Below are 230,686 nucleotides of genomic sequence, written 5' to 3'. Positions count from 1 at the left end.
AAAAGGCCTGTCCGCCTCCGTGGGCATACCGAATCCAGCGCATGCGCCCCTTTTCAACGGAGATGGGAAAACAAAACTCCTCGCCAATGTCTAATACACTTGTTCTTATGATAATGTGTGCGTATCGTGGATTTGGATTTGACCGGGCGTTATCTTTTTGGACCGGTTTGAAGGTTCAAGCCGGCGGTCGCTTTCGATGTGATTCGATCATGATCGCGAACGACAAGTTCGACGACAGGACGATAAATTAATGGGGAGAGGACTTTTGAAAGGAAAGATCGGAATCGTCAGCTTGGAAATATTGGCGCTTTCACTGCTCGCGGCGCCTGCCTTTGCAGAGACGGCGGTATCAGATTCTGCCGTGGCAGATTCGCAAGGTTCGAAGCAAAACGAGGTTCAGCAGAACTCACCGGGTGCTCGTGATATTGCAGATGCTCACGACATTATTGTCACCGCGCGACGTCGCAGCGAGACATCGCTGCAGACACCAGTCGTGCTCAGCGCTTATTCGGGCGAGCAACTGGCGCGCTTCAACGTGACAAACCTTGTTGATGTCGCCAAGCTTACTCCTCAGCTTTCCATAGGTGCTGCCAATGGGTCCTATGGCGGCATTCTGGCACTTCGTGGTGTTTCCAGTCCGACATCCAATCCTGGTGCTGAGGGTGCCGTTACAATCAATATCGATGGCGTGCCGGTCAGTTACGGGTCGGTGTTGCGCATTTCGGCATTTGACATTGGTCAGGTGGAGATCCTCAAAGGTCCGCAAGCCTTGTTTTTCGGCAAAAATTCCAGTGGCGGCATCATATCCATCCGCAGCGCTGAGCCTACCGATGTATTCAAGGCGCAAATCAGCGGAGCTTATGAATTCAACGCCAGACAGGTGGATCTCGAAGGATATGTCTCCGGCCCCGTCACCGATACTCTCAACATGCGCCTTGCCGGGCGCTTCTCGCGGCAGCGGGGCTATTTCCGCAACACCGATCCTGACCCTTCGTCCAGATATGCACCTGGGACCGACGAGGAAGCGACCCGTCTAAGCCTGAACTGGCAGCCGGACGATCAATTGACGGTCAAGCTTCGCGGCACCTATCATCATGTGCACGAAAATGGTGGCTATGGAACAAACCAGAAGGTTGGGTGTCCCGCCGGGGTTCCTGCCGGCACAGCTTCACTGCCGGGCATCGGCGATTGCGAGGCCGACAACAGGATTTCATTAGCTCGCATTCCTTCTGCCCTTGCGCGAGCCGCAACCGGCAATCCCCGCTGGGATTCGGATAGTGCCTATTACAAGGCGACTCAATTTCTGCTTTCGGGCGACATCGAATATAAAATTAATGATTCCGTCACAATGAATTCGGTAACCGGATTCTACAGTATCCGGCAAAGCGCATTGGATTCAACATCGTCGGGCAGGCCGTTTTTCCTGGGTGATCAGGGACGATTTAAAAAGCATACATTCAGCGAGGAGCTTCGGCTTACCTACAATAGCCCCGATTCGCCGATCAATTTGATGCTCGGTGGGTTCTATCAGGATGACAGCCTCAATTTCGAGCAGCAGGTTGTAAGGAATGCCGGCACCCGCGCCGCTCCCGTCATCGTTCCACTTACGCCGGTCTGGTATTTCCCGATTGAGGGCAAAACATATTCCGTCTTCGGTCAGATGGGCTGGGATATCATCGATGCGATCAGCTTGTCGGCGGGCGTGAGATATTCTCAGGACAAGAAGAGTCAGGACATCACGCCTCCCAATGGCTTGCCGAACAAGTTCTCAAGGCCTTCCCGCACGTTCAGCAACTGGTCGCCAGAGCTGACGCTGGCCTACAAGCCGAGTCCGTTTTTCAACCTCTTTGGATCGTACAAGGAAGGGTTCAAGGCTGGATCCTACAACATCAGCGCGACAGCGTTCAATGCGCCGCTTGCCAATCCCGCAGTGACCTCGATCGACAACAGTTACGCGCCCGAAAAAGCGAAGGGTTTCGAGGTTGGGTTGAAAACCTTGCTGCTCGATCGGCAGCTTCGCGTGAATCTGGCGGCATATTCCTACCTTTATAAGGATCTTCAGCTTAGCCGTCTTGATCCGATCGCCGTGACAATCTCCATACTTAATGCGTCATCTGCGCGTATTAAGGGTCTGGAGGGCGACTTCACCTTTTCGCCCAATGCTCTACCCGGGCTTTCATTGACGGGGTCCGCCGCCTATAATTCGGCCCGTTACGCATCTAGCTTTTTCGGGCCATGCTATACCGGGCAGACCATCGCAGCGGGTTGCGTGGGCGCAGGCAACACGCAGCAGTTCCTGGGACGACCTCTGCCGCGTGCGCCGAAGTTCAGCGGCAGCGTGGGAATGAGCTACGAAACGCCGATCGCGGATGATTGGAATGCAACGTTCAACGCCAACGGCGTCTATACATCCAGTCAATATGTTTCCCAGGAACTGAGCCCGATTGGCATAACGCCGAAGCGTTTTCTCCTGGACTCGAGCCTGACCTTTGCTTCGAAATCGAAGAGCATGGAATTTGCGATCATTGGCCGCAATTTGACCAACAAGCAGTTCCTCAACGTCGGATTCCAGTCCCCGGGTACTGGCGGCGGCACCGGTACCACAGTGGGCACTTTGGCGGATTACGAAGGGTCGGTTTCCCGGGGGCGGGAAATCTGGCTTCGGATAACGCTGAGACCCTCAGAGTTTTGATGGCCATCTCATAAGGCTGTTTGACCCCGCATCGGCGATGCGGGGTCTTTTCATTGCGACTGGAAAGCGTTCGCGAACTGACGTTACGGGATTGGCAGTCGCACATGCCTGCTGCGGTTTTTCGCGTTGGACAAGGCGAAAACAATTGTTTGAAGCATCGAACCTGCGTTTGACTTAATGGCGCGCGCTCAAGGTCGCGTCAGGGCATATGGAAAGCCGGATGGATTCTGCGATCCGGTGCTGACCTGTCTGGGGAGATTTCCCAGACAGGTTTCTAACGCGCCATGTCCATCATGACGGGGCGGAGTTGACCTGATGATGGCCAGGGATATTCCTCACCACCAGCAAGCCGTCAGCGGAAAATTTCAATCTATCGCGCTTCGGTCAATATCGACCAATGACGACATGCGAAGGCAATGCGAAGGTTCAGGGATTGCTAGGATCCCACGCCCAATAGCGGGCAACGGCGCCGCCATCGACGCGCAGGTCGATGCCCGTGATCATCGAAGCGTCGTCTGATGCCAGAAAGACGGCTGCGGCACCGTAATCACTCGCGTTCGGCAATCGCTGCAGGGGGATGCGCTTAGCGTATTTCTGGCTCATGGGGCCGACGTGATCCATCGAACCGACATCGACGTTCCAACGCTTGGCTCGGGCAGGCTTTTCTTCAAAACTTGTTGCAGTCGGCGTCAGGCTGACGACCCGGATATTCTGGGCAGCGAATTCCATCGCTGCACTTTGCGTGAAATTCAGCATTCCGGCCTTGGCGGTGGCGTAGGCAATGTTGCCGGGAGCACCTTGGTGACCGGTGGTCGAGATCACGTTGATGACAACGCCGCCTCGGTCGCCCTCCAGCATCTTGGCTGCGGCATATTTCGTGAAGAGAAATGATCCGTCCAAAATGACAGAGATCACCCTGCGCCAGCCGGGCAATTCCATCTCAGCGACGGTTCGTTCGTGGAAATAGGCCGCATTGTTGACGAGGATATCGACGCGACCGTAGGTTTCCATTGCCTTGTCAACGGCTGCCTTGACGGCTGCATCGTCCGTGACGTCGCAAACGATCCCGATGGCCGATCCACCGGCTGCCCTGATCGCGTTGGCGCAACCGTCGGCATTCTGCTGCTGGGCGTCGACCGCGACGATAGACGCGCCGGCCGCCGCCAGCGCTTCTGCGATACCTCCGCCGATATTCGGGCTGGTTCCGGTAATGATGGCCACTCTTCCATCGAGCTTCATAAATCTCTCCTCGTCAAAAATTGAGAAAGCAAGTTAGAACGCTTGTGCTAGATTATAAATGCCTTATTGTCGATCTACGAAGATGGGAGGTGGCAATCGGCGAGACGTAGTCGCGCGGTGCTGCCCGACCATGAATTTGAGAGGATAAGGATGCGCAGATGGATCTGAGGCTGGCGGGCAAGAGGGCGCTGATTACCGGAGCCTCGAAGGGAATTGGCCTTGCTGCTGCCTTCTCCCTCGGTAGGGAAGGGTGCGAAGTTGTGATCGCGGCACGGGATGGTGACGTGCTTGATCGGGCCGTTCAGGAACTGAGGTTTGCTGGTATCACTGCCGACGGCATTGCTTGCGATCTCAGTCGTGAGGGCGATCAGGATGCATTGGTTGCACAGTGCGGTGCAGTGGACATCCTGGTTAACAATGCCGGCGCGATTCCTCCGGGATCCTTGCAAGAGATCGATATGCAGCGTTGGAGATCGGCCTGGGATCTGAAGGTCTTTGGCTACTTCGCGCTGACCCAGAAGTTTTACAAGCAACTTGCCGAGCGTCAGGGCGTCATCATCAACGTCATCGGTGCAGGAGGTGAACGTTTTCCTCCTGAATATATTGCCGGATCGGCAGGAAATGCGGCGCTCATGGGGTTTGTCAAAGCCATGGGTCGCGCATCTTTCCACGACGGTGTTCGGGTCGTTGGCATCAATCCCGGATTTGTTCAGACCGATCGCGTCAAGATGATGATGCAGGCAAGAGCGGAGCGAGAACTCGGCAGCGCCAATCGATGGGAGGAACTCTTTTCCCACCTGCCGTTCGGTCGGGCTGCGAAGGCGGAGGAAATCGGTGACGCTGTGGCCTTTTTGGCTTCACCTCTATCCGGTTACACTTCCGGAACGATACTGACGATTGACGGGGGCTATGTCTGATCAAGACTGCGCCCATGGAGGGCAGCGCTGAATAGATGACGGACCCCGTCATCAAGCCGCCATGGGATATATGCAGGTTGTGAATTAAATCTAGGATTTGGAGAGTGACTTGGCACGGACTGTATTTACCGCCGAGCACGAAATGTTTCGGGATGCAGTTCGCGCGTTTCTCGAACAACATGTTGTGCCGCATCATCTTGAATGGGAGAAGCAAGGCCTGGTACCGCGCGACGTGTGGCGCGAAGCCGGCAGATGGGGATTGCTATGCCCCATGGCTCCCGAAGAATATGGCGGTGCTGGAGGTGACTTCGGGTTTGCCGCCGTGATAATAGAGGAACTTGCCCGGGAGAACGCGACTGGGCTCGGCTTCTCGATGCACAGCGATGTGGTTACTCCCTATATTACGAAGTTCGGCACAGAAGAACTGAAGCAGGAGTGGATGCCGCGGCTGATCGCGGGAGAGGCTATTGGAGCCCTGGGCATGACGGAGCCCGGAACCGGGAGCGACGTAAAGGCCATAAGGACGACGGCCAGTCGCGAGGGCGACGAATATGTCATCAACGGCTCAAAGACCTTCATTACCAATGGTATAAATTGTGGTCTGATCATTCTTGCTTGCAAGACTGATCCCTCCGCGGGTCGCAAGGGCGTATCGCTGATCGTGGTTCCGGAAGGTACGCCGGGCTTCACGAAGGGCAGGAAACTCGACAAGATCGGTCTCCTTGCGCAGGATACTGCCGAACTGTTCTTTGAAGATGTTCGCGTCCCGGCACATTATCTGCTCGGCCAGGAAAATCTGGGCTTCTCCTACATGATGTCCGAATTGCCGCAGGAAAGGATGATCGTGCCGATCCGCGCGGCTGCCTCGATCGAGGCCATGTTGGAGCGGACGGTCGAATATACGAAGGACCGAAGCGCATTTGGAGCTCCACTGTTTTCGTTTCAGAATACCAAATTCAAGCTGGCCGATGCGCGTGCCCAGCTGGAGATGCTGCGGGCTTTCGTGGATGACTGCCTTGCGGAGTTTTTGCGTGGCGAACTCAGCGCGGATCGCGCAGCCATGGCCAAGTTGATGGGCGCCGAGATGCAAAACCGGATCCTCGATGACCTGGTCCAGCTGCATGGCGGCTATGGCTTTATGAACGAGTTCGTCGTCAGTCGCGCCTGGCGTGACGCCCGTGTCATGCGCATTTACGCCGGAACGTCAGAAATCATGCGCGAGATCATAGCACGCACGCTTTGACATGCCGGCCTGTTCAAGGTGAAGCTATATGACGGGAATAGTGATAGTTGATGCCATTCGGACTCCGATCGGCCGTTTTCGGGGATCGTTCTCCGGCGTGCGCGCCGATCATCTGGGGGCAAATGTCCTGCGTGCGATCGTTGATCGAAATGGCCTTTCGACGGACCATGTCGACGATGTTGTGTTCGGCTGCGTTACCCAGATTGGGGAACAATGCGGGAATATTGCGCGGACGGCGCTGCTCAGCGCCGGATGGCCAGAGCATATCCCAGGCATGACAGTCGATCGCAAATGTGGAGCTTCCGAGGCCGCGATTCACACTGCAGTAGGCGAAATCACCAGCGGCCTGGCTGACATCGTCGTTGCCGGCGGCGCGGAGAATATGACGCGGGTTCCCATGGGCAGCAACCGTGCCCTGCATGGAGACGTGTTTGGCTGGAGATTGACAGATCGTTTTAATCTGACTTCGCAGGGTGAGGCCGCCGAGAAGATTGCCGACCGTTACGGATTCACGCGCGATCAGATCGATGATTTCGCCATTGAAAGCCACCGGCGTGCGGCCGCCGCAGCTGATCGTGGGGACTTCGATGGCGAAATCAATCCGGTTAATCTTGCCGAATATGTCGAACGGGACTTGGAAGCCACTGACACAGTCTTGGTCGACGAAACCATTCGCCGGGACACGAGTCGGGAAAAGCTGGCAACATTGAAAACCAGCTTCCGTGACGATGGACGGGTGACGGCTGGAAATTCTTCCCAGATTTGCGATGGCGCAGCGGCCGTCCTGCTGGCCTCGCAAGCTGCTGCCGATCGATGGGGATTGAAGGTCCGTGCCCGGATTCGGGCCATCACGGTGGTCGGTTCGGACCCCGAACTCATGTTGACCGGACCTGTCGCCGCGACGAGCAGGATTTTGGAGCGCAGCGGGTTGAGCCTTTCAGATATCGATCTTTTCGAAGTCAATGAGGCGTTTGCGACCGTGCCGATGGCCTGGATGAAGGAACATGGCGTCGGTCACGATCGCCTGAACGTGAACGGAGGCGCAATCGCTCTTGGCCATCCTTTGGGAGCTTCGGGGGCACGGATTATGACAAGCTTGCTCAACGCGCTTGAACGTCGCGGCGGCAGGTTTGGCCTTCAGAGCATCTGTTGCGCCGGCGGGTTGGCGACGGCGACGATTATCGAGCGCTGTGAGGCTTAGCCAGGCCGGCAGTGCGACAAAACCGGAAGAGGGCCGGCCGGTTCCGGGCGCATCTGGCGTCGGATTGCTGGTCCGTTCGAGCGAGTAGGACAGCGCAATGAACGATCATAAAGCAGATGAAGCCGGCAGCTATAGCGATATTCTTTACAATGTTGCGGACAGTGTTGCCACGATCGTCATAAATCGACCGAAAAAGCTGAACGCATTCAACGGGCATACAATCGACGAGCTGCGCGATGCGGTCGCACGGGCCGGCGACGATCGCGCGGTCGGGGTCATCGTGTTGACGGGGGCAGGGGACAAGGCGTTCAGCGCTGGTGGGGACATCGAGTGGGAAGTTGAAGGTGGTTTGAAGGGACATGACTGGAGGCTGGGCGAAGATATCATTTCCTGCCTGAAGCCGGTCATCGCGCGGGTGAAGGGATATGCAGTCGGGGGTGGCCATCATCTCCACTATTTCTGCGATTTCACGATCGCTTCGGAAGACTCCATATTCGGGCAGAACGGCCCCCGCGTGGCGTCGCCCGCGGGAGGATATGTCGTCTCGCATCTCGCCAGCATCATAGGCCATAAGCGTGCAAGAGAGATGTGGATGCTGTGCCGGCGCTATACGGCCGCGCAAATGCTCGAATGGGGACTGGTCAACGCGGTTGTTCCAGCGGCACAACTCGACGCCGAAGTCAGGAAGTGGTGCGATGAATTGCTCGCTCTCAGCCCTACGGCGCTCAAGACGGTCAAGTCATCCTTCAAGGATCACATGCTGCCATATATGGGCAAAAATGTTTCTGACGTGGTGACAGAGGTGGCGCCCAACTTTTTTGAAACCGGAGAACAGGAAGAGGGGGGACGTGCCTTCATTGAAAAGCGCAGGCCAGACTTCTCTCCTTATCGCTAGGAGCCAGACAGATGACTATGGAACTTCCTCTCACGTCCCCGGAAAAGGCCAGGCAATATCGTGCCGCAGGGTTGTGGCAGGACGTCACTCTAAGCGAGCGGTTTCTTGCGCAGGCTGATCGGTTTGCGGACAAGCTGGCGATTATCGTAGATGGCCGGCGTGCGACTTACCGACAGCTTCAGCGAGACGTACTGAGCGTGGCCAATGGCTTGCTGGCCGAGGGCCTCGAACCCGGCGATGTAATCGCCGGTCAACTGCCCAATAGTTACGAGATTCCCGTTCTGCATCTCGCGTGCAATATGGTGGGTATGTTGTACATGCCGCTGCATGACAGCTGGCGTGCACTGGAAGTCGGGCACTTGCTGGCGCAGGCCAAGGTGAAGGTGGTTATCTCGCGGCATCTATATCGCGACTTCGATTATGTCCGGATGATCAGGGACCTGAGGCCCGATCTTCCTGACCTGAAGACGCATTTTGTTATCGGCGAAAGCGCGGGAGATGGGATCAAACCCTTCGAAATGCTTGTTGCGGCTGAACCGTTAGGCACAAAGCAGATTGCATCGCTCCGGCCTGATCCCGATTATCCCGCGGCGCTGATGCTGTCAGGGGGGACAACGGCAATCTCGAAGATCAGCCGCTATTCGAGCAACGATCTTCAGGCCATGCTGAATGCCGCCAGAGATGGCGCTCGTTTTGTGGAAACCGACGTGGCGGCCGCCCTTGCGCCCGCCGGAACCGGAGCGACCGGATATGTCTATCCTGTGCTCATGCCCCTGCTGAACGGCGGCACGTCAGTAATGCTGCCACATTGGAGCAATCCTGAAGATGCGGCGGATCTGATGGTCAAGGAAAACTGCACCTACGCGACCGCGATTCCAGCTCAGCTCATCAAGCTATTGCCCACATTCCGGTCCAGGCCAAGGGACGATTTTCATAGTCTGCGAGTGATCACAAACGCGGGTGCTCCGCTTCCCTATGACGCGGCGCGAGAGGTCGAGGAACTGACAGGCGCTGTGATCCAGAGCATTTATGGTGCGACAGATGCCGGGACGCCCACGCTGACGACTGCCGATGATCCGCGGGAAAAAAGGCTCGGCACTGTCGGCCGCATCGTCCCGGGTTGCGAATGCGAAATTCGCGATTCGGACGGTAACGCACTGCCAGCGGGCACCGTCGGTGAAGTGACCTGGCGTGGTGCTGACAAGTCATGGGGATATTTAGGGGCCGATGACCAGACCAGATCTGTATTTACGCAGGACCATTTCTACAAAAGCGGCGATCTTGGTCAATTTGACGAAGACGGTTACCTGAAGATTGTCGGGCGGATCAAGGACATGATCCTCCGGGGCGGTCGTAATGTTTCGCCCCTTGTGATCGAAGAGGCGTTGATCAAGCATGTTGACGTCCAGGACGTAGCGGTCGCGGCAATGCCGGATCCTGTGCTGGGCGAGCGGGCCTGTGCATTTGTCATAGCAAGGCCGGGAGCGGGACTGGAACTGGCGGGATTGCTGGAATTCCTGCGTGGCGAGGGCCTCGCGACATGGCAATTGCCTGAGCGGCTCGAAATCATGCAGGAGTTTCCGAGATCGGCGGGGGGCAAGACGCTGAAGCGAGAATTGACGGCGCTTGTGACTGAAAAGCTGAAAGCTGAACTGGAGCAGGGGGTATGAGGCAGTCTGCGTCGCCACAAAGGCGACACACTTGGTTCGCGGACGAAAAGGAGCCAGAGCAACGCTGAGGGGAGGCGGCGAGCGGAAGGAGACTTCACGGTCATGGACGGTGCGATGAACGAAAGGGAACAAGGCGATTTTGAAGCACTCGAACGGATTGCGCGGGGCCGCCGGTCGGTGCGCGGCTTCCTATCCGACCCGGTGCCGATGTCGATCCAACGGCGCGCTCTAGAGCTTGCACTTTCAGCGCCGTCAAACTGCAACGTGCAACCATGGTTGGTGCATGTCGTGAGCGGCAAGCCTCTGGCGCGTATCCGCCACGCGTTTGTGGAAGCGGTGTCGGCTGGAATCGCCGCTGAGCCGGATTTTCCGGGGCTGTTGACCTACCCCGGTATTTATCGTGACAGGCAGGTGGATAGCGCCCGCCAACTTTACGCTGCGATGGATATTGCCCGCGACGACCGGCCAGGACGCAATCATGCCGCGTTGCGTAATTTCGAATTTTTCGATGCGCCACACGCTGCCTTTCTCTTCGTGCCCGACTGGGCGCTGTCGCGTGAGATCGCTGACTGTGGGCTCTACGCCCAGACGCTGATGCTGGGGCTGACGGCGCTCGGCATTGCGTCCTGTCCTCAGGGAGCCTTGGGCTATTATCCTGATATCGTGCGATCGGAACTGGGAATTGGACCGGACCAGCGACTGCTCTATGGCATATCCTTCGGATTTGAAGACATGTCCGTCGCCGCCAACGCCGCACGGACAGGGCGCAGTCCCCTCGAGGAAACTACCAGCTTTCATGGCTGATCCAGTGGGATCATGACGATCCAGCTTTCGTAGCGGAGTGACGCCAAGCGGTCGCATTTCGATGGCCATGCCGAAGTCTGTAGAGCCTCGAAAATATTTATTGCAACTACATTTCCAAGGCTATGCTGGCGCGGCCAGCGCTGGATCACCCAATTCTGCACGGCTGATGCCCAGTGCTCTCATTTCGCGCTCCGCCACGAACAGGCGCCCCGTATATTCTTCCGGGTCAGCGCATGCGATGAAATAGATGATCATCCGTGACGGGATGACCGTATCGATTGGACGCGGCTCGCCTTCTTTCGGAGCAAACCCCCTGGACGCCAATCGTGCCGAAACCACTTCGGATGCTACCCAGCCGGGATGCAGACCGATGACAAACACATTTTGTGCCCGCAATTCGGGCGCAATGACATTGGAAAGTCGATCCAGCGCGCGTTTGCTGGCAAAGTAGCTGGGCGTGGTCCCACTGAATCCGAATGACCCGGCCGCCGGTACTTCTTCTTCTACCCGACGATGCGCTTCGGCGGAACCGGTGGTGATGTTGATGATTCGCCCGCCACCGCGAGCGGCCATGATCGGGGTTGCAAGTTGCATCAGGATGAACGGTGCGTGGAGATTGATGTCGAAATCCCGCGACCATTCTTCGAAGCTGATATCGAGAAATGGCTTCGACCAAACCGAGCCCACCGTGGATGCAGCGTTATTGACCAGGATATCAACCCCGCCAAATCGGGCTACAGTTTCATCGACGATTTGCTTCAGATCAGCCCGCTGAGCAAGATCGGCCTGCACAATCAGCGCGTCCCCGCCGGCTTTCTCGATCAATCGCGCCGTCGCGCCAAGGCTGCCCGGCAGGTCAGGATCGCGATCAACCGTGCGCGCAACCAGCGCCACCTTGACGCCGCGCCGTGCCAGATCAAGCGAGACCTGCCGGCCGACGCCCCGGCTCGCACCGGTCACGATTGCGATTTTTCCGGTCAGATCAAGTTCTTGCTGACGTTCCATGTTCCATCCTCTTGTCCTGGCGTTTAATCAGGGCCTGTCGACATGGCGTGACCGGCGCGATGATATTTTCCATTTGATTTGAACCGCCTCCTGGTCGAGCAACCGCCGTTCGGCAGGGACCGGAGCGGGAATACCGGCGAGCCCGAGGTCGAAGCCGCGGATCAGAGTGTTCGCGCGGAAGGGCAGTGAGAAGCCATTGGCTTTATCGTCATTGCCCATCGCCTTTTCTGTAGCATTTTATAGTGCAAATGTTCTAAATTTGACTGGATTATGAGTCCAAAAATATTTGGCGAGTCTCGAATGGCCTGAAAAATGGGGCAACAGCGATGCTACGCGCGCGGGTCAATGACCATTGCACGAGCGGGACGGAGGGCCGGTGGGCTGTCAACGCCGCGGCGGAGAAAAAACTGCCTGCCTGTTACATTCGCTGTCGGGGGCTGGTTCGCCGGCAAATGCCGTATACCAGTCTGCCGTTGCACGATCGTGCTGCAGGGAGGCTCCGAAAAGTTGCGCATGAATCTGCCCTTCCAGCAAATGCCGGAGAGGCACTTCCATGCGCTTGCCGTTCGACGTATAGGGGATGGCAGGCGCATCAAAAATATCATCGGGCACGTGCCGCGGGCTCAACCTAGCACTGATCCGTGCCGCGATAGTGGCGAGCAAGTCTTCGTCCAGCGCCCGTCCATCCGTCAGGGTCACGAACAGCATCAGTCGGTCGCGATATCGTCCCGCCTGCGGGAAAACGGTAATCGCATCCGTGATGGCCGGATCATCTTCCAAAGCGCGGTAGAACTCGCTGGTCCCCATACGAACCCCATGCCGGTTTATCGTGGCATCGGATCGACCAAGGATTCTGCATCCTCCGTCGGAGTGGATGATTATCATGTCGCCCTGCTGCCAGCGGCCACCAAAATGCGACAGGTAACTGGCGGCCAGCCGGGTGCCGTCCGGATCTTTCCAGAGGCATCGAGGAGCGTTGGGGAAGGGGGTGCTGATCACAAGCTCGCCAGCCCTGCCGCGAAGCGATCTGCCCTCCGGATCCACGGAGTCCACGTCCATGCCCAGCATCCTTGCCGTTGATTCACCGGCATGGATTGGCAGCAGGCGTACGCCGCCGGCGTAGCCGCCGCAAACTTCGGTAGAGCCGGCCTGCGAGAGGATCCGGCAGTGCGGGGGCAAGACATCCGCAAGCCATTCGTAGAGCGGGGCTTCGGCTACTGCACCCGAGAGAATGAGCGCTTCGAGCCTTTGAAGGTCATGCTGCGCGGCAGGGTTATATCCCCGATCCTTCATTCGTCCGGCAAAGCCTGGGCTCACGCCCATTATGGTCGCGCCGGCGCGTTCGGCGATGGACCAGAGGCTGCCCAGGTCCGGATGGAACGGACTCCCGTCGTAAAGCACCACGTGCGTCCCAAGGGCAAGGCTGGTGAGCACCGTATTCCAGACGATCCAACTCGGCGTGGCATAAAATAGCAGGACGGAGCCTTCCCTTGCCTCGAGATGGAAGGTCAAGTCCTTCATCGCGCCAAGAAGTGCACCGACATGCGTGTGAACGATCGCCTTTGGCGCACCGGACGTGCCGGATGTATAGACAACCCACAAGGGGTGGTCGCTGGGTACCGGCTCAAAGGTGAAGTCGTCATATGTCGGTTCCGGCGTCGCGGCAAGAGATAACCAACTCCGCAGCAGGGGGCCGTGATCGATCAGATTCTGGGCATCATCCTGCAAAAGGACCAGATGCTCCAGCGTTGGCAGACCCTTGACGAGTTCACGCACGCTTTCGCTGCGATCGTGCAGCCTACCGGCATAATCATAGCGGGAGGTCGCGATGAGCAGCTTGGGCTCGATCTGCGCGAAGCGGTCCGTTGCGGCGCCGGCGCCGAATTCGGGGCTGCACGACGACCAGACCGCACCGACCGCCGCTGCGGCGATAAAACCGATCGCGGCTTCCACGACGTTGGGCAGATAGGCGGCAACGCGGTCACCGGGCCCGATCCCCATCGCGCGGAAGCCCGTCGCGACCCGTCGAACCGCTGTGCCCAGCTCTGACCATGTCCAGCGCGCGTGACTGCCATCTTCATGAAAGGCTGAGATCGCCACATGGTCAGCGAGACGCTTTTCGTGCCGCATCACCATGCGCGCGAAATTAAGCCTTGCCCCAGTAAACCATTGCGTATTCTGAAAGCCCGCGCCTTCCATCACGCTGTTGTAGGGGGCATCAGCTTCAACAGCGAAATAGTGCCAGATTGCCTCCCAGAATTCGGCCTGGTCTGTAGTCGACCAGCGCCAGAGCTCGTCATATCCCTCGAACGAGAGGTTGCGGCTTTGCTTGAGCCAGGTCATGAACATGGTGAGCGTCGACTGCTGGCGATCGGCCGCCGTCGGCGTCCAAATGACCCGCCCGCGACCAGCGCCGGCCAACGCAGCCTCTGCGGCGACCGACCCGAGTTCGCTATCAGTATCTGTCGTGACCACGCATACTCTCCCATGCGAGGGGGCTCATTCATCCCCTTCGATCGATCACTCGCCAACTTGGTCCGCCGCCACATCAGGCTGGCTTGTGCAGCCTGCCGCCTCTTCGGTCGGCTTCAACGTCGCGCGCGGGTGGTCAATTGGACGCCAGCGTATGAAACGCCTTCTTCATATCCGCGGCGCGCGTGTCAATTCGATCCTCAAGATCCCGATTGGGAAACAGCCAGAAGCGTTCCGTTCCGATGGCATCGGCCACCAGGGTTGCGACCTCAGCGGGATCGATGCCGTTGCGCAGGACTTCCTCCATAGTCTCCATCCGGTCGCCTGTTGAAAGCTGAGCAGGCGCCCGAGCGGCGTTCGCCTCCAGCAGGGATGTCCTGACCGGCCCGGGCATCAGAACCGAAACTCCTATGCCGCTGCCGCTCAGTTCGTCGCGAAGGGCCTCGCACAATGCGACCACGCCGGCCTTCATCGCGGTATAAACGCCCGTCCGTGCCTTGACATTGAGCGTCGCCAGCGACGCGGTCGCCACCACATGGCCATTACGGCCCGACGCGACGATTCTGTGCAGGCCTTGCGTCAGGCCATGGAAGTTGCCGTCAAGATTAACTGAGCGCGACCATTCCCAGGCGGCCTGCGACGTTTGGCTTACGGGATCGGTGCTGCCCGCAACACCGGCATTGCTGAACAGAACGGCCAGGGGTCCGTGACGATCTTCCGCCTCATCCAGCGCGGTATTCCAGCTTTCCGCATCGCGGACGTCGAGCAGCACCGCAGATGCGCCTTCGATCTGGGCAGCCACCCTTTCTGCTCCGACAAGATCGATATCGGCGACGGCGACCTTCAGCCCCCGTCGCCCGAATTCCATGGCGGTGGCCCGGCCGATGCCACTTGCTGCCCCGGATATGAAGGCCATTCGGCCGCGGAAGTCCATATCACTCATGGCGGTCCCCTCCATATCCTTCCTTGCGCCGCCGGGCGTGCTTCATGCGCATGTTCGGCGTGGGCAGGGAAAATATGGTCGACTTGCTAAAACGTCTGTCGAATCCATAAGCCCCAGTGGTATGAACTGAGGGAACTTCCGACCCTGAACAGGTCGTGCCTTGCCAAACACTCTCCACTCACCGTTCTCCATAAATGAAAACTAGTGCCCTGCCGGATTCAAGCCCCCAGCCACATTCGGCCGGGAATTGCCCTTGAAAAGGTTCAAACGACTGGAGCTGTCACAGGATATCAGCTTCCTTTGAATAGCTCGACATATTCGGCAGTCAACCAGAGACTTGGTAGAAAACTGTGTGTCCAAGCCCTTAAATGTGCGGCACGAAGACTTTCAATGTTGAAGCAGCATGCTCTTGCATAAATTGCGGGACCATCACCGCCAAAGCTGCGTCACCAGCTGACTACTCTCGATCACTGCGAACTGTCAACATGACGGTGTCGGCCCGATTCTTGCTGTGACACTCTTGTCGTCACGCTGCATGAATTTTTATGATGAGTTCATCAGAAGGATGAATGAGACAGACTTTGGCTTTTCGTCTAGCCAGTGCGGACAATCGGTTTGATGGAAGGGAGCGCTGCCAAAGCCGCGGCGCTTGCACGCGCACCGGCTTAGGTGGGGCCAGGAACAATAATGGCAGATATTGCGAGAATTCAGCGAGTCCAGCGTTCCGAACTGGCGGTTCCGGCGACATCACCCCATTTTTTTCAAAAGGCAGCACAGGGACCCGCTGACTCCATCTTCCTTGATCTGGAGGACGCCGTCGCGCCGAACCGGCGGGAGGAAGGGCGCGCTAACGCGGTCGAGGCGCTGAACGCGGTCGATTGGGGCGCCAAGATGGTTTCCGTGCGGGTCAATGGCCTGGATACGCCCTGGGCGATCGCGGACATTATGGCGGTTGCGCGCTGCCCGCGGCTGGACATGATCCTGCTGCCCAAGGTGCAGACGAGCGAAGATGTCCGCTTCGTCGACCGGCTGCTCGGCTGCATGGAACTCGAAACGCCGCGGGAAAGGGGGGTAGGGATCGAAATTCTCATAGAAACGACGCGCGGGCTGGCAGAGGTGGAAGCGATCGCCGCATCGTCGCCGCGGCTGGAAGGCATCATCTTCGGCGTGGGAGATTATTCGATCGAACTTGAGAATTTCGACACGGTGTTCGGAGCGCCCAACCCGGAATATGCGGTCGGTGGCGCGGAAAACGACCAGTGGCACTTCGCGCTGGCGCGGATCGCCAATGCCTGTCGCGCCCATGGCCTGCGTCCGATCGATGGGCCCTTCGCAAATTATGGCGATCCCGATGCCTATCGCGCCAGCGCGATCCGAGCGCGGGCACTGGGGTTCGAGGGTAAATGGGCGATCCACCCCTCGCAGGTGGCGATAGCGAACGAGATTTTCTCTCCGACGCCCGCCCAGATCGCCTGGGCGCGTCGCATCGCCGATCGCATGGCGGCGGCGGCGTCGGATGGCCAGGGAGCGATTGGCATCGAAGGCGTTCTTATCGATCGCGCGCATGTCAAGCTGGCCGAAAAAATCCTTGCCCGGGCGACCCTGTTCCAGGGGGCCGTCGCTTGAGCGCCGGAGCGCTCAGTGACATTCGCGTGCTGGACGTTGCGACGTTCATCGCGGCGCCATTCTGCGGCACGCTGATGGCAGACTTCGGTGCAGAGGTGATCAAGATCGAGCAGCCAGGGGAAGGCGATTCCCTTCGTCGCTTCGGGACAGCCACCTCCTGCGGTGACACGCTCGTCTGGCTGAGCGAGGCGCGAAACCGCCAGTCCGTGACGCTTGACCTGCGGAAGAAGGAAGGGGCGGACATCTTCCGCCAACTCGTCGAGAAATCCGATGTGGTGCTGGAGAATTTCCGGCCGGGAACGATGGAGAAATGGGGGCTGGGCTACGAAGATCTGGCGGCCATCAATCCGAAGCTGGTGATGCTGCGCGTGAGCGCCTATGGCCAGACCGGGCCGATGCGTGACAAGCCCGGCTTCGCGCGTATCGCACACGCATTCAGCGGCCTGGCTTATCTTTCAGGAGAGCCTGGCCGCCCGCCCGTGGTTCCCGGCTCCACCTCGCTGGCGGATTACATGACCGGGCTGTTCGGGGCCTTCGGCGTGATGGTTGCCCTGCGCGTGGCGGAGCAGACCGGACGCGGCCAGGTCGTCGACATCGGCCTCTATGAGAGCATATTCCGCGTCTTGGATGAATTGGCGCCCGCGTTCGCATCGTCCGGCTACAAGCGCGAAAGGATGGGCCCCGATACGGTCAATATCGTGCCCCACAGCCACTATGAAACGGCGGATGGCGCGTGGGTTGCGCTGGCCTGCTCGAACGATCGGATGTGGGAGCGGCTGACCAGGGCAATGGACCGGCCCGAGCTGGCACAGGATCCGCGCTATGCCACGCTCGTCCAACGGAATCGCCATCGCGCAGAGGTCAACGCGATCGTGGCCGACTGGGTGAAGCGCCTGCCGACCACCGAAATCCTGGCGCGCTGCGAGGCGGCACAGGCGCCGGCGAGCAAGCTGCTCGACATCGCCGACATATTCGCCGATCCGCAATATGCCGCTCGCGAGAATCTGCTCAGGATTCAGGATCCGAGGGTCGGCGAGCTCGTTATCCCTGCGCCATTGCCCCGGTTGTCCGTGACGCCGCCCCGTTTCAGCCATGCCGGTCCTGCACTTGGCCAATCGACGGAGGCTGTGCTGGGTGAGCTGCTGGGTTTGAATCGGGACCGTATCGATCAACTGATGCAAGAACGCGTGGTGTGACGAGGGCGTGGGCGAGGACGACACTTCGCGATCGCGAAGTCTGACGATAGCGTACAGCCGGCATGGCGTCGGCTTTGGTATATGGCAATGATAAGGAGGATGCATCGTGGACAATGAGGCATCAAACGCGACTTCAAACCTCGTGGTGTCGAAGCTTGTGGTTGCGAAGCTGCATGGCGAGGAGGATTTCAAGTCTGACGGGTTGCGACCTTTTGCGAAATATCGCGATCTGGGATTTGCCGAGGTGACCGACGGCATGTTGCATGCTCATGTGATCAAACTCGTTCCTCCATGCACGGACGAGGTACGCAAACGTCACCGGCACATCACCCAAGTGCAGATGTTCTACATGCTCGAAGGCTGGATGAAACTGGAGTTCGAGGGCCATGGCGAGGTTTTGATGGAGCCGGGCGACTGTTGCCTGATGCCGTCGGGCATAGCGCATACCGTGCTTGATTACTCGCCCGACGCCCGCAACCTTGAGATCACCATTCCCAAGGAATACGACACGATCGATGCATGAGGCGATGACGGCGATGTCCAGGAAGGACCGCTGCCCAGGGCCGGTGTTGTATCAGACTTTTTCAGGAGGAGATTAGGCGTTGAGGATCTGCCGTTTTGACGACAACCGGCTCGGCCTTGTGCAGGGCGACAGCGTTTTGGATGTGACCGAGGCGCTGCAAATCCTTCCGGAATGCCGTTACCCGCTGCCGATGGCCGATCTGCTCTACAGCAATCTTGATGCTGTTCTTGCCCGCGTGACCGAACTTGCGCCCTCCGCGCAGCGCCGCGGGCTTAAGGAGATCAAGCTGCTGAGCCCTGTCGCTAATCCGTCCAAGATCATCGGTGCGCCGGTCAACTATAATGATCATCTCGCCGAGTCGCGCGCCGATCCCAACCTGTCGCAGGGCAACGTCATCAAGCCCATCGGTGATTGGGGTCTGTTCTTCAAAGCGAACAGCTCGCTGGTCGGTGCCGGAGACGGCGTGAAGTTACGCTTCCCGGATCGCCGCACCGACCATGAGGCGGAGCTGGTCGTCATCATCGGTAAGACCGGAACCAACATTCCAGCTGAAGAAGCGATGTCTTATGTCGCGGGATATTGCGTGGGCCTCGACATGACAGTGCGGGGCGTCCAGCAGAAGACATTCCGTGCCTCTGTCGACAGCTATGCGGTTCTGGGGCCGTGGTTTGTCACCGCCGATGAGATCGCTGAGCCGGGCAAGCTGGACTTCTGGCTCAAGATCAATGGCGAGACCCGGCAGGCTTCGAATACCAGCTATCTTATCTACGACGTCCCCAAGCTCATCGAGTTTGCCTCCAGCTATTACACGCTGTTGCCGGGGGACGTGATCTTCACAGGTACGCCGGCCGGCGTGGGGCCGGTGGCACCTGGAGATATCATCGACGTGCATATCGACCAGATAGGAGCTATGCGGGTCGCAGTTTCGGCTGCCTGATTGTGAGGCGGACTGGATCAGACGAAGCAACAAATGGGGAAGTGCGAGGTCCTTCCGAAGCTTGAGGCATTCGGCAGGCGCGCGCTCAGGCTGGTGGGACTGGGCGGGCCGACTGTGCGCTCAACATGCTTTTCGTGAAGTCCGCGAAAGCGCGCGCCGCTTCGCGCAAAACAGTGCCGCGGGCAGTAATGATGCAGATCGTGCGGCTCAGCCGCGGGTCCACGATGGGGAGGATCTGGAGATTTTCTCGGTTCCCGCGTGGAATGGCGCAGGCTGGCATGATGGCTACCCCAATACCTTCGACGGCCATCGCATATTGCGTCTGCACCTGGCTGACCTCGTAGCGTGTCCGCAGCTTGAGACCGCGCGCTGCCAATTCCGCATCCAATACTCCGCGCAGCGCCGTGGCACTGTCGAGCACGATGGCCGGAAGTTCTGCAAGTTCGGCCAGCGTGATGCTGGTCGCCGAACGGTTCTGGAAGGGCGGGGGGATGAACGCCATGATCTCTTCCTGCAGGAATGGCTCGAAGACGAAGTCGACTGCGCCTTCGACATTCAGGCCGATCCCCATTTCGATCTCCTTGCTGCGCAGTTTTTCGAGCAGGTCCTGCATCGAGCTTTCGCGGACGCTCATGGTGATGCCAGGGAACTCCTGCTCGAAGCTGTAGATAAGGTGCGGGAGCAATGAGGAGGATAGCGTCGGGATGCAGCCAAAAGAGACGAATCCCTTCCGCATCTTGAGTTCTTCTTTCAACGAGCGGAGCCCGAAGTTGAGGTCGGCGAGCGAACGACGCGCAAAGCGCAACAAACGCTCGCCCTCCATTGTCAACTCGACGCGCCGCGTGCTTCGATTGAACAGTCGAGCACCGATCTGCTCCTCCAGTTGACGGATCTGCATGCTGATCGCGGATTGTGTCCGCCCCATCTCTTCTGCCGCACGCCGAAAGCTCTCATGTTCGGCCACGCTGATGAAGGTCTGAAGAAAGTTGAGATTGATATGCATATGGGGTCTCGCGGCTGGCGGCCGAGCGGTTTCATCGTCCGCACTTATGCATTGATCTGATAGATAAGCGCTTTCAAGGTGTGTCTTCAAGGATTTCTTGAGAAAGTCGCAATGGTGGCGGAGCGCCGCGTGCGCGTCGCTCCAGCGAGACAAATTGCATCGGATCAGGATGATGCGTGCCGTTTCTGCCAATCCGACGAGAATTCAGCACAGCAGGCGATTGCCTCCCTGCCCAGTTAAGTACTTTGGGGCACTGTCATGTCCCGCGGACGGGACCATCCGCCGTCGCTCCCAAATACTTTCGCTCAGTCGGGTCGCGAGTCGAGGAAGGCCCGCGCCTTTGCCACGAAACCATCCGGGGAGGAGAGGGGAGGGAAATGGCCGGCTGCTTCGACGACGTCGAACGATGCGTTCGGAAGCGCGTGTGTCGCGGCCTCGACCACGGCGGGATCCCACATGAAATCCTGATCCCCCGCCAGACACAGGCAGGGGCATGCGATGCTGGCGAGGCGCGGACCGCCCTGCCAATCGAGCAGCGCTTCGGTCAGCGCTGCATAGGCATCGGGGTCATTTGCCAGGAAGTCGCCTTCATATTCCGATCGGGCAACCGCGAACGGCAGCGCTATTCCTTCGGGAAATGACAGTTCGGCGCTCGTGCGGGAGGCAACACGCATGCCACCCGCGCGAATGTCGCTTGCGCGCTGTCCGGCATAGAGGCGGGTCTTTTCAGGGATGTCGGGCGATACCGAGCAGAGCAACAGCGAGCGCACCAGCGCCGGCGCCTGAAGGGCGACCTCAAGCGCGACGATCGATCCCATCGCGCATCCCATGATATCGATGCTGTCGATCTCCTGCCGAGTGAGGAAGCGCTGCACGTCATCGGCTATGTTGGCCATGCTGTAGGGTTGGCACGGCTTTTCCGAACGTCCGGTTCCGCGGATGTCGAGGAGGAGGAGACGATGGTCCTGGGCCAGGGCGCCGACAACGTGCCGCCAGGTTCGTGTGCTGCCGCCCAGTTCCGCCAGGCACAATATGGGGCGGCCGACGCCATGCTCTTCATAATGCAGGCAGATATCGCCGAGATCTAAGTGAGGCATCCAGTCTCCATCAAGTCGTTCGATGGCCAAGGGCCGCCGAGAATGAACCGGCTGTACAGTTCGCGCGGCGTGCGGACGGTAAATGCCAACAGCCGTGACATGTCAGTTGCCGGACTTCAACATGTCCAGCGCGACGTCGACGATCATGTCCTCCTGCCCGCCGACCATCTTGCAGCGGCCGACCTCGGCCAGGATGGAACGGGTATCGAGGCCATAGTCGAGCGCGGCCTTTTCCGCATGACGAAGGAAGCTGGAATAGACGCCGGCATAGCCAAGGGTCAGCGTTTCGCGATCGACCCGCACAGGGCGGTCCTGCAGCGGCCTGACAAGATCTTCCGCTGCGTCCATCAGCGCATAAAGGTCGCACCCATGATTCCATCCGTAGCGATCGGCAGCGGCGATGAAAACCTCCAGCGGCGCGTTGCCGGCCCCAGCGCCCATGCCGGCGAGGCTCGCATCGACACGTATTGCGCCATTCTGCACGGCGACGATCGAGTTGGCGACGCCCAGCGAGAGATTGTGGTGCGCGTGGACGCCGCGCTGGGTCTCCGGCTTCAGGACATGATCATAGGCCTGCAGGCGAGCGGCATATTCGTCCATGTTCATCGCGCCGCCACTGTCGGTGACGTAGACGCAATGCGCGCCATAGGTTTCCATGAGCTTGGCCTGCGTCGCCAGCGCATCCGGCGTGGTCATGTGGCTCATCATCAGGAAGCCGGAGACGTCCATACCCAAAGCGCGGGCCGCCTCGATATGCTGCTTGGAAACGTCGGCTTCGGTGCAGTGCGTGGCGATGCGGACCGAGCGCACGCCCATCTCATAGGCATGTTTGAGGTCATGCACCGTTCCGATACCCGGCAGCAGCAGCGTGGTGAGCACTGAATGTTCCAGAACCTCGGCTACCGCGCCGATCCAGTCCCAATCGGTGAAGGCGCCGAAGCCATAGTTGAAGGAAGAGCCTTGCAGCCCATCGCCATGCGCCACCTCAATGGCGTCGACTTTTGCTGCATCCAGTGCCTTGGCGATGGCGCGAACATGATCAAGACCATATTGATGGCGGATCGCATGCATCCCGTCACGCAGCGTCACATCCTGGATGTACAATTTGGTCTGATGGGGATCAAAGGTCATAGCGCCATCCTTTTGGCCATCTTCTCGGCGGTCTTCAGAGCTGCGGACGTCATGATGTCGAGATTGCCGGCATAGGCGGGCAGGTAGTGCGCCGCGCCTTCGACCTCCAGGAAGACCGAGACCTTGAGCCCGGTGAAGTCCGAGGTTCCCGTAGAGGCCATTTCGGGAATGTGCAGCGGACGATTGGAACCGATATGCTCGAACTGTACCGACTGCTTCAACCGATAACCTGGAACATAGCTTTGCACTTCGGCTACCATGTCGTCGATGGAGCGACGGATCGCATCCTGGTCCGCCTCATCGCACAGGCAATAGACGGTATCACGCATGATGAGTGGCGGTTCGGCCGGGTTCAGAATGATGATCGCCTTGCCGCGGGTAGCTCCGCCTACGGCGACGATGGCCTGGCTGGTCGTTTCGGTGAATTCATCGATATTGGCACGGGTTCCGGGGCCCGCGCTTTTTGAACTGATGGAAGCGACGATCTCGCCATAATGCACCTTGGCCACTCGATTGACCGCGGCCACGATGGGAATTGTTGCCTGGCCACCACAAGTGACCATATTGACGTTCGCCGCGTCCAGGTTGGCATCGCCGTTTACCGGCGGGATCGTGTAGGGACCGATAGCGGCCGGTGTCAGATCGATCATCCGCTTGCCCGCAGCCAGTACCGCCTGGCTGTGGCGCTGGTGCGCACCGGCGCTGGTGGCGTCGAACACGATCTGGATGTCCTTGAACTGGGGCATGGCGAGCAGCCCGTCGAGGCCCTCATATGTGGTCGGAACACCCAGCCGGTGCGCCCGCGCGAGCCCGTCCGACGCCGGATCGATGCCGACCATCGCCCCCATCTCCAGCGTATCCGACAGGCGCATTACCTTGATCATCAGATCGGTACCGATATTGCCCGATCCGATGATGGCAACCTTCACCCTGGCCATGAATCAAGCCTCTCCATATCTAAAACTGCATGTCCCGATGCCGCCCACCACGGCACGCACCTGATCGCCCGGATGGATGGCTACCATGGGTCCGAGTGCGCCCGCCAACAGCACGTCGCCAGCCTTCAGCGGCTCACCGCGCTCTGCCAGCGTCCGCGCAAGCCATGCCGCTGCATTCAAAGGATGTCCAAGCGCCGCCGCGCCCGCGCCCAGGGATGCGATCGTCCCATTAATCTCCATCACCATCCCGGCAGACCACAGATCAAGGCCGGGCAAGGAGTGCCCTTCTTCCGCCAGAACGAAAAAGGCGGAGGAGCCGTTGTCCGCCACGGTATCGGCGAAGGTGATTTTCCAGTCGGCGATCCGGCTGTCCACGATCTCGATGGCGGCATGTACCGTCGCCACTGCCGCCGCCGTCTCTTCAGCCGTCGTCTGTGTGGAAGGCAGATCCGTGCCCAGCACGAACGCGATCTCCGCTTCCGCCTTCGGCTGAAGGCAGGCACCGGGGTCGAGCCTGCCGCCGTCGGCGATCCGCATATCATCGAACAGCACGCCAAAGTCGGGTTGATCGACGCCTAGCTGTGTCTGAACGGCCTTGGCCGTCAACCCAGCCTTGCGCCCCACGATCCGGCGTCCCTGCGATTCCCAGTAGCGCGTGTTGATCGTCTGTACGGCATAGGCACCCGCCATATCGAGCGGGTCCAGGCCGTCGCGCAGCGGTGGCACAGCACCGGAACGATAAGCCTCGCGCAGGCGGCTGGCGAGTTCGTCGTGAGTAGTCGCAGTCATAGCATCTCCCGCAACTGATCGATGGTTTCGGCCCGAAACGCCACTTCCGTATGGATCGCACCAGACGCGACAGCGCCTGCCATCGGGGTCGGTCCTTCAGCCACCCTGATGAACGGGAATCCCGATTTCCAGACCATCCAGCTCAGGCTGAACGATGATCTGGCAACTCAGGCGCGAATTGGGCTGACGTTCTGCCGCGAAATCGAGCAGTGCGTCCTCCTCCTCGGATGGGGCTGGCACGAGCCCGACCCAAGCTTCGCCCAGATATACGTGGCAGGTGGCGCAGGAGAGCTGACCGCCGCAATCGGCGTCAATCCCTGCAATTCCTGCCGTTACCGCCCCTTCCATGACAGAGATGCCATCGTCGATCGCGACGTCCGTTTCCTGCCCCGCCGGATCGACAAATCGTACCAGAACCATTTTATCTTCCTTTGCGCCCGCTTCCTCTCAGGCCGCGTGCTTATGCTCGCTTTCCAATATCCGCATGATCTGCTCACGCTGTTCGCGAGGCGTGCCAAGCAACTCGGCGTTGGCGCGCGCCCGCTTGTAGTAGAGGTGGTTCCGCATTTCCCAGGTGAAGCCGATGGCCCCGAACACTTGAATATTGCAGGCGGTGGCAGCGCGATACTGCTCGCTGGCATAGCTTTGTGCAATGGCTGCGGCCTTGCTGGCGTCGGCGGTACCCTCGCTTAACGCCCATGCGGCATATTGCACCCCGGCAGTGGCGCATTCGTTACCGCCGGCGACTTCGGCCAGGTCATGCTTGATCGACTGGTAAGAGCCGATGGGGCGGCCGAAGGCGATACGCTCCTTCGCGTAGGCCACGGCGTCGTCAAGCACCTGTTCGGCACCTGCGGCGCTTTCCGCAGCGAGAATGAGGTAGAGCCGGTCGCGGATCCACGACCAGCTGTCGCCATCGGCCTGAGGCAGCCGCTCGGCCGGCACGTCCTTGAATGAAATGCGGCTCACATGGCGGGTGATATCGCGCCAGTCGAGGCGCTCCATCGCCAGGCCCTGGGCCTTGGCATCCACGATGAAGAAGCCGGGCGTGCCTTCGACGTCCGCCATGACCACGATCTTGTCTGCATCGGCTGCCTCGACGACGAACGACTTTTCCCCGCTGATCGTCCAGCCGTCCCCCGCCTTCGAAGCGTTGGCGCCATGTGACAGACCGTTTACGTCGCCATTCGGGTCCGCGACTGCCAGCGCGAGTGAAAGCTCGCCTGCGGCCACCTGCGGCAGCAGTGCCTGCTTCTGTTCTTCGCTGCCGCAGCGTTCGACGGCCCAGGCGCCCGCCAGCGTCCCGAAAAGAGCCGACGGCGCGAGGGTGCGGCCCGTTTCACCGACAATCATGACAAGGTCGATATAGGTCAGGCCCAATCCGCCATAAGCTTCCGGGATGACGATGCCGGTCCAGCCAAGCTTCCGGATTTCATCCCAGAGGCCATCGCGCGCGACAGGCTGCTCATTTGCCTCCGGTTTGAGATAAGGGTCGAGCCTGACTTCCTTCGAGAGGAAGGCGCGCGCATTATCCCTGAGAGCGATATGCTCTTCGCTGAGGGTGAAATTCATTGGATAAGTTCCCCGGTCGAGGGCCGATGTCCTGGCGTTTGCAGGGGCGTGGACATCGGCGCGATGGATGTTTCAGGCCGCCAGTTGCGGGCGCCCGATTTCACTGAACGGCAACTTTGCCGACGGATCGATGTCGCGCGGTAGGCCAAGGATACGCTCCGCGACCGTGTTCTTGAGGATTTCCGTCGTGCCGATACCGATCGTGCCAGCCGGTCCGAACCAGTAGCAATAGTCCCAGCTGTTGAACAAGCCATAGTCCTGCTTGGGCAGGGGCAGTTCATCCTCGTCGCGCAGCATCCCGGCTATACCCTCTGTCCGTTTGGCCAGATCCGAGAGGCGCTGGCCGTGAGGCGAGGCAATCATCTTGCCAAGGTTGGCCTCAAGGCCGGGCGGATTGCCGTTGATCCGGTTACTGAGGTTGCGATCGGCCAGCAGACGGAGCAGTTCGCCCTCGACATAGAGTTTCGCGGCTTCGTCACGAACGAGCGGATCATTGATCTTGCGCGTCTCGATCAGGCCGGAAACAAGCTCCCGCGCGGTTGGGCCAAAACCCCATACCGCGCCCGGTTTCACCATGCCCATCCGCTCGGTCTGCAACTGTTCGAGAACAATCCGCCAACCCTGGCCTTCCTCGCCGAGCCGGTTGCTGACGGGCACGCGGACATCGGTTAGAAACACCTCGTTGAATTCAGGTGCATGACCGGACATGTCGAGTATCGGGCGTACCTCAACGCCCGGGTCCTTCATGTCGATGAGGAAGACAGTCAGGCCGCGATGCTTCGGTACCGTGGGGTCGGTCCTTGCGATAACAACGCCTACCTGCGAAATATGAGCGTTCGAATTCCAGATTTTCTGGCCGTTGATGATGTAATGATCACCCTCCAGCCGCGCTGAAGTGCGCAGGCCGCCCAGGTCCGACCCACTGGACGGTTCTGAAAACAGCATGCACCAGGTGTCGCGACAGGCAAGCGCTGGCGGTAGGAACTTCTGCTGCATCTCTTCAGTGCCGTACACCAACAGCGACTGGCCACATTGGTTCACGCCGATCGGATTGAGGGTATGAGGATGCGTGATTCCGGCGCGCTTGATCTCCTGTTCGATGATCAGCTGCGTTTCAGGATCCGCCGAGAGGCCCCATGGCGCCGGCCAGTGCGGAACGGTGTAGCCCTTCTGCGCCAGTTCCTCATAGGTTACGTTAGGGTGCGCTTCGAGCCACTTGCGCACCTCCAAGCGGCGGGGATCATCGTCGGCGGGAAGATTGAAGTCCATACTCACTCTCCATAGCAATGGCCGGCGCGATGCCCGGTGCCTTGTAATTCCATAATCATGGCAGTTTGCCATTCGTTCGCCCTGAACCCGCTGGTTCGAGACTGAATGACAGAATATAAAGCATACGTTCTATCTGTTCGAAGCTCGCCCTGGCTGTCAAGCTGAAACTTCGCCGGCTTTGGGTCTCGTGGGTGTGGACCATGGCCGGGTGGCAAGGTGAGATCGGTTGATCGGATCGGTCGTTCGGGCGGTTTGGGAATGCGCTACACTCTGCTATATTCCCATGTCGAGCGTGATGCGAAGCGGGCTGACGCTTCTCTCCGGACGGCTCCAGGAATTCGGCTCCGTTCGTTCCCATGGCTGAGCTTGGAGAAAAGCAAGATCGTCTACAACATCAACATAGGTCATATGCTTTAACAAAGCCACTGCAACGAGGATGGTGAACGGTTCAGTCCAGCAGGCTGCCAAGGGATCGATTGCCTGGGAAATCTTGATGCGGGGGTGTTTGCCAGCGAACGGAAATCCGATCGCCATTCTTGAGGCCGCGGAGAGGCTGGAACCCCTAGGTATCCTAGGGCTGTGCTCGGCGTCATCGGAAAAACGCGGCACGATTTTCGCCGGCATCGCACAGGCGCGTGACCTTATGTGCAGGATTAAGATCCCGGCCCCGCTCGGCGACCACTGACGGCAGGCCTCAAGCCTAAAGCGGAGCCGTGCACTCGCCGTGGCTCCGGCGGGCGCACGGCCTGCAATCTGTACGGTTTAGGGCCTCGATACGAGGAAGGCCTTGGTCGAGTTGAAAATCCACGTTTCAACGAAGCCGATCTCGTCGGGTCGGCCGCGACCCAGTTCGTTCAAGGCGCCGACGAGGCAGAACCAGTTGAGGACTTCCTGCTGCCCGCTATCTTCGATTGCGGAGGCTGGATAGTCGCGCCAGGAGGCATAGTCACCGCTCGCCATCGGCTCGAAAAGGGAACGATCAGCTTCGATGTCCGGCCACAGATAGTGATTCTTCTTGGTCAGAAAGGCGTGCGACCAGCTCGACGATGCGATGATGGCAACCCGATATTTGGATTGCGACAGAATGCGCGCCGTCGCGGCTCCCATGTCGAACAGCCTGGCCGGGATGGGGGCCGGCGGATCGAGATCCGCTTCTGTAAGTTCCTTCGTGAAAGAGGGCAGGCCGCCCTTCTGGCAGATGACGTGTCGGCCATAGCAGTTGATGGAGACCGGCAGGATCGGGTAATTGAAGCCCTTGCGGTCATAGTCCAGATAGAAGATCGCATTCGTGAATGCGTGGCCGAGCGGATGATGCAGCGGCTTGTATGAATAGGCACTGTCGAACCCGGCTGAAATCAGTTCGCTGACCAGATGCTTGCCTGCCTCCGTCACGCCGGGCAACACGAATTCCTTGTCGACGGGCTCTCCCCAGATATTGTTCGGAAAGTTGTGAAAACGGAATTCGGGGTGCGCATTCACGCAATAGGGCGGGACGACATCTTCGCGGAAATTCTCATATTGATCGTCGCCCCACAAAAGGACGAAGTCGGGATGGAAGTCATCCAGAGCCTGTCGCGCTTTGCGGGTCCAGTCGACCATTTTCTCGCGATGGAGGGCTGCTGCCGCCTCGCCTTCGTCGTCGCCCCATTCCTCTTGCATGGCCGCTGGCCATCCGGCCGCGCTCTTGAGCGGCTCAGGCAGCTTTGGATTGGTCATCATTTGCTTGAGCAGTCCTGACATGTTCTTGTCGGGCCACAGCAGCATCGGATAGTGGCTGATGCCCAGCGCTAGAATTTCGGCCATGCGTCTTGTTCCTTCCATAGGTCTGTTCGGTTCAACTGGATAAGCGGATCACGCCTGAATCATGGGGTGCAGCCTTCCCGTCCTGGCCAAGGCCGATCTCTGCCGGCAAAGCTTCATCGCGCAGGATGATATGTTACATTTAGTCAAACGTTTTACATTATCTAATGAAGAGCGATTTGCTTGCCAACACGATTCTGTATCGGGCTTGTGGCGGTGCCCATCGAAGGAGCGGGCATAGGGATCCGTCCTCCGGTTCGCGGCCTTAAGTGCAGCGGCAACCGCTGCAATGCAGGTGTGGAGATGCTGTCTCAGGCCGCCGGCAGGGCCGCCATTGCGAGGGTACGCCGGGCGCCTTCCAGGTGCAACCGTTCGACCATTTGGCCGTCAACCTGTATCGCGCCCTTGGCCAGGTTTTCAGGGGCGTCGAATGCGGCGATAATATGTTGCGCCCGCGCAATCGCGGCATCATCGGGCGTGAACGCCCGGTGACAGACGGCGATCTGGCGAGGGTGCACCAGGGTCTTGCCGTCGAACCCGAACAGAACCGCCTGTCGCGCTTGAGCTTCAAGACCCGCTTCATCGTCGAGATGATTATATACGCCATCGAGGATCGACAGGCCATGCGCGCGTGCCGCCGCGACGGCGAGGCCAAGCGCGCCTGTGAATGCTGTGCGCATAGTGTCGAGCGTGGCGCCGGTTTCTCTCGCGAGGTCGTTGGTGCCCATGACGAAGGCGCGCAGGCGCGTGGATTCGGCGGTCGCCGCTATGCTTTCGAGTCTGAACAGCGCTAGTGGTGTCTCGATCATCGCCCATAGGTCGACATCGTGACCCTCGAGCAGTGTTGCATATCGAACAATGTCCTCGGCCGTGCTGACCTTGGGTATCAGGATAGCGTCAGCGCCGGCTGGTCCGATCGCGCGCAGATCCGCTGCGCCCCATTCGGTCTGAAGGCCGTTCACGCGCACGATGAGCTCACGCGGCCCGAAGCCGCCTTCTGCAAGTGCGGCGACAGCCTGTTCGCGGGCAAGATGTTTGACATCTGCGGCGACGGCATCCTCAAGATCCAGGATGACCACGTCGCAATCGAGCGTGCGCGCCTTTGCGATGGCCTTGGCATTGGACGCGGGCAGATAGAGGGCGCTTCGACGAGCCATTATGGTCATGCAGACCTCCGTTACTGGGCTGTTTGATTGCGTCGCGCTATTGCAGCGGGTCGGATTCCTACGGCGCGATTGCGGCCAGGCTCTTGATCAGGGCGGCGCGGGTATGCCGTGAGAAGCGCAGCGCTGAAGAGGGCAGCGCATGACCCTTTCGCGTAAGAATGCCCAGCGCACGGGTGAGTGGCGGAGAGCCGATCGGCAGGGCTTCAATGTCCCTGTCCAATCGATCCGGCAGTGCGAGCCGGGGGATTACCGCCGCCCCGACCTCGGCCCGCACCATGGCGACGGCCGTATGGATGTGGCGCACCTCCGTCCGCGATTGAAGCTGGAGTTGGTGCGACTGCATGGCCTGTTCCAGCTCCGATTGCAGCAGCACCGATCCTGACAATGTTATGAGCGGCAGTGTCGCCAGATGCATGAGGCTCATAGCCTCGCCAGTGGGCGCGCTCAGCTTGCGCGAGATGACAATGCACAGGGGCTCGGCGACGGCTGGGGCGAAGCTGATTCCTGAAGGCGTGGGCGATGGGCACGGCGCAATGCCGATATCCACGCGCTGCTCGGATAGGGCTGTAACGACCTCCGGCGAGGTAAGCTCCTCGACATCGATCCGTAGGGTGGGATCATATTGCCGGAACGAGGCGATGATCGCCGGCAGGCGGCTGCCGGATATCGAAGGCACGCAGCCGATCACCAAGCGTCCCTGCCGCATCGTGGAGATGCTGCGGACCGTCGACAAGCCGTCGGCAATCTCCGCGAAGCCGCTCTCCACGCGTTTCAACAAGGCTGCCCCAGCCTCCGTCAGGGCGACCTTTCGCGTTGTCCGTTCCAGAAGGCTGACCCCGAGCTGCCGTTCGAGTTCGCGCACCTGCATGCTGAGCGTCGCCTGGGATCGGCCGACTTCCGCCGTTGCGCGAACGAACGAACAATGCCGCCCCACGGCAAAAAAGGCACGCAAGAGATTAAGGTTCAAACGGGTCAGTTCCTGATCCATGCTTTGATCTTAGAGCCTCAACGGTTCGCTGGGAAGGCGATCAGCCGCCGGATATCGATGGCTTCCTGATTCCCAGATTGTCGCGAAGCGTGATGCCTTGATGATCCTTGCGGAACAGGCCACGGCGTTGCAACTCGGGTACGACGAGGCGGACGAAATCCTCATAGTTGCCGGGAGCATAGCCCGCCGCAAGCACGAAGCCATCACAGGCGGAACCGAACCACTCTTCCATCTGGTCGGCAACCTGCTTTGGCGATCCAACGAAGGTGGGAAACTCTGCGAGCGTGCCGCGCTGCGTAAAGCGCACGAAGTCGGCCGGCGTGGGATTGGTGCGCCCGCTCAAACGGACGACACGGTCGCGGAACGCCTGTATGCCGGATATTGCGTCCATCTCCTCGCTCGTGAACGGTTCATCATAGCCCTTCGTCGAGAAATCGAAATTGAGCACCTCGGACAACAGCACCAATCCGTCGATCGGCTTGGTGAGGCCGTCGATCAGCGCCTTCTTATCCTCCGCCTGCGCCTGCGTCTCGCCGACGATGGCGTAGACGGCGGGCGTGATCCTGACCGAATCCCTGCCGCGCCCGATCTGGTCCAGCAGGTCCTTGAATTCGCCATAGGACCGGCGTCCCACCTCCAGGTTCGGATAGATGACGAAAACGAGCTCGCCCCACTTCGCCGCGAAGGCGCGGCCGCGCCCACTCTGTCCCGCCTGGATCAGGACCGGCTCGCCCTGCGGCGAACGGGGGACCGTGAAGGGCCCGCGAGACTTGAACCATTCCCCGGCATGTTCCAGGCGGCGGACCTTGCCCGGATCAGCGAACAGGCCGCGCTCCTTGTCGATTACCAACGCATCGTCATCCCAACTGCGCCAGTGTCCCTGCACTACTTCCAGAAATTCCTCGGCGCGATCGTAGCGCAGATCGTGAGAGAGCGCTGCATCACGGCCGAAATTGGCTGCTTCTGAATCATTGAGGGACGTCACGACGTTCCAGGCCGCCCTTCCGCCCGTCAGCTGATCGAGCGTGGCAAAGGTCCGCGCCACATGGATGGGCTCGTAATATGTCGTGGAATAGGTAACTCCGATCCCAAGATGGCGCGTTACATGACCCAGCGCGCTGGCGCACAGCATCGGATCGAGCTTCACCGCACGGATACCCTGCTCCACGGTCATGCGATAGTCGTCGCCGAAGACGTCCGGGATCGCGAGCCGATCATCAAAGAAGGCGAGGTGGAATTTCCCTTCCTCCAAGGTGCGGCCGATGCGCTGATAATATTCCGGCTGCAGGAAGTCGGCGGCCGCCGCCGGATGCCTCCACGACGCGGGAAGATTCGAGCAGTTTTGCGCTTGAAGGAATGCGACAAGCGCCATCTGACGATCTTGGGTCATGAACACCTCTTCCCCTTGAAAATCTGCCGCATGCCCCAAGGCCTGTGCCTTCGCCCATGCTCATTGCCATGCACCGCTTGTCTCTGAACCGAGGGCGCCGCGACGCTTCTCAGATCGATCGCCGTCTGACGGCGGCCATCTGACTTTCTGCCGAAAGGCATGGCTACGAAACTACGAAAGACGGTTTGATTATTAGAGATATTCGATAAATCTACATCGGTGCGCGTTGTCACGAGAAGTAGGCTGCGGCGGCGCCATGGCGATCAGATAAAACAATTGATTATCAAGAAAATTGAATATTAGTTTTCCCGTGACCGATGATGGAACATCGTCTTATATGCAATATATGAGGTCGACGCGAGATCATGACATCTAAGATTAGATCGATCGTTCTAGGAGAATAGCTTCGTGTCATGGACTGAAGCCAGCCTGAAGCTGGAGAGCGATATGCCGGCCGCAGGCAGTGAGGAAACCCCCATGAAAGGAGCAGGGATCACTGTCGCCCTGCTGACGCTGCTTTATGCGGTTTCTTACGTCGATCGCAGCATCCTGGCGCTTTTGGCCTTGCCTGTATCCCAGTCGCTCGCCCTGGATGATCGGCAGTTGGCGCTCCTGCTGGGCGTTGGCTTTGCACTGTTCTACGCCGTGGGTGGCCTTGTTCTCGCGCATTTCGTTGATACGCGCAACCGACGCATCGTGGTGACCGCCGGAGTGGTCGTCTGGAGCCTCTCGACGATCCTGTCGGGCTTTGCGAACGGCTTTTGGATGATGTTGATCCTGCGCAGCGGCGTTGCCCTTGGCGAAGCGGTGCTGACACCCGCGGCGATCTCCCTCATCGCAGATCTCTATCCCCGGCACAGAAGGGGCATGCCCGTGGCGATCTTTGCCTCCGTCGCCGGTGTCATGGCGATCGGTTCATATGCCGTGGGCGCGGCGGCGATGGACCTGGCGGCCCGGGTGAGCGGCCATACCGGTCTTGACGCCTGGCGGATGACCTTCATCTTCGTGGGCCTGCCTGGGTTGCTGCTTGCGGCGATATTCGTACTGAGCGCCACAGTGCCGGCGCGGCGTGAGGCTCGGAACCCGTCGGTCGCCGATGCCGACATACGCGTTGTGTTCACCTATCTGCGCACGCGTTTCGGCTTCTTCGGACCGCTGCTGTCGCTCACTGGCCTGAACAGCCTGTACAGTCTCGCGATCATCGCCTGGCTTCCCGCACTGCTGGCGCGTGAGCAGGGGTTAAGCCCATCCAGCGCCGGCTATCTGATCGGCCTTGTCGGCGTGCCAGCCGGCCTCGTCGGCAATTTCTTCTGGCAATGGATTGCCACCCGAAAGCAGTTGGCGGACCCGACGGGCGGCATCGTACGTACCTTCAGGCTTCCTGCCTTGGTCGCGGCGCCCGCCTTTGCCGCGGGGCTGATGATGGATTCGCTTGTACCGCTGCTTTGTGGCTTCGGGGTCGGGATGTTCTTCAGTACCGCTTTCTCGGTGGTTTCGCCGCTGAGCATCCAGCTTTTCGGTCCCCCGCAGATGCGTGGCCGTGTGAGCAGCATATACCTGCTGATCGTGGCTGTGCTCGGCTATGGGCTGGCGCCGCTCGCTGCGGTGGAACTCGGCGCGGCCGTGGCAGGGGAGGGGCATGGGCTGCGGGAGGGATTGGTGATCCTGTCGCTCCTGGTCTGGCCAGTCCTGATCTGGATGTCCTTCCGCGTCGCCGGCAAGACCCACCTCGTCCAGATCCAATGATCCGCGGCGCCAGCCGTTGCGCCGCACCGACTCTCGAAATCGGGTTCAATATGGCTAGTTCAAGGGAGACAGGAATGGCCAAGGTCGTTCGTATCCATGAGTTCGGCGATCCCGCCGTGCTGCATATCGAAGACATGGAGGTCGCGGCGCCGGGAGAGGGCGAGGTGCGAATCGCGGTGGAGGCGATCGGCATCAATCGCCTGGAAGCGACGATCAGGAGCGGGCAATCACCAATGAAGCCGCCGCTCCCCGCGATCCTTGGCACCGAAGCCGTCGGCCGCATCGCCGCTGCCGGCAAGGGTGTGACGGGCTGGCCAGTGGGAACGCGAGTAGCGACGCTTTCGGCCGCTTCAGGAACCTATGGTACCTATGCGAGCGAAATTCTCTACTCAGCCGCCGGTCTTGTCAGGCTGCCCGATGTGCTGGATTCCGTCGACTGGGCGGCGAGCTGGGTTGCCTTCCTCACTGCGTGGGGCGGCCTTCGAGACAGCGGCGGGCTGAAGGCGGGGCAGACCGTCATAATCACTGCGGCATCGTCGGCGATCGGAGTTGCGGCAATGCAGATCGCGCGCAACCTGGGTGCCAATGTGATCGCAACGACGCGTACGCCGGCGAAGATCGACCAGCTAGCCAATTTTGGACCGCATCATATATTGATCACTGAGGACAACGACGTCGTCGGCGAGATCCGTCGGATCACGGGTGGTCGTGGCGCCGACCTGATCTTCGATCCGATCGCAGGCGCTTTCGCCGAACTGTTGATGGACAGCCTGGCGGAGGAGGGGACGCTGATATTGTACGGCGGCTTGTCGCGGGAGCCCACCACCTTTCCCCGGCCCCTCGCAATGCGTCGCTGCCTGACGATGCGCGGCTTCAACATGTTTTCACTGCTGAGCGATGAGGACCGCGGGCCTGCGGCGATCGAAGCCCTGCGGGCCGGGATCGTCAGCGGCGCCTATCGCATGCCGGTCGCTCATCGCTTCCCACTGGAGAACATTGCTGACGCGCACCGCGCAGTGGAAAGGGACGCGCATGTCGGCAAGGTGGTTGTTACGGTGCAAGACCCGGACGAATGGCCGAGTGGATAAGCGCAAGCACGATGCTGCGCCGCTCAGCTTCGCGTTCTTCATATGTGAATGCCGGGCAGCGCATGAGCAGCGGTCCACCGCCGCCACCGACCGAGGGAAAGATCATTAAGGTGAATGGGAATATTTCGTGCAACGAGGCAGTCGCAAAGGTCGCTGATCCTGAACGCGGACTACGGCCTGGCTCGGTGCGCCGCACCAGCTCACTGCAAAGTCTGTGGAGTCTGGGTAACGAGCAGATCGTGACAATTGTCGGCCGTGCGCGTGATGTCAAACAGTCGCCGGGTCAGCAAGCCGCCATTGTTGCCGAAGATCACCTTGAGGCAAAGCTCGGCCTTGACGGCCGACTGGTTTCGCTCGACGGCAGTCGCTGCCAGCTTCAATTGGGTGGCTTCGCCGGCCTGAAGCCCGGCGGAGAGATGCGAAAGGCGATGTCCAACGTCCTGTCTGACGAGGCAATGAACGCGACCTGCCTCCACCGGCTCCTTGACGATCTTGCCGGGGCCGCGTTCATGGCTTTCGCCGCCTGGCATGGGTGGGAAGGTGGCCTGAATTCCTATGTCGAACGAACCGGCATGCCCTCTCCGGCCGACCGCGATGTAACGGACGTCTGCATCAGCTACGTTCCTGGATCACCTTCGATCAGGGCCGATGGTCGCGGCAGAGAGGAAATCGCCAGGCAGCCGGAAGGACCGCTGTCGGCTGCGTTCACCAACACGCAGGCCTTTCACGCGGTGGCGAAGCACGATGGTCCGGACGAATGGAGGCTACGGCGCACCGATGTCTGGCAGGACGGCAATGCGCTCTTCGTCGATGCCTGGTTCCAGGACAGCTGCGCCATCTTCGGGAATCCAGACAAGCGACGAATATTCCATGAATATGGTTTATTGGCCAAGGTTGATGCCGAAGCGCTCACGCTGGAGTCGGTTGATGTCACGCCGCACGTCTTGCCCTATCTGACATGTGAGGCGGCTCCTGCCACGGCTGCAATGCTGCTCGGCCACCATGTTGCGGAATTGCGCAAACAGGTGCCGGCGCAGCTGCGTGGCCCATCGGGCTGCACACATCTCAATGACATGCTGAGGTCGCTGCTCGATGTCGTGTCGCTGGCGAGGCAGGTCCGAGGGAGGATTTCATGAAAATGGACTATCAGGATCAGCTTGTCGTCGTCACGGGAGGCGCTTCCGGTATCGGATTTGCGACAGTTCAGGAGTTTTCATCGCGCGGTGCAAGATGCGCGCTGATCGATCGGAACGGTGAGGCCGCAAGAGAAGCAGCCGAACGAATCTCAGCGCAAGGTGGATGTGCCAAGGCTTATATGCTGGATGTGGCCGATCGCGACGCATCGCGTGATGTCGCCGCAGCCGTCCGCCGGGAAATGGGTGACGCATCGGCGCTTGTAAACAACGCTGGTGTGGCTGGTCTCGCGAGTTTTGGCAGTCCAGAGTCAGCGATCGAATGGGATCGATCAATTTCGGTCAACTTGACGGGATCTTACAACATGACCGTTGCATTCCTGGAAGCCCTGAAAAATACGAAGGGGGCGATCGTCAATATATCTTCGATCGCTGGCCTCGGCAGCGGTTTCAGCAATGCCGGCTACGGCAGTTCAAAAGGGGGCGTGAAAGCGTTCACCCAGGCCTTGTGCCGTGAGCTGTCATCCTTTGGGATACGCACAAATGCCGTCGCGCCTGGTTACACCGAGACACCTCTGGTCAAATCCGCGTCTGAGACACTTCAATCCTGGCTGGATACTCATTGCCCCATGAAGCGGCTGGGGCGACCGGAGGAAGTCGCAAAGGTTATTGCGTTTCTCTGCTCGAGCGATGCCAGCTTCGTCAATGGCGTCACTATTCCGGTCGATGGTGGCTACATGGTCGTGTAGGGTTTTTGTCGGTCAACCCGGTGCTTCGTGCGCATTGAAGTGGTTGGACCCGCCACGGGGCGCAACGGGAGATCGCGTCGCCGTCCTATTCGTCAAAGATTAGCTCAAGCATGTTGGTGACGAGCGCGGGTTTTTCTGCCCCCTCCAGTTCCACCACGCATTCCAGTGTAACGAAGAGACCAGCTTCCCGCCGTTCCGCCCCGCATATCCGGCCGCGCAGCCGGATCCTGCCACCTTCCGGCACGGGAACGAGAAACCGAAGGCGGTCATAGCCATAGGACAATGCCCGGCACACATGCTCGAACTTGATGAGTTCATAGAGCAGGCCGGGAATGAGTGAGAGGGTGAGAAGACCGTGCACGATGGTGCGTCCGCCCGGCAATTCACGCTGAGCGCGTTCGACGTCCACATGGAACCAGGCGTCATCGCCGGTCGTCTCCGCGAAGCGATCGATCAGCGGCTGGTCAAGAAGCATCCATCGACCGGGCCCGAACTCGGTTCCGACCAGATCGGCGTAATCATGTGGCGAACGGAGGATCAGCACGGGACAGTCCATCATGTTGTTTCCTTCACCTTGCTTCCTTGACAGCAATCCTGACCGGCAGAGGTCCGCCGCACCGTGGTCGCAGGGGAGGGGCGGTATAGGGCCTGTTCGACGCGTTCATGGATGTCCCGGGGGGGCTCCGGGCGACGGATCATGGCGGCAAACTCGGCGGGCTCTGCCCGGCCACTGGCTTACGTTGTCAGGATCGTCCAAACGGGTTGTGGATCAAGCGGCCTTTCCGGCGAGGAAGCCGCCGTCGACAGCAACGATCGATCCGGTGGTGAAGCTTGATCGAGGGGATGCCAGGAAGACAACTGTATTGGCAATTTCATGTGGCTCGGCCACGCGATTCAGCGGGTGTGCCGCGTTGGTGCGTGCGACAAGCTCTGGAACGCTCAGCAGATGAGCGGTCAGGTTAGTCGCCACCGTGCCTGGCGCGACGGCGTTTACCCGGATATTATGCGGCGCAAGTTCCAGTGCGAGCGTCTTGGTCAGCCCGACGACACCATGCTTGGAGGCGACGTATGAACTGCGGTTGACGACCCCCGTTTCCCCCGCAACTGACGCGATGTTGACGATGGAGCCGCTGACCCCTTGATCGATCATCCGACGCGCGGCTATCTGGCTGAAGAGGAACACTGATGTCAGATTCACGTCGATGACGTTCCGCCAATCGTCGACCGGGATATCGACAAGCGCGCGCCGCTCGCCGATGCCTACATTGTTCCCGAGCACGCGGATCACGCCGAATGCAGCTTCCGCTTCTGCCATCGCGCGGCTTACGTCTGTCTCCTGGCTGGCATCGGCAATGATCGTGATTGCGCGTCCTCCGGCTGCATTGATCTGATCGGCAACGGCCCTGGCGGCGTCGGCATTCTTGTCTATGATTGCCACAAAGGCGCCGTTCTCGGCGAGCAGCAGCGCGGTTGCCCGGCCGATTCCGGATGCCGCGCCGGTCACCAGCGCGGGAACCCCAGCAAGCCCAAGATCGAAGCCCGCGGTCATGCGAGCGAAGCTTTCGCACAGATCGACGTCAAGAAGCTACATATTGTAAAGTGGGCGCCGGTCATAGGTCACTCATCCTCTCAATCCTATTATCTAGTTCATATGTTCTAAGTTCGCCTATATTATGAGTCCACAGATTTTTGGAGCGTGTTCGTAGAACAGAGCGGCGGCCGGCCTCGGCGGCTCTTTCGGAATGATCGGGCGGCCCGGCGCTGGCATGGCACTAAGCAGGCAATTTAGGCCGCTTCTACATGCTATAATTTAACATAAGATATATTATCGTACTTTAATAGTGTAAGTGCGGGATAGAAGTGACACTCTCGGGCGTCCTTAACAGAGCTTGGTAGCATGATCCTCCTGGCAGTTCCGGAGGACGCGCTTATGACGGTAGCGGCGATGAGCCATGGCGAGTTTTCGCGCTTTGATACGTTGTGGCGCGTGGATCGCGGCGAACTTCGGGTCGAGGATGCGGCGCTGTTCCAAAAGGAACAGGGCTGCTGTCTTGTCCTGAAATCCAATCCGTTCTCAAGCCGCGAAGTTGCTTGGCCGTTTCGTGTAATTCCGAACGGTCCTTATTTCTCACCATTGTCCTTCACGCCCACGGTGGGGACGTCAATGGTTTCCTTCTTGGTACCTACAACCACCACTTTGGAATCGACGTCAACCTTGGGAAGTTCCCCACCCTTCACGCTGACCTCGGGCACATCGCCGCCCGACACATCTGCCTTCCAGAAGCCGGTTGCGAACAATATTCCCACCACGACCAGAACCAGGATCAAGGCGATTGCGACGGTCCGTCCGCCCCGATGTTTATGAATGACAACCCGCTCGCCGGTGTAACGATCAGTATGAACATCAACCATCGCCATCCTCCACCTATGAGAACGGAGAAACAATCAGCTGTTAACTCTAGTTCCGCTCTGTTGACGCCGCGTCGAAGACGGACTTCCACGAAGCAGCCATAGTGGAGCGCCAGGCATTGCCAGGCTTGATGCCCCACCACCCGATTGTCGCGATGGGCTCCCCGGCCCCCTTACAGCGCTATGGAGTCCCTCCATCTATCGCAAATCGATTGCCTTCCGCTTTGCGCCGGGCATAGAAAGCCGACGAGAAAATGGGGGCGCATTGATGAAGATCGGATCCTGTGCATTGGTGCTTGCGATTGGAGCAGTTCTACTGCCGATGACAGCGCACGCAGATGATCCCAATGATCCGACCATGCGCAGCACTGCGGCCCGCGCGCGCGATCGGGCAATCATCAAACGGATGAACCAGCAGCAGTTGGCCTATGTCCGGGAGCGCGACGCGAAGATCATGCAGAATTATCGCCGAGCCCAAGGGCAAGGTGATGGCTATGCGGATGCTCGCGGTGAATATGCGCGCAAGATGACGGAGTGGCGGCGCGCCGTTGCCGCTTGCAATGCCGGGCGTTGGGAATATTGCGACTAGAGGGACGCATAAGGGACGCATAAGGAATGTCAGGTCGCGTTACCTGACGGTAACTGCCACATATCCAGCTATCACCTTCAACAGGCGACATCTGGGGAATTGCTCCTTACATCCCCTCGATGACCATCGCTATCCCCTGACCGCCACCGATGCACATCGTGATCAAGGCGTAGCGTGTCTTCGTGCGGCCAAGTTCGTAGATGGCCTTCACCGTCAAGATGGTCCCTGTCGCGCCGACCGGATGACCCAGCGAAATTCCCGACCCATTGGGGTTCACCTTCACCGGATCGAATCCAAGCATCGTCGAAACGGCACAAGCCTGGGCCGCAAATGCTTCATTGGATTCGATGACGTCGATCTCATCAAGCGTCAATCCCGCCCGCGCGAGCGCGATGGGCACCGCCTCCACCGGACCTAGTCCCATGTGGGAGGGTGCAACCCCGGCATGCCCCCAACCGAGAATTCGTGCCATCGGCCGTAGGTCGTGCTGCGCGACCGCATCGGCCGAAGCCAGGATGACGGCTGCTGCGCCGTCATTGATGCCTGAGGCGTTTCCTGCAGTGACCGTGCCATCCTTTTGAAATACCGGCCGCAATGCCGCCAACGCGGCGAGGTCGTTTTCGGCCCGGACATGCTCGTCAACCGCAAATTCACGAGTTGCGCGCCCGACCTTGACCATCACCGGCAGGATCTGGTCGTTGAAACGTCCTTCGGCTTGAGCGAGCGCAGCGCGGCGATGACTTTCCGCCGCCAGCACATCCTGCTGTTCACGTGTTATGTGATGATCACGCGCAACATTCTCCGCCGTGACGCCCATGTGATAGCCGTCTATGGGATCGCTCAGCACAGCGACCAGCGCATCAATCATCGCGACATCGCCCATCTTTCGACCGAAACGCACATCCGTCACATGATGCGGAGCGCGGCTCATCACTTCGGCGCCTCCGGCGGCTGCTATATTAATCTCCCCCTGGGCGATTGCCCGCGCCGCGGCGATGATCGCTTCCACGCCCGATCCGCACAAGCGGTTCAATGTCAGCGCTGGCGTACGTTCCGGAATGCCGGCACGCAATGCAGCAACACGCGCGAGATAAGCGTCCTGGGGCCGAGTCTGGATAACCTGCCCCATGATGACATGTTCTACATCACCCGGCTGGATAGCCGCTCGTCGCACAGCTTCGGCGATCGTCAGCGCGCCCAGTTGCGCAGGTTCGAAATCCTTGAGGCTGCCGCCAAAATCCCCAATGGCGGTCCGGACGGCCGATACGATATAGGCTTCCTTCATTATCAAGTCCTTGTTTTTACAGCCACCAAGCGGACCGAAGCCGATAGTCATACGGCTTCTGGAACAGATGATCTAACTTATCCATACGCATCAGGAGCGACCATGAGCCGCGCGGGCGGTTGGCGATCGCCTCCTAAATGCATTGTTCTGTCTTGCCTGCGCCACTTTGAAGGGCAACGGCCCCTGCACCTTCCAGGATGCAGGAGCCGTCTCCCCCATTTAACAGCCTATGATGTTTCAGAGTTCGCCTGGTCGAAGCGTTATCTTCAGCCAGATTTCGCGACCGCGCGAGATTGGGCCTTCAAAGTCCGGCAACACTCCGACGGTGGTGCCTGTACCTCTCCCGGTGCCCGGCGACTGAAAGCCGGAATAGGCGTAATAACGATTGGTCAGGTTGCGGCCTATGAGCGCGACTTCTACGCCGCCGGACTGCGAACCGACCGATATCGACCCGTCGAGCAGAAAGCGTTGCGGATTGAAGCCGATCGGGTTGAGTTCCTGAGACAGAAAATATCGCGACGTGTAGACGCCGTTCAGGTTGAACTTGGCCTTCAGATTGTCGCCGACCGCTGTTTCATAGGAGGCGCCGACGCTCCCGCTGAACTTGGGTGCACGGGGCAGCGGACGTCCCAGCATCTGCTGTTGATCCGGCACGGTGCCCGCGTCTGGACCGTCCGTGGTGCAACCGCCCGCGATCGTCTGCCCGACATAGCAGGCCGACAGGAAGGGTGAATCATATTTCGCCGAGTTCAAGGCCGCCGAAGTCGTAAGCGTCAGACCCGGTATGGCGTGGGGCGAAAATGTAAGATCCCCTTCCAGACCTTTGACGCGTGCCGAAGAGGCATTGAGGATCAACAGCACGATCGTGGCGGGGTCAAGTCGGCTGAGTTGCAGATCCTTGTAACGATAGGTGTAGGCGGCAAGGTTCAGGCGTAGCTGGCGGTCGAACATCAATGCCTTGAAGCCTGCCTCGAAACCTTTCACTGTTTCAGGACGATAGAAGGCTGGGATGTCAGTAATCGCCGGGTTCGCCAGGGCGGCGCTGTAGGTATTGAAGCCGATCTGATAGGCGCCGGACTTGTATCCCTGCTTGTAGGAAACAAACAGGTTGGTATTTTCCGACGGCTTATAGGACAGGGTCGTTTCAGGTGACCAGTTTGAAAATTGGACCTCGGGCGTGGTGAACTTGTTGGGCAGTCCAGCCGGCGGAACGATGTCCTGATACTTGCGATCGCGGGAATAGCGAACGCCCGCGGAAAGGCTCCATTGATCGGTCATGTTCCAGTCCATCTGACCAAAAGCGGAGATGGACTGCGAGCGGAGAGGGAAATTCCAGTAAGGAGAAAGCGGCGCTATGGCGGTCGTGTTGATCACCCCCTGCTCCAGAACGCGCAAATTGTCCTTCTGGTAGAAAGCGCCCATCATCAGGTCGATCGGCGAATCTGGGCTCGCGTATGAGAGCCTGACCTCCTGGCTGAAGGCATTCTTCCTGACCGACGACAGCCCCCCGATAAAGAAGCGGGCGCCTGATGTCTGCGCGTCGATGACCCTCTGGCGGATGCCATACCACCCTGTGACCGAGTTCAGCGTGATATCATCCGTCAATTTGTAGGAGATATCGGAACTTATCAGATACTGGCGGACCTTCAGAAAATTACTGTCTGAATTCCATGCCGGATTGCCCGTGACCGCTTGAATGGCTGCGGATGGAATGGCGGCGAAGACGACCGTGTCGTTGGGTTTGCAATCATCGGTGCCAGCAATGGCGCCGGGCCCCTGCGCCGCACCTAGCGGGCAAGCGATCTTCTGACTGGTCGTGTAACTGCCATTTTCGCGGACGTGATCATAGGTTGCGCGCAGCTTTACGGTAAGCCGATCTGTCGGCATCCAGTTGGCACTGAGGCGAACGCCCTCCTCGTCCGTGCCAGGAGCATAATCGATCGACCGTGCGGGGGCGACGTTGCGGAAGAAGCCCCGCTGGCGGGAGAAGCGCCCAGCCAGGCGCATGTCCAACGTGTCCGTTACCGGACCCGACACATAGCCGTCCAGATCGACCTGGTGAGCGTTGAATTCATAACCGGCGCTGAGCTGCGAGTGGAAAGTGCTCGTCGGTTCGGCCGATCTCATGGAGACGATGCCGCCGGTCGAATTCTTGCCGAAGAAGAGCGCCTGCGGCCCTTTCAGCACTTCGACCTGACCGATGTCGATGTTCCCCATGCGCACGACGCCGCCATAGCTGAGGGGAACGCCATCGATATTGATGGTCACCGCGGGCTCGGACGATGCATTGGAGGTCGGGCTGGCGACGCCGCGCAGCGTCAGGTTGCCGCCATAGGGGCCTGTCGCTGGCGAAATGATGAGCATCGGCGTCAGCTTGGCGACGTCGGTGATGTTCGTAACGTTGAGGTCCGCCAGCTTTTCCGCGGAAAATGCCGTGAGCACGACCGGTGTCTGCAGCGTCGTCTCGTTACGCCGACGGGCGGTAACGATGATATCCATGTTCTGACGCGCCTCTGCGGAGACGGCCGCGTCATTCTGCGCCGGCACCTCCTGCGCGGACACGACGGGAACCGCCATGCTGGCCATCGCCAGCACGGCAAGGCTCGCCATGCGATAACTGCTTTTCATGATGCTCCCTCCCTTGTTTTATACCCCGAACGGGGCACAGCCGCATTTCGTCCGCGCGTCTTTCGGCGTGGTGCGATTTGAAATGCGTCGGACAGACCGTTGAACAGCTGCATCTTCTATGTCATGCAGATAGCGGATTTGAGCAAGTGTTCTAACCCCTGCACCATCCGAACGAATGTATTAACGCATGCTCGTTAATGGCCGTTATCCTTGGTTTACAGTGCCATCAACGTCTCTTCTGCCTGGACTGTCTTGTTATTGTTCCAGAACCCGTTGGTGACGAGGGGCATCCACTTCCTGGCGTCATGTGAGCAGGACAGGATGACGTGGCGATGCGGTGCAACTTGGCGTTCGTCGCGTACCTTCATCCTCAATAGCTTGCTTTCACGTCCGGGACATCAGTTCCGCGCTGAAACGATCCTCGTGGTAGATCGCGTCGCCCCATGTCTTTTCGATTTCCAGCATCCGGCGCAGGTAACGGCTGAGCTCATATTCGTCGGTGATGCCGATGGCGCCATGCAGTTGGATAGCGGCCTCCAGCACCGCGCGGCCATGGCGGCACACGAGCGATTTCGCCGCCGAGACATCCTGCTTGCGCGTCGGCGCGTCCTCTTCAGCCAGTGCCGCCGCCGCCATGTACGTTGCCGAGCGCGACTGTTCGGCCGCCACGACCATGTCGGCAAAACGATGCTGAAGGGCCTGGAAGCTGCCTATTGGCTTGCCAAACTGGTGGCGGGTCTTGAGGTAGCCGGCTGTAAGCGCCAGCATGCGGTTCATGAGGCCCAGCGCCTCGGCGCAGAACGCGACTATGCCATGATCGATCGCCCGGTCGACCTTGACCGGGGCATCGTTGCCCTCGAACAGGGCCATTGCTTCAACGGCATCGAACGATAGGCGCGCAATCAAGCCTCCATCCAATCCGCGCAGCGGCGTGATGGAAAGGCCAGGCTGACCTGCGGCGACGAGAAACGCATTTGGCCCCGTCTCTGCCAATTGCGCCGTCACGATGAAATGCGTCGCGGTGACGCCATCGATCACGAGTTCCTTGGTGCCCGACAATCGCAAGGTTCCGCCATCGTCTTCAACCCGCGAATTCAATTGTGACTGGTCGAAATCCAGGATGGACTCATCGCTTGCCATTGCGATGCGGATGCTGCCCCCGGCAATCCCCTGCAAACAGGCGGTGCGAACATCTGTTGAACTGGACGTTTCGATCAGCTTGGGCGCGATCACCGCATAGGATATGAAAGGTGGCTGCACGAGCGACTGTCCCAATGCCTCACAGATGAGGAGCGTTTCGGCCATTGTTAGGCCGAGGCCGCCGTCGTCCTCTGCGATCATGAGACCCGCAAGACCCAGTTCCGCCATTTCCTGCCATCGATGGATCGTGGCGGTGGCCATTGCTTCGAGGGAGTTGGGGGCGGGTTGCCTGGCGATGACGCTGGCGGCAAATTTCTCGACAGTATCGACCAGCGCACGCTGATCTTCGGTAAGGTCGAAGTTCATCCTACCCCCCACAGGTGCACGGTTTCCCGATAGATCAGATTTTTCTGAATTTCGGTGGTCCCGCCGACCAGGCCGGATTTGCGGAACTCCAGATATGTCGCCGCCGCGCCGTTCAGGACATGGCCATAGGGCGGAATTGCGTCGGTCTCCCCTCCCCTGGCCAGCGGATCGTAGGCAAGACCCGCTGGTCCGCCCATGTCCATCAGCAGCGCCGAAAGCCGTTCCAGAAGATCGGTGCCGCACAGTTTGAGAATGGAGGCGGACGGCGCGCGCGGATCGCCAGGCTGGGCCGCAATCACGCGCATCAAGGTCCATTCATGCGCCTTGAGATCGATACGGATGCGGTCCAGCCGCACGCGCAAAGCGCGAAGCCGGTCAGGCGAAACACCTTGTTCAGTCATGCGGTCGAGCATTCGGACGGCAAATTGCAACAACCGTTTTGACTGGCCCAATCCAGCGATTTCCGTCCGTTCCGCGTTCAGCAGAAACTTGGCGACCGTCCAGCCCTGATTTTCCCCTAACACGATATTTTCGCAGGGTACTTCGACATCCTCAAGGAAGACCTCGTTCACGTCATGCGCTCCGTCCAGCGACCTTATGGGTCTGACGGTGATCCCCGGCAAGTCCATTTCCATGAGAAGGAAAGTGATCCCTTCCTGTGGCCGGCCGTGATCCGACGTCCGCACAAGACAGAACATGTAATTCGCCCAATGCGCCCATGTCGTCCAGATTTTTTGCCCATTGACGATATAGCGATCGCCCTTGCGCACGGCCTTGGTCCGGAGTGAGGCCAGGTCCGAACCTGAAGAAGGCTCGGAATATCCCTGACACCACCAGTCACGCAGCGTCGGGATGCCGGGAAGATAGCGCTGCTTCTGCTCGGCCGTGCCAAAATGCTGGAGGACTGGGCCGATCATGTTGATGTGGGGAATTTGCCGGGGCGCGCCGGCCAGAAAACATGCTTCCTCAAAATGAACGCGCTGCATTGGCGACCAGCCGGGGCCACCATATTCGGCGGGCCATGCAGGCGTTGCCCATCCACGTTGGTCGAGAATGGCCTGCCAGCGCAGATAGTCGTCCTTCGTGAGATGCTGAAGATTGTTGACGCGCGTCCTGATATCTTCGGGCACCAGGGCGGCGATCTCGTCGCGTATCATGTCGCGAAAGTCGCGGTCGGCGGCGTCGAATGTCAGATCCATTGTCAACGACTCCTGTCGATCGAAACACGGCCTTGGGTGAAGACGACCTTGTCGCGGGCGGACACCCGTGCCTCCAGCCGCGCGCCGGCTTCATCCCGCCAAAGCGCGAGCGCCAGCGTCTCGCCAGGAAAGACTGGCGCGCTGAACCTGCCCGAGAACGAGCCAAGGCGTCCGCTGGCCACGGCGCCATCTTCATTGCACAGCGCCTTCTCGACAAAAGCGGCGCACAGTCCATAAGTCGCCACGCCCTGCAGAATGGGACGCGGGAAGCCGGCCTTGGCGGCCACGTCGGGGATCAGGTGAAGCGGATTCTGGTCTCCCGTGAGCGCGAAGAGCTGCGCCGCCTGCGTGGATGTGGGTACTTCCCAGACCCGGTCCGGGGCGCGGTCGTTCATCACATCCGAAGGGGCGACTTCGAAGGGAGGCGCTCCGGCTACCTGGTCGGAGCGACACAGGAAAGACATGAACAAAGAGGTATAATGTATACCGGACTGGCTATCCCGAAGATCTCGCACCATATTGATCACGCAGCCACGCCCCTCACCGCGATCGAAGACTCCATCCATGCGGGTTTCGCTGGTCACCTGTCCTTCAACGGGCAATTCCGCGTGTGAAATCATAGCTTGGCTACCATGCAGGACTGCCGACATTGTGAGCCCCAGCCCCATCGTATGAAGGCGTGGTGCAGCAAGTACGGTAGCCATTGCCGGCAATGCGCGAGACGGAGGCACCGGCCCCAGATGTTGACGCGCCCAATCGTCGCTGGGATCGACTCCGCAACCGACGCTCAGCGCGTAAATACAGCTATCCTTGCCGGAATAGCTTTGCTCCATGACCACGGGCGTCATATCCATCAAAGCGTCATAGGCCTGGATCATGCTTCTACGAGCTCCTCAAGGAAGGCGCGCGCTTTTTGGAACATGGCCGCCGATGCGAGAGGCTGGTTGTCGCGCTCATATCACCCCCTTGGCCGACAACTCGGCCATCGCTCGTTCATCGAGGCCCAGCATTTCTCGCAGCACCTCTGCAGTGTGTTCGCCGATGACGGGCGGTCCCAGGCGGTATTCGGGTGCCGATACCGAACATCGGATCGGGCTCGCGGCGACCGTGATTTCACCTGACAGAGCGTGAGGAAGTTTGACTTTCATGTCGCGCGCACAAAAATGAGGATCGGATTCGAGGTCGGACATGCGGTTGATCGGACCGCATGACACGCCCGCGGCATTGAGAAGCTTGATCCAATGTTCGCGAGGATGCTGAACAAGGATCTTGGTCAGGGCGGCGGCGACATCGTGACGGTTCACGACCCGCGCACCCATCGAATTGAACGCAGGGTCATCGACCCATTCCGGACAGCCGACCGCCACCGCCAACCTGGCGAACTCCCGATTATTGAACGTCGCAACGAGCAGATAGCCGTCGGAGGTTCGATAGACGCCATAGGGGGACGCGCTCGGATGATCATTGCCCGTGCGTGGCATCTCAAATCCACCATTGAACCATGCTGTGAAGGTATTCGCCATAGCGGACACCTGAGAATCGAATAGTGAAATGTCGATCGACTGCCCCTGCCCTGTCTTGTCGCGCTCCCGCAGCGCCAACAATATGCCAATGACGGCGTCCTTCCCGGCAAGGATATCTGCAATCGGCACTCCCACCCGCATTGGAGGACCGTCAGGATCGCCGGTTACACTCATCAAACCGGACATGGCCTGCATCAGGAAATCATAACCGCTGCGATACGCATATGGTCCAGTCTGTCCGAAACCGCTGACCGAGCAATAGATCAGGCCAGGATTATGTCGCCTGAGAGATTCATAGTCGAGACCATATTTCTCAAGCGTCCTCGGCCTGAAGTTCTCGATGAAAATATCAACCCTGGAAGCTAGGGTACGGAGCAGTTGTGCGCCTTCATCACTCTGGAAGTTGACCGAAATAGAGCGCTTGTTGCGATTGGCGGCCTGAAAATACGTGGATTCTCTGGTTTCATTTCCATCAGTATCGATCAGCCATGGGGGACCGACATGACGCACATCGTCGCCTTCACCAGGCCGCTCGACCTTGATGATGTCGGCGCCAAAATCTCCCAGGCACTGCGTTGCTGTTGGTCCTGCAACAACCCTTGTCATGTCGAGAACTTTGACACCGGACATTACAGACATCGGAAAACTCCCCGGCCCTTTCCTCGCGAAAGAAACCCCATTTCCTTGGTTTAGGAGCGGCGGGCGGCGCATGAAACGTCAATTGCATGTCGGCAACCAGTTACTGGAAATCCGTTAATGCCCCCGCGATCACAGCGTGGCCGCGCTGCCGAGCACGGCAGTCACTTGACTGGACAGAAAACCTCCATTTGCATGTGCAACAGCCAAATCCGCGGCAACCTGCCTGTCTCCGGCAGTGCCGGTCAGCTGCCGATAGGCTTCGACGATGGTGAAGAGACCGTACATGCCGGGGTGAACGCAGGCCAGGCCGCCGCCATTCGTATTGACCGGCAATTGGCCGCCCGGTCCGATAGCGCCCGAAGCGACGAAATCGCCGCCTTCCCCTTTCTTGCAGAAGCCGAGATCTTCGAGGAACAAGATCGTGTTGATCGTGAAGGCATCATATAACTGCACGACATCGATGTCAGAGACCGTAATGCGGGCCTGCGCATAGGCGCGCGCGCTGCTTGCCTTTGCCGCTGAAGTGGTGAGGTCAGGCATCTGCGCGATCTGATAATGATCGGTCGCCTCGCCCACTCCAAGCAGATAGGCTGCCGTGCGTCCGTCCGCCCAATCCTTGCGCACCATGACCGCCGCCGCCGCACCATCCGTCACCAGGCAGCAATCCAGTACCGAAAGCGGATCGGAAACCATCCGCGCATTATCATACTCCTCGCGGCTCAAAGGCTTTCGCAAAAAGGCTTCGGGATTGAGCATGGCCCATTCACGCGCTGTCTTGGCGACCGCATAGAAATGATCGCGGGTGGTGCCGAACTCATGCATGTGACGGCTCGCCGCCAAGGCATAGCCGCTGACCGGTAGCCGGGGACTATATGGCTTTTCATAGAGATTTGGCCCCGCAGCACTGACCAGGCCACCGACGCCGGTACGCTGGTTGCTGCCATAGGCCACAAGAGCAACATCGATTTCCCCGGCGGCCAGCGCATGGGCCGCCACGTTCATCTGGGTGAGAAACGCAGATCCGCCGGTGCGATTGTTGTTGGTGAGCTTTGGCTGAATGCCAAGATATTCGGCAAAAGACAGTCCGCTTAGAAAATCGTTCGGAAGCGCGATGAACAGGCCGTCGACCTGCGAGAGCGAGAGACCGGACTCTTCCAGCGCCGCAAGGGCGGCACGACTGGCCAGATCCATCGATGTGAACCCTGGCGCCTCGCCAATCCCGAATGTAGCCGCACCGATGAGCGCAGTCGGCGTGCGACGATCCCCGATCATGGCTGCAACTCCTCTGTAGGCGTTTCGCCATCAAGAGGCACGAATATGACTGCGTGGTGGTCTTCGAACGGCACGATCCGCGTGTGTACCCGCATACCGATGCGGACATCCGCGGCGGCCACCCCTTCAATTCGGCTCATCATGCGTGGGCCCTCGTCGAGTTCCACGATCGCCACATTATAGTCTGCCTGCGGCGGCCGCACCCGGACGACCGTCGTCGCATGGACGGTGCCAAATCCTGATGCCTCGATCCATTCCAGATCGGTGCTGCCGGTGCCCGGTTCGGCCACCCGCGGATAGAAAAAGGGCATCGCATCAGGTCGTCGGCGTTGCAGCATGAACCTGCCCTGCGCCAGAAACTCGAGATACTCCTTGTCCGGCCGCGTTGCCTGCATCGTCGTCACCTGCACGAATTCACCTGTCTTCACGAACTGATGTGGTAGCCGCCATTCACCGAAATGACCTGGCCCGTGATGTAGGAGGCCGCCTGCGACAGCAGGAAGCAGACGGGCGTTGCGACTTCCTCGGGAGTACCCCAGCGACCCATGGGTATCTGGGCCAGATAGGTGTCCCGAAACTTTTCGCCACGCACGGTTTCCGTCATCGGCGTTTCCACGACCCCGAATGCGACGGCATTGACGCGGATGCCCTTGGCCGCCCATTCACGTGCCGCCGACATGGTGAGGCCATTGATCCCGGCCTTGGCCGCGCCATAGTTGATCTGGCCGACCGTGCCACGACGGCCGGCATCGGACGAGATGTTGACGATCGCCCCGGGGGCCTTATCACCGGCCGCCGCCCGCTCCAGCATCTTTCGGCCAACGGCCTGCATCAGGCGGAAGGGCGCCGTCAAATTGACGTCAATAACCGCGTCCCAGGTTTCGATATCCATCCTGTGGATCATGGCTGCGCGAGAGATTCCGGCATTGTTCACCAACCCGTCAATTCCTCCGGCCCATTTATCGGCCTCCTCCACGGTCGCCATCACAAAGGCGCCGTCGGTGACATCGCCGTCGACGATCATCAGTCGATCGGTGCCCACCTCATTTTGAAACTCCCGCAATGCGTTGGCATTTCGATCCATCGCCACCACCCTGCCCCCGAGTGCCAGGATTCCATTCGCGATCGCGCGACCTATTCCCTGGCCCGCGCCGGTCACGATCACGGACCTGTTCTCCAGCGACATGGGATTGATCATTTATTGGCTCCATGATTGAAAGCGGTGGGCACATCTATCGTCTGATCGCGGCAATCCACACCGCCGGCGATCATCACTAGAAATTTCATTCGGCGCCTGGCCCTGACAGAGGGAGCTGGTGTATAGCATCGTCCCCCCTGCATCTGGTGCGTAGATCAGACTAGCGGGTGTGAAGCCGGCAGACAGCCCCCAAGCCGAACGACCTTCCGATTACCACATATGTGTCAGAGCGCCGCGCTGCCTGGCTTTCAGGCTGCCTGCGATCCGCTGTCCCGACACAGAAGATGCGTTTCGACGAGTTCGCGCAGGCGCTGCACGAGCAGTTCCTTCTGGGGTGCGATCACTTCGGCGGCTCCCCCAATGCCTATCACTGTCGGGACCGGGAATACATTTTCGGGCAAACTCATCGCAATTACGGCGGCTCCAGGGCTGATCTCGCTTCTTTCGATATACAGATAGCCGTTTTCGCGAATGAAATTGACGTCCGCCAGCAGTGCGTCGAGGCAGATGATGCTCTCTTCCGGAAGTCTTTCCGCGTTGATACGGCGGACAAGCTTGCTGATCTCGGCATCCGACAGGTTTTTCAGAAGAGCTCGTCCGCTTGCCGAGCGGAGCAATGGCCGCTTCTGTCCAGGCGTCAGGTGAAGGCGTAAGGACGTCGTGGATTGCGCAACCTGTATATATTGTGACGCCAGCTTGTTGCGGATGGCCAGATAGGCAGTCTGGCCCGATATCTGGTTCGCCTTGCGCAACAAGGATGAAAGGCGGTCTTCCCCATGCAATTGATCGAGTGCCCAAGACCCCAGCAGACGCACTCGGCTGGTAGGCATGAAGGTGCGATCGCCATTATTATAGGCAAGATATCCAAGGACATTCAGACTGCGCATTATCTCCGAGGTGCTGGACTGGGGATAGTCCAGCGCGCGCGCCACTTGTGCGATATTGGCCGGTCCTTGATGATGATCGAAATACTCCAGGATCTGCATGGTTCTCCCGGTGGATTTCACGACATTGAGGGGCAGCGCTTCCCATTTGGCCGGTCTGCCAGGGCTTTCCTGCATGTTGTCCTGAGGCTGATTAAGCCCGTCATCCGAAGAAGTCGCTCCTTCCCTATCACGCTCGATTTCGGCCATGAGTTCCATGTCAACTCCTCTCCTCGCTACCGCGCCTGTACCATCCGTTCCTCGCCGCTTTGGTGCGTCATTAGGACGTATGTTCTAAATCGGTAACATATATGTGATGGCCGGTCAAAATGGATTTGCATCGGGCTTCATTGACCGTTCCCGAGAAGTAGCCTTGTGAATGGGCGCGCCTAGAGTAATGGCCAGCCAGAGGGTATCGCCTGACGGCTGAGAAATCGGGACAAACAAAGGTATAAAGCGGTCGATCTGATAAGATCAACCGCTTCACGCGCTGCCTGCATTCACCCTGTCCTGATCCCGGGGCACGGCGATGCTCGACTCCGGCTTCAACCCGGATCGAGCATCCTTGAGGTCGATCTACAGAACGATCAATTCACCATCGACATGCCGCCGCTGACGCTGAGCGTCTGGCCAGTGATATAGTCGGATTCCGCGCTGGCGAAAAACAGAACGGCGTGAGCGATTTCCTCCGGCTCCGCGACGCGGCGAAACGGAATGACGCTTTTCAGCCCTTCCTTGAGCTTGTCGGACTGGACATGATAAAGAGGTGTGTTGGTGGGCCCGGGCGCGACGCAATTGACGTTCACCTTGCCGCGCGCGGCCTCTCGGGCAAGCGTTTTGGTGAAGGAGATAATGCCTCCCTTCGCGCCCGAATAGACCGCTTCGCCGGGGCTGCCGATCCGGCCTGCGTCGCTGGAAATGTTGACGACCTTGCCGCCACCCTGCTCCATCATGCCGGGGACGAAATGATGGCAAAGATGGACTGGCCCCAGATAGTTGATGGCTACGATCAAGTCCCAGGTTTCCGGCTTGCTTTTGAGGAACGGTTCAACAAGGTCCCAACCCGCCGCATTGACGAGGATATCGAGCGTTCCGACTTTGCCGAGCACCGCCGCTGCAAAGGCATCAATGCTTGGCCGGTTGGTCAGGTCTAGCTTCTCGAACTCGGCCTGGCCGCCAGCGGCGCGGATTTCCTCGGCGGCTGCCTTCCCCCCTTCCTCATTGACATCGGCGACAAAGACCCGCGCGCCTTGCTCCGCCGCCATGCGGGCAATCGTCTTGCCTATGCCAGAGGCGGCGCCGGTCACCACCATGGATTTGCCTTTGAATCTGTCCGTCATGTTGGACACCCTCTCGTGAAAATGATTGCTGCCGATCAGATCTTGCAGGTCGGATCGAATTTCGGTGCCCGCTTCTCGCGATGCGAAGCGACGCCCTCGCGCACTTCCGGCCCGGTCAGGCCCAGCATCTCATATGCGACGGATGCATCGAACGACGGACCTGCCATGCGGAACCAGTTGTTGAGCGAGGTCTTGGTCCAGCGGATCGCGCTTTGCGCGCCGTTCGACAGCCGCACAGCGATTTCGAGAGCCTTGTCGTCAAGTTCCTCATCCTCGCAGGTGAGCGAAATGAGCCCCATGCGCTCCGCCTCTTCGCCGGAAACCGAGTCACATGTCAGCAGATAATATTTGGCCTTCGCCATGCCGCACAGCAGTGGCCAGATGATGACCGAATGGTCGCCCGCGGCGACGCCGAGGCGGGTATGGCCGTCGATCAGGCGCGCATTCTTGGACGCTATCGATATATCCGCCAGCAACCCGCAGACCAGACCAGCACCGACCGCCGGACCCCGCATGGCGCTGATGATGGGCTTGTTGCAGTTGATGATGTTGTAGACGAGATTCCGCGTCTCCTTCCAGATCTGGTTCCGGAAATGATAGTCGGTCATCGAGCGCTCCACGATTGCGAAATCACCGCCAGCGGAGAACGCCTTTTTGCCGCCCGTCAGAATGACCGAGGAAATGCTTTCGTCGTCGTCTATGTCCCGCCAAATCGTAACGAGCTCCGCGTGCATCTGACCACAAACGGGAGTCAGCTTCTCGGGATCGCCCATGGTGATGCGCAGTACGCGATCGGCAGGAAAATCGAACAGCAACTTCTCATAATTCTTCAAATAGGCAGACATGAGACCTCCAGAGAAGATAAATATGGTTGTTTTAAATCGAACGGATGCGGATCGTTGCCGCATCATCATCCACCGTCCGGACCAGATAGCAACCAAGCGCTGGCCATCTCCATGCAGAATCTTTGTTCGCAACCATATACCGTGTACGTGGAAGATGACGTCCTCTCGTAAAGCGGCATTGAAGTGCCCATGCGATCCCCGCAAAAGGTTCCGGATGCTAGTTCCCCTTCTGAGGGCGGCAGGCGCCGTCAGCACCGGGGATCCGGCTCCAATCCGCCTGCCGGGATCGGCTGTCACCCACCCAAAGGCCATCAATCTGAAAGGAAATAGTCGAAATGTCAGACGGCACCGTCAAGAGCATGCGCGCGAGCGCGCGCCCTATGGCAGCCAATGACAGCGCCTCTTTGTGGGACTTTGGTGGAGGCATCGCCTGTTTCGAAGTCCATAGGAAGATGAATACGCTCGATGTTCAGGCCCTTGAAGTGCTGGAGTTCGCGATATCGACAGCGGGCAACGCGTTTGGCGGGCTGGTCATCGGCAACGACGATCCGCGCGCCTTTTCGGCGGGGGCGGACCTTGCATATAACCACGGCATGGTATCGGCAGGGGATTGGCCAGCCCTGGCCACCTACTTCAAGAAAGGCCAAGGTCTGTGTCAGACGCTGTCTGCCATATCCGTGCCGGTCGTGGCAGCAGTCCACGGCTTCGCGCTTGGAGGTGGATGCGAGATCATGCTCCATTCCCACGCAGTGGTCGCGCATGCGGGCTTGCGGGCAGGCCTTCCCGAGATCAAGGTGGGCCTCATCCCGGCTTGGGGAGGCTGCACCCAGCTGCTTTTGCGATGCGTCGAGCGACATGGGCCGGAAAAGGGCCTTGCGCATGCCCTGGCCGCGCTGCAGGCAGGGGTGATCGCGACGTCAGCCCAGGAGTCCGAAGAGATGGGGTTGTTGCGGCCCGGCACGCAGATAGTCGCTGAGCGGGCAGATCTCCTGCCTGCCGCCGTCGCGAAGGTGGCAGCGATGATGGCGGAAGGCTTTACGCCGCCGGCCCAGCCACAACTGACCTATTGCGGCGAGGCAGCCTATTCGGAGCATATTCAACGAGTGGACGCCGCGGAAGCCGAAGGTGCACTCGATACCGGCAGCGCCGTCGTCATGCGGGAGATTGTGAGCGTGCTGACCGGCTATCCCGCCGTGGTTGAAAAGGCGGCGCTGCCTATCACGGTTTCGCTGGAGGGTGAATTGGCAAGCGCCAACCGACTGATCAGGACAGAGGCCGCGCTGACCGCGATCGCCAGGTTGATTGGCGGATGAAATCGCATGGCCAACGCTGAACCCAGGAAAATCCTATGCGCGACAAGGTTCGAGGGTAGATTTGCTCATTATCGGGAGTTTGTCCGATGAAAGTCGAACCAGATCTGGGAGCGATCGCCGCCAGACCGGATGCCGCCATCATGGCCACACGCCAGATCGCGCTGAACGAAATCCTGTTTCGTGACAAGGTGGTGCTGGTGTCGGGCGGTGCGACCGGCATCGGACGGGCACTGGTGTGGATGTTGGCGCGCATGGGCGCGAAAGTGGTGACGTGCGGACGTTCGGTGGAAAAGCTGGATATTCTGCGCGATGAACTGGCCAGCCAAGGTTATGAAATTTTGGCCGTCCCGACCGATATCCGTAAGTCTGAGGACGTCGCTTCGCTCTTTGCCCAGATACGGGAACACCACGGCCGGCTCGACCTGCTCATCAACAATGCTGGTGGCCAATTTCCGCAATCCGCAATCGACATGAGTGCCAACGGCTTTCGCGCAGTCATCGACAATAATCTTCTGGGCACCTGGTCGATGATGCAATCTGCTGCGCGCTATTGGCGCGACACGAATATGCCCGGTTCGATCGTCAACGTGGTCGCGGTGGTAGATCGCGGTATATTGGGCGCGGCGCATACGGCGGCGGCTCGCGCCGGGGTGATCTATCTTTCCAAAACCGTCGCGGTGGAGTGGATTCCGTTGAAGATCCGCGTCAACTGCGTAGCCCCCGGCACCATCTTCACCGAAGGCATGGCCGGGTACCCTGAAGAGGCCAAGAAGACGTTCGCGCGCAGCAATCCGATGCTGAGGCTTGGCGATCCATGGGAAGTTGCGGAAGCTTGCCTCTTCATTGGTTCCGACGCGAGTTCCTTCACCACGGGTGAACTCCTTCGTGTCGATGGCGGCGGCCAGCTTTGGGGTGAGCAATGGACGCAGGGCAAGCCCGAATATTTCCGCGATTAACGAATTGCCTCGCAATCACCGGTTCTCGCCAACTCGCTGGAACCATGAGATTATGTATAACCAATGCTAAAGCAAGTCGATAAAATGAGGAGAGAGGTCGATGACGAACCGCAGGCTTGAGGGGAAGGTCGCTATCGTCACAGGTGCCGCGGGAGGCATGGGGCGCGGCTACGCACTTCATCTCGCAAAGCTTGGGGCCGATGTCGCCATATTCGACAAGGATCTCGATGCTGGCAAGCATGCCGGGGAGTATGAAGCCGAGAGTGTCGCGCAGGAAATTCGTGACCTCGGCCAACGCGTCGTAGCGGTGCAGGCCGACCTTTCGCGGCGAGAGGAAGCCCAGGCCGCCGTCGAACAGGCCGCGCGTGAGCTTGGATCGATCGACATCCTCGTGAACAACGCCGGTGGGGCCATCACTCCTGCCGAGCGGAGCTATGCGACCACCTCGCCCGACGACGACATGGCTTTGCTGATCAACGTCAATTTCCTGAGCGCGGTCTATTGCTGCCAGGCCGTCGTCCCGTTGATGAACAGGCCCGGCGGTGCCATCATAAACATCGTCACCTTCGGCGCGTTCGCGGGCGACAGCAAGGGAAAATATGCCGTATATTCCGGCGCAAAAGCCGCCCTGCTGACCTATACAAGGCATCTCGCGGTCGAGTTGGGGCCGATCGGCATTCGGGCCAACTGTGTTGCTCCGGGACTCATTCACACCCCGCGGGTCGCGGCCGCAGCCGCAGCGCGCGGCATGGGCACGAGCGATCAGGCGGGGGCGATCCCGCTGCGCCGCTTCGGCAAGGTCGAGGATATGGTCGGTGCCATCGAGTTTCTCGGCAGCGACATGTCGAATTACATCACCGGCGAATGCATCAGGGTCACTGGAGGGCTTGGTCTCATCTCCCTCTGATTGTCGCAGATGTGGCGTGCAAAAAGCGCTGCGCTGCGACGAAAATCTCTCCACACGCCATTCATTGGAAAGAATTATGGAAGAAAATGACAGGCTGATCGAGGTTGAACGGGACAATGGCTTTGCCACGATCTGGTTGAACCGACCGGACCGCTTGAACGCGCTTGTTCCCGAAATGCTCGCCGCCTTTGACCGCATCATGCAGGATCTCAACGATGATCCTGACATCTCGGCCGTCATCCTGACGGGCAAGGGCAAGGCCTTTTGTGTTGGTCTTGACGTCGCGGTTTTGCAGGAATCCGGTCCGGAGCCTTTCCTGCCCTTCAATCCGGCGCGGACGATCAGCCAATGGAAAGGTCCGGTGATCGCGGCGATCAACGGACTCTCGGTCACGGGCGGGCTGGAGATTACGGTAGCCTGCGATATCATACTCGCTTCGGAGGATGCTGTTTTCGTTGACACCCATTCACGGGTCGGGCTGTTGCCCGGCTGGGGGCTGTCAGTTCGTCTGCACAGGGCCGTCGGCATCTATCGCGCAAAGGAACTGGAACTGACCGGCAGGCGGCTTCCTGCCCGCGAAGCCGCTGACTGGGGTTTGGTCAATCGCGTGGTGCCTGCGTCGGATCTACTGGATACAGCCCGCGAAATGGCGCGTGCCATTGTCGGCGGTGCGCCCGGCATACCAGCGGAAACCAAGGCCCTCATCGACAAGGTGAGCCTGGTATCGATGGAACAGGGTATAGAGCTGGAAGCGCAAATCGGCTTCGAACGCCAAGCAAGGAGCGGTAGATCGCTGTCCTTCGCCCATGTCGGACAATCGAAATGACAAGGGCGGCGCCGACAAGGATTCATGTAGCCGCACCGCGATCAGTATAGTTGCCGCAGCATGTCCTTGCTGAACGGCTTCAGGGCTTGCAGATCGCCGTCACGTACACGCTCCGCCCAGTCCGGGTTTGCGATGATGGCGCGCCCCACCGCCACGAGATCGAATTCGTGCGCTGTCAACCGCTCCAGCAGATTGTCGAGTGAACCGGTCTGTGCGTTCTGGAACGTGACGCGGCTGTCCTTCCCCGACACGAAATCGCTGTCCAGGCCGACATTCCCCGCGGTTATGGTCGGCTTGCCGGAAATTTTCTTCACCCATCCAGCGAGATTGAGGTCACTGCCGGGAAATTCCGGCTCGTAATAGCGTCTTGTGCTGCAATCGAACATGTCCACGCCAGCATCCACCAGCGGGTCCAGAAATGCTTCGAGCGATGCCGGATCTGTGACCAGGCGCGCGTCATAGTCCTGCTGCTTCCATTGGGACCATCGAAGGATGATCGGAAAGTGTGGTCCCACCCGCCCTCTTATGGCGGCTGTGATCTCCGCAGCGAACCGGACACGATTGGCTATATTGCCGCCATATCGATCCGTACGCCGATTGCTTTTCTCCCAGAAGAATTCGTCGATCAGATATCCGTGCGCGCCGTGGATTTCCACGCCGTCAAACCCCAGTAGCTTCGCGTCGGAGGCAGCCGCTGCGAAAGCCTCGATTACCGCCTCTATGTCCTCCTGGCTCATTTCATGACACAAGGGCTCGAGTGATTGGGTCAGCCCCGAGGGAGTAAAGGCGGGTATTGACGGGTCGGGAGAAGCTCCTGGATGTCGTGCCGAGCCTGTGTGCCAGAGCTGCGGGACGATGCTTCCGCCCTGGTCATGCACTGCATCGACCACGCGCTTCCATCCCGCCAGCGCATCAGTGCCGTGGAAAAATGGTATCTTTTCATAGGCGTTGGCGGCAGGATGATTGATGCAGGTTCCTTCGGTGACGATCAGGCCGACGGACTTTGCGCGGCGGGCATAATAGTCGCGCACATCGTCACCGGGAACATTGCCTGGTGAACGATGCCTTGTCATCGCCGGCATGACGATCCGGTTGCGCAGTTTGAGATCACCCAACTGAAAGGGCTGAAACAGTGCGTCGACCCCGTTCACCTGATGGCTCCGGATCTTTCGGCAGGAGTGCCGCGGGCGTCGGGCAATCCCATGGCCGATGGAGCAGCCGAAGGCATCAAGCGGCCGAACTTTGCTCTAGCACATGGCGGGCAACCACCAGTTGCTGGATCTCGGCAGTGCCTTCCTCGAACCAGAATCCCCGCGCATCACGATAAATGCGTTCGATCGCGGCAGCCTTTGTATAGCCCCAACCGCCGTGCACGCGCAGCGACAGGTCGGTCACCCGGCCCACCATGTTGAGGTTGAAGAGCTTCGCCGTCGCAGCTTGCGCCGTGAAATCCTTGCCATCTTCACACAGCCTGGCGGCGTACCGAACAAGATGTCGGGCTGCTTCGATGTCCGCATGCATCATCGCGATGTGGGTCTGGATCTGCGCTCGTGTGGCGATCGGTTTGCCGAAGGTCACGCGTCGTTTCGCGAAGGCCAGGGCCTCATCCAACGCCCTCTGCGCCAGGCCGACCATCGTCGTCGAAAGCGACACACGGCTGTAATCGAGGAAAAACAGGGCGACCTCCAGCCCTTGGCCCACCGCGCCCAGGCGATATTTGTCGGCAACCGCCATATCCTTGTAGCGCAGGAAGGCATGCCCCGTGCCATGCAGCCCCATTGTATGCTGCGTAGCGTCAATCTCGAAACCATCGGTGTCCCGCGGGATAAGAAACGCAGTCAACGAGTCCTTCTGACCGCCTTCATCCGTCGCTGCCACGAGGAGGAACCAGTCGGCGCGATCCGCCCAGGTGATGAGATGCTTTTCGCCGCTGACATACCAGAAGTCGCCGTCGCGCCGTGCGACCGATTTCAGATCCCGTCCGGTCCCGCCCGTCATTTCCGTGAGGGCGAAAGCCACGACAGCATCGCCCGCAGCCATCTTGGGAAGGATGGCGCGCTGCTCCTCGCTCCCGAAATTATGGATCGGGCGCCATATCCCGTTCGTTGTGTGCACCAGCATGCGCCCCACCCCCGGTCCTTCAGCCGCTGCTTCGAGATAAGGCAGATATTCGGTCACGCTCATGCCATAGCCGCCATATTCGACGGGAAGCGTCAGTCGATAGCAGCCGATTTCGGCGGCACGTCGATGGACATGATCAGGCAGCGAATCGGTGCGTTCCACTTCTGCATATGCCTCCTCGACCTCCGTCAGGAAAAATTCCCGGAATTTGCCGAGGGCGATTATCTGGCTCATTCTCATCCTGCTCCGTGATCGCATGTCTTGATTTTTCAGTGGCTTTGTCCAGAGCGGAGCTCTGAAGGCCGGACAACATGCGTGGCTATGTCGAGAAAACGCTAGTTTTAGTTCCTGCGTGGAGTCAACGCGGCCATCGCCAAACCGAGCCTTTGTAGCATTATTACCGCCACCTCGTTATCTTCCTGGATGACGGAGAGGTGTGATGGCCAATCGTTCGCTTTGGGATAGGTTGTCGTGATGGACGCAGTTCCCGCCAATCTTCGCCTCGCTGTTTCACCAGGTCAGTTGTTGCTGGAAAATGCACCGAAGGAGGCGCGCCCGGCCGGCTGGGCGCGCCTGAAGGTGCTGGCATGCGGCATCTGCGGCACCGACCTGCATTTGTTGCATGGCATGAAGCTGCCGATCGGCGCCGCCTATCCGATATTTCCAGGGCATGAAGTTGCGGCCGAAGTGATTGAGGCTGATCCTGGATGTGGCCCGCAGCCCGGCTCCAGGGTCGTTCTTCATCCGCTGCTGACGTGCGGGCGATGCCAGGAATGCATCTCTGGTCGGGAAAATCACTGCGCATCCGGCGAAATGCTGGGGGTTCATCGTGCGGGTGGCCTTGCTCAGGAGATGATCTGGCGATCAGACCGGCTTGTGCCTGCGGACGACCTAGACCCCCAGCAGGCGGCTCTGTTGCCCGATGCGGTCGCCACCGCCTTCCATGCACTGCGCCGGTCGAACCTTCCGCAAGGCGGCAAGCTCGCGGTGATCGGGTCCGGAGGCGTGGGCACCAACATATTGCAGATAAGCCGCGCTCTTGATCCGGCCGTCACTCTGGTCGCGGTCGTAAACAGCGAGGGAACAGCCAGGCGGATCAGCGAGTTGGGCATTCCCGTGATCCACGGTCTGGAGGGCGCAGGCCGGGCGTGCAAGGCGGATTTTGGCGAAATGGACGCGGTCATTGATTTCAGCGGTGCGGAAGCAGCGCCGAACGAGGCGATCCGCATGCTGCGCAAGGGCGGCCGGCTGGTGCTTGGTTCGGTGCGTGACGAAAGGGTTTCGCTGGCCACTAGCTACACTGGCCTCATGACCAGGGAAATCGAGATCGTTGGCAGCTATTCGTCGACGTTGAGCGATTTACGGGCCGTCACGGAACTGGTGCGGAGCGGCCAATTGTCTCTGGCCGGCCTTGTCACCCACATCTTCGCTTTGGAAGAGGCGGAACAGGCGTTCGCTGTTTTGGAACAGCGTCCGGCCGGAATGGTGCGGGTCGTCGTCACGGCCTGAACAGCCCCTGCCGTGGCGTCAGGAATCCTGACTCTCAAACGGCGAGAAAGCGTGCTTTGCGATCAGAAGTTGCTGAATCTGTTTGGTCCCCTCCCAGATCTGAGTGACCTTGGCGTCGCGCATCATTCGTTCCACCGGATAATCCACGATATACCCGTAACCGCCGTGAAGCTGCACGGCATTGGTCGTGATGGACATCGCCGCGTTGGTGCATAGCAGCTTCGCCATGCTGGCGAACGCGCGGGCACGCTCGTCATTCTTTCCGGCAATGGCGACGCAGCGATAGAGCAGGCTGCGCGCCGCCTCCACCTCCGCCATCATGTCCGCAACCATGCCGCGGATCATCTGGAAACGGGACAAGGGCTGCCCAAACTGCGTCCTCTGGCTGGTATAGGCAATCGTCTCGTCCAGCGCTCCCTGAGCGATGCCCAGCCCATGCGCCGCAATCAGCGGCCGGCTATATGTCAATATGTCCATCATGGTTGCATATCCTGCGGTCGGATCACCCACCACGCGGCCCTCCGGCACGAAGCAATCATCAAAGAGCACATCGGCAAGCGGCGATCCCCGCATACCCATTTTTCGTTCCGCTCGGCCAAAGGAGACGCCGGGATCGTCGCGATGGACCATGAAGATGCCGAAGCCACTGGTCGCATTCCGTGCGAGCACCGCGTACCAGTCGGCAACTCCGGCGTTGGAGATGAACCTTTTCGCGCCATTCAGCCGCCAGCCTCCGGCGGTTGGCTCGCCCACCGTCCGGATCCCCGCCACGTCGGAACCGCCGCCGGGTTCCGTCAGGCAGAAGCTGGCTTGCGCGCGCCCCGCCGCCATTTGCGGTACAATATGCTCCTTCAACTCAGCGCTGCCTGCGACGACCAACGGCATGATCGCCACCCAACTGGTGAGCATCAGATGAGCGGTGCAGGCGCAAACCCGTGCGATTTCCTCGACCGCGAGCACCTGCGCCATCAGGTCACCGTCGCCGCCGCCAAACGCGGCGGAGAAGGCCAGCCCAGGCAGATCAAGCTTCCGGATTGCTGCGATAGACTCTGTTGGAAATCGTGCCTCTTCATCGACGATGGCGGAAAATGGCTTGATTTCAGCCTCGGCAAAGCGCCGCAGATAAGCGCGGTGCGCTTCGTAGATGTCCTGGGCCTCCATCCTGCCTCTCCATCAAAGCTGTGAAATCTGGGTATCCGCGCTGATCCCGAACGGCATCGGGATGATAGTCCATCGTCGCTGATGTAAAAGACGGGCAGCGCGCTCAGCCCTGCTTTGCGGCTGCTTTTCGCATCCTCGTTAATTGGAGCGTGCGACTGGTCTTGCCTGGCATGTCCGCGTACCAGCCGAATCTGGAGCGTAACCCGATGACGCAAATGCAGACAGAAGATCCAGCCTATCCCCGGTTGTTCGCCGCATGGCGGCGCAGCGGCGTTTCACTGTCCAATCGTCTTGTCATGGGTGCGATGCATACCGGGCTTGAGCGGCTGGATCGCGCTGATGAGCGAATTGGCGCATTTTATCGCGAGCGCGCCGAAGGCGGTGTTGGATTGATCATTACTGGCGGCGTGTCCCCCAATGCCGTTGGCCGACTGGATGAGGAAGCGCCCTGGCTGGAATGCGGGCGCGATGAAGCATGGCATAGCGCCATCGTCGGATCTGTGCGCGGCACGGAGACGAAGATATGCATGCAACTGCTTCATGCAGGGCGCTACGCAAAACTTCCTGAATGCGTTGGTGCATCCGCTCTAAAAGCCCGGATCAGCAGATACGCGCCGACGGCCTTGCCAACCGACGCAGTCTGGCAGACGATCGACGATTTCGCCCAGGCGGCGCGTTTGGCCCATGAACTGGGCTATCACGGTGTCGAGATCATGGGATCGGAAGGCTATCTGATCAATCAGTTCACGGCCAAAGCGACCAACGACCGAATCGACGCATTTGGCGGTTCCTTCGAAAACCGGGTGCGGCTGCCGCAGGAAATCGTCCGGGCCGTGCGGCGGCAGGTGCCTGATGATTTCCTTGTCATCTACCGCATTTCCGCGGTCGATCTCGTTCCGGATGGGATGACGCTGGAAGAGACGCAGGCTCTGGCCATGCTTGTCGAGAAGGCTGGGGCATCGATGTTGAATAGCGGCATCGGCTGGCATGAATCCTTCATACCCACGATTGCGGCAATGGTCCCCCGTGCGGCCTGGTCCTATGCCGTAAGGCAGGTGAAGGAGGTCGTATCCATCCCCGTCATAGCGTCCAACCGCATCAACGATCCACAAGTGGCGGAAGACCTGCTGTCTACAGGTGTCGCAGATTTCGTTTCATTGGCGCGCCCCCTCCTCGCGGACCCTTTGTTCGCGGCCAAGGCCAAGGCCAATCGGCCGGAAAGCATCGCAACCTGTATTGCGTGCAATCAGGCCTGCCTCGACCGCGCGCTGCGGAGCCTGCGTGTTTCGTGCATGGTCAATCCCAGGGCAGGGCATGAGATTGATCTGGTCGTCACGCCTGCTCCCCTGTCCAAAAGGATCGCGGTCGCAGGCGGCGGCGCGGCAGGCATGAATTTCGCATTCAACGCAGCCGCGCGAGGGCATGATGTGACCTTGTTCGAAGCGGGCGCGCGGCTGGGCGGCCAACTTCTCATGGCGCGCGAAGTGCCTGAGAAATTCGAGTTCAACGAGGCGCTGCGCTATTTCGAACAGCGTCTGGCCGAAGAGAATGTCTCCATCCGCCTGAATCATCCATGTTCCGCGGACGAACTGGTGCAGGGCGGCTATGATGAGGTGGTCATCGCGACCGGCGTCGTCCCGCGCAAACTCGACATTCCCGGTGTCGACGACCTGCGCGTTCTAAGCTACGTCGATATACTCCGCAACCACAAGCCAGTCGGCACGAACGTCGCCATCATAGGCGCTGGCGGCATCGGCTTTGATGTTGCAGAATTCCTGCTCGGCGATCCGGATGATGTTCCAACGCTGAGCGAATTCGCCGAGGAATATGGACTGGACATGAGCCTGCGGGCCCCTGGCGGGATCGTACAGCGCGGGGAGTCCCGTCCTCGCCGGCATATCACGCTGATGCAGCGCAAGAATGCGCGGCCCGCCGGCATTGCGCAATCGGTGTCCACCAGTTGGATTCACAGGGACAAGCTTCAAAGAGCCGGGGTCGAGATGCTCGGCGGGGTGGAATATCGCCGTGTCGAGCCGGCCGGATTGGTGGTTGCGGTCGATGGAGAAGAGCGCCGGATCGCGGCGGACACCATCATCGTCTGTGCCGGCCAGGTATCGCAACGTTCCCTTTATGAGGAACTGCTTGCACGGATGCCGGTCGAAAGGGTGCATATCATCGGCGGCGCCGATGTCGCAGGCGAACTCGATGCCGTACGCGCGATCGACCAGGCCACCAGACTGGCCTTGAGCATCTGAGGCATCGTTCTGGCGCCGGACATAGTCGTTGCGCCGCTGAACGCATCAACCGGGCCGCTGTCCTCTCGTAATCCTGGGTGACAATACTTCGCGCACCTTCATCCTCTCTCTGATGAAAGAGTACGGTCAGCTATCCGTATAGCTTGGGTCTCGCTTTTCCTTGAAGGCGGCGATCGCCTCACGATGATCTGCTGTTTCCATCAGCATGATCTGCTGCCTGTCTTCAAGCGCGAGAGCGGCTTCAATGCTGCCGAGTTGCGCTTGCGCATTGATCGACTCCTTGGTCATGCGCAGCCCCATCGGGGACGCCTTCAGCATGTCCCGCGCAAGCTCCAGCCCGCAGTCAAGCAATTCTTCCGCTTCGACAACCGCGCTCACCAGACCGGTCGCCAGCGCCCTGTCCGGAAAGATGAAACGCCCGGACAGCAGGAATTCGGACGCGACAGAGAGGCCGACGAGCTTCGGAAGGAAATATCCCGATCCCATGTCCGTGCCGCCGACGCCTATCCTGACATAGGCTGCGTGAAACTTCGCCTGGGGGGTGCAATATCGCACGTCGCAGGCCAGGGTGAGGGAAAATCCGGCACCTGCCGCCGGACCCTGGACCAGGCAGATAATGGGTTGCGGACAGGACCGCATGGCACGAATTACGTTCGAATAGCGGATCTGGATGTCGTACTGGCGCTGCACCCGTCCTGGACCGGGCGCGGCAAAGGCCGGGGAATTCAGGTCTCCACCCGCGCAAAAGACGCGTCCTTCCGCGCGCAACAGCACCACGCGCACGTCGCGGCGCGCATGCAGATCCTGAAAATAGGCGGCTAGTTCGTCCGCCAGTTCAGGGCTCATTGCATTCAGGGCTTCCGGGCGGTTGAGCGTGAGGATCTCGATCGGCCCGCGCCTTTCGACGATGGTAAGCGACGTTTTGGCGCTGGTCATATTCGTCTCTCCATTCTTCCTGTGCTCTGCCGGTCAGACAAGCCCTGCGCGCCGCCGGATTCTCGTGCCCGCGATTGGACAGCCCTGACATTCCGCACTTCAATTTCAGGTAGTTGGATAGCAGCACTTCCAGCGACGAACGAGGTGAAGCGGAAACTGCCATATATCTGGTAGTTACAGGATACGAATTGACAGCGGGCATGCAGTCATCAGAACATCGATCATCAGGGTTTCTTTGAAAAGCCTGGCTGGCAAGGCTATTCAGCCAGCCGGACACTGTGGATCGACAAGGCCGATAGACGTCAGGATAAATAGTCGCGACGGGTCATTCGGATCAAGCCGCCAGGGAGAGTGATGGTGTCGAACGAGGTTGCCGATCAGCCCAACGGATCAGGCTTGCAACACTCAAATGCCGTTGGAGACTCCTCCTTCGATGCCAAGTCTTCCGACATGACATTGGGAGGCCTGATCCGGCGAGCTGCTGAGGAAGCAGGAGACCGTATTGCAATGGTCGATGGCGTTGCCGACGCCGCGCGGAGGCGGCGCTGGACCTACGCCCAGTTGTTGCAGCAAGCCGAGCAGACCGCGCGCGCGCTTCTTGCCCGTTTCCAGCCAGGCGACCGCATCGCCGTGTGCTCGCCCAATTGCCCGGAGTGGGTGATCCTCGAATTCGGCACCGCGCTGGCGGGCATGGTGCTGGTCCCCGCCAATCCGATGTATCGCGAAGCGGAATTGGCGGGCATTCTGCAGGATTGCGAGGCGACTGCGCTGTTCCATGCAGATTCCTGGCGGGCGAACGATATTGCCGATGTCGCGGCGGGAGTCCGCGACAATACGCTCCCTGAACTTGCCCTCATTTCCTTTTCCGATTGGGATGCATTCCTGACGAACGGAGACGCTGCGCGCGAACTGCCGCACGTAAATCCGCGTGATCCGGTGATCATTCAGTTTACATCGGGGACGACCGGACGGCCAAAGGGCGCGATCCTGCATCATGGCCTGATCAACCCGCCCCGCAATGTCGCCAATTGTTGCGGCTTGCCCGAATATGGTGTCTGGCTCAACGCCATGCCCATGTACCATATCGGGGGAGCGGTCGTTTCATTGCTGGCGACGATCTCCAAACATGGCACCTTCGTACAGATGCGTGAATGGGACCCTGATCTGGCCCTTGAACTGATCGAAACCGAGCGTTGCAACGGGATGCTGTTAGTCCCCACCATGGTGGTCACGATGCTGGATCGGCCGGATTTCGCGAAATATGATCTTTCCAGCATCGATTTTATCGTGGCTGGCGCGGCGCCCGTGCCGCCCGCCTTGCTGGAACGGGTGACCGATCGCATCGGTTGCCGCATGATGATCTGTTTCGGCCAGACCGAGGCTGGCGGGCCGGTCACCAACACCGCAATCGGCGACGGCGCGCACGAATTGTCAAATACCCTGGGCCGCGCCTTGCCCGGCATGCAGATCGAAATTCGTGATCCGCAGACGGGTGCCACTCTTCCACCCGGAGAGAAGGGGGAAATGTGCTTCAAGAGCGCACAGGTCATGCTGGGCTATTATGGGCGGGAGGAAGAAACCCGCGCGGCGTTCACGCCCGACGGGTGGTTGCGGTCGGGAGACCTCGGCATGCTCGACGAGCGCGGCTACATGTCGATCACCGGCCGGTTGAAGGACATGATTATCCGCGGCGGCATCAATATCTATCCCCGCGAAGTGGAAGATGTCCTGTTCGAACATTCGAACGTCGCGCAAGCCGCAGTGATCGGCGTTCCTGACGATAAATGGGGTGAGATCGTCGTCGCCATCGTGCAGGCTGCCGATGGGCACCAGCTCGATTTCGAGGAACTGCATCAGCACTGCCGCGATCGGCTGGCGTCGTTCAAAGTTCCTGCCCTGTGGGTCCCGACAGACAGCTTTCCGCTCAATCCAACTGGCAAGGTCCAGAAGTTCGTCCTGATCGACCAGGTGAGAAATGGTGAGCTAACGACAATTTCGGTTCGGTGACGAGCCTGCAAGCGATATCAGGAACGTCCCATCCAGCAATGTTATCGCAACCTTTCAGCCGATGGAAGGCCGGTGTCCTAATCCAGGCCGGCGCGGCACGCTGGCGGCGTGCCGGAACCCATCGTCTTCGGATCAATCGGCAGGTCGCGGCGCACATATCCCTGAACCAGCGCATCAAGCTGCCCCTCGGCATCGCGCGTGACTTGCAACAGCCATGTCCGGAACGCCGTCAGCGCAGGCCCATCGGGCCGGCCCCGTCGGGTTACGATATAGTGCGGCAGATGGGCGTCAAAAATCTGATTGACGGGCATCATCAGGCGACGGGCGCGCAAGTCATCTGCAATCAGAAAGAGATTGCCAAGCGCGATGCCCGCGCCCTGCCGGGCAGCCTGGTACGTCATGCTGAGGGAATCGAATCCGATACGATGCTGCATAGGGAACTGGCGCACATCCAATGCCGACAAAAGCGGCAACCACAGCTCCGACTCCCGGGGTGAGGTGAGAAAGGTTTCCCGCTCCAAATCCAGAGGCTCGATCCATTGCCGTCCCTTCAGCAAGGCAGGAGAGCATATGAGTGCGAGGTACGTGTCAAACAGCCTATCGCAGCGGAAATCATCGCCCTGCGGCGGCCTGCCGGTCAATGCCATATCGAAATCGTCGTCCCGCCACTCGGCGTCCTTGATCGAAAGGCTGAGATCGAGGTGAATATCGGGGTGCAGCGCCCTGAAATCCGAAAGCCGGCCTGCCAACCATTCGGTCGTGAAGGTCGAGTAGAAGCGGAGCCTCAATCTATTGTCGCGCTGCCGATCGGTCGCGAGGCGGTGGCTCGCACTGTCGATCTCGCCGAACGCGCGCGCAAGTGACGCAAGATAGGCGACACAGTCGGGTGTCGGCTCCACGCCGGAGGTCTGACGGCGCAGGAGGGTGCGGCCGAAAAAGCCCTCGAGCAAGCTTATGTGCCGGCTGACAGCACCCACAGAGACGCCAAGTTCCTTGGCCGCTGCGGAGAGGCTGCCACGCCTTCCGGCTGCCTCCAGCGCACGTAGAGCGTTAAGGGACGGGAGACGATAGCGCACATTGGCTCCCCATGGCATCACTCCTTATCATATCGTTTTAAATCGATGGAGAAAGCCTACGCCTTGACGTGCTTGGCGGTCAAGGAAGCGGTCTTCAGATCGCATACCCGGTTTGATAAAATTGTCACTGCCGCCCCCGACATGCAAACGGCATCAATCCGGCAAGAACAATCCGTCGGAGAGGAGACATCGCGGTGAGCGAAGAGGCATTCGATTTCGATGTAATCATCGCCGGCGCCGGGCCGGTCGGTTTGACGATGACCATCGACCTGGGCCGCCGGGGCATCCGTACCATGATCATGGAACGCGATCCAAGCACCGCTCCCTGGCCTAAAATGGACCGGTCGAACGCCCGTACCATGGAAATCTACCGCCGGATGGGCATAGTCGATCGGATTCGCGCGCTGGGCTATCCGGGCGATAATCCGATGGATGTGTTGCTGGTCCGGACGATGAACGAGCCGCCCCTGGCTCAGATCGCCTTCCCTTGCGTCGATGAAAAGCGCGCTCTGGTGGCCGCCACGAACGACGGCACGATCCCGCTCGAGCCCTATCAACTTGTCTCCCAGAATGCGATCGAACCGCTGTTGCGGGAAGTCGCAGAAAGCGAGACGCCAAACACGACCGTTCGCTACGGTCTGGAATTGTCGAGCATCGAGCAGGACGAAACGGGCGTCACGGTTAAGGCGCAACGCACCGACGGCAGCGGAGAGGTGGAGACATTCCGCGCCCGTTACCTGGTGGGCTGCGACGGCGGACGCAGCACGGTGCGCAAGCAGTTGGGCATCAGGCTTACGGGTGTTTCCGCGCCCGTCGATATGCGCCAGGTCATCTTCAAATCGAAGGATCTTTACGATCGGATGGCTGTGCCGAAGGGCCGCCACTACAGCTTCCTCTCCGGCGGATCGCTGGTGGCCCAAGGGTCTCGCCAGGAATTCACCTTTCACACGCCGCTGCCCGAAGACACGGACTTCAGGAAGGTCCTGCGCGAGCATATCGGTTTCGACTGCGAAATCGACATCGAACATGTGCTGACCTGGCGGCCGCATCTCCGCCTCGCGGAGCGCTACCGCGAAGGCCGTGTGCTGCTGGCCGGCGATTCTGTCCATCTTGTGATCCCTACGGGCGGCCTTGGCATGAATACCGGCATCGGCGATGCGATCGATCTTTCGTGGAAACTCGCCGGAACGATCCATGGATGGGGCGGATCGGAACTGCTCAACTCCTACGAGTTAGAAAGACGCCCGGTCGCGCAGCGAAACATCGAGGCGTCGGGCTGGGCCGCCGACGGTGCGGCCTACTGGCCCGCCACCATCACGCGGGAGGTATATGAATTCGGTCCCGTGGGCGAAGCCGCGCGCGAGCGGCTGGGCGCCACCTTCGTGCGCCAGCACGGGCGCATGCACGGCATGGTCGGTGCCGAAACCTGCTATTCCTACGCAGGCTCCACGCTCGTGGCGCATGAACCCGGCAATATGCCCCATTGGGAATTCAGCCGCATCGTTCCCCACGGTCGGCCCGGCATTCGTATTCCGCATATGTGGTTGAAGGACGGACGCGCTTTGCAGGATGTGCTTGGCGACGATTACACTCTGCTCGATCTGACCGGCACATATGACAGCGCCGAGATGGAGTCCGCCTTTGCCGAAATCGGCGCGCCACTTGATGTCGTAAGGCTGGACGAGCCCCATGTTCGTGATACGTTGAAGGGCTCGGTTTTCCTGTTGCGCCCCGATCTTCACATCGCCTGGCGCGGCAGGGGCTATCCCGAAAAGGCATGGGACATCGTCCGCCTCGCGACGGGACACGGCGCCGGCTATGATGCCTGATCGGGAGAAGAACCCATGATACGCGAAACGGGTCAAATTCCTCATTCTGCCGATGTGGTCGTGCTTGGCGGCGGCATTGCCGGACATTGCGCCGCGCTGGAGGCTGCCGAACTCGGCGCTCAGGTCCTTTTCCTCGAAAAAGCGTCTCAGGCGGGCGGCAGTTCAGCCATGGCCGGGGGGGGCTTCATCTTTGCGGGCACTGACCTGATGCAGGAAGCAGGCTTCGATGACGGTCCAGAAGTGCTGCGCCAGCGTCTTTTTTCGTCCGGAAAGAACCGGAACAGCCCGGTGCTGGTCGACGCATTCGTCAAGCATCAATTGGAAGCCTATCGCTTCCTCAAGGATCATGGCGCAAAGTTCAAACTCAATTCGATGGACCGATGCCTCCACGAAACCGGTACGGGTCGGGTGGTCACCAACATGCACATGGCGGCCCTTGCCCATCCCAACATCGTCTACGCATCGAAATGCGCGGGTATGAAGCTGATGCGCGACGGGGAAACCGGTCGCGTACGCGAAATCATGGTCGCTTATGGCGACGAAGTCATGTCGATCGAGGCGAAACGCGGCATCGTCCTTGCCACCGGCGGATTTTCGCGTTCGCGCGAACTGATCGGTGTGTTCGCGCCGGAACTGCTGAGTGCCGTCAAGCATGGAGGAGTCGCGAACACCGGCGATGGTCTCATGCTGGCATGCGATCTCGGGGCGGGGCTTGCGGATCTGGGCTACGTCTCCGGCTCCTTTGGTGGCGCCATTCGCAACTATCCCCATGGCGTGCAGGGTGCGGATGAGGTTCCACCATTGCTCTTCAGCTTCCTGTCGGGTGGCATCATGGTCAATGCCGAGGGTCAGCGCTTTGTCAACGAAGGGCAGCCTTACAAGGCGCTGGGCGGCGCGGGCATGGCGCAAACGGGGGGCATCGCCTTCCAGGTGTTCGACAGCAAGCTGCTTGAAACTGCGTTCGACGACAGCTCGGTCAACAATTATCCCGAAGGCATCGCTGCCGGCTATATCCGGACGGCCGATACGATCGCCGATCTGGCGCGGGCGATGGCGATCGATCCGGATGCTCTGGAAGCGACGGTAAAACGCTACAACGCCAATGTCCGCGATGGTAGCGATCCGGATTTCGGACGGACCAGCAACCTCATGACGGTCGATGCGCCGCCCTATTGCATTGCCGCCACCGCCAATGCGCTGACCTCCACTTATGGTGGGATCACCACAAATGGGGACATGGCGGTCACCGATTGGATGGGCGAGCCGATCCAGGGATTGTACGCGGCGGGCGAAGTCGTTGGTGGCTTCCATGGAGCCGGCTATCTCAGTGGCACGTCGCTTTCCTCATCGTCGACGTTCGGAATGCTGGCGGGACGCGCCGCGGCGGGTCAGCCGGGCGCCTGAATCAATTTCCGGAGGCATGATGAGTGGCATGCGGGACCGATCGACACATCTCGACGCCTTGATTGAAGGCTATGACAGTCCGCCGGACGACGCTGAAGAACGGGTGCGCTCCTTGTCGGTGTTGCGGGCCTGGCAGCTCGCGCTTGAAACCAAGGATCTTGCAGGCCTTGAGGCGCTGATGCACGAGGATATCGTCATCGACCTGCCGTTCAGCGAAAGCGGACGAACTGAATCCGGCTTTTTTCGCGTCTATCAGGGAATTCCGGAATGCCTCGACTTCTGGCGTGTCGCTTTCCAGTTCGAAAAGCAGTTGCACCCCTTCACGGAGATGGAGCTTTTCGTCAGTCCGGATGGATCCCGCATCTTCTTCGAAGGACAAGGGCATGTCACGATGACGACGGGCGCCGAATATCGCAATCGCTATGTCCTGCGCATCGATCTGGATGATGGCAGGGTCCGGCATTATCGCGAATATTATAATCCGATCATCTCCGCCTTCGCCTTCGGACGACCGATCGCCGGACAATTGAAGCTCGACAGATTATAGCGCTTGGCTCTGGCGTGTTGGCCCTGCCCTCACATTCTTCGGGTATTTCGATATATTCCCCGACGGTCAGCAGATGACGCCGGATGCCCGCATTGCATTGATCTGCTCTTCGTGGATCCCGATTTCGCGCAAGATTTGATCGCTATGCTGCCCGATCCTGGGCGCTACACCGCCCACCGTAGCCGGCGAATGGGAATAGTCGACAGGGTGAGCGGCTACACGCACAGGCCCATAGTCTTCTGTGTCATACTCCCTGACACATTTCAGGTGACGCGCCTGCGGATCGGCAAGAAACTCCTCGACCGTATTGACCTTGCCTACCGGAAGGCCTTCGCGCACAGCGATCTCCTCCAGTTCCATCGATGTGAATTTCAGCGCACCCTTTTCCAGTTCGTGCCACAAGGCTTCGTAATTCTGGACACGTCTGATCGGGTTGGAAAATCGATCATCCTCCAGAAGATGTTCTGCATCCAGAACCCTGCTGATCGCCGCGAATTGTTCGTCCGTCTGAATATGTCCCATGAACATTCCGTCGGCTGTTCGAAACGGGCGGGTGATATTGATAACCGGCGTGCGTTCGTCCCCTTCGATAAAACAAAGGTTGTGCAGATTGTCGACCAGCGAGAAGAAGGCGAAGGATTTCATCAGCGGAACAGAGATCAACTGCCCCTCGCCGCCGTTACGCTCCCTATGGAAGAGCGCCGCGTTGACCGCGCTGACTGCGGTGCTGGCTGCGTATTTGTCCACGAACATGGACCGCAGCGGCATCGGCGGGCCCTCAGGTCCCTGCAGCGCCATGGCTCCGGTGAGGGGCTGAATCACCTGGTCGAAAGCCGGCCTGTCGGCATAAGGCCCATCGGGTCCGAAGCCGGTTATCATCACATAGATGAGGCCAGGATTCCTGAGCTTGAGTTGTTCATAATTGAGCGCCAACCGCTGCAGTGCCGCCGGCCGCGCGTTCACCAGCATGACGTCGCATTCCGCCGCGAGAGATTGCGCGACGGCGCGCCCTTCTTCGCTCTTCAGGTCCAGCGCTATGCTGCGCTTATGCCGATTGACCGCAAAGAAATGTGAGCACATGCCCTTATGCTGCGGCTTGACGTTCCGGAAGGGATCTCCCTTCAGCCCCTCAACCTTGACCACCGATGCCCCAAGGTCCGCCAGCATCGTCCCGGCCAGCGGGCCAGCCACCATTTGGGTGATCTCCAGCACCTTGATGCCGGCCAGCGGACCTCTGCTCGCTTCATTCGCCATGAATTCCATCTCCGTCCAGCATGTGCATGGCACTGCTGCATCAGTTTATACAGATGTTTTATCTATGCTGAATTGCATCTGCAACCAAGACCCACCATCAAGATCGAGACGTCCCCATAATATCATGGGCCGTTCGGACCGGGGCGTCAGCGCGCAGTTGTCATCGCCATCAAAGGGGTTTCGGCGAGGAATCGGGCGGCTGCCCCCGAACAGATGCTGTGCTCTACGTCGGCGGGTAAGCCGATTGAGCGTATCCAGCGAGCGGGGTCTGTCTGCATGATCATATAGGGATAATCCGTCCCGGCGAACACCTGCCCAGGTGCCATTTGCGTTGCCAGATAGGTGAGATAGTCCGGATCATAGACATTTGTATCGTAAAAGAATTGGCGCGCCTGATCGATTGGACCAATAGTGCATTTCCCTTCAAATCCATTGGTGCCTAGCCAGCCGAGCTGCAACCGCCCCAACATCGCGCCGAGCGTGCCTCCTCCATGGCTGAAGGCTACACGCAGGCGAGGAAAACGGCTCAACACGCCCGCCATGATGATTGCGGCCGCTGTCATGCCGGTGTCCACTGGGAAAAGGGCAAATCCTGTGAAGCCAACATCAGCCGGGAGCGTCTTTGCCGCAATCGGATGAAGCGCATGAATGAAAACCGCCATGCCTTCCGCTTCGGCGGCTTCCCAGAAGGGATCAAATTCGGAGCCGCCGAGCAGCTTTCCGTTGATATTGCTGCCGATTTCAATTCCCACCAGGCCGAATTCCGCCTTCAGTCGTGAAACCATGCGAGCCGCGACATGCGGGTCCTGCAAGGGAACCGACCCCAGCCCTCTAAAACGCGATGGAGCAGCAGAGACCATGCTGGCGATCAGGTGATTGGTTGCGTCGCACACTATATGCGCGTCATCGACGTCGAGCCAATAGGACAGCAGCTCCGGCATGGGCGAAAGGACCTGCACGTCCACGCCATCGCGGTCCATGTCCTCGATCCGGCGTGCCACGTCCCAGGAACGCGCATCCAGCTTCCTGAAAGGCGTCTCGCCAATCATCAACGTGCCTTCAATCGAAGACTGGCACTGCATGCACGGCCAACGCGATGCGACCTTGTCATTTGGGGCCGCCGGGAAAGAGAGCGGCGAGACATGCGAATGGACATCAATGAAGCTGGACAACCCATTATTCCTTTCGATTTCCCCGGTTGGTCGTAGCCCAGATTACAACGCCTAACGAATTTTCCGGCTGATCACTTCCTTCATGATTTCCGAAGTTCCGCCATGGATGCGGTGAATGCGCGCGTCACGCCAAAGCCGGGCTATCGGATATTCGTTCATGTACCCGGCGCCGCCATGAAGTTGCAACGCCGCGTCAACGATGTGCCAAAGATTCTCCGAATGCCACAATTTGGCCGCGGCTGCCTCTTCCGAGCGAAGCAGACCCTGCAAATGCCGCATTCGCGCCCAGTCGAGATGCGCCCATCCCACCTGCAACTGCGTCGCCATGTCGGCCAGGGTAAACCGCGTGTTCTGGAATTCGAATATCGGCTGACCGAACGCCGTTCGTTCCTTGACGAAGCGGACGGCTTCGTCGAAGGCCCGCTGCGCCTGGGCTTGCGCGCTGGTCGAGATGGCGAGTCTTTCCTGCCCCAACTCCGACATCATGTAGCGGAAGCCCTGCCCTTCCTCGCCCAGAAGGTTGGAAACAGGTACCCGCATGTCGTTGAAGAACAATTCCGACGTATCGGCGCCATGCAGGCCGATCTTGTCCAGATTGCGTCCCCGCTCAAAGCCGGGTGTATTGGCCTCCACCAGGATCAGCGAAACGCCCTTGGCGCCCTCTTCTCCCGTCCGCACCGCCAGAAATACGAGATCAGACAGAAGGCCGTTGGAAATGTACAGCTTGCTGCCGTTGATGACATAATGATCACCATCACGACGTGCGGTAGTGCGCAAATTCTTGACGTCTGAGCCACCGCCTGGCTCCGTCATTCCCAAAGCCGTGACGATTTCGCCGCTGATCATGCCCGGCAAATAACGGGCTTTGAGTTCTTCCGAACCATAGTTCAAAAGATAGGGTGCGGTAATCAGGGATTGGAGACTGACACCCACAGGCGCGTTGATATAAAAAAGCTCTTCGAGAAATACGAGATCATAGGAGATATCGAGGCCAACGCCGCCATAGGCCTCCGGCATGCTCGAACAGAGCAATCCCGCCTCGCCTGCTGCCCTCCAAAAGGCTCTGCTGGTGATGCCCTCAGCCTCCCACTGATCGAGGTAGGGCTCGGCTTCCCTGGCGAGAAATCTACGCACGGAATCTCGGAATTGCGCGTGACTATCCTCAAATCCCACGCGCCCGCTGACGTCGAGCATCTCAGTCTCTCCTATGCAACCGGGCGGATACTGAAGCCCGCACCGGGCGCCGCATCATCCTCATTGGTTCAATGAAGATAAAGCATCGTTTTATATTCTATGCAACCAACGGAAATGCAGAATTGTCATATTTTGTTGGGGATAGGGCAATTTTATCGCCATATATAGGTCAATTGCACTATTTATGATACGAAATGGTCGAACAGCGCGGGGAGCACAGGATGAGCGAGAGCGAAAAAGCCGTAGAGGCGAATTGCGGTACCGCCGCGGCAACATTGATCTTGTTCTCCGACCGCCCGGACCGACCTGCGGAACATCTCATGATCCAGCGCAGCGCTAAACTTCGGTTCGCACCCAACGCGCTGGTATTTCCGGGCGGGCAGGTGGACGAGGACGATGGCTTGATCGCGGCCGATGTCAGGTTCGTCGATGTTCAGGTTGAGGACCGGGTCGAACGCTCTCATCGCGTGGCCGCCATTCGCGAGACGCTGGAAGAAACCGGCCTGGCCGTGGGGTTCGCGCAGCGAGGCGCGGTCGATGTGCCGGCCATGCAACGCGCGCTGAAAGAGGGGGCATTGTTCAGCAACCTGCTCGCGACAGCCGGGATCAGCCTCGATATGTTGGCGCTGCGCCCTTGGGCGCAGTGGCATCCTCGCCTGTCGCATCGTCGTTTCGACACGCGCTTCTATATCGCGCGCCACGACGGTGATCGCACTGTTCGGGTCGACCCGGACGAGGTGGGCCGGGCGCTCTGGATCACCGCAACTGATGCGATCGCCGAAGCGGAAGCAGGCCTTGCAAAAGTCATTTTCCCGACTTTGTGCAATCTGGAACGCCTGGCGGAGCATCCCAACTTCACGGCGGCCGATGCACATCTGGCGACAATCGAATGTCGGCCGATTTCGCCGCAATTGCATGATGATGACAGCGGGAAGAGTTGGATCTCCATACCGGATGACAGCGGCTATCCCCTCACTCGTCGCCTGCTGTCCACACTGCAAGTGCCTTGACCGAAACCGGCCCCGATCTCGCGCTTTATTACGCGCCTACGCCGAACGGATGGAAGATCACCATCTGCCTGGAGGAAATGAGACTGCCTTATCGAATCTGCCCCGTGACATCGGCCGGGACATTGCCGGAGGGATTCCTTGCCGCCAGCCCGAATGGCAAGATCCCTGCGCTGGTCGACCGCCATGGGATGAATGGGCAGCCACAGGCCATCTTCGAGAGTGCAGCGATCCTGCTCTATCTGGCGGAAAAGACGGGAAGGTTTCTCGATCCCGCGCCGTATGATCGCTACGCCGTGATCCAATGGCTTGTCTGGCAGGCCGCCGGCCTGGGTCCGGCAGCGGGACAGAACGGGCATTTCCTATTCTATGCACCGGAAAAGCTGCCCTACGCCATCACCCGATTTGGCAGCGAAGTCCGGCGGCTATATGCCGTGCTGGATGCCCAACTCGCGCGAACCGGGGCCTTTGTGGCTGGCGACAACTACTCCATTGCGGACATGGCATGCTTTCCCTGGATCATGACGCACAAGGCGCAGGGCTTGAGCCTGAACGACTATCCAGCGCTCCAGGCCTGGTTCGCGCTCTTGCGCGCGCGGCCGGCCGTACAGCGCGGCATTGCCGCGGGCGGCGGCATCGATGTCATGCGCTCCCGCGCCTTCCAGCGACCCCAAGGTCTTGAGGAGCAGAAAAATGAAGCTTGAAATGTTTTTTGATTGTTCCAGCCCGTGGAGCTATCTCGCCTTCGAGCGTGTCATTCCGTTGGCAGAAAGCTTTGGCGTCAGCGTGGATTGGCGCCCTGTGCTGGCTGGCGGCATCTTCAATGCGGTGAACCCTGGCATCGAATATTTCAAGTCAAAGGACAAAATGCCGAGGCGCAAGGTCGATTATCACCTGAAAGTCATGCAGGATTGGGCGGACGTGACCGACGTGAAGATCGCCTTTCCGCCGGCCGGGCACCCTGTGAACAGCGTCCGGGCGATGCGCGCATGCCTCGTCCTTCGGCCGGTGGGCAAGCTTGTTCCTTTCGCGCGCGCCTGCTTCCAGGCGATCTTTCGCGACGAGCAGCCGCTTGGCGAAGATGCGGTCTTGCTCCATATATGCGATCAGGTCGGGGTAGATGGACCATGGCTGCTGGACCGCATAGCCATGCAGGAGGTCAAGGACGCCCTGCGCGCTGAAGTCGACGAGGCCATTGCGCGCGGCGCTTTTGGCGTGCCTACATTCTTCCTCGATGACACCGACATGTATTTCGGCGTGGATTCGCTACCGCTTGTGAATGCCCGGCTGAGCCGGGCGCGCGTCGTTGGCTGAGGGGCGTACGCCGCCGTCGTCCTGCATTTTGCGACCCTCTGTCGACCTTCTGGACGGCTGATACATCCTCGATCTCGATCGGATCGAGTCCTTCGCGCAGTGGTTCGACCGTATAGCAGGTCACGCGAAAGACCGTCCGATCTGCGGCCAGCGGTTTACCTGGTCCCATGCCGTTGCTAGACCGCCCGGATGATTGATTTGTCGCTGAGGCACTATCGCAATTCGGATGGGCTGACACTTGTTGGCGATGTTGGTGGGTCGCTCGAAGCGCCCGCCGTGGTTCTGCTGCATGGTGGCGGGCAAACCCGCCATTCCTGGTCCGGCGCAATGACGAAGCTGATCGAGCAAGGGTATCTGGTGATCAATTATGACGCCCGCGGCCATGGCGATAGCGACTGGTCGCCGACTGGCGATTATTCCCTTCCCGCCTTGGCGTCGGATTTGCGCGTGATCCTTTCAACCCTCAGTGGACCCGTCGCGCTTGTCGGTGCTTCCATGGGCGGTATAACGAGCTTTTTCGCAATCGGCAGTGGCGCCGCCCCATCGGTCAGCGCACTGGTGATGGTGGACATCGCTCTGCGCCCGGCGGCGGCGGGCGTTGATAAAATACATCGTTTCATGACAAGCCATCCAAATGGCTTTGCCACGCTGGAGGAGGCTGCGGCCGCAATTGCCGCCTATAATCCCGATCGCCCCCGGCCCCGCAATCTGTCAGGTTTGATGAAGAATTTGCGTCTGCGAGACGATGGACGTCTTCACTGGCATTGGGATCCGCGTCTCATGGCGCAGCGGCCGACATCGGAGCCGCCCTCAAGATTGCGCCAGCTGGAAGAGGTGAGCAGCGCGGTGACGGTGCCCACTCTTTTGGTGAGGGGCGGGAACAGCGATATCGTCGATGACGAAAGCGTCTCCGACATGTTGCAGCGGGTTCCGCAGACGGAGGTTTTCAATGTGCCCGGAGCCGGACACATGGTCGCGGGCGATCGCAACGACGCGTTCAACGAGGGCGTTTTTGCCTTCCTGGCTAAACATCACCCGCTCGCTGCGAAGGGTCATTGATCCTGAATAGTGCGCTGGTCGACGGCCCTCGCACGGATAGTGCCGAACTTGTGTCGGCAGTTCCAGCATCTGTTCAGCCCAGTGCCGAACAGATGCTGGAAAAGCATGGTGGGGTAGACTGCCGTCCACCCCACGCATCTTAAAGGCCGTCGAGCCCCTTGCTGACCAGAATGTTCACCGCCACACGGCGATTCTGCGCCTTGCCTTCCAGGGTGTCATTGCTCGCCAGAGGATCAGCCTCGGCCATGCCGGTGGGCGTCAACATGCGATAAGGTTTCCAGCCGCAGGCCTGCTGCAGATAATTCACCACACGGCCGGCGCGCTTCTCGCTCAGCACCTGGTTGAATTCATCGCCTCCGGTCGAATCGGTATAGCCGACTACCAGCAGGAGAGCATTGCTCATCCCCTCGGCCGTTGCCGCAGTCGCGCAAAGGTCGTTCTTGGCCTGTGCCGACAGCACGGCCTTGCCCGTGTCGAAATTGACGTTCGTCGTGCTTTTCACATTATACTGGTCGATCTCGCCCATCCGGCCGCGCAGTGCCGCAGTGGCAGCCGTCTGTTCCTCAAAACCCTGGGCGGTGCCGTTCTGGATCATCGACGCTGTCTTCAGATCCTTGTTCTGCAGATTGATCTGGCTCGCCACCAGGCCGCCGCCTGATTGCAATGTCTTGACCGTGACCGGCAGGCCGTTCAGCAGGGAGGTTGCGGCCAGCCTACTGCGGTTGAGGCCAAAAAAGCCCTTGCTGGCGCTGATCTTCGTGGCGTCGTCGATGACGATGACCGACTTGGTGCCGTCGGCCGCGGTCACCTGCATCTTGTCGCCGCTACGCGCAGAAATAATGCCCTTGATTTCCGGCCCTTCGGTCTTCTCGGCCGGGAGATAAGCGGTCGCCGACACATCGGCTGACGGCGGATCCTGCGTCTGTGCTGCCAGGCTGCCCGACGAAGCGCCGGCCAGCAGGGCAAGAACGAACAGATATTTCGGGCTGTTGGATATGACACTCATCACGCTGCTCCTCCAAATTCGATCAGTCGGGCCTGCGTTACCGCAGCTTTTCGTCCGACTGCCGTTCGCATGATGGCGTATTCGGCTGTCAGAAACCCCTCCATTGTCTTCCCACAAATCCTTCATGACGCCACGAGCGAGCGCCATGGGTGCTCTGCCTGTTAACCTTGACCTTTCTGCTGCATGAACAGTCTGGCGCAGTCCAGTAGTTGTTTAGGCAGTTGGAGCGCATCTTGCGACGAACCGAAGGAAGCGCCTTGGGCGATCTGCCCGTCATATTCGTCCCTACGGGCCAATAGATGCCCGCTATATTCAACCGATATGGCGATTTTTGCCTGGGCGGGAGAAGTGCTGAAATAACAACGGAATTTGAACAGTCTGCTATTTGTCCTTTTGAAACATCCTCTTGGCATTGACCGAACGACTATTCCCGTTCACCTGACCGCCGCGGGATCGGTATATCTGTAATGCATATCCGACACGACTCAGCCGCCCCTGTTCCAAAGATGCGCCCTATTTGATTGATCTGCGTAAAGAAGGACAATTTTGAGGAACATTGGGCAGGGCTGGGAGTATTGGTCCTGAGTGGGACCCCTACGACGCCCGTTTCAAGAAAAGCAGGCCGGATAATGGACAGCGATTTTCTTCCCTGGGTGGCGGCCAACAGCGAAAATATCCAGTTGCGTTTCAATGCGCATCTTGAAAGCCACACAACGGTTGCTCGTCATCTTCTCCACAGGGAACGGATCGGGGAAACGTTGCACTTCTCCGGTCAGAATGCCCGCTCCGCCTGTATCGACGGCGAAACTCTTTGGGAATTGAGCATTCGGCATTGGGATGGACATGACACGCATCTGGCGGGGCCGTCACTGGACGAATGCCTCGCTCTGGCAGAAAAGCTCTTGTTCCCTTCGACGCAGGGGGCCCTTGCAGCCTGACTGGCGCCTGATTAGTTCAGGCGGTTCGTGCCGCTCATCGTCTTTCGCCAGAGGTCAGGGCCGCTCATCCATCAACGTGCGAACCAGCGACTGCATGCCCGCGTCGAATTTCGCCAGCATCACATGATCGTCCGCCGTCTCGAAATGCGTGATCAATCCGTTTCCGGTCCACCGATGAATCGCGAAGGCCGGCGGGTCCGCAACGATCATCGGACGGTTGTCGGGAGCCTCCGGGTCCATCGGCCGCATGTCGAGGGCAAGCTGCGGCGCGGTTGATGAGCAGATCGCGATCGTCGTGCCCTTCCAGGGCGCGACGACGGAACGATGGATGTGACCGCAGAGGATCGCCTGCAGATTGGCGCGGCCAGCGATCGTCGCGGCAAAGCGCAGCACCCACGCTTCGTCGGGATGGGTGTTCATCCAGTCAATGCCCACTTCGACGGGGGGATGGTGCATGACGATCAATGTCGGGGTGGCGTCATCTTCGTCCAGTCGGGCGGCAAGCCATTGCGCGCGCCGTTCGCAGAAAGCGCCGCCATGACGCCCCGGTTCCAGGGTGTCGAGCATGATGATCCGCCGTCCGTCCTGATGGATCACATATTGGACAAAGCCGTCCTCGACGGGAATGTGCGGGAAATGCATGGCGAAATGCGCCCGGTCGTCATGATTTCCCATGCAGGGCCAGACCGGAAAATCGCACTGGCTGAAAGCGTTCGCCAGACGGCGGTAGCTGTCCGCATCGCCCCGGTCGGTAAGGTCACCGGTCGCCAACAGCAGATCGGGGCGGTTGGGGCCGTCATTCAACGCCCTCAATACCTGATCCAGCCGCTTGCGGTTGAATTCGGCGGGGTTGTCCGGGTCGAAGCCCAGATGGATGTCCGTGACCTGCGCGATCAGCATTGGTCTGCTCCCCCTCTTATTGCCCTTGTCTGACCTTATGTGCGTTGGTTGCTGCAGAGGCAGTTGTTCGATCCTGCGGTTCAGCCCGGTTCCGGCATGCGCGGAAGCGCGGGGTTGGCCGAGTTGGTCAATTTTTCCCGATCGTGCATATCCTTGTCCAGCGACGGGGTGGCGGGCGCCCATGGGGCACCGTCGCCGATATGATAGCTGTGGCACATGGCGCAGCCCGAAGGCACGTCCGCCTTCGACTTTTCCCCTCCATGACAGTTACGGCAACTGTCGATTTTCGGAAGCAGCAATTGCCTGGCGTCATGCGATCTTGGCGCTGCATGGCAGCTTTCGCATTTTTCGGTCCTGTGGGCGGCATGATCGAACCAGCCGTTCATCATGTAGCGCATCGGCTGGTGCACCGGCAGCACCTGCCAATTCGCATTGCCATTGGTGCCAGGTGGCGTGACGGTGTGGCAATCATAGCAGGCACCGCCCTTTGAGAATACCGCACGTATCGCGTCGTCGGCGCGGGAGGGGCGAGTGGCCGCCGCACCGAAATAGGCGTGGTAGATCCGTCCCTGCGCGTAATCGCCGGGCCGACGGCGCGCCACGCCGCCCAAGGCCGGAGGCTCGACCGGCCCGGTCGACCGGAAATAAGCGCGCAGGTCTGCGATCACCTGATCGGGCTGGCCGTGGCGGAGCGTGCGGACTGTGCCGCCGATCGTCTCAAAGGCAAGGCTGTGGCACATCTGGCAGTCGCGCTCCATGTCCACCGGCAGGAAGCGCACGCCATCGGCGGTTGGCTTGTGGCAATCCTTGCAGGCAAGTGCATCGCCAAATCCATATTGCGCTTTCATCGTCCGCGCCATTTTCGCGACACCGCCGGTCGCGGACAAATGAATGTCATGTGGGAATTTGAGACCGCTGTCGTCTGTCGGCCGGCTATCGAGGGATCTGCGCGAGAAGCTGGGGTGTTTGCCCGGCCGCGTTTGAACCAGCGCGGAGAATTGCGGATGGCTGGTACCGAAATCGGCGGCATTGCCGATCTTGCTGTCCTTGAGCCGGTCCTTCAAGGTGCCGTGGCAATCGACACAGAAGGCTTGCGGCGCAGGCTGCATCGGACTTGCACCTTCATGTTCGCGGTGGCAATCGACGCAGGCACCCTCAGGCGGCTTGCCAAAGGCGGCAGCTACTCCTGCCAGCAACTTGCCCCCCAGCCCCGCTTCTGCCCGCGCCATGGCGATGCGGGCGGCGGGTGCATGGTCGTGCACGTCCTTGTGACAGGTCTGGCAGGTGCTGTCGCGGACGGAAACGAACGCCTTTTGATGGCAGGTTTCGCAGCGCCCTTCGAGCGCGTGGTGCGCCTGGCTGAGCGGGCCCGAGGACCAGCTCCTGTCCCCTGCGACCGTGTAGATATTCCGCGTGTCGTTTGCCGGCCGGCTGGCATAGCTCCAGATGGGGACAGCCAGGAAGCCGATCAGGATCGCCAGCGCCAGTCCCCACGCCGTCAGCCGCTTGCCCGGCAACAGGCCGCGCAGCGAGAAGACCCTCGCTTCCTCCTTTTCCTCCGAAGCTTCGGACACGGCGTCGATGCGGCGGATGGAAAGGATGGTTGCTCCATCCTCACCCCGCGACAGGGTGATGCGGTGCCCCCCGAAGCGCAGTTCCGCACCCTGGGCGGGATCGATCTCGGCACGCAGGACCGTGCGGCCCTCCAGCTCGAAACCCAGCGTGCCGGTGGCGCGCAGGCGGACGGTGCGCTCGTCGACCTGCTCGATCCGGGCATGGTCAGGCTCCAGCGCCAGGTCAGGCAAGTGGATGTCGTTTTCCGCCGCTCGACCCAGCGAAAGTTGCGATTTGGCGATTGACGTGGCGCGAACGATCTCGCGGCCATCGGCGGTGAGGCTGATCTGACGGACTAGGAAGCTCATCTCACGCTCACCAGTAGAAGAAGACGCTGACGATATGCGCGGTCAGCGCGGCCAGCAGGGCAAAGGTGGCGGGCACATGGATGTAAAGCCAGATTTCCAGCAGCGCCTTCAACTTCAGGTGTCGGCGCAGGCGGGCCAGCATAGCCTGCTTGCGTTCCAGCAGCGCATCGACCCTTTCCAGCGGATCATTGCCGGTATCCGGCGTGTCGCCCGTCCAGCGGCGCAACGCCGCCTGCGCCCGGGCCGTGGCGCAACGGGGATAGCGGCCGGACAGGCGCGCCACCAGGCCGCCGCCAAAGGGATCATCTTCCAGCGACTGGCGCACCAGCGCGGCCTGCTCATGAGTCAGGGGCTGCGCGGCATCATGCAGTTGCCGGTCGATGGCGCGCACCGCGTCGAGCATCTGCACCTGCGTCATTTCGGCGCGGTTGTTGCTGAGGGCTGTAGGCAAGGACGCATAGACGGTGATGCCGAACAGGCCCGAAAGGATCACCAGCATCATCAGCGCATAGGCGAGCGTATGGACGTTCCAGCCAAGCTGGAAGCCGGTGTGCAGCGTGGCGATGACGATCAGGCTGAGGCCAAGATAGACATGGGCGGATGTCCATGCCTTGAGCGACCAGCGTCCCCGCGTCATCGCCCGCTTGCGCAGGCCAAGCAAGGTCAACCACAGGATCAGCAGCGCGCCGATCGTGCCCATGGTATAGCCGTACCAGCTACCGCCATTATGGTGCGGCGTGACGTCGACCAGCATATAGCTGGCAATCGACAGGACGCAGGTTATCGTCGCGATCTTCAGCCAGCGAAAACCGGCGTGGCGAAGGAAGCCGTCATGCAGCACCTCACCCCTGGCGCGGCGAATGGGGCTGGCAGCAGGCGTCGCCATCAGCGCGCCTCCCCGCCAAGCCGAGCTACCGTCAGGAAATCCTCCGGTGCTACGCGTATGGCCGCTCCAGTGGGACAGGCGCGCACGCAGGCCGGGCCACCCTCAATGCCCGAGCACATGTCGCATTTGATGGCTTTTTTCGGCTTTTCAACGCCGGATTCCGCATTCTTGTAGCGCCATTTCTTCGACGGTTCGCCCGGGCCGGGACCAGCACCGAAGAACATCCAGCTGAGCAGGCCCGGCTTTTTGGGGGGCACGCTGTCCATGCGGATCACCCCATAGGGGCAGTTGCGCTGGCAATTGCCGCAACCAATGCAACTGTCGTCGATGAAGACCTCTCCATCCGGCCCGCGATGGATGGCGTTGGGCGGGCAGTCGGCCATGCAGTGCGGATGCTCGCAATGGCGGCAACTCGTCGGCACATGCAGGTGGGCGTAGGTGCGGCCCGCTTCCCGGTCGAGGCGGGAGAGACCATCATGGCTGTCGGCGCAGGCCTTTTCGCAATTATCGCAGCCGACGCAGAGATGTTCGTCGATGAGGAGAACGTCGGTCGCTTCGCCTATGCCGTTGTCGACCAGGAATTTCGCCGTTTCCGAATACATGTCGACGACGGTCGAAAAGCTGTCCTTGCGGCTTTCGACAAAGGCGTTGACGTCCTGCCGAGCCGCCATGTCGCGCCGGGCGCGTTCCAGCAGGGCAGGCTTGGCGGCCATCAACCGGGCGAAGGCATCGCCGTTCAGCCTGATGACCTCGGACTTGACCGTCGCCTTGACCGTGGCGGTGCGCGGGCCGCCTGCGATCAACGCCATTTCGCCCACATAGCTGCCGGCGGGAAGATAGGACAGGAAGACGTTTTTCCCGCCGATCTTCTTTTCCACGATCATCGACCCGACCCGGATCACATAGATGTCATTGCCGATATCGCCTTCGGTGAGGATCGCCTCCCCCGCCTTCACCGTTCGGATTTCCGCCGTGTCGAGAATGTCGGCAAGATCCGCCGGGGTCAGGCCGGCGCCGAACATCTGGAGCAATTGCCGCTCGGTCGAGATGCGGGTGATGGCGCGCTTGGCGGGCGGGTTGGAGGACATGAGCTTGAGCGCCGCTGTGCGCGACACCTCCACCATGATCGAGTCAGCGCCCGCCCGTACGGTCGCACCGCGGCGGCGGCCGGAAATGAGGCCCACCTCCCCGAAGATGGAGCCCTGGTCGATGGGTATCTCGACGCCGGAGGCGACCTCCACCAGCGCCCGCCCCCGCGCTATGCCGAAAAGCGAGGAGCCCGGGTCGAATTTCTCGAAGATCAGGTCGCCGCTGCGATAGGCGCGCACTTCGCTGTCCAGCATGAATTCCCGCATCTGGAGCGGAGACAGTCCCTCCAGGATCGAAACGTTGGCGCGCAGATACTCCAGCCATTCCGCGACGCTCTTCTTCTCCGGCAATCCCGCGAACTTGGCGGCCAGGATCGGTTCGTCCGCAGGCTTCAGGTCGCGATTGCCGTTGATATATTCGACGACGTCATAGCCCTGGTTCATGCAATGCTTGATCAGCGGATAACCCGCCAGCGCGCCGATCACGAAAATGCCGGGCGCGGTGCTTTCGAACACCGGCGACAATTTCGGGAAGGCCAGCCGGTCCCCACTGGTGAATTCGATGCCGCAGCTCTCCACAAAGGCGCGCGGCGGAGCGGAACCCATGCGCGCGATGATGCGATCGCATTTCAGCTTCACCTCGCCGTCGCGGCTGTCGAGCGTGATGAAACCGGGCTCCACCTTTGCCGTGGTGCTTTCGGTCATGATGGCAAGGCGCCCCGCTTCAGCGGCGGCCATCAGCGCCTTGACGTTCGCAGCCTTGGCGCTGGCGAACTCGGTCGACCGGTTGAGGATGGTGACGACATTGCCCTGCGCCTCATCGGCAGCGAGGCCGAGGGCATTTTCTATGCCTGCATCGCCCGTCCCGACGACAAAGATGTGCTCGTCATTATATTCCGCTGGATCGTCCAGCTGATATTGCACATGGGGCAGGTCGGCGCCCGGCACGCGCATCAGATTGGGATTGCCCTGCGTGCCGATGGCCATGACGACGGCATCGGCAATCACCTCCCTCCCGTCGTTCAGCGTCAGCCGATAAGGTGGCGCGAAGCGCTGGATTTCCTTCGTTTCGCTCGTGCCGTCACGCTTGCGCTCAACGATCTTCTGGATGCTGCCCGCGATCGGATCGCCGGTGCCGACGATCGCCTTCACTTCCGCATTATAGGCTATATTGATGGCCTGCGCGTCTGCCTGTCCGTTCCAGCGGTCGAGAATCGATTCGCGCTTGCCCGCCTCGAAATCGCAGTCCGACCGCAGCACGAGCTGGCTGGGCGTCGCCATCACATGCTTGCCCTTCTGATATTTGAAGATGGTGTCGGACAGATGGTCCGTCTTTTCTATCAGCAGGTGCGAAAGCCCCAGCGCAGCGGCGCGCGCGGCCGCACTCAGCCCCGCCGGCCCCGATCCGACGATCGCGATACGCACGCGGTCATTCAATGATTGTCCCCCGATATGCCCCTGTGTTCCGGCTGTTACCGGACGCTGTCCCGGGCGGCACTCTATCATTTCCGCAGCGTCACGCTAGAGAAGATCGCGGGGAACAACCGGGGAGTGCAAGAATAATGGGTTGGAACTGGAGGCGCGTGTTGCTGATGGGCGCGGTTGGCATCGCCGCTCTATCCATCGGCTATAATCTGACGCACGCGCCCGAGGAAACGAAGGTGCCAGCGCTATCCTCCCCATTGGCGGCCGGCCAGGAGCCTGCCGATCCGGAGGCGGCGATACGCGCGCTTCAGGACCGGGTCGGGGCCAATCCCAACGATGCGGAGGGCTGGCAAAGGCTGGGCTGGGCTTATTTCGAAAGCGGCCGCCATGCCGATGCGGTGCGCGCCTATCGTCACGCGACAAAGCTGGCGCCCGGCAATGCGACCTTCTGGTCGTCGCTGGGCGAGGCCGCGGTGATGGAGAGCGAGCGTGATCCCATGCCGAAGGAAGCCGCGGACGCCTTTGACCGGGCCATCGCACTCGATCCGAAGGATCCCAGGGCGCGCTACTTCCTGGCGGTGCGCAAGGATCTTGCGAAGGATCATGAGGGCGCGATCCGCGACTGGCTCGCCCTGCTGGGCGACACGCCATCGGGCGCGCCATGGGAAGCCGATCTGCGCCGGACGATAGAGCAGGTGGGAAAGATCAACGGTATTGATGTCGCGGAACGACTGGCGGCAGTGACGCCGACCGCACCGCACCCGCCATTGGGTGCCGGCATGTCCGTGGCGACAGCGGCGATCCCTGGCCCCAGCCGCGAGCAGATGCAGGCCGCTGCACAGCTTCCCCAGGGACAGCAGGACGCGATGGTCGGGGGAATGGTGGCCAGTCTGGAGTCCCGACTGAAGGCCAATCCGGGCAATGTCGACGGCTGGATCATGCTGATGCGCAGCCGCATGACGCTGGGCGAGACGGGCAAGGCGGCGGCGGCCTATGCGCAGGCGCGGTCGGCCAATCCGGCGCAGGCAGGGCGGATCAGGGATGAGGCGCGGATATTGGGCGTGCCGGGCGCCTGAGCCACGCCCCAGCGCTCTTGCCGGGCCAGTCCAACCCGGCGTCTTACCGAAGCAGAGGCGGTCGCCAGCCCTTCATATCCACTTCGTCGCTGACCTTATAGGGTATTCCCCGGGAGGTCAGGAACAGCCGCTCCATTTCCGGGCGGGTAAAGGGGCGCGAGCCGAGGCGACCGAACACCGCGATCTGCCCGCCCGTTTCATCCACCGCGCGGTCGCGGTCCAGCCCTTTGGACAGCGCCAAGGCCGGCGAAGGCGTCCGTGCCCAGGCGATCAGCTCCGGCTTGGGCGCGGGCGAAAAGCCGTAGAAATTGGGCTGGCTGGCCGGACTGGTCAGCTGCACCACCTTCAGGCCATTCCGGCCATCCGCGACATAGGCGAACAGCGACGCGTTGGTCGTGCCGACGATCACATCCTCCACATCGGTCATCTGGCCACCAAACGTCTCCTTGGCGTAGACGACGGGACGCAGCGGGTTGGTGATGTTGACGATTGCAAGCCCTTCGGACTTGGCCGCCACATAGGCATAGGTCCGGGCAAGATAGATCCGGCGCGCATCGGCCAGCGGCACGGTGGCGGACGCCACCGCCACCGGATCCGTGAGCTTCGTCACGTCGAACAGCTTCAGCCCTTCTGAATCAGTGACCCACAGATAGCGGAACTGGATCGCGCTGGCCCGCGCGTCCTTCATCGGGCGGACGGCGGCAAGACGGGGGTGAAGCGGGTCGCTGAGGTCCACCACGACCAGTCCGACATCGGCAGTGATATAAGCGATCTGCCCCGCAAGCTGAATATGCCGCGCCCCGTCGAGCACGCCGTCGGGATTCCACGTGACTGCCCGCTTCAGGAAATTGTTGCGGAAATCGCCATCGGCCATGGTCTCGATATTGACCATGATCAGCCCTTCGACACTGTCCGTCACCGCCGCATAGCTGTAAATCGGCAGGAAAGGCTGCTCCTGGTTGATCCGGCGCAGTTCCGGCGTGTTGCGCAGCGGGTTGACCGGCTGGTTGGTGGCAAGCGCCATGCAGGTCGCGTTCCTGGATGGAACGCCGCTGTTGTGGCCCAGCTTCGAGAAGGGCGCGCTCAGGATCGGTTCGGAAATACCCTTGTTCGCGATGGATGCCACGTCATAGACGCGGAAACCGCCCTTCCCTTCGGCCACATACATATATTCGCCGCGCAATTGCAGGCATCCGACGCGATCGGCCGTCCCCTTCACTACATTGCGGAACTCTTCCACGGCATGGGTCTCGCCGGAAGCCCTGCCGTCGAAATATTTGCCGCGCACCCAGTTCTTCAGTTCGCGCCTGTTCTGCTCGACGTGCAGCTTCCAGTAATCGGGATAGGCATATTTCTGCAGATAGCTGCCGATCACGGCCTGCGGCTCGTCCCATTCGGTGACGCGGATCGCCTCGAATCCGCTCTCCAGCCCGGTCCAGGCGTTCAGGCCGACAAAATTCACGAAATTGGTGCCGAGCAGCAGCAACTGCGACATGATGGCATTATTGTCGTCCTTGGCCGACAAATGACAATCCGTGCAGGTTTTTGTCTCCGTCCGGCGCACGGTATGCGGGAAATGGGGCGCAAAGGCCTGCGACGAAAAGCCGATGCCCGATATCGGCGGTTGCTGGATGTAGATGCGTTCGCGGTTGATGTTGGTGGACGACAGGACCAGTGCCGAAGTCGAGCGAACCGGGGCCGTTTCATTGCCCTTGGTCGTCATGTGCTTGCCGAGCTGGAACATCTCGTCGCGCGCCACCTGCGGGTTATAGGTCGCGAAGTTGCGCGTTTCCTCTCCATCAAAATGGTGAAGCGAGGTCTTCCAGTTCGCTTCGATTGGCAGGTGGCAGCCACCGCAACTGGTCGTCCAGCTCAGATGGCAGGTAAAGCACGCCATGCTGTCGTCACCATGCGCCCGATCTTCCTTGGCGATGCCCGGCCCGAAGGCAAAACTGCCGTCCTCCGCGCCCGAACGGCTCATCAGCTTGGCGCGGGCAGCCTTGGCGTTGAAATGCGGATTGGCCGGATCGACCGAATCCTTAACCAGACTCACTTCCCATTCCAGCTTCGGGTCGACGATCGATCGCTGGATCAGTCTCTGCCTTCCGCTGGCGTCGAAATACCATTCGAACCGCCTTTTGCCGTCAGGATTGCGCAGCAGGGCGAGGTTCGTCCCCTTGGGCGGGGCGGCCGGCCCGGATGTCAACAATGTGGGATAGGCGTCGGCCGTGCCATGACAATCCTTGCACCCGATTTCGATGGCATTGGCCACCTCGCCATAGATGAAGCCGTTTCCATGGCTGTCCTGCGCGAAATGGCAGTCGGCGCATTGCAGACCCTTTTCGGCGTGGATGTCCATCAAATGCACGGACTTGCCCGGATTGGTGCCGACAGGGACGAACTTGCCCTCCCCTTTCTTGCGCCATTTTTCCGGATCGTCGGGCGACACGGTCTTGCCATCCGCGTCGAGCAGATTGCCTTCGCGGTCGCGCTTGAACACGCCGCGGAAGTTCCAGCCATGGCCATGGTAGTCAGCGAACTGCGTGTCCTTCGCCTTGTCGTTCAGGTCATAGACGTTGCGCAGAAATTCCAGGTCCGACCATTTGCCGCGGGGACTGGCTCCCTCGGGATTGCGTTCCAGCGTCTGGTGCACCTCGGCCGCGGTCGGATATTTCTGCTTTTCCGGCCACATCAGGGGCGCATCGGACTCATAGTCCCACATGGTGTAGCCCAGATAGCTGTTCAGGAAGATATTGGGCTGGTGCATGTGACAGTTCATGCACTGCGCGGTCGGGATCGCGCGGGTGAAGGCGTGGCGGATCGGATGACCGCTTTCCTTGACCGCGCCAACAGGATGATCGGGAGTGATCGTCTCGCCATGCGGCCCCTTCAGCCCACCATGGCTGATCTTGGCCGCAATGGTCGGATCGATGGTGGCGGTCTGCCCGTCGCGGCCATATTGCGCATAGATCAGGCTGTGGCGCGGCTCGCGGTCATTGGCATAGACGACATGGCACCCCGAACAACCCGAATGGCGATAATCGCCGGGCTGGTCGTTCGTGCCCATGAACCACATATAGGGATCGTTGAGGCGGGTCTTGTGAATGTTGAGTGCCGGGATCGCCACGCGCAGCCCCGTGCCGGGCCCGCGATTGGACTGCTTGAGGTCGGGCCGCCCGGGCTCTTCCAGCCGCTGGATCGAGCCAGTGGGATTGGGTAGGCCTATTTCCGCGAATTGCGTGTTGATGTTGCGCCCGCCGCGCTCGAACACGCGGAAGACGTCGCCCGGCGGAATCACCTGCCACGTCGGCAGCGGATAGAGTTCGGCCAGCGCGCCGCGCGCCTTCTCCCCGGCGGTCAGGGTGCCGGGGGGGCTGCCGGGCGAGACGATCTTCGCCGGCTTGCCGTCCTTGGTGTAGGCTTCCCCGAAGATATAGTTCTTGAAGGGCACGATGCCGTTATTATACGCCGCCCCGCCCCACAGCATCGCGCCCGATGCCATCAGGGATCGCTCCGCCGCCTCGATGACCTGCATGTGGCACGAGCCGCACGCTTCCCGCGTCACGCGATAGTCGCTGGGGTTGACGAAGCGGACGAATTCCGGCGCCTCCCGGTTCAGCAGCGTGTAGGTGCGCTGCGGATTGGCGGAGGAGGGATAATGCCAGCTCTTGGGATAGCGCGGCAGGACATGCGCCTTCTCCCGCGCGGCGACATAGGCAGGATCCTCAAAGCCCAGAGCCGGATCGCCACGCACTGCCGCATTGCCGCCATGACAGTCGGTGCAACCCAGCATGACCGCCGGGGTGGCATGCATCGATGGCTCGTCCGTCTTGCTATGGCAGCTATAGCAACCATCGGATTTCGCGGCGACCTGCCCGGCGGTCTGGCTCATCGGTGCGGGCGGCGCGAGGGCGTAATGGCGCTCCACCGGCTTTTCGGCGTCGGAGGCGTGGAGGATGGCGACGGGGATGAGGAGGGCCGCGAGCAGCAGGAGGAGCAGCGCCATTCCCGCAAGGGCAGAAATCCTGTTCCGGGGTCCGACCGCGGCGCGTGCCTTCGCGGGAGCACGATAATTCGATAGGGAGGCAGCAAGCCGGTGCATCAGTAACTCAGGATCAGATTTGCGAGCACCGAATAATAGTTTCGGTTGCGCTCGCTGTTGGTGAAAAGGTCGCGAAATCCCGCGCCGGGCAACAGGGTTGCACCCGACAGGCGGAAGACGACGTTCTGCGTCGCCTTGGGTCGCCAGATCGCGGCGGTCGACAGATCCCAGCCGATGGACCTGGGAATGCTGCCCTCATTGCGCAGCGCCTGGAGCGTTGCCGTATTCTGGAACCATAGATGGTTGGCGTTGGCCGACAGGCGAAGTTCCGGCATCAGGTCGAAGTCGCCGCCGGCGCCGAGCAGGATGGTGCCGGGATTGTTGAAGTTCGACTGGCCCTGTTCCTTCGAGGAGCGCAGGGAGTTCAAGATTCCGTTCCGTCCGTTGATTCCAATGACGCGCCCGCCGCCGGCGAAGGGAATGGACTGCCTGATCCAGTAGCTGGTGTCGGCTCCCGCAAAGACTGGGTTTTCGAAAATCGCATCGAACCCGTTTTCGCGATTGTCATGAGGGTCACCATCGCCGCTGGCGTACAGGCCCGAGATGCGGAACCGCATCCAGTCCTTGTCGATGCTCGCTTCGGCCGCCGCGAAGAACGCCCTGATCTGCGCGGGACGCGAGGTGAAGAAGCTGTTGCGATCCTCTCCCAGTGCGCCATAGAGCGACCCCGTCAGGTTCACCCGCCCGATCCGTCCGTCCGCATTATACCCCAGATAGACGACATCATATTCCCGCCCGCGCAGGTCGCCGAGCAGCGCCGGACGGACCGGAAAGCCGTTATCGTCGATCTCGATGTCCCGCTTCTCGCGGTTCATGTTGTAGACGGCGGTGATCTGGCTGGTCAGGCCAGGGATCAGGAAGTCCTGGCGATAGAGATTGGCCAGGAATATCCAGTCCCGGCGCGGTGACTGCACAACCGAATTGAGGCCGCTGTTGGTGTCCTTCTCCAATCGCCAAAAGGCGGCCAGATTGAACTGGAAGCGGTTATTGTCGCGATTGCCGAACAGACGGATTCCCAGTTGCTGGTCATTGAACAGGAAACCGCGAAAATCCGACTGAAAGGGCTGGATGCCGACGCGCAACGACCGAAAGTCGTAGCGATCGGACGTGTTGGCAAGGTGATAGTCGACAAAAGCTTCCTGCACGCCCAGAAAATGATCGGTCCGATGGGACGGCCTGGATGGCTGCACGAACAGCACGCGACGCTCAGGCACGTTGGCATGATTGACGTTGAGCGCCAGTGTCAGGCGATATTCGATCTCCGGCGGCTTGAAGGCGGTCGCCCCCTTGATGAGGGCCACGCCGCCGATGAAGGTCTGGCTGAAAATGTAGCTCGCATCCTTGCCGAAGACATTGATGCTGCCCGGCCGCTCCGTCGTCTGCACCCCGACCGGGATTGGAAAGGACCGCGGCTCCAGCACCGTATCGCTCACCGCATTGGCGACGAAGAACCAGTCGTCGCCCTTGATCGGCAACCACTTCACCTTTTCGCGGTCGATGGGACGATCGCCCTTGAGTGTGTTCTGGTTATAGGGGTCGAACCAGCGTTCCTTCACCAAGCCCAGGCTCTCTATCAGGCGCCAGCGGTCCGGGATTGGAATCTGATCGGTCGGAAAGGCCTCTGGCGGAGGCGCGCGGACCGCGCCTTTGTTGTCCTGCGTCACCGCGTCGGGCAACGGCGGCTCATATCCGGGGCGACGGCGACCCTCTATGGACTGGCCGTCGGCGTCCAGTATCTCCTGCCAATTATCCGGCGGAGGCGGTGGCACCGGCTCGCCCGGCTGCGCCAGCGCGAACAGGGGCAGGAGGGAGACGAGACCCATGCCCTACAGCCCCGCGCAGACATTTTGCGATGCGCTGCCAAGGAACGGCGCAAAGGGACAGCTTACATAGCGCAGCCGCACCGTCGCATTGCCCAGATCGACGACGATCTGATCAGCGCGGATCGCGGCGGGCGCGTTGCCGATCCCGCCGACGCGCGCACCGCCATTGTGCAGGCCAAGAAAGCTGATCATGTCGTCCTGATCGATGCCGTCGCCCGATACGCCGATGCCGCCGACCAGAACATTGCCGCGATAAATGGGTACGGAACCAGGAAAGATCTGAATGCCGTTCTGCACCCGGTTCCGGTTGGACACGGTCGGGACAGCCGAGCAGCGCTGGGGCGTGTCGGTTGCGCTCGCGCCCGTCATATAAGCGAGATGTGCGGCAAGGTCGCCCACCACCAGCGCAGATTGCAGGCCGGTGGAGAAGGGATTGAACTGCGCGATGGGACGCGAGAAGGGTCCGTTCGGCCGCCCGACCTCCCCATCGGGGAAATAGGGTCGGGAAAGATTGCCATTGGCGCGATCGGTAAAGGCATGCTGCCCGGTCAGCGCGGAGGGATCGTTGAGGAACGTCCGCGCCTTGCCGACGAAGGCGGCGACATCGGCGCTGCTGCTCGCCGACAGGTCTGCCGCCGCATGGGCACCGGAGAAGAAAGCCGCCGTGCGCGCCTTTTGCAGGCTGACGTCGGTGCCGAAGATTGGCGCATCGGGCGATCGGACGATCCCCAGCGCCTGCCCGCGCGTATCGACCAGGCTGATCGTCACCTGCGCCCGACTGTCCAGCGGTTGGCGGATCTGCGCCCTGGCCCGGCTCATGACGGCGAAGGCTTCTTCAAGGATCGCCGTCACTTCCGCCGTAGTGAGCGGCTGCGCCACATCGCCACCGTCGGTCCCGGCGCGTATCGGGAAGCGGTCATTGCCCGATCCGTCCGTCAGCACGAAGGCGTCCATATTGGAAAATTCGGCTGATCGCGCCGGCCGGATGCCAGACGCCTCCGTGCCATAGGCGACGCCGGGCAGGATCGCAGGCGCCGGATCGCCATAATAGCCGCGCACCGTGACCAGCGAACCCTCACTTCCGTTGATCGCGGCAAAACTCACGGCACCCGTCGCGATCAGGCCGGAATAGGCTGCATCGGAATAGCGCAGCGAAGTGCCGTCCACCGTGATGCGATCGGCGCGGATAGCCTCAGGCGCCTCAAACCCCAGGGTTCCCGCCAGCGCGACATATTCCTCAGGATCATTATCATCATCAAGGACATTGCTGTCGGAGCCATAGACCCCGTCCGCCATGACGCCGATGCCGCCAACCACCGCGCCATTCTTGTAGAGCGGAAAGCCCCCTGGATCGGCTGCCAGCCCCAATGGAGAGCGCTTCGGCCCGATCATCGCCTGTGAGCCGGACGAGACAAAGCGCGCCGACAGGTCGGAACAGGGCAACTGGCTGAACTGCACCCCGAACAGCGGCCCGCTTTCCAGCCCGGCGGTGGTCGGTGCCGGCGGGAAATGCTGCTGGACGATCATGCTCGCCGTGCGGGTGGAAAAGGCGTTGCCGCCGCTCGACAGATAGGCGCCGGTGATCGCCTTGGCGATGGCGCCGGCCTCGGCGGGAACGGTCAGGTTCTGCGCGTCGATATTATCACCATTGGGCGCCGCGCTGGTGATGGCACTGGCGCGTGCCCCCGCCATGTGGAATATCGCGAGCACATTGCCCACCCGGTCGGTCACGGCGACCACGGCGGGCAGATTGCGCGCCTTCGCCTCCGCAACGGCATGCGCCACCACGGTTTCGACATCCGCTATCGTAAGCGACTCCTGCGCAGGCGCTGCGTAGAAGCTGGACGGTGTCGGCGTTGGCGCAGGCGTCGACGTACCGCCGCCGCTGCCACCCCCTCCTCCACCGCCGCCGCAGGAGGCAAGAACCAGTACCGCGCTAGCGGCCAGTGCGCTCAACCGGTGGAGCCTGCCCCTCATTGCAGCGCCCCGATACCGCGCGCCGCGCTGCCAAGAGATGCACGGAAATCTCCGGGGCGATAGCTGTTCGGTTCCTTGACCGCGGTATAGGCGCGGTTGACGTCCGCCCTGATCCCCGCCGCCGCGCCCACGGTGACGCGTCCGGATTTCACCAGGCTGTTGAGCAATGTATCGATCGCCATGACGGCCTGCACGGATCCTTCATAATCGGTGAAGCGCGGCGATATGGCGCTGCCCGCAATCTCGCGCACGATGGCGAAGGCCATGTCGCCCCGCATTCCCCCAGCGGCAAAGGCATCGGCCAGGGCCCGCGCGCTGCCTGCCAGTTTGCCAGCGGCAGCTATCGCCGCAGGGCGATCCCGCGCGATTGCCGCGTGGAACGATCGGCTGTCGGCGTCGAAACGCCCCGCAAGTCCCGGCGCTGCCACGCGCGCCGCCGCGGACAGCAGGATCATGTTCTCATCATTGAAGGGGGGCATGCCTGCCGGGATCGGGCGGCCCGGATTGGCTTCCCAGGTCTTGCTGCGTTCCGCCTGGTCATAGATGCGGCGGTGACAGCTCTGGCAATCGAAAAAGTAGAATTCGGGGAAAGTCCCCTCCGTGCCCCGTGAACCGGCATAGAGGGCCAGGGCGCGTTCCACCGCCATCGCCTGCCCCACGGCCCAGAGCTTCAGGCTGTCAGTCCGCCCCTTGCGTCGTGCGTAATCGGCATCTTCATCATGATGCGCCTGCATCGATGAGAAGAGGTCGAGCTCAAAGGAGATGCGTGGATGGCCTGCCGCCATGATCCGATGCGTCACGAACTGACCGTCCCGTGCACTGCCGAAATGACAGTCGAGGCAGACCGATGCCCTCGTCTCCGGCTGGTCGAGTGGGGTCATGCCGGCTGCGACATTGGCGGCATGGCTTGCGCCCACCGCATAATGGGACGCGATCCAGCCGCCTGCCGCGCCATGGCACGCCTCGCAGCCGACGCCGTCCTGCGCCAGAAAACGCGTGCCGCGCGCTGCGGCCGGCGTGGAGTGGCAGCCAAGGCACGCGGGCGCAGAGGATGGGTCGCCCAGTCCCAGCGTCACTGCGATCTGTCGCCCCCGCGTGCCGTTCAGCACCGCGAAGGCGCGGCTATGGGCGCCGCCCGGCGTCGAAGGCTCCTGCCAGCGCATAAGTTCATCCTGGCGTACGACCTTGCCGTCGCCTTCCATCCGGCCGTGGCAGGTGGAACCGGCGCAGGAAGCGACGCCAGTATAGGTGCGAACAGCCGACGCGGCATCCGCCACACCCGAACCTGCACCCGGCAGAGCGGACAGCAGCAGCCATCCCAGCAGCATGGCGCCCAGCGCCATCCCGCCCAAGGACCTGCCTATCACCCCGACCTTGCCCCTCATTTGTCACGCCCCCGTGCAGGCTGATTCGGGCAGTTTCCCCTGCGTCAGCCGCGCATTTCTCTCTACGGGATCAACCCGTTGTTTCAATCACGTTTTGCCCGCGCCGCCCGATCAGTGCGCACCACCGTCCCCGCAGCCCGCTTCGTCAGGTCCACCGCAGGAGCGTTCCCAAAGATCCTCATTGCCCGCGCCTGTCACAGGTTCGTCAATCAGGGGCGGATAGCCCTGTGTGACGATGTCGCGCAGTTCGATCAGGGACAGGGTGAAGATGCGGCTGACCGATACCGAAGGGTCCAGCACGCCGTTCCATGTGTCGCGGCTGTCGAAGCTGACGCTGGTGCAGGCAGCGGGGCTGCCGATGAGGCAACCGTTGATCCTCGATCCCAAGGCATAGCCGCCGTTGACGGCGACCAGCGGGATCGTTTCCAGGCCCTGCGCGAACACCCCCGTCGAGAGGGCCAGCCGCCCATTGATGGCGATCTGCAAAGCCGGACCCTGGGAACCGATCACCAGATTATTGGCCGTGAAGCCACGCCGGTCCGGGATCGCTACGGAGAGGCCACTATTCTGGATGAAGAAGGCCTGGGACGCATTGGCCCGGATTGTTCCTGCACGCAGGATGCCGGCATCGTCGACCGGTCCGTCATTCTGCGCCAGGCGCAAATCCCTGGCGGTGATCGATCCTGTGGAACCGATGTCCGCTATGGCCGAAAGAGATGCCGCCATGATGATTGGGCTGTCGAGCGTCAGCACGCCGCCCAGTGCGCCATTGCCGTCGCTGATGTCGATCAGGCCGGCGCCGGCTATGATTTCCAGCCGTCGGCCTGCCGTGAGGGCCAGCCCTCCTTGCCCTGATCGCCCGGTCAGCCGCACCGCGCCCTGGACGCGCAGATGCCCGCTGGTGCCGATCGTCAGCATCCCGCCGCTCGCCAGATTGGCCGCGGCCAGTGTCAGGTCCTGCACGATGATGTCCGGCGATCCCGCAACGCCGCGCGCCGGGGCATTGAAGGCGATCTGCGTCGCCGTTACCCGCGCCAGTTCCGCCGCTGACAGGCTGTAGGTTCCGGCGACGTCATTCCCGCCAATATAGGCCGGCTGCTGCAGGTTGATGGCATTGAAGATGACTTGGCTCGTTCCGTTCACGCTGCCGAGCTGGGCCGAACCGCCCAGGACAATGTCGCGCGATCCGATCGTAATCGTCCGGGCAGATGCGGAACCGGTCAGCGTCAGCAGGCCCCCGCCATTCAACAGGATGTCGCCCGCCAGCGATATCACATCGCCGAAAATTGCCGAACTAGCAGCCGTGGCCGTCAGCGAATCTCCGGCCGAAAGTCTGGTCGCATTGATCGATCCGCCGGAGAGGGTCATGCCGGTTGCAGCACTGGCATCGGCGATGGACAGAGCGCCGCCCGCATTCAGCAGCAGCGCTCCTGTCGATGCCGTCGCCTGCGCTATCGTCATGCCGCCCGTCGCGCCCAGGCTGACCGCGCCGCCACTCGCCGTGATCGCACCCGCCGATGCGATATCGTCCACCACCAGGCTGCCGGCGCCCGCATCCAACAGGCTCTGACCGCCAGCAACCAGGCTGGCGGCGTTGATCCCCTGCGCGGACAGCGTCAGATTTCCGCCAGCGGTCAGCACGCTGCCGGCGGCGAGATTGATATTGCCCGCCGCGCTGAGGATCGTCAGATTGTTGACCGCGCGCAGACTGCCCGCCGAGGACATGGTGATGTTGCCCGGCGCGGTGAAAAGGATGCTGTCCGCAAAAATGCTGTCGCTGCCCTGCGGCCGCCCGACATGGTTGAAATCGATGCCTGTTCCCGACACGCCCGTCAGCGCACCGGTCACCATGATATCGCCAGCCCCAGCGAAAGCGAAGGAGAGTGGCCCGTCGCTCACGAGGTCGGCATTGCCACCGATCCGCACAACGTTGGTTGCGCCCACGGAAACGCCCGAAAAGCCGGCGGTCGGGATGCCGAGACTGGAAAGCCGGACCGATCCAGTGACCCTCAGTCCACCATTGGTGGCCGTGCTGCCGTCGGTCAGGCTGACGAGACCGCTCGCGTCTCCACTCGCGCTCATCAACAATGCGTCGATCAACCGCTGCGCGCCTGGTGACAGCAAGCCGCTGTCACGATTGGCGAAGCTGGCGGTGCCGCCGCTGCCCAGACCGGTGACGCCCCCGGCAGAAGCGCCGCCCGGCGCTTTGCCGCCGATTCCGCCCAGTCCCCCCTGTCCGTCCGCGCGCAAGGTCATGCCGCCGAGCACATAATCGCCATTGCTGGAATCGAACGCCGCAAGGCCGCCCGTGCCGTTTCCACCGTTGCCGCCCAGACCGCCGGACAGGCCCGCATTGCTACCCACGCTGCCATCGGCGCCGAGCCCGCCCTGGCCATTTGAAGTGATGCTGTAAGCGGGCATTTGAGGCAAGGCGCTGCCCAGCACAATGCGCGCATCCGCAATCCGTAATGTCGCCGAGCCAGCCAGGCCATTGCCGCCCGCTCCGCCATTGCCGCCGACCGGCCCGGCCGTGCCAAGGGCGCCATCGCCGCCCGTCGCATCGCCGCTGATGCGCAGCGCCAATCCGGTTGTCGCCGTCGCGCCGGAGCCAAGCGCGAATAAGGCCGCGCCGCCGGTCGCATTGCCGCCGTCGGCCCCCAAAAGACCCGCGCCGCTGCGCACGCCGCTTTGGCCGCCTGCCCCGCCGATCGCTTCCGCCAGCACGCCGATGTCGCCGGCATCCAGCAGGGTCGAGGGTCCGGTCAGGCCCAGCGACGCGCTTCCACCGAATGCATCGCCGCCGCGCCCGCCGCTGCCATCATAGCCCGTGCCGCCTGTACCGCCCAGACCGGCAGCGGTGACGCGCAGCGTCCCGCTCACTGTCGTCGCGCCGAATGAGAGGCCGAGTGTCGCGGCGCCGCCCATTCCGACGCCACCCGCGCCGCCGGTCCCGCCACCGCCGCCCATGCTGCCGATGCCGTCGGCACTGACCGTCAGGTTCGCGAAAAGGGGATCGACGTCGATGAGCATCGCGGCGCTGCCGCCCGTTCCCCGGCCACCCGCACCGCCGCCCGTAGTGCCGTAGAAGAAAATCGGGCTGCCATTATTGTCGAAGCTGCTGAAGCCGCTATTACCCGCCTGACCGCCAATCCCGTCGGCATCGACGGTGACAGTGCCAATGGCATGGCCTTCGTTCAGATAGGAAAAAGCTGCTGTACCGCCCAGCCCGTCGCCGGCCGCCGCGCCGGGTCCGTCGCTGCCATTATTGCCGCCAGCGCCGCCCATGCCCTCCGCCGAGATCAGCAGCGACGGCGCGGTCAGCACGCCACCCGCTAGCGTCACGTCCGCCGTCCCGCCCGTGCCAAGACCGCCTGCGCCGGCGCGATAAAATCCGGCGCCGTCGGCGCCTGTTTCCGCGCCATCGCCACCCTTGCCCGTTGCGCGGACGATAGTCGCGCCCGTGATCGTGACGGCCCCACTGCTTCCCGCAGCCAACAGCAACCCGGCAGTACCGCCCGTGCCGGTTCCGCCATCCGCGCCGTCCGCCTGAAAGACCGGATAGCCCATGCCGCCGGTGCCGCCCGCATCGATGGTAAGTGTTGTCAGTCCCAGCGTCCCGCCGCGCGATTGCAGCGCAGCGTTGCCGCCAAGGCCCGCCCCCGCGATCGCCGCGGCTGATGATGGACTGTTCGCACCGTCCGCCTCCCCGCCGGTGCCCTGCGCGCTCAGCAGCAGCGTGCCGAGAGTGGCACCGCCGCCCGTGATAAGGAAATCTGCCGTGCCGCCCTGCCCGTTGCCTGCACGGAAGGACGTTGTGCCGCCGCCCTCGCATATAAGGCAGTTTTCGCCGGCGGCGCCGCCAGAGCCGTTCGCTCTCGCATCCACTAGATCGGCCGTCAGGCTGCCCGCCAATATGTTGACGTTGATCGTGCCGCCAGTGCCATTGCCGGCATCGCCACCGTTGAACGTTATGCCATCGATCGGGGGCGCCGATGCACCCTCCGCCGACAGGTAGAGGTTGCCGAAGCGCAAAGCGCCGTCACCTGCCGAGCCTACCCGGTTTTCCACAAGGATGCTGCCGCCCAGCCCGTCGCCGCCGCGACCCGCGACACCATCCGAAGCTGCGCTGCTGCCGACGCCATTGGCTTGCAGCGTCATGTCGCCCAGCGCCGAAAAGTCGCCATCGCTGGCGTAGAGCAGGACCGATCCGCCCGTGCCGTTCGATCCATCCGCGCCCGATGCGCCCCCGCCATTGGCGGAGATGCGGCACGAATAGCTGGGGCAGTCGCTGAGCGAGAAGCTGCCTCGCTGCCCGCTCGATGCACTGGCGAACAGGGTCACGTCCCCGCCCGTCCCGCTGCCCGCCAGGCCGGGCGCATCGCCGGCAAAGCCTCCCGCGCTGGCATAGAGTCCTGCCGCGCTGAAACTGCCGCCCGCAGCGCCGATGGTGATGCTTCCGCCAAGGGCGTCGGCAGTGCGCGGCGTCAGGAAGGTCGATCCCGCAAAGGCGGCAAAGCCGAAGGCGTCAGCAGTGGCGAACAGGTCCTGCGCGATCGCGAGGCCGCCGCCATCATGCGCCGAAATGTTGATCCGCCCGCCCCGCAGCGTGCCGCCCGACGCCCCTCCGCCATAGGCCGTCGCATCGGCGTAGAGCGAAACGGATGTGAGGATATTCAGGCTGCCCGTGCCGCCCACGTCGATGTCGATGCCGGTTGCGCCGGGGATCGCCGCGCCATAGCTGCCGCTGTCCGTCGCATAGCCCGGCGCGGTGCTGACGTCAGCGAAGAAGCTTGTCCAATCGTGCCTGCCCGCGGATATGGCGACCCGGATATCGCCGCCCGTCGCGCTGCCCGCCGCGCCCGTGCTCGCGATGCCGCCTGTCGCCTGCGCTGTGGCCCGAACGGTGCCCAGATCCAGGCCACCCTGTATGAAGGCGCCGGACGTGCCGTTGATCGCGATGCTGCCGCCAACGGCATTGCCGCCGTCCACCGGCGGCACCGACACCTGGAACGCCGTTCCCGCCGAGGCGTCGAGCGTGGTGCTGCCGAAGCCCAGGCTCCCCCCTTCCGTGCCGGAAGGCCCGGCAGCGGTCAGTGCTGAGAGGGTGATCGATCCGCCTGTCGCGTTGCCGGACCTGTCGCTGCCATAACCCGCATAGCCCACCGCATTTGCCGTCAGGCTGGCGGCGGTGATCGATCCGCCCGTGGCGATCAGATTGATGACGCCGCCATTGGCGTCGCCGCCGACCAGGGGTACCGAACTGACGCCCGCTTCGCCATCCGCGCTGGCATCCAGATACAGCGTGCCGGTAACGCCGATCTGTCCGTTGGTGGAGGGCGCGCCGCTGCCGCCGAAGGCCAGCAGGTCGATGCGCCCGCCTGTGCCCCCGTTGCCGGCTTTCAGGTTCATGTCGCGGTCGACGGTGATCGTGCCGGACTGGTCGGCCTGCAGGGTGATGCTGCGTTCGGCGGAAAGCGCGACATTGCCCAGGAAATGAGTGGCCGTGGCAGGGCGGATGACGATGTCGCCGGTCGCCGCGCCGGTCACGTCGTTTTGCCAGTCGCCTGACCCGATGCTGAAACCTGCGGCGGCCGTCGCGGTGGCATTGCGCATCACGATCAGGTTACCGCCGGCGTCATGGACGATGTCCGACCCGGCCGAAAGGACGATGGCGCTGCCGTCCGGTGTCACCGACGTTGCGGGAGTATAGCCGACATTGCCCGACAGCAGCATGGTCAGCGCATTGTTCTTCGGCACCGCGACCATGAAGACGCGCTGCAAATCCGTACCGCCGGTCGAGGCCGGGCCGGTTGTCGTGCCGCTGTGGACGACGCCGTTGGCATCGGTGGTGCCGGCCGTGATCGCGATGTCGAACAGGCCGTTGTTGATCCTGATATCGGCGGCTTCCGCGGCGACATAGGCGGCTGAACCATTGACGTTGACGGTTCCGCCCTGCACCACGCGCGGCGCGACCAGCGCCACATAGCTGCCGGATGAAAGCGCGTTGACCTGAGCGCCCTGAAGCAGTTCGACCGAGGATGTGCTGCCCGCCGGACCCGCGAAACGGATATTGTTCCTGTCAAGTCCGTTGCTTGTGTCGATCGCGTTGGTGGTCAGGACCAGCGACCCGACGTTGAAGACACTATTGGCGCCCGCGATGATGCCGCCCGGCGCATAGAACCAGACTGATCCGCCGGTGGTGGTCGGGCTGCCGATGATCTGGCTCTGCACCGTGCCGTTGAGCGCGATCACGCGCGATACGGGCAGGCCATTGCCATCCAGAGGCAGGATGCGGTTCAGAACCGTGAAGTCGCTGAAAGAACTGAATGTGACCGTCCTGCCCTGAGGCAGGAAGTCGATCGTGCCGGCGCTGGCCGCCACCCTATCATCGGGCGTCCAGTCAATGACCGCTTGTGTCGAGTTCAGCGAGATCGCATCGTTTCCAGGGGAACTGCCCTGCGAGATATAGACGTCGGGATTTGGCGTATAGCTGCCTTGAAACGCTTTCTGGCCCACTGCGGCGCCGGCCCCCAGACCGACCGCGAGTGCAACCGCGCTGGTGCGGCCCAGCAATGTCCAGAGCGAGAAAGCGCCATGCTTCGTCCTCATCAACGCCTCCATGGCAGGATTTGCGTGGTCAGGGAAAGGAGCAGCCGCGTAGCGCCCCTGTCGGTCTGGAAACCCGCCTTGCGCAGTGGCGTCGCCACCGTCAGGTCGAGCCGCGCATGATTGTCCCATGTCGCGCGCAGACCGCCGCCCGCCGAATAGAGTTTCTGCGGATCAAGTCCGGCGAAATTGGCGCTGTGATGCCACATCCAGGCCGCATCGAAGAAAAGAAAGGGCTGGAGCGCGATCGCGCCTGGCTCCCGTGGCGTGATTCGCCCGTAGCGCAGTTCCGCTCCGATCCCCAGGCCACTGTCGCCGGTGATGACGCCGGGATCATAACCGCGGCCAACGGTATAATTGCCAGCGCTCATCTGCTCATAGGAAAGCAACACGTCAGGGCTATATTGCGCCCTGGGCGACAATGCGAAGGTCAGGTCCGGGCGCGGCCGATACTCCGCCTGGACACTCGCTCGCAGCACGAAGGCTGAAGGATCGCCGTCCAACTGGCTGATCGGCGTTCTGGGGAAGGCGCAGTTGACGAATGCCGCGCCGCACGTTTCGCTCGCGCCCAGCCCCTCGATCCCCTGGCGCAGCTCGGCCATCCCGCCCAGCCGCCAGCGAGGCTCCACGCCGGAATAGCCGATCGTGCTGACGATGCTCTCGGGATCGATCAATTCCCCCTCCAGCCGCAGGAACAGCACGCGCAGCCGGTCGCGGGACAGCGGTATCTTGGGGGTGGCGGTGCCGAAACGCAGATCCTGGTTGACGACCTCCAGGCCGCCCGTCGCAAGCAGGGTGCGCGCCTGACGCCGCACCAGCGGATAGGCGAGCCCCGCCGTGGCTATCATGGTTTCCGATGACAGCGGGACGCCGCGGATTCCCGGCTTGCTCCAAGCGTAAGTGAGGTCGCCCGACAGGCGCAGCCCATCGCTGCCAAGTGCCATGCTGTGCCCGACCTGCAGCACCGTCTGTTCGCTCGGTTGAGCGGTGTTGAAGATGCTGAACAATGTGCTGTCGCCCAGCCCGGTCATGTCGTTGAAGCGCACCCGCGCCAGCCCGCCGAAGCGGCCGACAGCGTTGCTGCCGTAATTCTGGACATTGACGTCCAGTTGAACGCGCTGGCGCACCACCTGCACCTCGCCCACCACTTCCCCCGGCGCCGTACCGGCGGGGCGCAGGGCGAGGCGAACATCATAGCCTGGCAGGTCGCGGGCCAGCAGCAGATGCCGTTCCGCGTCGCGCACGTTGAAGACCGGCTGACCCTTCAACACTTCCATATGGGCGGCGATCAGCCTTTCGCTGTTGCCCGCGTCGCCGCGCACCTCCACCGCCACCAGACGGGCCATGAAAATGTCGAAGCGGACGGTCCCACCCTTCTCTATGCGCTGGGGCGGAACCTGCACGGCCGCCAGATAGCCCATCTGCCGCAGCATGGTTGCGGCCCGGTCGCGCACTTCGCACAAGGTCGCTATGGGCACTTCGCGCCCGGCAAATTCGCGCCAGCTATCCTCCAGCGCGGCCGGATCGACTATGCGCAGTCCCTCGAAACGGACATCGGCGAAATTGACCTGAACGCTCGCATAGCGGGGATCGGCCAAGGGGCATGGCGCGCGTTCGACGCCGCCGACCACGGTGAGGCGGCTGCCCCGAGTCGCCGCTTCGTCCGTCAACTGCCCGCGTGTCAGTTCCTCGCGCGTCGGAGCGCGTGGCGCGACCTGTGCCGCCGCCGCCACAGGCAAGACGATCGGCAGCACCAGCGCCAGCGCCGCCGCCGATCCGCTCAAGGCGGAAGCCCGCATGTGCCCCTTGTTCCCCATATCTGTCCCCAAACGGTCCAAGGCAGCCTTTCCCTTAGGGCTGCCTCACTCCCTGTCTTCAGGCGCGGGCTTTTGCCCATCACCCTTTCCCCGCGACTGACCGCCGGTTAACAGCGCCGGCGCGTCCCGACAATCAATTCCGCGCGGCCCCGTTGGACAGCGCCGCCGTGTCCACCAGCAGGTCGAGCTGCGCCGTGCATTGGCGCGCGATCAGGCTGGATGCGATGCCGTCCAGCCCCGCCGTTTCCGGGCTGACCAGTGCGAAGCGAACATCGGCTGCACGCGATCCGTCGCTCAGGCGATAGGCGGCACCGTCACGGACTGGCACGGCGACCGGCCAGCCAGTCACTGATTCGCCGGCGGCGAAGCTTGCCGTCGCCTGCACGCCATCGCCGATGACGCGTACCGTTCCCGATTTGGCCGGATCCGCACGCCACAGGCGCACCGCGGCGGGATCGGCAACGCAAAGCGTTCCGGATTGCGCGACATCGACCATCCAGAGATTGGGTCGGCGTGGTGGAGCGGCCGGCGTTTCGCCAATGGTGCCGCGTACTGCCCCGGTTCTGGCGCGCCGCACCCGCTTGGTATCCAGCAGGGCGGAGAGCATCACATTATTGGCGGGTGCCGCACTGGCGGCGGCGGCGACGTTGAAGCTGCCGGGCCCACGCAGCGTCCGCGTGCCCTTCGCATCCAGCAGCGTCACCACATCGCCCGCTTTCAGCGTGAGCGATCCGCCATCGCCCAGTTTGCTGCCCGGCTTGTAGGTCGCGGCCGAGGGTCCGGTGGCGCGCACCACCATGGTCTCCGCTGCGGCCTGCCCGCCCAGCCCCGCAACGACATATCCGGCCAATGCGCCGCGCGCGGCAAGCTTACCCCAGACCATAGCTACTTCCTTCCCCGATATGCTCATAACGATATAGCAGATTGGCGATGGCCGCATCGTCCGGATGATGGTTAACCATCATTTTGAGACGTTGCCGCGCAGCGTTCTGCGCGTCGGCATCCTCGCCATCGAATACCGCCAATATCTGCGCCAGTGCCGCGCGTTCTCCGGCGGGAAAGTCCGGCGCCGGCTCGAACAGGTCGACCGGGGTCGATCGGCCGCGCAGTCGCACCCGCCCCATCGGACGCCACCAGTCCAGCCCCGACAGCAACATCGCTTCCCGGCTTGCCAGGACGTTCGTTTCCAGCGCCTTGTTTGCCGCCTCCAGCCGTGATGCCGTATTCATGCTGTCGCCGAGCGCGGTATATTGGATGCGCCCTTCGCCGCCGAAATTGCCGACGATCGCTTCGCCATGATGCAATCCGACGCGGGTCCGCCCGATCGGTGGCACGCCGGGGGGCAGGTCACGACGGAACGCTTCCCCCGCCCGCCACATGGCGTAGGCAGCAAGCGCGGCGTTGCGTCCGTCGTCCGGCCGGGCAATGGGCGCCCCCCAGAAGGCGACCACCGCATCGCCAACGAACTTGTCGATGGTTCCGCCATGGGCCAGCACCACATCGCTCAACATGTCGAGATAGCGATTGAGCAACTGGGCGACCATTTCTGGCGCAATGGCGTGGCTGAGCTTGGTGAAGCCCTCCAGGTCGGTGAACAGGGTGAAGATCAACCGCTTTTCGCCGTGCAGCGCCAGCTTCTCCGGCTCCGCCAATATCTGCGCGGCGATGTCGCGGGGCAGATATTTGCCCAGCGCCGCCTGCGCGAAGCGCCGCTGCTGAGAGGTCACGGCCCGCGCCGCCACGCCGATGGCCGTGAAGGCCAGCACCCAGCCCAGCACCCATCCGACCGCCGGCAGTCCCTTGGTGTCCCATCCCCGTGCCTGAAGCCAGAGGGGTACGCCCGCAATCGCCCCGGCCTGTACGACCAGCGCCGGCACCAGCGCGAACCATCGCAATTCCGCCAGGCTGGTCAAGCCCGCCGCGCAGACGACCAGCAGCGCCGCGAACCAGCGCCACCCCTCCGGCACTGCGGCCAGGCGTGCGCCGTCGAGCAATTGCGCCAGCATCGTCGCGTGCACTTCAAGCCCGATCATGGTCGAACGTGCCTGCCGCCCCGATAATGGCGTTTCGAACTGGTCGATATCGACGATATCACCGCCGATCAGCACGTGCCGCCCGCGCACCATGGCGGCGAGCGCCGGGGCCATGGCGGGATCGGCCAGGGTATCGATCTGGAGACTGGGAATCACCGGCTCCTCCGACCCGTCGGCCTGCCTGATCGGCAGGCGGAAGCGGATCGCGCCGCGATAGTCGCGAAAGGATGCGGAAGGCTGCATCGCCAGCGTCAGCAAGGGGGGCTGTCCTGGCGTCGGAACGGGCCAGCTTCGTACCACATTGTCCGCATCGGTTTCCAGCCGGATACTGGCGGGACGGACCCTGGCCGTCCGCGCCTCGCCGATGAAGCGATCAAGATATTGCTGCTGCTCGAAGATGATCTGTTCCTGATTGTCGCCCAGATTGGCGTAGCCGAGCCAGACCGGCGTGCGCATGGCGTGGAGGGTGGAGAGCAGTTCGCCATCCTCGTCCTGCGGCTGGTCGAACAGGATGTCGATCCCGATCGACTTTGCCCCCATGGCATCGATGTTCCGAAGCGCCCGCGCCAGCAGGCCCCGGTCGAGCGGCGACCGCTTGCGCGTGGCGATCAGGGTCTGGTCGTCATAGACCAGCATCAGGATGCGCTGGTCCTGCGCCACGCGGGGCGCGAAAGTCGCGGCTCGCCAGTCGTACAGGCCTCTCTCCGCATCGGCGGTCAGGACTTCTCGCGCCCTTCCGCCGCCCAGGGGACGGTTCCAGTCCCACCCGGCCAGGAACAGCGCCAGCAGCAAAAGCGCCCCCGTCGCTGCCAGGCGCCAGCGTCCCGTCTCCCGCACCAGTCGCGCGCCGCGGCGCAGCAGGCCCCGCATCGGCATGATGATCAGCGGCGCGCGATCAGTGGACGCGCGCCGTCGCCGATGATGGCGAAACCGGACCAGTAGAAGGGATGGGAGGTTTCCGCATCATCCATCAGCCTGATCTGTGCGGCCTGCAACGCCTCGGCCATGGGCTGGTCCGCCCCGGCGGCAAACAGGCCGGCCATGAGCCGCTCGGTCGCATGATAATCCTCTGGCGCGGGCCAGTGGCTGGCGATGACGGCGCGGCTTCCCGCACCGATGAAGGCGCGCACCAGCCCGTCCAGTGCGCCGCCGCCGCCCGAAAGTCCCGCCGCCCGCGTTGTCTCCACACCGGCCGCGCCCGCCGTGTCGCAGGCGGACAAAACGACCAGGTCAGCATTCAGCCGCAGGTCGAAAATCTCGCTGAACTGCAACAGGCCGTCCGATTTCCGGTCCGGCGCGAAGCTGGTGAGCAGGGCCGGGCGCGCCGGGCATCCCGGATGCGGCGGCGTCACGAGCCCATGGGTGGCGAAATGCAGGATGCGAAAGCGATCGAGGTCACTCCGCGCCATCACCGCTTCGTCCGTGAAGGCAGTGCCCGTAATCAGTTCGCTGCCCTGCCCGCCAATGGCCCGCGCCGCTTCCCGCAACTCCGTGGCGGGGATGGGACGGTTCCATTGCAAGGGCGACCAGCCGCAATCGGCCGTGGACCCGCTGGACAATGCGCCCCGGCTGGAGGCCGCCAGCACCGGCCCGGCAAGCGGCGCATTGTCGCCAAAGCCGATATAGCTCTGCGTCGCGCTGGAGGGCGCCGCCGCCCGGGCGTCGCGAAAGGCTCTCGCCGACAGGGCCGTGCTGACCGCATGGTCGCGGCCCAGCCAGTCAATGCCGCGAAAATCGAACTCGTCGCCCCCTTGGGCGATACGCGCCTCATAGGCGTCCACGCCCGCCTGACCGGCGATCAGCAGATTGACCGGCAGTTGCAGCATCGCGCCATCGGGCTCGAAGATCAGGTGCCGTAGCGGCTTCAACCGCTGCTCCACCGGTCCGAACAGGTCGAGATAGAGGCTGCGCGCCACCGGAACGTCCAGCGCGTAGGTGGTCTGCGCGCCATTGAGATCGATGGAGATCGTCTCGCGCAGCGCCGTCACCTTGCGCGCCACATCGGTCGCGCTGGCCACCAGCCGATATCCGGTCGCGCCGTCGGCATCGATCCAGAGGGCGTAAAGCGCGTCGCCCAGTTGCGCCAGCTTGTAATAGCCCTCGCCCGGTTTCAGCGTCGCCTGCATTTCGGCCAGCGTCAGCCCCTGCGGACTCAGCGCACGATATTGGGGATAGGCCGCCAATGCTGCCAGCGTACTGGCCTGATCGGCGGCAAGCTGGTCAATGTCGGCCTGCGCCTGCGCGACGTCGGGCAACAAGGCGCCCTGCCCCTCGGCCGCCTGCCGCAATTGCGCCAGGGCGATCCGCCCGCGCTCTATGTCGCGCGACAGGGACACCGACTGGCGGAAAAGCCGCGCTGCCTCTCCGTCACCGGCGGACAGCTCGCGGCTCAGTTGCTCCAGCGTATCGGCCGCGCCGGGGCGCATCAGCATCTGCGACGCCGCGAACAGATCGGCGGTCAGTTCAGGTCGCGTGGGAATTTCCTGCGCCAACAGACTGAAATAGGGCTGAAGCTGGTTCGCCATGCCGGTCAGCGCAGCGCGGTTCTCCATGGCGGAGGCGACGATGCCGCGATAAATCTTCAGCGCGTCCTCATTGCGACCCCGCCGGATCAGGAATGCGCCCAGCCGCGCTCGTGCGCCGTTCAATGCTATGGTTTCAGGATATTGCGCGCCCAGCAATGCCAGCGCCTCGTTCAGTTGACGCTCCGCCTGCCCATAATCCCCCTGCGCTTCATAGGTCAGGGCGATCTCTCCCAGAAGCTGGGCGCGCAGGCGGGTGATCGACGTGACGCGCCCGTCACGGATCGCGACGGCGCTGGCCAGCGCTCTTGTCAGCACATCCCGCGCCGGCCCCGGCTGGCCCGACAGGCGCAGGATCGTGCCCCGCAATTGCTGCGCCTGCGCGTCCAGGATCGCCGCCCGCTCGGCCGGGGTCAGCCTGTTGTCCTGCCGCACTCCCAGAGCCCGTGCCTGCGACGCCCCGCTGCTCATTTCCGCAGCCAGCTCCGGCGGCAGGGAAACCGCGTCATCGCCGTCAGTCGAGGCAGTCGCGCCGGCGGTCATGGGGCGATCGAGTATCGCGAGCGCGCCCGCTATGTCCTGCCGGTTGATGTGATGCATCGCCTCGAAATTGCGGCGCAGCCGGATCTGCACGGCATCGGCGGTGGCAATGCCGCGCGCATCCGCGAAGGCCGTGTCCGCCTGATCGAACAGACCCAGGTTGGACAATTGAAGGCCCCGGTTGACCAGATATTCATGCGCCCGGTTCGCCCGCTCGGTCGGAGTCAGCTTCGCCGTATCGGGATCGCGCGCGAGCCGGTCCGTCAGGCTGTCGAAGAACTCCGCCGCTTCGGCATAATTGCCCGACGCATTGCGCCTGTAGCCTTCAGCAAGCACCGTTTGCGGATCCAGCGTCGCTGCCTGCAAACGGGCATAGCCGGCGCCGTTCGCACCCACCGTCGCGATATCGAGCTTACCCGGCACGATCCGCCCTGAAATGACCGAGCGGAGCCCAAGGTCAAGAGCGCTTGCATAGGCTGCATAGCCCTGCGCGACATAGACCGTCTTGCCGCGCTCGACGGTCAATATGCGATAGGGGCCGACTGCGCCGGTACAATTGCGCATGAGCGCAGCGCCAATTCCGGGTATATTGACGCCGCCGGGCGCACCGCATTCGACCGCCCCCTTGCGGGAGGCTGCAAGCCGATCCAGCAATGCCTCACCAGCATCGTCCGACCCGTTTCGCAGCGCGAAAATCTGACCTACTGGACTAGCTGCATCCCGGCACACCAGCGTCCACGCGCGATCGAACATCGTCCGCGCGGAGGGATCGCCCGACGCGCTCTGCGCCTGGCACAGGGCGCCGCCCTCGCTGCCGATGCGAAAGCTGTCGCTCAGCAATAGCCGGTCGCCCGTCGCCTGAGCATGCGCCGTCACGGACAGACTCAATGCAGCCCATCCGGCAGCACCGCCAACCAGCTTCCCCAATATGCCCAAGACCTGTCCCCCAAACCTTGCCGGATATGTCCGTGCAGGGCCCCCTAGAGCGATTTCCAAGCGATCGGAATGATCGCCGGTCAGGAAATCGCGGTAAAAAGCTCAAACGGCGATCTAATGGCCGTTGCTGCTTGATCGGGTCGTCATAACGCCGCCCGATGCCGCGCCGCAAGGTGAAAGGCACTTGGAAGCGGCCCGTTCCAGTTCCTCCTACTGGAAGGTGAGGCAGGGAGGTAACAGTCGCGTAAGAATCGATCTCTCTTGCGCAATTTTTATTGCATCCTGTGATGGGGCTGATCTAGATTAGGTTTTGAATAGTATTCCTGAAATGGACGCAGGCCCATATCAGTCAATAAACATAATTATAATAGTCAGTTTGTTAAAAGGGAGGATGAGATGACGGGATTTCCGCGCCACGAAAACATATTGCGTTTATCGGCCTCATGCCTTGTTCTGGCACTGTCGAGCATTTCTACCGCCGCTTTTTCGCAAGAAACGGACAATTCCTCTGATTGGTCGGGTAACGAGATTATCGTTACTGCCACGAAACGCAACGAATCTATCCAGAATGTGCCCTTCTCCATCAATGCGCAGACCGCCGAAGCCATGCAGCGCATGGGCGCCACCTCCATCGAAGACGTATCGCGCAGCGTTGCCGGCCTGACGGTCCAGAATCTAGGGCCGGGGCAGAGCCAGGTCTCCGTGCGCGGCGTATCCGCCGGCCAGGTCGTTCGCGACCAGCCGGGCGTCAAGGAACAGGTTGGCGTCTATCTGGACGAGTCCGTGATCTCCATGTCGCTGTTCACGCCCGATTTCGATCTGTTCGACCTCGACCGGGTGGAAACGCTGCGCGGACCGCAGGGCACGCTGTTCGGATCCGGTTCGGAAGGCGGCACCGTCCGCTACATCACCAAGCAGCCGAAACTCGGCCAGACCGAGGGCACGGTCGAAGGCGGCGCCAATGTCCTGAAGGGTGGCGATGTCGGTTATTCGGGCAAGGGCGCGATCAACCTGCCCCTGGGCGAGACGGCGGCAATCCGGGCCGTGGGCTATGCCGAACATTATGCGGGCTTCATCGACGCCATCGGCCCGGCCGCGGGCAAGAATATCAATGACGGCCGACGCTATGGCGGACGTCTCAGCCTGCTGTGGGAACCCGCGCCGGGCATCAAGGTGACGCCGCGCATCATCTATCAGGATATCAGGACAAACGGCTTCAACCGGGAGGACAGCTATCACCTCTATTATAACCCGCTGATCAGCCCGTCGGACGTCTTCCCGGAACGCACTCAATATCTGAAGCTGCGCGAGGAATTCCGCGACAAGACCACGCTCGCTGACCTGACGGCCAATATCGACATGGGGTCGGACATCGCGCTGACCTCGATCACCACCTATATTCACCGCGACATTCTGGTCAGCCGTGATGCGTCCGCGTTGACCGGGTCGGTGTCGGTCACGCCTTTCGTGATGTCCCTGGGCGTGGCGCCTGCTCTCGCCAATCTCCCATCCAATCTGAGGGACACGACCAGGCTCAAGCAATGGACGCAGGAACTGCGCCTTGCCTCGACCGGCGGAGGGCCGTTCCAATGGGTGCTGGGCGGCTTCTACAGCCATGTCGACCGCACCTATGAACAGCGCTTGCCGACGCCGGGCTATGACGCCATTGTCGACGCGACACTGGGTGCGGGCACTTCGGCCGGGGCAGCCAATGGCTTCCCGCTCGATTCGCCCTATAACGCCGACATTCCTTACATCATCAAGCAATATGCCGCATTTGGCGAGGCAAGCTACAAGCTTGGCCAGTTCAAGCTGACGGCGGGCGGTCGCTATTATGATTTCAAGGAGACGCGCGATTTCAAGACAGGTGGTCTCTTTTCCAACGGCGACGACCGCGTGGGCGACAAGACCGGTTCGACCGGCTTCTCCCCCCGTCTCATCGCCAGCTATGAAGCCAATCGCGACCTGACCTTCAACGTGCAGGCGTCCAAGGGTTTCCGCCTGGGCGGGGTCAACGATCCGCTGAACCTGCCGCTCTGCAGCGGCGGCGCCACCGGGCCGGATGCGGCGACCTATGGCAACCGTCCGACTTTCGAGGACGAGACGCTTTGGAACTATGAGGCCGGGGTCAAGGCGTCAGGCCGAGGCATCACGTTCAACGCCGCCCTCTTCTACAACGACATCAAGAACCTGCAGGTCACGGCGGATGCGGGAAGCTGTTCCTCGCGCGTCCTCTTCAACGTGCCGAAGGCCCATACGGCGGGCCTGGAAGCGGAACTGAGCGCCCGCATTTCCCCCAATTTCGATCTGTCGCTCAGCGGCAGCTATATCGACTCGAAGATCGACAGCAATGTCACTGACGCAGGCGGCGCGATCATCGCCGGCATCCGCAAGGGCAACCGCCTGCCCACCGTGCCGAAGTTCCAGATGGCGGCAGCGGCAACCTATACCGCGGAGATCGCGGCGGAAACCGATTGGTCTTTCACCGCCAGTGTCCAGCATGTGGGCGATCGCTACACCCAGCTTGCCGATCAGGAACCGGGTGCGGGCAGCTTCGCCAATTCCATCTATTATGATCCAGCAACCGGCGCCTACGGCACTGGCGCCTTCAACTTCGGTTCCTACAGATTGGGCGCCTATAATCTGGTCAACCTGTCGACCGGCGTCAGTTGGGACAGCGGCCTTTCGGTCACCCTCTATGTGAACAACCTGTTCGACGAGAATGCGCTGTATTCGTTGGACCGCGAGCGCGGCGGCCGGGGCCGGTTGGGTTACAATATCGGCACACCGCGCAAGATCGGCGTGACTGTCCGCAAGGACTTCTAAAAAGACGCCTGTGATCGGGACGCCGAAGGCCAGAGCGGCTTTCGGCGTCCTTATTTTGAGCGATACAGCCGTTCTCTCCGCCGCTATGGTCGGCGAATGATCGAGACCGGGAACGCAATCGCCACAGCCATGCGCTTTATCGATGGCGGCCTCTTCGCGATGGGTTCGGACCGCTTCTACCCGGAGGAAGCGCCCGTTCGGCAGGTACGCGTGGACGGCTTCTGGATCGATGAGACGCCCGTCACCAACCGGCAATTCGCGGAATTTGTCGACGCGACGGGTTACCGCACCTTTGCGGAAACCCCGCCAGACCCGAAGGATTATCCCGGCATGCCACCCGAAATGGCGCGCGCCGGGTCATTGCTGTTTCAGCGCACCGCCATGCCGGTCGATCTGAACGATGTCAGCCAATGGTGGCATTTCAGCTTCGGCACGGACTGGCGTCATCCCCACGGTCCCGACAGCAATCTGGACGATCTTTGGGATCATCCTGTGGTTCATGTCGTCTTTGAGGACGCCGATGCCTATGCCCGATGGGCGGGCAAGGCGTTGCCGACCGAGGCGGAATGGGAATTTGCGGCGCGCGGCGGGCTGGACGGCGCGGATTATGCCTGGGGCGATGAACTCGCGCCTGGTGGCATTTGCCAGGCCAATTACTGGCAGGGCCTGTTTCCCTGCAGCAATCTGCTGGAGGACGGCTATGAACGGACCTCGCCAGTGCGCAGCTATGCGCCCAATGGCTATGGCCTTTACGATATGATCGGCAATGTCTGGGAATGGACGGCCGACTGGTATGCCCAGCCCAGGATCGCGCGCAAGACGAAGGGAAGCTGCTGCGTTCCCGCGAACCCGCGGGGCGGCACGAAGCGCGAAAGCCTCGATCCCGCCAATCCCGACGTGCCTATCCCGCGAAAGGTGTTGAAGGGGGGATCCCATCTGTGTGCGCCCAGCTATTGCCAGCGCTATCGCCCTGCCGCACGCCACCCGCAGGCGGTGGACAGTTCGACCAGCCATATCGGCTTTCGCTGCATCGTCCGCGATCCGCAGCGCTGACTATCAAACAAACGGAAATCTATCATGCTCAACATGCCCTGGGACCAGCCCGCCACCATGATCGACCTCGACGGAAAGGCGCCGATCATCGGCACGATCCGCGATTGCGCCCAGCATTTTGCGATCTTCAAGCCCCATGCGAAGGAACAGGCGCGCATCCTGCTGACCCAGCCAGTTCATCGCGAAGGCCGCAAGACACGGACCTGGGTGTTGGAGCCATGGGAGATCGAAAAGCTGGTCGAACGGCTGAGGGCGGAAGTGCACTGAGATCGCGGCGGATCTGGAGCGGTCAATCCGAGCCGATCGATCGCTTCAACCAGGCTTCTTCAAACGGCCCCGCCCAAGGCCCTCACCAGCGCGACGCTCGCCCGCATCCGCTGGGTTTGCACCGCCAGCAAAGCCCGCTGCGCTTCCAGCGCGTCGGTCTGCGCCGTCACCACTTCCAGATAATCGGACGCGCCATCGCGATATCGCGTGAGCGCCAGCTCGCTGGTCCGCCCGGCCGCCGTCGCCGCGCCGCGCTGGCTCACCGCCTGATCGGCCAGATGCCGGTTCGCCGCCAGGGCATCCTCGACCTGCCGGAACGCGCCCAGCACGGTTTCCCGATAGCCCGCCGTCATTTCCTCATATTCCGCGCGCGACATTCTGACCCCCGCCCTGCGCCGTCCCCCGTCGAACAATGCCAGGACTGCGGATGCCGGGCCTAAACCCCAGAAGCTGTTTGGCTTGCTGAACAATTCGCCATGACTGGCCTGATAGCCGCCGGACAGTCCCAGCGTCAGCGTCGGGAAGAAGGCTGCCCTCGCCACGCCGATCCGTGCATTGGCCGCAAATATTCGCCGTTCGGCAGCGGCAATGTCCGGCCTGCGCTGCAACAGTTGCGAAGGGGCGCCGACCGGCAGTTCGGGCGCCGTGAGCGGCTGCACCCGCACCGGGATCGAAAAGTCGGACGCTATGGCCCCCACCAGCGCGGCGATCTCATGCTCGGTCGCCGCCCGCTCATTGGCGACGGCGGAAATCTGCGCCTGCGCATTGTCCAGCACGGTCTTCGCGCGATTGACGTCGATGCCGGACGCTATGCCGCCATCATGCCGCGTCGTGGTCAGGCGATAGGCCTTGCCGAACGCATCCACCGTCTGGCGCAGCAGTTCCGCCTCCGCATCCAGCCCGCGCAACCGGGCATAGGCATCCGCCACAGCCGCCTGAAGGCTGAGCCGGGCGGACGCAAGATCGGCTTCGCTTGCCTGCGCGTCAGCCCGCGCCGCTTTCACGCTGTTGCGGATGCGGCCCCACAGGTCCAACTCATAGTCGAGCGTCGCCCCGACCGAAAAATCATCATAGACCGGCGCCGCCCCATTGCCGCCGAAGCGATTGCCCGACAGCCGCTGACGGCTCGCGTCGCCCCCTGCGTTTACCTGCGGAAACAGGTCCGCCCGCTCGATCCCTGCCGCCGCCTTCGCCTGGTCATAGCGCGCCAACGCCGCCGCCAGGGTCGGGCTCGCCTGCTCTGCCCGCGCCTCCAGATCGTTCAGCACCGGGTCGCCAAAGGCTTCCCACCACTGGCCACGCGGAGCCTGATCCATCGGCGTCGCAGCCGTCCACCCTTCCAATTCCTTGAAATTCTGCGGCACCGGGGTTGCAGGCGGTTGATAGTCCGGCGCCATCGAACATCCCGCCAGCCCCACCAGCAGCAGAAACGCAATCCTGCGATCAACCACCATGGGCCACAGCCTTGGCAGCTCTCTGGACGCGCACCTTGTCGCCGCTGCGAATGGCGTCGGGCGGCGTGTCGATGACCTGGTCTGTTGGCCGGACCCCACCCGAGAGCAACACGACATTGCCCTCGTCGCGGGCGATGGCGACTGGCTTTACGGCCACGCGGCCATCCCCTCCCACCACCGCTACGGTCGGTCCGTCATTGCCGTAGAGGATCGCGCTTCCCGGCAAGGTCACGCCATTGCCGGATCCCGCCGGCACCTTGAAGCGGACCTGCGCGTAAGCACCCGGCTTCAGCGCGCCGTCGCCATTGTCCGCCTGCAACTGCACCAGCACCGCGCCTGACTGCGCATCTACCGCACCCGAACTGCTGGTCAGCATCGCATCGAAACTGCGCCCGGGATATTCCGGCAGGGTCAGCGTTGCCGCCATGCCGGGCCTGATGGCCGCCGAATAGCCCTGCGGCACGCGCACATAGATGCGCATCCGGTGGGTGTCCGACACGGTGAACAAGGGCTGGGCCGCCGCATTGCCCGCCACCACCAGCGCCCCGATCTGCGCCGACCGGCTGGTCACTACGCCGCTGAACGGCGCCGACAGCCGGGTGAATCCTTGCAGCGCCTGCAAGCGCTTCACATTGGCGAGCGCGGCGTTGGACAGCGCCTTGCGCGCGGCAAGATCGCCGGCCTTCTCGTCCGCCTCCTGCCGTGAAACGGCATCCTGCGCCAACATCGACGACCACCGCCGGGAGGTGGTGGCGGCCAGCCGTTCATTGGCGAGCGCGGTCTGATAATCCGCCTGCGCCTGCGCGAGCTGCTGGTCAACCTCTGGCGCGTCCAATATGGCAAGCGGCTCGCCGGCCCGGACATGATCGCCGATATCGGCCAGCCAGCGCCGCACATAGCCGTTGGTCCGGGCAAAGATCGCCGCGCTGTTATAGGCCTGAACATTGCCAGGCAGAACCAGCGCGTCGCCCTCGCCGGCGGTGGCGGGCATCACGACCGCGACGGTGGGTATGGCGGCGTCGGCGGCCACCTGCTTCAGCTCATTGGTCGCGTGGATGCGCGATGCGATGCCCAGGCCGACAACAGCGACGGCGATGACCGCCGCACCGACGCCCACCCGCTTCAGCGTGCGGCTGTCGGGGCCTTGTGCCTCGGGATGTTCGATGGGGTTGTGCTCAGACATGGTGGGGCTGCATTTCCAGGGAAGGCGCCTTCTGCCCATGCTTGCGATGGACGAAGGCAAAAATGGTGGGGACGAAGAACAGGGTTGCGATGGTCGCGCAGATCAGGCCGCCGATGACGGCGCGGCCAAGCGGCGCATTCTGCTCGCCGCCATCGCCCAGGCCGAGCGCCATCGGTCCCATTCCGATGATCATGGCGAGCGCGGTCATCAGCACCGGGCGAAAGCGCACCATGCCCGCCTCCAGCGCGGCCTTGCCGGCATCGCCGAGTTCGGCGAGCTTTTCCCGCGCAAAGCTGACGACCAGGATGGAGTTGGCGGTCGCCACGCCCATGCACATGATCGCCCCGGTCAGCGCCGGCACGGACAATGTCGTGCCGGTAATGAACAGCATCCACACAATGCCCGCCAGCGCCGCGGGCAAGGCGGTGATGATCACGAAGGGATCGACCCAGCTCTGGAAATTGACGACGATCAACAGGTAGATCAGCACGATCGCCCCCGCCAGACCCCAGCCAAGCCCCGAAAAGGCCGTGTTCATCGTCGCATATTGGCCGCGAATTGTGACGGTCGTGCCCTTGGGCAGTTCCTTCTCCAATGATTTGATCGCCCGTTGAACATCGGCGGCGACCGCGCCCAGATCCCGTCCCTGCGTCGTCGCGAAAATGTCCAGCACGGGCGCAATATCATAGTGCGTGACAACCGGCACCGTGTTGGACCGCCGGATCGTCGCCAGCCCGCCCAGCGGCTGAACAGGGGCGCCGGACGCACTGCTCGACACCGGCACATTGCTGAGATCGCTCATCGATCCCACAAGATATTCCGGCGCCTGCGCGACCACCGGATACTGGACGCCGTTTTCCGGATTCACGAAATAGACCGGTGCCGTTTGCGAAGTACCCGCAAGCTGGCTGGCCAGGCTGGTCGTCACGTCGCGCTCCGAAAGTCCATATTGCCCGACCCGCGAACGGTCGACCTCCACCTCGAGCTGGGGCGAGCGTGCCGGCTGCTGGATACGGGCATCGGCCAGCCCGGAAATGGCCGCCATCCTCGCCAGCAGCTTCTGGGCATAGGCGCGGTTGCCATCGGCATTCTTGCCCGCAATCTGCACGTCGATGGGGGCTGGCGCGCCGAAATTTAGGATCTGGCTGGTGATGTCGGCCGGCAGGAAGGCGAAGCTCGTTCCAGGGAAGCGACGGGGCAATTCCCGCCGCAGCTTCGCGACAATCTCGTCGGTCGGCCGGTGATCCCTCGTCAGGGCGATCAGCATGTCGCCATCCTGCGGGCCAATGGTGCCGCTATTGTTGTAGATGGTGTTGATGCCGCTGACCGGCAGGCCGATATTGTCCGTGATGGAGGCGAGTTCCTCCGCCGGAATCATCGAGCGGACTTCCCGCGCGATGCGATCGAAGCGCGCGGCGCTGTCTTCGATCCGCGAGCCCACCGGCACGCGCACATGCATCGCGATCTGGCCGGAATCGACCGAGGGGAAGAAATTGCTGCCCAGCATCGGCAGCAGCGCGAAGGACAGCAGCACGATGGCCATGAAGCCCAGCAGGAAGGGCTTGCGCGCATGGAGCGCCCGGTGCAGCAGCCCGACATAGCCGCGCCTGGTCTTCTCGAAGCGCTTTTCGAACCCGCGCTGGAACCGGACCAGCGGATTGCGGGAAGCGGGCGCCCCGGCCAGGTGCATATCGCCCCCCTCGGCATGGGGCTTCAGCAGATACATCGCTATGGTCGGCACCAGCGTCCGCGACAGGATGAAGGACGCGATCATCGCGAATACGACGGACAGGGCCATCGGCACGAACAGGAAGCCTGCGACGCCGGGCAGGAAGAACATCGGCACGAAAACGATGCATATGCACAGCAGCGATACGAAGGCCGGCGTCACGATCTGCGCCGCGCCGTCCAATATGGCTTCGATCACGCCCTTGCCCTGTTCCAGATGCCAGTTGATATTTTCTATGGTCACGGTCGCATCGTCGACCAATATGCCGACCGCCAGGGCCAGGCCGCCCAGCGTCATGACGTTCAGCGTCTGGCCGAAAGCTGCCAGCGCCGCGATGGCGGCCAATATGGCGAGCGGGATCGACAGGGCGATGATCACCGTCGAACGCCAGGATCCCAGGAACAGCAGGATCATCAGCGATGTCAGCGCCGCGGCGATCGCGCCTTCATGAATGACGCCTTCCACGGCTGCCTTCACGAAAAGCGACTGATCGCCGATGGGCAGGATCTTGAGCGCGTCGGGCAGGCCCGCGGCAATCTGCGGCAGTTTCTGCTTGACGCCGTCAACGATCGCCAGGGTGGAGGTCGCGCCGTTCTTGAGGACGGTCAGCAGCACCGACCGGCTGCCCTCGACATGCACGATATTCTGCTGCGGACCGCTGCCGTCGCGAACATGCGCGACGTCCCGCATGGTGATGGTCGCGCCGTTCACGACCTTGACCGGCAGGTCGTTCAGTGCCTCGATGGAGGACGGGGCGTTGTTCAACTTCACACTATATTGCGTTTCGCCGATCTTGACGAAGCCGGCCGGGTTGATCTGGTTCTGCGCCGCGATGGCAGCGCCCACATCCTGCGCCGACAGCCCCTTCGATTGAAGCGCCAGCGGGTTGAGGTCGATCTGAACCTGCCGCTGCTTGCCGCCGGACGGGAATGGCATGGCAAGACCGGGCACCGTGATCAGAGGCGGGCGGACCTGGTTCATGCCCATGTCGAACAATTGCTGTTCCGACAGCCCCTTTCCCGACAGGGCAAGCTGGAGGATGGGAACGGTCGATGCACTATAGTTCAGGATCAGCGGTGGCGTAATTCCCGGCGGCATCTGGCGCAGCACGGTCTGCGACACCGATGTCACCTGCGCCGTGGCGGTCCGGATGTCGGCGCCCGGCTGGAAATAGATCTTGATGACGCCGATACCCTGAAGCGACTGGCTCTCGATATGGTCGATATCATTGACCGTCGTCGTCAGCACCCGCTCATAGGGATTGACGATGCGGTTCGCCATGTCCTCCGGCGACAGGCCCGCATATTGCCAGGCAACGGCCACCACCGGGATGCGGATGTTGGGGAAGATGTCGACCGGGGTGCGCACGGCCGCCAGAACCCCGCCGATCGCGATCAGGATTGCCATTACGATGAAGGTCAGCGGACGATGTAGGGCAACCTTGACGATATCGATCATTCACGACTCCACGCAAGCGCCGCCAGGTGATCCCCGCCGCACATGAAACGCGACCTCTCCGAATATATTTTCGCCTTCTGGGACCAGGGACGAACAGCGCCAGGAAATGCGCATATCTTTTTTCGCATTTTCAGGCGATTGTCGATGACCGGCCTGCCTGACAAAGCGCCCAAGAATGCGACGACATCCCCGACCATGGCGGAGTGCTGCGGCAATGAGGGGGCATAGCCCGCGCACCTCCGCCCGACGGTCATGGGACACCGCCGCATTCGGAAACGCCCATGCGCCCTTGGACATTCCACGTCTAATATATAATATGGCATGATCGATATCTTTGACGACATGATATATGGACCTGCGCCACCTTCGTTATTTCCTGTGCGTCGCTGAAGAGATGCATTTTGGCCGCGCCGCGCTTCGCCTTGGCATATCCCAGCCGCCGCTCAGCCAGCAAATCCGCGCCCTGGAGGAGGAGCTTGGCGTCCGCCTGTTCGATCGCACCAGCCGCAAGGTGCGCCTGACGGAAGCCGGCCGGCTGTTCGAGCCGGAAGCCCGCAGGACGCTTGCCCAGGCCGACCGCGCCGCACAGATCGCGCGCATGGCGCAGCGTGCGGAGATCGGGCGGCTGGGGCTGGGTTTCACTACGTCCGGACCCTTCGTGCCGCCGATCGCGCGCGCACTCTACCGCTTCCGCAAAGCCCATCCCGACGTCGAACTGATCCTGCGCGAACAGGGCCGGGACGAACAGATAGAGGGGGTCGCCAGCCGTCAGCTCGATCTTGGAATCTTGCGTGATTTCACGGCATTGACGCTGCCTGATGGCTTGCTGTCGCAATGCCTGCTCAAGGAAGAGATGGTGCTGGCGCTGCGCGCGGATCATCCGCTGGCGCTGAGGGCGGACCCTCCCCGGATTGCCGACCTTTTCGATGAACCGCTGGTCCTGTACGGCGCACCCAATGGCACCGGCTTCACGGAACATTTCCGGGCCCTTTGCACGGAGGCTGGCTTCGTCCCCAAAATCTCCCATGAAGCCCGCAGCCTGGCCACTCTGCTGGGCCTGGTTTCGGCGGGGTTCGGGCCTACGGTCATACCCTTGTCAATGGCGCGGCTGCACCTTGACAATGTGGTCAACCGCCCGTTCGACTTGCCGGTCATGAGTTCACTCTGGCTGATCCACGATCGGGAACTGTCGCCCACCGGCCTGGCGTTCCTCGACACCCTGCTCGAAGAATGCCGGTCGACCGGAATCACTTCCAGCGACAGCCGATGCGCCACCCCGCCATGACGGGGTTCATCGCCCAATGCTTCATCAGGGAACGACCGCTGATGAAGCATTGGGCGATGACGCCGCCCCTTCCCATTTCTTTTCCCAGCCTCTATGCACGGCCGTGAAGACCGGTTTCGGTTGGTCTTCATGATCGCGCCGGTGCCCTCGCAAGGGGCTTAATAGGGAATGCGGTGATGAATCCGCAGCTGTCCCTGCAACTGTAAGCGGTGAGCGAGACGCATAGCGATCCTCCGGAACACCGGATGATCAGCCACTGGGCCGGACGCTAAACCATGCGAGGCCTGGGAAGGCCATGCGCCGAGCCGTGACCCGCAAGCCAGGAAACCTGCCTGCGTCTGGTCGCTCTTGCCTTGGTCCAGGGGATGGCCGCGGCACGGTCCTCCGTCTGAGCGACGCTTCTCGCAGCGGGAGCTGCTGTCCGCATGCCGGGCGCAAGAGCGTCCGCCCGGCATGAAGGCGGTTTCCGTCCGGTTTCGCAGACGCCGACGGGATACCGTCCGATGACCATTTCCTCCGATGCGCCAGCATCGATGCAGGCGCCTCCTGGCGGCCTGCGTCGCCGCGCCACCGGCATGTTCGCCGGTCTCATCGCCGCCAATCTGGCCGCCTGGATCGCGGCCTTCACCATCTTCGCGGGCGATCCCGTCATGCTCGGCACGGCGGTGCTTGCCTGGAGCCTGGGCCTGCGCCATGCCGTCGACGCCGATCATATCGCCGCCATCGACAACGTGACCCGCAAGCTGATGCAGGACGGCCAGCGGCCCCTTACGGTCGGCTTCTGGTTCGCCATCGGCCATAGCGGCATCGTGCTGATCGCCGCTGTCCTCATCGCTTTCGCCGCCAATGCTCTCAGCCGCGTCGAAGCCGCAGGAGCCATTGGCGGCACCATTGCGACGCTGGTGTCCGCGACCTTCCTCCTTGCCATTGCGGCGATGAATCTGGTCATCCTCCAATCCGTGCTGAAGACCTTCAATCATGTTCGAAGGGGTGGCGCCTATGTCGATGAAGATATGGACATTCTCCTGAGCAATCGGGGTCTCCTGTCGCGCCTTTTCCGCCCGCTTTTCCGGCTGGTGACGCGAAGCTGGCACATGGCGCCGCTCGGCTTTCTTTTCGGTCTGGGCTTCGATACCGCGACAGAGGTCGCCATTCTGGGGCTTTCCGCCGGCCAGGCCGCCAGCGGCCTTTCCATTGCGACCGTCCTTATCTTTCCCCTGCTCTTTGCGGCGGGGATGGCGTTGATCGACACCACGGACGGCGCGCTGATGATGGGCGCCTATCAGTGGGCGTTCGTGAAACCGATCCGCAAGCTCTACTATAATATCACCATAACGCTGATGTCGGCGCTGGTCGCGCTGCTGATCGGCGGGATCGAGGCGGCGGCGCTGCTCGGCGACAAGCTCGGCCTCAGCGGCGGCATCTGGACCCTCGCCGCCGATTTGGGCGCCCATTTCAACAGCCTCGGTTTCATCATCATCGGCCTGTTCGCCGCCTGCTGGCTGGCGAGTTGGGCCTTCTATCGCTGGAAGGGCTTCGACGAGATCGAACTCATCCCCGCCGCTAGCCGCCAACCGCAAGGAAATCCCGCATGAAAAAGGTATCTGCAACCGTCATCACCGGCTTTCTGGGCGCCGGCAAGACCACGCTGATCCGTCACCTCATCCAGCATGCCGGCGGCCGCCGCCTCGCCCTTATCATCAACGAATTCGGGGATGTGGGCGTCGATGGCGCGCTGGTTCAGGGGTGCGGCGACGCAGCCTGCCCGGATGACGACATCATCGAACTGGCCAATGGCTGCATCTGCTGCACCGTGGCCGACGATTTCCTGCCGACCATGCAAAAACTGCTCGATCGCCCTGTCCCGCCTGATCACATCATCATAGAGACCAGCGGCTTGGCCCTACCCAAGCCGCTGGTGAAGGCGTTCCAATGGCCCGACATCCGGACGCGGGCCACGGTTGACGGGGTCATTGCCCTGATAGATGCCGACGCGCTGGCCGCCGGCCGCTTCGCCCATGACGAAGCGGCGCTCGCGGCTGCCCGCGCCGCCGACCCGACGCTGGATCATGACAGCCCGATCGAGGAACTGTTCGAGGATCAACTCGCCTGTGCCGACCTCGTCCTGCTCAACAAGACCGACTTGGTGGAGCCAGATCGCCTGGCGGTGCTGGAGCAGGAGCTGGCCCGGGAAATCCGACCCGGCGTCCGCATCCTCCGCACCGCCAGAGGAGAGATTGACCCCGCCATCCTGCTCGGTCTCGACGCGGGCGTGGAGGACCAGATCGATGCCCGCCCCTCCCACCATGACGATGAGGAGGATCATGACCATGACGATTTTGACAGCTTCGTCGTGGATCTGGGCGAACTTGCTGGGCCAGAGCCGTTGCTGACGGCGCTCGCGCAGAGCATTGCCGCCCATGACATATTGCGGGTCAAGGGCTTCCTCGCCATTGAGGGGCGCCCGGCACGCCTGGTTCTTCAGGCGGTCGGTCCGCGCATCCAGCATCATTATGACCGGCACTGGCAGGCCGGCGAGCCGCGCCGGTCCCGGCTGGTGGTGATTGGCCAGCGCGGCATGGACCGCGCCGCGATAGCGGCCGGACTGAGCGCCCAGATGGCGACCGCTTGAATGCATCTGCTGACCGCCACGCCCGGCACCGTCTCCAATGGCGACGAAGCCATAGACCTCGGCCAGTCACCGGGGGATATCGTGCTGCTGACCGTGGCGGACAGCGAACTGGCCTGTTTCGCCAGCGCAGCCCATGCGCTCACGCAGGAACTGGGGGAAGGCGCGCCGCGCATCCGGCTCGCCAACCTTCTCCAGCTCAAACATCCCTATTCGGTCGACATGTATGTCGAGAAGGTCGTGGCCCATGCCAAATTCGTCTGCATCATCTTGCTAGGGGGTAAGAGCTATTGGCCATATGGCATTGATGAGATTTCAAATATCGCGCGGGAGAAAGGCATTGCCTTCGCCGCCATCGCGGATGATCGGGAAGATGATCCCGAATTGCGCGCCGCTTCGACCGTCGGCCCGGAAAGCTGCGGTCTGCTGCGCGACTATCTGAGGCAGGGCGGCATAGCCAATGCCATCGCTTTCCTGCGAAAGGCCGCTGATCTTGCCGGCTTCGACGCGGGCGCTGCCGATGCGCCCGTCCCGGTGGCCGATGCGGGCCTTTATCTGCCTGGTCACGATCGCCCGACCCTGGATCAGGTCAAGGCCCGATGGCAGGCCGGTCGGCCCACCGCCCTTTTCCTCTTCTACCGTGCCCTGCTGATCGCCGGTACGCTGGATGCGGTGGACCGCATGATCGCGGGACTGGAGGCCGCCGGCCTTAATGTCCTTCCTGTCCATGTCCGTGCCTTGCGCGAACCATTTGCCAGGGATTTCCTGCGCCATCTGATGGCGGGAACCCCGCCGGACGTCATCCTCAACGCCACCGCCTTTGCCGCCAGCGCGCCGGGAGAGCCGCGCACGCCCTCGATCCTTGAGCAGGCGGACTGCGCCATCCTCCAGACGATCTTCGCCAGCGCGGAGCATGACAATTGGGAGGCCAGCGCGCGGGGATTGGGCCCTCGCGATCTTGCGATGCATATCGCCCTGCCCGAAGTGGACGGTCGTCTCTTCACGCGCGCCGTCGCCTTCAAGGCTGTGGCGCGGTTTGACGAGCTTACGGAATGCAGCATCGTGACACCCCATATTCTGGAAAACCGTGTCAGCTTCGTTGCACAACTTACTGCAAACTGGTCAAAACTCAGAAAGTTACCAGCCAATGAGCGCCGGGTCGCGATGGTTCTGGCCAACTACCCCAACAGCGACGCCCGCATCGGCAACGGCGTCGGGCTGGACACGCCCGCAAGCGCCGCCGCCATTTTGAAGGCTCTGTCGGAGGCGGGCTACCAGACGGGCACTGCTCCCACCGACGGCACCGCACTGATGCACCTCATGACCGGCGCAGTCACCAATACCTCTCCGGATCGCCCCGGCGAGGTCAGCCTGCCGCTCGACGCCTATCAGGTGGCCTTCGCCTCGCTACCCAAAGCGGCGCGTAATGCGGTCCAGGACCGCTGGGGCCCACCCGAAGCCGATCCCTTTTTCCGCGACGGCGCCTTCCACCTGCCGGCGCACCGTTTCGGCAACATCGTCGTCGCCGTCCAGCCTTCGCGCGGCTATCATATCGATCCCAGGAACAGCTATCACGACCCGGCGCTGCCGCCGCCCCATGCCTATCTCGCCTTCCATATCTGGCTGGCCGACGCGTTTGGAGCGCATGCCGTCGTTCATGTCGGCAAGCATGGCAATCTCGAATGGCTGCCGGGGAAGGCCGTCGCCCTGTCGGAAAGCTGTTTCCCGGAAATCTGCGCCGGACCGATTCCGCAAATCTACCCCTTCATCGTCAACGACCCCGGCGAAGGCACCCAGGCGAAGCGCCGCATCGGCGCGTGCATCGTCGACCATCTGACGCCGCCGCTGACGCGCGCCGAAAGCTATGGTCCGCTCAAGGAGCTGGAGGCGCTGGTCGATGAATATTATCTTGCCGCCGGCATGGACCCCCGCCGGCTGGAAACGCTGCGCAAGGACATATTGGCGCTCGCCGCCGCGCAGGGACTGGACAGGGATGCAGGCGCGCGAGGAAGCGGAGACGAGGCCTTAGCAGCAATCGATAACTATCTGTGTGAACTCAAGGAAATGCAGATCCGTGATGGACTGCATGTCTTCACGCAGAGCCCGGAAGGCCGTCTCCGCCGGGATCTCCTCATCGCCCTCGCCCGCTGTCCCAGAGGGATGGAGGAAGGCCAGCAATCGCTGCTGCGCGCGCTGGCCGATGATCTGGCGCTGGATTTCGATCCCCTGGATTGCGTGATGGGCGAGGCATGGACCGGCGCCCGCCCGGTCGCCCTGGAGGCTGTCGCGAAGGCCCCCTGGCGCACCAGGGGCGACACGGTCGAACGGCTGGAACTCTTTGCCATCGACCTGGTGGACCATCTGTCCCGCGAACAGGGGCATGACGGCATTCAGCGGCCGGGCACCCCTGGCCCGCTAAGCGAGGCCGTTCTCAAGGCCATAGAAGCCGATCTCGCGCCCCGCGTCGATGCCTGCGGACGTGCCGAAAAGGCCGCGCTCCTTAACGCCCTCGACGGCAAATTCGTCGCCCCCGGCCCTTCCGGAGCGCCCACCAGGGCCCGGCCCGACGTCCTTCCCACCGGCCGCAATTTCTATTCTGTCGATACCCGGGCCGTGCCCACGGTCGCCGCCTGGAATCTCGGGCAACGCTCCGCCGATCTCATCGTGCAGGACTATCTCCAGCGCGAGGGCGACTATCCCCGCGCCATCGCCCTTTCGGCCTGGGGCACCGCCAATATGCGCACGGGCGGCGACGACATTGCGCAGGCGCTTGCCTTGATGGGTGCGCGTCCCCGCTGGGACTGGGCTTCCGGCCGCGTCATCGGGTTCGAGGTCATGAAGATCGCGGAACTGGGCCGCCCGCGCGTCGACGTCACCTTGCGTGTTTCGGGCTTTTTCCGGGATGCCTTCCCGGAGCAGATCGACCTTGTCGACAGCGCAGCCCGCGCCGTCATGGCGTTGGACGAACCGGAGGAAGACAACCCGGCCGCAGCGCGCCATCAGGCGGAAACCGCGGCCCTGATCGCGGAGGGCATGGCGGAAAAGGTCGCGCTGCGCCGGGCAGGCAGCCGCGTCTTCGGGTCGAAACCCGGCGCTTATGGCGCAGGCCTTCAGGCGATGATCGACGAGAGGATCTGGCATGACAGGTCGGATCTGGCCAATGTCTATCTCGACTGGGGCAGTCATGCCTATGGCGGCGGGGTGGAGGGCGACAGCGAACGCAGCCTCTTCGCCCGGCGCCTGACCGACGTCGACGCCCTGATACAGAACCAGGACAATCGCGAGCACGACCTGCTCGACAGCGATGATTATTATCAGTTCGAAGGCGGCATGGCCGCCGCCGTCGAGCATCTCTCCGGCAGGAAGCCGCTCAGCTATCATAACGACCACAGCCGCCCCGAACGTCCTGTCGTCCGCACGCTGGAGGATGAGATCGGCCGGGTCGTCCGCGCCCGCGTCACCAACCCCAAATGGATCGCCGGGATGATGCGTCACGGCTATAAGGGTGCGTTCGAAATCGCGGCCTCGGTCGACTATCTGTTCGCCTTTGCCGCCACGACCCATGCCGTCAAGGACCATCATTTCGACGCCGTCCATGCCGCCTTCATGGAGGATGAGACGGTCCGCGCCTTCATGGCGCAGGCCAATCCGGCAGCCCTGCGTGAAACCGCCGCCCGCCTCCACGAGGCGCTGGACCGCGCCCTTTGGAAACCCCGGTCGAACAGCGCCGCCATGCTTCTCTCCCAAATCAAGGATGCCTCGCAATGATCGAACGCACGCCCGAACAACATGCCGAAAAGATGAAGAAGAAACAGGCCGCCCATGACAGGATCATGGCCACCAAGACGCAGGAAAAGGGCCTGTTGATCGTCCACACCGGCAAGGGCAAGGGCAAGACGACCGCTGCCCTGGGCATGGTGGTCCGCGCCATTGGCCATGACAGGAAGGTGGGCGTCGTCCAGTTCGTCAAGGGTGCGATGACCACCGGAGAAAAACGGGTGTTCGACGCGTTTCCGGACAATGTCGAGTTCAAGCCGATGGGCGAAGGCTTCACCTGGAATACGCAGGACCGGACCCGGGACATTGCCCTGGCGCGCGAAGCGTGGGATGAGGTGAAACGCATGATCGCCGATCCGGCCTATGACATGGTCCTTGCCGATGAACTCAACATCGTCCTGCGTTATGACTACCTGCCCGTGGAAGAGGTTCTGGAAGCCGTGACCGCCAGAAGCCCGATGAAACATGTGCTCATCACCGGCCGCAACGCGCCCGAAGCGCTGATCGACGCGGCCGATCTCGTCACGGAAATGACGCTTGTCAAACATCCCTTCCGCAGCGGCGTGAAGGCCCAGCCGGGAATCGAATTCTGACACACACCGCCTTCGACATCGCCGCCTTCGAGGATCTGGTCCACCTGCGCCGCGACGTTCGCCATTTTTTGACCGACCCGCTGGACGAAAGCGAGGTGGAAAGGCTCCTCGCCCTTGCGCACAGCGCCCCGTCCGTGGGGCTGTCGCAGCCCTGGCGGTTCGTCCGGATCGAAACGCCGGGGCTGCGCCAGGATCTCGCCGTCCATGTAGATGCCCAGATTGCCCGGGCAGGCAAGATCTATGACGGGGAGGAGGACCGGCTTTACCGCAGCCTCAAATTGCACGGGCTGCGCGAAGCGCCCGTGCTGTTCGCCGTCTATTGCGACGAAGGCACTGAAACAGGGCACAGGCTGGGCGCAATCACCATGCCGGAGGCGCGCCGCTACAGTTGCGTGATGGCCATCCACACATTGTGGCTTGCCGCCCGCACGCGCGGCATTGGGCTGGGCTGGGTGTCGATACTGGATCCTGCGACGGTGGATGCGATGCTTGCCATTCCCGGCAACTGGCGCTGCCTCGGGCTGATATGCCTGGGCTATCCTGTAAGCGAAGAGGCGACGCCGGAACTGGAAAGACGGGGCTGGGAACATCGCACCGACTGGCATTCCGCGATCGTCACGCGCTGACGATTGCCGCTGAACGGCTCTTTCCTTTACCGTCCTCCCCGCCTATGAGGCGTTGCTGGAACGGGTTCCGCCCGCTCCATCGATCGCGTCGGTGCCCCGCGAGGGGCTTAAATGGGAACGCGGTGCGGGAGGATACTCCCTAATCCGCGGCTGTCCCTGCAACTGTAAGCGGCGAGCAAGGCAAGGACGGCCCCCCATCCGGGGTGGCCAGCCACTGGAGCAATCCGGGAAGGCCCGTGCCAAGGCGACGACCCGCAAGCCAGGATACCTGCCGAACGCAAAGGTCGCTCTAGCCATGGTCCAGGGGATGGTCACGGCTCGGTTCTCCGCACGGGCGACGAATGCGGCTGGGGGACATCCTCCGGTCGTCGTTGCGACGTGGGAGGTGAAGTTCGTTGCCAGACGCGCAAAGCGCATCGTCCGCCGCCGTTCGCGGCTGGTGTCCATCGGCATGGCGTCCGATGACGGCAGGCGACGGGTTGCTGGTACGGGTGCGCCCGCGCCTGGGCCGCCTCACCGTGCCGCAGGCCATCGGACTTGCAAAAGCGGCCCGTTCGCACGGCAACGGCCTGATCGACCTTACCAACCGCGCCGCGCTCCAGCTTCGCGGCGTGACGGAGCAAAGCCATGCTCCACTGCTCCGGCAACTCATCGCTCTTGGTCTCGCCGATCCCGATCCCGGCCGTGAGGCTCGCGGCAATGTCCTGCTCACGCCAGATTCCTCGCCAGGGGACGACACGGAAAACATCGCCCTCAGCCTGATCGAGCATCTTGATGAAATGCCCGAACTTCCCCCCAAGATCGGGATCGCTATCGACGCCGGCCCGGCGCCCTGCCTTGCGGCTGTTCCTGCTGACTTCCGCTTCGAACGCAGCGCAACGGGCGTGCTGCTGCTGAGGATGGACGGACGGATGCTCGGTTCCCCGACCAGGGGCGAAAACGCGGCTCGCGACCTGAGCGCCCTTCTCCACTGGTTTCTGGCCACGGGCGGGGCAGCATCTGGCCGCGCAGCCCGGCACAAGGCGCCTCTGCCAACCGTTGCGGATGTCGCGCCCGCGCCGTCCCGCCCACCTTCCCAAGCGCTGGCGGCGGCAGCCGGCTCGTTTCACGGCATTCCCTTCGGCCAGTTCCATGCCGACAGCCTCATCGCGCTGGCGGAAAAAGGGAATGTCTGCGCCGTGCGCATCACCCCCTGGCGCGGCCTGATCCTCGAAGGGGCCAAGGAGGATGCCGACAACGTCTCCATTGACCGGCTGCTCGGGATGGATGCCTGCCCTGGCGCGCCTGCATGCCCGCAGGCAAGCGTTGCGACCCGCAGCCTCGCCTCCCGGCTCGCACCGCTGGTCAATGGCTCCCTGCATGTGTCGGGCTGCGCCAAGGGCTGTGCCCGACAGGCGCCTGCCGACCTTGTTCTCACCGGCAGGCAGGGCCGCTTCGACCTGTCCCGCAACGGCCCCGCCGGATCATCGCCGGAGTTGACCGGCATGACCGCCGACCAAGTCCTCGCCCATTTTGGAAGGCCCTGATGCCCCAAAACTATGAAACCGATGGCGCCGCCATCTACCGGCAGTCCTTTCGCATCATCCGCACCGAGGCTGATCTCGGCCGCTTCTCGCCTGAGGAGGAGCGCATCGCCGTGCGCATGATCCATGCGGCGGGACTGGTCGAACTTGCGTCCCGGATCCGCTTTTCTCCCTCCTTCGCAGAAGCTGCCATCGCCGCTCTTCAGGCCGGCGCCCCGATCCTCTGCGACGCGCGTATGGTGTCCGAAGGGATCACTGCAAAGCGCCTGCCGGCCGCCAATCCGATCCTCTGCACGCTGAACGATCCGCAAGTGCCCGCGCTGGCGGAGCGCATGTCCAACACCCGCTCTGCCGCCGCGCTTAAACTCTGGCGGCCTTATCTGGCAGGCGCGCTTGTTGCGATCGGCAATGCGCCGACGGCTCTGTTCCATCTGCTCGACATGCTGGAGGATCCCGCCTGCCCTCGCCCGGCCGCGATCATCGGCTGTCCCGTCGGCTTCGTAGGAGCGGCGGAATCGAAGGAGGCGCTCTGGCACGCCCAACCCGTCCCCTGCTGCGTCGTGGAGGGCCGCCTTGGCGGCAGCGCCGTCACGGTCGCGGCGGTCAATGCCATTGCGAGCCCCGCGGAATGACCGGCGGGACCATCCACGGCGTTGGCCTGGGACCGGGCGCGCAGGACCTGATGAGCGTCCGTGCCGACCGGCTGATCCGCGACGCCCGACATATCGCCTATTTCCGCAAGCGGGGACGGTCGGGCCATGCCCGCAGCATCGTGGAGGGCATGTTGCGCGCCGATACCATTGAATTCCCGATGGAATATCCGGTGACGACGGAAATCCCGCTGTCCGACCCCCGCTACAATGACCTTCTCTCGGCCTTCTACGCCGATTGCACCGCGCATCTGGAAGGACTCTCCGCGCGCGGAGAGGATGTGGTCGTCCTCTGCGAAGGCGATCCCTTCTTCTATGGCAGCTTCATGCATCTGCACAGCCGGCTGGCCGCGCCGGTGAAGATCGTCCCCGGCATCACCGGCATGTCCGGCGCCTGGACCGCCAGCGGCACGCCGATCAGTTGGGGGGACGATGTCCTGACCGTGTTGATGGCGACGCTGCCCGAAGAGGAACTCGTCCGCCGCATCCGTGACAGCCATGCGCTGGCGGTGATGAAGATCGGCCGCAACCTCCCCAAGCTGCGCCGCGCAATCGAAGCGACCGGCCGGCAGGACAACGCCTGGCTGATCGAATATGCGACGATGGCGGATCAGCGCATCAGGCCGCTGGCGGAGGCGACCGATGTCACCGCCTATTTCTCGATCCTGCTGATCCATGGGCAGGGCCGCCGCCCATGACCGGCTGGATCGTGGCAGCGGGTCTTGGGCCGGGCGCGGATGCGCTCGTCACGCCAGAGGTGACGGAGGCGCTTGCGCAGGCAACCGACGTCATCGGATATATCCCCTATGTCGCCCGCGTGGAGCAAAGACCGGGCCTCATGCTCCACGCATCGGACAATCGCGTCGAACTTGAACGCGCCGCCCTTGCCCTGAGCCTTGCCGCCCAGGGCAGGCGGGTCGCAGTGGTGTCTTCGGGCGATCCGGGCGTGTTCGCCATGGCTTCGGCCCTGTTCGAAGCCATGGAGGCAGGCCCGCAGGACTGGCGCGATCTCGATATCCGCGTGCTCCCCGGCATCACCGCCATGCTCGCCGCCGCGGCGCGCGCGGGCGCTCCGCTTGGCCATGATTTCTGCGCCATCAACCTGTCCGACAATCTGAAGCCCTGGCCGCTGATCGAACGCCGCCTGCGCCTGGCGGCACAGGCCGACTTCGCCATGGCTTTCTACAATCCGCGATCCCGCTCCCGGCCGGAGGGCTTCGGGCGGGCGCTGACGATCCTGCGCGAGGAATGTGGCGAGGATCGGCTTATCCTGTTCGCTCGCGCCGTTTCCACGCCCGAAGAAACTCTGCGCATCGTGCCGCTGAGCGAGGCGACTGCGCAGATGGCGGACATGCGCACCATGGTCATCGTCGGTTCCAGCCGCACCCGGCTGATTACCCGATCAGGGCCGCCGATCCTCTATACGCCGCGCTCCGCCGCATGACCCAGCCATTGCAGCACCGCGGCAACCTCATGCGTCATCAGCGCGGCCGGACAGGCCGGGCGCTCGATCATCACGACCGGCAATGCCAGTTGCCGCGCCGCAATCAGCTTCGCCTGCGCGCCATCGCCACCAGCATTTTTCGAAACCACGCAGTCGATCCCATGGGCGCGCATCAAATGCATTTCGGCCTCCGCGGTGAAGGGGCCCCGGTCGACCACCAGCGCATGTCGGGGCAACTGCGGGACAGCGTCGGGCATGTCTACGAAGCGCAGCAGATAATGATGCTGCGGCTGTGCAGCGAACACATCGACATGCATGCGACCCACCGCCAGCATCACGCGGCGGGCGGCTCCCGCCAGCGCCGCCACCGCGCCGGCCATGTCGGGCACGCGCGTCCACTGGTCCCCCTCAGCCGCAGTCCAGGGTGGACGGGTCAACATGATATGCTCGACCCCCGCCTCCCGCGCCGCGGCAACGGCATGCTCGCTCATCGTCGCGGCGAAAGGATGGGTGGCATCGACCAGATGAGTGACGCTCTCCTCCCGCAAATAGCGCACGAGGCCTGCAATCCCGCCAAAGCCGCCGACACGCACCGGCACCGGCTGCGCCCGTGGCTTCTCCGTGCGCCCTGCGTAGCTCAGCAGCGCGGGCGTCCCCCGCTCGGCAAGAGCTGCCGCGAGCGCGCTGGCTTCGGTGGTCCCGCCCAATATGAGGATGTTGGAAATGCCCGATACTCCTGACGGTCCCTGGCTGACGATCATCGGCTTTGGCGAAGACGGCGCCAGCGGCCTGTCATCCGCCGCCCGCGCCGCGCTGGACAAGGCCGCGTTCATTGCCGGATCGCCGCGCCATCTTGCGCTGCTGCCAGCCCTTAGGGCCGAAACCTTCAGCTGGCCAGCCCCGTTCGCGGAAGGGATTCCGGCGCTGCTCGCCCGCCGGGGAATGCCGACCGTCCTGCTTGCTTCCGGCGATCCCTTCTGGTTCGGCGCAGGGTCCGTCGTGATGCGCCATATGGAAGCCGGCGAGTGGACGGCGCATCCCGCCCCCTCCTCATTCTCGCTTGCCGCCTCCCGGCTGGGCTGGCCGCTTCAGGAGGTGGAATGCCATGGCCTTCATGCCGCGCCGCTGACGCGACTGCGCTCGTGTCTGGTACCGGGACGGCGCGCCATATTGCTGTTGCGCGACGGACGGGCAGTGCCCCAACTCGCCGCCTGGCTGACGGAACAGGGCTTTGGTTCCTCTACCCTGCACGTGCTGGAAGCGCTGGGCGGTCCTCGCGAGCGTATCCGCCAATGCAGCGCCGAAAGGCTGGACATCGCCAACATCGCCCATCCGGTGGCGATCGGCCTGTCCGTGGCGGGCGGCGGCAGGACGCTCCCTCGCTCCAGCGGTATCCCCGACGATTGGTTCGACCATGACGGCCAGATCACCAAGCGTCCCGCCCGCGCCCTGACCCTGTCTGCCCTCGCCCCCCGCCCCGGCGAGATGCTGTGGGACATCGGGGCAGGCTCCGGCTCTGTCGCCATAGAATGGCTGCTTACCCATGGCTCCACGCGAGCCATCGCGTTCGAGGCTGATCCGGAACGCGCCGAGCGCGCACGCGCCAACGCCGTCCGTCTGGGCGCCGACCGTCTGACCATGGTTGCGGGGAAGGTGCCGGATGTGCTGATCGGGCGCGATCCCCCCGACGCCGTCTTCATCGGTGGAGGACTGAGCCAGCCCCTGCTCGAGACCCTGTTCGCGATGCCCGGTGGCCGAACGCGACTTGTCGCCAATGCCGTCACCCTCGAATCCGAAGCGCTGCTCGCCCAATGGCATGCGGAGAAAGGGGGCGACCTGCTTCGCATCGAACTTGCGCAGGCGGTACCATTGGGCACTCGGCGCGGCTGGCGTTCCGCCTATCCGCTGGTGCAATGGAGCGTGTCGCTATGATCGTCGCGGGCTTCGGCTTCCGCCAGAGCGCCTCGCTCGCTTCCTTGCAGTCAGCGCTTGAGGGGGCGACGGGCGCGATGATCGCCGTCGATGCGCTCGCCACCATTGGTCACAAGGCCGGGCAGCTTGCGCCCCTGGCACGCCACCTCGCCCTTCCCCTTATAGCGGTCAGCGTGGAAAGCCTGTCGGATCAGCCCGTGCTTACCCGATCCCCTGCCAGCATGGCCGCCTATGGCGCGGGCAGCGTTGCCGAAGCGGCGGCTCTTGCCGCGCTGAGGCCCAAGGGCCGGCTTCTCGCGCCTCGCGCGCTCTCTTCCGACCGCCTCGCAAGCTGCGCCATCGCCGAAGGTCCTGACGAATGACTGTCCATTTCATCGGCGCCGGTCCCGGAGCGCCCGACCTTATCACCCTGCGCGGCCGCGACCTGATCGCGCGCTGTCCGGTGTGCCTCTATGCCGGATCGCTCGTGCCGGCCGCCCTGCTCGATCACTGCCCCCCGGACGCGCGGATCGTCAACACGGCGCCGCTGACGCTGGACGAGATCATCGCCATCATCACGGAGGCCCATCAAATGGGGCAGGATGTCGCGCGCCTGCATTCCGGCGATCTGTCCATCTGGTCGGCCATGGGTGAGCAGCTTCGCCGGCTGAAGGCGATCGGCATACCGTTCAGCATTACACCGGGCGTCCCCTCCTTCGCTGCCGCCGCCGCCGCCATCGGCGCTGAACTGACGTTGCCCGAAATCGCCCAGTCGCTGGTCCTTACGCGGACACCGGGCCGGGCCAGTTCCATGCCGCGGGGTGAGAGCCTGGCTGCTTTCGCGACAACCGGCGCGACGCTTGCCATTCATCTTTCGGTCCACAATCTCGCGCAGGTGGTGCGCGACCTGACGCCGCATTATGGCGGCGATTGCCCCGTGGCGGTGATATGGCGCGCAAGCTGGCCGGATCAGCGGATCGTTCGCGCAACGCTTGGCACCATCGTGGCGGCCGCTGCGGATGGGCCCGAACGGACCGCCATCATTTTGGTCGGCCCGGTGCTGGACAACGAGGATTTTGCGGAAAGCAGCCTCTATGCGCCTGGTTATGACCGCCGTTTCCGACCGGCCAGCGCCGACTCCATCTTCATCGACAAGCCATGACGCCGGGCCTTCTGATCGCGGCGCCCCGATCCGGATCGGGCAAGACCACCGTCACGCTCGGCCTGTTGCGCGCCTTTTCCCGTATGGGCATCAGAGTTCAGCCGTTCAAATCCGGCCCCGACTATATCGACACGGCCTTCCAGCAGGCCGCCAGCCGCCGTCCTTCGTTCAATCTCGATAGCTGGGCGATGTCCCCATCGCAGATGGCCGCGATCGTGGGCGGCGCGGACGCGGACCTGATGGTGGCCGAAGGCGCGATGGGACTGTTCGATGGCGCCCCCGCCGCAGGGGAAGCTGGCAACGGCGCGAGCGCCGATCTCGCCGCGCTGTTCGGCTGGCCCGTGATTCTCGTCATGGACGTGTCGGGCCAGAGCCAATCCGCCGCCGCCATCGCCAGCGGCTTTCGGGGGCTGCGCCCCAACCTTTCAATGGCCGGCGTCATCCTCAACCATGTCGCCAGCGAACGCCACGAACGCTTGATCCGCGTGGCAATGGAGGAGATCGCGATCCCCATATTCGGCGCGATCCCGCGTTCCGCGTCGCTACGCCTGCCTGAACGTCACCTGGGTCTGGTGCAGGCCGCCGAACAGGCTGATCTGGACGGAGTCATCGACCGCATGGGCGACATCGTCGAGGCCCATGTCGACCTGAATATCGTCCGGCGCGCAGCTCGTTCCGGCGCGCAGCACTATCGCGGATCGGGCCTGTCGATGCCGCCGCCCGGCCAGCGTATCGCCGTCGCGCGTGACGAGGCCTTTTCTTTCACCTATGCGCATGTCCTGTCGGACTGGCGCAATGCTGGCGCGGAAATCCTTCCCTTCTCCCCGCTGGCGGACGAAGCCCCGGCGGCCCATGCCGATGCGGTCTGGCTGCCCGGCGGCTACCCTGAACTGCATGCGGGCCGGATCGCGGGGGCAGGCCGCTTCCTGTCCGGCCTGCGACGCCACGCGTCGGACCGCCCGATCCATGGCGAATGTGGCGGCTATATGGTGCTGGGGCAGGCACTGATCGACGCCGATGGGCAGGCGCACGCCATGGCTGGCCTGCTCGGCCTCGTCACCAGCTTCGCGGAACGGCGCCTCCATCTGGGCTACCGGCGGGCGCGCTTGCTGGCGCCCATGGGGGGCATGCCCGCAGGAACGATGCTGAACGGGCATGAATTCCATTATTCCACCATCGTCGAGCAACCCGACCACCCGCTCGCCCAGGTGACCGACGCCGAGGGGCAGCCGATTTCCTCCACGGGATCGCATCGTGGCCGCGTCACCGGCGGTTTCTTTCACCTTGTCGCTCACTCCTCGAAAGCCGCCCCATGATCAGCATCGACCTTATCGGCATCGGCACGGGCAATCCGGATCACCTCACCCGCGCGGCTGAGAAGGCGATGAACATGGCCGACATGATCCTGCTGCCGCGCAAGGGCGATGCAAAGTCCGACCTTGTCGACCTGCGCCGCGCCATCTGCGCGCAGCTTCTCACGCGGGACGTGAAGATCGTGGAATTCAACATGCCGCGGCGAACCGACAGGAGCGACTATGTCGGCGCCGTCCGCGACTGGCATGACGCCATCGCGGGGCTATGGATGGAACAGATCGCCCTGCATCTTCCCAATGGCGGAAGGCTGGCGCTGCTCGTCTGGGGCGATCCGTCGCTCTATGACAGCAGCCTGCGCATTGCCGCCCGCCTGCCGGGCGCAACAGTGCGCGTCATTCCCGGCATCACCAGCATACAGGCGCTGACGGCTGCCCATGGGATCTGCCTCAACGACCTTGCCCAACCGGTACTGGTCACCACTGGCAGGCGCCTTGGCCAGCAGGGCTGGCCAGCCTGCGCCGACACCCTGGTCGTGATGCTGGATGGCCATTGCGCCTTCCAGACCCTGCTGCCTGAGGATTTCGATATCTGGTGGGGCGCCTATCTGGGACTGCCGCAGGAAAGGCTGATCCACGGACCCCTGGCGATCAAGGGGGACGAAATCATTTCATGCCGCGCCGAACTCCGGCGGCAGCACGGCTGGATCATGGACATCTATCTTCTGCGAAGACGCGGGCCCGGCTGATCGGCCCGGAGGCCATCAGGCCACGTTCGGCATCAGTTCGATGATGGGCCTGCTGGCGGCCTGGGGCATGCCGCCAGATGCGGTCTCGGCGCGGCGACGAAACTCCGCGGCCATGGCCTGATGCATCATTCTCGCGGAAGCATCAGCGGTCGTGGCCGCCAACTGATCATGCATTCTTGCCCGGTCAAGGCATTCTTCTGGCGTAAGAGCATTCGTCATGAATCGAACTCCTGCCTGTCGCGGACATCATCTTCTCCACCGCCTTTAGAGCGAGAGATCCGAATTCAGCCACGAAAAACGGGGCTCAACTTAGCCTTTCCTATCATCGATTGAAAACAGAATCTCGTTCCGGCACTTGTCCCGTCCGCCGGGTGCAACGGTTCAGCGCAGCCAGGCCATGTTCGGCTGCGCGCTATGACTTTTCAGCTCCTTGCGCGTTTCGGATTCCACTTCCTTCAACAGCACCTCATACCCCCAGAGATTGGCGAGATTTTGCAACACCATAGCAGCATCGCCCTCATCCAGTTGCACGCCGTCCAGCACTGAATGCTCGAGGATCAGCTTGCGGTCCCCGGACAGGTCGACATCGACCACCTGTATGTCCGGCTCCTGTCGCCCGATTTCATATTCCCGCGCCAGCGATCGCCGGATACGGCGATAACCACGCTCGTCGTGAATGGCATCCACCCGCAGTTCCGAGTCGCCCTGCTTGTCGAGTATCTTGAACAGTCGCCATTGACGTATCAGATGCGGGCTGAGGAACTGCGAAACGAAGCTTTCGTCGCGGTAATTGGCCCAAATGTCCTTGAGCACTTCCATGGGGTCGCCCGATCCGGCGATGTCGCCGAACCATTCGCGATCCTCCTCGGTTGGCTCCAGGCAGATCCGCTCGATATCCGACATGATGCCAAAGCCCAGGGCATAGGGATTGAAACCGCCAAATTGCCCTGAATCATAAGTGGGTTGATAGACGACATTGGTATGGGACGAGAGGAATTCCATGAAGGCACCGTCGGTCAGCCATCCCCGTTCGTGCAGCGTCGTCATGATGCGATAATGGGTATAGGTCGCGGCGCCCTCATTCATCGCCTTGGTCTGGCGCTGGGGATAGAAATATTGGGCGATCAGGCGCACGATCCGCAATATCTCGCGCTGCCAGCTTTCCAGCCGAGGCCCCGTTTTTTCCAGGAAATAGAGGATATTCTCCTGCGGCAGTCCCAGCGCCGCGCGCCGGGCGTCGCTGGGGATCGCATCGGCTCTCGCCCCTGTCGGCACTGTCCGCCACAGATCGTCATAGATGCGATCGCGATAGGCCTGCCGTTCCGCTTCCCGTGCCGCCTCGGCCTTCAGATCCCTCGGCCGGACGCGCGGATAGCGATGCACGCCCTGGTTCATCAGCGCATGGGCGGCATCCAGCACCCGCTCCACCGGCAACTGACCATAGCGCTCCTCGCACTGCGCGATGTAGCGCTTGGCGAACTCCAGATAGTCGAGGATACCTTCCGCATCAGTCCATTGTTTGAAAACATAATTGTTCTTGAAGAAATGATTATGCCCAAAGGCCGCATGCGCGATGACCAGCGTCTGCATCGTCGCGCTGTTTTCCTGCATCAGATAATTGATGCACGGGTCGGAGTTGATGACCAGCTCATAGGCAAGGCCGCGCAGCCCCTTGCGGTACATCATCTCATTGGTGACGAACTGCTTGCCGAAGGACCAGTGCTTGTAGAAGAGCGGCATGCCGATAGAGGAATAGGCGTCCAGCATCTGCTCCGCGCTGATGATTTCTATCTGGTTGGGATAGATGTCGAGCTTCATTTCCTGGAGCGCGATGGGTTCAACCGTTTCATAGATGCGATTGATAAGCGCGAAATCCCAATCGCTTCCTGAAAACAGAGGGGCAGGTGCCAAAGCGACGGTCATGCCAATGCCACCATCATGAACTCCGCTCCGCCACGCCCTTGCGCTGAAACAGTTCGCGAAACACCGGATAGATTTCGCGCCGGTGATGCACCTTTCGCATCACGAAATTGCGGTTGGCGTCGCTCACAGGCGCATAGGCCTGCCATAGGCCGGTCGTCGTTCCGACCATCTCTATATCGGCGAATTCCTCTCGCCCAACCTCCAGATAGGCGAAATATTGGCTGAAGGGCAGGATCTCCTGCTGCATCAGACTGACCACCCGGCCATTGTCGGATTGCATGGTGTCACCGTCCGACGCCTGCGCCACATAGATGTTCCAATCATCCGGACGGAAGCGTTCCTGCACCACTTCGATCAGCTTCTCCAGCGCGCTCGACACCAGCGTGCCGCCCGTCACCGTGCTGTAAAAGAAGGTCTGTTCGTCAACCTCCGCCGCCCGGTCGGTATGGTGGATGAACACCACCTCCACATGCTCGTAGCAGCGCGACAGGAACAGATGCAGCAGCGCGAAGAAGCGCTTCGCCAGATCCTTCATATGCTCCGTCATGGAACCGGAAACGTCCATCAGGCAGAACATCACTGCCTGGGCCACGGGCTTTGGCACCGTTTCGAACCGGCGGTAGCGCAGGTCGACAGGGTCGATATAGGCGATCAGGTTGCGGCGCCGGATGATGGTCGATCGTTCCTCGCGCAGCGCTTCCAGACGAACGGCATCGTCGGGCGAGGGAGGATCGCGCGCCTCGATCAGCGCGATCTCCTCCTCGATCCGCGCCAGATCCGCGCCCTTGGGACGACGCAGGGCCAGTCGCCGCGACATGGCCTTCTGCATGGTGCGCGGGACGGACAGGTTGGAAGGGTTGCCGGCCGTCGAATATCCGGCGCGCCGGATACCATCGACCGCACCGCCTATCAGCCGTCTCTTGGCCAGATCGGGCAGTTCCAGATCGTCCAGGAACAGGTCCAGAAACTCCTCCCGGCTGAGCGCGAACTGGAAATCGTCATTCCCATCGCCCTGCCCGGCCTTCGACCCCGAGCCCGCGCCGCCGTCGGGGCGCTTGATCTTGTCCCCCTCCATATAATCACGGTTGCCGGGGAACACCCGTTCGCGGCTTCCCCCCTGCGCCGCGCGATGCAGCGTCGGTTCGTGGATGACATCGCGCTGGATGGAAATCTGGCCTTCCTTGTCCAGATCCTTGATGCTGCGATCCTTCAGGCTGTCGCGCACCGCCTGTTGCACATATGCCCTTGCCCGTCGCAGGAAGCGCTGCCTGTTGACCAGGCTCTTGCCCCCCGGATTCAACCGTCTGTCGACAATGTGCATGGTGCCCTATAGGCCCTCCATCAACCGGCCTGCTTCACGCGGATATACCATTCCACAAGTCGCCGGACCTGTCGTTCCGTATAGCCTCTTTCGATCATGCGCGCGACGAATTCATCGTGCTTTGTCGCGGTTTCGCCGTCCTTTTTCGATCCGAAGCTGATGACCGGCAGCAAGTCCTCGACCTGGCTGAACATCCGCTTCTCAATAACCTCGCGGATCTTCTCATAACTGGTCCAGGAAGGGTTGCGCCCGTCATTGCTGGCCCGCATCCTCAGGGCGAATTTCACAACTTCGTTACGGAAATCCTTGGGATTGGCGATGCCGGCGGGCTTTTCGGTCTTGGACAGTTCCTGGTTGATGATCTCCCGATCGAGAAGCTGCCCGGTATCGGGATCCTTGAAATCCAGGTCCTCGATCCACGCGTCCGCATAGGCGACATAGCGGTCGAACAGATTCTGGCCATAGTCATGGTAGGATTCCAGATAAGCCTTCTGGATTTCATTGCCGATGAACTCTGCATAGCGCGGGGCCAGTTCGCCCTTGATGAACTCCAGATAACGGGATTCCACCTCGGTGGGGAACTGTTCCTGCCGGACCATCCCCTCCAGCACATACATGAGGTGCACGGGGTCGGCCGCGATCTCATTGGTATCATGGTTGAACGTGGCTGACAGCGCCTTGAACGCGAAGCGGGTCGAAATGCCCGACATGCCTTCGTCCACGCCCGCCGCATCGCGATATTCCTGAAGGCTTTTCGCGCGCGGGTCTATTTCCCGCAGCATCTCGCCATCATAGACGCGCATCTTGGAGTAGAGGTTGCTGTTTTCATGCTCACGCAACCGCGTCAGCACGGAAAAGCGCGCCAGCATGTCCAGGGTCCCAGGGGCGCAGGGTGCCTTGTTGAGATCGGATTCCCTCAGCAATTTTTCATAGACGTGCCGTTCTTCTGTCGCCTGCAGGCTATAGGGAACCTTGATGACATAGATGCGGTCGATGAATGCTTCGTTGTTCTTGTTGTTCTTGAAATTCGCCCATTCCGATTCATTGGAATGGGCCATGATGATGCCGGTATAGGGAATGGCGCCGATATTTTCCGTACCGATATAATTGCCCTCCTGCGTTGCGGTCAGCAACGGATGGAGCATCTTGATCGGCGCCTTGAACATCTCGACAAATTCGAGCATTCCCTGGTTCGCGCGGTTGAGGCCGCCCGAGTAGCTGTAGGCGTCCGGATCGTTCTGCGAGAGCATCTCCAGCTTGCGGATGTCGACCTTTCCGACCAGCGAGCTGATGTCCTGGTTGTTCTCGTCCCCCGGCTCGGTCTTTGCGATGGCGACCTGCCGCATGCGCGAGGGCATCATGCGCACGACCCTGAACTGGGAAATGTCGCCACCGAACTCGTCGAGCCGCTTACGGCACCAGGGGCTGATCATGCCGGTCAGCCGCCGCCGGGGGATCGCGTAATTTTCTTCGATGAAGTCGCCATGCGTTTCCGCATCGAACAGCGCGAGGGGACTTTCGAAGATCGGGCTGATCTCCTCTCCCGCCTTCAGCACATAGATGGGATGAACCTCCATCAAGGCCTTCAGCCGCTCCGCCAGCGACGACTTGCCACCGCCCACCGGGCCAAGCAGGTAGAGTATCTGCTTGCGCTCTTCCAATCCCTGGCTGGCATGGCGCAGGAAGCTGACGATATGTTCGATCGTCCCCTCCATGCCGTAGAAGTTCCTGAAGCTCGCATAGCGCCGGATCGTCCGGTTCATGAAGATACGGCCCAGCCGTTGATCGCGTGAAGTGTCGATGATCTCCGGCTCACCGATCGCCGCGAGCAATCGTTCGGGCGCCGATGCATGCATCAGTGGATCATTGCGACATCCCAGCAGATAATCTTCGATGGACATTTCGGCCTGACGCCGATCATCGAACTTCCGCGTGAAGCTGGAAAACAGCTCATTCTTTGTCACTGGCGACTCCCGCTAAAGTAGCCATGGAATGTATATAGACCCTTATGGCCTGTAAAAACAGTGCAATACCATGCGCGCAGAGTAAAAAATTCGAATCTGTCCAATCTTTAATCCGCGCCTGTTGCAAGGAATTACGCAATGCTTGCCCGGCCGTGCAAAAACATTGCCGGCAACGATAGGGGCATTAATTTACGACCGACAAATATTGCCGCGCCGCTGTCATGCAGCATCTTCAAATCAGCGCGACGTTCCCCCGCCGCGATCCAATGCATAGTGTCACTTGAGGCCCGGAGAGGGAAGAGGGCAAAGAAGATAATCTCGCCAGAGCCGATTTGGTTCCGTTGCGTAACATGCTGCCCCGCCGGCGGAGGATTCACCCCCGCCCCGAGAACTGATGATCTCAAGCTCTCATATCGATCGTCGCGATCAGCCCGCCGTCCGACGCATTGACCAGACGGACCGACGCTTCAAAACTGAGCGCCAGCGATCGAGCGATGGTCAGGCCGATGCCCGTTCCGTGCCGTCCGCCCGGCTGTCCCGCCACGCCGCGCGTAAAGGGTTCGAACATCTGGTCCAGCTGATCGGGCGGGATGCCCGGACCGTGATCGCGCACCTCGATGAGCACGCGCCCGCCCTGTCTTGAGCAGCTGACGTCCGCGCTGCCGCCATATTTCACCGCATTGTTGACCAGATTGCTGATGCAGCGCGTGAGGGCATTGGGCTTGACCCGGACAGTGCCGCCGCATCCCGACAGGAACCGCACGGGTGATCCCAGATCCTGCGCATCCTCCGCCATGCTGGTGAGCAGCGAATCGATGTCGATCACCGACCAGTCTTCATGGGCTTCGGTGCTGGCCGCCAGATCCAGCCCTTCGCGGACCAGCGTCATCATCGCCTGGTGGTCCTGCAACAGCCGCCCACGCAGTTCCTCGTTTTCGACCAATTCCAGCCGCAAGCGCAGGCGGGTGAGAGGGGTCTGGAGATCATGGCTGATCGCCGCCAGCAACTGCGTCCGCTCCGCAAAACCCGCCCTTACCCGGCGCTGCATCAGATTGAAGGTGGACAGCGCAGCCCGCACCTCTTCCGGGCCCCGCTCCGGGATTTCCTCCGGATCGACGGATACCGAAAAGGCTTCCGCCGCCTGCTCCAGCCTACGCAGCGGCTTGGCGACAAAACGAGCCACGATGATGGCCAGTCCGGCCGAGGACATCAGGATCAGCAGCAGATAGATCGGCCTGGCAAGATTGCTCGACGGCTTCACGAGGCGCGGCAGGTAGAGCGCGAGCGAACGCCGCTCGCCCGTCCTGTCGGTAAAGCGGACGACCCAGCAATCGGGGCGCGGCGCGTCGATCAGCCCGGCCGCCCGATTGTTCGGATCGACCTTGCTTGCTGGAAAACAGAGACCGATGGGAACCTGGCCTGCTTCGGGGTTGGACTGCGGCCCGAAGCGCGCCTCCAGAGCGTCTGCCAGCGTCGGGTCGGGGTCCGTCAGAGCCACGCCCTCCGGCGCGGTCCGTGCGCCCATGATCTGCTGGTCTTTCAACATCGCCTCTATCTTCACCGGGTCGTGGCTCAGCCGCTGCGCGATGTCCGCCGCGCTTGCCACCACGCGCTGGAGACGCCAGCGCTCGAAGTCGAGATGCCGGGCCTGCTCCGCGACCAGCAGCGCCAGCACGGCGGCCACCGTCATGCCGACGGTCAGCAGCAGGAATATCTGGCCGACCAGCGACCGGAAGAAATTGCGCGCCCGCGCCACGACAGAGACCATCATGTGCCGATCAGCCAGTCATCATTCATAGGTCACCGTGCTGGCCAGCACATAGCCCTCCCCCCGCACCGTCAGGATCAGCCCGTCGCCGCCTGGACTGTCCGCCAGCTTCTGCCGCAGCCGGCTGACCTGCAGGTCGATGGACCGATCGAACGCTGCCGTGGCCCGCCGTTCGGGAACGAGCGCCTCGCGTGAGAGCACCACATTGGGGTCGTCGATAAAGCGGGACAACAGGCGAAATTCCGCAGAGGACAGCATGATCAACCGATCGTCGCTGGCGATCAGCCGTCGCTGGAAGAGGTCCAGCCGCCACGATCCGAAGCGCGCAATCCGCGCGGTTTTCAGCCGCGCCGGCTCCTCGTTCCGTGACCGGCGCAGCAGGTTGCGCACCCGCACCAGCAATTCCCGCGGCTCGAACGGCTTCGTCAGATAATCGTCCGCGCCCAGTTCCAGCCCCAGCACCCGGTCGATGGCGCTGCCCCGCGCCGTCACCATAATGATCTGGACACCGCTGCCCTGCGCCCGCAGGTCGCGGCACAGCGACAGCCCGTCGCCGTCAGGAAGGTTGAGGTCGAGCACGATGAGGTCGGCTTCATGTTCCGCCATCATCGCCCGCAATTCGCCAAGGCTGCCGGCCGCCAGAACCTCATAATGCTCCTGGGCGAGCTGGCCGACGATCAGACCCCTGATATCTTCGTCATCGTCGACGACGATCACGCGGAATGGGCGGGATGGCGGCATGTCGGGCATTGTCTCCTTCTAGTGGCGTTGACGCTGCGAGTCTGCGCTCGCCGCTGCGGTCGTTACATATCGATACAATCCGCTACAAAATGATCCAGCCGGATGAAAAGTCGCTCTACAATGCGACGCGCCTTGGATGGATTAGGGGGAGGTCGGCGCCGTTGACCGGAGCCGACCTTCGCCCGGCGCGCCCTTCCCTCCCCCTGCGCCGGGCGAAGTCCCTCCTTCCGCTGTGGAACCGCCTGTCGACCATGCTCAGCCGCCTCTCCGTCCTTCGGATCGCACCTGTGGCGTTCTGCATCCTGATCACCGGCTGCGGACATAAGGAAGCGTCGAAAAAGCCGCCTCAGGAGGTGGGAGTGGTGACGCTGGCGACTCAGGAGGTCACGGTATCGACCGAACTGCCGGGACGCACTGCATCCACCATGATGTCGGAGGTTCGGCCGCAGGTCGCCGGCGTCATCCAGAAGCGCCTGTTCACTGAAGGGTCGATCGTGAAGGCGGGGCAGCCGCTCTACCAGATCGATCCCTCGCTCTACCGCGCGTCGCGCGACGAGGCGCAGGCCGCATTGGCCAGTGCGCAGGCGACCGCCGCCGCCGCTCAGGCGAAGGCCAGCCGCTACCGTACGCTGGGTCAGAGCGAAGCAGTGAGCGCGCAGGACCGCGATGACGTCATCGCCACGGCCCGCCAGGCCGCCGCCGCCGTGCAGCAGGCGCGCGCCACGCTCCAGACCGCCGGCATCAACCTCAATTTCACGCAGGTCAGGGCACCCATCGACGGACGGATCGGCCGGTCCGCCGTCACGCCCGGCGCATTGGTGACGGCCAGCCAGGCAACACCCCTGGCCGTCATCCAGCAGCTCGACCCGATCTTCGTCGACGTGACGCAGTCCAGCGCCAAACTGCTCCAGCTGCGCCGCGCGCTCGCGGCGGGCAAGGCGTTGCCCGCCAGCGCGACCATCCGGTTGAAGCTGGACGACGGTACCGATTATCCGCTGGAAGGCCGCATCGAATTCGCCGAACCGATCGTCGATCCGGACAGCGGCACCGTCACGCTGCGCGCCCGTTTCCCCAACCCGGACGGCCTGCTGCTGCCCGGCATGTTCGTGCGCGTGGTCGCGCCGCAATCGGTGGTGCCGAACGCGATCCTCGTGCCCCAGCAGGGAATCAGCCGCGATCCGAAGGGCAATGCGACCGCGCTGGTCGTGGGCAGGGGAAACAAGGTCGAACGGCGCATCGTCACCGCTGCGCAAGCCGTGGGCGACAAATGGCTGATCACCGACGGTTTGCGTAAAGGCGACAGGCTGATCGTCGAAGGCACGGACAAGGTGAATCCCGGCGACACGGTGAAGGCCGTCCCGATCGACCGGGCCGCGAAATAAGGGAGCGGAACCTTGCTCAGCCGCTTCTTCATCGAACGTCCGATATTCGCCTGGGTCATCGCCATCGGCATCATGATGGCCGGCCTGGGCGCCATGCTGACATTGCCGATCGCGCAATATCCGGACATCGCGCCGCCGTCCGTCAACATCAGCGCCAACTATCCCGGCGCCTCGGCCCAGACCGTGGAGACCAGCGTCACGCAGGTCATCGAGCAGCAGCTCACCGGGATCGACGGCCTCATGTATTTCTCATCTTCGTCGACGGCCAACGGTCAGGCGCGGATCACCGTCACCTTCAACAAGGGCACCGATCCCGACACCGCGCAGGTACAAGTGCAGAACAAGGTGCAGCAGGCGCTGAGCCGGCTGCCCAATGCCGTGCAGCAGCAGGGCCTGACCGTTACCAAGTCGCAGAACGACTTCCTGATGGTGGTCGGCCTGTACGACCGCACCGATACGGCATCGCAGGCCGATATTGCCGATTATCTGGTCAATAATTTCCAGGATCCGATCGCTCGTATCGATGGCGTGGGTTCGTCGCAGATCTTCGGATCGCAATATGCGATGCGCATCTGGCTGGACCCCTATAAGCTCGCCACCGTCAAGCTGATGCCGTCCGACGTGCAAAGCGCCATCGCCAGCCAGAATGTCGAAGTGTCGGCCGGACAGATCGGTGCCGACCCGGCGCCGGAGGGGCAGCAGCTCAACGCCACCGTCACGGCCCGCGCCCGCCTGCAGACGCCCGAGCAGTTCCGCAACATCATCGTCAAGACGCAGAGCGACGGTTCCGTCGTCCGCCTGTCCGATGTGGCGCGGGTCGAACTGGGCAATGAAAGCTACACCTCCCTGGCCCGCCTCAACGGGCATCCGGCCTCCGGCATGGCATTGCAGCTTGCCCCCGGCGCCGACGCGCTCAAGACCGCCGAGCTGGTCAAGGCCAAGGTGGACGAACTGTCGAACAATCTGCCGCACGGCTACGCCGTCGTCTACCCGCGCGACACCACCCCCTTCATCAAGCTCTCGGTCGAGGAGGTGGTCCAGACCCTGATCGAGGCGGTCGGGCTGGTCGTCGTCGTGATGTTCCTGTTCCTGCAAAGCTGGCGCGCGACGCTGGTGCCCGCCGTCGCCGTTCCGGTGGTGCTGCTGGGTACGTTCGGCGTGCTGGCACTGTTCGGCTATTCCATCAACACGCTGACGCTCTTCGGCATGGTGCTGGCCATCGGCCTGCTGGTCGACGACGCCATTGTCGTGGTGGAAAATGTCGAACGCATCATGGAGGAGGAAGGGCTTTCCCCACGGGACGCCACCATCAAGTCGATGGGCGAAATCGGCAACGCCCTGGTGGGCATCGCGCTAGTCCTCTCTGCCGTGCTGCTGCCCATGGCCTTTTTCGGCGGGTCGACCGGCGTCATCTATCGCCAGTTCTCCATCACCATCGTCTCTTCGATGCTGCTTTCGGTGCTGGTCGCGCTGATCCTGTCTCCCGCTCTCTGCGCCACCATCCTGAAGCCGATTTCGCACGAGCATCGCGATCATGGCTGGACCGGCAAGTTCAACCGCTGGTTCAGCCGCGTCACCAACGGCTACATGACGCGCCTCCACGCCTTCATCGGCCGCCGGAAATGGTTCTGGATCGGCTATGCGGTCATTCTCGTTCTGCTCTGGCTGCTGTTCGTCCGCCTGCCGACCAGCTTCCTGCCCGTGGAGGATCAAGGCCAGGTGATGGTCCAGATCACCTTGCCCGCCGGCGCAAAATCCTCCCGCACGGCCGCAGCGGTGGAGCGCGTCCAGAATTATTTCCTGACCGATGAAAAGGACAATGTCGCCTTCGCCTTCATCGCCCAGGGCTTCAGTTTCGCCGGTCAGGGCGAGAACACCGCCCAGGGCTTCATCAATCTCGCCCCATGGGACGAGCGCAAGGGGTCGGCGAACAGCGCGACGATGATCGCCAACCGCGCCACCAGGCAATTGGCCGCGATCCGCGATGCGAAGGCGCTGGCCATGACCCCGCCGCCCATTCGCGGCCTGGGGCAATCCAACGGCTTCACCTTCGAACTGCTGAACACCGGCGGCCTCAGCCGTGACCGTTTCCTCGCGCTGCGCAACCAGCTTATGAAGGCAGCGGCGAGTGATCCCAAGCTGGCGGGCGTACGTGCCGCCACGCTGGAGGATACGCCGCAGCTCAAGGTCGACATCGACTCTGAAAAGCTCGCTGTGCTGGGCCTGACGCAAAGCAGCGTCGACAATGTCCTGAGCGCCGCCTGGGGCAGCACCTACATCAACGATTTCGTCGACCGCGGCAGGGTGAAACGCGTCTACATGCAGGCTGATGCACCCTATCGCGCGCTGCCGACGGACCTCGACAACTGGCAGGTGCGGTCCAGCACGACCGGTGAAATGGTGCCTTTCTCGGCCTTTGCCACCACCCACTGGACAATGGGTCCGACGACCGTGTCGCGCTATAACGGTCAGTCATCCTATGAAATCCAGGGGCAGGCTGCGCCCGGCGCCAGTTCGGGCGAGGCGATGGACGAGATGGTGAAGCTGCAAAAGCAGCTCCCTGCGGGCACCAGCTACGCCTGGAGCGGCCTCTCCTATCAGGAACAGCTTTCAGGTGGACAGGCGCCGTTGCTCTATGGCCTGTCTGTGCTGGTCGTTTTCCTCTGCCTCGCCGCACTGTATGAAAGCTGGTCGATTCCTCTCGCGGTGCTGCTGGTCATTCCGCTCGGCCTGATCGGCGCCGCGCTGGCGGTGACGCTGCGCGGTCTGGAAAACAATATCTACTTCCAGGTCGGCCTGCTCACAACCATGGGGCTGGCGGCGAAGAATGCGATCCTGATCGTCGAATTTGCAGAGCTCGCCTATCTGCAGGGCAAGGACGCCATGTCCGCCGCGCTGGAGGCCGCGCGCCTGCGCTTCCGTCCGATCCTGATGACATCGCTCGCCTTCATCGCGGGCGTCATCCCGCTGGCCACCGCCACCGGCGCCGGCGCACAGAGCCGCGTCGCCATCGGGACCGCCGTGGTCGGCGGCATGCTGACCGCGACCGTGCTCGCCATCTTCTACGTTCCCCTCTTCTTCCTGACGATCATGCGCATCTTCAGCCGCAAGGATCCGCCGCAACCCGCCGCTCCCGCTGCGGAGGTTCCGGCATGAAACGCACGCTCTTGACCCTGACTTCGGCTGCTGCGCTGTCGGCCTGCAACATGGCGCCGACCTATGTCCGGCCCTCGCCCCCGATTCCCGCCACCTTCCCGGCTGACGCCGCCTATCCGTCGGCGACCGCCACGGAAAGGCCGGGCCTGCCGTGGACAGCATTGATCAGCGATCCACGCCTCAAGGCGATGATAGAGCGCGCCCTTGCCAATAACCGGGACCTGCGCGCCGCGCTCGCCAATGTGGAGGCCGCCCGCGCCCAATATCGGGTCCAGCGCGCCGCCCGGCTCCCCACCGTCACCGGCGATGCCGCTGCCAGCTTCGCCCGCCGCAACGACGACCGCCAGAACAGCTACAGCGCCGATATTGGCTTCAGCGCGTTCGAGATAGACCTGTTCGGCCGGGTGAAGAACCTGAGCCGCGCAGCACTCGAATCCTACCTCGCGACGGAGGAAGGCGCGCGCGCGACCCGCATCACGCTGATCGCGGAAACCGCCACCGCCTATGCCACCTTGGCCGCTGACCAGGAACTGCTGTCGCTGTCCCGCCGGACCCTGGCGAGCGCCGAACGTACACTGGCCCTCACCCGTTCGCTGAATGGCGCGGGGCTGACCGGCAAGCTGGACGTGCATCAGGCCGAAACCACGGTGGAACAGGCACGCAGCGATATTGCCGCCAATGTGACGCAGGTGGCGCAGGACCGGAACGCGCTCGACCTGCTGGCGGGCGCACCGGTCGAGGACGCCCTGCTCCCCCAGTCGCTTGAAACGCTCACCGACGGCATCGCGAAGACGCCGGCAGGCCTCTCCTCCGACGTGCTGCTCCAGCGTCCCGACGTGCTGCAGGCCGAACATCAGCTGAAGGCCGCCAATGCCAACATCGGCGCGGCGCGTGCCGCCATGTTCCCGAAAATCAGCCTCACGGCCGCCATTGGCGTTGCGAGTTCGGCCCTCTCCTCCCTCTTCACCGGCGGCGGTTTCGCCTGGTCCGCCGCGCCTTCGGCCAGCATGCCGATCTTCGGCGGCGGCGCGCGCGGCAATCTCGACTACAGCAAGGCTCAACGCGACCTGTATCTGGCCCAATATGAAATGGCGATCCAGACGGCATTCCAGGAAGTGTCCGATGCGCTCGCGCGGGAGGGTACGATCGACGAGCAGCAGGCTGCACAGCAACGTCTGGTCCTCGCCAGCCAGCGCAGCTATGCGCTGGCCGAGGAACGCTATCGCGCGGGCATAGATACTTTCCTCAACAGCCTGACCAGCCAGCGGAGCCTCTACAATGCGCAACAAAGCGCGATCGCGACCAATCTGACGCTGATCGCGAACCGCATCCTGCTCTATCGGGTCATCGGGGCGGATTTCAGGGAAGAATGATACTGCTGCCGGCTCCCTTCGCTCGCGAAAGGCGCCGGCATGTCCTACCCTTTCAGCCTCAGCGGCAGTCCGGCCGCCATCAATATGACCTCATCGCACAGGGCTGCCATCTGCTGGTTCAGCCATCCTGACTCATCGCGAAACCGACGGGCCAGAACATTGTCCGGCACGATCCCCAAACCCACCTCATTGCTCACCAGAACGACAGGGAGGGGACAGGCCGCAATCGCCTCGGCCAGCGTAGCCCGCGCCTTCGCCACATCCGCTTGCGCCAGCATCAGATTCGTCAGCCAGAGCGTCAGGCAATCCACCATCACGGCGTCGGCCCGCAGCGCCGCTTCCGACAGGGCGGAGGGCAGATCCATCGGCGCATCGATCGTCCGCCAGCGGTTTCCGCGTTCGCTTCGATGGCGGGCGATGCGCTCCTCCATCTCCGGATCAAAGGCCTGCGCCGTCGCGACATAGGCCAGATCGCCAGTAGCAACAGCCTCGCATCGCTCCTGCGCAAAGCGGCTCTTGCCGGATCGACATCCGCCCAGCACCAGCATCCGCTTCATCCAACACTCTCCCATATCGCGGCCAGAACCCACAGCAGCAGGCAAGCGCGCAAGTAGATGCCGAGCGCCGTCCTCATGCTGTGGACGTCCGCCTCTCCGCCCGTCCCTATCCACGGCTTGTCGTGCAGAACGCCCTCATATTGGACTGGCCCCGCCAGCCGTATGCCGAGCACACCGGCCATCGCCGCCTCCGGCCATCCGGCATTGGGCGAGGCATGCCTCCGCCGATCCCGCCGCAGCACGGCCCATCCGCCACCGCCAGCGATGCACAGGATGACGCCCGAAAACCGTGCCGGCGCCCAGTTCAACAGATCATCGAAACGGGCCGCGGCCCAGCCGAAATCGGTGAAGGGCGCTTCCTTGTGCCCGATCATGCTGTCGGCCGTATTGACCGCCTTATAAGCCCATATTCCCGGCAGCCCGAGCAGCAACAGCCAGAAAAGCGGCGCCACGACGCCGTCGCAGAAGCTCTCCGCCAGGCTCTCTATGCCGGCCCGCGCCACACCGGCTTCATCCAGCGCCGCGGTGTCACGCCCCACGATCCGGGCCACCGCCCGCCGCGCGGCATCCAGTTCGCCTCTTTCCAAAGCGCGGACAACTGGCAGCACATGGACATAAAGACTGTTCTGCGCCAGCGCTGGCCAGGCGGCGAGCGCCAGCCCCAGCCAGGCCCAGGGGCCGCCCCAGCGGCGGATCGTCCATTCCAGCGCCAGACCCATGCCTCCTCCCGCGCCGAGCAACAGCAAGAGGAGGGCAAGTCCCGTCCAGCGACGTAGGCGGCCGTTCAACCGACCCTGGTTCCATCGCCGCTCCACAGTGCCGATGATCCGGGCAAAGCCGCCCACCGGATGGCCGATCCGCGCATGAAGCCAGCCTGGCCAGCCCAGTCCCGCATCCATCATCAGCGCCGTCACGGCCACCGGCTCAAACATCGGCCAAAGCCTGGTCCAGCCGGGCAAGGGCAGCTGCATCGGCGGGGAGGCCGAGCCGCAGCCAGCGCCTGTCCTCATCGAAGGGGCGTGTCAGGATTGATCGGCGCGCCAGCCTGTCGAACAGGGCCAGGCCGTCATCCACTTCCACCAATCGGAACAACGGGCATCCACCGTGCCCCTGCAATCCATGCCGCGCCAGCACGCCGTCCAGCTTCGCCGCCTGCTCCTCCAGGGTCACGACCGTCTCGTCGATCCAGTTCCGGTCCCGATAGGCCGCGGTGCCAAAGGCGATCGCCGCCGCGGAAACGGGCCATTCTCCCATCATCCGGCGCACCTGCGCGACAACCGCCCGCGGTCCGAGCAGAAAGCCCAGCCTCACCCCGGCCAGCCCGAAGAACTTGCCGAAGGACCGCAACAGGATCAGCCGCCGCTCGTCCCCCACCATGCCCGCCAGGCTGCATGCCGGCACGGCGTCCGCATAGGCCTCGTCAACGATCAGCCATCCTCCGGCATCTTCCAGCCGATCCAGCCATTGCAGCAGGCGGGCTGGCGGCAGGATGCGGCCATCAGGGTTGTTGGGATTGGCCAGCAGCAGCACCATAGCTTCGCGGGGCGGCTCCTCCCCTGCGCGCATGGGGGCGCCCTGGGCGAAAATCTCCCCATGGGTGCGATAGCTGGGCACCAGCCAGCGGCCGGGCATGTCCAGCATCCGTCCGACCAGCCGCAATCCCGCCTCGCTGCCCGGCAGGGTGCAAAGATGGTCGGGATGAAGCCCGAAGCAGGCCGCCGCCATTGCCTCCATCGCCGCCAGATCATGCGGATCGGGCAAATGCCGCCAGTCGACGGCCAGATGATCGCCCCCCGGCCATGTGAACGGGCTGATCCCGGTCGAAAGGTCGATCCAATCATCGCCGCCATAAAGGGCGCGCGCGTCGGCCAGACGGCCGCCGTGGGATGTGAAGGCGCTCATCGCGCCGACACCATCGCCAGCAACAGCGCGCTTTCCAGCAATTCGATGCCCGCGCCATGCCCGTCACCTGAAATGCCGCCGATCCGGGACCGCAACCATAGTCCCCAGAGCGGAATCAATGGGATCGCCGCCAAAAGGGCGGGTTCCCGAAGACACGCCACCAGCGCCAGCATCGACCAGAGGACACACGGTTCCGGCCGCCAGCCTGCGCGAAAGCGGCTCGCCAGCCCTTCGTGAAGCGGCGGCAACCAGCGCGTCCAGAATAACGGTCCGATACGCGCCACCATCGCCACGACAGCGAGCATCCAAAGTGGAAAGCTCTCCAACCACGACCGCAACAGCACCAGCTTGGCCAGCAGTTGCAGACCGATGGCGACCGCGCCGAAGCTGCCGATATGCGGATCGGCCAGCACGGCGGACAGGCGCGTCCGGTCGCCATGCGCTGCCCCTGCCGCATCTGCTATATCGCCCAGTCCGTCGAGATGCAGCGCGCCGGTCACCGCGACCCAGGCCACCAGTCCGGAAAGAGCGCCCACCCATGGATCGATCCGCATCCCCAGCCCGGCGCCGCCCGCCACGATCAGGCCGACCGCCATGCCGGTTGCCGGCAACCAGCGGATCGCGGCCGCGAAATCATGCTCATCCACATTCAGGGCGGGCAATGGCAGGCGCGTCATCAATTGCATGGCCAGGACCAGCCGCTTCATGTGATCAGGTCCATAATCTGTGCCGACCGGCTCTCCGGCCAAACCCGCAGGCTCAAAATCGCGCCATAGGGCAGATCCACCGCCCATCCCTGTCTCACGTCAAAGCCGCACAGCACGGCCAGCGCCGCCCGCATCGCCCCGGCATGGCAAACCACCAGAGCCGGCTCACCAGATGCGCTCAGCGCCTCGCCGATCCGGGTGCAGAGGCCAGTCCAGCTTTCCCCACCCGGCGGCGGAAATCGATCCGGATCATCCCAAAAGCGCGCCAGGTCGTCCGCCGGAAGGCTCGTCGGGTCCGTCCCCTCCCAATCCCCGAAATTCAACTCCCGCCAGCGCGCATCCACCCGGTGTTCGATTCCGCGCTCCGCCGCGATGACGGCGCCCGGCACTCGCGCTCTGGCGAGGTCCGATGTCACCAGCCGGGCGAAATCCAGCCCCCGCGCCCGCTCGACGCAGAGGGCGATGCCCTCCGTTTCCGGCGGTGCGTCCAGATGACCGAGCAGACGCCCGGCAAGCTGCGGCGCGCCATGCCGCATCAGATGGAGGGAAAAGGCGCTCACAGGGCGCTGGCCACCGCCGCTTCGGCAAAGCTCGCCATGTCCCGATGCGCGGCAAGGGCGGAGCGGACGATCTGCGCCGCGACCGCCGCACCGCTTCCCTCGCCCAGCCGCATGTCGAGCCGCAACAAAGGTTCCAGTGCCAGCGCAGCCAGCAGTCGCTGATGCCCTGCCTCCGCCGACAGATGAGCCGCCAGGCAGTGGCCGGTGATCGCCGGGTTATCCTTCGCCAGCGGCGCGACCGCCGCGCAACCGATAAACCCGTCCAGCATCACGGGAACGCGCCGCATTCGCGCCGCCAACACCGCTCCGGCCAGCGCCGCGATCTCTCGCCCGCCCAGTCGCCGCAGGGTTTCGAACGCATTGATGCACTGCCCTCCATGCACGGCGAGTGCCCGCTCCACCGCATCGGCCTTGCGTATCAATCCCTCGCCGTCCACTCCCGTGCCGCGCCCGATCCAATGACCCGCCGGACCGCCGAATGCCTGGGCGCAGAGCGCCGCGGCCGGCGTGCTGTTGGCAATGCCCATTTCGCCCAGCAGCAGCAGGTCCAGCCCCGCTTCCACCACCGCCGCGCCCGCATTGATCGCGGCCAGGCAATCGGCCTCGCTCATGGCGGCCTCGACACAGATGTCGCCCGTAGGCCTGTCCAGGTCGATCGCGACCACGGTCAGTTCCGCCCCACAGGCCTGGGCCAGCGCATTGATTGCCGCTCCGCCATGACGGAAATTCGCCACCATCTGCGCGGTCACCTCGGCGGGATAGGCGCTGACCCCCCGCGCGGCCACGCCATGATTGCCCGCGAAGATCGCGGCGCGGAGGCGCTCCGCCACAGGCCGCTCCCGGCCCTGCCAGCCAGCCATGAACAGGGCGATTTCCTCCAGTCGCCCCAAGGAACCGGCGGGCTTCGTCAATATGGCCTGCCGCGCCGCTGCGGCATCGATGAACTCTGCATCCGGAGCCGGCAAATCCTTCAGCGCCGCAGCGAAGGCCATGCTGTCGCTGAACCGGATCATGAGCAGACAAAACCTTCAGGCGGCGTCCGGACGATGAAATGCCCCTTAACGCCCTGCGGCCATTCGGCATAGCGCACCACGCCCTCTTCGCTTTCGGCATGGCGCACGGCATAATCGAGGATCGCGCGCGCGGCGTCCTCATCCGGAGTGAAATCGCCCAGCACATAGCCGACCTTGCCGGTCCCGCGCACATGCACCGTGCAATGGCGCTGACAAGCGAAGAGGCAGGGCATGTCCTGCACGGCGACGCCCGCATAGGCGGGATCGCCGTCGCGTATCTTCTGCATCGCCTGCGCCAGCAAGGCGCCGCCCCGCCGCCCCGCCGCATCCTCCCGTTGTTCCGCCGAAAGGCGGCAGGTCGAACAAACGACCACCGAAGCCCCAGGCCTCACAGGCCGCAACATCAGCGATGGCCCCGCAAAAAAGTCATATCATATCCTCCAGCCCCGACGGCATATGCCCTGTCGGGAACCGCGCGGGAGAGGACTGGCCGGCATCGGGCAGGCGACAGAACTCCCCTGCACGGCCGCGCCGGCAAGGCGATGACTGTCGCTCGGCGAGGATATCCCCGTTCGTCCGGCACACCCTGTCCGGCCGAAGAACGACCGCGTCAGGCAGGTCTCCTGGCTCACGGGTCGACGCTTTCCGGCCGCCTTCTCGAAACCTTTGGTTCCAATGGCGCGATGGCTGGATCGCTCGCCGCTTACAGTTGCAGGGGCAGCGCGGGCGTTCCACCCGACTTCCCTTTTCATCCCCTGACGGGGAACCTGTCGCACTGGCGCTGATAAGACTGCATTCGCCCGATCGCAAGGTCGTAAAAAGCGAAGAATTCACCGACCCGCAGCGGTGCGCCGATTTGCGATGGTTACACTTCTCCTCACTCGCCCGAACTGCTATCATCGCCCGTAATGAGGGAGAGGAACCATGGCGATTCTGACGCGATGGATGGATTGGTTCTGTCAGTTGTTCGCATGCACCGCTGAAAATGAAATGCGGGTCAACGGCCTGATTGCACATGTTTCTTCCGACAGCGACGACCGTTAACATCCCATAGCGGACGCGGCCTGTCGAATTCGTCGCCGTGGATGGAACGGCGAGTCTCCTTCGCGTGTATTATGGCCATGTTGGCCAATGATTTCGGTACCACGCTCGTCCGCCTTTTGCTCGCAACCCTGCTGGGCCTTGCGCTGGGATTTGAGCGGGAACGTCACGGTCATGATGCGGGCCTGCGTACCCATGGACTGGTGTCGCTGAGTTCGGCGATGCTGACTTTGTCAGCACTGGAACTGGCGGAAGCCCATCAGGACAGCGATCCGATCCGCGTCGTTCAGGGTCTTGCCCAGGCAATCGGCTTCATTGCAGGTGGCCTCATCTTCGTGCGCGGCGGCGATGTGCGCAACATGACGACGGCCGCCAGCCTGTGGATGGCGGCAGCCGTCGGGATCACGGCAGGAGCCGGCCAATATGTGCTCGTGCTTGCAGGATCGCTGATCGCGCTGGTCCTGCTGTCCCTGCTCCTCCTGATCGAAAAGCGCATGGGTCGGCGCGAGAAGAAGGCGGACGACCCGGAAAGCGGTTCCGTCACCATGCCCAATCGTCGGGGGTCGACGGTCCCCAAGCGTGACGGCTGAAGGGGCCCATCGCATCGCCGCCTTCAGCGACACCTCCGTTGCGCGCATGGTCGCGATAGGAGAAGAGGCGAGCGACGCGGGCGGAAACCCTTGTTGCGATTCGCGCCATGATATGGTGCAGGGTTCGCTCCCGAACCGCTTGAGGAAAGAGCAATGAGCAAGGATATCATCATCGCCGGCTATGCCCGCACCCCGATGGGTGGCTTTCAAGGCGCGCTTTCCGGCGTTTCCGCGCCGGAACTGGGCGCCGTGGCGGTAAAGGCGGCGGTCGAGCGTTCGGGTGCCGCGCCGGAAGCCATTGACCGCATCTATATGGGCTGCGTCCTGCCCGCCGCGCTTGGGCAGGCGCCCGCCAGACAGGCGGCGCTTGGCGCAGGTCTCCCACAGTCCGTCGAAGCGACCACCGTCAACAAGATGTGCGGTTCCGGCATGCAGGCGGCGATCATGGCCGCAGAAGCGCTGAGCGCGGGAACCGTCGATATCGTCATTGCGGGCGGCATGGAGAGCATGACCAATGCACCCTATGCCCTGTCCAAGCATCGCTCCGGCGCGCGCATCGGCCATGACCGGATCATCGACACGATGATGATGGACGGGCTGGAGGACGCCTATGACCGCGGCAAGCCCATGGGCGCCTTTGCCGAGGATACGGCCCGCGACTATCAGTTCACGCGCGCGGAGATGGACGCCTATGCGGTCGAGAGCCTCGCTCGCGCCAACGCCGCGATCGCCAGCGGCGCCTTCGCTGGGGAAGTTGTTCCGGTGACGGTCCGGACGCGTGGCGGCGAGGTCCAGGTCGACAAGGACGAGCAGCCCGGCAATGCCAGGCCCGAGAAGATTCCTTCCCTGAAGCCTGCCTTTGCCAAGGACGGCGCGATCACGGCGGCGTCCTCCGCCTCCATCTCGGATGGCGCGGCCGCGCTGGTGCTGACCCGTTCCGACGTCGCGGAGAAGCTGGGCCTCGCAAGAGAAGCGCGCATCGTCGCCACCGCAGCCCATGCCCATGCTCCCGCGCTGTTCACGACGGCCCCGGTCTTCGCGATCCGCAAGGTGCTAGATAAGGCTGGCTGGTCCTCTGGTGAGGTCGACCTCTACGAAGTCAACGAGGCATTCGCCGCCGTCGCGATGATCGCGATGCGCGACCTCGACATCCCGCACGACCGCATCAACGTCAATGGCGGCGCCACTGCGCTGGGGCATCCCATCGGTGCTAGCGGCGCGCGGATCATTGCCACGCTGGTGGCGGCCTTGAAGGCGAGAGGCCTGAAAAAGGGCGTGGCGGCACTCTGCATCGGTGGCGGCGAAGCGACCGCCGTCGCCCTCGAAATACTGTAGGCGAGAGGGAAGGAAATATTGAAGGATCGGCCCCGTCCGCCCGGACGGTATCTTTTCCAACCCATGTCTCTTTGGTTCTGAATGCTTCCATGGCGCAACACGCCGCCATGGAACGTCCTGCGCGCAACTGAAATTCTCTCTTCAGTCGGTGACCAGAGCCATGGAGCAAGTCGATGCTCGAACATATTCCCGCCTGGATGGGCAGGAACTTCGCCAATGTCCGCGCAGGCCATGAAAGGCTGATCATCGTCAGGACCGGATTGCAAGAAACGGCGCCGATGATTCCCTTGTCCAGCCCGCCTTTCGCCGCCAGGGCAGGCTGAGCGTCGTCTCCCATCCTACCCGTCCGGGCTCAGAGCGATCCGCACAAGGGCGCGCAGCGTCGGAGCCTCGTCCGCCCCGCGCCATGCCAGGCCCGTTTCCAACACAGGCGCCTCGTCCGCCAACGGCAGGTAGCGAACGCCCGTTCGCGCCAGATTGCGGAGCGAGGCGGGAACCAGTGCCATTCCCATTTCGGCGGACACGAGGCTGATGATCGTCTGCATCTGGATCGCCCGCTGGCGCACATGGGGTTCCCGTCCCATGGCCCGATAATGGTCGACGACCAGGTCGTGGAAGGTGGGCGAAACATGCCGCGGGAAAAGCAGCAGCGGCTGGTCAAGCCAGTCCTCCCCGGCCAACCTGCCGTCCTTGACCGGCAGACGCCCGTCCTCCGCCCAATTTTCCGGCACGGCCGCCACCAGCGGCTCTCTCAGCAACGGGCGATAGTCGATGGCGGCGGGCAGGCCGGAGGCAGGCGGGATCAGCAACCCCGCGTCCGTTCGCCCTTCGACCAACGCCTCCACCTGAACGTCGCTCGTCGCTTCCATCAGTGTCATGTCCACCTCTGGAAAGGCATGGGCATAGCGCCTCACCAGTTCAGGCAGAATGCTGTAGTCAGCCGAACTGACGAAGGACAGGGCCAGTCGCCCGACCGTCCCTGCCCGCAAGTGCCGCGCCACGGCAGCCAGATCGGTCACGGCGCCCACCGCCGGCCGGACATGTTCCAGCCATTGGCGGCCGAAGGGAGTCATCGCCACCTGACGCTTTGTCCGGATGAAGAGAGGCGCACCCAGTTCGCGTTCCAATGCCATGATCGACTGGCTGAGTGGCGGCTGCGTCATGCCCAGCCGCTCAGCGGCACGACCGAAATGCAATTCCTCTGCCACGGCAAGGAAATGGTTGAGCTGGCGCAGATCCATTTTATTCATTCATCCTGCGACTTTATAGCATGGCTGCAATATATTTCACAACCTGCTCGCAACGGCGTATGACGGCAGGAGAAAAACCGAGGACAGACCATGCCGCATTATCGTTCACGCACCAGCACCCACGGCCGCAACATGGCGGGCGCGCGGGGCCTTTGGCGCGCCACCGGCATGAAGGATGAGGATTTCGGCAAGCCCATCATTGCCATCGCCAACAGCTTCACGCAGTTCGTGCCGGGGCATGTGCACCTGAAGGATCTGGGCCAACTCGTCGCGCGGGAGATCGAGGCTGCGGGTGGCGTCGCCAAGGAATTCAACACCATCGCGGTCGACGACGGCATTGCCATGGGTCATGACGGCATGCTTTATTCGCTGCCCAGCCGGGATCTGATCGCGGACAGCGTCGAATATATGGTGAACGCCCACACCGCCGACGCGCTGGTCTGCATTTCCAACTGCGACAAGATCACGCCGGGCATGCTGATGGCCGCCATGCGCCTCAACATTCCGACCATCTTCGTTTCCGGTGGCCCGATGGAGGCCGGCAAGACCGAACTGCGCGGCAAGATCGTCGCGCTGGACCTGGTCGACGCCATGGTCGTCGCGGCGGACGACAGCTACACCGACGAGGAGGTGAAGGTGATCGAGCGGTCGGCGTGCCCGACCTGCGGTTCCTGTTCCGGCATGTTCACCGCCAATTCGATGAACTGCCTGACCGAAGCGCTGGGGCTGTCGCTGCCGGGCAACGGATCGACGCTCGCCACCCATGCCGACCGGGAAAAGCTGTTCCTGGAAGCAGGCCGTACCATCGTCGATCTGGCCAAGCGGTGGTACGAGCAGGACGACGCGTCGGCCCTGCCCCGTAACATTGCCACCTTCGCCGCGTTCGAGAACGCCATGAGCCTGGACATCGCCATGGGCGGTTCCACGAACACGGTGCTGCACCTGCTCGCCGCCGCTTATGAAGGCGGGGTGGATTTCACCATGGCGGACATCGATCGCCTGTCTCGGCGCGTTCCCTGCCTCTGCAAGGTCGCGCCGGCCAAGAACGACGTGCATATGGAGGATGTCCATCGCGCTGGCGGCATCATGGCGATCCTGGGTGAACTGGAGCGCGCCGGACTGGTCGATGCGAGCCTGCCCACCGTCCATGCGCCGACACTGGGCGACGCGCTCAATCGCTGGGACATCGGCCGCACCAACAGCGAGGAGGTGCGCAACTTCTTCCGGGCGGCGCCCGGCGGCGTCCGCACGACCCAGGCGTTCAGCCAGAACGCCCGCTGGGAGGAACTGGACACGGATCGCGAGACCGGCGTCATCCGCAGCGCGGAGCACCCCTTCTCCAAGGATGGCGGCCTCGCCGTGCTGTTCGGCAATATCGCGCCGGAGGGTTGCATCGTGAAGACGGCTGGGGTGGACGAATCCATCCTGACCTTCCACGGCACCGCCCGCGTCTATGAAAGCCAGGACGCTGCGGTCGCCGGCATCCTGGGCAATGAGGTGAAGGCCGGGGATGTCGTCGTCATCCGCTATGAAGGGCCAAAGGGCGGCCCTGGCATGCAGGAAATGCTCTATCCGACCAGCTATCTGAAATCGAAGGGTCTGGGCAAGGCCTGCGCACTCATCACCGACGGACGTTTCTCGGGCGGCACGTCGGGGCTGTCGATCGGTCATGTCTCGCCGGAAGCGGCAGAGGGCGGCCTGATCGCCCTGGTCGCGACCGGCGATCCCATCCTCATCGATATTCCCAATCGCCTGATCAAGCTGGACCTGGATGACGCCGTCCTCGCCGCCCGCAAGGTGGAAATGGAGGCACGCGGCGCCAAGGCATGGAAGCCATTTGGGCGGAAGCGCAATGTTTCGCCCGCCCTGCGCGCCTATGCAGCGCTCACCACCAATGCCGCGCGCGGCGCGGTGCGGGACGTGGGTCAGGTAGAGAAGGATTGATAACCGAACTGCGCGCCGCATTCAGCGATGCGGCGCGGCCTTGAGGCTGCTCATACACGAACGATTAGTGAAGCAGGATGTAGACCGTGCCGGTCAACAGCAGTGCCGACGCGCTGAACAGGCTCAGCAGTCCGACGCTGCATTGGCACATGCTGTAATGCATACGCTCCATCGCACTCTCCCTCGCCGCCGGATCTTGGCCGGTCAGGCGGAGCAATGCTAACAGAGAATCTCACGGAAATCAAAAGGTCAGCTATCGGCCAGTCCCTCCAATAGTTTTTGCAGTGCAGCATGAAATTGCCGACGATCCGATGGGGTCAGGGGCTTCAGCAGCTTCGCTCCAAGTTCGATACGAAGGGGCTCGGTCACGGTCACCGCCGCCTCCCCTGCTGGGGTGATCGCCAGCCGCTTCACCCGCCGATCATCCCTGTCGGGCACGCGCAGGATCAGACCCTCGCGCTCCAGTCCGTCCAATGCCTCCGTCACCGTCCGCGGCGCCAGATTCATCATTTCCGCGATATCGGCGGCGCGCGCCGATCCATTCTGCGCCTTTATGCACATCAATATCTTGGTCTGGGCCAGCGAAGCCCCCTGCCCGGTCATGGCACGGTCGAAGGACCGGCGGATCAGTGTGATCAACCGAAACAGGTCCGTCAGTAGCTGTTCGTCTGCACCATTCATGAGGAACCTCAATAAATGGTATTGCGCTATAGTGCAAGTGCGAGCATATGAAACGGAATTGAATGCAGCAGGCTCCCCTATGAATTCCGAAACAATGGCTTCTTCCCCCAGCACGGCCGACGACTCGGGCCAGAGCCGGCCTTCCCCGCTCAAAAGTCCGCGTGTCCGCCTGATCCTGCTGCTGGTGGCTCTCGCGCTGATCGGCGGCGGCGTGCTGTGGTTCATCCGCTTCGAAACCTTCGGCAAATATCAGGAATCGACCAATGACGCCTATATCCAGGCCGATTCGATCACCATTGCCCCCAAGGTTTCGGGCTATGTCGACCGCGTCTTTGTCGCCGAGAATCAGGATGTGAAGGCAGGCCAGCCCCTCGCGCAGATCGATCCGCGCGATTACCGGGCGCAGGCGGCCCAGTCCGTGGCGCAGATCGACCTGGCCAAGGCCAATGCGGCCGGCGTCGTCGCCCAGATGGCCGAGCAACGGGCCGCCATCGCCCAGGCCGAGGCTGATCTCAATGCCGCCAATGCCAGCGCAAGCTTCGCCGCGAGCGAGGTGGAGCGCTATCGCCCGCTGGCGGCGAGCGGCGCAGAGACGCGCGAACGCCTGTCGGAGCTTCAGAACCAGGCCACGCAGGCGCGGGCAAGGGCGGCCGCCGCCCGCGCGACGCTGAACGGCGCCGAGAAGCGGATCGCCACGCTGGAGACACAGGTCCGACAGGCCCAGGCACAGGGCGAGGCTGCACGCGCACAGCTTTCGGCCGCCAACACCAATGTGGAAGCGACCATTTTGCGGGCAGCAGCCGATGGCCGGATCGGCGACAAGAGCGTCAGGCAGGGCCAGTTCGTCCAGGCCGCCAGCCGCCTGATGACGCTGGTCCCCAAGGCCAGCCTCTATGTCGAGGCGAATTTCAAGGAAACGCAACTGGGGTTGATGCGCGTCGGCCAACCCGTGACTATCGAGGTGGATGCACTGCCGGGGGTTGAACTGCCAGGAAAGCTCGCCAGCATCGCGCCCGGCACCGGCGCCCAGTTCTCGATCCTGCCGCCGCAGAATGCCACCGGCAATTTCACCAAGATCGTCCAGCGCATACCGGTTCGCATCGCCATAAGCGCGGGGCCTGAGACCCGAAAACTGCTGGTTCCAGGCATGTCGGTCGAAGTGTCCGTCGACACCCGCTCGGCCAGGAATGCCGCCGCCCAAATCCGGCGGGAGCAGGAGCGGCATAACGCCCGGACCGAGCGATGAACGCCCCTGTCTATACGACCGCGCCCGAACGCGCCGACGCCGCCGCATGGCTGGCCGTCATCGCAGGCAGCCTGGGCGCAATGATGGCGACGCTGGACATTTCCATCGTCAATTCCGCACTGCCCACGATCCAGGGCGAAATCGGCGCCAGCGGCACGGAGGGCACCTGGATCGCGACATCCTATCTGGTCGCGGAAATCATCATCATTCCGCTGGCGGCATGGCTGGAACGACTATTGGGGCTACGCACCCTGTTGCTCACCGCCGCCTTTCTGTTCACCGGCTTTTCCATGCTCTGCGGCATGGCGGGCGATCTGACGACAATGGTCATCGGCAGGGTCGGCCAGGGCTTTACCGGCGGTGCGTTGATTCCGACGGCGATGACGATCATCGCCACCCGCCTGCCCCGTTCCCAGCAGCCGATCGGCAATGCGCTGTTCGGGGTCACCGCCATTCTGGGCCCCGTGCTCGGCCCGCTGGTCGGTGGATGGCTGACGGAGAATATAAGCTGGCACTATGCCTTCTTCCTCAACCTGCCCGTGGGCATCCTGCTCATCACCCTGCTGTTGGTGACGATGCCGCATCAAAAGCCGCGCCCCAGCGAATTCTGGCAGGCCGACTGGCTCGGCATCGCGGGCATGGCGCTGGGACTGGGCGGCCTTACCATCGTGCTGGAGGAGGGACAGCGGGAACAATGGTTCCAGAGCCGGGAGATCGTCCTGATGTCGATCATTTGCGGTATCGGCTTCATCCTGCTGTTCGCGGGGCAATATTTCGCGAAAAGGCCGGTCATCCGCTTGAAGCTGCTGCTGGACCGGCAATTTGGCGCCGTTGCGCTGATGGGGCTGGTCATCGGCATGATGCTCTACGGCACCGCCTTCATCATTCCGCAGTTTCTGGCGGCGATCGCCGGCTATGATGCGCTGCAATCGGGACGGATCGTCCTTCTGTCGGGCATTCCCAGCCTGATGCTGATGCCGCTCACCCCGCTGCTGATCCGGCATCTCGACATACGTATCGCCGTTGGCGCGGGCCTGCTTGTGATGGCGACAAGCTGCGGGATCGACACGGTGCTGACCAATCAGGCGGTGGGTCATGATTTCGTCGAGTCGCAATTACTGCGGGGTATCGGCAACGTGTTCGGCTTCCTCTTCCTCAACCAGGCCGCGATCGCAGCAGTTCCGCCCGAGGATGCAGGCGATGCCGCCGGGCTGTTCAACGCCGTTCGCAATCTGGGCGGATCGCTGGCGCTGGCGGGCATCGCCACCATCCAGGACCAGCGAAGCTGGCTGCACAGCCGCCGCATGGAGGAAAGCCTGAGCGCCAATAGCGGGCAAGTGCAGGATTATATCGGTGGCCTGGCCCATTCGCTGGGCGGGCAGGACGCCGCGCTTCGCTCGCTGGCGGGCACGATCCAGCGGGAAGCGCTGGTGATGACCTATAACGACATTTTCACGATGCTGGCGGTCGGCATCATTGCCGTGTTGCCGCTGGTGCTGTTCCTGCGTCCCTTGCCCAAGGGGCAAGCGATCGCGATGCATTGAGGCTGGTTCCATGCGTTTCCCCCCGAAAGTCCTTTTCTCGGCGGCCCTTCCCCTGCTGATCCTGGCTGGCTGCACCGCCGGACCGGATTATCATGGACCGGAAGCGGCCAGGCCCGTCAGCCCGGCCGCCAATTTCGCCAGGACGCCCGCTGACATCAGCCCGCAGGCACCGGCCGCGGCGAACTGGTGGACGGCGCTGGCAGATCCGGTTCTCGACGCGCTGGAAACCCGCGCGCTTGCCGCCAATCCGGGCGTGGCCGTGGCGGAGGCGCGGGTGCGGCAGGCCCGCGCCGCCCTGCGGACAGAGCGCGCCAACACCCTTCCCAAGGTCAATGCATCCGCCATCTACGTCCATGCCGACGTTCCCGGCGTCAACCTGGGCAGTTCGAACGATGGAAGTTCCGACGGTGGCGACAGCCAGTCGCTCAACTTCTATAATCTCGGCTTCGACGCGAGTTGGGAGATCGACCTGTGGGGCGGCCGGCGACGCGGCATGGAGGCCGCACGGGCGCAGTTCGAGGCGGCGCAAGCCAATGTCGCCGACGCGCAGGTCAGCCTGACCGCCGAAATCGCCCAGGCCTATGTCAATCTGCGCGATCGCCAGCAGCGGATCGCCCTCGCACAGCAGGCCACGGCCCGGCAGCAGGAGATGCTGCGCCTGACGGAGCAGCGCCGTGCCCAGGGCACTGCGTCCGCGCTGGAGGTGGAACAGCAGCGCAACCAGTTGGAGCAGAGCGACGCAGCGCTGCTGCCGCTCAGTGCGGAGCGCGACGCCTATCTGAACGCGCTGGCCACGCTCGCCGGGGAAGCGCCCGGCGCGCTTGACGGCATGCTGGCCACGCTCGCCCCCGTGCCCTTGCCTCCCGCGCAGGTCGCCGTCGGCGATCCGGCTGCGCTGCTGAAACGCCGTCCCGACATTCGTGCGGCGGAACGCCAGTTCGCGGCCGCCACCGCCAGGATCGGCGTCGCGGAAGCGGCGCGTTTTCCTAGCCTCAGCTTCATGGGCCTGATCGGGATCGGCGGCACGAATCCGGGCGATCTGGTCGATCTCGGTACGCTGGCGGCCATCGCCATGCCACGCCTGAGCTGGAGCTTCCTTGATTTCGGCCGCAACGCCGCCCGCGTGGGCCAGGCCGAAGGCGTGCGGGACGAGGCGGCCGCGCAATATCGGCAGGCAGTGCTCAACGCCCTGCGCGACAGCGAGGATGCGCTTTCCCGCTTCGGCGCCCGTCGGCTGAGTGTCGCCAGCGCTGCCCGGTCCAAGGCTTCGGCCGACCGCACCGCCGCGCTGACACGCCAGCGTTTCGACGCCGGAACGGCCACGCGTATCCAGCTTCTCGACGCGGAGCGGCAGAGCCTGTCGGCGGCACAGGCGCTGACGCAGGGAACAGCGGCCATGACGGCGGATTATATCGCCCTGCAAAAGGCGCTTGGCCTGGGTTGGCAATCAGGAATTTAACCTTTCCGCAAGGCTTTAGGGGCGAAATGCCTTTCTGGAAGTCCATATCGTCTGGATGAGAGCGCGACCCGTCCGGGAGGGGGCCCGGCACGTACGGAGAAGCGCGCTTCGGTTCAGACAGGACGGACTCTCAACTCGGGGCCGCGCATCATCATGTTGAAAAGAATTCGTACCGAGCATGTCGAGCTGGGCATGTTCCTCCACAAGATGGAAGGGTCCTGGTTCTCCCACCCCTTCTGGAAGAGCCGGATGCTGCTGGAGGACGCCGATCAGCTGGAAAACCTGAAGGCGAGCAAGGTCGAATGGGTACAGATCGACACGACGCGCGGCGCTGACCTGAAACCCAGGGAAACGCCAGCCGTACCCCGCGCACCGGCGAACGACCTGCGCGACCGCCCGTTCGGCCGCGCAGGCGCAACCATAGCCCGGCGCGCCGCGCCCGCTCCTGTCAGCCGTCCCTTCGATCCGCTGTCGAAGGACCGGCTTTCGACCAAGGCAGAGATGGTTCACGCGAACCGCCTCGTCCGCAAGTCCGTGCGCGCGATGCACAAGATCTTCGACGACTCCCGGCTGGGCAATGCGATCAAGCTCAACAAGCTTGAGTCGATGATCGACGAGATTTCCAGTTCCATCCAGCGTAACCCTCATGCCTTCATGGCCGTGACGCGGCTCAAGAACACGAGCGAATATCTCTATCTCCACGCCCTGTCGGTCTGCGCCCTGATGATCAGCCTGGCGCAGCAGCTCCGCCTTTCTCCCGAGGAGGTGCAGCAGGCCGGGCTTGCCGGATTGCTGATGGACGTCGGCATGGGCCATGTGCCGCAGGAAACCTGGGACAAGGACAGTCCGCTCACGCCAGAGGAGTGGGAGGTGGTGAAGAGCCACACCACGCTGGCCCATGAATTTCTGGCTTTGGGTGGCGAAATGCCCGACGCCGTGCTGGACGTCTGCCTTCATCATCATGAGCGGCTGGACGGCAGCGGCTATCCCCATGGGCTGAAGGGCGAGGAAATCGGACGGTTCGCCCGCATGGCGGCGATCTGCGACACCTATGACGCGATGACGTCCAACCGCATCCACCGCCATGGCGAAGACCCGTCCCGCACCCTGCTGATGCTGGATGAGGCACAGACGCTCTACGACCCCGAAATCTTCCAGGCATTTCAGCGGGCGGTCGGCATCTATCCGGTCGGATCGCTGGTTCGCCTGCGCTCGCACCGGCTGGCGATCGTGGTGGAGCAGAATGCGGACGATCTGACGCTGCCGGTGGTGCGGCCCTTCTATTGCCTCTCCGACCGCGGCTTTGTGAAGGCAGAGGATATCGATCTTGCCAACTGCTTCGGTGCGGACCAGATCATCACCCGCGAAACGCCCGAAGGCTGGGATATGACCGAATGGCCCGCGCTCAGCGCGAAGCTGCTGGCGGCGGGGTGAAGGCGCGACCTCGCTTCTGAAAATCCGTTGCGCCTGCCGGTTCGGCGGGTGATACAAGCGGCATGATCGTACCGGACAGCCCCTCTACCGCGGCGGGCGTCGCCGTTCATTATGACGAACTGGACCTCGCCTACCGGCGGATCTGGGGCGAGCATGTCCATCATGGCTACTGGCGGACGGGACGTGAAAGTCCCGCCGAGGCGGCCGAAGCGCTGGTTGCGCAGGTGGAGGCCCGTCTGGCGCCGGAACCGGGGCAGACGCTGTGCGACATAGGGTGCGGCTATGGTGCCACCGCCGCCCGGATCATCGCCCGCCACGATGTCCATATCCTGGGCCTCACCCTTTCCGCCGCGCAGGAGAATGTTGCAAAAGCGCGCGCGCTCTTCCGCTTCACCTGCCTGCGTCGCGACTGGCTGCATAATGAACTGCCCGATGCGGGTTTCGACGGCGCCTATGCGATCGAAAGTTCCGAACATATGGTCGACAAGACCCGCTTTTTCACGGAGGCTGCGCGGATATTGCGGCCCGGCGGGCGGCTGGTCGTCTGCGCCTGGCTGGAGGGCGAAGGAGCGCGGCCATGGGAGGTCCGCCACCTCCTGCATCCCATCTGTCGCGAAGGGCGGCTGCCCAGCATGGGTAGCCGGGCGGACTATCAGGCGCTTGCGGCCGAAGCGGGGTTCGTCCTACGCGATTATGAGGATGCAAGCGTTCGCGTGCGCCGCACCTGGACCATCTGCCTGCGGCGCCTGGTGCTGGCGATGATCCACGATCCGATGCTGCGAAGCCTCGCCTTCAACCCCCGTACCCGGAGCCGCGACTTCATCCTCAGTTTGCCGCGCCTGATCCTCGCGCTTCGCACAGGCGCCGTGCGCTATGGCATTTTCCTTTGGGAAAAGGGTGCGGACCAGCGATCGGTTCCATCGCTTGAAAATCCCTCTAGCGCACCCGCGTCCAGCGCTGCGACTGGCAGATGAACAATACGCAGCCCGTCAGCTTGAGCGTTCCATCCGGGTTCAACCCCAGCGTCGCGCGGTAGCTGCGCCCCGATTTGGGATCATAGGCGCGCCCATCCTTCCACATCGCGCCGACACGGCGGAAACCCCATAGGGTGAGCAGGCCCAATATCGGCTGCCCGCGCAATTTCGGCTCAGGATTGTTGATGTCGGTCGCCGGCACGCCCGGTCCCCTGTCCAGTACTCGCGCGATCCGTCCGCACATCTGTCCCCCGCATGGCGCGATCTGCACCACGCCCTTCCGATCCTCCGTCAGCCATTGCCCCTCTACGGACGCTGGCTGGGCTCCGGCCGTCAGGAGCAGGAACGCGGCGAATAATCCCATGGCATGCACCTCCACGCCCATGAAGATATGCTATGATGCAGGCAAAGAAGAGAGGGCTTATGGCAGATCTTTCGATCCGTTCGCGGCAGGAAGAGCAGATGGACGCGCCAGACCTGGATCCCGCCGTCTATGAGCGCGTGCTGCACGATCTGGCGCGCGTGAACCGCTGGACGTTCACCGCGTGGCCCACCATCGCCTTCCTGAACCGCGCAATCGGTTCGGCACGGCATTTCCGCCTGCTCGACGTCGGCTTCGGCGACGGCGACGTCCTGCGTGCCGTTGCGCGCTGGGCACGGCGGCGGGGCATCGAAGCGGAACTCATTGGCGTCGACCTCAATGAAAAGAGTCTTGCCGCGGCTCGTCGGGCCACGCCGCCCGACCTCATCATCGACTATCGCGCCGGCGACTATCTGGACCAGCCCGAACAATTCGACTTCATCATCTCCAGCCAGGTGACGCATCATATGACGGACGCGCAGTTGATGACGTTCCTGCGCCATATGGAGGCGAAAGCGCGCATGGGGTGGCTGATCTGCGACCTGCACCGGCATGGCTTTGCCTATTGGGGCTTTCCGCTGCTCGCGCGCCTGCTGCGCGTCCACCGCATCGTCCGCGAGGATGGTCAGCTATCGATCGCCCGGTCCTTCCGTCCCGGCGACTGGGCGGAAATATTGCCCCAGGCGGGCGTAAGCCTGGACGATGTCCGGATCATCCGACGCTTTTCCTTCCGCCTGTGCGTGGAGCGGATATGCGGGTGAACAGCGCGGCCTGAGCACCAAGGGCCGGCACCCGGCGCAGCAACTGCATCAGCATCCCGCGCGCCCATGGTCCCGCCGCCCCGTGACGCAACGCTTCGGCAATCGCCAGCGGCCGGCGGCTGCGACGGCGCCATTCTTCCTGCCAATCCATCGCCACGTCCGCACCGCCGCGCAGATAGGCCTGCGCCGCACTTGCCCCGCTGTGGAGCGCGATGGCGATGCCGTCCCCAGCCAGGGAAGCGATCACCGCGCCCTGATCCCCGATGCGGAAGATGCCCGGCACATTCGCCGCCGCGCGCCAGCCATAGGGTACGCCAGCAATCGCCTCGAAAGAGTGCGGCATTTTTCCAGCCATGCGATCGGCCAGATGCGGCGCTTCCTTCATGATGGCCTGGATCAGCTCCGGGACGCCATCCGACAGGCGGTCCCGCGCAACGGACAGGCAGAAATTGGCGGAGCCATCCTCCTGCAACAGCAACCCTGCATAGCCGCCGTCGAACAGATGCATCTCGATCACGCCCGCCAGGTCCGCACCGCCGGGAAGGGTTGCGCGTATCCCGACGCAGGGTGCCTCCCGGTACCGGGCAAGATCACGCGCCAATCCGCGCAATTCATGCTTGCCCGTCGCCAGGAACAGCGCGTCTCCCTTCAGATGTTCGCCATCGTCCAGCCGGATGGAGCGCTCTGCGGGATCGGCGGCACGCACTGCCCGGCCGCGCCGGATGACAACTCCGGCCTGCGCCGCACGGCCGATCAGTGCTTCGTCCAGCGTGCGCCGCGACAGCCCCGCCGCCGCATAGGGCAGCGGCAATTCCAGATGCCGGCCGTCCGCCAACAGGCGCAATCGCTGGATCGGCCGCGCGCCCAACAGGTGCGCGTCGAGACCCAGATCGCCCAATGCCGCCAAGGCATCCCAGCCAAGGAAGCCACCGCACACGCTATCATGGGGGCCGCTCTGGCGGTCGATGAGCTGCACCTCCACCCCCGCCTGCGCAAGGGCGATCGCCGCCACCGCACCCGCCGGCCCGCCACCGACGACCAACGCGGGCAAGCGCGTCGTCATGCCAGTCCTTCGAAGCGAAATCCCTCCGCCGCCAATCCCGGTCCGAAGGCGAGCGCCACTCCCTGCCCCGCGCCCTCCAGCATGTCGTGCAGGATGAACATCAGGGTGGAAGACGACATGTTCCCGAACCGCGCCAGTACGCTCCGTGACGGCGCCAGGGCATCCCGGCCAAGGTCCAGTCCCTGCTCCACCGCGTCCAGGATCGACCGGCCGCCGGCGTGCACCGCCCATCGCTCTATCGCCGCCATATCCTCATTGCCCCAGAGGCGGCGACGCACCGCAGGATCGGCCAGCGCCACCTGGATGCGCCCCGGCACCTCGCCGGACAGATGCATGATGAAGCCGCTATCGCCTATGTCCCAGCGGATCAGTTCCGCCGAGTCGGCGAGGTTGAGCGAGAATGGCCGGTCAATCGCAATCCCCGCGCCAGCGCCCGTCACCAGCGCGGCCGCCGCGCCATCCGCGAACTGGAGCATCATCAACAGCCGCTCGATCTTCCGTTCCGGCTGGAAATGCAGGGAAGACAGTTCGACCGTCACCACCAGCACCCGCGCATCGGGCTCCGACCGGACGATATGCCGCGCCGTGCGCAACGCCGCAACGGCGGCATAGCAGCCCATGAAGCCGACTAGGGTCCGCTCGACATCGGCCAGGCCCAGCCGCTCGGCAATGATCTGATCGATGCCGGGAGCGACGAAGCCCGTGCAGCTTGCCACCACCAGATGGCTGATCCCCTCGACCGGCACCTGCGCCTTCAATCGGGCAATCGCCTCCATCGCCAGCCGGGGGGCATGATCGGCGTAGCAGCGCATGCGCAGCGAAGTCGGCGGCATTTCGCCCGCATAGAAGCCGCCAGGGTCGACCGGCGACCCGCCGTCTGCCGTGGACGGCAGCACGCACCAGCGATGTTCGATACCGGATCGCTCCGCCATACGCTGAAACAGCCGTCGTTCGTGCGGGTCGTCCAATTGCCCCGTCGCCCATCGGACGAAGGGTGCATGCATGTCCAGCGTGGGCACGGCGCACCCGATGGCGTTGATGCGAGCACGCGTGTCGGTCATTGTATCAGTTTGTCTCCTGCAGCCGGTAAAAGCATCAAGGTCGGGAAAATCAGTCGACCCCGGCAGCCTTTCCCTCTGCCCTGAACCTGCATCTTGCGCCGCCGGAAGATCGGATCGGGCCGGACGCCGCAATGGGCGCATTGGTGCACGCGGCAGGAACGGCTGTCAGCCATCGTCAACAATCGCACCGGACAAGAACCGTTCCCTTCCATCTGCAATGACGGCGCCATATCCGCCATCCCGTTGCTCGATCCATGACGCCGTGCCGGACGAAGCCCCGCAGTGAAGGGCATGGGCCGCTGTGCGGGCTGCGGTGCGAAGCGGATCATTTTCATACGCAATTTCTATGTCTCGCTCATTTCCCCTGTCTCGATTTCAAACGCCGCCATGTCCTAATTGACCAGCGGCAGACGATAGCCCGTCCCGCACCCCTGCGCGACAGATTCGGCTGCGGGAGTTTTCTTATGCAAGACATGCTCTGGATCGGCCTGATCCTCCTCCTTCTCGTCGCCAGCCTCGGCTATGCCGCGCTGTGCGAGCGGGCGTGAGGAGCGGCGTCATGACCATCGACCTCTGGCTCGCCGGGCTCACCGCCATCGGCCTTCTCCTTTATCTGGTCGCCGTGCTTGCGCGGCCCGAACGCTTTTAGGGAGGGCGTTTCATGACCTTTCAGGGATGGCTGCTGATCGCGGCCTTTGTCGGCCTGCTGCTTGTCCTGGTAAAGCCCGTCGGCCTGTGGCTGTTCGCGCTGTACGAAGGGCGCCGCACGCCGCTTCATGCCGTGCTCGGCCCGGTCGAGCGCGGCTTCTACCACCTTTGCGGCATCGACCCGCAGGAGGAACAGGGCTGGCGTCGCTATGCCGTGCACATGCTGGTCTTCAACGCGGCGACACTGCTCCTCACCTACGCGCTGCTGCGGATGCAGGCGATGCTGCCGTTCAACCCGCAGCATCTGGGCGCGATTGACGAGCATCTCGCCTTCAACACCGCGATCAGCTTCACCTCGAACACCAACTGGCAGAGCTATTCGGGGGAATCGACCATGTCGAACCTCAGCCAGATGCTGGCGCTCACCCTCCATAATTTCCTTTCCGCCGCGACCGGCATCGCGCTCGCATTCGCCTTGTTCCGCGGTTTTGCGCGACGGAACAGCGCCACCATCGGCAATTTCTGGGCCGATACGGTGCGGGTGACGCTCTACCTGTTGCTGCCGCTCTCCGTCGTGCTTGCCATCTTCTACATGGCGAGCGGCGTGCCACAGACGCTGGCGGGGTCGATCGACATCACGACGCTGGAAGGCGCGAAGCAGACCCTCGCCCTGGGCCCGGTCGCGGGGCAGGAGGCGATCAAGATACTGGGCACCAACGGCGGCGGCTTCTTCAACGCCAACAGCGCCCACCCGTTCGAAAATCCGACCGCCATCACCAATTTCGTGCAGATGCTCTCGATCTTCGCAATCGGCGTTGGCCTCACCTACACCTTCGGCAAGGCGGTCGGCAATGTGCGCCAGGGATGGGCCATCCTTGCCGCGATGATGGTCCTGTTCCTCGCCGGCGTAGCTGTCACCTATTGGCAGGAGGCGGCGGGCAACCCCATCCTCCACCATCTGGGGGTGCCCGGCGGCAATATGGAGGGGAAGGAGGTGCGGTTCGGCATCGCTGCCTCCGCCCTCTTCTCCGTCATCACCACGGCGGCGAGTTGCGGCGCGGTCAATGCCATGCATGACAGCTTCACCGCTCTCGGCGGCCTGGTCCCGCTGTTCAACATGCAGTTGGGCGAAGTCGTGGTCGGCGGCGTCGGCGCGGGCATATATGGCTTCCTGCTGTTCGCCATCCTCGCCGTATTCGTCGCCGGGCTGATGGTCGGCCGCACCCCGGAATATGTCGGCAAGAAGATCGAGAGCCGGGAGGTGAAGCTCGCCGTTCTCGCCATCGCCGTGCTGCCGCTGGTGATATTGGTCTTCACCGCGCTGGCGAGCGTGCTGCCGGCTGGTCTTGCGGGGCCGCTCAACAAGGGACCGCACGGGTTCAGCGAGATCCTCTACGCCTTCACCAGCGCGGTCGCCAACAATGGGTCGGCCTTTGCCGGCATCTCCGCCAATACGCCCTTCTACAACGGCCTGATGGGCGTGGCGATGTGGGTCGGGCGCTTCTTCGTCATCATACCCATGCTGGCCATCGCCGGCGGACTGGCGGCGAAGAAATACACGCCGGAAACCGCGGGCAGCTTCCCCACCACGGGACCGCTCTGGACAGGGTTGCTGGTCGGCATCGTGTTGATCGTCGGCGGCCTCACCTTCCTGCCCGGCCTCGCCCTTGGCCCCATCGCGGATCATCTCGCGATGATCCATGGCCAGCTCTTTTAAGGATCACCAGCCCATGCCCCGGTCCGAAGCCAAATCGCTCTTCACCGTCGACCTCATCCTTCCCGCGATCGGCGACGCCTTCCGCAAGCTGAAACCACGGGAACTGATCCGCAACCCAGTGATGTTCACGACCGCCACGGTCGCCGTGCTGCTGACGCTGCTGCTCGCCGTGGGGCAGGACCATCTCGGCATCGGCTTCAAGCTGCAACTGGTGGTCTGGCTGTGGCTGACGGTGCTGTTCGGGACCTTTGCCGAATCGCTGGCGGAAGGACGCGGCAAGGCGCAGGCCGCCTCGTTGCGCGCAGCCAAGGCGGAACTGACCGCAAAGCGGCTGAGGGGCGACGCGGTCGAGACAGTCCCGGCCAGCCTGCTCAGGATGGGCGACGTCGTGCTGGTCGAAACCGGCGACCTCATCCCCTCCGACGGCGAGGTCATTGCCGGTGTCGCTTCGGTCAATGAAGCGGCCATTACCGGCGAATCCGCGCCGGTCATCAGGGAAGCGGGCGGCGACCGCAGCGCGGTGACGGCAGGAACGCGCGTCATTTCCGACCAGATCCGGGTTCGCGTCACGGTCAATCCCGGACAGGGCTTTCTCGATCGCATGATCGCCCTGGTGGAGGGCGCCGAACGGCAGAAGACCCCCAATGAGATCGCCCTCACTTTGCTGCTGGTGGGCCTGACCATCATATTCCTGATCGCCGTCGGCACGATACCGGGCTTTGCCAGCTATGCGGGCGGCAGCATTCCGGTGGCGATCCTCGCCGCCTTGCTGATCACGCTCATTCCAACGACCATAGCCGCCCTGCTGTCGGCCATCGGCATTGCGGGCATGGACCGGCTCGTGCGGTTCAACGTGCTGGCCAAGTCGGGCCGCGCCGTGGAGGCGGCCGGCGACATAGACACGCTGCTGCTCGACAAGACCGGCACCATTACCGTGGGCGATCGTCAGGCGACCGAGTTCCGCGCCGTCGGGGGAACAACCCAGGCCGCATTGGCCGAAGCCGCGCTGCTCGCCAGCCTGGCCGACGAAACGCCGGAGGGCCGCTCCATCGTCCTGCTGGCGCGGGAGAAGTTCGGGCAAAGCGCGGATACGCTGCCCGAAGGAGCAGTGGTCATTCCCTTCACCGCCCAGACCCGCCTTTCCGGGGTGACGCTCCAGGGATCGACCATCCAGAAGGGTGCCGTGGACAGCATCCTGCGGGCCAATCCCGGTCTGGAGGAGGAGCCCGCGGCACAGGAGCTTCGCCGCATCACCGACGAAATCGCGCGCGCGGGTGGCACGCCCCTGGCGGTGGCGAAGGACGGGCGGCTGCTCGGCGCGATCTTCCTCAAGGATATCGTCAAGGCGGGCATCCGGGAACGTTTCGGGGAACTGCGGCAAATGGGGATCCGCACGGTGATGATCACTGGCGACAATCCATTGACCGCAGCCTCCATCGCGGCGGAAGCGGGCGTGGACGATTTCCTCGCCCAGGCCACGCCTGAGGACAAGCTGGCGCTGATCCGCAAGGAACAGCAGGGGGGACGGCTGGTCGCCATGTGCGGCGACGGCACCAACGACGCGCCGGCGCTGGCGCAGGCGGATGTCGGCGTGGCGATGAATACCGGCACCCAGGCGGCGCGGGAAGCGGGCAATATGGTCGACCTCGACAGCGATCCGACCAAGCTGATCGAGGTGGTGGGCCTTGGCAAGCAACTGCTGATGACGCGAGGGGCACTGACCACCTTCTCGGTAGCCAATGACGTCGCCAAATATTTCGCGATCATCCCGGCGATGTTCGTGGCGCTCTATCCCGGCCTTGGGGTGCTCAACATCATGGACCTCGCCAGCCCGGAGAGCGCGATCCTTTCGGCCATCATCTTCAACGCGTTGATCATCCCGTGCCTGGTACCCCTGGCGCTGAAAGGCGTGACCTATCGCCCAATCGGAGCGGGACCGCTGCTGGCACGAAACCTCGCCATTTACGGGCTTGGCGGGCTGGTGGCGCCATTTGTGGGGATCAAGCTGATCGACCTTGCCGTGAATGGGCTGGGCCTGGCCTGACCCGCAGCGCAACAGCCGTTCGTTTCGCGCGAACGGAGGAAAGGACTTTCCGATGTTTACCGACCTGAAGACCGCCCTGCGCCCCGCGCTGGTCATGACCTTGCTTTTCGCGCTGCTGCTGGGGCTCATCTATCCGCTGGCGCTGACCGGCATTGGCCAGGCGCTCTTTCCCTTTCAGGCCAATGGCAGCGTGATCCGGCAGAACGGCAGGCCGGTCGGCTCCGTCTTGATCGGCCAGAACTTCTCCGAAGACCGCTATTTCCATCCACGCCCGTCCGCAGCGGGCAAGGGCTATGATGGCCTCGCCTCCTCCGGCTCCAACCTCGGTCCCACGGCGAAAGCGTTGGCGGAGCGGGTCGCAACGGACGTCAAAGCGCTTCACTCGCCCGGTCGTCCCGTTCCATCCGACCTGGTGACCACCTCCGCGTCGGGGCTGGACCCCGATATCAGCCCCGATGCGGCCTTTTTCCAGGTGGAACGGGTGGCCCGGGCACGTCGACTGAACGCTGACCAGGTCCGCGCGCTGGTGCAAAGGAGCATCCGGCAGCCGCTTCTCGGCTTTCTGGGCGAAGCGCGGGTCAATGTCCTCGAAATCAATCGACGGCTGGACGACATCGGCGCCAATCCGACAGGATGAAGCCGACGGCCCTGTCCCTTGTCATTCGGCGGCTGAGGCCATGACGCATGAGAGGGCCTCGATGATGCCATTGGCGACAAGCACCGCATGATGTGTCACTTCGGGAAGACCCATCAGTTCGCCAAATTGCCCCCGAGCCAGTGGACCGGCCACGAACAACGAGTCATTCGCGCCGCCTTTGCCGAGCAATCGGCTTTTCTCGTCCACCGGCAGCCCAAGCCCGGTCGGATCGACCACGACCCGGCCCGCGTTCAACAAGTCGGCAAGAAAGGGCTGGGACGTCAGAACGTCCGAATGACCCGGCCCCGTCGTTGCCACCACAGCGTCGAAAGTCTGTCTTTCCGTCCGTCCGGACCGCCTTTTGAACGACACATGGAAACCATCAGCGTCGGCATCGGCCGATCGCAGGGATGCGGCATATATGTCGAGCGACCCGCTCGCCAATCGTCGATCGAGCAGCGCGTCGACCTGCGGCGCTATGCGAAATCTGTGCGTATCCCAGAAGGGACGGATATGGCGAATGAGACGACGCCGCTCGGCAAGCGGCAATGCGCGCCAGATGCCCTGGCCCTGCGTTCTAAGACAATCAAACAGACCCTGCCAGGGGCGGTCCGGCCGCACCGCCCGACGCACGCGGCGAACCAGGTCGCGTGCCGTGCGCGAAGGCGGCGTCAGGAAATCGCCATAGGGTTCGACCGGACTCCGGGCATGGGCGCGCGACCGCTGGCCGCGGCGGGAAATCGCGGTGATGTGACCCGCATGTTCCTTGCACTCCAGCGAAGCGACGACGTCGGCCATGGTCAGCCCGGTCCCGACGATCAGTACCCTGTCGCTGGCATCAATGCCATCCAGCGCGCCCGGCGCCCATGGATCGGCAACGAACTTGGGCTGCCCCGCCAATCCGCCGGTCAATATCTCCGGAGGCATGGGCGGGGGGTGGCTGGTGGCGATGACGACCACATCTGCCTGATATAGCTCTCCTCCGCTCGTCTCCAAGGCCCAGCCAAGACGGGTGGAAGGACGGACGCGGGCGATTGCGGACCGGATATGGCGGACGCACCCGCTCGCCAGCACCGGTTCCAGCATCTCGCGGACATAGCGCCCGAACAAATGCCTTGCCGGAAAGCGGCGCCCGTCCGGCAGCACCGCATCCGGATCGTCGCCCAGCGCGTCATTCTGGTCGAGCCATTGGCTGAACTGGTCCGGTTCATCGGGGTCCAGCGTCATGCGACGCGCCGGAACATTGACGCGATGCGATGGATCGAGGGTTGAATAAGCCAGGCCCGCACCGATCGCATCACGCTGTTCGAAGATCAGGATGCGCACGGCATCGCCCCCAATCCTCGCCAGATGATATGCAGTCGCCGCGCCCGAAAAACCGCCGCCGATGATCGCTATCGTTGGAGGAAGATCGTTTGTCACGCCATCTTCCTCAGGACTGACCGGTTCGCAGCAACGGGCGGTGGTCGCCGGCGATGGTTTCGCCAAACGGTCCCATATTGCTGATGGCCGCTCTCGGCCCGGTCGCATGGGCAAGCGGCAGGCGCGGCAGCACCAGCTCGCCGAAACGATAGGCTTCCTCCAGATGCGGATAACCCGACAGGATGAAGCTGTCGATGCCCAGGCGTCGATATTCGTCGATGCGCGCCGCCACCGTTTCCGGATCGCCAACCAGAGCGGTGCCCGCGCCGCCCCGGACGAGGCCAACGCCCGCCCACAGGTCGGGGCTGATCTCCAGCCGGTCGCGGCGGCCGCCGTGCAGGTTGCTCATGCGCTGCTGGCCCACCGAGTCCATCCGCGCGAACACGCTCTGCGCGCTGGCGATGGTGTCGTCGTCGAGGCGGCTGATCAGACGGTCGGCTTCAGCCCAGGCCTCCTCTCGCGTCTCCCGGACAATCACATGCAGGCGAATGCCGAAGCTGACCTCACGCCCCTCCGCCCTGGCCAGCGCACGAATATTGGCGATTTTCCCGGCGACATCCGCCGGGGGTTCGCCCCAGGTCAGATATTTGTCGACCATGCGCGCGGCGATGCGCGACCCGGCATCGGACGATCCGCCGAAATAGAGCGGCGGATAGGGCGTCTGAACCGGCGGAAACAAAAGACGCCCGTCAGAAATGCGGAAGTGCTTGCCCTCATGCTCCACGACCTCGCCGCGCAGCAGCGCCCGATAGATGCCGAGAAATTCCTCGGTCACCTCATAGCGTTCAGCATGGCTTTGAAAGATGCCGTCGCCGCCATTTTCCACCGGGTCGCCGCCGGTGACCACGTTGATGAGCAAGCGACCGTTGGAAATGCGATCCAGCGTCGCTGTCATCCGCGCGGCGAGCGTGGGGGACTGCAGGCCCGGGCGCACCGCGACCAGAAAGCGTAGCCGCTCCGTCACTGGCGCAAGTGCGGAGGCGACCACCCAGCTATCCTCGCAACTGCGGCCCGTCGGCAACAGTACGCCATAATAGCCCAGTGAATCCGCGGCCTGGGCCACCTGCCTCAGATAAGGCAGGTCGACCGCCCGGCCACCCTCCTGCGTGCCCAGATAGCGGCTGTCGCCATGCGTCGGCAGGAACCAGAGAACATTGATCTTGTCAGGGACAGGGGCGGCCATGGCTCAGCTCCACGCGTGAAGCGGCGGCTTTTCGCCGTTGAGATAATAATTGCCCAGGATCGCATATTTCCAGCGGACCGGATCGTGCAGCGTATGGGTGCGCGCGTTCCGCCAGTGCCGGTCGAGTCCATGTTCGGCGAGCGTCGAGCGCGTGCCGGCCAGCTCGAACAGCTTGTTGGTTGCATCGATGGCAAGCTCGGTGCTCAGCACCTTGGCTTCGGCCGTGGTGATCTGCGCGGCCGCGACGGTTTCCGCATTCGGGTTGGCGACCGCCTCATCGACCGCGATCGCCGCACGATCAAGCAGCGCGCGTGTCGCGTTGAGGCGCAGCTTCAGCCCACCGACCGCCTGGATGACATAGGGATCCTGCCATGCATGGTCGAGGCCGCTGTCCAGCCATGGCCGCGACTTGGTTCGCACGAACCGGATGGTGTCCTCGATCGCGGCAGCGGCGATGCCGGTATCGACCGCGACCTGAATGATCTGGAAGATCGGGCCGTCGGCCGTTGGCTCGGCATAGCCCTTCCACCCTGGGATCACATGGCTCTTGGGTACGCGAACATTGTCCAGGATCACCGTGCCGCTCAGCGTCGTGCGCTGACCAAAGGCGGACCAGTCGTCGATCACCGTCAGACCCGGCGCGCCCCGCTCGGCAATGGCATACCAGGCGCGGCCTTCGCCATCGACGGCGACGATCGGAACCAGATGCGCGAGCAAGGCGCCGGTCGAATAGAATTTGCGGCCCGAAACGATCACATCGTCGCCGTCCTCCGCGAAGCTGGTTTCGAATTCGGCGGCGCGTTTCGATCCGAATTCAGAAAAGGCATTGCCGAACCGCGTGCCCGACAGCACCTTTTCGAACAGGATCTTCTTTTGCTCCGGCTCGGCGGTGGTGCGGATCGCCGCGACGACGCCGATATGGTTCTGCGGAATCTGGCCCAATGAAGGATCGGCGGCCGAAATGATTTCGATGACCTTCACGATCGTCCGATAGGAAAGCTCCGGCCCGCCATGGTCACGCGGCACGTTGAGCGACCAGAGTCCGCTTTGCGAAAAGGCGTCGAGTTCAGCGACTGGCCAGATGCGCTCACGGTCGCGTTCCGCAGCGCCCTCGACAAAACGCGCAGCCAGCCTTTCCGCCGTCTCGATCGCTTCGGCATCGCTACGGATGATGTGGGCGGGGTCGGCAGGCCGGGCAAGCGGCGGCACGCCTTCCTGGACATTGGGCTTGTTGATCGCATTCATGACGATACTCCTTTTGAAGCGGGAATGGACGGATTGTCTGTTCAGTTGATGCTGCGAAACGGCAGCAGCGCGGCACGGCTGTCGAATGAAAGCGCCGTGTCATCTGCGGAGAAACTGCTGTTCGGCGGGGTCGCGTGACGGCTCGGTGGCGCGCTCGACAGTGGATCTTCGAACATCATCGCAGACGCGCGCACCGACTTGGTGAGCAAGCGCGGATCGGAATAGGTCTTGAAGGAATCGTTATTGGCCAATGCCTTGCCTCCTTCTGAGGGGTGATCGGCGTTTTCGCGCCGGCAGGTTCACCCGCCTGCCCACGAGACATGGTCGACGGCCGCCGCCGCAGGCGGGCTCCGCTCCATCATGCGCGAGAAGGACGGGTGGTGCGCTACGCATCGGGATCAAGCCACTTCGAGCGCCGCTTCGGCTTCCAGCTCCCGCACGATCGGCAGGACATTGCGGCCGAAATATTCGACCTCCTCCTGGAAATGCAGAAAGGCCGAGAGGATGAGGTCGACGCCGACAGCCTTCAGCGCGATGATGCGCTCGGCGATCTGGCGGGGCGTGCCGATCAGGTTCGTCTTGAACCCGTCATTATACTGGACGAGGTCGTTGAAGGTCGACTTGGCCCAATTGCCCTCACCCTCCGGCGAAGCCTTGCCTGCCTGGCTTGCCGCCGATCCGAACGCCTGGACCGCCTCCGGATCCGCTTGCGCGATGATGTCGTCGAGGACCTGCCGGGCCTCTTCCTCAGAATCGCGCGCGATGATGAAGGCGTTGACACCGATTTTGACGCTGCGCCCTTCGGCCGCCGCCTTGGCACGCACGTCGTCGACCTGTGCCTTGATCCCTTCGATGCTGTTGCCATTGGTGAAGTACCAGTCGGACACGCGCGCCGCCATGTCGCGCGCCGCGCGCGAACTGCCGCCCTGAAACACCTCGGGATGCGGCCGCTGCAGCGGCTTTGGTTGCAGCGTATAGTCAGTGAAACGGTAGAAATCGCCACGGAAGCTGAAGTTGTCCGTAGTCCAGATGCCTTTGAGCGCGCGAATGAATTCCTCAGAGCGGCGATAGCGCTCGTCATGTTCCAGCCAATATTCGCCAATGGCGGTGAACTCGCCCTTGAACCAGCCGCTGACGAGGTTGATGGCCACTCGGCCCCCGCTGATCTGATCGATGGTGGCAAGCTGCTTGGCAACGACGGCCGGAGTCCACGGCCCCGGCAGGATCGCGGCGATGACCTTCAGCCTGGTCGTCGCCGCCAGCAGCGCCTGGCTGAAGGCAACCGGCTCATGCTGATATTCTGCGCCATAGCCTGCGGTGAAGCGGATTTGCGAGAGCGCATAGTCGAAGCCTGCCGCTTCCGCGATCTGGGCAAGCTTGCGGTTGTAATCGATGTCCCAGCTCGTCCGCTGCTGGATCTTGCTGACGACCAGGCCGCCGCTGACATTGGGCACCCAATAGGCAAAGCGAACTGGTTCGACTGAGGGGGAGGACATGGGCAATCTCCTGTCGTGATGGGGAAGAATTGGGGGGAGTCAGAGCTGGGCCAGAAAGGGCTGGCGCAGAATGGCGGCCTGCGTTGCCTCCAGCCGGTTGAGCCAGGGGAGAGCGGCATCGACCGCCCTTGAGATGCGCTCGACGAGGGCAGGATTGGCCGGGCGAAAATCGATGAAGTCGCCTTCGGCCGCGTAGATGCCGAGCGGGAGCGGCACTGCGTCGAAAAAGGCAAATAGCGGGCGCAATTGATGATCGATCATCAGCATGTGCCGCTCCGTGCCACCCGTCGCGGCGAGCAGCACCGGACGCCCGACCAGCGCCTCCCGCCCGACAAAGTCGAACAGATGCTTGAGGAGCCCGGTATAGGATGCCCGGTAGACGGGACTGGCGACAATCAGCAGGTCCGCCTCCTCGATCGCCTGAACGGCAGCGAAGGCATCGGCGGGCAGATCCGCGCGCTGCATTGCGCCGCCGACCTGCGGCCCGATTTCGGAAAGCTTCACCGTGCGAACGCGAGCGGGAAGCGCGGCTTGCAATTCGCCGATTATCGCATCGAGCAACGCCTCGGTGCGGGAGGGCTGCTGCAGTGATCCGGCAATGGCCGTAACGTTGAGCATTTTGGTCATCGAACTGCTTCCTTGTGGACGAGCTTCACTAAGCAGAAATCGTGCCAATTTTATTATATCTTTATATTTCAGTTGATTACATCGGTTTTCTTCCAAACCGTTCTGCCGACATGCTTCTTATTGCGCAGCGATGTGCTGATCCGCTGCTGCATAAGCAGCAGGAGGCAATCAGGAGTAGAAGGTAGGCAGCGGCTCCTGATCGTTGAGCGCCCAGTCCCCGAGTTCCCGCAGCTTGTAGTCGACCGGGTCATCAGGGCGTGGGTGCGCAAATTGCGTCAGAAGCGGTCGAAACCGAAATGTCCCGTGGTCGATCGCGCGCCCAATATATCGAACATGCGTTTGTGATCTCCATCCTGCCGCGTACCGACACGACCTTCGCAGTGACGATGCCGATCACCGTTTCCGACCACTGCTGTCCGGATAGGGCGTCGTTCTGCTCCCACGCAGCGTCCAGCAGAGCTGCGGCACGATCGTTCAACAACCGCGCACCTTCCAGAGCAAGCCAGGCCTCCCAGCCCGCTCCAGTGCATAGGAGTCTTTCGACAGCTGCTCGGCGGACATGAACAGGCGGACGTTCACCCGACCGAACGTCGCGACTCCGCTGTCAAATCGGAACTTGAATGTTATACATTTTAATATATTTTCTGCAGCGTTGTTTAGGCCCATGAAGGACATGCCGCCAGCAAATCTGTCGGCGCTCATGGCGCAAGTCACGGAGTCAATATTGCTCTCGATCCTCAAAAATGCGTGGTATGCGGCGGCTTTTTCGGATGAGGTGATCGATAAGCCGCTGTCCCGGACCCTGGTCGAGCGAAAGGTCGCCCTGTTCCGCGGCGAAGATGGCAAGGTGGGCATGATCCTGGACCGCTGTCCCCATCGCTTCGCACCCCTTTCCGCAGGCCGGCAGGATGGCGACACACTGGAATGCCCTTACCACGGACTGCGCTTCAACCGCGCTGGCGAATGCGTCTACAATCCGCATTCCAAGACAAAGGGGCCATTGCGGGCGGCGGACATCCCGTCCTGGCCCGTGATGGAACGCTACGGCATTATCTGGTTCTGGCCAGGCGACCCGCAACAGGCGGATGAATCCAGCCTTCCGTCGATCGATTTTCTCGACAAGCCGGAGGAATATGCGCTGGTCAAGGGCCGGCTCCATGTCCGCGGCCATTATGAACTGGTCGTGGATAATCTGCTGGACCTAAGCCATGCCGCTTTCATCCACCCTCAGTTCAGCGGCGGCGCCAACACGCCCGAGGAGATACTGGCCGCTACCAGCCAGCGCCTGGAACGGCGCGCAAGGTCGATCGTGAACCACCGCATCCGCACCGGCCTTGGGCCGTCCTCCGCCCATGTCCGGCTGTTCGGCATGGACCCGGCCATACCGGTCGAATCCGACCTCACCATGACATGGTACCCCCCCGCGATGTTGGATTTTGCGCTGGGCAGCTGGGAAATGGGGCAGGAGCGCGAACAGGGCATCCACATTCCCCAACTGCACATCATCACACCGGAAACCGAGTTTACATCGCATTATTTCTTCATCAACGGGCGCAATCGGCGGCAGGGTGAACCCGAAGTTGACAAGGCCCTTCTCGATTTCTTCGACATGGCATTCGCCCGGCAAGATGAACCGATGATCGAGATGGTGCAGGCCAATATGGGCGCTGTGAGCGATATTAACGAACTGGGCCCGATCCTTCTTCCCACCGACGCGGCTCCCGTCTCCGCCCGCCGCATGCTGGCAGACCTGATCGCGACAGAAAGGCATGATGCGGAAAGCCGCCAATCGAACGAGGGGGTAGAACTCACCGCATCCTGACGCACCGGGACGAATGGTCCTGACGAAGCGGCAAATTGCCAACTTCGGACGAATATCTTCATATAGCCTTGGCATATATGCTCGCCAGCTGCGGCGTACGTAAAAATATTCTTCGCTCTGATGCATGCCACCAATGCCGAAAAGACAATGCGGGGCTGCTCAACAAGGAACCCCCTTGATCGCCACTCCAATATCGCCTATCAAAATGGACTAACAATATTGCCGCTAAAGCATAGAGAGGGATAGAAATGGCCATGACCGCTCCGACGGATATTGTCGGCCGCCATGCGACGAATGGCCGGCCCATCCTGCAATCCAGCGAACATGCGCTGGCAGAGGCGCGCGCCCTGCTTCCCCTGCTGGCACAGCAGGACAGCCAGTTCGAAGCCGACCGGCGCCTGCCCGACGCAGTGGTCGACCGGATCCGAGCCACCGGGCTGTTCGGCATCGTCATGCCGCGCGATCTGGGTGGTTCCGAACTGGGCTTTGCGGATCTGGTCAGGGTCACGGCGGAAATCGGGGCCGTGTCGGGCTCGGCGGCCTGGATCTATGGCGTTCTGGCCGGCCATAGCTGGCTGATCAACCTGTTCCCCGCCGATGCGCAGCAAGAGGTGATGCAAGATCCCACCACGCTGCTCGCCACCGTTTTTCGCCTTAATGGCGAGGTTGTGGAGGAAGGGGACGGCTATCGACTGCGGGGAGGCCTTGGCCGATTCTGTTCGGGCATTGATTATGCGAGCTGGGTCATCATCGGCAATGCGGTCAAGAAATCCGACGGCAGCATGGAGCCGCGCTTCTTCGTCATACCCAGGTCGGATCTGGAGGTTCTGGATGACTGGCACACAATGGGCATGCGGGCGACGGGCAGCCGGTCGATCAGGATCGACGATGCCTTCATTCCGGCCCACCGCAGTTGTTCGTTGGCGGACATGCTGGCTGGCTCCACGCCGGGTGCCCGGCTCCATGAATCAGCCGTCTATCGCCTGCCCTTCTCAAGTGTCGCCCCTTTCTCCATCGTTGGCGCGCCTCTGGGCATGGCACAGGGGATGATCAAGCGCTTCGCCGACGATCTGGGCAGCAAGTTGGCCGAGGCGGATCCGCTGGAGGTCGCCGAACAGTCCGCAACGCTTGGGCGCATCGCGGAAGTCTCGGCAGAGGTGGACGCCGCATTGGCGCTGGTGATCGCAGACGCGGAAACCATCGACCGCGCCCGGGATCCGCGGGAAATCACGCCGCTGATCAGCGCCCGCATATCCCGCGATTGGGCATGGGCCGTGCAGCGCGCCCGTCATTCCGCCAACCGCATCTTCGAAGCGTCGGGCGGCACCGCCATCTATGACGGGGAACGAATGCAGCAGATGTTCCGCGACATTAATGCCTCGTCGCAGCATTTCGCCTTCACCTGGGACCGGGCCATGCCGGCATATGGCCGGGCGATGGCGGGCCTGAAGCCAGGCAGCTTCGCCCTGCCCTCCCGCAAATAGGGGGTCGGCGAGCCAGGTCGAAAAGGATGCCCGCGATGTGTGGCATCCGCATCGCCGATGTAGCGTCGCGCATCCCAATCCGTCTGGGGTACGCACCCCGCTACCTCGCGCGCTTTCGCAGTGGATGGAAACGCTTCCCGACCGGGAAATCAGCGGATCAAGGAACTGCGTTGAAAGCGACGGCGAAATGTGCATAAGATCGTTATACGATTAATTATATCAATTATCCGATAGGAACACTCATGGCGCAGCATGTCCAGGACACGATCATCTGCGTGTCGGCCAATGGCAAGACCGACTCCTCCAGCCAGCGCGCGGCGCGACGGATGCTTGTCGCCACGGCGGACGGCGTGCTCGACTTCAGGCGCAGCGGGCCGGGCGCGCCGTGGAAGCTGGAGGATGAAAGGCTTTTGCCTGGCCGCCATGTCAGCGCGCTCGTCTATGACGAACCCACCGGCCTTCTTTTCGCGGGGCTGCATTTCGAAGGCGGACTGTTGGTCAGCCAGGACGAAGGCGCCACATGGGAGCCACGCAATACCGGGTTGGATTCGGGTCATGTCTATTCGCTGCTGGTGCAGCATGTCGGCTCTGCCACGATCCTGAACCTGGGAACCGAACCAGTGATGTTTTATCGCAGCTTCGACCTGGGCAAGAGCTGGCAGGCTTATCCCAAATGCACCGAGGTTGAAGGGACTGAACACTGGTTCTTCCCGCGCTCGGCACCCCATATCAAACATATTGCGTCACACCCCTCCCGTCCTGAAGCCATCTATATATGCGTGGAACAAGGCGATCTGCTGCGCAGTGACGACAGCGGAGAAAATTGGCGGTCGATCAATTCGATGGAACGGCCTGACGACAAGTTCCGCCGCGATCAGCATCGCGTCATATTCGTTGGCGACAATGCCGAAGAACTTTATCTGACCACCGGCATCGGGCTCTACCACAGCAGCGACGACGGCGAAAATTGGGAGCGATTGACCGACACGTCGCACGAATGCGCCTATCCCGACCCCTTCTTCATCCACCCGCATCATGACCTGCTGTTCATGGTGGGGGCCGGCATGAACCCCAATCCCAATTGGGGCGCGGCAGGCACGGCCTATCCCAAGTTCATGACCAGTACGGATCGCGGCCAGAGTTGGCAGGTGGCGATGAATGGCATGCCCGATCCAGTCGCCGGCAATCTGGAAGTGGCTGCGATGCATGTGTCCGAAGAAGGCGGTGTCGAACTTTACACAGGATCTGCCTGTGGGGAATTTTTCGCAAGCTTCGACAACGCCCAAAGTTGGACCCAGATCGGTCGCGGCCTGCCCCCAATGTCGAAAGGGCCGCATTTCCGGCATTTCCTGCCGCCCGAAGAGCGCGTCGCCTATGAAGAGAAGCTCAAGGCGATGAACGCCTTTGCCTGACGCGGACCGGCTTGCGAGAGGAATTGGAGTGATGACGGAAACAAGCCGCGCGGCGGTCAAGACCGGCGTGGAGAAGACCGAGCTGCGCGAATTCGCCTTGCCACGGCTTGGCGACGGCGATGGCCTGCTACGCGTCGAATCCTCCGGCGTGGGTGGCAGCGACCCTGAAACCTATCGCCGGGAAAATGCCGCGCCGTGCATCATGGGCCATGAAAATGTCGGGACGGTCGTGGATCTGGGCCAGGCCGCGCAAAGGCGCTGGGGCATCAAACCGGGCGACCGCATCGCATTGCACGAATATCTGCCCTGCTGGCATTGCCACTGGTGCCGGCAGGGCGATTTCCGCCTGTGCATGGAAGCAGATTTCTTCAATGTGAAGGATCGCTTCAACACCCTGCGCTATGGCACATGCAACGCGGACATCCCTCCCCATTTGTGGGGCGGCTTTGCAGAATATATGTATCTCGCCCCCAATGCGGTGATCCACAGGATCCCGGCCACGATGGACGCGCGTCATGCGACGATGGCAGTGCCGCTGGGCAATGGCGTACAATGGGCGGTGTTGGATGGGGGCGCGGGCCTGGGCAAAACCGTGCTGGTGTTCGGTCCGGGGCAGCAGGGGCTTAGCTGCGCGCTCGCGGCCAAGGCGGCGGGCGCGCTCAAAGTCATCATCGTAGGGCTCAGTCGCGACCGTGTGCGTCTCGACCTCGCCTTGCATCTGGGCGCGGACATCGCTGTCGATGCGCAACAAGAGGATCTTTCGCGGATTGTGGCGGCGGCTACGGACGGCAAGGGTGTTGACGTGGTCGTCGATACCACCGGGGATCCCGATGGCACCATAGCCGAACAGGCGGTCGCCCTTTCCGCCAAGGGCGCGTGGTTGAGCCTCAACGGACTTGGCGCGACAGTGCCGATCAATGAGATCAAGAAGCGCTACCTCACTGTCCGGGCGCCCCGCGGCCACAGCTATGGCGCAGTGCAAACGGCGTTGAACATCATCGCGAGCGGCATGTGGCCGATTGACAGGATGTGCAGTCACGATTTCGGATTGGACACAGTGCATGACGCCATCCTGGCAACAGCGGGACGGGGAATCGAAGGCGCAATCCACGTAACGGTAAGTCCGGCCAATGATCGGCAAAAATAAAATTTGAATGGAAAAGGAAATTATCGGCGGAAATGAAGGGTAGAATAACCAGTCCTGACTAGATCATGCCTTCGGCATATCACCGGCCGAAGCAGGCCTTGGTAAGGATTGCTTCACCTTCCTGCTCAGGATCTTCGGGACAGAACGGTTTTCGTGTCTTTTCTATAAAGACCTGGTGCTCTCACGAACTACCAGGATGGGAGGCATGACCACACTCGGGGTATTTTTCCCTCCCATTCTTTCCTTGAGCTTCTCGACCATCAATTTGGCGCCTCGGGAAATTTCCTGCCGGATAGTGGTCAGAGGTGGGGCCGAGTAGGAAGACAGGGGAAGGTCGTCAAACCCTACAACCTGAACATCCTGAGGTATCCGCTTTCCAATGCGGTGCAGGGCGCTCAAGGCTGAGAGCGCGATCAGGTCAGAGGCAGCCACGATGCCATCATAGGAGAATCTTGATGACAAGGATTTCTCGATCTGTGGCCCCATATCCTCCCCTGCGAGCGTGATTTTCACATGCTTCAAAGCGATGCCCGCCGCTGCCGCCGCCGCTTTGGCGCCTTCGAGCCGCATCTGGATTTCGATCCCCGCCGCATCGCCCATAAAGAGCAATTTGCGCGCGCCCGTGGCGACGAGATGTTCGACGGCCAGCCGTCCGCCGGCGAGATTGTCGGTGCCGACTACACAATGGCGCTGGTGTGCCCGCTGGTGTCCCCATATGACCAATGGCTCATATTGCGCCGCCACCTCCTCGATAATGTCGAACTGGTCCGACTGGCCAATAACCAACACGCCATCGACCATTCCCGAGCGTGTGACCTTTTCGAGCCAGTCCTTTGTTCCGTCCGGAATGACACGGCTAAGCATCAAATCATATCCGCACTCGGCCAGCTCGTCCGCCAGGTGGCCAAGAAGGGTCAAGAAGAATGGGTCCGAAATATGTTGGCGTCTTTCGTGGCCCAGGGGAATGACCACACCCACAAATCCGGTACGACGAGAGCGCAATTTACTCGCCATCTGATTGGGCCGAAAATCATGTCTCTTGGCCAATGACTGGATACGTTCCCGCGTCTCCGAATTCACAATGCTTTTATCGGCAAGCGCCCTTGAAACGGTACCCGTCGAAACACCGGCGATGCGCGCTAGATCTGCAAGGGTCCTCACGATCTCGGGTTGGGTAATGGTGGGTGGCGGAGCTGTTACGCCTTCTTTTGCGGTTTTGCGCTTCTTCATCACGATGGTCACTTATCATCTTGCAGGTTGATTAGGAAGGAAGTTATCCCCGTCCCGCTGACGCCTGAGCCAGTAGAGCGTCTCCGAATGGGGCGGCATGCGCCGACATGCCTGACTCGCTTAATCTCGCGGAACAGATTGCCTTGTTCTTCCGATCACAACTTCTTGCCTTTCTTGCAATCGTTTGTAAATCTCTCGCGATGATCGAATCCGACAATCCACATTCTGTCTCCTTCTCGCCTCTCGAGTGGCGAGCGTCAGCCTTCTGCCGGCGGGCTGCGCGACCGAGTCGCGCGCCAGTCCTGGACGCTTCAGAGATCCATCGCGTCCTAAATGACCTGGACGTGTGGGACGCATGGCCCCTTGCCGACCGTTACGGCGCCCCGGTCGCCTGGCGAGGAGGAGAATTGTGGTTCGCGCTGGCAGCACCCGCCTTTGACGATCCGGAGGCTCGGCACGCCCATGCCCGCATCCACCACTTCCATCGGACCGACCGTTTCGCACATATAGCTGCCACCTTTCCCGACGGATTTACGCCAGGCAGCCGCGAATGGTCGGGGTCGGCGATATTGGATGGCGATGAAGTCACCCTCTATTTCACCGCCGCCGGTTATCGTGATGAAGGCACAATCAGTTTCCAGCAACGTCTGTTCGCATCTACGACACGCCTTTCCGACGATCCCGAAACCATATTCACCGGCTGGTCCCAACCACGAGAACTGGTGAAACCCGATGACATATTCTATGTCAGCCAGCACGAAGGAACCGGACAAATTGGCGAGATCAAGGCTTTTCGCGATCCGTTTCCCTGGACCGATAGCGATGGGTCACAATATCTGCTGTTCACTGCCTCGGCCGCGCAAAGCCGGGATCGGTTCAACGGTGTGATCGGCTGCGCCCTGCAGGGGGAGGATGGCGCCTTTACGGCCTTGGCCCCGCTGGTCGATGCCTGCGGCGTCAATAACGAACTGGAACGCCCGCATATCGTCGAACATGGAAGTCAGCTCTATTTGTTCTGGTCTACCCAGGCGAAGGTGTTCGCGCCCGGCATCACCGCGCCTACGGGACTTTATGGCGCTGTGGCGGAGCAGTTGAAGGGGCCCTGGCGCCTCCTGAACGGCGACGGGCTGGTCTTTGCCACCCCTGAAAATGAGCCCTTCCAGACCTATAGCTGGTGGGTTCTGCCGGATCTTTCCGTAACCAGCTTCGTCGATTATTGGGGTGTCGACGATCCCGACGCCGAACGGAAGCCGGCGGGCCGATCGCATTTCGGCGGCACGTTCGCGCCGTTCCTGCACCTGCGCCTGACAGGTGACCAGGCCCGGCTGGAGACATAGGCATCATGGGCAAGCTGGCAGCGATTGAAATGGGCGGCACGAAGACCATCCTGGCGTCGGGCCGCGATGGCCATATCGACGAACGCGTCGAATTTCCCACCACCACCCCGCAGGAGACGATCGCCCGCGCCATCGCGACGATCGGGGGCTGGCGCGATATCCATGGGATCGATGCGATCGGCATTGCCAGCTTCGGCCCGGTCCGCGTTTCTCCCACCGCCCCCGATTCCGGCACCATACTCGCAACACCCAAGCCTGGCTGGAGCTGGACTCAGGTCAAGGCGCCCTTCGCCGCTGCATTTGGATGCCCGGTCAAGCTGGACACGGACGTGAACGGAGCCGCTTTGGCAGAACACCGGCATGGCAATGGCCGCGGGTGCGCAAGCCTGGTCTATCTCACGATCGGCACCGGCCTGGGCGGCGGCGTATTGCTGGACGGCAAGCCGGCGCAAGGGCTGCTACATCCCGAGATCGGGCACCTGGCCCTGCGGCGCGCGCCGGGCGACGATTTCGCGGGCGCATGCATCTTCCACCAGGATTGCGCCGAAGGGCTGCTCGCCGGCCCCGCCCTCGCGGCCAGGTTCGACATGCCCTTGCCGGACGTTCTGCCGACCGACCCTTGCTGGGATTTTGTTGCGCATGATCTTGCGCAATTGTTCGTATCGCTGATCCTGACGGTGTCGCCTGAAAGGATCATCGTGGGTGGCGGCGTGACGTTGCGCCAGCCCCACCTTCTGGACATGGCGAAATCCAGGGTGCCTGCCATATTGAACGGATATTTGCCCGATTATACGGACGAACTTCTGTCCCGCCTGATAACCACGCCCCGGTTGGGAAATGATGCAGGCCCCGTCGGCGCGCTCATACTGGCCGAGCAGGCGCTTGAAGAGGCGGGCGGATAAGGGCCGATACGAACCAGCCGGACCAGACCGGCAGCGCGATATCACAAGTTGAGGAGAGAGAGAATGAACAGGCGTGAATTTGCGATGCTGGGCGTCGGCGCATTGGCGGCGGCCGTCATGCCGGTCCGCTCGATGGCCGCGGCCATGGCCGCTTCCACGCCCGCGGCGGGCGCTGGCGCCGACGCGCTGAAATATGTGGATCCGGCGCTGCAAGCGGCGGCGCGCGAGACACTCAAATTTGCGCCGATCACCTCGATCGATGCCAAGGTCTTGAAAGAAATGCGCGGCATGAGCGAGAAATTCGCGGGTGCGCGCCTTCCCGACGTTCCGGTCCAGGAACAGCAGGTGCCCGTCGGCGGCGGAGCGCCCGATGTCACGGTCTATGTCATCAATGCCCGTGCTGGCGACCGCCGTCCCGGCATCCTGCACACGCATGGCGGCGGCTACATCGCAGGTTCGGCCAAGTGGGAAGTGCCCCGCCTCCAGAAGCTGGCGCAGGAAATGGACTGCATCATCGTCAGTGTCGACTATCGCCTTGCCCCGGAAACGACCTACACCGGGTCGACCGAGGATAATTATGCTGGGCTGAAGTGGATGTACAACCGCGCTGCCCAGATCGGCCTCGATACGACGCGCATCGCCCTGATGGGTGAAAGCGCCGGTGGCGGGCACGCCGCACGGCTGGCGATCACGGCGCGTGATCGGCGCGAGGTGCCGATCGCGCTACAGGCGCTGGTCTATCCCATGCTTGACGATCGCACCGCCAGTTCCATCGCCGTGCCGCCCTTCATCGGCGCTATCGGCTGGGGACCAGAGGCGAACCGATATGGCTGGCAGGCCTTTCTGGGCCAACAGCCGGGCACGGCGACCGTCCCTGCCGCCGGCGTGCCGGCGCGCGTCAGCGACCTTTCCAATCTGCCGCCCGCATGGATCGGCGTGGGCAGCATCGATCTGTTCGTGAGCGAAGACATGGAATATGCCCGCCGCCTGATCGACGTCGGTGTTCCGACCGAACTCTATGTCGTTCCCGGCGCTTTCCACGGCTTCGATGTCATTGGCGCCGATACGGAACCGGCTGCCCGCTTCACCAAGTCGAAATTGGATGCCCTGCGCAGGGCGTTCGGGAAATAAGGGATAAGGGTCGACGCGGATTGACTGGCATGCCCGGTCGATCCGCGCTGGCTCGCGCTCCATCGGCGATCGGAACGGTCGCCACGCTTCCAGCATATCAGTATGAATGAGATTGATGCGATGAATAAGCTCCTGCATTCGACCGGCTTGATGCTGCCGTTGGCGCTCGCCGGACTGGCCGTTGCAAGTCCCGTGTCAGGCGCGCCTGCGGTCGCGACGGGCGACCTGCACCGCGATTATGACTATCTGGAAGCTGGCCGGCGCAGCCCTTACCGCCTCTATGTGCCGACCAGCTATGATCCGAAACGGGCCTATCCACTGGTGGTGATGCTGCACGGCGGCGGATCGGACGAAAATGAAATGTTCGAAAATACGGACATCCGGGCGCTCGCGGAAGCGCGCGGGGTGATCGTCGTGGCGCCGCTGGGCTATCCAAGCGGCGGCGGATACGGGAATTTCTTTCCCATCGTAACCACGGCAGCATCCAAGCAACAGGTCATCGCCATGACGGGCAATCAGGTCGCCAGCGCGCCCAAATCGGTCCCGCAACCGGCAGCACAGGCCAGATCGCCGTCCGCCGCACCAGAAGACTATATCGAGATGCCGGCGGGTTTGCTCAACGATCCCAAATCAGCGGAGATGAGCGAGCATGACGTCCTCAACGTCGTGAAACAGGTTCAGGGGCAATATCATGTCGATGCGAAGCGCATCTACCTGACGGGCAATTCGATGGGTGGGTGCGGGACGCAATATCTGGCCGCCCGCTACCCTGAATTATGGGCCGCCGTCGCGAGCGCGGGATGCCTTGTCGGCAGCTGGGCCTATCCGTTCCGCCGCCTCAAGGACGCGCATCTGGCCATCATGTATGTCCATGGCGAGTTCGACCACCATTCCAACCCCCGCTGGGCCAAGGCGCTCAGTAAGACGGCGGCCAATAATGGCGTTGAAACCGAGTATCTGATGGTTCCCGGCGGCACTCATGGCAGCGCCTACAGCATTGCCATGCCGCAAATCCTCGACTTTCTGCTGCGACACAGCAAAGGCTGATGCCGGACTGAAGCACGATCGCCGAGGCATCATGCTCCAGTGCCAGCCAATGGGGTCCGCTCTGCCCTCCGTTCAGTGCGAATCCAACAGGAATGCAAGGGGGACGCGGCCATAGACCACCTGGCCCATGCCCGTTCGCCAGTCGGTCCAGGCGGCATGCACATAGTCGGCGCTAGCTGCTACTACGTTGATGAAATCGCCCCGCGCTGCATAGTCCTTCGCGAATGCCGTCGGCACGATCGAACGGGCTGTCGACAGCCGCACCGCCGGCCGAAACGCCTTTCCGTCCGGCGCCGCCGCCACGAACACGTCATAGGCGCCATCCTGATAATAGCCGCGCCACATCAGGACCAGCGTCCCGTCCGGCGCATAGCTGAGCGCAGGACGGGACGCGCGCACCACAGCCCCATCGACGGTCGCCGCTGACACGGTCTGCCATGTCATGCCGCTGTCGCCCGTGACCATTACATCGGGACTAGGCCGATCCTTCCTGATCATCGCCAGCGCGTAGACATTCTCGCGCCTCTCATCCGCCGCGATCGGCGGATAGTGGACCAGCGTGTCCATTTCCTTCGATGCCGCGACGAAATGATGGACCACCTGTCCGCCATGCGGGCCGCTGGCGAACACTACGCACAGGCACTCCACCCCTGTCAGCGGTACATGATCAGCCATGTAGGCAAAAGCGATCCGACCGTGGGCCGCGGCAATATGTCCATCCCAGCGCTGCGGCCATTGCAGGTCGCCAAACGCCTGTATCGGCGCCCAGCTGACCCCGCCATCCTTCGAGGTGACGTAGAAACGCTGAGAGTGCGCCGCCCCCTCCGGCGGGGCGGGATAGCCACCGGACAGGATGATCGTTCCGTCCGCCTTGTCCACATACAGGCGCGCGCCATCCCATGGCGTTTTCTTCGCTACTTCGGGAACGGCCGGGTTGGGCGCGAACTTGTCGAGCATGCCCGTGGCGATTGGCGCGACCAGAGGGGACCAGCTTGCCCCGCCATCGGCCGAAGCACGCATCGCGACTCGGCCCGGCGGTGGCGTGTCCTTCGGTGCGTTTTGCGGCAATTCACCGGCCAGAGTTGCGGCAACCAGCAGCTTGCCGTCGCGATCGAAATCGACGTCGGGGGCATTGCATTTGGGCGTGTCGGGCGTGCCCCACTCCAATGGCTGGCTGCTGAAACGCACGCCCCCGTCGGTGGATAGCGATACATAGCACCGCATTTCCCGGCCTTCACCGCTGGTGGCGGCGACATTGGTCGACAGGTTGCGCCAGATTACGGCGACTCGATCGGGATCACGCGGATCGACCGTTATGGCAGGGACGGAAGCCGCATGGGTGAGTTCGTCGGGACTGAGGCGGCGGTTGATGACATTCGCGCCTGCCGCGCCGGCGCTCCACGCCGTCCCCGCATGAACCGCACCGGTCAGCGCCGTAGTCATCGCTATGGCAAGCGCCATTTGTCGCTTCATAACCTCTCCTTTTGGACCATTGCCCGATCCTGCCGCACTGACCGTTTACAATCAATTGCAATCGTGCAAAACCGCCATTTCCACGCCAGTAAGAGAATGGCGTCCATATAGTCAGGAGAGCACTGAAATGCGCATAGGGCGCCGCCCTTCCCTGGGCCTCATCACCGCCAGCTTGCTCCTGGGCGCGGGGGCTGTTCCAGCCTCGGCACCAGCACAGGATAATAAGGGGCACCCGGAAATAAAGGTGGATGACGACGGCACGCTCCATGTGCCGGAACTCACCGTCCCCACCTCCAGCTTCCTGACACCGGAGGGGAAGGCGTTCCTCACCTATCAGCTCAAGAGCATGAAGGACCCCCGCTCGAAGATCCTGCCGCCCGGTGGCGAATTGCCCTTCTTCATGATTCCCTATCTCAAGTCCGCCGAGCAGATGTTCAAGGTCGACATCAAGGAGACCAAAGTTGCGGGCATACCGGCGATGGTCTTTACCCCGAAGGATGGTGTGAAGCCGGAGAATCGAAACCGCGTCTTGTTGAATCTCCATGGCGGCGGCTTCATGGGTTGCTATCCGGGCTGCGGAAAGCTGGAATCGATGCCCCTGGCCGCACTTGGCGGGTACAAGGTGATCATGATCGATTACCGGCAGGGACTTGATCACAAATTCCCTGAAGCAAGCGAGGACGTCGCCAAGGTCTATCGGGAATTGCTCAAAAGCTATTCGCCCAAGCGCATCGGCATCTATGGCTGTTCGGCGGGCGGAATATTGGTCGGCCAGTCGCTCGCCTGGTTCGACAAGGAAAAGCTGCCCATGCCCGGCGCGGCGGGATTATTCTGCGCTGGCATGACGCTGTCCGACGTCCAGTTCGGCGGCGACGCGAACTTCATCTCCACCCCGTTCGGCGAAGCGCAGATGCCTGCGGAACCGCCGCCGCCCAAGGGCGCTGGCCTGCCGCCCATCCCCTATTTCAGCAAGGTCCGCTACGACGACCCGCTGGTGGCCCCCGCCAACTCACTGGAACTGCTTGCGAAATTCCCGCCAACGCTGTTTATCACGGGCAACCGTGCCTTTGATTTCAGCTCGGCCATCTATTCGCATGGCCGCATGGTGAAGGCGGGGGCGGAGGCGGACCTCCATGTTTGGGATGGCCTGTTCCACGGCTTCTTCATGAACCCGGCCGTTCCGGAATCGAGGGATGCGTTCGACGTGATGATCAAGTTCTTCGGCAAGCATCTGGCACGCTGAACGAAACAGATTAACAGCCGGTCGAAATGCACAAAGCGCGACCGTGAACGACCCGCTCCACCTCTTGCAAGCGGGAGCGGGAAAGCCGCTGTGATAGGGAAATCATCATGAGTATCTGCTCCAAGGAGGGCCGGCTGGCCGGCCTCCTGCCTCGGCTGATCCTGGCATCGTCTCTGCTTGCCGTCGCGACGGCAACGTTCGCCCAGCCCGCGCCGTCCGCGCAGCAGCCGACCCCATTGCGCGTGGACGAACAGGGGACGATCCAAACACCACCCATGACGATTCCGCTGTCGTCCTACCTGTCGCCCGAGGGCAAGGCTTTCGTGGCAGAACATCTCAATGCCTTCCAAAAAGGCATTGGTGCCATCGACGACAATGGTGTCCCCGAATGGATGAAGGGCTATCTTGCCTCTGCCAGGAAGCAATTCAATGTCGAACGGCGGGATACCAGCATTGGCGGTGTCCACAGCTATGTCTATACGCCGCGCGACGGCGTCCTTCCGCAAAATCGGCGGCGCGTGCTCATCAATTTGCATGGCGGCGGTTTTGGCGGCTGCTTTCCAGGATGCACCGAACTGGAATCCCTGCCGATTGCGGGGCTGGGCCGCATCAAGGTCGTGTCGCCTGACTACAGGCAAGGCCCGAAAAGCCACTTTCCCGCCGCCAGCGAGGACGTGACCGCCGTCTATCGCGAACTGCTCAAATCCTACAAGCCTGGCCAGATCGGCGTCTATGGCTGCTCCGCCGGGGGTATGCTGGTCGGCCAGTTCCTGGCCTGGATCCAGAAGGAGGGGCTGCCCAACCCCGGTGCTGCGGGCATTTATTGCTCCGGCTTGTCCTTCGGCGATGTCGCCTATGGCGGCGACGCGACCTATATCGGCCTGCCCCTTGGCGACGCGGCTGTGCCGCCGCCGCCGCTTCGGTCGGGACAGAAGGCGCCGGTATTGCCTTATTTCGAAGGCGCCGACCTGAAAGGGCCACTGACGGCACCCGCCCTGCACCCCGATGTGCTCGCCAAATTTCCTCCGACCATGTTTGCGACCAGCACGCGCGCATTCGACTATAGTGCTGCGATCTATGCCCATCGCCAGCTCGTGAATGCGGGAGTCAAAGCGGAGTTGAACATGTGGGAGGGCCTGCCCCACGGCTTCATCTACAATCCCGATATTCCCGAATCCAAGGACTTCTTCCAGACCGTACTGCGCTTTTTCGACAGCCATCTATCGCGGTAAGCCATGGACCCAGGATCGGGTCCATGCGCTGATTTCCTATTTTCCTTCATGGCCCGCCGCTCCCGGCGGGTCTTTTTATTTCCAGCGACAGATCTATCCGGCACAGGATGGATCGACATGATCAAGACCCTCGTAAATGCCGATCTGCCAAGCCGACCGCCTGCAAGGCATCGCCGGCGTCATGCACGACACCACCTGTTTCTGTTGTTCGCCTCACACGCGCAAAAATAAGGCTGGGATGTGCACCGCACATCCCAGCCACAGTCCCAACGGGAAGGTCGAGAGCTTTTCGTCGCTCCCGATATCCCCGAAATCAGAACTTCTTGCGGATGTTGAAAGCAATCATCCGACCGAGAGGGCTTGCGACCGTGGAGTCATAGACTTGATTGAGCGCTACCGCCGCGAACGGAGGTTTGCGGTCGAACAGATTGATCGCGCTTACAGACAGACTCAGCCCATCCATCGCTCCACCATTGGCTCCCAGATCGTAGTTGAGCGACAGGTCGAAGGTGGTATAGGATTTCACCCGCTGCACTGGCGCGATCGAGCCGACAGTATTCTTGTACCTGTTGGAATAGTTCACGAACAGGTTCGCGGTGACGATCTTGTTTGACCAGCCCAGATTACCGCGCGCCCGGAAACGGAGCGGATAATTGACTTCATTCAGACGATCGACGGCCCCCGCACCCGGCGCGAGCTGCTTCTTGTATTTCAGCAAATAGGTTCCCGAGATACCCGTATTCACTGTCCCGTCGGCAAGTTCGAAAAGATAGTTTGCCGCAAAGTCGAAGCCCTGCATCTTCACTGCAGTGGCGTTGTTCCGACGCACGTCGACAAGCGCATTCACATTGGCCGCAGGGATCAACGGCGTGCCGGCCCAGGGCAGAGAATAGACTTCCTGGACCTGCGCAGGCGTGGGATTAAGGATCACATATTGCGCATAGGCGGGATCGGTGAACACTTGCGGACTGAAGAAGGGCGCCGTTTCAATAATGTCGCGATAGACGATGTTGAAATAGTCGAGCGAGGCGCTGAAACCCGTGCTTGCAGGCGTATATTTCGCGCCCAAGGACCAGGTGGTTGCGGTCTCTGGCTTCAGATTGGGATTGCCGCCGGCATATTCGACGACATTGCCGAAGGGACCGAAATTGGGAATGTAGAAAACGGCGGCCGCACTGGCGGGATTGACGTCCGCGAGCAACGGTGCGCGGAAGGACGTGCCGTAACTCGCACGCAGCGACAAGTCACTGAAGGGATCGTAACGCAAGCCGAATTTTGGATTGGTTGTCGATCCGATGTCGCTATAGTTGTCATAGCGAACCGCTGCGTTCAGCTCCAGCCGTTCGAGACCAGGACTTGCGTTGGCGCTGCCGACGAGAGGGACATTGGCTTCGGCAAATAATGACCAGACGTCACGACTATTGCTGGTGCCAGACAGCACATTTTCCTGCGACAGCGTCGGCGTGGTGAAGTTTTCATAAGCGCCATTGAAAAACGCGTCATGATGGAACTCAGCACCGACCGCAACGCGAACCGCGCCGCCCGGAAGCTGGAACAGTTCACCGTCGGTCTTTATGCTCGCAAGATCCATCTTGTAGCTGCCGGCGATGCGGAAGTGTCCCAGCAAAGAGCGTGCACGCTCCCCATTGACGCCGCCCGAACCATAGGGGTTGAGCGCCGTTGCCGGATCAGGATCAGCCAGAGCGGCCGTGAGAAGATTGATATTCTCTTCCTGCGGAGAAATGCTCCGACCTTCCGTGAAGCTGTGCGACGCGTAAGCCGAGATCTGCCAGCTTCCGCCAATATCCCAGTCCAGGCCGCCTGCGATCTGATAATTGGATTCGGCAGCTTTGATGATCGGCGGACCGACATCATCGATCAGCGCGAACTCGACGGTCTGTGGTGTTGTCTGGCCAGGTGCGAAGGATATGAAGAAAGGATTGGTGCTGGGCACGAGCGCGCTGACATCAATGCGGCCATTGCGGGAATTGATCATGCGCTTTGCATAGAAGCCGCTGACCCAGCCCTTGAGCGACGAACCCAGCTCCTGGTCGAGGCGCGCCACGAGGCTCCACCGATCGGTTTCAGGTAACAGATCCTGCCCCTGGTAGGATTGAGCGTAATTGGGCGTGGTGGACAGGTCGGCAGGGGTCAGATTCCGCCCCGAACCGCCCGGCAGGCCATAGCGTATGCCGGTTGCGGGATCGGTGACATTGCCGGGAGACGCAAAGAAGGAGCAATTGTTCGTGCCGCCGAACGCGACCTGGTTGCAAGGAAAGAGATTCGAACGATCTTCCTGGCGGAGACGGCTGTGATAATAATATTCGCCCGCGATCGTGACCGATCCCGTGTCCCATTTGCGTCCCAGTACCGCGCTGCCCTGCCATTCGCGATAATCATCGGCAAACCCGTAGCGACCGCTGGTCTCGAAGCCATTGAAATTCTTGCGCAGGATGAGGTTGGCGACGCCCGCCACCGCGTCTGAACCATAAGTGGCCGAGGCGCCGTCCGCGACTATGTCGATGCGTTCCAGCGCGATGGCCGGAATGACGGACGGGTCGAACAGCGAACCAGTGATGCCGGCCGGCGGCACGCGACGGCCGTCAAGCAGCGTCAGCGTAGCCTGCACGCCCAGGCCGCGAAGATTGAGGCCATTGGCGCGCGTCGTGTTGAGCGCAGCGTTGTTGACGGTGCTGCCGATCGTAGCTTCGCCCGGTCCAAGCGACGAGACCTGCGGCACCGTCTTCAGAATATCTGTCGTGGTGGCCAGGCCCGTCTGTTGCATGGCGGCCTGACCGACGGCGATGACGGCCGAACCCACCGGCGCCACTCCACGCAGGTTGGTCCCCGTGACGATGATATCGGCCGAATCATTGCTGCCTTGTTCCTGCCCCTGCGGAGCGGACGGCGCCGGCGAAGCATCAGCCGACGTGGTCTGCGCCGCTGCATATTGCGCAGTGGCGAGCGCCATGAAGGAAGCCATCCCCGCGGTAGCCCAATATCTGTTGGAAAATTTCATATCACCCTCCCATTAAATCGATTGCAATGCAGCTTGAACCGCTGTTTTCTGACCTATGTCCTACGACATCAAATTTGAATACACAATAGTTAGCTTAAATGGCAGAGCCAAGGAACCATGACCATAACATGCCTGGATACCCGGTTGCAGAGCCGAGGCAGGCCATGCCCTCCGTCACTCCACACTTCTGTCTGATAGGAACAGGTGCAGAGATCGCCGGTGCCATAACCACGCCTATTTTCTATAAACACATATCAACCCTTTTCACAATCGATTTCATAATGCATGCGTGAAGAAGAATTGAAGGCGCCGGAGGCACGGCGCGCGGGAGAGAAAAATGGAAATGCGCACAGCCGGATCCATGCCACGCAATGGTTCGACCACCACGTTGAAGCTACTGATATTCATGATGTTTGCGGCCTTTGCGATGACGACCGATTCGGTCGGCACCGTCATCCCGCAGATCATCCGCGAATATCAGCTTGGCATGACCGCGGCCGGATCCTTCCATTACGCAACCATGTCGGGCATCGGCCTCTCTGCTATCGGGCTCGGTTTCCTTGCCGACCGGATGGGACGTAAATGGACGATCCTGATGGGCCTGGGCCTGTTCTGTATCAGTTCGGCGCTGGTCGCCACCGGCAGCCGCTTTGGGCTTTTCGTCATGATGCTGTTCGTTTCAGGTCTCGGAATCGGCATTTTCAAGTCGGGCGCGCTCGCGCTGATCGGCGACATCTCAACGTCCACGCGCGAACATGCCCAGACGATGAACCTGGTGGAGGGATTTTTCGGCATCGGCGCGATCATCGGTCCGGCGATCGTTTCCTACGCGCTGCTTTCCGGCGCGACATGGAAATGGGTCTATATTATCGCTGCCCTGCTGTGCCTGATCCTGATCGCCGGCTCGCTCATGACGCCCTTCCCCCGTCATTCCCGGTCTGCAGTGCAGGAAACCGACACCCGCAGCGCCTTCAGCATGCTCGGCGACCCGATCGCCCTGTTCTTCGCATTGCTGCTGATGCTGTATGTCGGCGCTGAAGCTGCCATCTATGTCTGGGCGCCCACCTATTTCAGCGGCTATTCCGGCGAGAATGCATGGATGGCGGCCTATGTCGTCTCGATCTTCTTCCTGTTGCGCGCAGCCGGGCGTTTCATCGGCTCCTGGCTGCTGAGGCGGCTGGACTGGACGGTGGTGCTGGTGATCTGCAGCAGCGCGATGGCGGCGCTGTTCCTTGCCTCGGTCCTGCTGGGCCGAGGTGTAGCCGCGCTGGCACTGCCCGCGACCGGCCTGTTCATGTCCGTCCTCTATCCGACGATCAACTCGACCGGCATCAACTGCTTCGATCGCGCGCGGCATGGTGCGATCGCGGGCTTCCTCCTATTCTTCACCTGCGTCAGCGCCGTGGTGGCGCCGCTCGCCATGGCGGCGGTCGGCGACCTGATGGGCAATGCCGATTTCAGCATGATCTTTGGCGCGGTCCTGGCAACGCTGCTGGCGCTGCTGTGCATCTGGAACTGTGTCCGCCAGCCCGCTTCGGCGCGCCTGCTGGAACGCAACCAACAGGACTATGCGTCCGACGCCGTTCGCCCTCCTGAGCAGCCAGCGCGGTCGTGAGCCGCCGTCTGGCCAAATTCGCGCTGCGACCATCGCCGCAAGGGCGCCTGCAGTCCCGGCGCACCTGCCGGCAAAATGCGCGGGCGCCGTCGGGAAATGGCAACGGGAGCAGCGATCGCGCCGCTCCTGCGGCGCATCGAGAAAGATTTCAGACGGTCTTGCGCAACAGGTCGACGTTGCTGCCTGCCTTGTCGAGCGCATAGATCCGCGCCGCGGTGCCACCCAACAGAAGCGCGCGATGCGGTTCTGACAACCCGGCCACGGCGCTGCGCCCCAGTTCCACCAGCTCCTCATAGCTTCCGGGCGACTGGGAAATGTCGGTCCCCCACATCAGGCGATCGGCGCCGAACCGGGCGATGAAGCGCTGAAGGATCGCCATGGGATCAAACCCGTCCCCCACGATGCGCGCAAGTGGGATCGCAGTGAATTTCAACGCTATGTTCGGCATGTCGGCGAAAGGCGCGATCAACGCGTCCGGGCCATCCAGAGGATCGCTGTACGACTGGTTGGAAAGATGATCGATCACCACCGGCACATCTGGATAATCGGCAACGAGCCGCGCCAGCAGTTGAAGTCCTTCCGGTCGCATCGCCGGAAACAGGTGAACACATATCGGAACCTGCCGCTCCTGCGCCAGCCTCCACAAGGGCGAAGCCATCTCTCCGCCCAGCCAGTCCATTCCGGCCATGCCAGGCCGTTGCATCAGCCTGAATCCTACCGCGCCGCGTTCCAGCCAGAATATGGCGTCTTCTACCTGGCTCTCGCTCGTGGCATCAATCGCCACCACGGGGAACAGGCGATCCGGGGCAATTGCAGCCGCGCTGCAGATATAATGATTGTCAAAACCATATACCTGGCGGCGCTGGACCATCAGCGCCATGCCAACGCCATTTTCATCCATCTGCTGAAGCAGCCGTTCGGCGGAAAATTCGGACGCCCGGCAGCGCGCCTTCATCTCTTCCGGCAGGGGCAGCGTAGGAAATGCTTCGAAATCGCCGGAAAGGACGTGAGCATGCGAATCGACGATCGCGTTCAATGGATAATCCCCTGTGCTGAAGGACTTTCCTTTTATTGAATACAATTATGATAGGCAATTTATTTCTGAACTGACCAGGAAAGCGAGCACCATCGGCCGGCGCGCGCCCTTCCCGAACGAAGGGCGTCCCTCATCGTCAGCCCAGCGAATATATGTCGAGCGTCGTTTCACCCTGCAGCAGCCGACTGCAAATCTCCGCCTCATCCAGGTCGCGGCGGCGGCTGGCCTCCACCACCTCGGCCGCCCGACCGCGCGGGATGGCGACCACTCCGTCCGCATCGCCGATCACCAGGTCGCCCGGATGGACGACCAGTCCATCGAACAGCGTCGGCGCATTGATCCAGCCGATCGCCTGCCGGTCCTTGCTCGTGCCGCGAACGCACAGCCCCCTGGCGAAGACCGGGAAATCGACTTCGGCAAGCAGGTCGAAGTCACGGACGCAGCCGTCCAGCACCAGCCCGCCCAGTCGGCGCACCTTGGCCGCCGTTGCCATCACCTCACCCCAATATCCATGGTCATATTGGCCCGAACAATGGGCCACCAGGACATCGCCAGGCTGCGCCGCATAGATGGCGTAATGAAGCCAAAGATTGTCGCCCGGCGGACAGTGCACCGTCATGGCTGGTCCGCAAAGTCGGAAATGCGGATGAACCGGCTTGATCGCACGCGGCATGACCCCGATCTTTCCCCCGGCTTCATGCACGGTGGCCGAAGCCAATCCCTGCGCCTGCGCCACGATTTCGGGGGCCACCCGCTCGAAACCCCCGGTAAGGACGCGCGATTTGGGGTCGATCATGAAATATCCTCCACAAACAGGCCGAGCGCCGCAAGCCTGCGGCAGCGAACAGCTTCATAATAATGATACGATCGTGTATTCATTATTGTTGGGCAGGTCAAACTTCCAGCTATCACGCCTCTGAATGGTGTGGCGGGAGGCGAAAGCGATAAAACCGCTACCCAGCCAATGGCACCACCTCACCGAGAAATCAGACGAAGGCTGTCGATTACCCTTTCCATATGCGACCAATTGGAATAATTGCCTAACGATCAGATATGCAGATATCTCATCGGCTACGAGGAGCTGAGCTTGTCAGAAAAGAAAGCCGCGGACCTGGCCGACGCCCGTTCAGCATCGCCGGGATCCGAATTCACACTTGCACTTGAACCCGACTATTGCTGCGGCGGTGGCCATTGCGGCCCCCTGCCCGGCTATGATTTTCGCTGCCCCAGTTGCGGCAAGGATAGTGCCGACCGCCTTGGCGACTATCTGAAGGTAGGGGAGATCCTCACCTGCTATTTTTGCCGAAGACGCATGCGCGCGATCGAACAGATCGGCGATTTTGAATATCGCTTTGAATTTGCGGACTGATTTCTGAAATGGTGCGATGGCTGAAGTGATGGAAAGAATGGAAACGGACGTCCTAGTCATTGGCGGCGGTTCGGCCGCCACGCGGGCGGCGCTGGAAGCGTCCGATGCGGGCGTTTCCGTCCTGTTGGTCGACAAGGGCCGGGTCAGCGAAAGCGGATCGAGCCCACATGCGCTCGTCGGCTTCAGCGTGCCCCTGCTGGACGAACAGGACAGCGAGCAGTTGTTCATTGACGACTGGGTCGAGGCTTCAGGCGGCATATGCGACCGCGACCTGGTGACGATGTGCGCACGGCATGGCCGGACGCTGGCGGAAGATGTGGAGAAGCGTGGGGTTTCCTTCATCGCAAACCCCGACGGCAGCTGGTTCATTTCCAAGCGGGCGGGCCATTCCGTCCGCAGGACGCTACAGGCCAAGGGGCTGGGCAAGGGCGTTCATGCCAATGTCATTGCGCCGTTGCGGCAGGCGGTGATCGCAGCCGGCGTGGTGCTGGCGGAAGATATGATGGTCACGCGCCTCCTCAAGCGGGGCGACCATGTGACAGGCGCCTATGCGGTGCGCGCCGATGGCAGCCATCTGGTCATTTCCGCCAAGTCCGTGGTTTTGGCTGCGGGCGGCGCCAATCGGCTCTATTCGATTTTGTGCGAAGAGGTGAAGGAACATCATTGCCGCACCACGGGCGATTCCTGGCGCCTCGCTTTCGAGGCGGGCGCTCCCATCATCGACGTCGAATTTACCCAATTTCGCGATTCGCCGCCCGCGGGGCCGATTTTCGGCGCCAAATATGTCAACGCCCTGGGCGAGCGCGTGATGGAGCGTTACGACCCCGTGAACCTGGAATGTGCGCCGCGCTACATGATGGCGCGCGCGGTTTACCGCGAGAATTTCGAAGGGCGTGGTCCGGTCGTCTGGAATGTCGAGGAGGGTGAAGTCGCCCGTTCGCGTGCGCCGGTGGGCCACCAATATGAAGCGGGCCAGGTCGTTCCCATCACGCTCATGTTCCAGCGTTCGATGGGCGGGGCGCGGATCGACGCCAATGCCGCGACGGCGGTGCCGGGCCTGTTCGCGGCAGGCGAGGCATCAGGGGGCGTGCACGGCGGCGACCGGATGCAGGGCTGCGGCTTTCTGGAAACGCAGACCTTCGGCATGCTGGCGGGGCGAAGTGCGGCCGCCTATGCCGTTTCGCATCCGCGCGTGGGGATAGACGAATCCGCGATCGAGGCGGAGCGAACCCGGCTTTCACGGCGCAAGGGGACGAAGGATCCGTCTTCGCTCGTGCCCGTCATCCAGACATTGATGTGGGAAAATGCCGGTGTCGTATCCAACCGGGAACGGCTGGACGATGTGATCACCCGCCTGACGACAATCCGTGCGGAAGCGGAGAGCAATGTTGCCGGGGAGGATATTTTCGCCGCCGAAGAGGCCGCCAACCTGGCGCTGGCGGCGGAACTGGTGGCCCGCGCCAAGCGGGCACGTGAGGAAACCCGCAGCGGGCACGGGCGCACCGACTTCCCCGAATCGGACGCGAACTGGATCCGGCACGTCTGCCTGTACCGCGAAGCGGACGGCGAAATAGGCCTGACGACGGTGCCTGTGGAGACCTCCGCAACGCCGTCCAGCGCCGCAAGCCGGTGGACCTCGGAAGACGAGTAAGGCCTGCGAAACGCGGCAACATCAACATAAGACGCCGGGAGACGGTAATGCAATCCGCAAGCTTGGGGCGAAAGGCAAAATCATGACGGAAAAGATCACCACGGCGAACTCCTATTCGCCGCGCGAGGTGCAGCTGCTATGGACTGGGGCGATAGTCGCCCTGCTCGCGGGCCTGGCATTTGCGCTTATGTCCGGGGTCAGCACGTTTTTCCTGTACGGTTTCCCGATCATCTTCGGCGTGATCGGCGCCTTCGTGCTGGCGCGCCGCGAGACCGGCAGCCGGCCGGCCATCCATCATGCGATCACTGCGCTGCGGCTCTATTACGCCGCCCATCTTATCTGGACGTCGCTGCGCTACTGGTTCACCGACATGCAGCCGATGATGACTGCCTCTCTTTCCTTCGAGTTCATCGACATGCTCGAAAAAATGGGCATATTTCCAGCCATAAAGACGCTGGAAGGCTTCATCGGACTGATGTTGCTGTTCAACCGGTTCGTGCCGCTGGCGCTCGTGCTCGAAGTTCCGACCAGCATGACGATATTCTACCTGAACACGTTCATTTCGCACACTATCCGGACGATATTTACAGGTCCGGCAGAAATCATCGTCAATGGACTGACGCTACTGGGCTATTTCGGTTATTATCGACCGTTCCTGGCCGCCAGGACCGAACCAGCCCCTCCCCTGTTGAAGCATGCCCCGCCATTGCAGGACGGTTATCCGCAGAGGGACGGAAGCCCATCGATCGGACACATCGCCGAAACGGAATAACCGTAGCGACCCGGCCACATCCTGGACGGGCAAACATTCCGATAATTTTTGCAATCGATTGTATTTTATATTTGCATGACTGCATGAAAGGGCATAACCAGCAGGAGAGCACAAAGCCCGGATCATCGATTTCACGACGATCCCTGATATGGCCTCCTCCTTGACCATATACAGACGCTGGTTGCTCAATTCCGGTCCAGTTGATCCGGAGAAGCACTGGCCTTCATATTGACTGCACACAATGTGGAGGCCAGTGCTTTATCAAAAGCACCAGACAGGTAATAACGGTCCATGATCTCCTTCATGGGCCGTTATTAATTGATGGTCCTGAAATCTGATCGACCGCTCCTCTCTGATCCTTGTCGATAAAGATCAGATCTGCGTTCGGGATTCTCCGTTCCGCGATGTCTTCCCCGATCAGTTCGGATCGCTGGCAAATCGCTTCAGCGCGCGAGCAGCGGCGCGCCCGCCGGCAGCTTGACCATCTTCACGCTCCACACAGCCGCGATCAGGGCCAGCGCGATCAGGCCGAAATAAGCGGCTCCCCCCTCGAAATTCATCGCGATGACGCTGGTGAAGGAACTGGCGATCGCGCCAACCCGGCCAAATGCTGCCGCCGCGCCAATTCCGGTGGCTCGCAATTCGGACGGGTAGATGAGCGCTGACAGCGTGTAGAAGCCGTTATGCACGCCGGCCAGCAGCAGCCCGAGCAACGTGAAGATGAGCAGGATGGGGGCCGGAAAAGCCGGATCCAGTGGCAGCGCGCACAACAACAGGGCGATGCCGGAAGCAATGGCTGTCATGGCCATCAAGGGCAAACGAACGCCATGGCGCTGGATAAGCAGCCCGCTCAACAGGCCGCCAAATGTCGCGCCGCCGTTGAAGGATCCCATGATGAAGCTGGTCGACGCCACCCCGAAGCCGCGGCCATGCAGCAGTGTCGGCAACCAACTGAACAGCGAATAGGTCGCCAGCAGGCAGAAGAAGAAGCCCAGCCAAACGGAAATCGTCTCCAGCCGCAACCGGCCTGCAAACAGGGCTGAAAATTTTCGCCGCTCGTACGTAGGAGCGACATCGAAGAAGCGGCTGGACGAGGCGATCGGCCCTTTGAGCCGCCGCATGACCTTATTCAACTCCCTCTCCCGTTCAGGCCGGAGAGCGAGGAAGAACGGGCTTTCGGGCATGCAAAGGACGAAAAGCAGCGACGTGACGATGGCCGCAGCGCCGACCAGCAGGAACAGACTTCTCCAACCAAAGACCGGCAGCATCAGGCCGCCGAGCACGCCCGCCAGAAATCCGCCAAAGGGGATGAAAGCCATGCCGATCGCGATGGCGATGGCACGCCGACGCGGCGGACTCGTTTCCGTCAGCATCGCCGCGCCGCTGGGAATGGCCGCGCCCAGGCCGAGGCCGTCGAAGAAGCGGACGATCGCCAGCGTAAATGGATCGGGCGCCAGCACCGCACCCATGGTGGAGATGCCGAACAGCAGCAGGGCCATGATCAGCGTCCAGCGTCGGCCGATGCGGTCAGCGATGAGCCCGCCGCATATTGCGCCAAAGGTGATGCCCGCCAGGCCGATTGCGGCCACCGGCGCCATGGCCGCCTTGGATATCTGCCATTCGGCCAATATTGCAGGGATGGCGACGCCCAATATCTGGTTCGCGCAACCATCCATCATGAAGGCCAGAGCGCCAAGAGCCAGCACCAGTTTCTGCTGAAGCGTCCAGGACGTCGAATCCATGAACTCAGTCAAGTTGACCGGATTTGGGGCATCACGTTCGCCGCCCATCGATCTCTCCCTACGCTGGAAACTATATTGGCTATCTGATTGCGAGAAACCGCAATCGCGATGCCTGCCGCTGTGGGCATTCCAAAATTGTAATCAGTAATGTTATTTGATTTTTATCTTGTAATGAGAGGAATTCTTATTCCGAAAATTCGGTCATTATTGGATCGACATGTTCCCGGCGCCGAATATAGGAAGATCGATTCAACCGGCTTCCTGCTAATCAATCAAGGCGCCTTGATGGCCGCAACTCGGAATGGCCTGACCGATGACAGCGTGAATATATTGTGGATCATCATGGGATCGCCCTCGGCAAAGCGGGTCGCTTCAGCCAATGTGTCGGCTTCATACAGGACGACGCTACCCGCTCCCGCGCCTGCCTCGTCCAACAGAGCGCCCGCCATGACCAGGCGATCGCCTTCCCCCTTCCGGTAGGCGATATGATCCGCACGATGCCGCTCGCGATCTTCGTCGCTGCCCTTTTGGCCATATTCGATGAGGAAATGTGGCATTCATCTCTCCGTTGACGGGTGGAAAGCCTTTTCGCTGCGCGTCTGGAGCTGATGGTAACGAAATTGCCGCCGCGCTTCGTCCAGCCTCGTTCCATTGCGCACGGCCGCCCTGATCTGCTCTTCTGCCTCATGGATCGTTTCGGCAGCGTCCAGCACCCCGTCTTCGTGCTCGCGCGGGATGACGATTACGCCATCCGCATCTCCCAACAGGATGTCACCGGGGGCAACGCGCGCGCCGCCGATCGTGACGACGCAATCCATTTGCTCCACCTGCACGCGGTCCTTGCCTGTACGCATCCAGTGGCCACGGCTGAAGACCGGATAGCCAAGCTTTCGGCATAGCGCCACATCACGGCTGATACCGTCGATCAGTGTCCCCGCGAGCCCTCGGCGATGCGCAATTTCCGTCAGTATATCGCCCCATATGGTGGCATCTTCGCGGCCGCCATTGTCGATGACCACGACGCTGCCTGCCGGCACATCGTCAATATAGTCGCCAACCGTCCCCGGCGGGTTGGCGGCTGGGCCGCAGCGCATCGTGAAGGCCCGGCCCGCCATGCGAAACGTCGGATCGCGCCCCTGGATCTGGTAGCATTGGCCAACGATGCCCAGCTTGTCCAGCGCGTCACTGACGGTCGCGGTATCCAGCTTTGCCGCGCGGACAATATTTCTGTCTTCGGTCATTTGCGCGCCTCATCGAGCATATGTTCATAGTTCCCGCCCAGCACGTCACTGAGGCGACCGCCCGCGAGTATGGCCTTGGACATGGCTGCTTCCTTGGCAACGATTTCCTCGGCTGCTTCCAGAACGGCTTCGATATTCTCGACAGCAATGAAGATCACCGCACTGCGATCCGCGATCACATAGTCTCGGGCATTCACGGTCACATCCCCTATGCGGACCGGTACGTTCGTGTCCTTTTCCACCACGCGCCCACGCGCCGTCAGGGATGTCAGGCGATTGGTGAAGATCGGAAAATCATAGCCGCGCGCCTCGTCAATATCGCGCACCGGGCCATCGGCGACGACACCCGCGACATTCCGTTGCATGGCTCCCAGCGTCAGCAGACCGCCCCAGCAACCTGCCTCCACACCCGAACGCTGCTCAACGACGATGACGGTTTCGTCATCCGATTGCTCGATGGCCGCCGTACAGAGGTGACGCGGCGGTCCGGGCGGCGGGCTGCCGGTGCCCAGCAGGACGGTGATCGCTCGGCCGGCTATGCGCCGGTCGCCCGATTCCTGGCGCAGGCCGGTCACCTGCCCACCCAGTTTCAGCCGGTCGAGCGCGTCCGAGACTGCGCATACATCCAGTCGCCGCAAACGCCGCAGCAGGGGATCGGAGGAATTTGCACTCATATGTTTTCAGTCCTTAATCCCAGTAGACGAAGCCCATCGCATTGCCGGTGCCGGCCTCGCTGCGGTAGCAAGGCACATAATCCACGACGTGCGGCGCCAAGCCCAGGTCAGCCATCACGGCAGCGACGGGCACCCAGTTCTTCATTTCCGATGTTCCGTCCTGGAAGATCGCCTCCCCCAGCGCCTCGACCTGTGACATGTCGGCGGAACGCAGCGCGTCGAGGAAGATGCGGTCCACATTTTCGTCGATCACGAAATGGGTCAGTCCTCCCGACGCGATGACGGCCACCCGCGCATCGCTATTCCAGTTGGCGATCGCCTTCAGCACCGACTTGCCGAACGCATGGCATCGTTTCACGGTCGGCTGATTGGGGGGGTAAAAGGTGTTGACCGTCACCATCACCATCGGCACTGGCCTGTCGCGCATCAGGCGGCGACAGACGAAGCCATAGGCGTGGGGTGTTTCCGGCTTCGGCAGGGCCTTCATTGCCGCGACGTCGAATTCGTCCTGCATCGCCTGCGCAATGATGGCTCTCGCCAGTTCCGGATGGCCCGGATAGTCGGCGCCGCCCGCCGGAATATAGCCAGGCACCGATTCCGCAATGCCAGGCGGCAGCTTGGCCATCCGATCGGGCGAAAATTCATGATTGGTGATGGTGTCGCCATAATGAACGCCGAAAGCGGGAATCAGCCGTTCGTCGAATATTTCCATCTGGTCGTTACCGATCACGACGGCGACATCAATCCTGGCCTCCTCGAACCGGTCGGCCAGTTCCTCAATCGCCGCCTGGCAAAGCCGCTGGCGCATATCCCATGCCTCCTGCGTGATCTGTTCGCGCAGTCCTTCGTCACGGCGCGCGGCGACCAGTTCGTCGAAGGTCCAGCTCTGCCCCTGCCATGCATGGCGATTGACCTTGTCCGCCGGCACACGGGCTCCCCAGACTTCCGTCTCCGTCACCAGCATCGGACCATGGCTGGTGCCAATACCCAGCACTATTTTCGCCATGGCTCAGTTCTCCACCCGATCCAGCTTGAACAGCGCGCGCGCATTCCCCTCGAAAATTGCCGACTTCTCGTCCTGGGACAGCCAGTCGAAACTTTCGATACAGGGACGGATATCGTCGAAGGTCCTGCCCGTATCCGGATTGATCGCCGAACCCACGCCTGGGCATTCCGCACCAAACAGGCAACGGTCGGCGCCTACGGTCTTGATCAGCAGGCGCAGCGCCTCTTCCGAATAAAGGACCGTGTCATAATAAAGATACCGCATGGTATCGAGGAATTCAAAGCCGCGGCGCGCGGCCGACGAACGGAATCGACCGATATGATAGGGAATGGCCCCACCCCCATGGCTGACAACGATCTTGAGGTTCGGGAAATCCTTGAACACATTGGATTCCAGCAGGCCATATACGGCCATCGTCTCTTCCAGAAGGAAGTTGAGCGTATAAGGCGCCCGCGCCGAACGGGATCCGGCCGAATGGATATGCGCCGGAACGTCCAGTTCGCATAATTTCTCATAAAGAGGATACCAGTAGCGGTCGCCCATGGCGGGCGGCTCTACCCCGCTATTTTCGAACGGGTCGGGGTTCAGCAGGCACCCCTTGAAGCCCAGGCGGGACACGCATCTTTCCAGTTCCGGCAGCACGACCTCGACCGGTTCACCGGCAATCTGAGGCAGGCCGGCGACCGGCGCGAAGCGATCGGGCATCAGTCGCGACTGCCGCGCGATGATATTGTTGGTTTCCTCGGTGAACCAATGGACCAGCTTGGCGGGCTTTTCCGAATGCATCATCTGGAAGGGACGCGGGCTCAGCAACTGATAGTCGGTGCCAACCCGATCCAGCATGTCCAGATGGCCGCAGGGCGCCATTTCCTTCCGGTTGGTGTGCGACAAAATCTCCTCATCGCTCAATTCGGGAAAGGCTCGACCATGCTCTCCCCGATGGGAAAGGAGCATGGATTTATAGACCCACAATTCGGCAGGGGCGCTAACATGCCCATGGCAATCGATAATCAAGGCCGTCCCCATTAATGGATTTGGATGCATTTTTGTATAACAATCTTTTAGTAGCCGTCAATGGCACCATTCGGACCGTTTTCCGCCCTTTTCCGCTGGTCCTTTACAAAAGCGGCTTTCCAGCGCGGAATTGGTGGAGTAGGTGATCATTCAATTGTGTCAGTCAGATTGAGGCAAATCGAATGAAAGCGGCTCAGGCGGATGGGAGCGGGGTTCCAAGCCATATTGCCGCGCAGGTCAGGGCACTTGTTGCGCGCGGAATTTTGGCGCCTGGCATGCGGCTCGGCCAGACCGAACTTGCGGAGCGGTTCCAGGCAAGCCGGGTTCCTGTACGCGAGGCACTCAAACTGCTGAGTTCCGAGGGCATAGTCGAACATGACCCCAATCGGGGCTTTTTCGTCACGCCCCTGTCGCGGGACGAGGCGGAACAGTTGTTCGTCATGCGGCACCTTATCGAGGATGAACTGCTCACATCCGTCGCATGGCCCGACGAGGCGCAACTGAAGGAATTGGACGAGCGCGCCCACGAGCTAGAGGGCCTGCTCGATGCCGGAAACCGTACGGAATGGTGGGAGCAACATCGCGAATTCCACCGGATGATCTTCAATCTGTCGCCACGCAAAATCATCGTGCGGGAAGCGATGCGACTGTGGATGCTCACGGACAGGTACAGGGTATTGTTGCCTCTGCCGCGCCGGGTCAGCGAAGAGCGCGACATCGTGAACAAGCATAGCCTGGTCGCCGCACTGGCGGAACAGAACCGCCCCAAGCTCATAAATGAGAGGCGTGCGCGCCGACAGGGATTTGAGCGCCTCGTCATCGAGATGCTCGCCTCCAGGGACCTCTAGGCCGTAAACGGCCGCCAGACCCGGAAAATCATATTTCATTCTCGACGGCGTGCCGCAGCTTGCGCGCGGCCGCCGCGGGTTGATACGCCACGCCGACCAGGTCATGGGCTTCGTTGACGATCTCCCGCAGACGCGTCAGCCTGCCTATTTCTGCATCGGAAAGATGGGCGCGATCAGCAAGCCGCAGGTCGATCAGCCGCCACACCTCGTCCAGTTCGGCCTCTCTGTAGATGAGATGCTCGTCCCTTCGCGACGCCTCCAGCCGCTGCGCGATCAATGCCAATGTGGCGTTGTCAAATCCCAGAACATCCATCGCATCGTCCAAATCCATCCGCCCACACTCCAATTCGCGTGACAATGCCAAAAACCTTCTATATAGAATTCATAATTGTATAGCAATGTGGAGTTGCGCAGTGCTTTCTCGAGAAGATAATGAGATTCTGGTTCGCGTTGGCCCGGGAACGGCCATGGGCAATTTAATGCGCCGTTTCTGGCTGCCGGCCCTTCTTGAAAGCGAACTTCCCGATAATGATGGAACTCCCGTGCGCATCCGGCTGCTGGGGGAGGATCTGGTTGCGTTTCGGGACAGTTTGGGCCGCATAGGCCTGTTGGAGGAACATTGTCCCCACCGCCGCTCCTCACTGGCGCTGGGCGCGAATGAGGATTGCGGCCTGCGTTGCCTGTACCATGGCTGGAAATTCGACGTGAACGGCCAGTGCGTCGACACGCCCGCCGAACCGGAAGGCGCAACCCTGGCCAAGGCGATGCGCGCCAAGGCCTATGCCACCCATGTCGCGGGCGGGATGATCTGGGCTTATATGGGCCCGGCGGAAGAAAAGCCCCCCTTCCCCGATTTCCCCTGGCTTTCAATGACGGGAGGCCATTCCGTCCCCTTCAAGCTGCTGGAAGACTGCAATTATGCCCAGGCGGTGGAAGGCACGGTCGATTCCGCCCATGCCGGCGTGCTGCATCGCGAAAACCCCTGGTCGCAGGAAGCAAAATATCCCCATGAAAAGGATCTCCGCCCACGGCTCGAGATCGATTATACCAATTATGGCCTTCGCTATTGCGCTATCCGTAATGACGAGGGGCTTCGTCACGCGCGCGTGACGCAGGTTGTCCTGCCCTTCTGGACGTTCATTCCCCCCGATGGCGGCAAGGCGCCCGCCTTTCGCCGCGATCGCCGGCTGGTCAACGCCTTCGTGCCGCGCGACGATTATTCGACCTGGCATATCCAGTGGTTCTTCGACGATAATTTCGCGATCGACGTGCCGCATCGCATAGAGGAAGGCGGCCACTGGCATGACGAGCATTTCCGCAAGCTGGTGAACATCGACAACTGGTACAATCAGGACCGGGAAGCGATGAAAAGCAGCAATTTTTCGGGTATCAAGGGCATCATGACGCAGGATCATGCGGTGAGCGAAACCCAGGGGAGGATACTCGACCGCACGAAGGAACATCTGGGCCGGTCGGACATAGCGGTCGTGGGATGGCGCAGGCTGATGCTGCGCGCCGCCCGTGAGCTGGCCGTCAATGGCTCCGCTCCCGAAGCGGCGACGACGACGCTCGACTGGTCGCGGGTGACAGCCGAAACCTTCACCTATCCGTCAGAACAAGGCTGGCGCGATGTCCTGCCACTGCCGGAGGAGTTGAAGCCGCAGACATCCAGTGCGGCCTGACCCGGACGCAATAACGTCATGATCGTAGACAGCCACTGCCATGCCAGCGACAAATGGTATGAGCCGGTAGAGACGCTGCTGGATGCCATGGATCGCAACGCGGTCGATGCGGCGGTGCTCGTCCAGATGCTGGGCGACTTCGAACATGAGTATATGCTGAAAGCCGCACGGCGATATCCTGGCCGCTTCGTCGTCGTCGGCGGCGTGCGCATTGAACGGGACGACGCATGCGAAAACATCAGGCGTGCGGCCGATGCCGGCCTTGCCGGGGTGCGCCTGCGTCCCGGTGGACGCTCGCCGGGCACGGATCCCCTGGCGCTCTGGCGTTGCCTGGAGGAACTGCGGCTTCCCATAAGCTGCGTGGGCAAGGCAGCGGACTTCACCAGTCCCGATTTCACGGCGCTGGTGAAGGCGCTTCCCGGCGTCCCCATCGTGCTGGAACATCTCGGCGGCCTCGCGCGGCCCGATGTGGGCGACCGGAGCAAGATGGCGGAGGCCGTTCTTGAACTTGCCCAATATCCCAACCTGCATCTGAAACTGCCCGGACTGGGTCAACTTGCGCCCCGTATGGCCGAACTGGACCCCCGGATCGCCATGCCGTTGCAGATGGACGGCGTCACGGCTTTCATCGACCATATCATTACCGCCTTTTCGGAACGGCGTATCATGTGGGGCAGCGATTTCCCCCCGGTTGCGTCACGGGAAGGCTATGCCAACGCGCTGGAATGGACGCGCCTTAGCCTTGGCCACCATCCGGCATCGACGCTCCGGTCCATATTCGGCGAAACCGCCCGGCGAGTGTTTTTCCGAGATTGAGGCGAAACAGGGATCTGGCATCACAGGATCCTCTGGCGCCGTCTGACGACCGGGCCGGGCTTAAACCATTGAAGGCAGCAACGGTTACGGTTCGCTTTCTTCTGCGGCTCTGCCCGGCGCATGTGCGATTGGCGCAGCGACAACAATCAGTAGACGGACCGTCTTTATCGGGATCTTACCCGCGATTTCGCTTGATCACCTAAACCAATCGGGCCATGCTGAAGCAATCCATGGATTTCCCTGGGTTCCGACCGGAAACCTTCCCGCGGCTGCAGACACCTCACTGTGACAGAATGAGTGACCCGGAGCGCCGCGATCCCGAAATCTTTCTGCGTCAAGCAGCGCAGGAGGGTCGCGGCCGTCTCAAGATATTTCTCGGCGCGGCACCGGGTGTGGGCAAGACCTATGAAATGCTCACCGACGGCATGCAACGGCTGAAGGCCGGCGTCGATGTTGCGGTTGGCGTGGTCGAAACTCACGGCCGGCACGAAACCGAGGCCCTGCTCCATGGGCATGAGGTCATCCCCCGGCGCGAAGTCGATCATCAGGGCCATGGCCTGACCGAAATGGACCTCGACGCCATCCTCGCCCGCCATCCCGCTCTGGTGCTGGTCGACGAACTCGCTCACAGCAATGCACCGGGCAGCCGCCATCCCAAACGCTATCAGGATGTCGAGGAGTTGCTCGATGCCGGCATCGATGTCTATTCGACCGTCAACATCCAGCATGTCGAGAGCCTGAACGACATCGTCGCGTCCTTCACCCGTGTCCGTGTGCGGGAAACTGTGCCCGATTCAATCCTTGAAACGGCCGAGATCGAGGTGGTCGACATCCCGCCCGACGAACTGATCGAGCGTTTGAAGGAGGGCAAGGTCTATATTCCGGCGGAGGCCAGCCGGGCGCTCAACCATTTCTTTTCCAAATCCAATCTGACGGCGCTGCGAGAGATGGCGCTGCGCCGCGCCGCGCAGGCTGTCGATGCCCAAATGCTGGACTATGTGCGGGCCCATGCGCTGGCTGGCAGCTTCGCGGCGGGCGAGCGCATCGTCGTCGCGATCAGCGAACTGCCAAGCGCACAGGGCCTTGTGCGCGCTGCCAAGCGACTGGCAGATGCCCTGAGGGCCCCGTGGACCGCTGTCCACATCGAAACCCAGCGCAGCCTTGCCTTCACGGCGGAGGAACGCGCTCATCTGGCGGACACCATGGCGTTGGCGTCGCGCCTGGGGGCAACGACCGCGACCATCCCGGCCTCCAGTGTCGTGGAAGGACTGCGTCAATATGCGACAGACGCACGCGCCACCCAGATCGTGATTGGAAAGGCAAGCCGCAGCTGGTGGTTCGAACTGCGCCACGGGTCAGTGGTCGATCGGCTGGTGCGCAATATGGGCGATGTCGCAGTCCATGTGCTGCCCGGCGAAGAAACGGCCCACCATCGCCGTACCCGGCGCGCTGCCACGAGTCCCTGGGGCAAGCCCTCCGACTATCTCTGGTCGACGGCGATGATCGCGATGATGACCGCCGTCGGGCGCCTGCTGGTCCAGACCATTGCGCTTGGCAACATCGCCCTGCTCTATCTGGTGCCTGTGATGTTCGCCGCCGCCAGCTTCGGCCTGCGTGCCGGACTGTTCGCCGGGCTGCTGTCCAGCCTGGCCTATAATTTCTTCTTCCTCCCGCCGACCGGCACGCTGACGGTCAGCAATCCGGAAAATGTCATTTCCATCCTCGTCCTGCTGGGCGTCGCCATCGTCACCAGCCAGTTCGCCGCGCGCGTTCGCGCCCAGGCGGATCTGGCGCATGGCAGCGCGCGGCAAAATGCAGCGCTCGCCGGCTTCTCCCGGCAACTCACGGCCGCTGCCAGCCAGGATGAGTTGATGCACGCCATATGCGGCGAGGTCGGACGGCTGTTCGATGTGCGCACGGTCCTCCTCCTTCCTTCCCCCGATGGGCCACAGCTGCGAGCCGCCGTGCCGCCCGAGGATCGGTTGGAGCAGATCGAGAAGGCGGCCGCCCAATGGGCGATGGACAATGAGCAGCCCGCGGGACGCGGATCATCGACGCTGACGGCATCGGACTGGCTGTTTCATCCCTTGCGGACGACACGCGGGGTGCTCGGCGTGCTGGGGCTGGCGCGGGAGGATGCCGGGGAACCCCTGCGATCCGATCAGTTGCCACTGCTCATGAGCTTGCTGGACCAGGCCTCGATCGCGTTCGATCGCATGGCGCTGGAGGAGGAGATGCTCGACGCGCGCCAGATCCGGGAACGGGACCGGCTGCGTTCGGCCCTGCTTTCCTCCGTGAGCCATGACCTGCGCACCCCCCTCACCACCATCATCTCGGCCATTCACGAGTTGAAGCGCCAGCACCCCTCCGATCTTGCCGACACGGTGGAGGCGGAAGCCCAGCGACTGACCCGCTTTGTCGCCAACCTGCTGGACATGGCGCGCGTCGAAGCCGGCGCGTTGCCGCTGAAGATCGAGCCGATCGACCTGTTCGATGCAGTGGCGGGCGCCGTACATGACACGCGCCAATCGCTTGCAGGGCATGAGGTTAAGGTGGATATCCTGCCCGATATTCCCTTGGTCCGGGTCGATCCGACGCTATTGCACCATATCCTCATCAACCTGCTCGACAATGCGGGGCGCTACGCCGATCCTGACACGCCCGTGATCATCAGGGGGCAGCGCCTGCATGATGCGATCACCCTTTCGGTGATCGATGAAGGCCCCGGAATTCCGCCGGGCAGTGAGGCTCGGGTGTTCGACACCTTCACCCGCATGGAGGGATCTGATCGGGCGAAGCACGGTACCGGCCTTGGCCTCGCCATCGTCAAGGGCTTTGCAGAAGCCATGGGTCTTGGCGTCTCCGCGGCAAACCGGGGCGACCCGACAGGGGCCTGTTTCACCCTCCGCTTTCCACAGACGCTGATCCTGTCTCCGCTTCCCGATGAGGACATATTATGACGACCCGCCACAAGGTTCTCATCATCGACGATGAACCGCAGATCCGCCGCCTGATCCATGCCGCCCTGGCCCGCGCCGACTATGCGACGGTGGAAGCAGCCAATGCCCGGGAAGCGCTCGAGAAACTGCGGGAGGAGCGACCGGACATCAGCCTGCTTGATCTGGGCCTGCCCGATCGGGACGGGCTGGAACTGGTGCCGCTCATCAAGAGGGACTCGGACACCAGCCTGATCGTCATCTCGGCACGGGACGCGACCGAACAGAAGGTCGCGGCGCTTGATCTGGGCGCGGACGATTATCTCACCAAACCTTTCGACACGGACGAGATGCTCGCGCGCGTGCGCGTGGCGCTCCGCAATCGGATGACCAAGGATGGTGGCGTTTCGGCAGTCCGCGCGGGAAATGTCATGATCGACCTGATGGCGCGGATCGTGACGAAGGAGGGACAGGAAGTGCATCTGACGCCAAAGGAATATGGCGTGCTGGCGCAACTGGCCAAATATCCCGGGCGGGTGATCACCCATCAGCAGATCATGGCCCATGTGTGGCCGCACGAACATGCGCATCATGTTGAATATCTGCGCGTTCTGGTGCGCACTCTGCGGCAGAAGCTGGAGGATGACCCCCAACGACCGCGCATCATCGCCAATGAACTGGGAATAGGCTACCGGCTGAAGGAGGGCGATGGCGGTTAAGCGCTCCCGCACTGAGCCGCCGAAGCGCAGCGTTCAGATCTCGACCTGCGATCCCAGTTCCACCACGCGGTTGGTGGGCAATTTGAAGAAATCCATCGGCGTCACCGCATTGCGCATCATCCAGGCGAACAGCTTCTCGCGCCAAATGGCCATGCCGGGCTTCTCCGATGGGATCAATGTCTGGCGGCTGAGGAAATAGCTGGTCTGGCTGACGGCGATCGGTCCGCCGCAACCTTCGACCGCTTTCATCGCGGCGGGTATGTCGACCTCTTCCATGAAACCATGGCGCAACATCACGCGATAGAAGCCCGCGCCCAGATCCGTCACTTCCGACCGGCCGGTGAGCGGCAGGTGCGGCACCCCTTCCGTTCGCACGGTCAGGATGATCACGCGCTCATGCAGTATCTTGTTATGCTTCACATTATGGAGCAGCGCCGGCGGCACCCCCTCTATGCGGGAATTGAGGAAGATCGCCGTGCCCGGCACACGCTTCAGGGAGCCGGAAACAGACTGGATGAACAGTTCGACATCCATCGCGCCTTCGAGCAGATAGAAGTTCATGATCTTCCGTCCTGTCGACCATGTCGTAAGGGCGATGAACACCACGGCCGCCACCAGCAGCGGGAACCAGCCTCCATCGGGAATCTTGGTCGCATTCGACAGGAAATAGGCGCCGTCCACCACCAGGAACAGCCCCGTTACGCCCGTGGCGATCAGCCGGTTCCAGCGCCAGACGCTGAAGGTCAGCACGGCCATCATGCAGGTGGTTATGACCATGGTCCCCGTAACGGCAATACCATAAGCCGCCGCGAGATTACTCGAAGACCGAAAGCCCAGCACCAGCAGCACGACCAGGAACAGCAGCGCCCAATTGACCAGCGGCACATAGATCTGTCCCGCCGCCGAGGCGCTGGTATGCGCGATCTTGAGGCGAGGCAGGAAGCCTAGCTGCACCGCCTGTTGAGTGACCGAGAAGGCGCCGGAAATCACGGCCTGGCTGGCAATCACCGTAGCGAGTGTGGCCAATATCACGAGCGGCAGGCGCGCCCATTCCGGCGCAAGCAGGAAGAAGGGATTTTCCGCCGCCTCCGGGAGGTCGAGCAGCAGCGCGCCCTGGCCCATATAGTTGAGCAGCAGGCAGGGAAAGGCGGCGTAGAGCCATGCTATGCTGATCGCCTTGCGTCCGAAATGACCCATATCGGCATAGAGCGCCTCCGCTCCCGTCACCGCGAGCACGACCGACCCGAGCGCGAGAAAGGCGAGCTTTGCATCCAGTACAAAGAAATGGATGGCCCACATCGGGTTGACGATCGCGACAATCGCCGGATGGCGAATGATGTTGAGAATGCCGAGCCCGGCCAGGACCAGGAAATAAACGGCCATGATCGGTCCGAACAGCGCCCCCACCCGCGCCGTGCCATGCTTCTGGATCAGGAACAGCCCGATCAGGATAACGATCGCGGCAGGAAGAACGAAGGGCGTGAAACCGTCATTCACGGTCTCCAATCCTTCCACCGCAGAGAGAACCGATACGGCGGGGGTGATGATCGCGTCGCCGTAGAACAAGGCTGCCGCCAGCACGCCCAATATGGCGATCGTCGGAGTCCACCGGCTCTCCCCCAGCTTGCGCGAGATCAGCGCGAGCAAAGCCATGCTGCCGCCCTCCCCGTGATTGTCGGCACGCATGATGATGAACACATATTTGACCGTGACAATCAGCGTCATGGTCCAGAACATCAGAGACAGGACTCCATAGATATGGGCGGGGTCCACGGCCAGCGGATGGTGGCCGACAAAGCTCTCCTTCAAGGCATAAAGCGGTGATGTGCCGATATCGCCGAAAACCACGCCCAGCGCACCCAGCGCCAGAAGCGGCAGCTTCTCTTGCGGATGGCCGTGGCCCACCCCCTCACCCGCTCGATCCGTCATCCGCACCGTCACCCGCTGTTTCCCGGCCGCCCATTGCATGGAGCCACATTATATTTCCAGTGGAACTTTATTCGATCAGCATAGGATTCGCGTAGGAATGCACGAAAATCCTGTCGGATCCTATGGAATTTAAACGCAGAGCGCGGCCTTTCGCTCTCGATAATCTACGCCGAAATGCGCAATTGGACATTCTCCCCGAAGGAGAATGCCGAAATGACGCGCTGGTATGAACATGGGGCAGCGAAAATCGGAGTGAGGCTGGCTGGCTTGGTCCTGTTGATCTCCACCTGGCCAGAGGAAGGCCTGCTACATCGGCTGGTCCTGGGCACTCCGGGCACGGAGATGAACGCTGCAGAAATCGCACTCGCCGCTCTCTTGTTTCTGAGCGGATGCGCAGGCGCGGCTCTGACTATCATGGGACCACGGCTGTGGCAGCCGGTGAAACTTTCAGCACGCTGGTCCAGCCAGGGGTCCGCCAACCCAAAGTCGCGTCAGCCACTGCACGACAAAGCCGATCATCCTTAGAAAACCGCCTGTCGGCACTCTGTACCAGCGACGCCTGCACTTCCGTTTTCTCCGTGTCATCCACAGCTTGGGCTTCGCAGCCCAAATCCATGCGAGATTTCCGATGGCCAACCGCGACACCGACCGGCCGCTGCTGTGCTTGATCCATCAGCGCGCGTCCGGTCAGCTGCGCTGACCATCGAGCTGTGCGATCATCGGCGACAGACGCTGCTACCGGCGGTACGTCACGGTAATACCTATGGTACGCGGGCGGAATGTCGCATTCTCGAAAAGCAGCGTGCTGCTATCTTGATGAGCAAGGGCCAGACGGGGGGCGCTATCGAGCAGATTGTCCACGAACAGCGATATATCCGCGCCATGTACAAGCGCGCCCGCACGCAGACTGACGAACGTAGTGGCCGCGGGGGCGATCAGACCGGGGTCATAGCTGGCGCTAGCAGGATCGCGTTGGGGTATCGGACGTCGCAGCCGGCTTTGATACTGAAGATCGCCGCGGAGGAAGGCATCGACGCCGCCAATTCCAAATTCATACCGCCCGCCGACGCTCAATGTCCAAGGCGGACCTTCGATTGCGTCGCCGTTCAGCACCACGATCTGACCTTGCGACGCCAACCGCGCATCCTGCGTGAAATGCGTATCGGTGTATCCGGCCGCCAGGTCCAGTGTCACGCCCCGCAGCGGCGAGAGCGAAGCCTGAAGATCGAACCCGCGGCTGCGCGCAGTGCCAAGGTTGGCGATGAAGCGCAGGGCGCAGGTCGGCAGGTTGACTATTTGCTGGATGTTGCTCCAGTTCGAAGTGTACGCCGACGCTTCAATCTGGACCTTTCCTCCGAAAAACTTGTTCTTCGAACCAAGCTCCCAACTCGTAACCTTGTCGGATTTGTAGGCGCCTGGAGCAGAGTTCAGACCAAGCGCAGCAAGATCGTCTGCGCACGGAGTGACCGGGATCGGCGGATTGGCGCCGGCGGCGCGAAATCCCTTGGACCAGCTGGCGTAGAACAGGTTGTTCCGGTCGGCCTGATAGTTCACGCCAAGCTTTGGCGTAAAGGGCCTGTCGGTTTTCCTGCCGGAGCCTTCAGTCCGCGAACCATTTTGCGAGCCATCGGCGAAATTGACCACTGAGAATTTGGACTCGGCGTAACGGCCGCCGGCGACGATCTTGAGCTTTTCGGTGATCCCATAGGTGACATTGGCGAAACCGGCGATCTGGCTTTCCGTGGCGACCGAATTGTTGATGTAGCTGTCCTGTCCATAGAGCGGATAGCTGAAAAAGTCTTCGAGGCTTTGGCCGAACACTGCATTGAAGAAGCTATTGCCGAGTGGATCGACCAGCTCGTCCGTGCTGCGTTGGCGGCTGTGCTGGTAGAAAAGGCCGACTACCCAGTTCAGACGTGCGTTCGGATCCGACGATTGCAGGCGAAGTTCTTGCGTCACGAGCCGCTGTGTATTGGTGACGTGCGATGGGCTAAGATAGTAGGGCAATCTCTTATCGATGCCGGTCGGCGTCAGGAAAGGGTAGAGTGGGCCGGGATGGGCATCGGTGCTGCCGCCGGGGCCAGTGCTTTGAAACCCGCAACCATCCAGATAGCATTTCTGGTAATAGGAAAGATTGTACAGCGTGCCGCTGTAACCGGTGCGGTTCATACGCTGAAAATATGAGCTGATCGATGTAATCGAGACTCCACCGGTGTTGTACTGGATGTTCAGCGAGGGTTGATACCAGCGGTCGGAACTCCCCCGATATTCCGGAGTGCTGGTGTGGAAAACCCCATTCCCCGGATCAGAAATGCCAACAAAGAAATTGTCAGATGCGTTTGTAACACGCTTCTGGTAGGTGATACCGAGCGTGATCTTGAGGTCGTCGTCCGGCGCATAGGTAAGAGCGCCCCGCAGCACAGTGACATCGCCCTGATTGATGTTCTTGTCATCAACGATCCCGGTTTGGTTGTCGACATGATCAATGTAGCCGGCGTCACGCCGGTGCCAGGCGCTGATCCGGAAGCCCAGTTTCTGGGGAACGATCGGTCCGCCAATCGCTGCGCCGGTTTCCCAGTTGACACCGCCATGCGCAACGGCAGCGATCTCTGCCCGATCATAGGTCTGAAAATGATCAAGATTGGGCTGCGGCGTGATGAAGCGCACCGTACCGCCTTCCGACCCGGCGCCGAACAACGTCCCTTGCGGCCCGCGGAGCACTTCGACACGCTCGAGATCAAAGATGGCAGGCAATGTATTGTCGGAACTGAAGCCCAATCCGCGTATCTGAATTGGAGTGTCGTCTATGTAGATGCCGGTCGTACCTGCCCCCGCGTCTGACGCGATGCCGCGGATGCTGATGTTGTTGCTTGCACCTCCCGCGCTTCGCCCGAAACGAATCCCAGGGGTGAAACGCGCTACGTCGGCCAAGGATTTGATGCCGCGAACATCCATCGACTCTTGGGAATAAGCGCTGATGCTGATTGGAACGCGTGAAGCGACCTGCGCCTGGCGGGTGGCGGTAACTACGATCTCGCTCGGTCCTTGTGCCTCATCCCTTTTCGGTGGCGCGTCTTGCTGCGGCGCCTGAGCGCGCGCAGGTATCGCCACCAGCAGGCCGGCAAAGGCAACCCCCATCATCACACCATTATGCAAGTATTGATGCTTGTTCATTTCCGTGCCCCGTTCGTTTGCGCTCTTGATGTCGCGATGCAGGTGCCCGGCATCCTCCGATATAGCCAAGTCTAGGACGATTGCGCGCTCCTGCTACGCCAGGAGTGCCACTACACAAGGCTTGCAGTGCCATCGGCCGGTGCTGAGCGGAACGACCAGGGCTCGTTGGAACGGGTAATGTCAGCCCTTGCCGCAGGCGTGGTTCTGGCCTGGGATATATTTGCACCATCACGAAACCTCATCAACAAGAGCGACAAAGCGCCGCGCGTGATCCGCAATAGCGTTCCTTATGAACTGATGCTGTGGATGCCTCCTTCGCCCGGCATCGTATGATGCTGATTGCGCCGATTTGGTGCACGAAGGAGGAGCGGATGGCAGAAGCATACATCTTGGCGATCGATCTGGCGAAGCGGAGCTTCCAGGTCTGTGCAACGGATCACGCGGGATCGTGTGTGGATGCCCCCAGGTTCGCAAGGGGATTTTCCGGCATTCCTTGATCTGCCCCCACCGAGTGGACCGATCGGAGTGTTAGTGGATTAAGCCCATCGCCGCCATATCCGGGTGGAGGTGGAGCGAAGCGGAACCGGAGGCCGGATATGGCGGTGTCGCCGTTTCCGGGGCCGGTGGCTGGTATCCAAGACTGCTGTGCGAGCGCACGGTGTTATAATGCCGCCGCCAGGCTTCGATCAGTGAGGTGGTGTCGGCAATTCGGACAGGGTGATAAGCTCATCCCGACCTGAAGGAATGGACGGGAATGAAGACGACGAGAAAGCGCTACAGCGCCGAGTTCAAGGCGAAGGTGGCGATGGAAGCGATC

General features: G+C 62.1%; 184 protein-coding genes, 1 pseudogene and 3 riboswitches. Of the genes and pseudogenes, 88 read left to right on the top strand and 97 right to left on the bottom strand.

From position 1 onward, the window contains the following. The first annotated feature begins 265 nt into the window (after positions 1-265). Positions 266-2,692, top strand: coding sequence for a TonB-dependent receptor (locus MRBLSP13_RS00925; protein ID WP_363736096.1), 2,427 nt, complete (start codon positions 266-268; stop codon positions 2,690-2,692). Positions 2,693-3,118: 426 nt separating this feature from the next. Here the strand turns inward: MRBLSP13_RS00925 and MRBLSP13_RS00920 are convergent, their stop codons facing one another. After that, positions 3,119-3,931, bottom strand: a complete 813-nt coding sequence (locus MRBLSP13_RS00920; protein WP_363752123.1) for an SDR family NAD(P)-dependent oxidoreductase — start codon at positions 3,929-3,931, stop codon at positions 3,119-3,121. A 158-nt stretch (positions 3,932-4,089) separates the two neighbouring features. Between MRBLSP13_RS00920 and MRBLSP13_RS00915 the strand changes: the two genes are divergently transcribed. From MRBLSP13_RS00915 to MRBLSP13_RS00890, 6 genes are all read left to right on the top strand, one after another. Further along, on the top strand, positions 4,090-4,848 hold the full coding sequence (locus MRBLSP13_RS00915; protein ID WP_363736093.1) for a short-chain dehydrogenase/reductase: 759 nt from the start codon (positions 4,090-4,092) through the stop codon (positions 4,846-4,848). 109 nt (positions 4,849-4,957) lie between these two features. Further along, positions 4,958-6,091, top strand: coding sequence for an acyl-CoA dehydrogenase family protein (locus MRBLSP13_RS00910; RefSeq protein ID WP_363736091.1), 1,134 nt, complete (start codon positions 4,958-4,960; stop codon positions 6,089-6,091). 28 nt (positions 6,092-6,119) lie between these two features. Then, positions 6,120-7,292, top strand: a complete 1,173-nt coding sequence (locus MRBLSP13_RS00905; RefSeq protein WP_363752120.1) for a thiolase family protein — start codon at positions 6,120-6,122, stop codon at positions 7,290-7,292. Between the two features lie 97 nt (positions 7,293-7,389). Further along, positions 7,390-8,187 (top strand): enoyl-CoA hydratase-related protein, encoded by a 798-nt coding sequence (locus MRBLSP13_RS00900; protein ID WP_363736087.1) that lies wholly within the window; start codon positions 7,390-7,392, stop codon positions 8,185-8,187. 11 nt (positions 8,188-8,198) lie between these two features. Next, entirely contained in the window at positions 8,199-9,857 is a 1,659-nt protein-coding gene (locus MRBLSP13_RS00895) for an AMP-binding protein (RefSeq protein WP_363752117.1), read from the top strand. 102 nt (positions 9,858-9,959) lie between these two features. Continuing rightward, a complete protein-coding gene (locus tag MRBLSP13_RS00890; protein ID WP_363736084.1) occupies positions 9,960-10,661 on the top strand; it encodes a nitroreductase in 702 nt (233 codons plus the stop codon). A 120-nt stretch (positions 10,662-10,781) separates the two neighbouring features. On the opposite strand, the gene MRBLSP13_RS00885 is transcribed toward MRBLSP13_RS00890, so the two are convergent. From MRBLSP13_RS00885 to MRBLSP13_RS00875, 3 genes are all read right to left on the bottom strand, one after another. Further along, a complete protein-coding gene (locus MRBLSP13_RS00885; protein ID WP_363736083.1) occupies positions 10,782-11,666 on the bottom strand; it encodes an SDR family NAD(P)-dependent oxidoreductase in 885 nt (294 codons plus the stop codon). A 384-nt stretch (positions 11,667-12,050) separates the two neighbouring features. Beyond that, positions 12,051-14,141: an acetoacetate--CoA ligase gene (locus MRBLSP13_RS00880; protein ID WP_363752114.1), complete on the bottom strand. Its 2,091-nt coding sequence runs from the start codon at positions 14,139-14,141 to the stop codon at positions 12,051-12,053. Positions 14,142-14,274: 133 nt separating this feature from the next. Then, positions 14,275-15,081: an SDR family oxidoreductase gene (locus MRBLSP13_RS00875; protein WP_363736080.1), complete on the bottom strand. Its 807-nt coding sequence runs from the start codon at positions 15,079-15,081 to the stop codon at positions 14,275-14,277. A gap of 687 nt (positions 15,082-15,768) precedes the next feature. Between MRBLSP13_RS00875 and MRBLSP13_RS00870 the strand changes: the two genes are divergently transcribed. The 4 genes from MRBLSP13_RS00870 (at position 15,769) to MRBLSP13_RS00855 (ending at position 19,363) form a co-directional block, all read left to right on the top strand. Next, positions 15,769-16,707 (top strand): HpcH/HpaI aldolase/citrate lyase family protein, encoded by a 939-nt coding sequence (locus tag MRBLSP13_RS00870; protein ID WP_363736079.1) that lies wholly within the window; start codon positions 15,769-15,771, stop codon positions 16,705-16,707. Further along, positions 16,704-17,903: a CaiB/BaiF CoA transferase family protein gene (locus MRBLSP13_RS00865; protein WP_363736078.1), complete on the top strand. Its 1,200-nt coding sequence runs from the start codon at positions 16,704-16,706 to the stop codon at positions 17,901-17,903. Before MRBLSP13_RS00870 ends, MRBLSP13_RS00865 begins: the two co-directional genes overlap by 4 nt. A 106-nt stretch (positions 17,904-18,009) precedes the next feature. After that, positions 18,010-18,426 carry a cupin domain-containing protein gene (locus MRBLSP13_RS00860; protein ID WP_363736077.1) on the top strand — a complete coding sequence of 139 codons (417 nt, stop codon included), beginning with the start codon at positions 18,010-18,012 and terminating at the stop codon, positions 18,424-18,426. 79 nt (positions 18,427-18,505) lie between these two features. Beyond that, entirely contained in the window at positions 18,506-19,363 is an 858-nt protein-coding gene (locus tag MRBLSP13_RS00855; RefSeq protein ID WP_363736076.1) for a fumarylacetoacetate hydrolase family protein, read from the top strand. An 85-nt stretch (positions 19,364-19,448) separates the two neighbouring features. Here the strand turns inward: MRBLSP13_RS00855 and MRBLSP13_RS00850 are convergent, their stop codons facing one another. The 13 genes from MRBLSP13_RS00850 to MRBLSP13_RS00790 all read right to left on the bottom strand — a co-directional run bounded on the left by MRBLSP13_RS00850 (position 19,449) and on the right by MRBLSP13_RS00790 (position 32,506). Next, positions 19,449-20,366: a LysR family transcriptional regulator gene (locus MRBLSP13_RS00850; protein ID WP_363736075.1), complete on the bottom strand. Its 918-nt coding sequence runs from the start codon at positions 20,364-20,366 to the stop codon at positions 19,449-19,451. Between the two features lie 305 nt (positions 20,367-20,671). Beyond that, positions 20,672-21,463: an alpha/beta fold hydrolase gene (locus MRBLSP13_RS00845; RefSeq protein ID WP_363736074.1), complete on the bottom strand. Its 792-nt coding sequence runs from the start codon at positions 21,461-21,463 to the stop codon at positions 20,672-20,674. A 102-nt stretch (positions 21,464-21,565) separates the two neighbouring features. Next, positions 21,566-22,594: a 4-hydroxy-2-oxovalerate aldolase gene (dmpG, locus tag MRBLSP13_RS00840; RefSeq protein WP_363736073.1), complete on the bottom strand. Its 1,029-nt coding sequence runs from the start codon at positions 22,592-22,594 to the stop codon at positions 21,566-21,568. Continuing rightward, positions 22,591-23,532, bottom strand: a complete 942-nt coding sequence (locus tag MRBLSP13_RS00835) for an acetaldehyde dehydrogenase (acetylating) (RefSeq protein ID WP_363736072.1) — start codon at positions 23,530-23,532, stop codon at positions 22,591-22,593. The genes dmpG and MRBLSP13_RS00835 overlap by 4 nt, the downstream gene beginning before the upstream one ends. A 3-nt stretch (positions 23,533-23,535) precedes the next feature. After that, positions 23,536-24,321 (bottom strand): 2-keto-4-pentenoate hydratase, encoded by a 786-nt coding sequence (locus tag MRBLSP13_RS00830; protein ID WP_363736071.1) that lies wholly within the window; start codon positions 24,319-24,321, stop codon positions 23,536-23,538. A gap of 96 nt (positions 24,322-24,417) precedes the next feature. Beyond that, the gene (locus tag MRBLSP13_RS00825; protein WP_363736070.1) at positions 24,418-24,741 is read right to left on the bottom strand and encodes a 2Fe-2S iron-sulfur cluster-binding protein; all 324 of its coding nucleotides are present in this window, start codon (positions 24,739-24,741) and stop codon (positions 24,418-24,420) included. A 27-nt stretch (positions 24,742-24,768) separates the two neighbouring features. Continuing rightward, the gene (locus MRBLSP13_RS00820; RefSeq protein WP_363736069.1) at positions 24,769-25,893 is read right to left on the bottom strand and encodes an acyl-CoA dehydrogenase family protein; all 1,125 of its coding nucleotides are present in this window, start codon (positions 25,891-25,893) and stop codon (positions 24,769-24,771) included. 72 nt (positions 25,894-25,965) lie between these two features. Continuing rightward, the gene (locus MRBLSP13_RS00815; RefSeq protein WP_363736068.1) at positions 25,966-27,162 is read right to left on the bottom strand and encodes an acyl-CoA dehydrogenase family protein; all 1,197 of its coding nucleotides are present in this window, start codon (positions 27,160-27,162) and stop codon (positions 25,966-25,968) included. 273 nt (positions 27,163-27,435) lie between these two features. Continuing rightward, positions 27,436-27,696: a hypothetical protein gene (locus MRBLSP13_RS00810; RefSeq protein ID WP_363736067.1), complete on the bottom strand. Its 261-nt coding sequence runs from the start codon at positions 27,694-27,696 to the stop codon at positions 27,436-27,438. 228 nt (positions 27,697-27,924) lie between these two features. Then, entirely contained in the window at positions 27,925-28,965 is a 1,041-nt protein-coding gene (locus MRBLSP13_RS00805) for a hypothetical protein (protein WP_363736066.1), read from the bottom strand. A gap of 308 nt (positions 28,966-29,273) precedes the next feature. Further along, entirely contained in the window at positions 29,274-30,128 is an 855-nt protein-coding gene (locus MRBLSP13_RS00800) for an HpcH/HpaI aldolase/citrate lyase family protein (protein ID WP_363736065.1), read from the bottom strand. A gap of 58 nt (positions 30,129-30,186) precedes the next feature. Further along, complete coding sequence (locus MRBLSP13_RS00795; RefSeq protein WP_363736064.1) at positions 30,187-31,116, bottom strand: LysR family transcriptional regulator; 930 nt, start codon at positions 31,114-31,116, stop codon at positions 30,187-30,189. A gap of 40 nt (positions 31,117-31,156) precedes the next feature. Further along, positions 31,157-32,506, bottom strand: a complete 1,350-nt coding sequence (locus MRBLSP13_RS00790) for an LLM class flavin-dependent oxidoreductase (protein ID WP_363736063.1) — start codon at positions 32,504-32,506, stop codon at positions 31,157-31,159. A 408-nt stretch (positions 32,507-32,914) separates the two neighbouring features. On the opposite strand from MRBLSP13_RS00790, the gene MRBLSP13_RS00785 reads away from it, so the two are divergent. The 4 genes from MRBLSP13_RS00785 to MRBLSP13_RS00770 all read left to right on the top strand — a co-directional run bounded on the left by MRBLSP13_RS00785 (position 32,915) and on the right by MRBLSP13_RS00770 (position 37,222). Continuing rightward, the gene (locus MRBLSP13_RS00785; protein ID WP_363736062.1) at positions 32,915-34,252 is read left to right on the top strand and encodes an MFS transporter; all 1,338 of its coding nucleotides are present in this window, start codon (positions 32,915-32,917) and stop codon (positions 34,250-34,252) included. A 74-nt stretch (positions 34,253-34,326) separates the two neighbouring features. Further along, complete coding sequence (locus tag MRBLSP13_RS00780; protein WP_363752111.1) at positions 34,327-35,340, top strand: zinc-dependent alcohol dehydrogenase family protein; 1,014 nt, start codon at positions 34,327-34,329, stop codon at positions 35,338-35,340. Then, on the top strand, positions 35,325-36,476 hold the full coding sequence (locus MRBLSP13_RS00775) for a DUF2889 domain-containing protein (RefSeq protein WP_363736060.1): 1,152 nt from the start codon (positions 35,325-35,327) through the stop codon (positions 36,474-36,476). Before MRBLSP13_RS00780 ends, MRBLSP13_RS00775 begins: the two co-directional genes overlap by 16 nt. Next, entirely contained in the window at positions 36,473-37,222 is a 750-nt protein-coding gene (locus tag MRBLSP13_RS00770; RefSeq protein WP_363736059.1) for an SDR family NAD(P)-dependent oxidoreductase, read from the top strand. Before MRBLSP13_RS00775 ends, MRBLSP13_RS00770 begins: the two co-directional genes overlap by 4 nt. A gap of 85 nt (positions 37,223-37,307) precedes the next feature. Here the strand turns inward: MRBLSP13_RS00770 and MRBLSP13_RS00765 are convergent, their stop codons facing one another. From MRBLSP13_RS00765 to MRBLSP13_RS00755, 3 genes are all read right to left on the bottom strand, one after another. Beyond that, positions 37,308-37,781 (bottom strand): MaoC family dehydratase, encoded by a 474-nt coding sequence (locus MRBLSP13_RS00765; protein ID WP_363736058.1) that lies wholly within the window; start codon positions 37,779-37,781, stop codon positions 37,308-37,310. A gap of 210 nt (positions 37,782-37,991) precedes the next feature. After that, positions 37,992-38,771 carry an SDR family NAD(P)-dependent oxidoreductase gene (locus MRBLSP13_RS00760; RefSeq protein WP_363736057.1) on the bottom strand — a complete coding sequence of 260 codons (780 nt, stop codon included), beginning with the start codon at positions 38,769-38,771 and terminating at the stop codon, positions 37,992-37,994. A gap of 572 nt (positions 38,772-39,343) precedes the next feature. After that, a complete protein-coding gene (locus MRBLSP13_RS00755) occupies positions 39,344-39,634 on the bottom strand; it encodes a hypothetical protein (protein WP_363736056.1) in 291 nt (96 codons plus the stop codon). 355 nt (positions 39,635-39,989) lie between these two features. Here MRBLSP13_RS00755 and MRBLSP13_RS00750 point away from each other — a divergent pair, with 355 nt between their 5' ends. Then, positions 39,990-40,220, top strand: coding sequence for a hypothetical protein (locus MRBLSP13_RS00750; RefSeq protein WP_363752108.1), 231 nt, complete (start codon positions 39,990-39,992; stop codon positions 40,218-40,220). 106 nt (positions 40,221-40,326) lie between these two features. On the opposite strand, the gene bktB is transcribed toward MRBLSP13_RS00750, so the two are convergent. From bktB to MRBLSP13_RS00690, 12 genes are all read right to left on the bottom strand, one after another. Beyond that, the gene (bktB, locus tag MRBLSP13_RS00745; protein ID WP_363736054.1) at positions 40,327-41,505 is read right to left on the bottom strand and encodes a beta-ketothiolase BktB; all 1,179 of its coding nucleotides are present in this window, start codon (positions 41,503-41,505) and stop codon (positions 40,327-40,329) included. A gap of 237 nt (positions 41,506-41,742) precedes the next feature. Next, the gene (locus MRBLSP13_RS00740; RefSeq protein WP_363736053.1) at positions 41,743-44,133 is read right to left on the bottom strand and encodes a TonB-dependent receptor; all 2,391 of its coding nucleotides are present in this window, start codon (positions 44,131-44,133) and stop codon (positions 41,743-41,745) included. Between the two features lie 384 nt (positions 44,134-44,517). Next, positions 44,518-45,639, bottom strand: a complete 1,122-nt coding sequence (locus tag MRBLSP13_RS00735) for an acyl-CoA dehydrogenase family protein (RefSeq protein ID WP_363752105.1) — start codon at positions 45,637-45,639, stop codon at positions 44,518-44,520. After that, positions 45,636-46,838 (bottom strand): acyl-CoA dehydrogenase family protein, encoded by a 1,203-nt coding sequence (locus MRBLSP13_RS00730; RefSeq protein ID WP_363752102.1) that lies wholly within the window; start codon positions 46,836-46,838, stop codon positions 45,636-45,638. The genes MRBLSP13_RS00735 and MRBLSP13_RS00730 overlap by 4 nt, the downstream gene beginning before the upstream one ends. Before the next feature lie 2 nt (positions 46,839-46,840). Next, positions 46,841-47,716 (bottom strand): MaoC/PaaZ C-terminal domain-containing protein, encoded by an 876-nt coding sequence (locus MRBLSP13_RS00725; RefSeq protein WP_363736049.1) that lies wholly within the window; start codon positions 47,714-47,716, stop codon positions 46,841-46,843. A gap of 75 nt (positions 47,717-47,791) precedes the next feature. Continuing rightward, complete coding sequence (locus MRBLSP13_RS00720; RefSeq protein ID WP_363752099.1) at positions 47,792-49,000, bottom strand: CaiB/BaiF CoA transferase family protein; 1,209 nt, start codon at positions 48,998-49,000, stop codon at positions 47,792-47,794. 129 nt (positions 49,001-49,129) lie between these two features. Next, on the bottom strand, positions 49,130-50,272 hold the full coding sequence (locus MRBLSP13_RS00715; RefSeq protein ID WP_363752096.1) for an acetyl-CoA acetyltransferase: 1,143 nt from the start codon (positions 50,270-50,272) through the stop codon (positions 49,130-49,132). Further along, positions 50,269-50,700 carry a Zn-ribbon domain-containing OB-fold protein gene (locus MRBLSP13_RS00710; RefSeq protein ID WP_363752093.1) on the bottom strand — a complete coding sequence of 144 codons (432 nt, stop codon included), beginning with the start codon at positions 50,698-50,700 and terminating at the stop codon, positions 50,269-50,271. The genes MRBLSP13_RS00715 and MRBLSP13_RS00710 overlap by 4 nt, the downstream gene beginning before the upstream one ends. Then, positions 50,697-51,470: an SDR family NAD(P)-dependent oxidoreductase gene (locus tag MRBLSP13_RS00705; protein ID WP_363752091.1), complete on the bottom strand. Its 774-nt coding sequence runs from the start codon at positions 51,468-51,470 to the stop codon at positions 50,697-50,699. Before MRBLSP13_RS00705 ends, MRBLSP13_RS00710 begins: the two co-directional genes overlap by 4 nt. Positions 51,471-51,718: 248 nt before the next feature. After that, on the bottom strand, positions 51,719-52,612 hold the full coding sequence (locus MRBLSP13_RS00700) for an IclR family transcriptional regulator (RefSeq protein WP_363736044.1): 894 nt from the start codon (positions 52,610-52,612) through the stop codon (positions 51,719-51,721). Positions 52,613-52,980: 368 nt separating this feature from the next. Then, entirely contained in the window at positions 52,981-53,733 is a 753-nt protein-coding gene (locus tag MRBLSP13_RS00695) for an SDR family NAD(P)-dependent oxidoreductase (protein WP_133654392.1), read from the bottom strand. A 35-nt stretch (positions 53,734-53,768) separates the two neighbouring features. Further along, positions 53,769-54,578 carry an enoyl-CoA hydratase/isomerase family protein gene (locus tag MRBLSP13_RS00690; protein WP_363736043.1) on the bottom strand — a complete coding sequence of 270 codons (810 nt, stop codon included), beginning with the start codon at positions 54,576-54,578 and terminating at the stop codon, positions 53,769-53,771. A gap of 335 nt (positions 54,579-54,913) precedes the next feature. Here MRBLSP13_RS00690 and MRBLSP13_RS00685 point away from each other — a divergent pair, with 335 nt between their 5' ends. The 4 genes from MRBLSP13_RS00685 (at position 54,914) to MRBLSP13_RS00670 (ending at position 58,580) form a co-directional block, all read left to right on the top strand. Continuing rightward, on the top strand, positions 54,914-55,891 hold the full coding sequence (locus tag MRBLSP13_RS00685; protein WP_363752089.1) for an enoyl-CoA hydratase/isomerase family protein: 978 nt from the start codon (positions 54,914-54,916) through the stop codon (positions 55,889-55,891). Positions 55,892-55,977: 86 nt separating this feature from the next. Continuing rightward, positions 55,978-56,847 carry an SDR family NAD(P)-dependent oxidoreductase gene (locus MRBLSP13_RS00680; protein WP_363752087.1) on the top strand — a complete coding sequence of 290 codons (870 nt, stop codon included), beginning with the start codon at positions 55,978-55,980 and terminating at the stop codon, positions 56,845-56,847. Positions 56,848-56,947: 100 nt separating this feature from the next. Continuing rightward, entirely contained in the window at positions 56,948-57,754 is an 807-nt protein-coding gene (locus MRBLSP13_RS00675) for an SDR family NAD(P)-dependent oxidoreductase (RefSeq protein WP_363752085.1), read from the top strand. Then, positions 57,663-58,580 carry an enoyl-CoA hydratase-related protein gene (locus tag MRBLSP13_RS00670; protein ID WP_363752083.1) on the top strand — a complete coding sequence of 306 codons (918 nt, stop codon included), beginning with the start codon at positions 57,663-57,665 and terminating at the stop codon, positions 58,578-58,580. Before MRBLSP13_RS00675 ends, MRBLSP13_RS00670 begins: the two co-directional genes overlap by 92 nt. Before the next feature lie 41 nt (positions 58,581-58,621). Here the strand turns inward: MRBLSP13_RS00670 and MRBLSP13_RS00665 are convergent, their stop codons facing one another. After that, on the bottom strand, positions 58,622-59,731 hold the full coding sequence (locus MRBLSP13_RS00665; RefSeq protein ID WP_363752081.1) for an NADH:flavin oxidoreductase: 1,110 nt from the start codon (positions 59,729-59,731) through the stop codon (positions 58,622-58,624). A 76-nt stretch (positions 59,732-59,807) separates the two neighbouring features. Further along, entirely contained in the window at positions 59,808-60,935 is a 1,128-nt protein-coding gene (locus tag MRBLSP13_RS00660; RefSeq protein WP_363752079.1) for an acyl-CoA dehydrogenase family protein, read from the bottom strand. A gap of 240 nt (positions 60,936-61,175) precedes the next feature. On the opposite strand from MRBLSP13_RS00660, the gene MRBLSP13_RS00655 reads away from it, so the two are divergent. Continuing rightward, a complete protein-coding gene (locus MRBLSP13_RS00655) occupies positions 61,176-62,210 on the top strand; it encodes a zinc-dependent alcohol dehydrogenase (protein ID WP_363752077.1) in 1,035 nt (344 codons plus the stop codon). An 18-nt stretch (positions 62,211-62,228) separates the two neighbouring features. Here the strand turns inward: MRBLSP13_RS00655 and MRBLSP13_RS00650 are convergent, their stop codons facing one another. After that, on the bottom strand, positions 62,229-63,371 hold the full coding sequence (locus MRBLSP13_RS00650) for an acyl-CoA dehydrogenase family protein (RefSeq protein ID WP_363752075.1): 1,143 nt from the start codon (positions 63,369-63,371) through the stop codon (positions 62,229-62,231). 206 nt (positions 63,372-63,577) lie between these two features. On the opposite strand from MRBLSP13_RS00650, the gene MRBLSP13_RS00645 reads away from it, so the two are divergent. Further along, positions 63,578-65,626, top strand: coding sequence for an NADPH-dependent 2,4-dienoyl-CoA reductase (locus MRBLSP13_RS00645; RefSeq protein ID WP_363736034.1), 2,049 nt, complete (start codon positions 63,578-63,580; stop codon positions 65,624-65,626). Between the two features lie 126 nt (positions 65,627-65,752). Here the strand turns inward: MRBLSP13_RS00645 and MRBLSP13_RS00640 are convergent, their stop codons facing one another. Further along, a complete protein-coding gene (locus MRBLSP13_RS00640; RefSeq protein ID WP_363736033.1) occupies positions 65,753-66,562 on the bottom strand; it encodes an enoyl-CoA hydratase/isomerase family protein in 810 nt (269 codons plus the stop codon). 354 nt (positions 66,563-66,916) lie between these two features. Between MRBLSP13_RS00640 and MRBLSP13_RS00635 the strand changes: the two genes are divergently transcribed. After that, the gene (locus MRBLSP13_RS00635) at positions 66,917-68,569 is read left to right on the top strand and encodes a class I adenylate-forming enzyme family protein (RefSeq protein ID WP_363752072.1); all 1,653 of its coding nucleotides are present in this window, start codon (positions 66,917-66,919) and stop codon (positions 68,567-68,569) included. Between the two features lie 77 nt (positions 68,570-68,646). Here the strand turns inward: MRBLSP13_RS00635 and MRBLSP13_RS00630 are convergent, their stop codons facing one another. Then, positions 68,647-69,663 (bottom strand): LysR substrate-binding domain-containing protein, encoded by a 1,017-nt coding sequence (locus tag MRBLSP13_RS00630; protein ID WP_363736031.1) that lies wholly within the window; start codon positions 69,661-69,663, stop codon positions 68,647-68,649. 176 nt (positions 69,664-69,839) lie between these two features. On the opposite strand from MRBLSP13_RS00630, the gene MRBLSP13_RS00625 reads away from it, so the two are divergent. From MRBLSP13_RS00625 to MRBLSP13_RS00615, 3 genes are read left to right on the top strand one after another with little or no spacing between them, the layout of a single operon-like run. Further along, positions 69,840-71,474: an FAD-dependent monooxygenase gene (locus MRBLSP13_RS00625; RefSeq protein ID WP_363752069.1), complete on the top strand. Its 1,635-nt coding sequence runs from the start codon at positions 69,840-69,842 to the stop codon at positions 71,472-71,474. Between the two features lie 15 nt (positions 71,475-71,489). Further along, positions 71,490-72,878 carry an FAD-dependent oxidoreductase gene (locus MRBLSP13_RS00620; RefSeq protein WP_363736029.1) on the top strand — a complete coding sequence of 463 codons (1,389 nt, stop codon included), beginning with the start codon at positions 71,490-71,492 and terminating at the stop codon, positions 72,876-72,878. A gap of 16 nt (positions 72,879-72,894) precedes the next feature. Further along, the gene (locus MRBLSP13_RS00615; RefSeq protein WP_363752066.1) at positions 72,895-73,425 is read left to right on the top strand and encodes a nuclear transport factor 2 family protein; all 531 of its coding nucleotides are present in this window, start codon (positions 72,895-72,897) and stop codon (positions 73,423-73,425) included. Positions 73,426-73,491: 66 nt separating this feature from the next. On the opposite strand, the gene MRBLSP13_RS00610 is transcribed toward MRBLSP13_RS00615, so the two are convergent. The 3 genes from MRBLSP13_RS00610 to MRBLSP13_RS00600 form a co-directional block, all read right to left on the bottom strand. Then, complete coding sequence (locus tag MRBLSP13_RS00610) at positions 73,492-74,688, bottom strand: CaiB/BaiF CoA transferase family protein (RefSeq protein ID WP_363752064.1); 1,197 nt, start codon at positions 74,686-74,688, stop codon at positions 73,492-73,494. A gap of 137 nt (positions 74,689-74,825) precedes the next feature. Next, positions 74,826-75,851 carry an amidohydrolase family protein gene (locus MRBLSP13_RS00605; protein ID WP_363736026.1) on the bottom strand — a complete coding sequence of 342 codons (1,026 nt, stop codon included), beginning with the start codon at positions 75,849-75,851 and terminating at the stop codon, positions 74,826-74,828. 51 nt (positions 75,852-75,902) lie between these two features. After that, complete coding sequence (locus tag MRBLSP13_RS00600; RefSeq protein ID WP_363752061.1) at positions 75,903-77,045, bottom strand: acyl-CoA dehydrogenase family protein; 1,143 nt, start codon at positions 77,043-77,045, stop codon at positions 75,903-75,905. A 221-nt stretch (positions 77,046-77,266) separates the two neighbouring features. Here MRBLSP13_RS00600 and MRBLSP13_RS00595 point away from each other — a divergent pair, with 221 nt between their 5' ends. The 4 genes from MRBLSP13_RS00595 to MRBLSP13_RS00580 all read left to right on the top strand — a co-directional run bounded on the left by MRBLSP13_RS00595 (position 77,267) and on the right by MRBLSP13_RS00580 (position 80,425). Beyond that, entirely contained in the window at positions 77,267-78,055 is a 789-nt protein-coding gene (locus tag MRBLSP13_RS00595) for an NUDIX hydrolase (protein ID WP_363736024.1), read from the top strand. Next, entirely contained in the window at positions 78,052-78,756 is a 705-nt protein-coding gene (locus MRBLSP13_RS00590) for a glutathione S-transferase N-terminal domain-containing protein (RefSeq protein WP_363752058.1), read from the top strand. The genes MRBLSP13_RS00595 and MRBLSP13_RS00590 overlap by 4 nt, the downstream gene beginning before the upstream one ends. Further along, the gene (locus MRBLSP13_RS00585) at positions 78,746-79,366 is read left to right on the top strand and encodes a 2-hydroxychromene-2-carboxylate isomerase (RefSeq protein WP_363736022.1); all 621 of its coding nucleotides are present in this window, start codon (positions 78,746-78,748) and stop codon (positions 79,364-79,366) included. Before MRBLSP13_RS00590 ends, MRBLSP13_RS00585 begins: the two co-directional genes overlap by 11 nt. A gap of 189 nt (positions 79,367-79,555) precedes the next feature. Beyond that, positions 79,556-80,425, top strand: a complete 870-nt coding sequence (locus MRBLSP13_RS00580) for an alpha/beta fold hydrolase (protein ID WP_363736021.1) — start codon at positions 79,556-79,558, stop codon at positions 80,423-80,425. A 139-nt stretch (positions 80,426-80,564) separates the two neighbouring features. Here MRBLSP13_RS00580 and MRBLSP13_RS00575 read toward each other — a convergent pair whose 3' ends face one another. Further along, positions 80,565-81,431, bottom strand: coding sequence for an OmpA family protein (locus tag MRBLSP13_RS00575; protein WP_363736020.1), 867 nt, complete (start codon positions 81,429-81,431; stop codon positions 80,565-80,567). Between the two features lie 629 nt (positions 81,432-82,060). On the opposite strand from MRBLSP13_RS00575, the gene MRBLSP13_RS00570 reads away from it, so the two are divergent. Next, positions 82,061-82,369: a hypothetical protein gene (locus tag MRBLSP13_RS00570; protein WP_363736019.1), complete on the top strand. Its 309-nt coding sequence runs from the start codon at positions 82,061-82,063 to the stop codon at positions 82,367-82,369. 54 nt (positions 82,370-82,423) lie between these two features. On the opposite strand, the gene MRBLSP13_RS00565 is transcribed toward MRBLSP13_RS00570, so the two are convergent. The 4 genes from MRBLSP13_RS00565 to MRBLSP13_RS00550 all read right to left on the bottom strand — a co-directional run bounded on the left by MRBLSP13_RS00565 (position 82,424) and on the right by MRBLSP13_RS00550 (position 88,590). Then, a complete protein-coding gene (locus MRBLSP13_RS00565) occupies positions 82,424-83,269 on the bottom strand; it encodes a metallophosphoesterase (RefSeq protein WP_363736018.1) in 846 nt (281 codons plus the stop codon). Between the two features lie 80 nt (positions 83,270-83,349). Beyond that, on the bottom strand, positions 83,350-85,191 hold the full coding sequence (locus MRBLSP13_RS00560; protein ID WP_363736017.1) for a cytochrome c3 family protein: 1,842 nt from the start codon (positions 85,189-85,191) through the stop codon (positions 83,350-83,352). 7 nt (positions 85,192-85,198) lie between these two features. Then, on the bottom strand, positions 85,199-86,077 hold the full coding sequence (locus MRBLSP13_RS00555) for a hypothetical protein (protein WP_363736016.1): 879 nt from the start codon (positions 86,075-86,077) through the stop codon (positions 85,199-85,201). After that, positions 86,077-88,590, bottom strand: a complete 2,514-nt coding sequence (locus MRBLSP13_RS00550) for a cyclic nucleotide-binding domain-containing protein (protein ID WP_363736015.1) — start codon at positions 88,588-88,590, stop codon at positions 86,077-86,079. Before MRBLSP13_RS00550 ends, MRBLSP13_RS00555 begins: the two co-directional genes overlap by 1 nt. A gap of 167 nt (positions 88,591-88,757) precedes the next feature. On the opposite strand from MRBLSP13_RS00550, the gene MRBLSP13_RS00545 reads away from it, so the two are divergent. Next, positions 88,758-89,666: a tetratricopeptide repeat protein gene (locus MRBLSP13_RS00545; protein WP_363752590.1), complete on the top strand. Its 909-nt coding sequence runs from the start codon at positions 88,758-88,760 to the stop codon at positions 89,664-89,666. A 43-nt stretch (positions 89,667-89,709) separates the two neighbouring features. On the opposite strand, the gene MRBLSP13_RS00540 is transcribed toward MRBLSP13_RS00545, so the two are convergent. From MRBLSP13_RS00540 to MRBLSP13_RS00500, 9 genes are all read right to left on the bottom strand, one after another. Beyond that, complete coding sequence (locus MRBLSP13_RS00540) at positions 89,710-93,672, bottom strand: LVIVD repeat-containing protein (protein WP_363752056.1); 3,963 nt, start codon at positions 93,670-93,672, stop codon at positions 89,710-89,712. A gap of 95 nt (positions 93,673-93,767) precedes the next feature. Then, the gene (locus MRBLSP13_RS00535; RefSeq protein WP_363736013.1) at positions 93,768-95,591 is read right to left on the bottom strand and encodes a hypothetical protein; all 1,824 of its coding nucleotides are present in this window, start codon (positions 95,589-95,591) and stop codon (positions 93,768-93,770) included. A gap of 3 nt (positions 95,592-95,594) precedes the next feature. After that, entirely contained in the window at positions 95,595-97,568 is a 1,974-nt protein-coding gene (locus MRBLSP13_RS00530; RefSeq protein WP_363752053.1) for a heme-binding protein, read from the bottom strand. Then, positions 97,565-98,953 (bottom strand): multiheme c-type cytochrome, encoded by a 1,389-nt coding sequence (locus MRBLSP13_RS00525; protein ID WP_363736011.1) that lies wholly within the window; start codon positions 98,951-98,953, stop codon positions 97,565-97,567. The genes MRBLSP13_RS00530 and MRBLSP13_RS00525 overlap by 4 nt, the downstream gene beginning before the upstream one ends. Positions 98,954-99,064: 111 nt before the next feature. After that, positions 99,065-105,562, bottom strand: coding sequence for a beta strand repeat-containing protein (locus MRBLSP13_RS00520; RefSeq protein WP_363752050.1), 6,498 nt, complete (start codon positions 105,560-105,562; stop codon positions 99,065-99,067). Then, positions 105,562-107,358 carry a ShlB/FhaC/HecB family hemolysin secretion/activation protein gene (locus MRBLSP13_RS00515; RefSeq protein ID WP_363736009.1) on the bottom strand — a complete coding sequence of 599 codons (1,797 nt, stop codon included), beginning with the start codon at positions 107,356-107,358 and terminating at the stop codon, positions 105,562-105,564. Before MRBLSP13_RS00515 ends, MRBLSP13_RS00520 begins: the two co-directional genes overlap by 1 nt. A 151-nt stretch (positions 107,359-107,509) precedes the next feature. Then, positions 107,510-108,259 (bottom strand): hypothetical protein, encoded by a 750-nt coding sequence (locus tag MRBLSP13_RS00510; protein ID WP_363736008.1) that lies wholly within the window; start codon positions 108,257-108,259, stop codon positions 107,510-107,512. Then, positions 108,246-110,285 carry an adenylate/guanylate cyclase domain-containing protein gene (locus tag MRBLSP13_RS00505; RefSeq protein WP_363736007.1) on the bottom strand — a complete coding sequence of 680 codons (2,040 nt, stop codon included), beginning with the start codon at positions 110,283-110,285 and terminating at the stop codon, positions 108,246-108,248. The genes MRBLSP13_RS00510 and MRBLSP13_RS00505 overlap by 14 nt, the downstream gene beginning before the upstream one ends. Before the next feature lie 5 nt (positions 110,286-110,290). Further along, on the bottom strand, positions 110,291-113,359 hold the full coding sequence (locus MRBLSP13_RS00500) for a CHAT domain-containing protein (protein ID WP_414714685.1): 3,069 nt from the start codon (positions 113,357-113,359) through the stop codon (positions 110,291-110,293). Positions 113,360-113,803: 444 nt separating this feature from the next. Here MRBLSP13_RS00500 and MRBLSP13_RS00495 point away from each other — a divergent pair, with 444 nt between their 5' ends. The 3 genes from MRBLSP13_RS00495 to MRBLSP13_RS00485 all read left to right on the top strand — a co-directional run bounded on the left by MRBLSP13_RS00495 (position 113,804) and on the right by MRBLSP13_RS00485 (position 117,553). Then, positions 113,804-116,233, top strand: a complete 2,430-nt coding sequence (locus tag MRBLSP13_RS00495) for a TonB-dependent receptor (protein ID WP_363752045.1) — start codon at positions 113,804-113,806, stop codon at positions 116,231-116,233. 129 nt (positions 116,234-116,362) lie between these two features. Then, entirely contained in the window at positions 116,363-117,286 is a 924-nt protein-coding gene (locus MRBLSP13_RS00490) for a formylglycine-generating enzyme family protein (RefSeq protein ID WP_363752042.1), read from the top strand. A 24-nt stretch (positions 117,287-117,310) separates the two neighbouring features. After that, the gene (locus MRBLSP13_RS00485; protein WP_013053883.1) at positions 117,311-117,553 is read left to right on the top strand and encodes a hypothetical protein; all 243 of its coding nucleotides are present in this window, start codon (positions 117,311-117,313) and stop codon (positions 117,551-117,553) included. Between the two features lie 59 nt (positions 117,554-117,612). Here the strand turns inward: MRBLSP13_RS00485 and MRBLSP13_RS00480 are convergent, their stop codons facing one another. Genes MRBLSP13_RS00480 through MRBLSP13_RS00470 form a run of 3 tightly spaced genes read right to left on the bottom strand, consistent with a single transcriptional unit; the run spans position 117,613 to position 123,377 of the window. After that, a complete protein-coding gene (locus tag MRBLSP13_RS00480; protein ID WP_363752039.1) occupies positions 117,613-119,007 on the bottom strand; it encodes an efflux transporter outer membrane subunit in 1,395 nt (464 codons plus the stop codon). Next, complete coding sequence (locus MRBLSP13_RS00475) at positions 118,997-120,190, bottom strand: efflux RND transporter periplasmic adaptor subunit (protein ID WP_363752036.1); 1,194 nt, start codon at positions 120,188-120,190, stop codon at positions 118,997-118,999. Before MRBLSP13_RS00475 ends, MRBLSP13_RS00480 begins: the two co-directional genes overlap by 11 nt. Further along, positions 120,183-123,377, bottom strand: a complete 3,195-nt coding sequence (locus MRBLSP13_RS00470; RefSeq protein ID WP_363752033.1) for an efflux RND transporter permease subunit — start codon at positions 123,375-123,377, stop codon at positions 120,183-120,185. The genes MRBLSP13_RS00475 and MRBLSP13_RS00470 overlap by 8 nt, the downstream gene beginning before the upstream one ends. 349 nt (positions 123,378-123,726) lie before the next feature. On the opposite strand from MRBLSP13_RS00470, the gene MRBLSP13_RS00465 reads away from it, so the two are divergent. The 10 genes from MRBLSP13_RS00465 (at position 123,727) to cobJ (ending at position 135,904) form a co-directional block, all read left to right on the top strand. Then, positions 123,727-124,662 (top strand): LysR substrate-binding domain-containing protein, encoded by a 936-nt coding sequence (locus MRBLSP13_RS00465; RefSeq protein ID WP_363752030.1) that lies wholly within the window; start codon positions 123,727-123,729, stop codon positions 124,660-124,662. 122 nt (positions 124,663-124,784) lie between these two features. Beyond that, positions 124,785-125,012: riboswitch (cobalamin riboswitch) on the top strand. A 153-nt stretch (positions 125,013-125,165) separates the two neighbouring features. Further along, on the top strand, positions 125,166-126,257 hold the full coding sequence (locus MRBLSP13_RS00460; protein ID WP_363736000.1) for a HoxN/HupN/NixA family nickel/cobalt transporter: 1,092 nt from the start codon (positions 125,166-125,168) through the stop codon (positions 126,255-126,257). After that, positions 126,254-127,294: a cobalamin biosynthesis protein CobW gene (cobW, locus tag MRBLSP13_RS00455; RefSeq protein ID WP_363735999.1), complete on the top strand. Its 1,041-nt coding sequence runs from the start codon at positions 126,254-126,256 to the stop codon at positions 127,292-127,294. The genes MRBLSP13_RS00460 and cobW overlap by 4 nt, the downstream gene beginning before the upstream one ends. Then, positions 127,295-131,059: a cobaltochelatase subunit CobN gene (gene cobN / locus MRBLSP13_RS00450; RefSeq protein ID WP_363752027.1), complete on the top strand. Its 3,765-nt coding sequence runs from the start codon at positions 127,295-127,297 to the stop codon at positions 131,057-131,059. It begins immediately after the preceding gene. Next, on the top strand, positions 131,056-131,661 hold the full coding sequence (cobO, locus tag MRBLSP13_RS00445) for a cob(I)yrinic acid a,c-diamide adenosyltransferase (protein WP_363735997.1): 606 nt from the start codon (positions 131,056-131,058) through the stop codon (positions 131,659-131,661). Before cobN ends, cobO begins: the two co-directional genes overlap by 4 nt. Next, the gene (gene bluB, locus MRBLSP13_RS00440) at positions 131,658-132,287 is read left to right on the top strand and encodes a 5,6-dimethylbenzimidazole synthase (protein ID WP_414714688.1); all 630 of its coding nucleotides are present in this window, start codon (positions 131,658-131,660) and stop codon (positions 132,285-132,287) included. Before cobO ends, bluB begins: the two co-directional genes overlap by 4 nt. A 72-nt stretch (positions 132,288-132,359) precedes the next feature. Further along, positions 132,360-132,578: riboswitch (cobalamin riboswitch) on the top strand. 170 nt (positions 132,579-132,748) lie between these two features. Further along, positions 132,749-133,813, top strand: a complete 1,065-nt coding sequence (locus MRBLSP13_RS00435) for a cobalamin biosynthesis protein CobG (protein ID WP_363752585.1) — start codon at positions 132,749-132,751, stop codon at positions 133,811-133,813. Beyond that, a complete protein-coding gene (locus tag MRBLSP13_RS00430; protein ID WP_363752024.1) occupies positions 133,813-134,442 on the top strand; it encodes a precorrin-8X methylmutase in 630 nt (209 codons plus the stop codon). The genes MRBLSP13_RS00435 and MRBLSP13_RS00430 overlap by 1 nt, the downstream gene beginning before the upstream one ends. Beyond that, positions 134,439-135,158 carry a precorrin-2 C(20)-methyltransferase gene (cobI, locus tag MRBLSP13_RS00425; protein WP_363752021.1) on the top strand — a complete coding sequence of 240 codons (720 nt, stop codon included), beginning with the start codon at positions 134,439-134,441 and terminating at the stop codon, positions 135,156-135,158. The genes MRBLSP13_RS00430 and cobI overlap by 4 nt, the downstream gene beginning before the upstream one ends. Continuing rightward, on the top strand, positions 135,155-135,904 hold the full coding sequence (gene cobJ, locus MRBLSP13_RS00420; protein WP_363735993.1) for a precorrin-3B C(17)-methyltransferase: 750 nt from the start codon (positions 135,155-135,157) through the stop codon (positions 135,902-135,904). The genes cobI and cobJ overlap by 4 nt, the downstream gene beginning before the upstream one ends. Here cobJ and MRBLSP13_RS00415 read toward each other — a convergent pair. After that, positions 135,880-136,629, bottom strand: a complete 750-nt coding sequence (locus tag MRBLSP13_RS00415; protein ID WP_363752582.1) for a cobalt-precorrin-6A reductase — start codon at positions 136,627-136,629, stop codon at positions 135,880-135,882. The genes cobJ and MRBLSP13_RS00415 overlap by 25 nt on opposite strands. Here MRBLSP13_RS00415 and cbiE point away from each other — a divergent pair. From cbiE to cobF, 5 genes are read left to right on the top strand one after another with little or no spacing between them, the layout of a single operon-like run. Continuing rightward, positions 136,628-137,836 (top strand): precorrin-6y C5,15-methyltransferase (decarboxylating) subunit CbiE, encoded by a 1,209-nt coding sequence (gene cbiE, locus MRBLSP13_RS00410; RefSeq protein WP_363752019.1) that lies wholly within the window; start codon positions 136,628-136,630, stop codon positions 137,834-137,836. The genes MRBLSP13_RS00415 and cbiE overlap by 2 nt on opposite strands. Further along, a complete protein-coding gene (locus MRBLSP13_RS00405; RefSeq protein ID WP_363752016.1) occupies positions 137,833-138,198 on the top strand; it encodes a cobalamin biosynthesis protein in 366 nt (121 codons plus the stop codon). Before cbiE ends, MRBLSP13_RS00405 begins: the two co-directional genes overlap by 4 nt. Beyond that, positions 138,195-138,977, top strand: a complete 783-nt coding sequence (cobM, locus tag MRBLSP13_RS00400) for a precorrin-4 C(11)-methyltransferase (protein ID WP_363752013.1) — start codon at positions 138,195-138,197, stop codon at positions 138,975-138,977. The genes MRBLSP13_RS00405 and cobM overlap by 4 nt, the downstream gene beginning before the upstream one ends. Further along, positions 138,974-140,293, top strand: coding sequence for a cobyrinate a,c-diamide synthase (locus MRBLSP13_RS00395; RefSeq protein ID WP_363752010.1), 1,320 nt, complete (start codon positions 138,974-138,976; stop codon positions 140,291-140,293). The genes cobM and MRBLSP13_RS00395 overlap by 4 nt, the downstream gene beginning before the upstream one ends. Continuing rightward, positions 140,290-141,036: a precorrin-6A synthase (deacetylating) gene (gene cobF, locus MRBLSP13_RS00390; protein WP_363752008.1), complete on the top strand. Its 747-nt coding sequence runs from the start codon at positions 140,290-140,292 to the stop codon at positions 141,034-141,036. The genes MRBLSP13_RS00395 and cobF overlap by 4 nt, the downstream gene beginning before the upstream one ends. Positions 141,037-141,051: 15 nt before the next feature. On the opposite strand, the gene MRBLSP13_RS00385 is transcribed toward cobF, so the two are convergent. The 6 genes from MRBLSP13_RS00385 to MRBLSP13_RS00360 all read right to left on the bottom strand — a co-directional run bounded on the left by MRBLSP13_RS00385 (position 141,052) and on the right by MRBLSP13_RS00360 (position 148,762). Beyond that, the gene (locus MRBLSP13_RS00385; protein ID WP_363752007.1) at positions 141,052-141,210 is read right to left on the bottom strand and encodes a hypothetical protein; all 159 of its coding nucleotides are present in this window, start codon (positions 141,208-141,210) and stop codon (positions 141,052-141,054) included. Between the two features lie 207 nt (positions 141,211-141,417). Further along, a complete protein-coding gene (locus MRBLSP13_RS00380; protein ID WP_363735987.1) occupies positions 141,418-142,959 on the bottom strand; it encodes a SpoVR family protein in 1,542 nt (513 codons plus the stop codon). Between the two features lie 13 nt (positions 142,960-142,972). Further along, on the bottom strand, positions 142,973-144,280 hold the full coding sequence (locus tag MRBLSP13_RS00375; RefSeq protein WP_363735986.1) for a YeaH/YhbH family protein: 1,308 nt from the start codon (positions 144,278-144,280) through the stop codon (positions 142,973-142,975). Positions 144,281-144,300: 20 nt separating this feature from the next. Further along, positions 144,301-146,244, bottom strand: coding sequence for a PrkA family serine protein kinase (locus MRBLSP13_RS00370; protein ID WP_363735985.1), 1,944 nt, complete (start codon positions 146,242-146,244; stop codon positions 144,301-144,303). A gap of 400 nt (positions 146,245-146,644) precedes the next feature. Then, positions 146,645-148,015, bottom strand: a complete 1,371-nt coding sequence (locus tag MRBLSP13_RS00365) for an ATP-binding protein (protein WP_363735984.1) — start codon at positions 148,013-148,015, stop codon at positions 146,645-146,647. 18 nt (positions 148,016-148,033) lie between these two features. Continuing rightward, a complete protein-coding gene (locus MRBLSP13_RS00360; RefSeq protein WP_363735983.1) occupies positions 148,034-148,762 on the bottom strand; it encodes a response regulator transcription factor in 729 nt (242 codons plus the stop codon). Between the two features lie 242 nt (positions 148,763-149,004). On the opposite strand from MRBLSP13_RS00360, the gene MRBLSP13_RS00355 reads away from it, so the two are divergent. From MRBLSP13_RS00355 to MRBLSP13_RS00345, 3 genes are read left to right on the top strand one after another with little or no spacing between them, the layout of a single operon-like run. Beyond that, positions 149,005-150,135, top strand: coding sequence for an efflux RND transporter periplasmic adaptor subunit (locus tag MRBLSP13_RS00355; RefSeq protein WP_363736869.1), 1,131 nt, complete (start codon positions 149,005-149,007; stop codon positions 150,133-150,135). A 12-nt stretch (positions 150,136-150,147) separates the two neighbouring features. After that, a complete protein-coding gene (locus MRBLSP13_RS00350) occupies positions 150,148-153,291 on the top strand; it encodes an efflux RND transporter permease subunit (protein ID WP_363735982.1) in 3,144 nt (1,047 codons plus the stop codon). Beyond that, positions 153,288-154,664, top strand: coding sequence for an efflux transporter outer membrane subunit (locus tag MRBLSP13_RS00345; RefSeq protein WP_363752005.1), 1,377 nt, complete (start codon positions 153,288-153,290; stop codon positions 154,662-154,664). Before MRBLSP13_RS00350 ends, MRBLSP13_RS00345 begins: the two co-directional genes overlap by 4 nt. Positions 154,665-154,708: 44 nt before the next feature. Here MRBLSP13_RS00345 and cobU read toward each other — a convergent pair whose 3' ends face one another. From cobU to MRBLSP13_RS00310, 7 genes are read right to left on the bottom strand one after another with little or no spacing between them, the layout of a single operon-like run. Further along, a complete protein-coding gene (gene cobU, locus MRBLSP13_RS00340) occupies positions 154,709-155,212 on the bottom strand; it encodes a bifunctional adenosylcobinamide kinase/adenosylcobinamide-phosphate guanylyltransferase (RefSeq protein WP_363736868.1) in 504 nt (167 codons plus the stop codon). 5 nt (positions 155,213-155,217) lie between these two features. Further along, complete coding sequence (cbiB, locus tag MRBLSP13_RS00335; RefSeq protein WP_363735980.1) at positions 155,218-156,153, bottom strand: adenosylcobinamide-phosphate synthase CbiB; 936 nt, start codon at positions 156,151-156,153, stop codon at positions 155,218-155,220. Beyond that, entirely contained in the window at positions 156,146-157,123 is a 978-nt protein-coding gene (locus tag MRBLSP13_RS00330) for an aminotransferase class I/II-fold pyridoxal phosphate-dependent enzyme (protein ID WP_363752003.1), read from the bottom strand. The genes cbiB and MRBLSP13_RS00330 overlap by 8 nt, the downstream gene beginning before the upstream one ends. Then, on the bottom strand, positions 157,120-157,830 hold the full coding sequence (locus MRBLSP13_RS00325) for an adenosylcobinamide-GDP ribazoletransferase (RefSeq protein ID WP_363752000.1): 711 nt from the start codon (positions 157,828-157,830) through the stop codon (positions 157,120-157,122). Before MRBLSP13_RS00325 ends, MRBLSP13_RS00330 begins: the two co-directional genes overlap by 4 nt. Next, positions 157,827-158,390: a histidine phosphatase family protein gene (locus MRBLSP13_RS00320; protein ID WP_363751997.1), complete on the bottom strand. Its 564-nt coding sequence runs from the start codon at positions 158,388-158,390 to the stop codon at positions 157,827-157,829. The genes MRBLSP13_RS00325 and MRBLSP13_RS00320 overlap by 4 nt, the downstream gene beginning before the upstream one ends. Next, positions 158,387-159,403 (bottom strand): nicotinate-nucleotide--dimethylbenzimidazole phosphoribosyltransferase, encoded by a 1,017-nt coding sequence (gene cobT, locus MRBLSP13_RS00315; RefSeq protein ID WP_363751995.1) that lies wholly within the window; start codon positions 159,401-159,403, stop codon positions 158,387-158,389. Before cobT ends, MRBLSP13_RS00320 begins: the two co-directional genes overlap by 4 nt. Continuing rightward, positions 159,400-159,807, bottom strand: coding sequence for a DUF1636 domain-containing protein (locus MRBLSP13_RS00310; protein ID WP_363751992.1), 408 nt, complete (start codon positions 159,805-159,807; stop codon positions 159,400-159,402). The genes cobT and MRBLSP13_RS00310 overlap by 4 nt, the downstream gene beginning before the upstream one ends. Before the next feature lie 192 nt (positions 159,808-159,999). After that, positions 160,000-160,189, bottom strand: a riboswitch (cobalamin riboswitch). A 335-nt stretch (positions 160,190-160,524) separates the two neighbouring features. Between MRBLSP13_RS00310 and MRBLSP13_RS00305 the strand changes: the two genes are divergently transcribed. The 3 genes from MRBLSP13_RS00305 to MRBLSP13_RS00295 all read left to right on the top strand — a co-directional run bounded on the left by MRBLSP13_RS00305 (position 160,525) and on the right by MRBLSP13_RS00295 (position 162,692). Further along, entirely contained in the window at positions 160,525-161,034 is a 510-nt protein-coding gene (locus MRBLSP13_RS00305; RefSeq protein WP_363751989.1) for an MgtC/SapB family protein, read from the top strand. A gap of 153 nt (positions 161,035-161,187) precedes the next feature. Next, a complete protein-coding gene (locus tag MRBLSP13_RS00300; protein WP_363735973.1) occupies positions 161,188-162,369 on the top strand; it encodes an acetyl-CoA C-acyltransferase in 1,182 nt (393 codons plus the stop codon). A 173-nt stretch (positions 162,370-162,542) separates the two neighbouring features. Continuing rightward, positions 162,543-162,692, top strand: a complete 150-nt coding sequence (locus MRBLSP13_RS00295) for a hypothetical protein (RefSeq protein ID WP_363735972.1) — start codon at positions 162,543-162,545, stop codon at positions 162,690-162,692. 15 nt (positions 162,693-162,707) lie between these two features. On the opposite strand, the gene MRBLSP13_RS00290 is transcribed toward MRBLSP13_RS00295, so the two are convergent. Beyond that, on the bottom strand, positions 162,708-163,610 hold the full coding sequence (locus MRBLSP13_RS00290) for a LysR family transcriptional regulator (RefSeq protein WP_363736866.1): 903 nt from the start codon (positions 163,608-163,610) through the stop codon (positions 162,708-162,710). A 99-nt stretch (positions 163,611-163,709) separates the two neighbouring features. On the opposite strand from MRBLSP13_RS00290, the gene ilvD reads away from it, so the two are divergent. Continuing rightward, complete coding sequence (gene ilvD / locus MRBLSP13_RS00285; RefSeq protein ID WP_363751986.1) at positions 163,710-165,563, top strand: dihydroxy-acid dehydratase; 1,854 nt, start codon at positions 163,710-163,712, stop codon at positions 165,561-165,563. 249 nt (positions 165,564-165,812) lie between these two features. Here the strand turns inward: ilvD and MRBLSP13_RS00280 are convergent, their stop codons facing one another. Continuing rightward, positions 165,813-166,244, bottom strand: a complete 432-nt coding sequence (locus tag MRBLSP13_RS00280) for a MarR family winged helix-turn-helix transcriptional regulator (protein ID WP_363751983.1) — start codon at positions 166,242-166,244, stop codon at positions 165,813-165,815. Between the two features lie 94 nt (positions 166,245-166,338). On the opposite strand from MRBLSP13_RS00280, the gene MRBLSP13_RS00275 reads away from it, so the two are divergent. The 5 genes from MRBLSP13_RS00275 to MRBLSP13_RS00255 all read left to right on the top strand — a co-directional run bounded on the left by MRBLSP13_RS00275 (position 166,339) and on the right by MRBLSP13_RS00255 (position 172,901). Continuing rightward, complete coding sequence (locus MRBLSP13_RS00275; protein ID WP_363751981.1) at positions 166,339-167,490, top strand: HlyD family secretion protein; 1,152 nt, start codon at positions 166,339-166,341, stop codon at positions 167,488-167,490. Then, positions 167,487-169,034 carry a DHA2 family efflux MFS transporter permease subunit gene (locus tag MRBLSP13_RS00270; RefSeq protein ID WP_363735968.1) on the top strand — a complete coding sequence of 516 codons (1,548 nt, stop codon included), beginning with the start codon at positions 167,487-167,489 and terminating at the stop codon, positions 169,032-169,034. The genes MRBLSP13_RS00275 and MRBLSP13_RS00270 overlap by 4 nt, the downstream gene beginning before the upstream one ends. A gap of 10 nt (positions 169,035-169,044) precedes the next feature. After that, complete coding sequence (locus tag MRBLSP13_RS00265; RefSeq protein ID WP_363735967.1) at positions 169,045-170,493, top strand: efflux transporter outer membrane subunit; 1,449 nt, start codon at positions 169,045-169,047, stop codon at positions 170,491-170,493. A gap of 153 nt (positions 170,494-170,646) precedes the next feature. After that, entirely contained in the window at positions 170,647-171,927 is a 1,281-nt protein-coding gene (locus tag MRBLSP13_RS00260) for an HD-GYP domain-containing protein (RefSeq protein ID WP_363751978.1), read from the top strand. 62 nt (positions 171,928-171,989) lie between these two features. Further along, a complete protein-coding gene (locus tag MRBLSP13_RS00255) occupies positions 171,990-172,901 on the top strand; it encodes a class I SAM-dependent methyltransferase (RefSeq protein ID WP_363751975.1) in 912 nt (303 codons plus the stop codon). Here the strand turns inward: MRBLSP13_RS00255 and MRBLSP13_RS00250 are convergent. Further along, a complete protein-coding gene (locus tag MRBLSP13_RS00250; RefSeq protein WP_363751973.1) occupies positions 172,864-173,265 on the bottom strand; it encodes a DUF2147 domain-containing protein in 402 nt (133 codons plus the stop codon). The genes MRBLSP13_RS00255 and MRBLSP13_RS00250 overlap by 38 nt on opposite strands. 59 nt (positions 173,266-173,324) lie before the next feature. On the opposite strand from MRBLSP13_RS00250, the gene MRBLSP13_RS00245 reads away from it, so the two are divergent. After that, the gene (locus tag MRBLSP13_RS00245) at positions 173,325-174,023 is read left to right on the top strand and encodes a methyltransferase domain-containing protein (RefSeq protein ID WP_363735962.1); all 699 of its coding nucleotides are present in this window, start codon (positions 173,325-173,327) and stop codon (positions 174,021-174,023) included. Here the strand turns inward: MRBLSP13_RS00245 and MRBLSP13_RS00240 are convergent. Both MRBLSP13_RS00240 and MRBLSP13_RS00235 read right to left on the bottom strand, forming a co-directional pair. Further along, positions 173,974-175,086: an NAD(P)/FAD-dependent oxidoreductase gene (locus tag MRBLSP13_RS00240; RefSeq protein WP_363751970.1), complete on the bottom strand. Its 1,113-nt coding sequence runs from the start codon at positions 175,084-175,086 to the stop codon at positions 173,974-173,976. The two genes, MRBLSP13_RS00245 and MRBLSP13_RS00240, sit on opposite strands and share 50 nt — an antisense overlap. Next, entirely contained in the window at positions 175,083-176,147 is a 1,065-nt protein-coding gene (locus MRBLSP13_RS00235) for a type III polyketide synthase (protein ID WP_363751967.1), read from the bottom strand. The genes MRBLSP13_RS00240 and MRBLSP13_RS00235 overlap by 4 nt, the downstream gene beginning before the upstream one ends. Positions 176,148-176,401: 254 nt before the next feature. Here MRBLSP13_RS00235 and MRBLSP13_RS00230 point away from each other — a divergent pair, with 254 nt between their 5' ends. The 5 genes from MRBLSP13_RS00230 to kdpC are packed head-to-tail and all read left to right on the top strand — an operon-like array spanning position 176,402 to position 181,193. Beyond that, entirely contained in the window at positions 176,402-176,695 is a 294-nt protein-coding gene (locus tag MRBLSP13_RS00230; protein ID WP_363751964.1) for a hypothetical protein, read from the top strand. Between the two features lie 11 nt (positions 176,696-176,706). Beyond that, the gene (locus MRBLSP13_RS00225) at positions 176,707-176,796 is read left to right on the top strand and encodes a potassium-transporting ATPase subunit F (RefSeq protein ID WP_363735959.1); all 90 of its coding nucleotides are present in this window, start codon (positions 176,707-176,709) and stop codon (positions 176,794-176,796) included. Between the two features lie 12 nt (positions 176,797-176,808). Beyond that, entirely contained in the window at positions 176,809-178,512 is a 1,704-nt protein-coding gene (kdpA, locus tag MRBLSP13_RS00220; RefSeq protein ID WP_363751962.1) for a potassium-transporting ATPase subunit KdpA, read from the top strand. Positions 178,513-178,525: 13 nt separating this feature from the next. Next, complete coding sequence (kdpB, locus tag MRBLSP13_RS00215; RefSeq protein WP_363735957.1) at positions 178,526-180,556, top strand: potassium-transporting ATPase subunit KdpB; 2,031 nt, start codon at positions 178,526-178,528, stop codon at positions 180,554-180,556. 52 nt (positions 180,557-180,608) lie between these two features. Beyond that, on the top strand, positions 180,609-181,193 hold the full coding sequence (kdpC, locus tag MRBLSP13_RS00210) for a potassium-transporting ATPase subunit KdpC (protein WP_363751960.1): 585 nt from the start codon (positions 180,609-180,611) through the stop codon (positions 181,191-181,193). Between the two features lie 21 nt (positions 181,194-181,214). On the opposite strand, the gene MRBLSP13_RS00205 is transcribed toward kdpC, so the two are convergent. From MRBLSP13_RS00205 to msuE, 6 genes are all read right to left on the bottom strand, one after another. Continuing rightward, positions 181,215-182,615, bottom strand: coding sequence for an FAD/NAD(P)-binding protein (locus tag MRBLSP13_RS00205; protein ID WP_363751957.1), 1,401 nt, complete (start codon positions 182,613-182,615; stop codon positions 181,215-181,217). Between the two features lie 10 nt (positions 182,616-182,625). After that, the gene (gene ssuD, locus MRBLSP13_RS00200; protein ID WP_414714684.1) at positions 182,626-183,798 is read right to left on the bottom strand and encodes an FMNH2-dependent alkanesulfonate monooxygenase; all 1,173 of its coding nucleotides are present in this window, start codon (positions 183,796-183,798) and stop codon (positions 182,626-182,628) included. Between the two features lie 3 nt (positions 183,799-183,801). Beyond that, a complete protein-coding gene (locus MRBLSP13_RS00195; RefSeq protein WP_363751955.1) occupies positions 183,802-185,043 on the bottom strand; it encodes an SfnB family sulfur acquisition oxidoreductase in 1,242 nt (413 codons plus the stop codon). Positions 185,044-185,084: 41 nt separating this feature from the next. Next, positions 185,085-185,294, bottom strand: coding sequence for a hypothetical protein (locus MRBLSP13_RS00190; protein WP_363735953.1), 210 nt, complete (start codon positions 185,292-185,294; stop codon positions 185,085-185,087). Between the two features lie 147 nt (positions 185,295-185,441). Beyond that, positions 185,442-186,539, bottom strand: coding sequence for a dimethylsulfone monooxygenase SfnG (gene sfnG / locus MRBLSP13_RS00185; RefSeq protein WP_363735952.1), 1,098 nt, complete (start codon positions 186,537-186,539; stop codon positions 185,442-185,444). Positions 186,540-186,578: 39 nt separating this feature from the next. Further along, positions 186,579-187,166 carry an FMN reductase gene (msuE, locus tag MRBLSP13_RS00180; protein ID WP_363735951.1) on the bottom strand — a complete coding sequence of 196 codons (588 nt, stop codon included), beginning with the start codon at positions 187,164-187,166 and terminating at the stop codon, positions 186,579-186,581. A 700-nt stretch (positions 187,167-187,866) separates the two neighbouring features. Here msuE and MRBLSP13_RS00175 point away from each other — a divergent pair. The 4 genes from MRBLSP13_RS00175 (at position 187,867) to MRBLSP13_RS00160 (ending at position 193,031) form a co-directional block, all read left to right on the top strand. Then, the gene (locus MRBLSP13_RS00175) at positions 187,867-188,988 is read left to right on the top strand and encodes an aromatic ring-hydroxylating dioxygenase subunit alpha (protein WP_363751953.1); all 1,122 of its coding nucleotides are present in this window, start codon (positions 187,867-187,869) and stop codon (positions 188,986-188,988) included. A gap of 254 nt (positions 188,989-189,242) precedes the next feature. Then, positions 189,243-190,472: an acyl-CoA dehydrogenase family protein gene (locus tag MRBLSP13_RS00170; RefSeq protein ID WP_363735949.1), complete on the top strand. Its 1,230-nt coding sequence runs from the start codon at positions 189,243-189,245 to the stop codon at positions 190,470-190,472. A 242-nt stretch (positions 190,473-190,714) separates the two neighbouring features. After that, the gene (locus MRBLSP13_RS00165; RefSeq protein ID WP_363735948.1) at positions 190,715-191,884 is read left to right on the top strand and encodes a WD40/YVTN/BNR-like repeat-containing protein; all 1,170 of its coding nucleotides are present in this window, start codon (positions 190,715-190,717) and stop codon (positions 191,882-191,884) included. A 31-nt stretch (positions 191,885-191,915) separates the two neighbouring features. Beyond that, positions 191,916-193,031, top strand: a complete 1,116-nt coding sequence (locus MRBLSP13_RS00160; protein WP_363735947.1) for a zinc-dependent alcohol dehydrogenase — start codon at positions 191,916-191,918, stop codon at positions 193,029-193,031. A gap of 162 nt (positions 193,032-193,193) precedes the next feature. Here the strand turns inward: MRBLSP13_RS00160 and MRBLSP13_RS00155 are convergent, their stop codons facing one another. Continuing rightward, positions 193,194-194,273, bottom strand: a complete 1,080-nt coding sequence (locus tag MRBLSP13_RS00155; RefSeq protein ID WP_363751951.1) for a LacI family DNA-binding transcriptional regulator — start codon at positions 194,271-194,273, stop codon at positions 193,194-193,196. A 188-nt stretch (positions 194,274-194,461) separates the two neighbouring features. On the opposite strand from MRBLSP13_RS00155, the gene MRBLSP13_RS00150 reads away from it, so the two are divergent. From MRBLSP13_RS00150 to MRBLSP13_RS00135, 4 genes are all read left to right on the top strand, one after another. Further along, positions 194,462-195,598, top strand: coding sequence for a glycoside hydrolase family 68 protein (locus MRBLSP13_RS00150; RefSeq protein WP_414714683.1), 1,137 nt, complete (start codon positions 194,462-194,464; stop codon positions 195,596-195,598). A gap of 5 nt (positions 195,599-195,603) precedes the next feature. Beyond that, on the top strand, positions 195,604-196,500 hold the full coding sequence (locus MRBLSP13_RS00145; RefSeq protein WP_363751949.1) for an ROK family protein: 897 nt from the start codon (positions 195,604-195,606) through the stop codon (positions 196,498-196,500). Positions 196,501-196,563: 63 nt separating this feature from the next. Further along, on the top strand, positions 196,564-197,631 hold the full coding sequence (locus MRBLSP13_RS00140; protein WP_363751946.1) for an alpha/beta hydrolase: 1,068 nt from the start codon (positions 196,564-196,566) through the stop codon (positions 197,629-197,631). A 120-nt stretch (positions 197,632-197,751) separates the two neighbouring features. Continuing rightward, entirely contained in the window at positions 197,752-198,678 is a 927-nt protein-coding gene (locus MRBLSP13_RS00135) for an alpha/beta hydrolase-fold protein (RefSeq protein ID WP_363751944.1), read from the top strand. A gap of 72 nt (positions 198,679-198,750) precedes the next feature. Here MRBLSP13_RS00135 and MRBLSP13_RS00130 read toward each other — a convergent pair whose 3' ends face one another. Further along, positions 198,751-200,151, bottom strand: a complete 1,401-nt coding sequence (locus MRBLSP13_RS00130; RefSeq protein ID WP_363751941.1) for a sialidase family protein — start codon at positions 200,149-200,151, stop codon at positions 198,751-198,753. Between the two features lie 127 nt (positions 200,152-200,278). Between MRBLSP13_RS00130 and MRBLSP13_RS00125 the strand changes: the two genes are divergently transcribed. Together MRBLSP13_RS00125 and MRBLSP13_RS00120 are read left to right on the top strand one after the other, a co-directional pair. Further along, positions 200,279-201,394, top strand: coding sequence for an alpha/beta hydrolase (locus tag MRBLSP13_RS00125; protein WP_363751939.1), 1,116 nt, complete (start codon positions 200,279-200,281; stop codon positions 201,392-201,394). A 107-nt stretch (positions 201,395-201,501) separates the two neighbouring features. Continuing rightward, positions 201,502-202,626 carry an alpha/beta hydrolase fold domain-containing protein gene (locus MRBLSP13_RS00120; RefSeq protein ID WP_363751936.1) on the top strand — a complete coding sequence of 375 codons (1,125 nt, stop codon included), beginning with the start codon at positions 201,502-201,504 and terminating at the stop codon, positions 202,624-202,626. Between the two features lie 313 nt (positions 202,627-202,939). Here MRBLSP13_RS00120 and MRBLSP13_RS00115 read toward each other — a convergent pair whose 3' ends face one another. Further along, entirely contained in the window at positions 202,940-205,645 is a 2,706-nt protein-coding gene (locus MRBLSP13_RS00115) for a TonB-dependent receptor plug domain-containing protein (RefSeq protein ID WP_363751933.1), read from the bottom strand. Between the two features lie 337 nt (positions 205,646-205,982). On the opposite strand from MRBLSP13_RS00115, the gene MRBLSP13_RS00110 reads away from it, so the two are divergent. Continuing rightward, complete coding sequence (locus MRBLSP13_RS00110) at positions 205,983-207,260, top strand: MFS transporter (protein WP_363735936.1); 1,278 nt, start codon at positions 205,983-205,985, stop codon at positions 207,258-207,260. A gap of 148 nt (positions 207,261-207,408) precedes the next feature. On the opposite strand, the gene MRBLSP13_RS00105 is transcribed toward MRBLSP13_RS00110, so the two are convergent. Both MRBLSP13_RS00105 and MRBLSP13_RS00100 read right to left on the bottom strand, forming a co-directional pair. Further along, positions 207,409-208,296 (bottom strand): amidohydrolase family protein, encoded by an 888-nt coding sequence (locus tag MRBLSP13_RS00105; RefSeq protein ID WP_363735935.1) that lies wholly within the window; start codon positions 208,294-208,296, stop codon positions 207,409-207,411. Positions 208,297-208,432: 136 nt separating this feature from the next. Further along, positions 208,433-209,092 carry a 4-carboxy-4-hydroxy-2-oxoadipate aldolase/oxaloacetate decarboxylase gene (locus MRBLSP13_RS00100; protein ID WP_363735934.1) on the bottom strand — a complete coding sequence of 220 codons (660 nt, stop codon included), beginning with the start codon at positions 209,090-209,092 and terminating at the stop codon, positions 208,433-208,435. 291 nt (positions 209,093-209,383) lie between these two features. Here MRBLSP13_RS00100 and MRBLSP13_RS00095 point away from each other — a divergent pair, with 291 nt between their 5' ends. The 3 genes from MRBLSP13_RS00095 to MRBLSP13_RS00085 all read left to right on the top strand — a co-directional run bounded on the left by MRBLSP13_RS00095 (position 209,384) and on the right by MRBLSP13_RS00085 (position 212,088). Continuing rightward, a complete protein-coding gene (locus MRBLSP13_RS00095) occupies positions 209,384-209,665 on the top strand; it encodes a hypothetical protein (RefSeq protein WP_363735932.1) in 282 nt (93 codons plus the stop codon). A gap of 37 nt (positions 209,666-209,702) precedes the next feature. Then, complete coding sequence (locus tag MRBLSP13_RS00090) at positions 209,703-211,316, top strand: FAD-dependent oxidoreductase (protein WP_363751931.1); 1,614 nt, start codon at positions 209,703-209,705, stop codon at positions 211,314-211,316. An 82-nt stretch (positions 211,317-211,398) separates the two neighbouring features. After that, positions 211,399-212,088 (top strand): hypothetical protein, encoded by a 690-nt coding sequence (locus MRBLSP13_RS00085; RefSeq protein ID WP_363751928.1) that lies wholly within the window; start codon positions 211,399-211,401, stop codon positions 212,086-212,088. A 443-nt stretch (positions 212,089-212,531) separates the two neighbouring features. On the opposite strand, the gene MRBLSP13_RS00080 is transcribed toward MRBLSP13_RS00085, so the two are convergent. The 6 genes from MRBLSP13_RS00080 to MRBLSP13_RS00055 form a co-directional block, all read right to left on the bottom strand. After that, positions 212,532-213,830 carry an MFS transporter gene (locus MRBLSP13_RS00080; protein WP_363751926.1) on the bottom strand — a complete coding sequence of 433 codons (1,299 nt, stop codon included), beginning with the start codon at positions 213,828-213,830 and terminating at the stop codon, positions 212,532-212,534. A 272-nt stretch (positions 213,831-214,102) separates the two neighbouring features. Further along, positions 214,103-214,387 carry a YciI family protein gene (locus MRBLSP13_RS00075; protein WP_363751923.1) on the bottom strand — a complete coding sequence of 95 codons (285 nt, stop codon included), beginning with the start codon at positions 214,385-214,387 and terminating at the stop codon, positions 214,103-214,105. After that, complete coding sequence (locus MRBLSP13_RS00070) at positions 214,388-215,071, bottom strand: RraA family protein (RefSeq protein WP_363751920.1); 684 nt, start codon at positions 215,069-215,071, stop codon at positions 214,388-214,390. Next, positions 215,068-215,745: an RraA family protein gene (locus tag MRBLSP13_RS00065; RefSeq protein WP_363751917.1), complete on the bottom strand. Its 678-nt coding sequence runs from the start codon at positions 215,743-215,745 to the stop codon at positions 215,068-215,070. Before MRBLSP13_RS00065 ends, MRBLSP13_RS00070 begins: the two co-directional genes overlap by 4 nt. Before the next feature lie 13 nt (positions 215,746-215,758). Further along, positions 215,759-216,751: a protocatechuate 3,4-dioxygenase gene (locus MRBLSP13_RS00060; RefSeq protein ID WP_363751914.1), complete on the bottom strand. Its 993-nt coding sequence runs from the start codon at positions 216,749-216,751 to the stop codon at positions 215,759-215,761. 3 nt (positions 216,752-216,754) lie between these two features. After that, entirely contained in the window at positions 216,755-217,777 is a 1,023-nt protein-coding gene (locus MRBLSP13_RS00055; RefSeq protein WP_363735924.1) for an amidohydrolase family protein, read from the bottom strand. Positions 217,778-217,947: 170 nt separating this feature from the next. Here MRBLSP13_RS00055 and MRBLSP13_RS00050 point away from each other — a divergent pair, with 170 nt between their 5' ends. Beyond that, positions 217,948-218,613, top strand: a complete 666-nt coding sequence (locus tag MRBLSP13_RS00050; protein WP_363735923.1) for a GntR family transcriptional regulator — start codon at positions 217,948-217,950, stop codon at positions 218,611-218,613. A gap of 28 nt (positions 218,614-218,641) precedes the next feature. Here the strand turns inward: MRBLSP13_RS00050 and MRBLSP13_RS00045 are convergent, their stop codons facing one another. Next, positions 218,642-218,944 (bottom strand): hypothetical protein, encoded by a 303-nt coding sequence (locus tag MRBLSP13_RS00045; RefSeq protein ID WP_363735922.1) that lies wholly within the window; start codon positions 218,942-218,944, stop codon positions 218,642-218,644. A gap of 67 nt (positions 218,945-219,011) precedes the next feature. Here MRBLSP13_RS00045 and MRBLSP13_RS00040 point away from each other — a divergent pair, with 67 nt between their 5' ends. The 4 genes from MRBLSP13_RS00040 (at position 219,012) to MRBLSP13_RS00025 (ending at position 224,766) form a co-directional block, all read left to right on the top strand. Continuing rightward, on the top strand, positions 219,012-220,295 hold the full coding sequence (locus MRBLSP13_RS00040; protein ID WP_363751909.1) for a Rieske 2Fe-2S domain-containing protein: 1,284 nt from the start codon (positions 219,012-219,014) through the stop codon (positions 220,293-220,295). An 18-nt stretch (positions 220,296-220,313) separates the two neighbouring features. After that, positions 220,314-221,111, top strand: coding sequence for an amidohydrolase family protein (locus tag MRBLSP13_RS00035; protein WP_363751907.1), 798 nt, complete (start codon positions 220,314-220,316; stop codon positions 221,109-221,111). A gap of 293 nt (positions 221,112-221,404) precedes the next feature. Beyond that, complete coding sequence (locus tag MRBLSP13_RS00030) at positions 221,405-224,071, top strand: sensor histidine kinase KdpD (RefSeq protein ID WP_363751904.1); 2,667 nt, start codon at positions 221,405-221,407, stop codon at positions 224,069-224,071. After that, on the top strand, positions 224,068-224,766 hold the full coding sequence (locus MRBLSP13_RS00025; RefSeq protein ID WP_363751901.1) for a response regulator transcription factor: 699 nt from the start codon (positions 224,068-224,070) through the stop codon (positions 224,764-224,766). The genes MRBLSP13_RS00030 and MRBLSP13_RS00025 overlap by 4 nt, the downstream gene beginning before the upstream one ends. Before the next feature lie 33 nt (positions 224,767-224,799). Here MRBLSP13_RS00025 and MRBLSP13_RS00020 read toward each other — a convergent pair whose 3' ends face one another. Beyond that, on the bottom strand, positions 224,800-226,695 hold the full coding sequence (locus MRBLSP13_RS00020) for a potassium transporter Kup (RefSeq protein WP_363736862.1): 1,896 nt from the start codon (positions 226,693-226,695) through the stop codon (positions 224,800-224,802). A gap of 735 nt (positions 226,696-227,430) precedes the next feature. Beyond that, complete coding sequence (locus MRBLSP13_RS00015; RefSeq protein ID WP_363751899.1) at positions 227,431-229,869, bottom strand: TonB-dependent receptor; 2,439 nt, start codon at positions 229,867-229,869, stop codon at positions 227,431-227,433. Positions 229,870-230,046: 177 nt separating this feature from the next. Here MRBLSP13_RS00015 and MRBLSP13_RS00010 point away from each other — a divergent pair, with 177 nt between their 5' ends. Then, positions 230,047-230,202 (top strand): hypothetical protein, encoded by a 156-nt coding sequence (locus MRBLSP13_RS00010; protein WP_363735916.1) that lies wholly within the window; start codon positions 230,047-230,049, stop codon positions 230,200-230,202. 195 nt (positions 230,203-230,397) lie between these two features. On the opposite strand, the pseudogene MRBLSP13_RS00005 reads toward MRBLSP13_RS00010, so the two are convergent. Continuing rightward, positions 230,398-230,565: pseudogene (locus tag MRBLSP13_RS00005) on the bottom strand (integrase core domain-containing protein); the annotation flags it as partial. Positions 230,566-230,686 lie beyond the last annotated feature (121 nt).

The organism is Sphingobium sp. LSP13-1-1.1, assembly GCF_040676415.1.
Lineage (GTDB): Bacteria > Pseudomonadota > Alphaproteobacteria > Sphingomonadales > Sphingomonadaceae > Sphingobium.
The sequence above is the reverse complement of the archived record's forward strand: the minus strand, read 5'-3'. Positions and strand labels throughout refer to the sequence as shown.

What these genes read in the sequence shown, in the direction of transcription:
- MRBLSP13_RS00690 (WP_363736043.1), bottom strand. Translation starts at nt 54,578, where the DNA reads ATGTCTGCCTATTTGAAGAATTATGAGAAGTTGCTGTTCGATTTTCCT.
- MRBLSP13_RS00525 (WP_363736011.1), bottom strand. Translation starts at nt 98,953, where the DNA reads ATGAGGGGCAAGGTCGGGGTGATAGGCAGGTCCTTGGGCGGGATGGCG.
- MRBLSP13_RS00170 (WP_363735949.1), top strand. Translation starts at nt 189,243, where the DNA reads ATGACCGCTCCGACGGATATTGTCGGCCGCCATGCGACGAATGGCCGG.
- cobF (WP_363752008.1), top strand. Translation starts at nt 140,290, where the DNA reads ATGATCAGCATCGACCTTATCGGCATCGGCACGGGCAATCCGGATCAC.
- MRBLSP13_RS00250 (WP_363751973.1), bottom strand. Translation starts at nt 173,265, where the DNA reads ATGGGATTATTCGCCGCGTTCCTGCTCCTGACGGCCGGAGCCCAGCCA.
- MRBLSP13_RS00650 (WP_363752075.1), bottom strand. Translation starts at nt 63,371, where the DNA reads ATGGAGGCCCAGGACATCTACGAAGCGCACCGCGCTTATCTGCGGCGC.
- MRBLSP13_RS00245 (WP_363735962.1), top strand. Translation starts at nt 173,325, where the DNA reads ATGGCAGATCTTTCGATCCGTTCGCGGCAGGAAGAGCAGATGGACGCG.
- MRBLSP13_RS00100 (WP_363735934.1), bottom strand. Translation starts at nt 209,092, where the DNA reads ATGATCGACCCCAAATCGCGCGTCCTTACCGGGGGTTTCGAGCGGGTG.
- cobW (WP_363735999.1), top strand. Translation starts at nt 126,254, where the DNA reads ATGAAAAAGGTATCTGCAACCGTCATCACCGGCTTTCTGGGCGCCGGC.
- MRBLSP13_RS00635 (WP_363752072.1), top strand. Translation starts at nt 66,917, where the DNA reads ATGGTGTCGAACGAGGTTGCCGATCAGCCCAACGGATCAGGCTTGCAA.
- MRBLSP13_RS00575 (WP_363736020.1), bottom strand. Translation starts at nt 81,431, where the DNA reads ATGAGTGTCATATCCAACAGCCCGAAATATCTGTTCGTTCTTGCCCTG.
- MRBLSP13_RS00110 (WP_363735936.1), top strand. Translation starts at nt 205,983, where the DNA reads ATGGAAATGCGCACAGCCGGATCCATGCCACGCAATGGTTCGACCACC.
- MRBLSP13_RS00085 (WP_363751928.1), top strand. Translation starts at nt 211,399, where the DNA reads ATGACGGAAAAGATCACCACGGCGAACTCCTATTCGCCGCGCGAGGTG.
- MRBLSP13_RS00310 (WP_363751992.1), bottom strand. Translation starts at nt 159,807, where the DNA reads ATGTTGCGGCCTGTGAGGCCTGGGGCTTCGGTGGTCGTTTGTTCGACC.
- sfnG (WP_363735952.1), bottom strand. Translation starts at nt 186,539, where the DNA reads ATGTCCTCCCCCTCAGTCGAACCAGTTCGCTTTGCCTATTGGGTGCCC.
- MRBLSP13_RS00385 (WP_363752007.1), bottom strand. Translation starts at nt 141,210, where the DNA reads ATGCATGATCAGTTGGCGGCCACGACCGCTGATGCTTCCGCGAGAATG.
- MRBLSP13_RS00580 (WP_363736021.1), top strand. Translation starts at nt 79,556, where the DNA reads ATGATTGATTTGTCGCTGAGGCACTATCGCAATTCGGATGGGCTGACA.
- MRBLSP13_RS00145 (WP_363751949.1), top strand. Translation starts at nt 195,604, where the DNA reads ATGGGCAAGCTGGCAGCGATTGAAATGGGCGGCACGAAGACCATCCTG.
- MRBLSP13_RS00915 (WP_363736093.1), top strand. Translation starts at nt 4,090, where the DNA reads ATGGATCTGAGGCTGGCGGGCAAGAGGGCGCTGATTACCGGAGCCTCG.
- MRBLSP13_RS00115 (WP_363751933.1), bottom strand. Translation starts at nt 205,645, where the DNA reads ATGAAATTTTCCAACAGATATTGGGCTACCGCGGGGATGGCTTCCTTC.
- MRBLSP13_RS00480 (WP_363752039.1), bottom strand. Translation starts at nt 119,007, where the DNA reads ATGGTGGTTGATCGCAGGATTGCGTTTCTGCTGCTGGTGGGGCTGGCG.
- MRBLSP13_RS00680 (WP_363752087.1), top strand. Translation starts at nt 55,978, where the DNA reads ATGAAAGTCGAACCAGATCTGGGAGCGATCGCCGCCAGACCGGATGCC.
- MRBLSP13_RS00065 (WP_363751917.1), bottom strand. Translation starts at nt 215,745, where the DNA reads ATGAGTGCAAATTCCTCCGATCCCCTGCTGCGGCGTTTGCGGCGACTG.
- MRBLSP13_RS00010 (WP_363735916.1), top strand. Translation starts at nt 230,047, where the DNA reads ATGTCAGCCCTTGCCGCAGGCGTGGTTCTGGCCTGGGATATATTTGCA.
- MRBLSP13_RS00405 (WP_363752016.1), top strand. Translation starts at nt 137,833, where the DNA reads ATGATCGTCGCGGGCTTCGGCTTCCGCCAGAGCGCCTCGCTCGCTTCC.
- MRBLSP13_RS00645 (WP_363736034.1), top strand. Translation starts at nt 63,578, where the DNA reads ATGACGCAAATGCAGACAGAAGATCCAGCCTATCCCCGGTTGTTCGCC.
- cobO (WP_363735997.1), top strand. Translation starts at nt 131,056, where the DNA reads ATGATCGAACGCACGCCCGAACAACATGCCGAAAAGATGAAGAAGAAA.
- MRBLSP13_RS00660 (WP_363752079.1), bottom strand. Translation starts at nt 60,935, where the DNA reads ATGAGCCAGATAATCGCCCTCGGCAAATTCCGGGAATTTTTCCTGACG.
- MRBLSP13_RS00255 (WP_363751975.1), top strand. Translation starts at nt 171,990, where the DNA reads ATGATCGTACCGGACAGCCCCTCTACCGCGGCGGGCGTCGCCGTTCAT.
- MRBLSP13_RS00505 (WP_363736007.1), bottom strand. Translation starts at nt 110,285, where the DNA reads ATGCCGATGCGGGGCCTGCTGCGCCGCGGCGCGCGACTGGTGCGGGAG.
- cobU (WP_363736868.1), bottom strand. Translation starts at nt 155,212, where the DNA reads ATGCTGGTGCTGGGCGGATGTCGATCCGGCAAGAGCCGCTTTGCGCAG.
- MRBLSP13_RS00565 (WP_363736018.1), bottom strand. Translation starts at nt 83,269, where the DNA reads ATGCTGATCGCGCAGGTCACGGACATCCATCTGGGCTTCGACCCGGAC.
- MRBLSP13_RS00875 (WP_363736080.1), bottom strand. Translation starts at nt 15,081, where the DNA reads ATGAGTGATATGGACTTCCGCGGCCGAATGGCCTTCATATCCGGGGCA.
- cbiB (WP_363735980.1), bottom strand. Translation starts at nt 156,153, where the DNA reads ATGTTTGAGCCGGTGGCCGTGACGGCGCTGATGATGGATGCGGGACTG.
- MRBLSP13_RS00570 (WP_363736019.1), top strand. Translation starts at nt 82,061, where the DNA reads ATGGACAGCGATTTTCTTCCCTGGGTGGCGGCCAACAGCGAAAATATC.
- MRBLSP13_RS00800 (WP_363736065.1), bottom strand. Translation starts at nt 30,128, where the DNA reads ATGACCATAATGGCTCGTCGAAGCGCCCTCTATCTGCCCGCGTCCAAT.
- MRBLSP13_RS00465 (WP_363752030.1), top strand. Translation starts at nt 123,727, where the DNA reads ATGGACCTGCGCCACCTTCGTTATTTCCTGTGCGTCGCTGAAGAGATG.
- MRBLSP13_RS00435 (WP_363752585.1), top strand. Translation starts at nt 132,749, where the DNA reads ATGACGGCAGGCGACGGGTTGCTGGTACGGGTGCGCCCGCGCCTGGGC.
- cobI (WP_363752021.1), top strand. Translation starts at nt 134,439, where the DNA reads ATGACCGGCGGGACCATCCACGGCGTTGGCCTGGGACCGGGCGCGCAG.
- ilvD (WP_363751986.1), top strand. Translation starts at nt 163,710, where the DNA reads ATGCCGCATTATCGTTCACGCACCAGCACCCACGGCCGCAACATGGCG.
- MRBLSP13_RS00535 (WP_363736013.1), bottom strand. Translation starts at nt 95,591, where the DNA reads ATGGGTCTCGTCTCCCTCCTGCCCCTGTTCGCGCTGGCGCAGCCGGGC.
- MRBLSP13_RS00040 (WP_363751909.1), top strand. Translation starts at nt 219,012, where the DNA reads ATGTGGAGTTGCGCAGTGCTTTCTCGAGAAGATAATGAGATTCTGGTT.
- MRBLSP13_RS00530 (WP_363752053.1), bottom strand. Translation starts at nt 97,568, where the DNA reads ATGAGGGGCAGGCTCCACCGGTTGAGCGCACTGGCCGCTAGCGCGGTA.
- MRBLSP13_RS00610 (WP_363752064.1), bottom strand. Translation starts at nt 74,688, where the DNA reads ATGGAATTCATGGCGAATGAAGCGAGCAGAGGTCCGCTGGCCGGCATC.
- MRBLSP13_RS00920 (WP_363752123.1), bottom strand. Translation starts at nt 3,931, where the DNA reads ATGAAGCTCGATGGAAGAGTGGCCATCATTACCGGAACCAGCCCGAAT.
- MRBLSP13_RS00715 (WP_363752096.1), bottom strand. Translation starts at nt 50,272, where the DNA reads ATGATCGGGGATCGTCGCACGCCGACTGCGCTCATCGGTGCGGCTACA.
- kdpB (WP_363735957.1), top strand. Translation starts at nt 178,526, where the DNA reads ATGCCCCGGTCCGAAGCCAAATCGCTCTTCACCGTCGACCTCATCCTT.
- MRBLSP13_RS00305 (WP_363751989.1), top strand. Translation starts at nt 160,525, where the DNA reads ATGTTGGCCAATGATTTCGGTACCACGCTCGTCCGCCTTTTGCTCGCA.
- MRBLSP13_RS00280 (WP_363751983.1), bottom strand. Translation starts at nt 166,244, where the DNA reads ATGAATGGTGCAGACGAACAGCTACTGACGGACCTGTTTCGGTTGATC.
- MRBLSP13_RS00230 (WP_363751964.1), top strand. Translation starts at nt 176,402, where the DNA reads ATGACGCCGTGCCGGACGAAGCCCCGCAGTGAAGGGCATGGGCCGCTG.
- MRBLSP13_RS00700 (WP_363736044.1), bottom strand. Translation starts at nt 52,612, where the DNA reads ATGGAACTCATGGCCGAAATCGAGCGTGATAGGGAAGGAGCGACTTCT.
- MRBLSP13_RS00015 (WP_363751899.1), bottom strand. Translation starts at nt 229,869, where the DNA reads ATGAACAAGCATCAATACTTGCATAATGGTGTGATGATGGGGGTTGCC.
- MRBLSP13_RS00375 (WP_363735986.1), bottom strand. Translation starts at nt 144,280, where the DNA reads ATGCACATTGTCGACAGACGGTTGAATCCGGGGGGCAAGAGCCTGGTC.
- MRBLSP13_RS00495 (WP_363752045.1), top strand. Translation starts at nt 113,804, where the DNA reads ATGACGGGATTTCCGCGCCACGAAAACATATTGCGTTTATCGGCCTCA.
- MRBLSP13_RS00160 (WP_363735947.1), top strand. Translation starts at nt 191,916, where the DNA reads ATGACGGAAACAAGCCGCGCGGCGGTCAAGACCGGCGTGGAGAAGACC.
- MRBLSP13_RS00260 (WP_363751978.1), top strand. Translation starts at nt 170,647, where the DNA reads ATGTTGAAAAGAATTCGTACCGAGCATGTCGAGCTGGGCATGTTCCTC.
- MRBLSP13_RS00395 (WP_363752010.1), top strand. Translation starts at nt 138,974, where the DNA reads ATGACGCCGGGCCTTCTGATCGCGGCGCCCCGATCCGGATCGGGCAAG.
- bktB (WP_363736054.1), bottom strand. Translation starts at nt 41,505, where the DNA reads ATGAAGGAAGCCTATATCGTATCGGCCGTCCGGACCGCCATTGGGGAT.
- dmpG (WP_363736073.1), bottom strand. Translation starts at nt 22,594, where the DNA reads ATGACCTTTGATCCCCATCAGACCAAATTGTACATCCAGGATGTGACG.
- MRBLSP13_RS00825 (WP_363736070.1), bottom strand. Translation starts at nt 24,741, where the DNA reads ATGGTTCTGGTACGATTTGTCGATCCGGCGGGGCAGGAAACGGACGTC.
- MRBLSP13_RS00360 (WP_363735983.1), bottom strand. Translation starts at nt 148,762, where the DNA reads ATGCCCGACATGCCGCCATCCCGCCCATTCCGCGTGATCGTCGTCGAC.
- MRBLSP13_RS00050 (WP_363735923.1), top strand. Translation starts at nt 217,948, where the DNA reads ATGAAAGCGGCTCAGGCGGATGGGAGCGGGGTTCCAAGCCATATTGCC.
- MRBLSP13_RS00275 (WP_363751981.1), top strand. Translation starts at nt 166,339, where the DNA reads ATGGCTTCTTCCCCCAGCACGGCCGACGACTCGGGCCAGAGCCGGCCT.
- MRBLSP13_RS00900 (WP_363736087.1), top strand. Translation starts at nt 7,390, where the DNA reads ATGAACGATCATAAAGCAGATGAAGCCGGCAGCTATAGCGATATTCTT.
- MRBLSP13_RS00815 (WP_363736068.1), bottom strand. Translation starts at nt 27,162, where the DNA reads ATGGACTTCAATCTTCCCGCCGACGATGATCCCCGCCGCTTGGAGGTG.
- MRBLSP13_RS00290 (WP_363736866.1), bottom strand. Translation starts at nt 163,610, where the DNA reads ATGGATCTGCGCCAGCTCAACCATTTCCTTGCCGTGGCAGAGGAATTG.
- cobN (WP_363752027.1), top strand. Translation starts at nt 127,295, where the DNA reads ATGCATCTGCTGACCGCCACGCCCGGCACCGTCTCCAATGGCGACGAA.
- MRBLSP13_RS00045 (WP_363735922.1), bottom strand. Translation starts at nt 218,944, where the DNA reads ATGGATTTGGACGATGCGATGGATGTTCTGGGATTTGACAACGCCACA.
- MRBLSP13_RS00325 (WP_363752000.1), bottom strand. Translation starts at nt 157,830, where the DNA reads ATGAAGCGGCTGGTCCTGGCCATGCAATTGATGACGCGCCTGCCATTG.
- MRBLSP13_RS00630 (WP_363736031.1), bottom strand. Translation starts at nt 69,663, where the DNA reads ATGCCATGGGGAGCCAATGTGCGCTATCGTCTCCCGTCCCTTAACGCT.
- MRBLSP13_RS00055 (WP_363735924.1), bottom strand. Translation starts at nt 217,777, where the DNA reads ATGGGGACGGCCTTGATTATCGATTGCCATGGGCATGTTAGCGCCCCT.
- MRBLSP13_RS00775 (WP_363736060.1), top strand. Translation starts at nt 35,325, where the DNA reads ATGGCCGAGTGGATAAGCGCAAGCACGATGCTGCGCCGCTCAGCTTCG.
- MRBLSP13_RS00755 (WP_363736056.1), bottom strand. Translation starts at nt 39,634, where the DNA reads ATGGTTGATGTTCATACTGATCGTTACACCGGCGAGCGGGTTGTCATT.
- MRBLSP13_RS00265 (WP_363735967.1), top strand. Translation starts at nt 169,045, where the DNA reads ATGCGTTTCCCCCCGAAAGTCCTTTTCTCGGCGGCCCTTCCCCTGCTG.
- MRBLSP13_RS00075 (WP_363751923.1), bottom strand. Translation starts at nt 214,387, where the DNA reads ATGCCACATTTCCTCATCGAATATGGCCAAAAGGGCAGCGACGAAGAT.
- MRBLSP13_RS00355 (WP_363736869.1), top strand. Translation starts at nt 149,005, where the DNA reads ATGCTCAGCCGCCTCTCCGTCCTTCGGATCGCACCTGTGGCGTTCTGC.
- MRBLSP13_RS00125 (WP_363751939.1), top strand. Translation starts at nt 200,279, where the DNA reads ATGCGCATAGGGCGCCGCCCTTCCCTGGGCCTCATCACCGCCAGCTTG.
- MRBLSP13_RS00460 (WP_363736000.1), top strand. Translation starts at nt 125,166, where the DNA reads ATGACCATTTCCTCCGATGCGCCAGCATCGATGCAGGCGCCTCCTGGC.
- MRBLSP13_RS00475 (WP_363752036.1), bottom strand. Translation starts at nt 120,190, where the DNA reads ATGTCTGAGCACAACCCCATCGAACATCCCGAGGCACAAGGCCCCGAC.
- MRBLSP13_RS00555 (WP_363736016.1), bottom strand. Translation starts at nt 86,077, where the DNA reads ATGGCGACGCCTGCTGCCAGCCCCATTCGCCGCGCCAGGGGTGAGGTG.
- MRBLSP13_RS00165 (WP_363735948.1), top strand. Translation starts at nt 190,715, where the DNA reads ATGGCGCAGCATGTCCAGGACACGATCATCTGCGTGTCGGCCAATGGC.
- MRBLSP13_RS00195 (WP_363751955.1), bottom strand. Translation starts at nt 185,043, where the DNA reads ATGAATGCGATCAACAAGCCCAATGTCCAGGAAGGCGTGCCGCCGCTT.
- MRBLSP13_RS00805 (WP_363736066.1), bottom strand. Translation starts at nt 28,965, where the DNA reads ATGGCCGAAATTCTAGCGCTGGGCATCAGCCACTATCCGATGCTGCTG.
- MRBLSP13_RS00615 (WP_363752066.1), top strand. Translation starts at nt 72,895, where the DNA reads ATGATGAGTGGCATGCGGGACCGATCGACACATCTCGACGCCTTGATT.
- MRBLSP13_RS00235 (WP_363751967.1), bottom strand. Translation starts at nt 176,147, where the DNA reads ATGACCGACACGCGTGCTCGCATCAACGCCATCGGGTGCGCCGTGCCC.
- MRBLSP13_RS00035 (WP_363751907.1), top strand. Translation starts at nt 220,314, where the DNA reads ATGATCGTAGACAGCCACTGCCATGCCAGCGACAAATGGTATGAGCCG.
- MRBLSP13_RS00270 (WP_363735968.1), top strand. Translation starts at nt 167,487, where the DNA reads ATGAACGCCCCTGTCTATACGACCGCGCCCGAACGCGCCGACGCCGCC.
- MRBLSP13_RS00240 (WP_363751970.1), bottom strand. Translation starts at nt 175,086, where the DNA reads ATGACGACGCGCTTGCCCGCGTTGGTCGTCGGTGGCGGGCCGGCGGGT.
- MRBLSP13_RS00765 (WP_363736058.1), bottom strand. Translation starts at nt 37,781, where the DNA reads ATGATGGACTGTCCCGTGCTGATCCTCCGTTCGCCACATGATTACGCC.
- MRBLSP13_RS00430 (WP_363752024.1), top strand. Translation starts at nt 133,813, where the DNA reads ATGCCCCAAAACTATGAAACCGATGGCGCCGCCATCTACCGGCAGTCC.
- MRBLSP13_RS00150 (WP_414714683.1), top strand. Translation starts at nt 194,462, where the DNA reads ATGATCGAATCCGACAATCCACATTCTGTCTCCTTCTCGCCTCTCGAG.
- MRBLSP13_RS00795 (WP_363736064.1), bottom strand. Translation starts at nt 31,116, where the DNA reads ATGGATCAGGAACTGACCCGTTTGAACCTTAATCTCTTGCGTGCCTTT.
- MRBLSP13_RS00810 (WP_363736067.1), bottom strand. Translation starts at nt 27,696, where the DNA reads ATGGCGATCGGATTTCCGTTCGCTGGCAAACACCCCCGCATCAAGATT.
- kdpA (WP_363751962.1), top strand. Translation starts at nt 176,809, where the DNA reads ATGACCTTTCAGGGATGGCTGCTGATCGCGGCCTTTGTCGGCCTGCTG.
- MRBLSP13_RS00515 (WP_363736009.1), bottom strand. Translation starts at nt 107,358, where the DNA reads ATGCGGGCTTCCGCCTTGAGCGGATCGGCGGCGGCGCTGGCGCTGGTG.
- MRBLSP13_RS00490 (WP_363752042.1), top strand. Translation starts at nt 116,363, where the DNA reads ATGCGCTTTATCGATGGCGGCCTCTTCGCGATGGGTTCGGACCGCTTC.
- MRBLSP13_RS00885 (WP_363736083.1), bottom strand. Translation starts at nt 11,666, where the DNA reads ATGGAACGTCAGCAAGAACTTGATCTGACCGGAAAAATCGCAATCGTG.
- MRBLSP13_RS00585 (WP_363736022.1), top strand. Translation starts at nt 78,746, where the DNA reads ATGAAGCTTGAAATGTTTTTTGATTGTTCCAGCCCGTGGAGCTATCTC.
- cbiE (WP_363752019.1), top strand. Translation starts at nt 136,628, where the DNA reads ATGCCCGATACTCCTGACGGTCCCTGGCTGACGATCATCGGCTTTGGC.
- MRBLSP13_RS00365 (WP_363735984.1), bottom strand. Translation starts at nt 148,015, where the DNA reads ATGATGGTCTCTGTCGTGGCGCGGGCGCGCAATTTCTTCCGGTCGCTG.
- MRBLSP13_RS00835 (WP_363736072.1), bottom strand. Translation starts at nt 23,532, where the DNA reads ATGGCCAGGGTGAAGGTTGCCATCATCGGATCGGGCAATATCGGTACC.
- MRBLSP13_RS00760 (WP_363736057.1), bottom strand. Translation starts at nt 38,771, where the DNA reads ATGACCGCGGGCTTCGATCTTGGGCTTGCTGGGGTTCCCGCGCTGGTG.
- MRBLSP13_RS00600 (WP_363752061.1), bottom strand. Translation starts at nt 77,045, where the DNA reads ATGCTCGACGTCAGCGGGCGCGTGGGATTTGAGGATAGTCACGCGCAA.
- ssuD (WP_414714684.1), bottom strand. Translation starts at nt 183,798, where the DNA reads ATGGCCGCCCCTGTCCCTGACAAGATCAATGTTCTCTGGTTCCTGCCG.
- MRBLSP13_RS00720 (WP_363752099.1), bottom strand. Translation starts at nt 49,000, where the DNA reads ATGTCTGTAATGTCCGGTGTCAAAGTTCTCGACATGACAAGGGTTGTT.
- MRBLSP13_RS00020 (WP_363736862.1), bottom strand. Translation starts at nt 226,695, where the DNA reads ATGACGGATCGAGCGGGTGAGGGGGTGGGCCACGGCCATCCGCAAGAG.
- MRBLSP13_RS00820 (WP_363736069.1), bottom strand. Translation starts at nt 25,893, where the DNA reads ATGAATTTCACCCTCAGCGAAGAGCATATCGCTCTCAGGGATAATGCG.
- MRBLSP13_RS00640 (WP_363736033.1), bottom strand. Translation starts at nt 66,562, where the DNA reads ATGACCAGCGCCAAAACGTCGCTTACCATCGTCGAAAGGCGCGGGCCG.
- MRBLSP13_RS00895 (WP_363752117.1), top strand. Translation starts at nt 8,199, where the DNA reads ATGACTATGGAACTTCCTCTCACGTCCCCGGAAAAGGCCAGGCAATAT.
- MRBLSP13_RS00060 (WP_363751914.1), bottom strand. Translation starts at nt 216,751, where the DNA reads ATGGCGAAAATAGTGCTGGGTATTGGCACCAGCCATGGTCCGATGCTG.
- MRBLSP13_RS00740 (WP_363736053.1), bottom strand. Translation starts at nt 44,133, where the DNA reads ATGAAAAGCAGTTATCGCATGGCGAGCCTTGCCGTGCTGGCGATGGCC.
- msuE (WP_363735951.1), bottom strand. Translation starts at nt 187,166, where the DNA reads ATGACCAAAATGCTCAACGTTACGGCCATTGCCGGATCACTGCAGCAG.
- MRBLSP13_RS00725 (WP_363736049.1), bottom strand. Translation starts at nt 47,716, where the DNA reads ATGATCCAGGCCTATGACGCTTTGATGGATATGACGCCCGTGGTCATG.
- MRBLSP13_RS00130 (WP_363751941.1), bottom strand. Translation starts at nt 200,151, where the DNA reads ATGAAGCGACAAATGGCGCTTGCCATAGCGATGACTACGGCGCTGACC.
- MRBLSP13_RS00140 (WP_363751946.1), top strand. Translation starts at nt 196,564, where the DNA reads ATGAACAGGCGTGAATTTGCGATGCTGGGCGTCGGCGCATTGGCGGCG.
- MRBLSP13_RS00655 (WP_363752077.1), top strand. Translation starts at nt 61,176, where the DNA reads ATGGACGCAGTTCCCGCCAATCTTCGCCTCGCTGTTTCACCAGGTCAG.
- cobJ (WP_363735993.1), top strand. Translation starts at nt 135,155, where the DNA reads ATGACCGGCTGGATCGTGGCAGCGGGTCTTGGGCCGGGCGCGGATGCG.
- MRBLSP13_RS00545 (WP_363752590.1), top strand. Translation starts at nt 88,758, where the DNA reads ATGGGCGCGGTTGGCATCGCCGCTCTATCCATCGGCTATAATCTGACG.
- MRBLSP13_RS00030 (WP_363751904.1), top strand. Translation starts at nt 221,405, where the DNA reads ATGAGTGACCCGGAGCGCCGCGATCCCGAAATCTTTCTGCGTCAAGCA.
- kdpC (WP_363751960.1), top strand. Translation starts at nt 180,609, where the DNA reads ATGTTTACCGACCTGAAGACCGCCCTGCGCCCCGCGCTGGTCATGACC.
- MRBLSP13_RS00510 (WP_363736008.1), bottom strand. Translation starts at nt 108,259, where the DNA reads ATGGTCTGGGGTAAGCTTGCCGCGCGCGGCGCATTGGCCGGATATGTC.
- MRBLSP13_RS00870 (WP_363736079.1), top strand. Translation starts at nt 15,769, where the DNA reads ATGGCAGATATTGCGAGAATTCAGCGAGTCCAGCGTTCCGAACTGGCG.
- MRBLSP13_RS00685 (WP_363752089.1), top strand. Translation starts at nt 54,914, where the DNA reads ATGTCAGACGGCACCGTCAAGAGCATGCGCGCGAGCGCGCGCCCTATG.
- cobT (WP_363751995.1), bottom strand. Translation starts at nt 159,403, where the DNA reads ATGATCCGGTTCAGCGACAGCATGGCCTTCGCTGCGGCGCTGAAGGAT.
- MRBLSP13_RS00830 (WP_363736071.1), bottom strand. Translation starts at nt 24,321, where the DNA reads ATGACTGCGACTACTCACGACGAACTCGCCAGCCGCCTGCGCGAGGCT.
- MRBLSP13_RS00735 (WP_363752105.1), bottom strand. Translation starts at nt 45,639, where the DNA reads ATGAACTTCGACCTTACCGAAGATCAGCGTGCGCTGGTCGATACTGTC.
- MRBLSP13_RS00675 (WP_363752085.1), top strand. Translation starts at nt 56,948, where the DNA reads ATGACGAACCGCAGGCTTGAGGGGAAGGTCGCTATCGTCACAGGTGCC.
- MRBLSP13_RS00295 (WP_363735972.1), top strand. Translation starts at nt 162,543, where the DNA reads ATGCTCGAACATATTCCCGCCTGGATGGGCAGGAACTTCGCCAATGTC.
- cobM (WP_363752013.1), top strand. Translation starts at nt 138,195, where the DNA reads ATGACTGTCCATTTCATCGGCGCCGGTCCCGGAGCGCCCGACCTTATC.
- MRBLSP13_RS00850 (WP_363736075.1), bottom strand. Translation starts at nt 20,366, where the DNA reads ATGCATATCAATCTCAACTTTCTTCAGACCTTCATCAGCGTGGCCGAA.
- MRBLSP13_RS00380 (WP_363735987.1), bottom strand. Translation starts at nt 142,959, where the DNA reads ATGACCGTCGCTTTGGCACCTGCCCCTCTGTTTTCAGGAAGCGATTGG.
- MRBLSP13_RS00790 (WP_363736063.1), bottom strand. Translation starts at nt 32,506, where the DNA reads ATGACCCAAGATCGTCAGATGGCGCTTGTCGCATTCCTTCAAGCGCAA.
- MRBLSP13_RS00090 (WP_363751931.1), top strand. Translation starts at nt 209,703, where the DNA reads ATGGAAACGGACGTCCTAGTCATTGGCGGCGGTTCGGCCGCCACGCGG.
- MRBLSP13_RS00120 (WP_363751936.1), top strand. Translation starts at nt 201,502, where the DNA reads ATGAGTATCTGCTCCAAGGAGGGCCGGCTGGCCGGCCTCCTGCCTCGG.
- MRBLSP13_RS00905 (WP_363752120.1), top strand. Translation starts at nt 6,120, where the DNA reads ATGACGGGAATAGTGATAGTTGATGCCATTCGGACTCCGATCGGCCGT.
- MRBLSP13_RS00025 (WP_363751901.1), top strand. Translation starts at nt 224,068, where the DNA reads ATGACGACCCGCCACAAGGTTCTCATCATCGACGATGAACCGCAGATC.
- MRBLSP13_RS00345 (WP_363752005.1), top strand. Translation starts at nt 153,288, where the DNA reads ATGAAACGCACGCTCTTGACCCTGACTTCGGCTGCTGCGCTGTCGGCC.
- MRBLSP13_RS00560 (WP_363736017.1), bottom strand. Translation starts at nt 85,191, where the DNA reads ATGAGCTTCCTAGTCCGTCAGATCAGCCTCACCGCCGATGGCCGCGAG.
- MRBLSP13_RS00845 (WP_363736074.1), bottom strand. Translation starts at nt 21,463, where the DNA reads ATGCCTCACTTAGATCTCGGCGATATCTGCCTGCATTATGAAGAGCAT.
- MRBLSP13_RS00080 (WP_363751926.1), bottom strand. Translation starts at nt 213,830, where the DNA reads ATGGATTCGACGTCCTGGACGCTTCAGCAGAAACTGGTGCTGGCTCTT.
- MRBLSP13_RS00070 (WP_363751920.1), bottom strand. Translation starts at nt 215,071, where the DNA reads ATGACCGAAGACAGAAATATTGTCCGCGCGGCAAAGCTGGATACCGCG.
- MRBLSP13_RS00705 (WP_363752091.1), bottom strand. Translation starts at nt 51,470, where the DNA reads ATGATCAATCCCATGTCGCTGGAGAACAGGTCCGTGATCGTGACCGGC.
- MRBLSP13_RS00750 (WP_363752108.1), top strand. Translation starts at nt 39,990, where the DNA reads ATGCGCAGCACTGCGGCCCGCGCGCGCGATCGGGCAATCATCAAACGG.
- MRBLSP13_RS00135 (WP_363751944.1), top strand. Translation starts at nt 197,752, where the DNA reads ATGAATAAGCTCCTGCATTCGACCGGCTTGATGCTGCCGTTGGCGCTC.
- MRBLSP13_RS00225 (WP_363735959.1), top strand. Translation starts at nt 176,707, where the DNA reads ATGACCATCGACCTCTGGCTCGCCGGGCTCACCGCCATCGGCCTTCTC.
- MRBLSP13_RS00540 (WP_363752056.1), bottom strand. Translation starts at nt 93,672, where the DNA reads ATGGCGCTGCTCCTCCTGCTGCTCGCGGCCCTCCTCATCCCCGTCGCC.
- MRBLSP13_RS00300 (WP_363735973.1), top strand. Translation starts at nt 161,188, where the DNA reads ATGAGCAAGGATATCATCATCGCCGGCTATGCCCGCACCCCGATGGGT.
- MRBLSP13_RS00890 (WP_363736084.1), top strand. Translation starts at nt 9,960, where the DNA reads ATGGACGGTGCGATGAACGAAAGGGAACAAGGCGATTTTGAAGCACTC.
- MRBLSP13_RS00175 (WP_363751953.1), top strand. Translation starts at nt 187,867, where the DNA reads ATGGCGCAAGTCACGGAGTCAATATTGCTCTCGATCCTCAAAAATGCG.
- MRBLSP13_RS00520 (WP_363752050.1), bottom strand. Translation starts at nt 105,562, where the DNA reads ATGAGGACGAAGCATGGCGCTTTCTCGCTCTGGACATTGCTGGGCCGC.
- MRBLSP13_RS00730 (WP_363752102.1), bottom strand. Translation starts at nt 46,838, where the DNA reads ATGGATCTGACATTCGACGCCGCCGACCGCGACTTTCGCGACATGATA.
- MRBLSP13_RS00595 (WP_363736024.1), top strand. Translation starts at nt 77,267, where the DNA reads ATGAGCGAGAGCGAAAAAGCCGTAGAGGCGAATTGCGGTACCGCCGCG.
- MRBLSP13_RS00780 (WP_363752111.1), top strand. Translation starts at nt 34,327, where the DNA reads ATGGCCAAGGTCGTTCGTATCCATGAGTTCGGCGATCCCGCCGTGCTG.
- MRBLSP13_RS00330 (WP_363752003.1), bottom strand. Translation starts at nt 157,123, where the DNA reads ATGAGCGCCTTCACATCCCACGGCGGCCGTCTGGCCGACGCGCGCGCC.
- MRBLSP13_RS00770 (WP_363736059.1), top strand. Translation starts at nt 36,473, where the DNA reads ATGAAAATGGACTATCAGGATCAGCTTGTCGTCGTCACGGGAGGCGCT.
- MRBLSP13_RS00485 (WP_013053883.1), top strand. Translation starts at nt 117,311, where the DNA reads ATGCTCAACATGCCCTGGGACCAGCCCGCCACCATGATCGACCTCGAC.
- MRBLSP13_RS00470 (WP_363752033.1), bottom strand. Translation starts at nt 123,377, where the DNA reads ATGATCGATATCGTCAAGGTTGCCCTACATCGTCCGCTGACCTTCATC.
- MRBLSP13_RS00695 (WP_133654392.1), bottom strand. Translation starts at nt 53,733, where the DNA reads ATGACGGACAGATTCAAAGGCAAATCCATGGTGGTGACCGGCGCCGCC.
- MRBLSP13_RS00620 (WP_363736029.1), top strand. Translation starts at nt 71,490, where the DNA reads ATGATACGCGAAACGGGTCAAATTCCTCATTCTGCCGATGTGGTCGTG.